A 227,597-nucleotide genomic window follows, 5' to 3' on the forward strand; every position below is an offset into this window, starting at 1 on the left:
CGGTTCGACGAACACCTGCATCGTGCCGATGACCTGGAGCAGCAGGGTGATCAGGAGGATGAACCTGACCTGCGGGATCGTGACGTGCCACAGGCGCCGGCGGATGGAGGCCCCGTCGAGCTCGGCCGCCTCGTAGAGCTCCCCGGGGATTCCACCGAGGGCCGCCAGGTAGATGAGCGTCGTGGTGCCCATGTTGGCCCAGGTGGAGACGAGCACCAGGGAGATCATCGCGAGGTGTTCCGACTCCAGCCACTGCTGGGCGGGCAGGTGCAGGACACCGAGGACGTTGTTGAAGAGGCCGGGGCCGGGATCGTAGAACCAGCGCCACAGCAGCATGGTGACGATGGGCGGGAGCATCACCGGGAGGTAGACGGTGAGCCGCAGGTACGACTGGCCGCGGCGCAGCTCGTTCAGGACGACGGCCGTGACGAACGGGGCGGCGAAGCCGAAGACGAGGGCCAGGAGCGTGAAGTAGCCGGTGTTGCGCCAGGCGGTGGCGAAGAGCGGATCGGCGAAGAGGCGGCGGAAGTTGTCCAGGCCGACCCACTCGGCCGGCTGGGCGAAGGTCACCTGCTGGAAGCCGAGGAGGACGCCGCGGACGATCGGGTACCAGGCGAACAGGGCGAAGCAGATCAGCGCGGCGGAGAGGAAGAGGTAGGCGACGAGGTTCTCCCGCAGCCGGCGGACCCGGCCGGTGGCCGGGGCCCTTCCCCTGGCCGGGTTGTCGCCGGTGGCCGGATTCTCGCCCGTGGCCGGGTTCCCGCCCGTGGCCGGCTTGTCGCCCGTGGCTCCGGTCCGCCGCAGGTCCCGGAGGCGGCGTGCGCGACGCGGGTGCCGGGGCCGCCGGGCCGGGGCTGCGGGGGTGGGGAGTGCGGACATGTCACTTCACCGTGGCGAGGATGGTGTCGGCGCGGGCGGCGGCTTCCTTGAGCAGCTTGCCGAGGTCCGCGTCCTCCTTGGTCAGGACGGACTGCATGACACCGTCGAGGACGGTGTAGAGCTGCTGCGCGTTCGGCGGCTCGACCTTGACCTCGACCTGGGGGCTGCGGTCGACGAACGGCTTGTAGTTCTCCTGCGGCACGTTGGCGTGCGCGGCGTGGACGGCCTGGATCTTCTGCTGGGCGGCGCCCGCGAAGAGGTTGGGCTGGGGCAGGCCGATCGGGACGCCGAGGCCGGAGAACTTGGTGACGTTCTCCTCCTCCCGGTCGGGGTTGAGGTACTTCCACTGGACCCACTGCAGACCGGCCTTGATCTTCTCGGGCGTGGCCTTCGGGTTGAACATGAACCCGTCCCCGCCCCCGAGCGTGGCCGTGCCGGGGAGGGCCGCGAGGCCGAACTCCTCGTACTTGCGCTCGAACTGCTTGACGATGGTGGGGATGTTGTCGGGCCCGGCCATGTACATACCGAGCTTGCCGGAGCCCATCATCTTCTGGACGTCGCCGATCTCCAGGAGCTGGCGGGTGCCCATGCTCTTGTCGGTCCACCGCATGTCGTGCAGGGCCTGGAGCGCCTTACGGCCCGCGTCGCTGTCGAACGCGGCCTTCCACTTGCCGTTCTCCTCGGTGGCCACCTCGCCTCCCATGGAGTACAGCCAGGACGTCAGGTGCCATCCGCCCTGGTTGTTCTTGCTGTAGTCGGCGTAGCCCACGGTGTCCTCGCCGAGCTCGCTGATCCTCTTCGCGGCGGCCCTGACTTCTTCCCAGGTGGTCGGGGGCTTGTCGGGGTCGAGTCCGGCCTTGCGGAACAGCTCGCGGTTGTAGACGAGACCCATGGAGTAGTTGCCGGTGGGCAGCCCGTAGGTCTTGCCCTCCTTGTCCTTGAACACCTTCTGGAGCTCGAGGCGTATGTCGGACAGGTACGGGACGTCGGCGAGGTAGGGGGTGATGTCGGCGCCCTGCTTGCGCTGGATCAGCCCGGCCGGGTCGGTGAAGTAGACGTAGTAGACGTCCTCGAGCTGGCCTCCGGCCACTTTGGCCGCGAAGGTCTTGGGATCCATCTGGCCCTCGCGGGCATCGATCTTGATCTTGGGGTGCGCCGCCTCGAACTGCTTGACCAGCTCCTCGAAGTCCTTGCGGTCGGCGGCTTGCGTGGTGGCCGGCATGCCGTTGACCGTGATCGTCACCACCCCGCCGGCCTTGTCGCCGGCCGGGGCCGGAGTGCCGCCGCAGGCGGTGAGGGCGAGACCCGCCACGAGGGTGGTGGCGAGGAGAAGGGCTCGACGTCTGGTGATGCCATCCATGGGAACAGGCCTTCCGAGCGGGTCGGGCTTCGATGGCGTGACAGTAGAAGCCGTGAACGCAAGAAGTCAATAATGTTACGCAAGACATTACGCATGGAGATTCAGCTAGGTGACGGACCGTGACGTCCCGGCCGTCACCCCACCGGTTGCGCCGGACACGCAGAGAGGGCCCGGCGACAGCCGGGCCCTCTCTGCTTGCGCCGCTCCCGCTCCCCCGTCAGCGCCTCGGGGAGGGGCGCGTGGTGGACGAGCGGACGATGAGTTCGGTGTCGAAGAGGATCTCCGAGGACAGGCCGACGCCCGTACGGATCTGCTCGGCCAGGAACTGCACCGCGGCCGAGGCCATGGCGGCGACGGGCTGACGGGCCGTGGTCAGCGGAGGATCGGTGGCCACCATGAAGAGCGAGTCGTCGAAGCCGACGACGGACAGCTCGGCCGGTACGCCCAGCCCCCGCCGGCGCGCCCCGCGAATGGCGCCGAGGGCGAGGGCGTCGCTGGCGCAGACCACCGCCGTGACCCCGTGCGGGAGGAGCTGGGTGATCGCCGTGGCGCCGCCCTCCATCGAGAAGAGCGCGTGGGCCACGAGCGGCCGCCACTCCTGGGCCGGGACCCCGCGCCGGGCGTTGAAAGCCGCGTAACCAGCGAGTTTGCGGACCGAGGGGACGTGGCCGGAGGGGCCCACGATCATCCCTATCCGCTCGTGGCCGAGCGCCGACAGGTGCTCCAGCGCCTGCTCGGCGGCTGCGGCGTCGTCCACCGAGACCTGCGCGACGCCCGGGTTCTCGTCGGCCGGATTCACCAGGACGACGGGGATCCCGCGGCGGCGCAGCTCGCGCCCCTGGGCCTCGCCTATGTCGGTGTAGCTGGCGCCGACGAAGACGATCCCTCCGACGTTCTGCCCGAGCAGCATGTCCACGTAGTGCGACTCCGAGACGCCGTCGGCCGTGCGCGTGCACAGCACGGGGACCAGCCCCTGGCCGTTGAGGAGCCCGGCGAGCGACTCCGCCGCCGCGGAGAAGACGGGGTTCTGGAGGTCGGGGACCACCAGTCCGATCAGCTGGGCCCGTTCCTTGCGGAACTCCGACGGGCGCTCGAAACCGCACACGTCCACGGCCGTCAGAACCGCCTCGCGGGTGGCGGGCGCCACGTCCCTGTTGCCGTTCAGGACGCGACTCACCGTAGTCGTGCTGACGCCGGCCATCTCGGCCACTTGGGCTAGCCTCTGGGTGCTCACGCGGCCAAGCTATCAGTCGGGTGCGCAAAAAACAGTCCCACCGACGCAAATCTCTTGCAAGCGGATCGGAAGCGCACCGCGCACACGCTCCCGGGCCCGATCCCGCCCAATGGCGCACCCCGGTCGCGACCCGCCGCGGAGGGTGATCGGCTGGGCGGGTGACCGTACGGCCGACCGGGGCCCGTGCGGCCAGGGCGAGGAGACACATCGTGGCCAAGGCCTATCTGGTGGGTGCCGGCATCGCTTCCCTGTCGGCGGCGGCGCTGCTGATCAGGGAGGGCGGGTTCGCCGGCTCGGACATCACGATCCTGGAGGCCCAGGGCCGTACCGGTGGCAGCCTGGACGCCGCCGGAGATCCCGAGAACGGCTACACCATGCGCGGCGGCCGGATGTTCGAGCTGCACTTCGAGTGCACGTACGACCTGCTCCGTTCCATCCCCTCACTGGACGATCCGAGCCTCTCCGTCACCGAGGACACCTTCGCCTTCCACGAGGACTTCGCCTGGAACGACAAGGCCCGCCTGGTCGACTCCACCGGCCTGCGGGTCGACACCCGTTCCATGGGGTTCTCCGAGCGCGACCGCCTGGATCTGGTCGCGTGCGTGGCCTCCCCCGAGTCCCGGCTCGACGGCAAGCGCATCTCCGACTGCTTCACCCCGGAGTTCTTCACCACCAACTTCTGGTACATGTGGTGCACCACCTTCGCCTTCGAGCCCTGGCACTCGGCGATCGAGTTCCGGCGCTACCTCAACCGGTTCGTGCACCTCTTCAAGACTTTCGACACCATGTCGGGCATCTACCGCACCCGCTTCAACCAGTACGACTCGATCGTGCGACCGCTCCAGAGCTGGCTGCGGAGCAACGGCGTCGTGTTCACCATGAACACCACCGTGACCGACGTGGAGCTCGCGGACGGCGAGGGCACCACCGTCACCGCCCTCGCCTGTACCCGCGAGGGCGCGGACCTGCGGATCCCGGTCGCCGCCGAGGACCTGGTGTTCGTCACCAACGGGTCGATGACGGCGAACTCGACCCTGGGATCCACTGACACCCCCGCCGTACTGGACACCTCCGCGCCGGACGCCTCGTGGCGCCTGTGGCAGACCCTGGCGGCCAAGCGCCCCCACCTGGGCGACCCTTCGGTGTTCGACTCCTCCGTCTCGGACTCCACGTGGGGCTCCTTCACCGTCACCACCCAGGACCCCACCTTCTTCAAGGCCATGGAGGAGTTCTCCGGCAGTGAGGCCGGCAAGGGCGGCCTGATCACCTTCAAGGACTCCGGCTGGCTGCTCACCATCGTCCTCAACCACCAGCCGCACTTCCACGAGCAGCCCGAGGGCACCTACGTCTGGTGGGGGTACGCCCTCTTCCCGGACAAGGCCGGCGACCACGTGGGCAAGACGATGGCCGAGTGCACGGGCCGCGAGATCCTCACCGAGGTGCTCGGGCACCTGCGCCTCGCGCAGAGCGAGCAGATCCTGGAGTCCTCGGTCGTCGTTCCGGCCCTGATGCCGTACATCACCAGCCAGTTCCTGGTGCGCAAGGCCGGCGACCGGCCCGAGGTGGTCCCGGAGGGCTCCACCAACCTGGCCTTCATCGGCCAGTACGCCGAGGTCCCCGACGACGTGGTGTTCACCGTCGAGTACTCGGTGCGCACCGCCTGGACCGCCGTGGCCCGGCTGCTGCACCTGGACCGGCAGCCGCCGCCGGTCTACAAGGGCGGCCACGATCCCAAGGTGCTCCTCGAAGCCCTGCACACGATGCACCGCCGCTGAGCCGCGGTCGCGCCCGCCGTTCCCCCGCCACCGGTCCGGACACCGGGCGGCGACACGGCGGGCGCGACCGGGTACCGTACGCCCCTCGACGACAGAGACGACAGCGAGGTGCGGACATCGTGACCCGAATCCCGGACGTGGGCGATGTGGTGGGCGATTTCTCGCTCCCCGGCGGCCTGCTCAGCGAGGACAACTTCACCCGCGGGCAGTACGCCCTCGCCGAGCAGCGCGGGAAACCGGTCGTCCTCGCCTTCTACCCCGGCGACAACACCCCGGTCTGCACGACGCAGTTGTGTTCCTACTCCGACGGGCTGGAGGCGCTCTCCGCGTGCGGCGCCCAGGTCTGGGGCATCAGCCCGCAGGGCGTGGACAGCCACGAGTCCTTCGCCCGGTCCCGGGGCCTGCGGATCCCGTTGCTCGCCGACACCGATCGCACGGTCGCCCGCGCCTTCGGCATCGCGGCTCCCGTGATCGGTCTGCGGCGCTCCGTCTTCGTCATCGCGCCGGACGGCACCCTGCACTGGAAGCACGTCGGGACCCTGGGCATGAGGTTCCCCTCCGCGGACACCATCGCGGAACAGCTCGCGGGTGTCACCACCGGCTAGAGCGGATCGGCCGCGGGCATGAGGCGGCCCACCGAGTTGACCATCTGCCGGCGGCTGAGCAGGCGGCCGCCGACGGCCATCACCCGGTTGAGGGCGCCGGAGATCACGCTGGGGCCCGGGTTCTTGCGGTCGAGCGCCGCCAGCGCCGTGCGGACCACCTCTTCGCACGTCTGGACCCGGGTGCCGCCGCCCACCTCGCTGGTCCCGATGATGTCGAAGAACTCGGTCTTCGTGGCGCCGGGCGAGAGCGCCAGCACCCGCAGTCCGGTGCCCTGGGACTCGTGCCAGAGCGCTTCGGTGAAGCTCAGCACGAAGGCCTTGGTCGCGCCGTAGACGGCCATCTGAGGGATGGGCTGGTAGGCGGCCATGCTCGCGACATTGACGAGGACGCCCTTGCCGTGGGCGCGCAGCGGGCCGATGAGGGCACGGCTGATGTCGACCACCGCGCCCACGTTGACGGCGAGTTCCTGGCGCAGCCGTGCGGGATCCTCCTGGTGGAGCGGGCCGAAGGTGCCGAAGCCGGCGTTGTTGACCAGGCTCGTGACCGTGATGCCGCGCCGCTCCAGCTCCTCGAGGAGCGCGTCGCCGATCCGGTCCGCTCCGAGGTCCATCGGGACGGGCGTGGCCTCGATCCCGTACTCCGCCGAGAGCTCCGCGGCGAGCCGCTCCAGGCGGTCGGCGCGGCGGGCGACCAGGACGAGCCCGGATCCGCGGGCGGCCAGCCGGCGGGCGAACTCCTCGCCGAGACCGGAGCTGGCGCCGGTGATCAGTGTGGTCTGGCCCCGGTAGTCGACCGCGTTCATGGCCCGTCTCCCCTGCGTGTGGTGGCGTACCTCCCCGTGCCCGGCCACCGTACGCGCCGGGTCCCCGGCCGTCCGGCAGCGGGTGCCGGACGACCGGGGACCGTGGAGCCCGTGGTCAGTTGTTGGAGCCCACCGTGTTGTTGAGGCCCGCGTTGAACACGTCGTCGGCCGCGAACTGGAGCCAGTCGCCGAAGACGATCGTGTACGACTTCTCGGACGGGGCGTTGACCGTCACGTCGGCGGAGGCCGCGGAGGCGCAGCCGAGGACGATGACACCGGCGGCGACCAGGGAGAGCACGGAGCGTACGGAACGCATGGATGCACCTTTCGAAAGGTTCGAGCGGGAGCGGTGAGCACCATCGAACCTAAAGAGGCGCGGCCCGTCTGTCCCGACACAGCGCCGGGACCGGCCAAGAGCCAACCGATCGGACGAACCGGAACCGGCGGGCCGGGCAGGATCCGGAAGGGACGGTCTAGCGCGCGCGGGCCGTGCCCGAGGCCAGGGCGTCGCCGACGAGGCGGATGGCGCGGGCCAGCCGGGAGAGCTGCTGGAGCTCGGCGGCGTACATCCTGATGGAGGTCTCGATGACTCCCTCGGTCACCCCGAGGGAGGGGAGCTGGGCCCGGCCGGTCTCCAGGGCCACCCGTACGGCACGCGTCTCGTGCTCCACCTGCAACTGGGCGTGCCGCGCGAGGAGCACGGGGCTCCGCTTCAGCGTCGCGTAACCGGCGTAGCGGGCCGGCAGGAGCTCGCCCAGCCAGCGGGTGGCCGTGCGTTCCCAGTCGTGGTTCCCGGGCTTCCTGACCTGGTGGGGCCAGTCCTGACTGCGGGTGGTGAGAGCCGTCTGAGACATTCTTGCCGCTTCCGCGAGGTGTCGAACGCCGATGGAGAACGCGTGGCGCGGCCTCGGCCCAGGGGTTGGCCGAGGCCGCAGAGGCGCTGCGGGATCCGAAAGCCGGACGGGGCACCTTGCGTCACGTGAGGAGGTGAAACGTCACGCCTGGTGTCTGTTCTGGGGTGGTGTGGGGACACCACCCTTGGCATCTCGACGGATTACCGCGCCGCCCATCAGTAAACATATATACCGTTGAGTAAGCAAGGGTATGAAAATATTCATGTGGCGGGTGGGCATGAATATGGTACCTCATGCCAGTTCGTCCGCCTGGGGTCCGGCCCCTCCTAGAGGAAGAAGCCGTGCTGGTCCGCGGCCTGCTCATAGCTTTCGAGCCGGGTCTGCGTCCGCTCGGGGTCCGCGTCCGCCATCGCCTGGAGCAATGCCGCGGACAGGACGCCCGGCGCCGCGTAGGAGTCGAAGACCAGCCGCGATCCGGTGCCGGCCGTCAGCGCCACATCGGCCTCCTCCACCAGCGGCCCCAGCGTGCGGTCCGTGATCAGCGCGATCCGCAGCCCCGCTCCGCGGGCCACCCGCAGCGCGGCGAGGGTCTCCTTGGCGTGCCGGGGCATCGCGAAGGCCAGGACCCAGCTGCCGCCCGCGGCCCGGGCCTGCAGCAGCGCGTCGGAGGCGACGCTGCCGCCGCCGGTGACCAGGCGTACGTCGGGGTGGATCCGGCGCGCCGCGTACGCGAAGTACTCCGCCAGCGAGACGGAGATCCGCAGCCCGAGGACCGTCAGCGGCACCGACCGGGCCAGCTCGCGCCCGATGTCGAGCACCTGGTCGGTATCGGCGAGCAGTTGGCGCACGGTGCGCAGGTTCTCGATCTCGGCGTCGACGGCCGCCTGCAGTTCGTTGCGCCGGGCCTGTTCGGGGCTGTCGGGGGCGCCGGCCACCGCGCTGAGCGCGATCGGCTGGAGCACGTCGCGCAGGGCCGGATAGCCGCTGAAACCGAGGGCGGAGGCGAAGCGGGTCACGGAGGGCTGGCTCACGCCGGCCCGCTCCGCGAGCTCGGTGATCGAGAGGAACGCCGCCTCGGTGAGGTGGTCCACGAGGTACTGGGCGATCCGCCGTTGGCCCGGCGAGAGCGGGTGCCCGTCGAACAGCGCCCGGACCCGGTCGGCCGGGGCCCGCTCGTGGTCGACCGCCTGCCCGCTGGGCGTGATCGCTGCCGCCTGTGCGCGCGCCTGCTGCCCCGATGACACCGGCGGTCCTCCCTCTCGTGCCACTCCGTGATCCCAACATAGCTCACGGCATCCGGCTGACCAGCGCGCTTCCCTCCGCGGACGTGGACGCGACCGGCGCCGCGGAGGTCCGCGCGGACGTCCGTGGCGCCCGCGGACGGGCACCGGCTCGCCGGTCGCCGCGTGGGCCGAGGGGGCGTCAGCAGTCCCGCACGGGCTGCCCGGTTGTGAGCCGGTGCGAGGCCCGGCCGTCGAGGAGGAGCACCGCGAGGGCCCGCAGGGGCTGGCTCAGCGGGACGAAGGCGCCGTCGGCGGATGCGCCGCCGACGGGTACCGCTCGTACGCCGTGCAGGGCCAGGCGGCTGCCGGTCCGCGCGTACTGGGCCGGGGTGAGCCGGTAGCCGCAGGGCGGGTCGGTGAGGATCTCCCCCACTGCCGCGGGAGCGTTGTCCGCGCCGCCCAGCGGGACCGGGCCCACCGCGCTCCCCGCCGCCCGGCGCGCTTCCTCCGAGGCCGCCGCCAGGGGGCCCGTACGGGTGGAGACGTAGGCGAACAGGCCGCGCAGGGCAGCCAGTTGGGAGCCGACCCGACGGCGGTGGTTGAGCGACGGGTCGGCCCGCTCGGCATCCCCGGCCGCGCCCGCGAGCGCTTCGACGCGACTTTCGATCAGGAGGGCGACCGCGTGCTTGACGCCCGCCGTGTTGCGCAGGATCCGCTCCTGCCCGTCGCCGGCGGACTGCCCGACCGGGTCGCCGGACACGGGGTCGGTGCGGATGCCGTAGGTCCCGGTGGAATGGCCGGCCGCGTGCGCCGCCCCGCGTACGTACGTCTCGGACAGGGCGCGGGACTGCGCGTACACCGCCGGGTCGGTGTTGAGGTTGCGCGGCCAGAGGTCGAAGAGGTCCTTGTCGTACGTCCCCGGCGTCGCCCGGTACTCGTGCAGGTCGTAGACGAGGTGCGGCCGGTGGTCGCGCAGCACGGCGGCCGTCGCCCGCGCCTCGAGCGAGGTCAGGGCCATGTGGTCGCGGTTGATGTCGGTGCCCCCGGCGTTGGAACGGGTGCCGGCCGCCCGCCCGTCCGGGTTGGCCGTCGGGATCACGAGCAGGGTGACCGCTTCCAGGAGGCGCAGGTCGGCCGCGTCCCGGGCCCGGGCGAGGTCCCGCACGGTGCTCAGGCACGCCTCGCGCCCCGCCGGTTCGTCCCCGTGCTGGCTGCACACCAGCAGGACGGTGACGGGGCCGCGGCCCAGGCTCACTAGGCGCAGCGGGCGGCCCCGTACCGTCGTGCCGATGGTCCGGACGGTGGCGCGGCCGCCGGGCCGGCCGATCGCGTCGAGCAGCTCCCGCTCCTGGGACTCGCTGGTCCAGCGCGCCCCGCCGGTGGCCTCGAAGCCGGTACGCGGCGCAGTGTCCGTGGCCCGGGAGCCGGTACGCGGCGCACCGTCGGCCGCGCGCACCGGGCCGGAGGTCAGGGCCGCCGCGAGCACGGCCGCCAGGGTTGCGGCGAGCGCGGACAGGCCGCGCGCCGTCATCTTCTCGATCACGCCCCGGTTGTAGCGGGAGCGTGGCCCCTGCCGCAGGGATACGCTCCTGAACTCACCCGGGTGGCCGGGCGAGTTCCTCCGGTCCGGGACACCTCGGTGGTGCCGGACGGCCCCACGGGCGCGCGTGCGCGTGGCCCGGCTACGGCTGTTCGTCCAGCCCCTCCGGCAGCCGGCCGGTGTGGAGCACCCGCAGGGTCTGGGTCGCGCGGGTCAGGGCGACGTAGAGGTCGCTGGGCTCGTGGTCCGCCGGTTCCACGACGATCACCGTGTCGAACTCGAGGCCCTTGGCCTGCCGCGGAGCGAGCAGGACCACGGGTCGGGTGAGGTCAGGCTCCTCCCCCGCCCGTACGCCGGGCAGCGCGGCCGCCAGCGCCTCGTGCAGCGGACGCGGCGCGATCACCGCGAGGCGGCCCCCGGCCGGCGCGCCCTCCCGTACCGCGTCGGCCACCGCCGCGGGCAGGTCGTCGGTCCGCGTCACCCGGGGGCGGCGCCCCGTGGAACGGACCGAGCGCGGCGGTTCGAAGCCGGGGTGCCGGGCCCGGAGCACGGCGGCCGCCAGCTCCATGATCTCGGCGGGCGTACGGTAGTTGACCGCGAGGCGCACGAGCTCCCAGCGGCCTTCCACGTAGGGCGCGAGGATCTGCTGCCAGGAGCCGCAGCCGGCTTCGTCGCCGGTCTGGGCCGGGTCGCCCACGAGGGTCATGGAACGGGTCGGGCAGCGCCTCATGAGCAGCCGCCAGGCCATGGCGGACAGCTCCTGGGCCTCGTCCACGATCACGTGGCCGAAGGCCCAGGTGCGGTCGGCGGCGGCCCGTTCGGCCGCGCTGCGGTGGTCGGCCTCCTCCTGCCGCTCGGCCATCCGCTCGGCGTCGATGATGTCGTGGGCCGCGAGGAACTCGTTCTCCATGTCCTCGAACTCGTAGGAGTCCGATCCGGCCGACAGGTCCAGGACGCCCTGCGCGTACGCGACGCGTTCGAGGCGCTCGCGCTGCTCGGCGGCGCGCCGCGCGGTGTCGTCGACTCCGAGCAGCTCGGCGGCCTCGTCGAGCAGCGGGACGTCGGCGGGGGTCCAGTCCGCCTCGCCCGTCGTCGTACGCCGGATCAGCGCGACCTGCGCTTCGGGGAGGTAGGTGGGCTCGGCGAGGTAGTCGGAGATCAGCTGCCGGGGGGTGAGCGGGGGCCACAGCGTGTCGATGGCGGCGTGTACCTCGGCGCTGGTCGCGATCTCCTTGCCCAGCTGGGCGATGTCGTCGGGGCCCAGCAGGTTGGGGCCGCCGTAGGGGTCGGCGCCGAGCCGGTCGGCGAGCTGTTCGGTGAGGGCGTCGATGATCCGGAAGGCGAAGTACGGGCGCGCCAGGTTGTGCGGCAGCCCGGTGGCGCGGGCCCGGTCCCGGGCCTCGTGGGCCATGGTCCGGTCGAGCAGCAGGTTCCCGTAGTCGTCGTGGTCGATCACCAGGGCCGGTTCGGGGACCACGTCGGCGTCCTCGCCGCTGCCCGCGGGCACGGTCTCCGGCAGGGCCTGCCGGTCGCTCACGACGCGGGCGAGGATCCCGGCCATCTCGGCGCGCCCCTTGACGGCGGCGGCGCCGGGACGGTCGGCGGCGCTCGCGCGCACGCCGGGGAACAGCTCGCCCGGGGTGGCGAGCAGGACCCCGGTCTCGCCGAGGGCCGGGAGGACCTCGCCGATGTAGCCGAGGAAGGCCGGGTTCGGCCCGACGATCAGTACGCCGCGCTTGGCGAGCAGCTCGCGGTGCGCGTAGAGCAGGTACGCGGCGCGGTGCAGGGCCACGGCGGTCTTTCCGGTGCCCGGGCCGCCCTCCACCACCAGGATGCCGCGGTGGGTGGAGCGGATGATGCGGTCCTGCTCGGCCTGGATGGTCTGCACGATGTCGTGCATCCGGCCGGTCCGGGCGGCGTCGAGGGCGGAGAGCAGCACCGCGTCCGCGTCGGCTCCCTCGTGGCCGGTGCGTTCGGTGTCGGCGAGGTCGAGGATCTCGTCGTGCAGGGCCGTGACCTCGCGGCCCCGGGTGGTGATGTGGCGGCGCCGGCGCAGCCCCATGGGGGAATGGCCGGTCGCGAGATAGAACGGGCGTGCGACATCGGCCCGCCAATCGAGGACGATAGGGGTGCGCTCCGCGTCGTCCTGCCTGATTCCAATGCGGCCGATGTGGTGGTCCGAGCCGTCGGAGAACTCCAGGCGGCCGAAACACAGGCCGCTTTCTCCCGAGTTCAGGGCGGAAAGCAAACCGGACTGTTCGGCGACCACGATGTCCCGTTCCAGTCGCGCCTGGAACCCGCTGCCGGCCTCGCCGAGCGCGCCCCGCACGGCACGTTCGGCCTGCTCCCGCAGGGCGTCGAGGCGTGCGTAGAGATCCGTGATGAATTGCTGTTCATTCCGGAATTCTTCGGTTGACAATTCCACTCCTGACGCGGTACGGTGTCTCCATAAGCTTCTTCACATCTAAGGTTTCCCTTCGATGTGAAACGTCAAATATACGCACACAAACACCCCGGCCGTCAATCGGTCCGGGGTGTTTGTGTGTGCTGTTCGTGCGTGGTGCCGATATGCGAGCGGTGTTTATCGCTCGGAGCGCAGCATGCGGACCCGCTGGTCGAACAGGTCGTAGCGTGCGACCGCCACGGCGAGCCGGCCGGTGGCTATCCTGCGGGCCAGGTCCGGCTCCGCCGCGAGCAGGTCCCGGGTCCGGCGCGCGTGGGCGTCGATGGTGGCGGCGACCCGTGCCTCGCCGTGCTGGCCGTGGTCGATGGACGGCCGGATCCGCTCCGCCAGGTACTGGATGTGAGCGGGCAGCTCGGTGCCCGTCTCGTCGGCGTGCACCGCGGCGCCGACGGCCCCGCACGACTGGTGGGCGAGGACCAGGACCAGGGGGACGTCGAGCTCCAGGACCCCGTACGCGATGCTGCCGAGCACCGCCTCGTCCAGCACCTCTCCCGCCGCGCGCACGGTCAGCAGATCCCCGAGCCCCTGGTCGAAGACGAGCTCGGGCGGCACCCGGGAGTCGACGCAGCCCAGCACGATCGCGAAGGGGTGCTGCTCCCGGGCCACTTGGAGCCGTACGGAACGCGACTCGTGCGGGTGCTGCTGGCGGTACGCCGCCCAGCGCCGGTTCCCGGCCGCCAGGCGCCGCAGCGCCTCCTCCGGGGTCTGCGGACGGGCCCCGTCCAGGGCCTCGGCGGAGGCCTCGGAGGCGGAGGCGGGGAAGACGGAGCCGAGCCCGAGGACGGCCCCGGCGGACCCGGCGGCCGCCGTGCCGGCCAGGGCGGTGCGCAGGAGGAGGCGGCGACTGGGTGAACTGGCGGAAGCCGCCTGTGTGTTCGAAGACATTCGGGGACGCTAACCCCGCACCGGCCCGCCGGGACCACCCCCGGACGGAAATGGCGGGTTCCTCCCGGAGCCCGGCTCGATCAGGACATGCTCCGGACCGAGATCGGCCCCGGCCTCGACGAGCGGGAACTCGATGCGGTCGAGGCGCGGTTCGGCTTAGCCTTCTCCCCGTCTACGGCCACCGGCATGCCGGGGCTGCCGGTCACCGCTCGCGGGAGTCGACCAGGCGGCGGAGTTTGCCGACCGAGCGTTCGAGGGTTTCCGGGTCGACGATGTCGACGGTGACCGAGACCCCGACCCCGTCCTTGACTCCCTTGGCGAGGGTGCCCGCGGCGGCGGTGCGTTCGCCCGGAGTCGCGTCCGGGCGTGCCTCCACGCGGACGGTCAGGTGGTCCATCCGGCCGCGCCGGGTCAACTCCAGCTGGTGGTGCGGGGACAGGGCGGGGATGCGCAGGACGATTTCCTCGATCTGGGTGGGGAAGACGTTGACTCCGCGCAGGATGATCATGTCGTCACAGCGGCCGGTGACCTTCTCCATCCGCCGGAAGGCGGGCCTGGCCGTGCCGGGCAGCAGCCGGGTGAGGTCGCGGGTGCGGTAGCGGATGATGGGCATGGCTTCCTTGGTCAGGGAAGTGAAGGCCAGCTCTCCGCTTTCGCCGTCGGGCAGGACCTCGTCCGAGAGCGGGTCGAGCACCTCGGGGTAGAAGTGGTCCTCCCAGATGTGCAGTCCGTCCTTGGTCTCGACGCATTCGGCGGAGACGCCGGGGCCGATGACCTCGGACAGGCCGTAGATGTCGACGGCGTGGATGTCGAGGCGTTCCTCGATCTCGGAGCGCATCTGCTCGGTCCAGGGTTCCGCACCGAAGATGCCGATCTCCAGCGAGGTGGTACGGGGGTCCACGCCTTGGCGCTCGAACTCGTCGAGGAGCGCGAGCATGTAGGAGGGGGTGACCATGATGATTCTGGGCTTGAAGTCCTGGATGATCTGCACCTGTCGCGCCGTCATGCCGCCGGAGGCCGGAATGACGGTGCAGCCGGCGCGTTCGGCTCCGTAGTGGGCGCCGAGTCCGCCGGTGAACAGGCCGTACCCGAAGGCGTTGTGCAGGATGTCGCCGGGCCGGCCGCCTGCGGCGCGGATGCAGCGGGCCACGACGTCGGCCCACAGGGAGAGGTCCCGCTCGGTGTAACCGACCACGGTGGGGCGCCCGGTGGTGCCGCTGGAGGCGTGGATGCGGCGGACATCGGCCGTCGGGACGGCGAACATGCCGAACGGGTAGCTGTCGCGCAGGTCGGCCTTAGTGGTGAACGGGAACCGGGCCAGGTCCGCGAGGGTGCGGCAGTCCTCCGGCTTGACGCCGGCCCGGTCGAACTTGCGGCGGTAGAGCTCGACGTTGCGGTACGCGTGCCGGAGAGTGTCCTGCAGGCGGGCGAGTTGTACGGTCCTCAGCTCTTCGGCGGTCATCCGTTCCGCGGCGTCCAGCAGGCCCGGAGGGGGCGTCTCACCGACTCGGCGGACCAGGCCGTCGGGAACTGTCGTGCTGGTGCTCATGGCTTCTCCTTGGCGGGCCTGAGGGTGCGGCTTCGGCCGCGGAACTCCGCGATCACCTCGTCGCCGCGCTGGATGGTGACGTCGTAGATGCCGCTGCGTCCGTAGCGGGTGCGTTCCTGTGCGGTGGCCACCAGCAGATCGCCCTGGTGGGCCGGCGCGACGAAGGTGATGTCCGCACCCGCGGCCACGGTGACGGGCCCGTGGCTGTTGCACGCGCAGGCGAACGCGGTGTCCGCCAGGAGGAACAGATAGCCGCCGTGGGCGATGCCGTGGCCGTTGACCATCTCGGCAGTCACGGTCATGTGCGCGACGGCAGTTCCGTCGCATGCCATCCGGAGGTCGATGCTCAGGTTCCGGGACGCCGCGTCGGCGGCGAACATCGCATGAGCGGGGCCTTGTTGAACAGGTGCGGGTGTTGTTCTGTCCATGTGCTCTTCACCACCTTGGCTACCGACCGAACATTCGGTTAGCGTTTCGGTGCGATTCAAGTAATCCCACATCGGAACTGCCTGTCAAGAGGTGGAGACATCCATGCCTGAGGTCTACCTGGTCGACGGGGCACGCACCCCGCAGGGCCGCTACGGCGGCGCCCTGGCCTCCGTACGGCCGGACGACCTGGCCGCACTGGTCGTCGGTGAAGCGGTCCGCCGGGCCGGCGTCCCCGCCGAGGCGGTGGACGAGGTCATCCTCGGCGCCGCCAACCAGGCCGGCGAGGACAACCGCGACGTGGCCCGCATGGCCGTGCTCCTCGCCGGGCTCCCCCACACCGTCCCCGGCTACACCGTCAACCGGCTGTGCGCCTCGGGGCTGACGGCCGTGGCCTCCGCGGCGCAGGCCATCCGCTCCGGCGAGGCCGAGGTCGTGGTCGCGGGCGGCGTGGAGTCGATGACGCGCGCGCCCTGGGTCATGCAGAAGCCCGGCACCCCGTGGGCCAAGCCCGGCGAGATCGTCGACACGTCCCTCGGCTGGCGTTTCACCAACCCCCGTTTCACCGCCGCCGATCGCGCCGTGCCGGGCGACGCCGGGCCCGAGGCGGTCAGGACCACCTTGTCCATGGGCGAGACGGCCGAGGAGGTCGCGGCGCTCGACGGGATCACCCGTAGGGAATCGGACGCCTTCGCGCTCCGCAGCCACCAGCGGGCCGTGGCGGCCCGGCTCGCGGGCCGCTTCGACCGGGAGATCGTGCCCGTGCCGGTCAAGGACGGCGCGGTCACCGAGGACGAGAATCCCCGGCCGTCCACCACCCTGGACAGACTCGGCACGTTGCGCACGATCTTCCGGGAGGGCGGGATCGTCACCGCGGGTTCCTCGTCCCCGCTGTCGGACGGCGCGGCCGCCCTGGTGGTGGCGAGCGGAGCGGCCGTCGAGCGCTACGGTCTGACCCCGCGCGCCCGTATCGTCACCTCCGCGTCGGCGGGCCTGCAGCCCAACCTCATGGGCCTGGGCCCGGTCCCGGCGACCGAGAAGGCGCTGGCCCGAGCGGGCTGGCGGAGCGGTGACCTGGGAGCCGTGGAGCTGAACGAGGCGTTCGCCGCGCAGGCACTGGCGGTCATCCGCCGGCTCCAGCTGGACGAAGAGCGGGTCAACGCCGACGGTGGCGCCATCGCGCTCGGCCACCCGCTCGGAGCGTCCGGTGCCCGAATCCTGCTCACCCTGATCGGCCGGCTCGAACGCGAGGACGCCCGCCGCGGCCTGGCCACGCTCTGCGTGGGCGTCGGCCAGGGCGTCGCCATGCTGGTGGAACGCGTATGAGCGACAGCGGCACCTATCGGACGCTGATCGTGGAGGAACGCGAGGACCGCGTGGTGGTCACGCTGCACCGCCCCGGCGCCCGCAACGCCATCAGTGGGCTCATGATCGGGGAACTGCACGAGGTGTGCGCCCTGCTGGAGCGCGAGCCCCGCCTGCTGCTGCTCACCGGCCACGGCGGCGTCTTCGCCGGTGGCGCCGACATCGCCGAACTGCTGGAACGCGGCCGCGACGAAGCGCTGCGGGGCATCAACAGCCGCCTGTTCGAGCGGATCCGCAGACTGCCGATGCCCACCGTGGCCGCGGTCGACGGGTGGGCGCTGGGTGGGGGTGCGGAACTGGCCTACGCCTGTGACATCCGCCTGGCGGGCCCCGACGCGGTGTTCGGGAACCCCGAACCGGGTCTCGGGATCCTCGCCGCCGCCGGGGCGTGCTGGAGGCTGCCGGAGCTGGTCGGCGAGTCGATCGCCAAACAGGTCCTGCTCGCCGGCCGCAACCTCGACGCCTCCGCCGCACTGGCCTGCGGGCTGGTCATCGACGTCGTCCCGGCGGACGACCTGCTGACGGAGGCGCACGCCCTGCTGGATCGCATGGCGCGCTCCTCCGCCGTCGCACTGCGGCTGACGAAGCTCGTCGCCGGCGCCCCGGGCGCCCACCCGGTGGCCGACGACCTCGCACAGGCCGTGCTCTTCGAGGGGCAGGACAAACGGGACCGCATGACCCGGTTCCTGGAGAAGAAGGCGGACCGCACGGATCGGGAGGCATGACCCACCGGAGCGTTCAGTAAAACGAACGTAAGGTTCGCCATACCGGAGTCGTACGTTATAGTGAACGCATGGTTCATTCATGCACCGTCCGGGATCACTGATGACGCCTCCCCCTCCGACCGGCCGCCGACCGGTCAGCAGCACCGCGGCCGCCGTCGGCGCGAAGATCCGTCTGCGCCGCCAACAGCGCGGCATGAGCGCCGCGGAGATGGCCCGCCGCGCCGGACTGAGCAAGGCCACGCTCTCGCAGCTGGAGTCCGGCAACGGCAATCCGACGATCGACACCCTCGACGCGATCGCGATCGCCCTGCGGATCCCGATCGCCGACCTGCTGGCGCGCGACGCCGACACCGGGCCGGTCTTCCGGGCCGGCACGGACGCCGAGCCGGGCGAGGTCTCCCGGGAGCTGCTGCGCCGCATCAGCAGCGGCAACAGCCTGGAGATCTGGCGGCTGCGCATTCCGCCCGAGACGGAGCTCGCCGGTGTCCCCCACGCCACCGGCACCATCGAGCACCTGCTCATCGCCACCGGCTACGTCACCGCAGGCCCGGTCGAGGCTCCGCAGGACCTCGGTCCCGGCGACATGCTCGCCTTCGCCGGGGACGCCCCGCACTTCTATCGCACCGGCGCCGAGGAGGTGGACATCACCGTCGTCTTCGCCTCACCCATCAGCACTTGAGTACCCGAGTACCTGAGCGACAAGGAAGTCCCCCCACATGAGCACCGCCATCGCCACCACCCCCTCCGGTCGCGCCTTCATCAGCGACAACATGGCCGGGGCCTCCCCGCGGATAGCCCGCGCCGTCGCCGACGCGGCCACCGGGCAGGTACTCCCGTACGGCAACGATCCCTGGACCGGGCGCGCCCGCCGCAGGCTCGGCGAGGTCTTCGAGCGGGAGGTCGGCCTCTTCCCCGTCTCCACCGGGTCCGCCGCCAACGGCCTGAGCCTGGCCGCCCTCACCCCGCCCTGGGGCAGCGTGCTCTCGCACCCCGACAGCCACATCAACCACGACGAATGCGGCGCCCCCGAGTTCTTCTCGAACGGCGCCAAGCTCGTGGACGTCGCAGGCCCCGACACCAAGATCGACCCCGAACTGCTGAAGAAGGCGGTACGCCGCCGGGCCGGGGACGTGCACAGCGTGCAGCCGTCCGTACTCAGCATCAGCCAGGCCACCGAGAGCGGCAGCGTCCACACCCTGGACGAGATCCGTACCCTGTCCGCCATCGCCAAGGACGCGGGGCTGCGGGTGCACATGGACGGCGCCCGCTTCGCCAACGCCCTGGTCCACCTCGGTGCCACCCCTGCGGAGATGACCTGGAAGGCCGGGGTCGACGTCCTGTCCTTCGGTGCGACGAAGAACGGGGCGATGACCGCCGACGCGATCGTCTCCTTCGATCCCACGCTCGCCTCCGAGCTCGCCTTCCGTGCCAAGCGCGCCGGCCAGCTCACTTCGAAGATGCGTTTCCAGACGGCCCAGATCGACGCCTATCTCACCGACGGCCTGTGGCTGGACAACGCCCGCCAGGCCAACGCGATGGCCATCCGGCTCGGAGAGGGCCTCAAGGCCATTCCCGGCACCGGACTTCTGGCCGTCCCGGAGGCGAACATCCTCTTCTGCCGGCTGCCCCAGCAGGTCACCGAAGGGCTGTTGGCCGAGGGCTACGCCTTCTACCACGACCGCTGGGAGGCGGGGATCGTCCGGTTCGTCACCGCGTTCTCGCACAGCGCCGAGGACATCGACCAGCTCCTCGACGCGGTCCGCCGGCACACCCGCTGAGAACGCGTCGGCCCCGCAGCGCGACCGGTGGGGACGCGACTGCGGGGCGGGAGCCGGGCCGGTCAGGGCCTCACAACTGCCAGTCGAGGAAGGTCGTGACGCGGTTCATGATCTGGGTCGTGGTCCACATGGGAGCACTGGTGTCCCCGTTCGGTACGAGGCTGCCGTGGCCGGCGTCCTTGACGACGAAGCGCGTGCTCGCGACGCCCTTCCTGAGCAGGGCCTCGTGGAGGATCAGGGTCTGGCTCGGGGAGACCACGCGGTCCTGGGTGCCGTGGAAGTGGACGAACGGCGGATCGGCGCGGTCTGCGTACGTGACCGGGTTGGCCGCCGCGACGGCTGTGGGCACGTCCAGCAGCCGAGCCTGCTGGTTGGGGCCCAGGACGTACTTGACCAGGGGGTTGTCGACGGAGGCCTCGAAGTAGCCGCGGGTCGCGGGGTCGAAGTCGGCGGCGAACTTGGAGAGGTCGGAAGCCCCGAACAGGTCGACCACGGCCTGGACCCGGCTGCTCTGGTTCAGGTTGTCGCCCTGGTCGAACTTCTGGACCCCGCCGGTGGTGCCGACCATGGAGGCCAGGTACCCGCCGGAGGACTCCCCGTAGACGGCGACGCGGCTCGGGTCGATGCCGAACTCGGCGGCGTGGGCGCGCAGGTACCGGATCGCGGCTTTGACGTCCGCCACCCCGTCGACGTAGGTCGCCCCGTCGAGGACGGTGCGGTACTCAACGGACGCCACCACGTAGCCCTGCTCGGCGATGTGGGTTCGCTTGTCGAGGGACTGGGACTTGTCGGCGGTGACGAATCCGCCTCCGGGGACGTACACGACGAGGGGCTTGGGACCGCCGGTCGTCGGGGACTGGACATCGAGTTCCAGTCCGCGCGGCTGCCCGCCGGCACTCGTGCCCGTTCCGTACGTGACATCGGTGCGCAGGGTGAGGGCCCTGGCTCCGCACTGCATCTGCGGGTCGGTCGCCCGGGGGGCGATGAGCACGCTGGTACGCATGTCACCGGCCGCCACGGTGGCGGCGAAGGGGACACCACTGAACGGCGGGAGTGATCCGCAGCCGGCTGGCGGCGCGGCCGTCGCGCTCGTCTGCGCCGTGGCCACGGCCGCCCCTGGAGCGCCCGCCACCAGGGCCAGTCCGCACATGGCCGCGCCTACGAGCATGCTCCGCGAGTTGAGAGTCACGATTCTCCTTCGGATCGTTGCGGGATGAGGCCGGCGCGGCTCTTCGGCCGGCCTCACGGAAGAGCTGGTGCGGCCTGTTACAGCCCGCCGGCGTCGGCGCCGACTGCGGGCCGGCCGCTCCTTCCGCGGGTCACGAGCCACACGCAGCCGAGGCTGACGAGGGTGACGGCCGTCAGGTAGACGCTGATCGGGGTGGTGGAGCCCCAGCTCGTGTAGAGGGCGGTCGCGACGGTCGGGGCGATGCCGCCTCCCAGGACCGATCCGAGCTGGTAGCCGAGCGAGGCGCCGCTGTAGCGGACCTCCGCCTTGAACAGCCCGGAGAACAGGGCCGCGATCGGGCCGTAGACGATGCCCATGAACACCGCGGTCACGAGCAGGGCGATCAGGATGAGTGCCGGGGTCTTGGTGTTGATCAGCGGGAAGAGGATCGCGGCGCAGACGGCCAGACCGACCGATCCGACGGTGAGGACTCCGCGCTTGCCGCGCCGGTCCGACAGTGCCGAGGCCCAGGGGATGACCGCGAGCCACACCAGGGACGCGATCAGGGTGAAGGTGAGGATGAGGTTCCTGCTCAAACCCAGTACCGCGGTCGTGTAGGACAGCAGGTAACTCATGAAGGTGTAGCCCACCGCATTGATGCCGATGAACGCGCCGGCGGAAAGGAGGACTTCCTTCCAGCTCTCGCGCAGTACGGCGACAATCGGAAGGCGCTGCTCGGATCCGGCGTTCTTGACCGATTCGAAGTCCGGGCTCTCCGTCACCGTGAATCGAATGACGATACCGGCGATGATCAGAACGGAACTGGCCAGGAACGGCACCCGCCAGCCCCACTCCATGAATTCCGCCTTGCTGAGATTCGTGGTCAGACCAAGGAAGACCAGGTTCGCGATGATCAGCCCGCCCGGTACGCCCATCTGCGGGAAACTCCCGTAGAAGGACTTCTTGCGCTCGGGGGCGTGCTCGACGGCCATGAGCACCGCTCCGCCCCATTCGCCGCCGACTCCGATTCCCTGGATGAACCGAAGGGTCACCAGGAGGATCGGCGCCCAGACGCCCGCCGTCTCGTAGGTGGGCAGCAGCCCTATGCCGACGGTCGCGAGACCCATGGTCAACAGGGAGATGAGCAGCATGGATCGCCGACCCACCCGGTCCCCGAAGTGCCCCATGACGATGCCGCCGAGCGGCCGGGCCGCGAAGCCGACGGAGTAGGTCGCGAACGCCGCCAGGGTGCCCGCCGCCGGGGAGACCGTAGGGAAGAACAGCGGTCCGAAAACGACTGCCGCGGCCATCCCGTAGATGAAGTAGTCGTACCACTCGATGGCGGTCCCGACGAAACTCGCTGCCGCCACGCGAAGGGGGTTGATCCTTTGCGGGGCCGCTCTTTCACTCAACTCCTGGTTGATGGCCATTTCTCTCCAGACGGGATGGCTTGCGCCAGGGAATGGGGGTCTGTCGAATGCGCGACGGGCAGGCCTTCGTGAGGCGGGTTTACCCTGTCGCGAATCACTGCGGGCCTGATGACCGATGGCCACCACGACCCCCGACCGAACGATTGGTCGTCTCGTGTTCGGCCAGTAAAGAGAGCGGTCCAACCGCTGTCAAGGAGTTGGACCGAGCGGATACCAAGAAGCCCGGGTGTCGGATTTGCGGGATTTCTCGCCCGCTCGCCGGGATGCTCCCGCCCGCCCGCCGCGACACCGTCGCCCGCGGGCATCCGGAGCTCCGAGGAGGCTTCGCGAGGTGCCGCGCGACGGGTGGGCGGAGGTGCTCCTCCGTGCTACCGTGCGCCCCAACTGGAGCAATGATCTCCATTTATTTGACACCGCACGGGTCTTGAGGGCGAGCTAAGCGGATGAGACTATCCACTTAACCGTAGGGTGATGACCTACTCGGACCGTGGGAGGTGGAGAATGTCGTGGCATGAGCCGGGACAGCCAACGCCCACTGCGAGCGGATGCGGAACGAAACCGTCGACTGATCATCGATACGGCCGACCGGATGTTCGCGGAGCGGGGCACCACCGTCACCCTCAACGAGATCGCGGCCGAGGCCGGCGTCGGAGTCGCAACGGTCTACCGACGGTTCCCGGACCTGCAGTCCCTGATCGACGACCTCTTCACGGAGCGGTTCACGGTCTTCCTGCGGCTGGCGACGGAGTCCGCTGGGGAGCCGACACCGGGTGGAGCGCTGTACCGCTACCTCCTCGACGCCGCGCGGCTCAGGGCCGTTGACCGCGCGTTGGAGGTCATCCTCGCGAACGCGAGCACCGACGTCCCGTCGCTCGCCCGGATGCGTGAGGAACTCGCCGGTCTCGTGGAGGGCATCGTCGAACGGGCGGTCGCGTCCGGCGCGGTCCGTTCGGATTTCGCCAGTCCCGACGTGTACGCCTTCCTCTACATGATCGGCGCCGTCGCCGACCGCACCCACGCGATCGCGCCCGACGCATGGCGCCGCTACGTAGACGTCCTGCTGACGGGCTTCGGACTGGAGCGGCCCGCGGGACCGCGTACGTCCGCCATGACCGAGGACCAGCTGCGCCACACCTGGCCGCCGAAGCCCCCGGCGCCGCGGCCGGACGGCTCCGAGCGCCCGTAGCCGGGCCCCTAGACCGGGCCGGCCGACGGGACCTTGATCGTGGCCCGCAGTCCGCCGGCGGGACTCTGTGCGAGGTGGAACGTGCCCTGATGGAGATGGGCTTGCTGTTCGACCAGGGCCAGGCCGAGGCCGGATCCGGTGGCGCGCGTACGGGGGCCGCGGGTGAAGCGTTCCTTCATGGTCTGTCGCTGGTCGGGAGGGATCCCCGGACCGTCGTCGGAGACACTGATCCGGACTTCGCCTTCGGCCCGGGTGAGCCGGACGTCGACGTTGCCGTCGGGGCGGCCGTGCAGGGCCGCGTTGTCCAGGAGGTTGTCGATGGCCGTCCGCAGGCCCGCGGGCCAGCCGTTGACGGTCGCCGGGGTATCGGCCGTGAGCCGGTAGGTGACGGTGGGGTGGCGGCGGACCGCGTGGGTGACGGCTTCTTCGAGGAGTACGTCGAGGGCGACGGGGGTTCGGTCGGGCAGGGCGTGGGCGTCGCCACGTGCCAGGGTCTGCAGTCCGGTGAGCAGGCCGGTGATCCGGTGGTGCTCGTTGCTCATGGCGGCCAGGGCCCGGGCGCGTTGTGGCGCGGGAAGGTCGGGGTTGCGTTGCAGGGCTTCGATCGTGACGCCGAGGCTGGTGAGGGGAGTACGCAGCTCGTGGCCCGCGTCGGCGGTGAAGCGGCGGGTGGATTCCATGCTGGTGCGGAGCTGGTCGAGCATGGTGTTCAGCGCGCGGGAGAGGTCGGCGACCTCTTGGGGGTGGGTGACCTCGGGGAGTTGGGGGGCGGTGGTGTCGGCGCTGACGGCGAGGGCTCCGGTGCGCAGGCGTTGGAGGGGCTGGAGCAGGATCCGGGTGGTCGTCCACACTCCGGCGGCCGCCGCGAGCGCGGCGAGGGCGGTCACGGCCGCGACGAGGGCGGTGTTGTCGGCGAGGCGGCGCTCGATGGAGTCGACGTCCTGCAGGACTTCGAGGCGGTCCCCTGCCGGGTTCAGCGGCCCGGTCAGGGATCGCCACGTTTCCCCATCGGCTTCGATGGTGCGGTATCCGTCGCGGTCGGGGAGGGGAAGCGCGGTGGGGGGTGAATCGCCACGTTGGGCGATGACCTTCCCGTCGGAGAGGAGGCGCACGAGGCTCTGGCTGCCGGCCAGCAGGCCCCCGTAGTCGTCCCGGCCCTCGTCCCCCTCCGCGTGGTCGTCCTCGTGATCGCCTTGTCCGAGGAGTTTGTCGGCGTCCTGGCGGACCTTCTGGGCGCGGGCGGCGAGTTGGCGGTCCACGTCCGTGCGGTCGCGATGGTCGATGCGGGCGACGATGACCAGGCCCGCGAGCGCGACCACGACCGTCACCAGAGCGGCGATCGCGGCGGTGATCTGGGAGCGCAGGCCGCGCGGACGCCACCTCACGGGCAGGTCCGCAGGACGAACCCGATGCCGCGGACCGTCTGCAGCACGCGGGGGCCGCCGTCGGCTTCGAGCTTCTTGCGGAGATAGCCGATGAAGACGTCCACGACGTTGGTGTCGACATCCCAGGTGTAGCCCCAGACCTGTTCCAGCAGCTGGCCGCGGGAGAGGACCTGACCGGGCCGGTGGGCGAGCGCGGTCAGCAGGTCGAACTCGCGGGTGGTCAACTGCAGGTCCCGGCCCGCGCGGGACGCCGCCCGCCGGGCCGGCTCGATCGCGATGTCACCGATGACCAGCGGCCGTACCGCGGTCGATTCGTGCAGGCGCACCATGGCGTGCAGGCGCGCGGACAGCTCCGCGACGGAGAACGGCTTGACTACGTAGTCGTCCGCACCCGCCGCGAGGCCCGCGACCCGGTCGTCGACCTCGTCGCGCGCTGACAGCATGCACACCGGCAGGGTCCGGCCCTGGGCCCGCAGCATCCGTACGACCTCCACGCCGGACAGGCCCGACATCGTCACGTCCAGGACGACGACCGCAGGCAGCCGGTCGGCGATCCGCGCGAGGGCGTCCTCGCCGTCCTCGGCCAGACGGACCGTGAAGCCCTCCAGCCCGAGTCCCAGTTTCAGGGCCTCGCGCACACCGGGATCGTCATCGACCACGAGCACCTCAGGCTTCCTGCCCGCCGTCATCGCTCACCTCCACCTCTCGCGCGGCGCCCGGACGACGGTCAGGGCTGCTACCGGTCCAGGATGAGCGCCGAACGACAAGGAAGTCTAAGAACCACGCGGGGCCTCCTCCTGCCGGCCGGCTCTCGCTTCACAGCGTCGACGCAGGTCAACGCCCTGATGGCCGTCGGTCGGCAGGTGGCAGCACCACAGGTTTCTTAGAGCGGCCACAAGAAGCGTCGACACGCTCCGAGCACGCCCCGGCCGGGGCTCGTGGACCACGTGACGAAGGAACGCCGCGCATGACCCTGACCAGCATCCTGCCCCGCGGGCACCGGGAACCGCCCACCCGCCGCCGTACCCAGAGGGGCTTCACCCCCGCCGACCCGCTCGGCGCGCTCGCGATCCTGTCCGCGGTCGCCGTCGTCGCGCTGTGGGTGATGAACCAGGGCGGCCCGCTCGGCCTCACGACCCCCGACCGGGCGATGGGCTCCCTCGGTCAGCTCACCGGGCTGCTGGCCTCGGACCTGATGGTCCTCCAAGTCGTCCTCCTGGCCCGGATCCCCTGGGTCGAGCGGGCCTGGGGCCACGACCTGCTCACCCGCCGGCACCGCTGGATCGGCTTCGCCTCCTTCTGGCTGATGATCGCCCACGTCGCCCTGTTCGCCGCCGAGCGCGTACTACGGCAGCCCGCCGCGTTCCTCGAAGCGCTGGTACGGCTGTTCGTCACCGACTCGTGGATGCTCTTCGCGACCGTCGGCACCCTCTTGCTGATCATGGTCGTGGTCACGTCGATCCGTGCCGCCCGGCGGCGGCTGCGCTACGAGTCCTGGCACCTGCTCCACCTGTACTCGTACGCGGGGATCGCGGCCACCTTCCCCCACACCTTCACCGACGGCGCCGACTTCCACGAGACGTGGACCCGCGTCTACTGGTGGTGCCTCTACGGCTTCGCGTTCGCCTCCGCCCTCCTCTACCGGATCGCCCTGCCCGCCTGGCGCTCCCTGCGCCACCGGCTGCGGGTGGAATCGGTGCACGTCGAAGCCCCCGGAGTCGTCTCCATCACTGCCGAGGGCCACCGCCTGGACCGGATGAGGACCGCCTCCGGCCAGTTCTTCATCTGGCGCTTCCTCGACGGCCCCGGCTGGAGCCGCGGCAACCCCTACACCCTCTCCGCCTCCCCCACCGACGACAGGCTGCGCATCACCATCAAAGCCGCGGGCGACGGCAGCGCCCGCGCGGCCCGGCTCACCCCCGGGACCCGCATCCTGATCGAAGGCCCGTACGGCACCCTCACCGCGCGCCGCCGCACCCGGCCCCGCATGCTCCTGATCGCCGCCGGCATCGGCATCACCCCGATGCGCGCCCTCCTGGAAGACACCGCCTACGCCCCGGGCGAGGCCACCTTGATCTACCGGTACGGCGAAGAGGAGCACGCCGTCTTCACCGAGGAGCTGCGCGCCATCGCCGACCGCCGGGGCGTCGAGCTGATCCTGCTGCCCGGTCCGCGCCGCGCGAACACCTCCTGGCAGCCGGCCGGCCCCGGCCACCTCGGCGACGACGTCCAGGCCCTGCGGCATCTCGTCCCCGACATCGACCGGTGCGACGTCTACGTCTGCGGCCCGCCCGCCTGGATCGGCGCCGTACGCAGGGCCGCGACAGCGGCCGGAGCGCACCGGGACGACATCCACACCGAGGAGTTCGCCTGGTAACCCCCACCCCGTCCTCCCCACCCGTCCCGTCCCCTCCCCCCTTCTACGTACGCACAGGAAGCAGACCCATGCGACGCATCACCCTTTGGATCACCGCGACCCTGGCCGTCGCGGCCCTCCTCCTCGCCTTCCAGCTCATCCTCTCGGGCACCACGGGCAAGACCGGCGACGGCGGCAACCGTCCCGAACCCGGCAGCGGCCCCCCGGCCAAGCCGGGGGACGACACCCCCGGCGACGGCGAACACGTCGGAAAGCCGGGCGAGAGCAAGTAACCGTTACGCTGTGTAGTGCCAATTTCTCTCTGAGTGTTCAGGCGGTCGAGTGCGTACTCCCGTGGGCAGACGGCGATTCCTGGTGATGTCGACGGCTGCCGTGGGGCTGCCCCTGCCGGTTTCCCGGTGTGCGCCCGACGCCTCCGCGACCCTGGCCCAGGCCCGCGTCGGCACGACATCGACGGTCGGGCTGACCGTCAACGGGAAGCAGCGGTCCGCGGTGGTGGACAACAGGACCTCGCTCCTCGACCTCCTACGGGAGCACCTGGGGCTGCCCGGCACGAAGAAGGGCTGCGACCAGGGGCCTGCGGGGCGTGCACGGTCCTGGTGGACGAGCGCAGGGTGAACTCCTGCCTCAGCTTCGCCGTCATGCACGACGGCGCGCGCGTCACCACCATCGAGGGACTCGCGCACGGTGACCGGCTGCACCCCCTCCAGCAGGCGTTCATCGATCACGACGGGCTGCAGTGCGGATATTGCACGCCGGGCCAGATCGTCTCCGGTGTGGCCTGCATCAAGGAGGGGCACGCCCGCTCCCGGGAGGAGATCCGTGAGTGGATGAGCGGCAACCTCTGCCGCTGCGGCGCCTACACGAACATCGTCACGGCCATCGAGCAGACCGCGAAGGGTGGGTGAATCCGGCGTGTACCCCTTCGCCTTCACCAAGCCGGCGACCGAACGGGACGCGCTGGCCGCCGGGGCCGACGGCGGCCGCTACATCGCGGGCGGCACCACGCTCGTCGACCTGATGCGCGAGACCGTCGAACGCCCTTCCCGCGTGGTCGACATCAACGCCCTCCCGTACCGGGACATCGCCGTGTCCTCCGAGGAGCTACGGGTGGGTTCCCTGGTCCGGATGAGCGAGCTCGCCGCGCACCCGGACGTACGCTCCCGGTTCCCCGTCATCGCACAGTCACTGGAGCTGGGCGCCTCCGCGCAGCTGCGCAACATGGCCTCCATCGGCGGGAACCTCATGCAACGCCCCCGGTGCCCCTACTTCCGGGACGTGCACTCGGCGTGCAACAGGCGCTCCCCCGGCGCTGGGTGCGACGCCGTCGACGGCGACAACCGGATGCAAGCGATCCTCGGCGCCACCGCGCACTGCGTGGCCACACACCCCTCGGACCTCGCCGTGGCGCTGGTGGCCCTGGACGCCGTCGTCCACCTGCGGGCCACGACGGGCACCCGGACGGTTCCGGTCGCGGAGTTCTTCCTGCGGCCGGGGAACACCCCCCACCGGGAACGGGCCCTCGAGCCGGGAGAGCTCATCACCGCCGTACACGTCCCCGCCGGCCCCCACACCCGGCGGTCCGGATACCTCAAGGTCAGGGACCGCCAGTCGTACGAGTTCGCCCTCGCGTCCGCGGCGGTGGCGCTCGACATCGAGGGCGAGGTGATCCGCGGCGCCCGGGTGGCCGTCGGCGGTGTCGCCACCGTGCCGTGGCGACTACCGGAGGTGGAGCGGGCGCTGGTGGGCCGCCGTCCCGGCCGCGAGACCTGGAAGGAGGCGGCCTCCCGCGCCGCCGACGGCGCGCGGGCCCTGTCAGGCAACGCGTTCAAGATCCAGCTGCTGGAGCGGACCGTGCGCCGCCAGTTGACGACGGTCGGAGGCCGGTGATGGCCGGCGAGGTCGTAGGACAGGCGCTCGCTCGCGTCGACGCCCGGCTCAAGGTGACGGGTGCTGCCACGTATGCGGCCGAGCACCGCGTGGAAGGGTTGCTGTACGGCGTCGTCGTCAACGCCACCGCGGCCCGCGGCAAGGTCTCCGCCGTCGCCACGGACGCGGCCCGAGCCCATCCCGGTGTCCGGCACGTCCTCACCGACTTCAGCTCGCTGAAGCTGGCCCACTCGGTGACCGAACTGGCCTTCTACGGGCAGCCGATCGCCGTCGTGGTCGCCACGACGGCGGAAGCCGCGGCCCACGGGGCGTCCCTCGTCGAAGCGACCTACGACCGGCAGCCGGTCCTCACGGACTTCGACGACCCCGGCGCGACATCGGTCACGGCGCCGGAGAGCCCGGACTACAGCCGCGGCGACCCGGACGCCGCCTTCGGGTCGGCGGACGCCACGGTGGACCTGGAGTTCACCATCAACCGGGAGAACCACAACCCGATCGAGCTCCCCTCGACCATCGCCCGCTGGGACGGCGGCAAGCTCACGCTCTGGGACAAGTCCCAGTGGGTCCAGGGCGCGGCGCGCACGGTGGCCGGCGCGCTCGGCGTCCCGGAGCAGGACGTCCGGGTGCACTGCGAGTACGTCGGCGGCGGCTTCGGCAGCGCCATCCGTGCCTACGACCACGTCGTCCTGGCCGCGTTCGCGGCCCGGGCGGCCGGACGGCCCGTCAAGGTGGTGCTGTCGAGGCGCCAGTTCTACTACGGCACCGGCTACCGGCCCGCCAGCCGCCAGCGCCTCGCGCTCGGGGCCGGCTCGACGGGCCGCATCGAGAGCCTCATCTACGAGGTCCGCACGGAGACTTCCCGCTACGAGCAGTACGAGGAGGGACTCACCGACCTGCCGAAGTTCCTCTACGGCGTCCCCCACACGAGGACCCGCTACCAACTCACCGCCATCGACACCCAGTCACCGTCGTCGATGCGCGGCCCGGGCGTCGTCAGCGGCGCGTTCGCGCTCGAAACCGCCGTGGACCAGCTGGCGCACGACCTGGGCATCGATCCCATCGAGTTGAGGCTCCGCAACGAACCCACCCGGGACGAGGTGACGCGCCTGCCCTTCTCCACCCGCAAGCTCCGCGAGTGCTACGACCTAGGGGCCCGCCGGTTCGGGTGGTCCCGGCGCCGCGCGGCGCCCGGCGGCCGCACGGACGGCGACCTGCTGATCGGCATGGGCATGGCCTCCGCCTCGTACCACAACAACCGCCGTCAGGTCGGCTCGCGCGCCCGGGTCGACGCGGACGGTACGGCAACGGTGGCGACGGCCACCAGCGACATGGGACCGGGCACGACCACCTCCGTCATGCAGGTCGCCGCGGACGCCCTCGGCCTGCCCGCGCGGCAGGTCAGCTTCCGGCTCGGGGACTCCGCCTACCCCCTCGCTCCCCCGCACGCCGGCGCCACCACCATGGCGAGCGTGGGATCGGCCGCCCACACCTCCTGCACCGCCCTGCGGAACAAGTTCATCGCCATGGCCGTGGCCGATCCCGCCTCACCCCTGTACCGGGCCGATCCCGCCAAGGTGGCGGTCCGAGACGGCCGGCTCCGCTCCGGAGGGAATGCCGCCTCCGACAGCTATCGCGAGATCCTGCGCCGCGCCGGTCTGCCCGGCCTGGAGACCACCGCCACCTGGGGGCCCGGCGACGCCGACCAGCGAATCTCCAGTTACGGCTACGGCGCCGTCTTCGCCGAGGTGTCGGTCGATCCGCTCCTCGGACTCGTCCGGATCCGCCGGATGTTCGCGGCCTACGACGTGGGGCGCGTGGTCAGCCCCAAACTGGCGCACAGCCAGGCCGTCGGAGGCATGGTGGGCGGGATCGGGATGGCCCTGCTGGAGGGCACGGTCACGGACCACCGCGACGGCCGGATCGTCAACGCGAGCCTGGCCGACTACCTGGTACCGGTCAACGCCGACGTTCCCGAACTGGACGCCGCGTTCATCGACACCGAGGACCCCCTGGCGGACCCCATCGGGGTCAAGGGGCTGGGGGAGATCACCATCGTGGGGGTCCCGGCCGCCATCGGGAACGCGGTGTTCAACGCCACCGGCAAACGCCTGACGGACCTGCCGATCAGGCTGGAGACGCTGCTCTGAGCGGCCGCGGGCGGCGGGCGGTGCCCGGTGGCCGGCGCACATCGCACGTGACGCGTCACGCGTCACGCGTCAGTGGACATCCGGCCGGCCGTGGTCCTCTTCCAGTACGCGCTGGGCCACGGCGAACGCCGCGTTCGCGGCCGGCACCCCGCAGTACACCGCGCACTGCCGGAGCACCGCGCCGATCTCCTCGGGCGTGAGGCCGATGCGGCGGGCCGCCCGTACGTGCATCGCCAGCTCGTCCAGGTGGCCACCCGCCACCAGGGCGGTGAGTGTGATCATGCTGTGGTCCCGGTGGCTCAGGGTGTCGTCCGTCCAGATCTCCCCCCAGGCATAGCGCGTGATGAACTCCTGGAAGCCCGCGGTGAAGGGGGACTGGCGGGCCTGGGCCCGGTCGACGTGGGCGTCACCCAGCACGTGGCGGCGTACGGCCATGGCCGCCCCGGCCGGTCCCGAGAGGTGGGTGCGCAGCGCCGAGAGCACTGCCAACGGTTGCTCCGCGACGGCCAGATGGGAGGCTCCGGGGATCTCCGTGAGGGTGGCGCCGGGGATCGCGTCGGCCAGTTCACGCAGGTGGGCGGGGGGTGTCGCGGGGTCCTCGCGGCCCGCGACGAGGAGGGTCGGCGCGGTGATCGAGGCGAGGCGGTCGCGCAGGTCCCAGCCGGCGAGTGCGTCGCAGCACGCGGCATACGCGGACGGGTCGACCGCGGCGTGGTCCGCGCTGAGGCGGGCCGAGGCGAAGCCCGGGGTGAACCAGCGCTCGGGGGCGGTCGCGGCCACCCCGGCGATCCCCTTCCTTCGCACGAGTTCGGCCCGGTCCCGCCAGCGTCCCGGGTCCCCGAAGTGGGCCGACGAGCAGAGGACCGCGAGGTGGTCCACGCGTGCCGGCGCGTGGACCGCCAGGTGCAGACCCACTGCGCCCCCGAGCGAGACCCCCGCGTACGAGAAGCGCTCAATGCCGAGCCGGTCGGCCAGGCCGAGTACCAGGGCGGCCAGGTCGGCGACGCTCGCGCCGGCCCCGATCAGTCCGCCCGGGGAGCCGCCGTGGCCGGGCAGGTCCCAGCGCACCACCCGGTGGGTGACGGCGAGTTCCGCTGCCACCCCGTCCCACAGCGCGGTGGACGTGCCGAGGGAGGGACCCAGCAGCAGCGGTGGAGCGCCGGCCGGTCCCTCCGTGACGTGGTGCAGGCCCGGGGGCGGAACGGGGTGGTCGGAGCAGGCGGGTGGTGTGGTCAACTTCGCTCCAGTGCACGATCGGTGAGCGGTCCGGCCGAACCGGTGCCGCGCACCGGGTCGGTGAGGGCTTTCAGTGCGAGGTCGTCGAAGGCGTCGGACTCGGGGCAGGAGCGGAGGAGTTCGGCGAGCGTTCCTTCCCCGGACCGTACCCGTCCGGCCAGCTCGGTCAGGAGGCGCTTGGCGCGGTCCCGTCCGATGACCCCGTCGAGTTCCACCGCGAGGTGCTCGGACATGACCAGTCCGTCGGTGAGGCCGAGATTGCGGCGCATGGCCTCGGGGTGGACCCGTAGGCCGCGGGACAGCTCGGCGGCGTCCCGTGCGGCGCCTCCGACCAGGCGCAGCAGATCGCGCAGCGGCTCCCATTCCGCGTGCCAGGCTCCCGGCGGTCGCTCGTCCTCCGCGACGAGCGACCCGTACAGGACGGACGCGAGCGCGGGCGCCCGTCGGGCCGCCGCCGCGATCAGGGTGGCGCGCACGGGGTTCGCCTTGTGCGGCATCGCGGAGGAGGTGCCTGCCGCCCCTTCGGAGACTTCTCCGATCTCGGTGCGGGACAGGGTGAGCACGTCCGCCGCGATCTTGCCGAGGGCGCCTGCCGTGAAGGCGAGCGCTCCGGCGAGATCGGCGATCGGGGTGCGCAGGGTGTGCCAGGGCAACACGGGTTCCCTCAGGTCCAGTTCGCGTGCGAAGGCGGCGACCAGATCGGGGCCGTGCGGGGCGAAGGCCGCCAAAGTGCCCGCCGCGCCTCCCAGTTGCACGGGGAGGGATGCGCGTACCGTGTGCAGCCGGTCGCGGGAGTCGAGCACCAGGGAGCGCCACCCGGCCGCCTTGAGCCCGAAGGTGGTCGGCACGGCGTGCTGGGTGAGCGTCCGGCCGGGCAGCACCGTATCCCGGTGCTCCGCCGCCAGGGCTGCCAGGGAGCGTTCCGTCCGTGCCAGCGCGGAGAGCACCGCGGTGAGGCTCCGGGAGGCGACCAGCATCGCCGCCGTGTCGAGGATGTCCTGACTGGTCGCACCCCGGTGCACGTACTGGGCATGCTCCGGAGGCAGTCGGGCGGTGAGATCCGCTACGAGGGCGAGTACGGGATTGCCCGCCCCGGCGGCCCGCAGGGCGATCGACCGTAGGTCGAAGCGTCCCGCGTCGGCCGCGGACGACACCGCCCCGGCGGCCTCGTGCGGCACCTGGCCGAGTGCGGCCTGGGCCCGGGTCAGCGCGGCTTCGGCGTCCAGCATCGCCTGCAGCCAGGCGAGTTCGCCCGTCGCGGCCTCGGCGGCGGAGCCGATTCTGCCCGGGGCGAGCAGGCCGGCATCAAGCTCCTCGTAGGTCATCCGAAGTCCAGGAAGACGGTCTCGCACTCGCCCTGCAGCCGGATGTCGAACCGGTAGGTGCCCGGTCGCTCGGCGGTCGCGAGCAGGGTGCCGCGGCGCTCCGCCGGCAGGGAACCGAGCAGGGGGTCCTCCCCCGGCGCCGCCAGATAGGCCCGGGTGTAGAGGTGGTGGAGCAGTCCGCGGGCGAAGACGGCCATCGACAGGTACGGGACGCCGCCGGGCGGCAGCGTGCGCACCGCGTAGTGGCCGTCGCCGTCGGTGGCGACGCGCCCGAATCCGGTGAAGACGACGCCGTCGCGGCCTGCCGGCCGGCCGGTGGCGGGGTCCCGGCGCAGTGATCCGCGGGCCCCCGTGCGCGAGCGGTCGGGCGCGGGCTGCCAGGTCTCGACGAGGACGTCCGGTACGGCGGCGCCGGCGCCGTCGTAGACGTACCCGTGCACCGTGATCGTGTCCGGGTGCGCGAGGGGCGCGACTTCGCCCCCTCCGGCGAAGGGCAGGGCGAAGCCGTAGAACGGCCCGACGGTCTGGGAGGGCGTGGTGGGGTGCGGTAGATGCGTGGGCTGCGTGGGCTGCGTGGGCTGCGGCATCAGCGTCCTTCCTCGAAGAGGGTGCCGGAGGGGCCGTCGAGGACGATGTCCCAGCGGTAGCCGAGTGACCATTCGGGTACGGACAGATCGTGTGCGTAGGCCGCCACGAGGCGGTCGCGTGCGGCCGGATCGGTCACGGACTGGAGCACCGGATCGTGCGGGAAGAGCGGATCTCCGGGAAAGTACATCTGCGTGACGAGGCGCTGGGTGAACGCCGTGCCGAACAGGGAGAAGTGGATGTGCGCGGGGCGCCAGGCGTTCGTGTGGTTGCGCCACGGATAGGCGCCCGGCTTGACCGTGGTGAAGGAGTAGCCGCCTTCTTCGTCGGTCAGACAGCGCCCGAAGCCGGTGAAGTTGGGGTCGAGCGGGGCCGGGTGCTGGTCCAGCTGGTGGGCGTACCGCCCCGAGGCGTTGGCCTGCCACAGTTCCACCAACTGGCCGTGTATCGGCCGACCGTGACGATCGGTCACCCGGCCCGTCACGGTGATGCGCTCCCCCAGAGGTTCTCCCGGGTGTTGGCGAGTGAGGTCCCCGTCGAGCGCGCCGACGTCGGTGACACCGAAGGCCGGTCCGGTCAGCTCGACGGCCTCGGGGTCGCGCACCGGTATCAGCGGCAGGCGCGGATGGCGCAGCCGACTGCTGCGGTAGGGCGGGAAGTCGCGCGGGGGGTGGACGCGCGTCCCGGCGGCCGCCTGCGCTTTCGCGACTTCGGCGTCGATCCGGTCCTGGGACAGCCGGTCGGGGAGGCCCGCGGGCAGGTCGTTCATGGTCACGCTCCGGCGGAGTCGGGAGGGGAGCCCGTACGGGCTCAGCGTTCGAGGAGGAGGGGTCGGCCCTGGCCGCTCGTGAACAGCGGGGCTCCGGTGGCCCGTACGACGTCTTCGACCGGCACGCCCGGCGCCGTCTCCACCAAGAGCAGGCCGTCCCGTGTGACGTCGATGACGCCGAGGTCCGTGATGATCCGGTCGACGCAGCCGCGTCCGGTGAGCGGCAGCGAGCACTCGCCGACGATCTTCGGGGATCCGTCCTTGGCGGTGTGCGTCATGACGACGATCACCCGGCGCGCACCGTGCACGAGGTCCATCGCCCCGCCGATCCCGGTGATCAGCTGCCCGGGCACGGCCCAGTTGGCGAGGTCGCCGTTCGCGGAGACCTGCATGGCGCCGAGCACTGCCGTGTCGATGTGGCCGCCGCGGATCATGCCGAAGGAGAGGGCGGAGTCGAAGAACGAAGCCCCGGGGAGGATGGTGACCGTCTCCTTGCCGGCGTTGATCAGATCGGGATCGACGTCCCCTTCCAGGGGATACGGCCCGGTGCCGAGGATGCCGTTCTCGGATTCGAGCACCACCTCGACGCCGGCCGGCAGGTGGTTGGAGATCAGCGTCGGAAGTCCGATTCCGAGGTTCACATAGCTGCCGTCCCGCAGTTCGCGCGCGGCGCGTGCCGCGATCTCTTCGCGGTTCCAGCTCATCGCGCGGCCTCCCGACCGGTCGGCGCGGAGGGCACCGAGGACACCGAGGGCGCCGAGACGGTGCGCCGTTCGATCGGTTTGTCCGCGGCCTGTTCCGGGGTGAGGGCGACGACACGCTGGACGAAGATGCCCGGCAGGTGCACCTGGTCGGGGTCGATGGCGCCGGGTTCGACCAGTTCCTCGACCTCGGCGATGGTCACCCGGCCGGCCATCGCGGCCAGGGGGTTGAAATTGCGGCTCGACTTGTTGAAGACCAGGTTGCCGTGCCGGTCGCCGCGGGCCGCGCGGACCAGGGCGAAGTCCGTTCGGATGCCGTGTTCGAGGACGTACTCGGTGCCGTCGAAGTCGCGCACCTCCTTGGGCGGCGAGGCGACGGCGACACCGCCCTGCCCGTCGTAGCGCCAGGGCAGTCCGCCGTCGGCGACCTGGGTGCCCACTCCGGCCGGGGTGTAGAACGCGGGAATGCCGCACCCGCCCGCCCGCAGCCGTTCGGCGAGCGTGCCCTGGGGTATCAGCTCGACCTCCAGTTCACCGGCCAGGTACTGGCGGGCGAACTCCTTGTTCCCGCCGATGTAGGACCCGGTGACCCGGGCTATGCGGCGGGCCGAGAGCAGTACGGCGAGTCCGGAGTCCATCGCGCCGCAGTTGTTGGAGACGATTCTGAGGTCGGTGGGACCGAGTTCGTACAGCGCTTGGATGAGCACGTTCGGTACACCGCTGAGTCCGAAGCCGCCGACGGCGAACGCGGCTCCGTCGCTCACGTCGGCCACCGCCTCGGCGGCGGTGGCGACCACCTTGTCCATGACGAGACCCTTCTGCGAGTTACTCAGTGCACTGACTATCTCCTTGTGGTCGGTCATGCTGGCACCCGATCGATGACCCGTCAAGATCCCCTGTTGCCGATGTTGGGGGGTCGCTCGAGCGCACAGGACGGGGGATCGGAAGTGCGTATTGTTCAGTACACCGACTAATGACCGAGCGGAGATGACCGATGGGCGCAGTGGACCTCACCACACATCCCGGACACCTGGCCCGTCGGCTCCAACAGGCGCACTACCTGCTGTGGACCACGATGGTGTCCGAGGAGATCACCTCACCGCAGTACGGCGTGCTCAACGCGCTGACGGCCGAACCCGGCCTCGACCAGCGCACCGTCGGCGAACGGGTGGGCCTCGACCGCTCCACCGTCGCCGAGGTCGTCAGCCGTCTCACCCGGCGCGGGCTCCTGGAGAAGGTGCGCGACGCGCAGGACGGCCGACGCTGCCTGCTGCGCCCGACCGCCGAGGGCGCGCGCACGCACCGCCGGCTGACGGTGCGCACCGCCCGGATGAACCAGGTGTTCCTCGCGCCGCTCTCCGAAGGGGAGCAGGCCGTCTTCCTCGAACTGCTCCGGCGCGTCTCGGACGGCGCCGAACAACTGCGCCACGCGGGACAGGCGCCGGCGCCCCCTCCCGCCTCGGCCTGAAGCTGCTGAGCGGTTCGGGGTCAGGGCCGGGGCCAGGGCCAGGTTCGGGTTCAGGTCGTCCGGATCCGGGCGAACCGACCGGCGATGTGCAGGTCCGCCTCGATCCGGGCGGCCGTCTTGCGCAGTGCCGGGAGAACCTCATTCCGGCACTGCTCGACGGTGCGCCGGGCACTGTGCATGGCGACGTTCACCGCCGCGACGACCGCGCCCGCGTGATCGCGTACCGGCACGGCCACCGATCGCAGCCCGTCCTCCAGTTCGGAGTCCACCAGGGCACAGCCCTCCCGCGCGGCCTCGTCGAGCAGTTCCGCGAGGAGCGTGCGGTCCGTGACAGTGTGCGGGGTGAACATCCGCGGTCGCGCGCGCAGGAGCTGATCCGCCCGCTCGTCGGCCGGTAGGCCTGCGAGCAGCACCCGGCCCATGGCGGTGGCGTACGCCGGGAAGCGGGTGCCGGGTGCGATGTCGACGCTCATGACGCGGCTGGTCGCGATCCGCGCGGTGTACTGGATCTCCGTGCCGGCCAGCACGGCGAGGGAGGCGGAGTCGTGGAGCCCGGTCGCCAGTTCCACGAGATGGGGTCGCGCGATCTCGGGCAGTGACGTGCGGGACAGCAGGGGGATGCCCAGGCCGAGCACCCTGGGGGTGAGCCGGAACCGCCTGTCGTGCGCGGTCACGTACCCGAGGTGTTCCAGTGTGATCAGGGCGCGCCGTACGGTGGCCCGGGCGAGGCCGGTGGCATCGGCGACGGCGGCGAGCGTCGGCTCGGGACGTTCGGCGCCGAACGCGCCGAGGACGGTCAGGCCCCGGGCCAGCGATTCGACGAACTCCCGGCCCAGCTCCTGCTTCGGCACTCCCGTCCAGGCCGCGAGCGCCACGGGCCGGGGGCTTTCCGGGCGGGCCGGAGCCTGAGCCGTGCGCGACTCCCGTTCCAGCTCCCCTTCCATCTCCCGTACCGTCGCGCGCAGCCGTGGCAGCATCGCCTTTCGCAGCGAGGCCGCGGAGTGCCTGCTGGTGTGGCTCACCACGCTCGCCACGCAGGCGAGGGTGCCGTCGGCCTCGTACACGGGCACGGCGAGGGCCACGAGGCCCGGTTCGATCAACTGGTCGTCGAGCGCGTACCCCTCCTCGACCGCCAGCTCGACGCGGCGTACGAATTCCTCTTCCCGTACGGCGGTCTCCGGGGGCGGTAGCGCGGTGAAGGCGCTGCCGGCCGGATCGGCCACCCGGCGCACCCTCCAGCGAGCCCAGTCGGCCGCGGACCAACCTGCCGCGAACAGTGGTCCGGGGGCGGTCCGCTCGGCGGGCAGCAGGTCTCCGATGCGGAAGCTCAGGGACATCGCGCGCCGTCGGGTCGCCTGGTGGACGAAGCGGATCCCGTCCCCGTCGCGGACGGCCAGCGACACCGACTCGTCGAGTTCCTCCGCGAGACGGTCGGCGTGCGCACCGAGCGGCCCGGACAGGCGCGCGGCGCCCAAGTAGGCGTTGCCGAGCTCCATCAGGCGCGGGGCCAGTGCCACTCTGCGGCCGTCGAGGCGTACGTACCCCATGCGCGCGAGCGTGGCCGCGATGCGGTCGACCGTCGCCCGCGCCAGGCCGGTCGCCCTTTCCACTTCGCTCAGAGCCAGTGGCGCCCGGGCGTCGGTGAGGGCCAGGAGCACGGCGATGCCCCTCATCAGGGGCGCGACCGCCTCCGGCGGCGGGGCGGCGGAGCTCGCCGGCCGGCCTTGAGGGGCCCGTGCCGTCGGAGGCGAAGCCATGCCTTCTCCTGTCCTTGCGGCCACGAGGCGCCGGCCCGTTCCGCCCCGTTCCGCCGCGAGGGCATTGACAGGCACGGGAGCGGAACGCAGACTCGTCCACCCCTCAATCAGTGGATATTTCTTCACTCTACGAACACGGACCACGGCCGTCCACCGTCCGCGAGGATTCCCACGGATTCCCGCGGATGCCCGGCAGCCGTCCCGTACAAGGGAGACCGCAGTGCACACGACCGTCGGGATCATCGGCGGCGGCCCCTCCGGCCTGCTGCTCGCCCGCCTCCTCCACCGGGCGGGCATCGCGAGCGTCGTCCTGGAGCGGCACGACCGCGCGTACGTCGAGCAGCGTCAACGCGCGGGCATTCTGGAGCAGTCCACCGTTGACGTACTGCGCCACTGCGGTGCGGGCCGGCGCCTCGACGCCGAGGGTCTGGTGCACGACGGTGTCGAGCTGCGCTTCGCCGGCCGGCGCCACCGTGTGGACTTCCCCGCACTGACCGGCGGCAAGCGCGTCACCGTGTACGCGCAGACCGAAGTGGTCAAGGACCTCGTCGCGCTCCAGCTCGCCGAGGGCGACCCCCTGCTCTTCGAGGCCGAGGTGCACGCCGTCGAGGGCGTGGACGGCGACCGGCCGGTGATCCGTTACACCCGCGAGGGCCGCGAATCGACCCTCACCTGCGATTACGTGGTCGGCTGCGACGGCTACCACGGGGTGGCCCGGCGGGCCGTTCCGGACGGCGCCTCCACCACACACGAACGCACCTATCCCTACTCCTGGCTCGGCATCCTCGCCCAGGCACCACCCGCCCACGAGGAGCTCGTCTACGCGCACTCCGGGCGGGGATTCGCGCTCGCCAGCATGCGCTCGCCCGAGGTCAGCCGCCTCTACCTGCAGGTCCCGAACGGCACCGACCCCGCCGACTGGCCCGACGAGCGGGTCTGGGACGAGCTCGACGCCCGGCTCGCCCTCAACGCGGAACCGGGCGCGGCCCTCGTCCGTGGACCGGTGACCCAGAAGTCCGTGCTCCCCATGCGCAGCTCGGTCACCGAGCCGATGCGGTTCGGGCGGCTGTTCCTGGCCGGGGACGCCGCGCACATCGTGCCGCCGACCGGCGCCAAGGGGCTCAACCTCGCGGCCGCGGACGTGGTGATCCTGGCTCGCGCCCTCTCCCACTGGTCCACGACGGGCTCGGCGGAACTCCTCGACTCCTATTCCGACACCTGCCTGCGCCGGGTGTGGCGGGCCGAGCACTTCTCGTACTTCATGACGACGACCCTGCACGTCGATCCGGATCAGTCGTCCTTCGAGACCCGGCTGCAGCTCTCCCAGCTGGAACGCATCACGAGTTCGCCGCACGCGGCGGCCGAACTCGCGGAGAACTATTGTGGGTTGAGTCTCTGACGGTTTTCCACCAGCGCCGCACCGCCCGCGGGGCGGCCCAGGACCGATGCGGCGCGAGCGTTGCGCAGCTCGCGGAATGTTTCCATCCGGCGACCGGCCCGAAGAGCGTCCAGAGATGCACAACCAGGCCGAGCTCGCCTACCGGCGACTGCGCGAGCGGCTGCTGGACGGGCACTACAGTCCCGGCGATCGCCTCACTGAGCTCGGCATCTGCGATGACCTCGGCATGAGCACACCCACTTCCACGTCTTCGAGCCCGGGTTCCCCACGGCGCCGGACCCGCTGTACGGGTTCCCGGACGGCAATCTCCAGCAGTACCTGCGGATGACCGAATGGCTCGGCATCGAGCGCATGGTCCTCGTCCAGCCCACCTACTACGGCACCGACAACCGTCTGCTGACCGAGGTCCTCAAGAGCGTCGGCCCGCGATGCCGAGGGGTCGTCCGCATCGAGGACGACACCCCCGACAAGGAGCTCGACGAGTACCACGATGTGGGCGTGCGGGCGATCCGCCTCGATCTGTTCGCACGCGCCGCCTGGCCGACGGCGGACATCATCGCGTACGTCCGCAGGATGGCGGACCGTGCCCGGCCGCGCGGCTGGCACCTGCAGTTCTACACACCGGGGACCGTCGTGCGGGACCTCCTCCCGTTCTTCGGCGACCTGGAGGACACCTTCGTCATCGACCACATGGGATACATGAAGGAGTCGGACGGCCTGACACGGGCGGACTTCGACCGTCTGGTGCGGGTGCTCGACGGAGGCAGCTGCTACATCAAGCTGTCCGGGCCGTACCGCATCGCCAAGGACCAGCCGCTGTCCACGGTGGAACCCCTGGGCCGGGCTCTCGTGGCGGCCCGGCCCGACCGCCTCGTGTGGGGATCGGACTGGCCGCACCTGGCCGATGGCCGGCGGGACACCGGAGAGCTCCTCAACCTGCTGGCCGACTGGGCCCCCGACGAGTCCGACCGCCATCAGATCCTGGTCGACTCCCCGGCCAGGCTGTTCTATACGGACTGACGGACTGACGGACTGAACGTGCGACGGGGCGTCACCGAGTTTCCGTGCCGTCGTTGCCTCGGTATGACTGATTTCATGGTGAAGGTCCCTGCTGACTGGCTCGCCCGGGTATTTCTGACGCTCCGCCACAGCCCGTCGGAGGAGTCCCAGGCCGTCGCGGCGGAGTTGCAGCCGTTCACGGAGAAGCCCGGCCAGCGGGTCCCGGTTCCCCGGGCGACCGTCCTGCGGTCCGAACTGGCGCTGACGGTGGAACTCGAATGGTCCGAGGATCCGGTGCGGCGGGCGCGACTGTCGGAGGGGGCCGAACAGTTGATCAGCGCCCGTCTGGGCGGCGCGGGCGAGGCGCCCGTACACGGCTCCTAGCCGGCGTCGGCCGCGATCCGCCCTCGGCACGTCGCACACGTGCGGCCGGACGCGGTGCCGCTGCCCGAGGGCGGCGTCGCCGCGTCCGGCACGGGGGCCGGGCCGTGATCAGCACGGTTACCATGTGGACATGACTCAGGGTTCCCGGACCGGCGCTCGGGAGGACGGCGACCGCCCGCTGAGGCGCGATGCCGCCCTCAACCGGGAGCGGATCCTGCGCGCCGCGCGCGAGGTCTTCGGACAGCGCGGGCTGGGGGTCACCCTCGATGACGTAGCCCACCATGCCGGAGTCGGCGTCGGTACGGTCTACCGCCGCTTCCCCACGAAGGAAGCGCTCGTACGCGCCCTGTTCGAGCAGGACCTCGCCATCCGCCAGGCCTCCGCGGAGAAGGCCCTGGCCCATCCGGATCCCTGGGAAGGCCTGGTCGGCTTCCTGGTCGAGATGTCGGCCGACCTCGCGGAGAACCGCGGCCTCCACGAAGTGATCATGCTCGGCAGTCACAGCTCGGGCCCCATCGAATCCGCACGTCAGGGCATGCTGCCGCTCCTGGAGTCCCTGATCCGTCGCGCCCAGGACAGCGGGCAGCTCCGCACGGAGATCACCCCCTCCGACATCCCGGTCATCCAGCACATGCTCAGCGCGGCCTCCCAGTTCGCCCAGGGCACGCAGCCGGACATCTGGCGCCGCTACCTCGAGATCCTCCTGAACGGCCTCAAGCGGCGCCCCGACAACGTCCCCCTGAGCACGCCGAGTCTGGGCAACCCGACCGTCGAACACCTGATGGGGCTCACCAGGCCCGCGCCCCCGCAGGCATAGCCCGCACAGACCGCGGCACCTCCCTCTCCGGCGCACCCCGCACTCCGCCGTCCCCGCCCCCTTCCCCGGCTCCGGCGCGCACTCGACGACCCGCCCGAACGTCACGCACCGCACTCGATCCGTCACCATCCGTTTCCATGTGCCCCGGCATGCCTCCCGGGGGCCGGGAACGCGGCGCGCCCTCAGCACGGTGGTACCGTCATAACTGGAGAGATTATCTCCACTTACTAGGAGGCTCGTATGTCTGCGCGCAGCACGGTCGGTGTGTACACGGGGATCGCCCTTCTCGGCCTGGGGGTGACGGCGTGCTCTTCCGAGAGCTCTACGGAGTCCACCGGGGCCGCCACCCCCTCGTCCGCGGTCAGCCTCACCGCCTGCCCGCAGTCCCCGTCCGGTCCGCCCCCGTCCGGGGCGCCGAGCGGAGCCCCGAGCGGTCCTCCCGCCGGCGCGATCCCGATGGCCAAGACGGTCAAGGCGACCGATACGAGCTCCAGCACGGTCATCACCCCGGACGGTCCGGGCGTCCGGTGCGGCAGGACGGAGGTGACGCTGAAGCAGAACCTCACGTACTCCACTCCGACGACCGCAGCCGGGCAGAAGGCCGACCTGAAGCTGGACCTCCAGGTGCCGAAGACCTCGGGCGGGAAGCCGCCCCTGGTCGTCTACATCACCGGCGGCGGCTTCGTCATGGCCGACAAGTCCGCCAACCTCGGCGAACGCACCTACGTCGCGGAGCAGGGCTACGCCGTGGCGAGCATCGAGTACCGCACCGGAACGAGCGGCTCCACCTACAAGGACGGCGTCGCCGACGTGAAGTCCGCCGTCCGCTACCTGCGCGCCCACGCCGACGAGTACGGCTTCGACGCCGACAAGGTGGCCGTCTGGGGCCAGTCCGCCGGCGGATACCTCGCGGCCATGGCCGGGGCCACCAACGGGAACAAGCAGTTCGACTCCGGCGACAACCTGGACCGGAGCAGTGACGTCCAGGCCGTCGTCGACGAATTCGGCGCGAGCGACCTCGCCACGATCGCCGACGACTTCGACGCGGCGACCAAGGCCGCGTACACGGCTCCCGGCAGCTTCATCAACGCCTATGTCTTCGGGCCGGGTTCGAAGCAGACGGTCACCTCGGACGCCGCCGCGAACGAGGCCGCCGACCCCGCCACCTACCTGAGCGCGTCCTGCGCCCCCTTCATCCTCCTCCAGGGCGACAAGGACCAGATCATCTCCCCCAGCCAGTCCCTGACCCTCCTGAACGCCCTCAAGGACAAGGGCGTCGAGGGCACCCGGTACGTGGTCAAGGGCGCCAACCACGGCGACATGTCCTTCCTCGGCGACCCCACGGCCGGCGCGAAGTGGTCCACCCAGCAGGTGATGGGGACCATCACCGACTTCCTGAACAAGAAGCTCGGCAGCTAGGCCGTCCAGGCCGCCTCACCCCGGGAGATCCGATCGCATGTCCTCCAAGCAGCCCCCCGCCGCCCTCGGCGCACCCGCACGGTCCGCCGGGCCGCCCTCGCCCGCCCCCGCCCCCGCACACCCGTGGTGGGCCGTGGCCGTCATCGCGCTGGCCCAGCTCATGGTCGTCCTCGACTCCACGATCATGAACATCGCCCTGCCGCCCGCACAGCGGGACCTCGGCTTCTCCGACGGCCTACGCCAGTGGATCATCACCGCGTACGCCCTGGCCTTCGGCAGTCTCCTCCTGCTGGGCGGCCGCCTCGCCGACCTCTTCGGCCGCCGCCGGATGTTCGCCACCGGCATCGCCGGGTTCGCCCTCGCCTCCGCCCTCGGCGGGGCCGCCCCGACCTTCGGATGGCTGGTCACCGCCCGCGCCGCGCAGGGCCTCTTCGCCGCCCTCCTCGCCCCGGCCGCGCTGTCCCTGCTGACGGTGACCTTCACCGGAGCCAAGGAACGGGCCCAGGCCTTCGGCATCTTCGGCGTGGTCGCCGGATCCGGCGCCGGAATCGGCCTGCTCCTCGGCGGGGTGCTCACCGAGTTCCTGTCCTGGCGGTGGACCATGTTCGTCAACGTCGCCTTCGCGGCCCTGGCCCTCGCCGGCGCGTTCCTGGTCGTCCCGCGATCGCGGCGGACGGGCGGGCCGACCCTCGACATACCCGGCACGCTCCTGGCCTCGACGGGCCTCTTCTCCCTCGTGTACGGGCTGTCCGACGCGGAAGGCCACGGCTGGACCTCGCCGTGGTGCTGGGGGTTCCTCGGCGCCGGACTCGCCCTCCTCGCCGCCTTCGCCCGGTGGCAGACCCGGGCCGCCGACCCGCTGCTGCCCCTGCGCGTACTGCGCGACCGCTACCGCGCCGGGGCGCTGGTCTCCCTGCTGCTCGTCGGCGCCGGCATCTTCGCGATCTTCCTGTTCCTCACCTACTACCTGCAGAACCTGCGCGGCTACTCCCCGGTCCTCACGGGATTCGCCCTCCTGCCCATGACCTTGGGGATCATGCTCGCCGGGCAGGTCACGTCCATCAGGATCCTGCCCAAGCTCGGCGCGCGGACCGTCCTGACCACGGGATTCGCCCTCTCGGCGATCTCCGCGGCATGGCTCGCCCGGATCGACATGACCACCTCGTACCCCCTGGGCATCATGGTCCCGCTCCTCGTGGCCGGTGTCGGCCTGGGCTGCGTGCTGCCACCGGCGATGAGCATGGGGACCAGCGGGGTCGCCCCTCAGGACGCCGGCTCCGCGTCGGCGGCCGTCAACACCATGCAGCAGGTGGGCGGATCGATCGGAACGGCCCTGCTCAACACGATGGCCGCGAGCGCCGCCGCGTCCTTCCTCGTGGGCCGCGACCCCGCGGACCCGACGACCCGCATCGGCGCCGCCCTCCACAGCTACACCACCGCCTACTGGTGGACGGCCGGCATCTTCGTCCTGGGCGCCCTGCTGGCCGCGCTGATACTGCCCCGCTCCGGTCCGGGCCGATAACGCCCGCCGAGGTCCTCGCCCCGGTGCCAGGAGCGAGGCCGGGTGTACGGTGCCGGCGCCGAAGCGGCGGCTGACCCGGTCGATGACCGGCTCCAGCGTGCGGGCGTTCTCGGTGAGCCGGTCGAAGGTCAGTTGCTCGGTGGCGCGGGCCGAGCCGGTCAGCTCGCCGACCCGGGCCGTCACCGCCCGCACGCGTGCCCGTTGCAGTCCGAGCGCGGAGAACATCCCGTACAGCGTCCGCTGGAGGGAAGGGGTGTGGGCGGTGGGCTCGGGCAGGGTGCGCGAGCGGGTGGTGGCCGACCGGTCGGCGTAGGTGACCTGCAGTTCGACCGTTCGGGCGACCTGTCCGGCGCTCCGGAGCCGGGCCCCGAGGTCCGTGGCCGCGCCGAGCAGCGCGCGGCGGACCTCGGCCGGGTCGAGGACGTCCCGGTCGAAGCGCCGGGCACTGGTGATGGCGGCGGGGGGCCCGGCCGCGCTGACGGTGCGGCGGTCGATCCCCCGGGCCCGCTCGTGCAGGATGCGGCCGGTGGAAGCACCGGCGATCCGCTGCACCGTGGGCAGCGGGAGGACGGCCAGGTCACCGACCGTCTCGATCCCGTACCGGAGCAGCGAGCGCTCCAGGACGGACCCGACCCCGGGCAGCGCCCGCACGCGGCAGCCGTGCAGGAAGCGCTCCTGTTCGGCCGGGTCGTCGGGCAGTACCCGTACGGTGCCGGGCGGGGCGGCGTCGGCGGCGAGGGTGGCGAGGAGCCGGTTGGGGCCGATCCCGCCCGTGCTGACCAGCCCGTACCGGGCGGCGAGCCGGGTCTGGAGCCGGTCCGCGAGCTCGGTCGGGGACTGCCCGAAGTAGCGCGTGGCACCGGCCAGCTCCAGCAGTGCGCCGTCCGGGGGGAGCGCTTGCACGACGGGGGTGATGTCGCCGAGCACCGTGAACAGTTCGCGGTAGGTCTCGAAGCCGGCGCGGTGGAAACGCAGGTGGACGATGGTCGCCCTGGTGGTGGTGACGGTCATCCGGCGCTCCCCTGGCTGGCGTGCCACAGCCGCCCGGAACCGCTGCCGCGCCGCCCGCCGGAAGCCGGCCGGGCCGCCGGGCCGCCGCCGTCGGTGTCGCCGCCGCCATCGCCGTCGGAGTACGACGGGGGCTCGGGCTCGCCGGCGAGCAGCGTACGGACGGCGGCGGTCCCGCCGTCCCGGTGGGCGTCGGCGACGTCCTGAAGGTTCCAGGCGTGGGTGCCGATGACGGTGACGGACTTGCCGCGGCGGGAGACGGTGCCGCGCGCGAGGAGCAGGAAGTGGTGGAACAGCGGGTACGCGGCCTGCTCGTGGGTGTCGTCGAAGAAGGTGAGGTCGATCTGGCCGGCCGGACTGCCGTCGTCCAGCGAGACGAAGATGGTGCGCCGTCCGGAGCGCATGGGCGGCGTCTGGATGGCGACCTTCGCCCCGGCGACCAGCACGGTCTCACCGGCCGGCCGGCCGCCCAGCTGGTGGGAGGGGGTGACGCCGAGCTCGGCCAGCAGCGGGTGCAGCGGTTCCATCAGGTGCCGGGAGGCATCCATGCCGATGACCTCCAGCTCGGCGTCCAGTTCCTCGCTCGGCGTCATCACCGGCAGACCGCTCGGCCCGGGGTACGAGCCCGCGGCGCCCGGGGGGAGGGTGAGCTGACCGGCTCCCGTGGAAGTCCGCTGGTGGCGGTGGAGTTCCTCGATCTGCAGGAGCAGGTCACGGCGGCCGGTTCCGGGGGCGAGGGTGGCGAGGGCTCCGGTCCGCGCCAGGCGGTCGGCCACCGGGTGGGAGGGCCGGGCCCGGGCCCAGAAGTCGGCGAGGTCCGTGTACGGACGGCCCGCTTCGATCCGGGCCGCCTGCTCGTCGGTGATGCCGCGGACGTCGGCCAGCGAGACCCGCAGGCCCAGCCTGCCGTCCGGGAGCCGCTCGGTGCGGTAACCGGTGGCGGAGTGCTGGACGTCCAGCGGGAGGATCGGGACGCCGCGGCGCCGGGCGTCGGACAGCACCAGTCGCTTCGGGTACATGCCCGGGTCGTGCTCCAGCAGCCCGGCGTAGAACGGCGCCGCGTAGTGCGCCTTCAGCCAGGCCGACTGCAGGGTGGGCAGCGCGAAGGCCGTCGCGTGCGCCTTCGCGAAGCCGTAGGCCCCCATGTTCTCCAGCATCCGCCACACCGCGTCGATCACCGCCGGCCGGTAGCCGGCCGCGGTGGCGCTCTGCTCGTACCAGGTCTTGAGCTTCGGCAGGCGCTCCGGCTGGGCCAGGGCGCGCCGGGCCTCCTCGCCCATGGCCAGGTCGCTCCGGGTCATGGTGGCGAACAGGCCCGCCACCTGCTCGTTGTAGATGACCACCCCGTAGGTGGAGCTCAGCCACCGCTCCAGGTCCCGGTGGGGATAGGTGACGGGCTTCTTGCCGTGCCGGCCGAGGAGGAACGGGCGGATCATGTCCGCCTGGACCGGGCCCGGGCGGAACAACGAGATCTCGGCGACCAGATCGGCGAAGGTCTCCGGCTGGAGCCGGCCGAGGAGGTCTTTCTGGCCGGGGGACTCCAGCTGGAAGACGCCCAGGGACTCGCCTTCGCGCAGCAGCTCGTAGGCGGCCGGGTCATCCAGCGGCACCTGAGTGCGGTCGTCCAGGTCGATCCGCTCGCCGGTGGTGCGTTCGATCTCGCGGACCGCGTACGCCATGGAGCTCTGCATCCGGACGCCCAGGACGTCGAGCTTGAGCAGGCCGAGGCCGTCCTTCTCGACGTCCTCCTTGTCGAAGACGGTGGCGGGGAAGCCTTCGGTGGCCGTCGGGACGACGGGAGTGCGCCCCAGGAGGGTGGCGTCGGAGAGGATGACGCCGCAGGGGTGCATCGCGGTGCCGCGCGGGAGCGCGTCGAGGCCTTCGACGAGGTCCCACAGCCGCCCGTACCGGTCGGCATGGGCGGCGACCTGCCGCAGTTCCGGGAGTTCGCGCAGTGCGGTGCGGGCCGAGCGGGCGGCGATGTGCGGGAACGCCTTGGCCAGGCGTCCGACCTCGTCCGGGGGCAGGCCGAGGGCCAGGCCGGCGTCGCGGATCGCCCACCGCACCCGGTAGGTCTCCGGCATGCTGAGGGTGCAGACCCGCTCGGTGCCGAACCGGTCCATGATCCGGCGGTACACGTCCAGGCGCCGGGCGGACTCCACGTCGATGTCGATGTCCGGCAGCGTGCCGCGGCGCAGGTTGACGAACCGCTCCATGAGCAGCCCGTGTTCCAGCGGGTTGGCGAAGGAGATCCCGAGCAGGTGCACCACCAGCGATCCGGCGCCGGAGCCCCGGGCCTGCACCCGGACCCCCATCTCCCGGATGTCGTCGACGACTTGGGCGACGGTGAGGGCGTACGAGGGCCAGCCGAGCGTGTTCAGCACCCGGAGCTCCTCTTCCAGCCGGGTCCGCATGGTGGCGGAGCGGTCGTAGCCGTGGCGGATCATCGCCGCCTCGCACCGCTCGCGCAGGGTCCGGGCGGAGGTGCCGGGGGCCAGGCCGATGACGTGTTCCTCGGGGAAGTGGACGCGGCCGATCCCGAGGTCGGCGTACGGGTCGAGGCGGCACTCGGACGCGGTGCGGGTGGTGGTGGCCAGCAGGTGTACGGCCCCGCCGTTCTCCTGTCCGGCGGCCCGGGCCACTTCCTCGGCGAGCTCGCCCATCTCGGCGGCGCCCTTCAGCCACCGCTCGCCGTTGCAGGTGCGGCCGGGCTGGATGGGTGTGAGCAGCCGGGCCGAGTCCAGTACGTCGGCGACCGGCGCCTGCTCCGGGGTCGCGTAGCGGACCGCGTTGGTCAGGACCGCGAGCAGGTCGAGGTCGGCGGCCAGTCCGACGGTACGGGCGGCCAGCCGCAGCGAGCCCGGTCCCGTGCCGGTGCGGCGGTGGTGCACGGCCTCCAGCCGGAGGTGCTGCCCGAACGCCTCCCGCCACGGCGCGAGCAGCTCGGCCGCCCGGTCGAGGCGGCCGTCGGCGAGTGCCCGTACCGGCTCGGACGCCGGGCCCAGCAGGACGGTCAGCCCCTCGGCGTGCCGCTGGATCTCCGGCCAGGGGACGATCGGCTGTCCGCCGCCGGCCCGCTGCCGGGCGGCCCAGCCGGCGGTGATCAGCGCGCACAGATTGGCCCAGCCGGTGGCATCGCGGGCCAGCAGGGTGACCCGCGGCGCGGAGTCGGCGACGAAGGCACCGCCCCGGACCGGAGTACGGCCCTTCGAGGGCGCCGCGCCGCCCGGACCGGGGGCCGGACCGAGGGCCGGGACCGCGAGGTCCGCACCGAACAGCGGCCGGATCCCGGCCTTCGCGCAGACCTGCGCGAACCGGACCGCCCCGGCCACCGTGTCCCTGTCGGTCAGCGCCAGCTCCCGCAGCCCCTGCTCGGCCGCCCGCTCGACCAGCCGCCCGGGCAGCGCCGCACCGTAGCGCACGGAGTAGCCGGAGGCGACATGCAGATGCGCGAACACCGCACCACCACCTCCAGCTCCCGGTCAGCCCCCCGATCGTCGACACCCGACTCCCCGTCCGGTCCCTCCAGCGTAGACCGTATTCGATAGTCTGTTCGACACGCACGTCAAGGCATTACGCCAGGTGGAGCAGGCACTACGGACCGTTCCCGCCCGTTCCGCTTTCCCGCCGCCGGCGAGGGCAGGCGTGAGGACGTACGGCAGAATCCGGATGTGACGTCCGTGGGGGTACTGGCCGAGCTGGAAGCCGGCATGGCAGAGCTGTCGACGCCGATGCGGGTGTACGTGGCGGCCGGACGGTTCACCGAGCCGGACCCCGACCTGCCGGAGCTGGCGGCCCGGATCCGCGCGCTGCTCGCCGGGGTCGCGGTGGACGAGGCCTGGCGGCGCTTCCTGCCCGGGTACGTCCCGCCGTCCCTCCCCGAGATCTGCGCCGCGTTGGAGCCGGTCGAAACGGACGGGGCCGCCGCGTTCCTGGCCGGGGTCGCGGCCGTCGACCTGGTCTGGCCGGATCACCTGCACCGGCCCGTCGAGGCAGCCGAGCGCGCGGCGGACCGGGTGGTGTCCCTGCTCGGGCCGGATGCCAGTTGGTGGACCAACCACGACACCGCGTGTGGCGCCGTGAACGGACTCACCCCACTGTTCGACAGCCTGCTCGCAGGAATGGACGGTGAGCACTTCGCACTGGCCCTGCAGATCGCCGACGACTGAACGTGCCGGCGCGAGGACGTGTGGGAAAGCATGTGCGGCTCGTGCGTGGAATCCGGCCATGTCGATCACGCCTTCCATACCCATCCTCCACGGCAGGAAGGGAACGGATCTCCGTGTCTTCGGGCAGGAGTTGATCCTGCGTCGGGCGACCCGGCAGGAGCATCACATCCCCTTCCCGGCGATCGCGCGCGTCCACTTCACCGTCCTCTCCGGCGGGGTCGGCTTCACGTTCACGATCGCGGCCTGGCTGCTCGCACCGGAGGGCCTCAGGCCCTGGCGCCTGCCCCGGCACGGCATCACGGTGACGGCCGAATACGCCCACGACTCCGCGCAGCCGTGGCTCTACCTGTACTCGGACCTGGACGGGAACGTCTGGAGGTACCTCGACTCGAGCGGGCTCCCCGCTCTCGAGGTCAGCTACGACCCGCGTGACCCCGCCAAGGCCGTCCGCGCCGACGGTACGGGTCGTTGGATACCCGGGATCCTCCCCCTGTCCGCGGGCATCGTCGGCCTGCTCCTGCTGGTCGCGTTCCTCGCCACTCCGTTCATGGATCTCGGCACCACGGGCGAGGAGTACAGGAACCAGTACCGGTAGCGGCCGCACAGGGGTGCGGCCGCCGGTCGTCGGGCGCGCTCAGGCGGTGGCGGCGGCGCCGAACCACTTCGCCAGGTGGGCGTCGAGGTCGTCCTGGTCCTCCCCGACCCAGGCGACATGGCCGTCCGGCCGCAACAGCACGGCGGGCACGTCGAGTTCCTCACTGGCGTCGACTACGTGATCGATGCGGTCGGCCCGCCCGGAGACCGAGAGCCGTCCGGTCCGGTCGAGCAGGATTCCGCGGCCCGTGTGCATCAGCTCGTAGAGACGTCCCTGCTTCAGCTCCACGTCCCGCAGCCTGCGGCCGAGCAGTTCGTGGCCCTCGCCGAGGTCGTAGCGGACGTCGACCGCGGTGATCATCCCCGTCACGTACCGGTTCACCTCCTCGAAGTCCATCAGCTTCGCGAACAGCCCCCGCAGCGCGGTGGGACCCGCGTCGGCCCCCATCAGAGCGATCTGCGCGCGGGTGTTGTCCAGTACGGCGGCGCCCACCGGGTGGCGTTCGGAGTGGTAGGTGTCGAGGAGATCCTGCGGGGCCCAGCCGTTGACCGCGGCCGCGAGCTTCCAGCCGAGGTTGAAGGCGTCCTGCACGCCGAGGTTGAGCCCCTGTCCGCCGGTCGGCGGGTGGATGTGCGCCGCGTCGCCGGCCAGCAGGACCCGGCCGACCCGGTACTGCTCGGCCTGCCGCGTGGCGTCGCCGAAGCGGGACAGCCAGCGCGGCGAGTGCACGCCGAAGTCGGTGCCGCCGAAGGCCCGTAGCTGCTGCTTGAACTCCTCCAGGGTCGGCGCGCTGCGGTCCTCGGACACTCCGTCGGCGGGGACGATGACACGGCACGTCCCGTCCTCGCCCCTGTGGACGCCGAAGCGGAGCTGGGTCTTGTTGACCTCCGCGACGACCGCGGCGATCGTCTCCGGATCCGCGGTCACCTCCATCTGGCTCAACAAGGTCTCGACCGTGGCGGGTTCGCCGGGGAAGCCCACGCCGAGCAGCTTGCGCACCGCGCTGCGGCCGCCGTCGCACCCGACGAGGTAGCGCGAGCGCAGCCGCGTACCGTCCGCCAGCTCGACGGTCACCCCGTCCTCGTCCTGGCTCAGGCCGACGGCTTCGCAGCCGCGCCGGAACTCGGTACCGACTTCGAGGGCGCGCTCGCCGAGCAGCCGCTCGGTGACGGGCTGCGGGATGGCGAGGCCGTACGGGTGCGCCGTGTCCAGCTGGTCCGGCCACGGCTTCATGATGCCGCCGAACAGGCCGCCGACCTGGAACTTCTCGCTGACGGCGAGGAATCGGTCCAGCAGCCCGCGCTGGTCTATCAGCTCGACGCTGCGCGCGTGCAGGCCCTGGCCGCGGGACTCCCCGGTCGGCTCGGTCAGCTTCTCCACCACGACGACGCCCACACCGTGCAGGCGCAGCTCGGCAGCCAGCATCAAGCCCGTCGGTCCGCCGCCGACGACGATCACGTCGGTCGCGTCGGGCATGCCGGTCGTGTTGGGCACTTCAGTCATCACGCAGTCACCGTTTCCGCAGGTTTCGCCGTAGGTCAGTGATTCTGCGTCACCACCAGGGCCTTGCCGCAAGCCCCCCGGTGCGCTATATGTTGAGAGTGGCAAGGAGTGAGCAAACCTCCTTGCCATTCTGCGTTCCGGGAAGAAACCGCTGGCCGGCGCGACCCTTTCCGACGATCATGGACCGCATGAGTGATCAAAACGAGCGATGGACCCAGTCGACCGTCTACCCCGATATGTGGGCGGACCCGGACAACGATCCCCGCAACAGCGGAGGCAGCAGTGCGGAGGGTGAACTCGCGACGCTGCGCGACTTCCTCTCGGACTACCGCCTGACCCTGCGGATGAAGTGCGAGGGCCTGGATCCGGAGCAGCTCGCCCGCCGGTCGGTCCCCCCGTCGACGATGTCGTTGCTCGGTCTGCTGCGCCACCTCGCCGAGGTGGAACGGGACTGGCAGAACTGGATCACCGAGGGCGAGCCGCTGCCGAATCTGTACGACGAGCGCGACGGGGACTTCGACGGAGCCGTCGCCGAGCAGGCCGTGGTCGACGGCGCGTACGCCGATCTGGAGCGCGAGCAGGACGCGACCGACGCCGCGCTGGCGAAGTATCCGGATCTGGGCGAGCGGATCGGGAAGGACCGGATCTCGGTGCGGGAGCTGATGGTGCACCGGATCGAGGAGTACGCGCGCCACTGCGGGCACGCCGACCTGTTGCGCGAGTGCGTCGACGGGAGGGTCGGCCAGTGATCCAAGACCGCCCGGTCGGGAGCGGCCCGGTCCCGGGCGGGCCCCGGGTGGCTGGATAGGCTTTCGCACCATGAGCGTCATGGGGCTGTGGAGACGAGCGCGCCGGGGCGACAGCCCCTCCGCGGTCGCCGTCGGTGCGGTGAACCTGCCGCTGAGCTGCGCGCTGGTTTCGATGGGGATCGGCGGACCCTTCTTCGAGGCCACGACGCGGGCGCAGGAAACCTCGGCGCAGGAGCTCGCGCTCCGCGTCTTCGGCTGCTGGCTCGCGGGCGGGCTGGTGCTGTTCCTCGCCCTGGGGATGACCCGGACGCGATGGTCCACCTGCTCACCCTGTTCCTTCCGCCCGCCGTGCTGATCCTGGTCCTCCTGGCCCTCTGAGGGGACGGCGGAAGGGACCCGGGGGCAAAAGGGCCGCCTACGGGTACGGGCCCACCCCGTGTGACCATGGCTTCCGTCGTACATCAGCACCTCATGGGGGGACCATGCGCACCCGTACCACCACCGCCTCGACCGGTCTCGCCGCCATGCTCGCGGCGGCCCTCGTTCTGTCCGGCTGCTCGGCGCCGTCCGAGGGGAATACGGCCGGAAAGGGTGCGGGTGCGGGGGCCGGCGCCTCGGCGGCAGCGCCCCCCGCCGCGGTGCCGGGTAGCGGCGGGTACGAAGGGCCGCGACCACAGGACCAGAACCTGCTGGCCTGGACCGGGGATCCGAACGACGCGGGGCACGTCACCGCCCAGTCCGCGGCCGGGGTCGGCGGGCGGGTCACCCTGGTCCGGATGGTGCTGCGCGAGCAGCTCACCTGGTCCAACATCTGGCTGGGGCTGGCCGGCATCGACCCGAACGCCCGACTGGCCAACTGCTACCTCGGTGTGTACGACGCCCGGGGCACCCTGGTCGGGTCCACCGCCGACATCTCCCCGCAGCTGATGACCGACGCGATAGCCAAGCCCTTCCCCCTCGCCAAGCCCTTCACCGCCGCCCCCGGCACCTATTTCGTCGCCCTGCTCCTCAACGGCGACTGGGCCACGAACGCCCTCACCCTCAAGGCCACGGGCGCCGGGATCTCGGTGAACGCGGGTCTGAACCCGCCGAGTCTGCGCTACAGCACCGTCCTGACCGGTCAGAGCTCGCTCCCGGTCACCGTGAACCTCGCCGAGCAGTCCACCAGCACGATCAACACCGGCTGGGCCAGCCAGTGGTACGCGATCTCCTGACCGCTCCTGCCGAAGGCCGATTCTCCTGCGGCGAATGACTGGTAGGAAAGTTTCCTGTTTGCTAGCATCCCGCTTCGGCGGCTCGGCGCGGTGCCCGCATCCGTGGGCATGACGCGCTCAGCGAGAGCTCTGACCCGGCCGCTGTGACCACGCACGCACGTCCCTGCCCGCACCCGGGCAGGGGTGCGGGGTCTCGTACCGGTGCCAGCTCTCGCCACCCACCAGGCCAGGGAGTCAGGAATGCACCTGAGCACCCCCAGCACACCTCATGTTCACACATCACGCCGCACGATAGGTGTGGTCATCACCGCCGTGCTCCTGCTCGTAGGCGGCCTGTTGCTCGCCTACCCCGAACGGGCCGGCGCCGCCGCAGACCCCCTCATCTCGCGCGGCAAGACCGCCACGGCTTCCTCCGTGGAGAGTTCGGACTTCGGTCCGCAGAACGCCTTCGACGGCAGCTCCACCACCCGGTGGGCCAGCGCCGAGGGCAAGGACCCGCAGTGGATCCGTGTCGACCTCGGCGCGAACGCGGACGTCACGCGGGTGGCGCTGCGTTGGGAGGCCGCGTACGCCAAGACGTACCGGGTGGAGATCTCCGCCGACGGTGCCACCTGGACCCGGCTCGCCAACGAGACGGCCGGGAACGGCGGTACCGACGACTGGACCGGCCTGTCCGGCAAGGGCCGTTACCTGCGCGTGTACGGAACCGCCCGCGGCACCACCTACGGGTACTCCCTGTACGAGGTCGAGGTGTACGGCACCCTCGACGGGGGGACTCCCCCGCCGACCGGCGCCTTCACGGTGGTCGCCGCCGGTGACATCGCGGCCCAGTGCACCGCTTCGGACAGCTCCTGCGCCCACCCCAAGACCGCCGCGCAGGCCCAGAAGATCAACCCGAAGTTCTATCTGACGATGGGTGACAACCAGTACGACGACGCCCGGCTCGTCGACTACAAGGCCTACTACGACAAGTCGTGGGGCGCGTTCAAGGACAAGACCCGCCCCGTACCCGGCAACCACGAGACCTACGACCCCGCCGGCCCGCTCGCCGGCTACAAGGCCTACTTCGGGGCCGTCGCCTACCCCCAGGGCAAGAGCTACTACAGCTTCAACGAGGGCAACTGGCACTTCATCGCCCTCGACTCCAACTCCTTCGACCAGAAGGCCCAGATCGACTGGCTCAAGGCCGACCTCGCCGCGAACACCAAGGGCTGCATCGCCGCTTATTGGCACCACCCGCTGTACTCCTCCGGCGGCCACGGCAACGACCCGGTGAGCAAGCCCGTCTGGAACATCCTGTACGGCGCCAAGGCCGACCTCGTACTGGGCGGGCACGACCACCACTACGAGCGGTTCGCCCCGCAGGACCCGAACGGGAAGGCCACCGCCGACGGGATCACCGAGATCGTCGGTGGCATGGGCGGCGCCGACCCCTATGACATCGAGGACGTCCAGCCCAACAGCCAGAAGCGGATCAGCGGCACCTACGGGGTCCTGAAGCTGGACTTCACCGATGCCGGCTACAGCTGGAGCTACGTCGCCACCGACGGGACGACGAAGGACACCAGCCCGAAGTACACCTGTCACTGATGTACCTGGCCACCACGGGCCGCCGGGCCGCGCCCGCCTCGCCCCCCACCACGGGGGCGGGGCGGCGTGTCCCCGCCGCCGTCCTGGCGCTCGGTACGGTCAGCCTCGTCACCGATGTCTCCTCCGAGATGGTCAGCGCGGTACTGCCGCTCTACCTCGTCCTCGGGCTCGGCCTCTCCCCCCTCCAATTCGGCTTCCTGGACGGGCTGATGGGAGGAGCCGGCGCGGTCGTACGGCTCCTCGGCGGACACCTCGCCGACCGCGGCCACCGGTACAAGCACGTCGCGGGGATCGGCTACGCCGTCTCGGCCTGCTCCCGGCTCGGCCTGCTGCTCGCGGGCGGCGCCACCGGCGGGATCGCGGCGGCCCTGGCCGCCGACCGGGTCGGCAAGGGCATCCGTACGGCGCCCCGCGACGCCCTGATCACCCTCAGCAGCCCTCCCGAGGAGCTCGGCCGGTCCTTCGGCGTGCACCGGGCCATGGACACCACCGGCGCCCTGCTCGGTCCGCTCGCCGCCTTCGCCCTGCTCTGGGCGACCGCGGGCGCGTACGACGCGGTGTTCGTCGCCAGCTTCTGCGCCGGCCTGCTCGGCGTGCTGCTCCTGGTCCTCTACGTCCCCGGCCACCACCGCCCGGCGGCCCGGCCCGGCCCGGCTCCGGCCCGGGCCAAGGCGTTCGCGGCGCTGCGGGACCCCGCCTTCCGGCGGATCCTGTGGGCCGCGGCCCTGCTCGGCGGCGCCACCATCGGCGACGCCTTCGTCTACCTCCTGCTCCAGCGCCGACTGGGCCTGGATCCCGGCTGGTTCCCCCTGCTGCCGCTCGGGGCGGCCGCGGGCTACCTGCTCCTGGCCGTCCCGGTGGGCCGGATCGCCGACCGGGTCGGGCGCCGGCGGCCGTTCCTGTACGGGCACCTCGCCCTGCTCGGCGCCTACCTCGTCCTGCTCGCCCCGGCCGGCGGGCCGGCCCCGCTCCTCCTCGCGGCCGTACTCGCCCTGCTCGGGGTGTTCTACGCGGCCACCGACGGGGTGCTGATGGCCCTCGCCGGGCCGGTGCTGCCCGCCGGGGGCCGGGCGGGCGGGCTCGCCGTGCTCCAGACCGGGCAGGCCCTGGCCCGGATGCTCGCCGCGGCGGGCTTCGGCGCCGCGTGGACGGTGTGGGGGCCGCGGCCCGCGCTGTGGGGGGCCACGGCGCTGCTGCTCGCCGCGCTGGCGGGCTGCCGGGCGCTGCTGCCGCGCGATCCGGGCGCGCCGGTCGTGCCGGGAGCCCCCGGAGCGCCTGGAGCCCCCGCAGCCCCGGGCCCCTCGGGAGCCCGAGCCGTGGAGTTCGCGGAATCCCCCACCAGTGCGAGGAGCACCTCATGACCACGCAGCTCACCGAGCCGGCTCCCGCACACCGGCTCGGCGCCCGGGCCCGTACCGCCGTCACGGTCGCCGCGGTCGTCCTCCTCGCGGGCTCCACCGCCGGGTACGCCCTGCACGCGGGACAGCGGCCGTCGGGCCAACAGGCCGCGGCCGACGCCTCCTTCGGCCTCGCCGGTCCCGCCCTGTACTTCCGGGACACCGCCACGGGCCGGGTGGCGCACCAGCCCCTGGCCGCGGCGGAGGGCGGCGCCGAGCGCACCGGGGGCGGCCCCGCCTGCGACCGGTTCCACACCGCCGGGGGCACCGCCCTCTGCCTGCGCGCCGAGCCGGGGGTGCTGCCGAAGACGTACGCCGTCGTCCTCGACCGGCGACTGCGCGAGGTGAGCCGGACGACCGTGCCGGGGGTTCCGACCCGGGCCCGGGTGTCCGCGTCCGGGCAGATGCTCGCCTGGACGGTGTTCGCGACCGGGGACTCGTACTCCGCCACCGGCTTCTCCACCCGGACGGCCGTACTCGACCTGCGCACGGGGTACTTGGTGAAGTCCCTGGAGGAGATACCGCTCACCGTCGGCGGTGTCCGATACCACTCCCCCGACGTCAACTACTGGGGCGTGAGCTTCGCCCGGGACGACAGCCGCTTCTACGCGACCGTCTCCACCAAGGGGCGTACGTACCTCGTCGAGGGGAACATGTCCGACTGGTCGGCGAGGACGCTGCGGGAGAACGTCGAATGCCCCTCCCTGTCGCCCGACAACACCCGGGTCGCCTTCAAGAAGAAGGTGTCCGACGACCCCGCCGCACCCTGGCGGCTGTACGTCCTCGACCTGCGGACGATGGCCGAGACCGCGCTCGCCGAGACGCGGAACGTGGACGACCAGGCGTCCTGGACGGACGACGGGACGGTCGCCTACGCCCTGCCGGGCGCGGACGGTCGCGCGAGCGACGTCTGGACCGTCCCCGCCGACGGGACCGGAGCGCCCAGGATGTCCGTCGCGGGCGGGTCCTCACCGGCGGCCGTGGCGGGGTCCGCCGACTCGGCCGACGCGCCGTGATGCTCGATGACGCTCATTCGGCCGCCACTTCGAGCATCTCTTGACATGGACCTGCCACTGCGTTGCACTGTGGCCACTCCCTCCGGCAGTCACGGCCGGAGGGAGATGCCGCCGTGAACACCTGGGGACTCGCCATGCGTCTGCTCAGATTCCTGACCGCCTCCGCCCTGGCCCTCGCCGCACTGTCCCTGCCCTCTGCCGCCGGAGCCGAGCCCCTGCGGACGGGGGCGGCCGCGGCCGCCGCGGCGCCGCAGACCGTGCCGGCCCTGCGCCAGTGGACGGCGGGCAGCGGGTCGTACGGCTTCACCGCCGCCAGCCGGATCGTCGTCGATCCCGCCCACACCGCGCAGCTCTCCGACGAAGCGGCCACGTTCGCCGAGGACTTGGGCGCGCTGGCCGGGCGTCCCGTGGCCGTCGTCACCGGGAACGCCTCCCCCGGCGACATCGCCCTGAGCCTGGGCGACGGCTCACTGCCCGCCGAGGGGTACCGGATGACCGTCGACCAGTCCCTCGCCATCCAGGCCGGGACCGACGCAGGAGCCTTCAACGGCACCCGTACGGTACTGCAGTTGCTGCGCCAGTCGGCCTCGGTGCCGGCCGGAACGGCGGTGGACTGGCCGGCCAAGGCCGAGCGCGGGCTGATGATCGACCAGGGGCGGAAGTTCTTCACGGTCGACTGGGTCAAGCAGCACATCAAGGAGCTGGCCTACCTCAAGCTCAACTACTTCCACTTCCACCTGTCGGACACCTTCGGCTTCCGCCTGGAGAGTTCGACGCACCCGGAGATCGTCTCCGCCGACCACTACTCCAAGCAGGACATCGCGGACCTGATCGCGCTGGGGCAGAAGTACCACGTCACGATCGTCCCCGAGATCGACACACCGGGGCACATGAACCAGATCCTGGCCGCCCACCCGGAGCTCAAGCTCAAGGACAGCTCGGGCACGGCCAGTTCGGAGTTCATCGACCTGTCGCTGCCGGGCTCGTACACCCTGATCAAGGACCTGGTCGAGGAGTACCTGCCGCTGTTCCCGGCCCCGTACTGGCACATCGGCGCCGACGAGTACGTCACCGACTACGCCAGGTACCCGCAGCTGCTCGGCTACGCCCGCGCCCACTACGGCGCGAACGCCACCGCCAAGGACACCTACTACGGGTTCGTCAACTGGTCGGACGCCCTGGTCCGCGCGGCCGGCAAGACCACCCGGATGTGGAACGACGGCATCAAGGCCGGGGACGGGACCGTCACCCCGGACGCCCGCATCCTCGTCGAGTACTGGTACAGCTACGGACTCACCCCCCAGCAGCTGGTCAATGCCGGGCACACGGTCGCCAACGAGTCCTGGACGCCAACCTATTACGTGCTCGGCGGTGCGAAGCCGGACACCAAGTGGATGTACGAGACCTGGACCCCGGACCGGTTCGAGGGCGGCAACACCATCAGCGACCCCGCGAAGAACCGCGGTTCGCTGATCCACGTCTGGTGCGACAACCCCAACGCGGAGACGGAGACGCAGATCGCCGCCGGCATCATGTACCCGCTGCGCGGACTCGCCCAGCAGACCTGGGGTTCGCCCAAACCCGTCGCCACCTACGCGGCGTTCACGCCGATCGTGGCTGCGATCGGCCACCATCCCTCCTGGCCCGGGACCGCCCAGCCGGGCAACCTCGCCCGCAACCGCCCCACCACCGCGTCCAGCACCGAGACCGCCGACTTCCCGGCCGTGCTGGCGACGGACGGCGATCCGGGCACCCGGTGGTCGAGCGCCTACACCGACCCGCAGTGGCTGCAGGTGGACCTCGGGTCCGCCCAGGCCGTCAACCGGGTGGTGCTGCGCTGGGAGGCCGCGTACGGGAAGGGCTTCCAGGTCCAGGTCTCCGACGACCGGAGCAGCTGGCGCACCCTGTACTCCACGACCACGGGCACCGGCGGGGTCCAGGACCTGACCGGCCTGTCCGGCTCCGGCCGCTACATCCGGGTGTACGGCACCCAGCGCGGCACCACCTACGGCTACTCGCTGTACGAGTTGGAGGTGTACGGCGGCCAGTTGAGCGGGACCCGGACCCTCACCGCGGCCGGGAAGGCGCTCGACGACCCGGCGAGCTCCACCGCGTCCGGCACCCGGCTGATCACCTGGACCCCGCACGGCGGCGCCAACCAGCAGTGGAGGCTGACCCCGACCGCAGACGGCGGCTACACCCTGGCCAACGGCTCGTCCGGGCTCTGCGCGGACGTGGCGGGCGGCTCCACCGCCGCCGGAGCGGCCGTGGTCCAGAACGCCTGCGGCAGCGCCGACAGCCAGCGCTGGACGCTCACCCCGCTCGGGTCCGGTGACTACGCGGTGGCCAACAAGAGGAGCGGGCTGCTCCTGACCACCGCGTCCGGCACGGACGGGGCCCTCGCAAGCCAGCAGGCCGCGACCGGTTCGGTCTACCAGCGCTGGCAGATCAGCTGACCCCGGGCGGCGCGCCGGCCGCCGGTCCGGCTGCCCTCACCGAGGCCAGCCGGGCCCCGGCTCCGGTCAGCCGGATCCGCAGCTCCCGCACGGTGAGGGGCTCGACCCGGTGGACGCGCCGGACCCCCACCGTGTGGCCGGAGGCGATCGTCCGGCCGTCCGCCCGGACCTCGTGGCCGTCCACGCGCTGCCCCCCGGTGAGGTCCTCGCGCAGCTCCACGTGGTCCACGCGGACGGGTCGGCCGAAGTCCGCGAGGAGTTCGTCCCCGTCGGCCGTGAGGACGGCGGAGACGGGATCACCGAGCCGCCGCCCCAACTCCGCGGTGAAGGCGAGGAGTCGGTCCCGGTCGGCGTCGTCGATCAGACCGCGCCGGTCGGGCGGGACGCCCAGCAGCAGGCCGGCGCCGAGCCCGACGGAGGAGTACCAGATCTCCAGGAGCTCCTCGCGGCTCTTGAGGGTGTCGTGGTTCCCGGGCTGCCAGAACCAGTCGCCCCGGATGGGGACATCACATTCGGGCGGCAGGTAGGCGGCCGAGTCGAGCTCGGTGCGCCCGTCGTCGTACAGGCTGATGCCCGTGGAGTGCGTGACGTAGCGGCAGGGATCGACGGCGAGTCCCTCCTCGTTCCCGACCCAGCGGATCGTGGGGCGGCCCATGTTGAAGACCATGGCGTCCGGCTGGTGCCGGTCGATCACGGCCATGACCGCGTCCCAGTCGTACGTGCGCCCCTCGGAGCCGGCGCCGTCGAACCAGAGCTCGCACAACGGGCCGTAGCGGGTGCAGAGTTCGGCGAGCTGGCGGAGGTAGAAGGAGTCGTAGTCGGCGGGCTCCTCGTAGCAGTCCGCGTTGCGGTCCCAGGGCGAGAGGTACAGCCCGAGGCCGAGGCCCGCCTCCCCGCAGGCCTCGGCCAGTTCGGCGACCACGTCGCCCGCTCCGTCCTTCCAGGGCGAGGAGGCCACGGAGTAGGCGGTGGTGTCGGTCGGCCAGAGGCAGAAGCCGTCGTGGTGCTTGGCGGTCAGCACGACGTACTTCGCTCCGGCCTCGGCGGCGGTTCGTACCCACTGGCGGGCGTCGAGCCGCGCGGGCCGGAAGCCGGCCGGGTCCAGGGTCCCGTCGCTCCACTCGACGCCGTTGAAGGTGTTGATGCCGAAGTGCAGGAAGATCCCGAATCCGGCTTCCTGCCAGGCGAGTTGTCCCGGTGTGGGGACGAGGCAGGCTGCGCCGGGACCGGAGAGGGGCGCTGAGGGACCGGGCGTCATGGTGGGCTTTCGGGGTTCGGAGGCGGGGCGTTCAGGCCGAGTAGGCCAGGCTCGCCGGGTGGACGGCGTAGGCGAAGGGGAGCCCTCGGGCGTACCGCTCCAACTCCTCGGCGGCGCAGGCGGCGAGCCGTCCGAGTTCGTTGCCGAGGGACCCGGCGACATGCGGGGTGAGCAGCACGTTCGGCAGGTCGTAGAGCGGCGATGCGGCCGGCAGGACGTCAGGGTGGGTGACGTCGAGGACGGCGTGCAGCCGGCCGGAGACCAACTCCGCGGTGAGCGCCTCGGTGTCGACGAGCGTTCCGCGAGCGGTGTTGACGAGGGTCGCGCCGTCGCGCATGAGGGCGAGGCGCCGCGCGTCGACGAGGTGGCGGGTCTCGGCGGTCTGGGGTGCGTGCACGGTCACCACGTCGCTGCGGCCCATCAGTTCGTCCAGGTCGACGGGCTCGACCCCCAGGGCCCTGGCTGCGCCCCCGTCCAGGTACGGGTCGTGGACCAGCACGTGGGCGTCGTAGGAGCGGAGCAGTTCGATGACGCGGCGGCCGATGCGCGAGGCGCCGATGATGCCGACGGTCCTGCCGTAGTTGCCGATTCCGGGGTACAGCGTGAGCGGGTTGAGCTGGGTGCGGGTCTCCCGGTAGGCCCGGGCGGTAGTGAGGACGCGCTTGTTGGCGAAGACGATCGCGGCGACGGTGAACTCGGCGACGGGCTGGGCGTTGGCCTCGGCCGCGCTGGTGACGGTCAGCCCGCGCCCCCAGGCGGCTTCCGTCATCAGCCCCTTCACGGTGCCGGCGGTGTGCACCACCGCACGCAGGGCCGGGAGGAGGTCGAGGGCCTGTTCGGTGAGGGGCGGGCAGCCCCAGCCGGTGAGCAGGACCTCGGCTTCCCGCAGCCGCGCGGGGTCGGCCGTGGCGAAGTCGGTGACCAGGAGGTCGGGGTCCAGCAGGGCGGTGGCGCCGAGCCGGTCCAGTGCCCGCTGGTCGAGCAGGGCCGCCTTCGTCTCGGGACTCATGACGAGGAGGGTGCGGGGCTTGCGGGGCCCGCCGGGCTCGCGGGCCGGGTCGGGGAGGTCCGGGTTCGTCACTTGAGCGCTCCCGCCGTGAGGCCGGAGCGCCAGAACCGCTGCAGGCCGATGAAGGCGAGGGCGAGCGGGATGACGGCCATCAGCGATCCGGTGATCGCGAGGGCGTAGAACTCCGGGTACTGGAGCACCAGTTGGTTCCAGCTGTAGATGCCGAGCACCGCCGGGTACAGGTGCTGGTCGTTGAGCATGACCAGCGGGCCGAAGAAGTTGTTCCAGCTCGCGGTGAAGGAGAAGAGGAAGAGCGTCATGAAGCCGGGCAGGAGCATCGGCAGCGAGATCGACCGGAAGACGCGCAGCTCGCTCGCTCCGTCGATGCGGGCGGCCTCCAGTACCTCCCCGGGCACGTAGCCCTCGGAGAAGACCCGGGCCAGGTACACGCCGAAGGGGTTCACGAGCGCCGGGATGAGGACCGACCAGTAGGTGTTGACGATCCCGACCTCGGAGGCCAGGAGGTACTGCGGGAGCGTGATGACGATCGTGGGCACCAGGGTGCCGGTCAGGACGAGTCCGAAGAGCGCGCCCTTGCCCCGGAACTCGTACTTGTCGAAGCAGTATCCGGCGGCGACGCTGATCAGCGAGGACGCCAGCGATCCGACGACGGAGTAGAGGAGGCTGTTGAGCAGCCAGCGGCCGAAGATCCCGCCGTCGTAGCTGAACACGGCCCGGAGGTTGTCGAAGAGGTGGAACTCGCCGAAGCCGAAGCCGGCCGTCCCGAAGAGGTCGGCGTGGTTCTTGGTGGCGGCGATCAGCAGCCAGGTCAACGGCATCAGGGTGTAGAGGACCGCCACCAGGAGCACGGCGTTGACCACGGCCTTGGAGGCCATCGCACCGCTCCGGCGCCGCCTCCCGGCGGGCTTGCGATCCGCCCGTCGGGCGGTCGGGGCTCCGGGTGCGGGCGCCGGCTCGCTGCCGGGAGCGGCCTCGGGCGGGGCCGAGGGGGCCGTCTGGGTGCTCATGCCGAGTCACCTCGCTTTCCGATCCGGGTGACGACGTAGGAGAGGGTGCCGGCGACGAGGGCCACGATGAGCGAGGCGGCGGAGGCGAGGCCGTAGTCGTGCCGTTCGAAGGCCGCCTTGTAGATGAACATCATCGGGGACCAGTCCGAGCCCATCGAGCCGGCCCGCTTCGAGAGGAGCATCGGTTCACCGAAGATCTGGACCACGCCGACACAGGTGAACAGCAGGGTGAGGAAGACGGCGGAGCGGATCATCGGCAGTTTGATCCGCAGCGCGATGCGCAGTTCACCGGCGCCGTCCATGACGCCCGCTTCGATGACCTCGCGGGGCACGGCCTGGAGCGCGGCGAAGAAGATGATCATGTTGTAGCCGATCCACTGCCAGGCCGCGACGTTCACCAGCGAGGGCAGGACGCTGCCGGGTGCGAAGAAGTCCCACTGGCCGCCCGCCGCCTCGATCCAGTCCAGGACCGGGCTCAGGCCGGGGGTGTAGAGGTAGGTCCAGATGATCGCCGCGACCAGTCCGGGGACCGCGTGCGGCATGAAGACGGCGAACTGGACGAGGCGCTTGGCCTTGGCCGCGGCCGAGTCGACGAGCAGGGCCAGGACGAGGGCCGAGCCGATCATCACCGGGATGTAGACGGCGCAGTACGCGGCCACGTGCAGGAAGGAGGAGGTGAAACCGTGGTCGCCGAGCGCCTTGGTGTAGTTTCCGAGCCCGCTGAAGACCCGCTCGGTGCCGCCGAATCCGAGACCGGAGGACTGCTCGGTGAACAGGCTCATCCAGAGCGCGTACGCGACGGGCAGGATCAGGACCGCGGTGAAGAGCAGGAAGAACGGGCCGAGGAAGACGAGCACCGCCCTGCCCTGGCCTGGCCGGCGCCCGGGCGCGGGCGCGGTGCCGCGGGCTGAACGAGTGAGTGGTGCTGCCACCGGATCTCCTTGGTGGTGCGCTGCGGAGGAGCGGACGGAGAGGCCCTTGGAGGAGAGAGGAAGAGAAGGGAAGGGGAGCGAAGAGGCGGGGCGGGGCGGGGCCCGGGCGCCGGGAAGGCTTCGGGCCCCGCGCGGCGCCTACTTCGCGAGGTTGAGCCCGCGGCCCTTGATGGCCGCCTCGGCTGCCGTCTGGCCGGCCGCGAGTCCGTCGGCCAGGGTGCCCTTGAGCCCGGCGTCCTGGATGGCGGTGTTGGTGGCCGTCTGCACCGGTCCCCAGACCCAGCCCGGGACGATGGTGTCGACCTGCGCGCCGGCGATCTCGTAGACCTTGTCGCCGCCGAAGAAGCCCTTGTCGTCGAAGGCCGCGGCGGCGATCGGACGGAGCTCGGGGCTGGCGGGCAGGCTACTGCTCGGCGCCTTCAGGCTGCTGAGGCGGGCCTTGACGCCTTCGGGGCTGGTGGCCGCCCAAGTGGCGAACTCGGCCGCTTCCTTGACGTGCTTGCTGCCCTTGGTGACGGCGTAGCTGGTGCCGCCGAACATGCCGCTCGCCGGGGTGCCCCAGTGCGGCAGCGGGGCGACGCCCCACTTGCCGGCGTCCTTGGCCAGGGTGGTCATCGTGCCGCCGGCGCTCCACGAGGCGCCGATGAAGCTGGCCATGGCCCCGTCGGCCTTGGCCTTCGCGAACTCCGGGCCGTTGATCTTCAGGTTCATCACCAGGTCGTCCTTGACCAGGCCCTGCCAGTACGCGGCCACCTTCTGGGAAGGGGCGTCGTTGATGTTGACCTTCCAGCCGTCACCCTCGGTGCCGTACCACTTGGCACCGGCCTGCCAGGAGAGCGCCGCGAGCAGGGGCGCGTCGTCGTTGCCCCAGCCGCCTATGCGCACGTTCTTGTCGGAGGCCTTGATCTTCTCGGCGGCCGCCTTGTACTCGTCCCAGGTCTTGGGGACTTCGACGCCCGCGTTCTTGAAGAGGTCCTTGCGGTAGTAGAGGAGGTTGGGCGTGGCGTCGTACGGCACGGCCCAGGTCTTGCCGCCGAGGGTCACCCGGTCCTGGACGCCCTGGGGGAACTTCGCCTTCACGGTGGCGCCGGCCGGGGCGGTGATGTCCGCCAGGTATCCCTGGCTGACGAACTCGGGAAGCGTCGGGTACTCGATGCCCGCGACGTCGGGAGCGTTTCCGGCCTTGATCGCGTTGCTGATCTTGGCGTACCCGTCCGGTCCGCCGGTGATGGCCGAGAAGGTGACCTTGATGTTCGGGTGCGACGCGTTGAAGGCGTCCACCGCCTGCTGGGCTCCACCGGCCCAGCCCCAATAGGTCAGGTTGACCGGCTCTTTGGGGGCGGCGTCGGTCTTGGACGCGGCGCCCTCGCTCCCACCGCAGGCAGTGGCGAACAGGGCCAGCGAGAAGGCGGCGAGGGCGGCGCGAGAGGTACGGGAAGTGAGCTTCACTGCTCTGCTCCTCAGGTGCGAGCCGGCGATGCGGCGAGGTGATGCACATCATTCGGCCAGAGGAGAAGGGAGTCAATAGAAAAAGAAACTTTGAGAAAGAAAAGCGAAGTAACGGTTAGGCCTCGCTGGACGCGCGCACCCGGAGTTCGGGCAGGATCGCGATCCGCCGTCTCGGCCGGCCCGGCTCGCGCAGCCTTCGTACGAGCAACTCCACGCCCGTGACGCCCACTTCATGCTTCGAGGGCGCCACCGCGCTCAGCGGCAGGTCCGCCAGGGAGGCCACCTCGTCGTCGTACGAGACCAGCGCGACATCGCCCGGCACGGACAGCGAAGCCCCGCGCAGCCGCTGCATCAGCACCATGGCCTCGTGGTCGGGATGGACCAGGGCCGCGTCGACGCGCCCCTCCCGGACCGCTTCCACGAAGGAGGCCATCACCTCTTCGTAGGCCGCCTCGCCCGCACTGCGCTCCGCGAGGTCGAGGAAGAGCGCATGCTCCGCGACATCCGGGCCCGCCTCGACCATCGCGGCGTCGTAGCCCTTCTTGATCCAGGGCGCGGTGGGGGTCCCGCCCCGCATCACGAGGGCGATCCTGCCGCGCCCCGTGTCCAGGAGGTGGCGCACCGCCAGCCTGGCTCCGTACCCGTGGTCCGTGCCGACGTGCTCGGCCGCGGAGGCCTGCTGTTCGGGGCGGCGCTCGATCAGGACGACGGGCACGCCGAGCTCCTCGTACCACTGGCCGCCCGGTTTGCCGTCGCCGGCGGAGGGCGCGAGCAGCAGACCGTCGACGCCGTCCGCGACCATCCGCGCGGCCTGCGCCTTCTCGGTGTCCACGTCATACGTGGACACCGCGAGGGTCAGCCGCACCCCGAGGGCGTCCGCCGCTTCCCGGGCGCCCTTGATCACCTCGGGGTAGTAGTAGGCGGAGGACGGCACGATCAGCCCGAGGACCAGCGGCCGGGCGGCCCCGGCCCCGCCCGCGGCGGCCCCGGCCCCGCCCGCGGCGGCGACGGCGCCCGAGGACGAGCGGGCCGCCGCCGGGGCGGCGGTCACGGGTGCGGTCTCCGCCCAGTCCTCCGGCAGCATCGCGCCGCCGTGCACCCGGGCCAGCAGGCCGCGCTCGGCCAGGACTTCGACGTCCTTGCGCACGGTCACCACGGACACGCCGAGCTCCGCCGCGAAGTCCGTGACGCGCATCGATCCCGCCTCGCGGACCCGTCGCAGGATCGCCTGCTGTCGTTCCTCTGCGTGCACGGTGGAGCTCCCCTCGACTGCGTCCCTGGTCGAGGTCAGCGTAGCGCGCGAAAGACGAAACTTGCGTTTCCTTTCGAACGAAAGGATTGCATAGCGCCCCCATGATCACGCACCCCGTGTCGGGGCCGTGCAGGTGATCCACTACCGTCCCGGACGACGACCTTGTCGAACCGACCCGTACCCCAGCGACGCAGCCCGACAGAGCGCTCGACCACGACTCCCGGAGAAACGATGCGCCGCCCCTTCACCCTGACCGCCGCCCTCGCCCTCGTGTTGTGCGCCGGATGCGATCCGGACCTCAGCTCCGGTGGCGCCTCCGGGAAGGCCCCGTCCGCGCCGGTCGCCGACCACGCGGGAACCGTACACACGGCTGCCGCGGCCACCCGGGCGACGACGGCCCGGACCAGCCAGACCGTGGAGGTCGGGGACGGCGCGAGAGCGTACGTCCTCACCGTCGCCGGCGACTTCGACATGGCCGCGGACAAGGGCGCGCTGTCGGTCGACTTCCCCGGCGGGGCCATCAGCCACCTCGACGAGGTGTTCGCCGACGGCAACGTCTACGTCCGCGCTTCCGCCGGCCCGGACAAGGACCCTTGGGGGTCGATCCCCCGGGCCGGGGCAACGGCCCACGCCGCACTGCGGGCACCGCTCAACGACCCGGAGCACGTGCTGGAGCAGGTCGCGGCGCTCACCGACGTGAGCAAGGGCAACGAGGAGGACCTGGACGGGGTGAAGGCCGTGCACTACTACGGCCTCCTCCCGTACGAAGCCCTCACCTCCCGGCTGGCGCCGGACGTGGGGCTCACCCTCGACACCCTGCGCACGCAGCTGGGCGGTGCGGTCCCCGTGGCCGCCGAGGTCTGGGTCGACGGCCAGGGCCGGGTCGTACGGACGCGCATGACGCTCAGCATCGGCAAGGTCCGATCGGTCACGACCGTGGTCTTCACCGAGCTGGGCAAGCCCGTACGGATCGTGGTGCCCCCCGCCGGGGACATCGTGCCCGCCAGGTCGTCCAGCGGTGTCCTGATCGGCTGACGCGCGACGCCCGGAAGGGCGCCTGCCGATGCTGACGGACGGGCTATCCGGCGGTGGAGTCGTCTCCGCCGCAGTCGGGGTGGCCCCAGCGCGATCCGAGCTTGCTGATCTTCTCCCCCGCCGCGTACTGCTTCCCGCAGGGGCAGGTGCCGGGGAACTTGGCCTTGATGGTGACCCCGGCCCGGCCGCCGGCGGTCGCGGTCCTGGCGGCCGTCGCGCTCTTGGCCGACGCGGCTCCGTCGGGACGACGGGCGGAGGTGGTGCGCGCCGGGGTGCTGCGGGCGGGCGCCGGGACCGGCATGGACGCGTGGCCCAGCGCGGTTCCGGCCGGCTCCTGGCTCACGGCCGCGTCGCTGGCCGCCTGGTCGGCGATCGCGTTCAGGTGGTCACCGTCCTCGCGGTGCGCGGGGACGTAGCGGAACTCCACGTCCCGGTCGGTCAGCAGGGCGTCGATGCTCTCGACGAGCTCGCGGTTGGCCACCGGCTTGCCCGCGGCGGTCTTCCAGCCGTTGCGCTTCCACGCCGGGAGCCACTGCGTCACGGCCTTCATGGCGTACTGGGAGTCCATCCGCACCTGCACGGCCGTACCGGGGGCCACGGCCTCCAGCAGCCGCTGCAGAGCGGTGAGTTCACCCACGTTGTTGGTGGCCCGGCCCAGCGGCCCGGCCTCCCAGCGCTCGGGGTGCCCGTGGGCGTCGGCGATGACCCAGGCCCAGGCGGCGGGCCCGGGATTTCCCTTGGCCGCCCCGTCGCAGGCGGCGATGATGCGATCAGACATCCCCCGATCATGCCTCACCGCGACCACTGCCCGTACCCGCGCCCGCGCCCGTTCCCGCGCCCGCGCCCGTTCTCGTTCCCGCCCCCAAAGGTGCGGGCCCCGGCCCCTCCTCGCTGTGCGGCCGCGGCAGGAGCCGGTCCAGGAAGGGCGGCAGCCACCAGTTGGCCCGGCCCATCAGGAACATCGCCGACGGGACCAGCACCAGCCGCACCACGGTCGCGTCCAGGATCACGCTCACCGCCAGGCCCACCGCGAGCATCTTCACCACGACCGTGGGCGAGGCCGCGAAGGACAGGAAGACCGCCGTCATGATGAGCGCCGCACTCGAGATGACCCGGCCGGTGGCCGCCAGGCCCGTACCGACGGCGAGGGTGTTGTCCCCGGTGCGGTGCCAGGACCCGGCGATGGCGGAGAGCAGGAAGATCTCGTAGTCCATCGACAGTCCGAAGACGATCGCGAACATCATCATCGGTACGAACGACTCGATGGGGACCGGCTCCGGCACCCCGATCAGCCCGCTCCCCCAGCCCCACTGGAACACCGCGACGAGGACCCCGTAGGACGCGGCGGTGGTGAACAGGTTCAGGGCGACCGCCTTGAGCGGGACCACCACGCTGCGGAACACGAGGGTCAGCAGGACGACCGCGGCTGCCAGCACGATGCCGATGATGAGCGGCAGCCGGTCCTTGACGGTGTCGCGGAAGTCCAGCTGGCCGGCGGTGGATCCGGTGAGGTAGCCCTCCGCGCCGGTGCCGTCGAGCGCGGAGGGCAGCGTGGTCCCGGTCAGCGTCGTGAACAGGCTCCCCGTGCCGGCGCTCTGCGGTCCGGTGGCCGGGGTGACGGTGGAGACGAGCAGCCGGCCGTCGGGGCTGGGTGCGAGCGGGGTGAACCCGGCTATCCCCGCCGTGTCCCGCAGCGCCTCGTCGAGTTCGGCGCCGATCCGGTCGGCCGGGACGGTGGCCCCGTGGAGGTCGGCGACCAGGACGAAGGGGCCGTTGGCCCCGGGGCCGAAGCCGGGGCCCTCGCCCTCGGCGATCCAGTCGTAGGCCGTGCGCGTGGTGCTGCCCGCCCGGTCGGCGCCGTCGTCCACGTGGCCCAGGCGCATGGAGAACAGCGGTACGGCGCACAGCGCGAGCAGCAGGGTGCCCGCGGTCAGGAACTTCCACGGATGCCGTGCCACCAGGGCGGCGTAGCGGTGCCAGCCGTCGTGGGCGCCGGAGGTCTCGGCGACGGGGCGGCGCAGCGCGAAGCGGTCGATCCGGCGTCCCACCAGGCCCAGGGCGGCCGGCACGAGGGTCAGGGCGGCCGCTCCGGTGACGACCACGACGAGGGTGGCGGCCAGACCCATGCGGCCGATGAAGGTCAGTCCGCAGGTGTACAGGCTCAGCATGGCGACCGCGACGGTGACGGCGGCCACGACGACGGCGCGCCCGCTCGTGGCGGCGGTACGAGCGGCCGCCTCGACCGGATCGTGCCCGTCGAGGAGGTCCTGGCGGAAGCGGGTGGTGAGGAAGAGCGCGTAGTCGATGCCGACGCCGAGGCCGATCATGGTGGCCAGGGTGGGGGCGGCGGTCGCGAAGCTGACGACGCCCGCCACGATGCCGACGATGCCGAGCCCCACGCCGACGCTGACCACCGCGGTCAGCAGCGGCAGCAGGGCCGCGGCGACGCTGCCGAAGGCGAGCAGGAGGATCAGCAGGGCCACGAGGACGCCCGCCACCTCCCGGGCCCTGTCGTCGGTGGGCGGCCGGACGACCTGGTTCAGGTCCCCGCCGTACGCGACCTCCACGCCCGAGGCGCGGACCGCGGCGGTGGCCTTGTCGAGCGTGCCGGTGTAGTCGTGCCCGAGGGTCTTGACCTGCCGGTCGAAGGACACCGTCGTGTAGGCGGTACGGCCGTCCGCGCTGGTGACGACCGGGGACGCGGCGGTGACGTGGGGCATCCGCGCGAGGTCGGCCGCACTCTCCTCAACGGCCTGGCGGTGCCCGGCCAGGGAGCCGGAGTCGACGTGGAAGACCACGCGTCCGTTGGGGTCCCCGACCCCGGGGGCGGAGGCGGCCAGCAGATCGGCGCCCGTACGGGACTGCGTGCTGGGGAGGCTGATCTCGTCGCTGTACACCGGGGCGGCGAGCCGGCTGCCGGCCATCGCGCCGGCCAGCAGCACGAGCCAGGCCGCGATCACCCAGACGGGGTGGCGGGCGCAGAAGCCGCCGAGGCGGCCCAGGCGGCCCAGGCCGCTCGTTCGGCTCGTTCGGCTCGTTCGGCTCGTTCGGCTCGTTCGGCCGAGGGGGGATTGCACGGTGCCTCCAAGAACTGTCAGGACTGACACGAGGCACCTTGGCAGAAAATGGCAGGACTGACAATTGTCACCCCTGACGATTGACAGGGGTGACGCCATTGCTAGGCTTCGACGGTGAACCAAGATCCGGCGCCCCCCCTCTCCCCCGCGAGCGGCTCCGAGCCCGACCCGGGGCCGGAGCACGGCCTGCGCGAGCGGAAGAAGGAGCGGACCCGCGCACTGCTGCGCGAGGGCGCCGCCGCGCTGTTCGCCGAGCACGGTTTCGCGGGCACCACGGTCGCGGACATCGCCGCCTGCGCGAACGTCTCCGAGCGGACCTTCTTCCGCTACTTCGACAGCAAGGAGGCGCTGCTCCTGCCCGACAGCGTCGACCTGTTCACGTACGTCGAGGCCGAACTGGCCCGGCGCCCGCCGCACGAGGACCCGCTCGAGGCGGTCTGCAACGCCCTGATCTCCGCGGTGGCCCCGTTCGCGGCGTCCAGCCTCACCGCCCTGACCCACTCCGTGGCCATCGCGGGTGACGAGCGGGTGGTGGCCGCCCAACTCGTGCAGCTCTTCGCCGAGTTCGAGGACCGGCTCACGCTCATCGTGCTCGCCCGGCTCCCCGCCGACATCCCCGAGGCCGACCTGCGCGCCGGGGTGATCGCGGGCGCCGCCCTGTCCGCCGTCCGCGCCGTCCTGCGCACCCAGCGCCGGCGCCGCGCGAACGGCACGTTCACCGACACCCCGCCCTCCGCCCTCCTGCTGGAGGCCTTCGGAATGCTGAAGCAGATCGGATCCGCCGCACCATGAAGCTCCGACGCACCCCCGTCCTCGTCGCCGCCGGGATGACCACCGCCCTGATCGGCGTCCTCGTGGCCGACCTCGCGGTCGAGAACACCGCCCAGGACCGCATCGCGCGGGCGGCGGGCTGCCGCCTCCAGGCCCGCGGACCCGTCACCGCGGAACTTTCCGGCGCCTTCGCCGGACTCCGCGCACTGACCGGCCAGGTGGGCTCCGTACACCTGGCGGCCGAGGACGTGCGCCGCGCCGACATAGACATGGACGTGGACGTCAAGGCCGACCTGTACGACGTCACGCGCGACGGCGGCATGAGCGGCGGCCGGGCGACGGTCACCATCCCCTACGAAGCCCTGCAAAAGCGCCTGGCCGACTCGGGGGAAGCCGCCACGGGCGTGGACGGGCTGAAGGTGGGCGGCGACGCGAAGGGGCTCACCCTCACCGGAACCGTGGGCGGCCTGGGCCTCCCCGTCACCGTGCACGCGAGCGCCAGCACCACGGCGAGCGGCCTCACGATCACCCCGGACACGGTGACCGTACTGGGCCGCGAACTGCCGATAGCCACGGTGAGCGGACTGCCCGGCGCGAGCGGCCTGGCCGAGCAGCTCGCACCCCGGACCGTGAACATCGGCGACCTGCCGGAAGGGGTCAGCCTCACCGGAGCCCGGACCACCGGCGCCGGCCTCACCCTGGACGCCTCCCTCGCGAAGTCCTTCACACCGGACGCCGCCGGAGGCAACTGCAAGTCGGTGTAACCACCCCGGCTTTTCCGGTTAGCAAACGACACAATGGCCCCAACCCCCCTCACTCCACCCGTCTCCACAGACCAAAATTGACTTTACAGATCCTTTAACTTTACTGTCCCCCCATGCGCAAACTTTCCGCCGCCCCCGTCTCCGCCCTCGCCCTGGCCTGCCTGGCGCTCGCTGCCGCCGGCTGCTCCTCCACCACGACCGACAAGGCCGTGGATCAGGTCGACAAGGTCGTGAACGAGACCTATGAGGTCACCTACGAGGTCACCGGCAAGACCGTCGACTCCGTCTCCTTCCACGACGGAGGCGGCACGGCCACCGCGCCGAACCTGGTGACCGCGGAGCAGCCGGGCACCGCGTGGAAGAAGACGGTCACCCTGCGCGGCATCATGCCGCCGGCGGTCTCCCCCAGCTCGGTCGACAACACCGCCGACCTCACCTGCAAGGTCATCTACAAGGGCAAGGTCATCAAGGAGGCCACGGGCGAGGCCGCCGTGGCCGGCGGCTGCGTGGCCGTGTCCCCGATCACCGCCTCGTAGGCGATCCGGCCACCGGGGCACTTCGTACCGCAACAGGCTTGACCTCAACCGCGCTTGAGGTGTGATCGTGATCCTCATGACCACGCAATCACCGTCCCGCGCGGCGGACATAGAGGCGATCGGCCGGCTCGTCGCCACGGTCGAGCACTCCCAGCGGACCAAGGACCCCGAGGAGTTCCTCGGCCTCTTCCACCCGGACGCGATCTGGACGACGGCCCACGGCAAGGTCCTCCTCGGCCTGGACGCGATCGCGGAGTTCACCCGCAAGGTCCTGCCCGCGGCGAACTGGGACGGCCAGGTCACCTACGAGGTGGTCCATGTGCTCTTCATCCACCCCGATGTCGCGGCCGTCAAGGTCCGCCAGCGCTACCTGTCCCCGGGCGAGGAGAGCGAGGGCGCTCCCCTGTACGTGATCGCGAAGCAGCCGGACGGCCGCTGGCTGCTGACCGCCTGCCAGAACACCGGGGTGGTCACGGACGCGCCGCGGCGAACGCCTCCCACGAGCTGCGCACCCCCCTGGCCATCTCCCGGACGCTCCTCGACGTCGCCCGCAAGGACCCGACGCGGGACCGGGGCGAGCTCATCGAACGCCTGCACGTCGTCAATGCGCGGGCGATCGACCTCACCGAGGCGCTCCTGCTGCTCAGCCGCGGCGACCGCGCGGACTTCGCGCGCGAGGCCGTCGACCTCTCGTTGCTCGCCGAGGAGGCCGCCGAGACCCTGCTCCCCCTCGCCGAGCAGCGCCGGATCACCCTCGACGTCAGCGGCGGGACCGCCCGGACCGACGGCTCCGCGGAACTCCTGCTGCGGATGGTGACGAACCTCGTGCAGAACGCCGTCGTCCACAACCTCCCCACCGGCGGGACCGTGACGGTCCACACCGAGGAGCAAGGCGCCGCGTGCGTGCTGCGGGTCGAGAACACGGGCCCCCGGCTCGCACCGGAACTGGTCCCGACGCTCACCGAACCCTTCCGCCGCGCGACGGAACGCGTCCGCACGGACGAACACGCCGGCGCCGGCCTCGGCCTGGCCATCGTGCACAGCATCGTCCGCGCCCACGCCGGAACCCTCGAGCTCGTACCCCGCCCCTCCGGCGGCCTCCTCGTGACGGTCCGTCTCCCGGGCGCGCGCTAGCGGAGCCGCAGGAGCTTCGCGCCGAGGGACGGTGCGGACAGGTCCGTCTGGAGGGCCACCGGGACCGTCGGGGCGCCCGGCCCGGTGCCGATGGTCAGGGTCCCGATCTCGGTGCCGGCCGGCGCCTGATCCGGGAGGCCCTTCTCCCCGAGGGACAGGCTCAGATCGAGCCGCTGCCCCGGCACGGCGACGGCGGCCGTGTCGCGGGTGGCCACCACCGGGGTCGGGGTGCCGAGCCCGTCGTCCACGTACCCGACGACCTGGCCCTTCTTGACCGCGCCCGCCGAGGTCAGCGCCGCGCGGACGGCTTCGATGACCTTCTTGCTGTTCTGCTTGACCAGTTTCAGGCTGTTGGCTCCGTCGGGGTCGGCGCCCGTGACGTGCTGGTCGAGCATCGTGCCCAGGATCATCGGGGTCTTGTCGCCCACCGTCTTGTACGCCGCCCACATCAGCGCGCCGCCGGCCGCCGAACTGGAGCCGGTCTTGATGCCCTTGATGCTGAGTCCGGCGATGAGCAGGTCGTCGTTGTTGTTGTTGAGCGGCTCGCTCAGGCCCGGGACGGTGGCGTTGGGAAGCTGGACGATCGCCCGGAACGCGTCGAACTTCATGACCTCCTCGGCCAGTTTCAGCTGATCGGCGGCAGTGCTCACGGTCTTGGCGTCCAGCCCGCTCGGGTCGGTGTAGGTGGTGGAGGTCATGCCGAGCGCCTTGGCCTCGGCGTTCATCTTCTCCACGAACGCGGCCTCGGAGTCGCTGCCGGTGTCCCAACGGGCGAGCAGGCGGGCGATGTTGTTGCCCGAGGGGATCATCAGCATCTTCAGCATGTTCTGCTGGGAGAAGCGGGAGCCGGCCGTCAGACCCGGGATGCGCGATTCGCTCTTCGAGTTGCCCTCCGCGACGGCCTTGGCGTCGACCTCGATCTGAGGGCCGTCCTCGTTCTTCTTCAGCGGGTGGTTCTTGAGGGTCACGTAGGCCGTCATGACCTTGGCGACGCTGGCCGTGGGCACGGGCTTCTGCTCCCCGAACGTCCCGACGTCTCCCGCGCCACCGACCCGTACGGCGGCCTGGCCCTTCTCCGGCCAGGGCACGTCGAAACGCCCGTCGAGGGTGACGGAGTTCGCGGCGCTCCCGCTGGTGAGGACGGCGTCGGGCAGGGGCCGCAGCGCCTGTACGACGGCCAGTACGGCGACCAGCAGGAGCAGCGGCGGCACCCAGATCCGGAGCCGCCGGGCCACCGTGCGACCGGGGGTCGCGGGCGGCGGCGGGGTGTTGGTGAGCTCCGCGAGCAGATCGAGCGCGGGCAACGGCTGCTCGGTGGTCCCCTCGGGGACGGCCCCCTGCGCGGGAGCGGTGCCCGGAGCGGAAGCGGTGCCCGGAGCGGGGCGCATGCCCGGCGCCGTTCCCGGAGCCGGCGCCGTTCCCGGAGCCGGCGCCGTTCCCGGACCCCTACCCGGAGCCGACGCCCCTCCCGGAGCCTGGGCGGCCCCCGAAGGCGGCACGGCCCCCCGAGCCGGCACGGGAGCCGAGGCCTGGCCGGGGACAGTTCCCGAGGCCGGGACCTGGCCGGGCACGGTTCCCGAAGCCGGGACCTGGCCGGGGAGCGTTCCCGAAGTCGCGGCCTTCGCGGCCGCCGGCCCGGCCGGAGCGGACCGTACCGGTGGCGGCATAGACCCGGGAGCCACCGCCCAGGTCGGCACAGGCACCGACGGCGAGGGGGCCTCGTCCGCCAGTGGCTTGAGCGCGATGAACTTGCTCGTCTTCTCGGAGTCCGACTCAGGAGGGGCAACAGGACGACCGGCATCGCGGCCGCCCACCGACACCGAGTCCGCCCCGGAACTGGCCTTCGGCCACGAGACGGGACCCAGCACAGCCGCGTCCACGGACGCGGACACAGATCCGGGCCCGGGTTCAGCTTCGGGTCCGGGAGCGGACTTGGACGCGGGCTCGGACGCAGACACGGACTTGGACGCAGACACGGACTCGGACGCGGGTTTGGGCACGGACACGGGCACGGCCTCGACCACAGGCTCTGCCCCCGGCCCAGGCCCAGGTTCGGGAGCCGACACAGCCTCAGCTTCGGCAGCGAACACGGGCCTGGCCTCGGCCGGAAGCGACGGCGCAGGCGCAGCCACGGCCACGGCCACGGCCACGGGCGCGGCCGTGGACCCAGCCGCAGGCTCGGACCCGGGTGCCGGTTCGGAAGGGGACGCAGTCGCGGCATCGGGCAAAGCCTCCGCCCCGGGGGCCGTCCCCTGGGCCGGGACCGTGCGCGGGTCCGGGGCCGAGGCCGGAGCCGGGGCGGGAGCCGAGGCCCGAGCCGAGGCCCGAGCCGAGGCCGAGGCGGGAGCCGGGGCCGGAGCCGGAGCCGGGGCCGGGGCCTGAGCCGGAGCCGGAGCCGGAGCCGAGGCCGGAGCCGAGGCCGAGGCCGGGGCGGGAGCGGGAGCGGGAGCCGAGGCCGGAGCCGGGGCGGGAGCGGGAGCCGAGGCCGGAGCGGGAGCCGGAGCCGGGGCGCGAGCTGGGCCCGGGGCGGGGGTCGGTGTTTGCGCGTCGTCCCGGTCCGGGGTACTCGCCAGGTGCTCGTTCCTCGTCGCGCCGGGCGTCTCGCCCTCCACCGGTACCGCCGTCATGCCGTACACCGCCTTGCTCGTGCCGTTCTGGATCAACCGTCAGTCTCCGTGCCCCGTATGCGCAGGTGATGCGCACTGGATGACCAATTGGTCACAATCCGTCCGGCCGGGCCGGGGCCGGGACCCGTCATCGAACGATCATCAAACGGTCACGGCCCCATCATGAGCGCCCCGTTGAATCGCGTTCCCCCACGCAAAGCACCACCCAGGAACCGGACACCGCTCATGCACTCCAGCAACTCCCGTCCCCCTGCTTCGTCGAGGCGGCGCCTGCTCGCCGGTGGCGGCGCCGTGTTCCTCACCGCGACAGCCGGTTCCCTGTTGGCCGCCCGGTCCGGCGGAGCCGTGCGGGGCGGCGACGACCGCGGCCGGGCAGCGGGAGGGCCCGCCGCCTCGCCCACCGCCTCCGGATGGATGCCCGGGGTGTCGAAAGTCCCGCTGGAGCGCAACTTCGTCCACGGCGACCGCGACGCGCAGCGCGGGCTCGTGCTCCACGTCCAGGAGGGAGAGGGTTCTTTGTACGAGCGGTTCAACACCCAGGGGATGAAGACCTCCTCGCACTTCTGGGTCTCCCAGGACGGGGAGACGGAGCAGTACGTGTCCGTACTGGACCGGGCCTGGGCACAGGTGGACGGCAACGGGGCGTGGGCCTCGGTCGAGACCTCCGGCTTCGCCACCCGCCCGCTCACCGAGGCGCAGGTCGAAGCCGTCGCCCGCATCTACACCTGGGGCGCCGACGCCCACGGCTGGCCGCCGGCCGTCAGTGAGCGCCCGGACCAGCCCGGTCTGGGCGTCCACGCCATGGGCGGCGCCGCGTGGGGAGGCCACGCATGCCCCGGCACCCTCCGGTCCGGCCAGCGCGCCGAGATCATCCGCCGGGTGCACCAGCTCCTGCCGTCCCCCGGCGGACTCCGGTGAACTCCGGTGAACTCCGGTGAACTCCCTGCCGGGGTGACCCGGTTCGAGGTTCGTCTCGGCTCATCGGTAGCCTGCGTCACCATGACCCGTGCCTGGAAATTGCCCCTGCTGCTCGCGCTCTGCGGCTCGGCCGTCGCCGCGGGGCTGACGTTCTCGGGGAGCCCCGCCACGGCCGCCGTGCTCCTGCTGCTGTTCCTGGTGCTCGCGGGCCTGCAATCGCCCCTCGTCTTCCCAAGGCCGGTCACAGCGCTGGAGGCGCAGCGCCGCAGTGCGGCCGACGGTCGGCCGGTCGTGTTGTGGCGGCCCGGATGCCAGTACTGCATACGGCTCCGCCTCCGGCTCGGCCGCAGCGCGAGCCAACTGCACTGGGTCGACATCTGGCGCGACCCGGCAGGGGCCTCGGCGGCCCGGGAGGCCAACCAGGGCAACGAGACCGTGCCCACCGTCATCGTGGCCGGCCGGCCGCACACCAACCCCGATCCCGCATGGGTGCGCGCCCAGCTCTCCCCGCCCGTGTGATCCGGGGTCAGGGGGCCGGACGGGAGGGCGGGTGCAGGGCGAGCAGGGCCGAGCGGTGGGAGACCCAGCCCAGGAGACGGAGCCGTTCCTCGTCCAGGACCGGGAGTCCGTCTCCCTCGCTCGCGGCGAGCAGCGGCAGTGCCTCCTGGAGGGACTGGCCGGCGAGCAGGGTCGGCGGGTGGTCCCGTACCGCCTCGACGGGTGTGGTCTCGGGGAGGCCTTCCTGCAGGGCCCGGGAGAGGGCGAGCGCGCCGACCGAACCCTCGTAGTGGCCGTGCCGGTCGACGACCGGGAGGCGGCCGGCGTCCGCCTCGATCATCGCCGTGACCGCCTCGCGCAGGCCGGTGCCGGGCGCGAGCGCGGGCGGTGGTGGTCCCATGGCGGTCCGGACCTCGATCGCGGCCGGGCCGGTCAGGTCCAGGTCTACGCCGCGGCGGAGGAGTTTGGCCGTGTAGACGGTGTCCCGGCTGAGTGCGTGGCTGACTCCGGTGGCGACCGCGACGGCGACCATCAGCGGCAGGATGATGCCGTACTCGCCGGTCAGTTCGTAGATGATGACGACGGCGGTGATCGGCGCGCGGGCCGAGCCGGCGAAGACCGCGCCCATCCCGATGACGGCGTAGGTGGTGGCCGAGCCGGTCACTCCGGGGGCGAGGCCGTCCATCGTCTGCCCGAAGGCGCTGCCGAGCATGGCGCCGATGAAGAGGCTGGGTGCGAAGACGCCCCCCGAGCCGCCGATCCCGATGGTGACGCTGCAGGCGATGATCTTTCCGACGAGCAGGACGAGCAGGAATCCGGTCGCGTACCCGCCCACCGTGGCCTTGCCGAGGACCGGGTAGCCGACCCCGTACATCTCGGGCAGTGCCAGCAGGATCGCGCCCAGCACGAGGCCGCCGACTGCCGGGCGGAGCCATTCCGGGCGGCCGTGCCAGACGGCGTCGCAGAGGTCCTCCACCCCGTAGAGCACCTTGCTGAAGAGCACCCCGACGGCCCCGGCCACCGCGCCGAGCAGTACGTACAGGGCGTACGCGGCCAGCTGGCCCGCGTTCACCGGAACCAGGTCCAGGAACCGCTCGTCGCCCAGGGCCGCGCGTCCGATCACGCTGGCGGTGACGGAGGAGACGGCGACCAGGCCGAAGGCGCGGGCCGTGAAATCGCGCAGGATCAGTTCCATCGCGAAGAAGACGCCGGCCAGGGGCGCGTTGAAGGTGGCGGCGATGCCGCCGGCCGCGCCGCAGGCGACCAGCAGCCGCATCCGTTCCTCGCGGACGCGCAGGAGGGCTCCGGCGGTGGAGCCGAGGGCGGCTCCGATCTGGACGATGGGGCCTTCGCGGCCCACCGATCCGCCGCCGCCGATGCACAGCGCGGACGCGAGCGATTTCACCACCGCGACGCGGGCCGGGATCCGGCCGCCCTGGCGGGCGACCGCGTACATCACCTCAGGGACGCCGTGGCCGCGGGCCTCCTTGGCGTAGCGGTAGACGAGGGGTCCGTAGAGCGCGCCCGCGACCACGGGTGCGAGGAGCACGAAGTACGGTCCGAGCCAGGGCACGTACGGGTTGTCGGCGTGGCCGGCGGAGGAGTAGTCGGCGTGGCCGGACAGCGCCTTGGTGAAGACCTCGATCAGCCACCGGAAGGCCACCGCGCCCAGTCCCGATCCGGCGCCCACGAGTACCGCGGGCAGCAGCATCGCGGCCTGGGTGCGGTTCAGCGCGTCCCGGGCCGCGTCCGTCGAGAACGAAAACGGACCCATCTCCACTCCTCAGGAACCGATTCACTGCCGATCGCGCGCCCCGGCCCCTGACCACGATCCCCCGGACCCCCATCCAACGGGCCGCCGCCCGCCGGGGCCCGGAGGCGGGCCGCAGGTACACCCGCCCGGCGTAGGGGGAGTCTTGCCGGTCGGGCCGGGCGCGGGCGGTGTGCCGCGCCTGGCCGAAGGCCGACCCCCGTCCGTTCCCGGTCCCGTACAGTCCGTGCTGCCGTCGGCCCGGCGCGGGCGGCAGCCGGCGTCGCGCGGCCGGTCCGCGACCTGACGACCCGACGAACGGACGATCGGACGAACAGGGGAACACCGATGGCCATCGAAGCCGGTCCCGTGGGCCGCACCGCTCCCCCGGTCCCCGAGCTGGATCCCGCCGTCGTGGCACGGTGGAGCGCGGGCGGGGGCCCGCTCGTCGAGCTGCTGGCCGAGGTCTGCGGACGGCTCGGCGGGGTCGGCGCGTTCCGGCTCGGGGACGACGGTCCCAGCGGCCGGCCGACCGTGCTGGTCACCGGTCCGGAGGCGATCCAGCACGTGCTGGCCCTGCATCCGCAGCGCTACGTCAAGCGCTCGCACCGCGCCCGGCCGCTGGTCGGCGAGGGCGTGCTCTCCGCGACCGGCGAGGCGTGGAAGCGGCAGCGGCGGCTCCTGCAGTCCCAGTTCACTGGGACCGGGATGCGCCGCCACGAGCAGCGGATCGCCGGGGCCGCGCGGACGGCCGCCGGGCGCTGGGCCGCGTACGCGCGTACCGGGGAGGTCTTCGACGTCGGCGAGGAGATGCGGCGCTTCGCCCTCGACACCATCTGGCGCTCCCTGACCGGCCATCCGCTGGACGCGGACACCGACCGCGAACTGGGCGCCGTCGCGGCCGTGGTGGCGGCCCTGCCCACGCTGCCGGCCGATTCCGCCGGTGCCGGGGAGGCGGTCGCCGCCGATCTGGCCAGGATCGACGCCGTGGCCCGGCACGCCATCGCCGCCGCCCGCGGGGGCTCCGCGGGTCCCGACGGGCCGGGGTTGCTCCATCTGCTGGTGGAGGCGTCCGCCGAGCGGCCCGAGTACACCGACCGGCTGATCCGCGACGAGCTGGTCACGCTGCTGGTCGCCGGGCACGAGACCACGGCCACCACCCTGACCTGGCTGTACTTGCTCCTCGACCGCCATCCCGAGGCCCGCGCGTGGGCCCTAGCGGCGGGCGCCGAGGGCTCTGCCGAGCGCCGGGAGGCGGTCCAGGCCCTGATCAGCGAGACGTTGCGGCTGTACCCGTCCGCCTGGATCCTGCCCCGGCACGCCGTCGAGGACGACGTCCTGGCGGGCTTCGCCGTCGAGGCGGGCACCGATGTGGTCGTCTGCCCCTACCTCGCGCACCGCGCCCCGGTCCTGTGGCCCGATCCCGAGCGCTTCGACCCGCGGCGCTTCACCGCACCGGGCGGGCGGCCGTCCGTCCCGGGCGGGTACGTGCCCTTCGGCATCGGCCCCCGCGCCTGCCTGGGACTGCAGTTCGCGCTGCGCGAGTCGACGGTGCTGCTGGAACACCTGCTGCCGGCCCACGAGCCGGCCTTCCGGTCCGTACCGGACAGGGCCGCCTACAGCATCACGGTGCGTCCGGACGGTCCGACGCCGGCCACGCTCGCGGGCCGGTCCTGACCGGGATCAGCGTCGGCGTGCCCGCCATCGGGTACCCACCAGGACACCCGCGATGAGCAGCAGACCCGCCGCGGCTGCGCCCAGTCCGGGGCGCAGCCCCTCGGGGGTGTACGAGCAGGCCAGCCGGTCGGCGCCGCCGGATCCCAGGGGGATGCCGAGCAGGCCCTGGTGCGAGACCGGGGCGCGGGCCGGGCCGCCGTCGACCGAGCAGGCCCAGCCGGGGGACGCCGTGGTGGCGAGCACCGCGGTGCCGGTCGAGCCCTTGGGGAGCCGGGCCTCGACGGTGTGCCCGCCGGTGGTGACGTCGGTGGCCCCGCCGGTCTTCAGACGGGTCACAGCCGTGTCGAAGGCGGCCTGGTCGAGGCAGCCGAGCGCGTCGGGCGGCAGGACCTGGCCGTCCTTGGGGGTGCGCACGGAGAAGGTGAAGCGGCCGTCGGCCCCCGCCTTGCCCAGTTCCTTGATCGGAGCGCTGACCGCGGGAGGCCTGGCGGCGAAGCTGTCGCGGCGGCCGGTGTCCTCGGCCCGGGCGGTCGCGTTCAGGTCGGGTGCGTAGAGGAAGGCGCGTGCGCCCGGGGTGCACTTCCCGGTGAACGTGGCCCAGCTCTCCTTGCCCTCGCCCGTGCCCTTGGTCAGGGGGAAGCCCTGCCCGGGCGCCGGGGCGGGTACGGCCGGAGCTCCGACGCGAGTGAGCGGGGGCACGGTGTAGACCTTGGCCCCGAGGGCGGCCTGGCGCCGGGCCCAGACGGAGCCTTCGGGTGCCCCGTAGGCCTGGTCGCTGCCGGTCGCACGCAAGGTGACCAGCGGTGGGGCGGGCAGGGTGCGCACGGTGACGCGGTCCTCGCCGGCCGGTTCGAGGACGGTGCCGACGCCGAGCAGGGCCCGCAGGACCGGGTCGTTCACGGGCCACAGGTGGCGGCCGCCCATCCCCTGTCCGAGCCCGAGTCCGCGCAGCGCGGTCGCGGTTTCCACGCTGACGTAGCTGCTGTAGTAGGAGCCGCCCTGGCCGCCGACCAGCATCGCGTCGTTGTTGGTGACGAAGATCCCGGGTCCGGCGTCGGCGCGGGTGGCGGGCCAGTTGCGGTGTGCGTCCAGCGCCTCGTGCGCGCTCTGGCCGAGCTCGGTCATCGTCTGGGGGCGGGCGGGGCCGCGTCGGCGGGGGTCGTTGGCGACGGCGTTGCCGTAGACGGTGTACGTGGTGCCGGCGAAGACCGAGAAGGCCAGCAGCACCATGACCCCGATGCGCAGGGGGCGGCGCAGCCCGCGCGCGTAGAAGAGGAGCAGGACGGCGGTGACGGCGCCGCCGATCAGGACGCCCTTGAGGGCGTGCCGGTTGACCGCCGGGAAGTCGTAGGTGGCCGCGACGAGCAGGGCCAGCAGGCCGGCGCCGCCGAGCAGGGCGCGGGGGCGGGGCATGTGGGCGAGGCAGATCCAGGCGGCCATCGCCAGCATGCCGCTGAACACGAAGGACTCGCGGAAGGGGGCGCCGTGCGGGAGGGCCCCGCCCTGCCAGAGCTTGGCGGTCGGGACGAAGACGAAGGAGAGCCCCGTCAGGGCGATGAGCGAGAGCCAGGCGACGCGTTCGCGGAGGTGCACCTTCGACTGGAAGGGCAGGGTCAGGACGAGGAGGAGGACCAGTACGCCGGCGTAGACGTTCGGCGCCGGCGTGATCGGGTGGGTCCCCGGTATGAGCATCGACAGGAAGGTCAGCGGGTCGGTCTTCACGCTGACCACGTACAGCTCGGTGGGCTGGGCCCGCTTGTTGGCGAAGGCGCACACCAGGATGGCGGGGGCGGCGAGGAGCAGTCCGGTGCCGGTCATGGTGGCGGCCCGCCACAGCGCCCGGCCGCGGGTGCGCCAGTCGGTGTCGGCGAGCAGGAGCCGTACGAGGAAGACGAGCGCGGTGGCCATGGTGGCCATGGCGGCGGTGTAGAAGTTGGCGTACCAGCACAGGGCCATGAGGAGGCTGCCGAGGACCCAGCGGCGGCCGGTCAGACACCAGTCGGCGGCTATCCCCAGCATCGGTATCGCGACCAGGCCCCAGGTCCACATCGGGACGATGGTGCCTTCGGTGACTCCCCAGCCGCAGACGGCGTAGCCGACGCCGAGCAGGGAGCGCAGCCAGGGCGATCCGGGGCGCAGGCGTCCCAGGTACACGGTCATCAGCGCGGCGGCGAGACCGATGCTGCAGAGGCTGACGAGGTAGGCGGAGAGTTCCGCGTGCTCCCGCGGCAGGACGCCGGCCAGCAGGGAGAACGGATTGCCGAGATAGGTGAAGAAGTCGCCGAGGAATCCGACGCCGTACCCGCTCTGCCAGTTGAACAGGAGGTCGCCCTGGGCGTTGCCGTGCAGGAGGTCCCAGAGATGCGTGTGGAAGGGGACGTACTGGTGGCGCAGGTCATTGGTCGCGCGCGGGATGTCTCCGAAGGGGTACACGCCGCGCGCCGCGAGACCGGCGCTGTAGGCCCCCATGGATATGAGTGCGGAGACGAGAGCGGAGAGGAATGCGATATTCCGATTCACCCCGCCCACCTGGGCCGGTGCCTCTCCGCGACGTCCCGTCGAGAGGGGCTTTCCAGCGGGCGGCAGCGAAGTGGCGGTCATATGTGGCAAACCCTCGTGCGTGAATTATCGGCCACAGTCAGGCCGCCGATCCACGCACCCTATGTACACCGCCGAAAAATTCATGCATCCGAAGCGGCAAATATGATCGCAATCACGGGAAGGTACGGTCCAGGCGATATTAAAAATGGACAATTAGCACTTTTCGCTCACCTCGGCCCCTGGGGAGCCCCCGGCCCGGGCAGGGTGCCGGAACCACCGGATCCCGTAGGCTCGACGGATGGCAAAGTACTTCGACGTACACCCCGAAAACCCCCAGCCCCGCGCCATCGGCAGCATCGCCGACGGCATCCGCGCGGGCGGGCTCGTCGCCTACCCGACGGACTCCTGCTACGCGCTGGGCGCCCAGCTGGGCAACCGTGACGGGGTGGACCGGATCCGGTCCATCCGGCAGCTCGACGACCGCCACCACTTCACCCTGGTGTGCGAGAACTTCGCGCAGCTCGGACAGTTCGTCATCATCGACAACGACGTCTTCCGCGCGATCAAGGCGTCCACCCCCGGCAGCTACACCTTCATCCTCCCGGCGACGAAGGAAGTACCGCGCCAGCTCCAGCACCCGAAGAAGAAGACGGTCGGCGTGCGCATCCCCGACCACGTCGTGGTCCAGGCGCTGCTGGCCGAGCTCGGCGAGCCGCTGCTGTCGAGCACCCTGCTCCTGCCCGACGAGGCGGAGCCGATGACGCAGGGCTGGGAGATCAAGGACCGGCTCGACCACGTCGTCGACATGGTGGTCGACTCGGGCGAGTGCGGGACGCTGCCGACGACGGTCATCGACTTCTCCAGCGGCGAGGCCGAGATCGTCCGGCGGGGCGCGGGGGACACCACCCGCTTCGAGTGACGCCGCACGGGCGGCGGGCAGGCCGGGCCTGCCCGCCTGTACGGGTCACGGGGAGTGCGTGTCAGGTCTGTGTGTCAGGTCTGTGTGTCAGGTCAGGACCGTGTGCCGGAACCGCCTGTCAGGCGCGCGGGTGCAGGACGGGCTTGAGGCCGTAGTCGAGCTCGGAGCCGTCCACGAGGAGTGCTTCCACCGTCCGGGTGACCGGATCGATGTCCGCCACCATTCCGTCACCCGAGTAGCGGGGATAGCCGGAGGCGCCCTTCTGGCCGGTCGGTGCGACGACGGCCGAGCGGACGGCGTCGTCCGCCGACCCCTCCACCACGTGTTCGGGCACCAGCAGGATCTCGAAGCTCTGCGGTTCGGTACTCATCCCCCGACGCTAACCGGGTCCCGCGGATCACGCCGTGCGGCGCCGCCGTCGATGAGCCCCTGGAGCCCGGGCGCGTACAGGTCCGCCAATCGTCCGGGCGCCGTACGGATACCCGCGCCATCGGGCCGGTGCAGACTCAGCGTCGCCCCCAGGCCCAGCAGCTGGCCCGCGATCAGCTCGGCGCGCAGCTCCCGGTCGGCGCCGGCGAGGCGGGCCGCGAGGCGGGCGGTGACCTGTTCGCGGAAGCGCTCGCGCAGCAGGGTGCGCTCGTCGTCGATGCCCAGCGAGAAGACCACGCGCAGCAGCGGGTCCCCGCGGAGCTCGTCGCGCAGCCGGACCATGGTCAGGACGAGGTGGCGGCCCAGTACGGCCGGCTCCGCCGCGAACAGGGCGTCGGCGGCCGGCTGGAAGTCGGCGACCGTGTTGAACAGCCCCTCCTTGCTGCCGAACCGTTTCACGATCAGCGAGGGGCTGACGCCGGCGTCGGCCGCGATGCCGCGCAGGGTGACCTCGGCGTAGGGACGCAGGGTGAAGGCCCTGCGGGCGGCGCGCACGATGGCGTCGCGGCCCGACTCCTCGGCGGTGGTCATGTGCCCTCCCGGAACGCGGGCGCGGACTTCGTCGCCCCGTCCGTGCCGACCGTACCGGCCTGCGCGGCAGGGTCGGCCGCGGGCGACGGCAGGGCGGGCGTGGCGGGTTCGGACGCCGCCGGTCTGCCCGGCGGCAGGCAGAGGGTCGCCGCCAGCGCGGCGAGCGCGGCGCCGCCCGCGATCAGGAAGATCAGCAGGTACGCGTGCAGGGTGGGGGCGCTGCGCCCGCCCGCCAGGAAGGTCACCTGGGCGAGTACGGCCGCGACGACTGCGCTGCAGCAGGCCTGACCGACGGAGCGCATCAGGGTGTTGAGGCCGTTCGCGGCGCCCGTCTCGGTCACGGGGACGGCCCGCATGACGAGCGCCGGCAGCGCCGAGTAGGCGAGGGCCGTACCGCAGGCGACCACCGTGGCACCGGCCACGATCAGCCAGAGGGAGTGGCTGGTGAAGAAGCGGACGAGGTAGCCGAACGTCATGACCGCCGCGCCGAGGGCCAGCGCGGTCCGGGGGCCGTACGCGGCGGAGAGCCGCGCCGACACCGGGGACAGCGCGACCATGGCCAGGCCGCCGGGCAGCAGGCACAGGCCGCTCACCACGAGGGAGGCGCCGAGCCCGTACCCCGTGCTCGTCGGCTCCTGCACGAGCTGGGCGGTGGCCAGGGAGTTCGCGTAGAAGGCGAAGCCGACGAGCAGGGCCGCGAGGTTGGTGAGCAGGACCGCGGGGCGCGCCGAGACCCGCAGGTCGACCATCGGGGAGGCGGTGCGCAGCTCGTGGCGCGCCCAGAGGACGGCGACGGCCGGGGCGGTGGCGAGCAGCGCGAGCGTGGGCGGCGCCGTCCAGCCCCAGGCGGCGCCCTGGGTGATCGCGAGGAGCAGGGCCACGAGGACGGTGGCGAGGCCGAGGGTGCCCGGTACGTCGAACCGGCCCGAGGTGCGCGTCGGGGACTCGGGAACGGTCCACAGGACGAGGAGCACGTCCAGCAGTCCGAGGGCGGCCGAGGCCCAGAACATGGTGTGCCAGTCGAAGCGGTCGACGACCAGGGCCGCCGCCGGGAGGCCGATCGCGGCGCCGATGCCGAGCGTGGAGCTCATGAGGGCGATGGACGGCAGGACGCGTTCCGGCGGGAGTTCGTCGCGGATGATGCTGATGCCGAGGGGGATGACGGCGAGCGCGGTGCCCTGGAGCGCGCGGCCCGCGATCAGGACGGCGATGTCGGAGCTGACCGCGCACAGCACGGACCCGGCGGTGAGGACGCCGAGCGAGGCGAGGAGCACGCGGCGTTTGCCGTACATGTCGCCGACCCGGCCGAGCACGGGGGTGCAGACGGCGCCGGTGAGCAGGGTGACGGTGACCAGCCAGCCCGTGGCGGCGCGGCTGCTGCCCGTGAGGTCCGGGACGTGCGGCAGCAGGGGGACGACCAGGGTCTGCATGACGGCGACGACGGCCCCGCAGAACGCGAGGACGGCGACCATCGGGCGGGGGCGGGGGTGCGTCGTGGTGGACATACGGCTCCCGAACACTGGCCCGGCGGAGGGGGGTGCACACGCGTTCACCCCCAGGGTAAACGCGTGTGCACCCCCTTGTCCGCCGCTCCGGCGCACGGATTTCCGGCCTTCTCAAGGCGGCGCGGGCCAGGCAAGATCCGAAAGAGACGGCCTAGGAGCGGCGCGCGCCGTCCCCCGGCGGCGGGGCCGCCTCGTCACCGGCGGCCGAGGGGTGGCGCAGCAGACCGCGTGCCCACCGTTCGTTCAGGCCCGCGAGGAAGCCGATGGCTCCCCAGAAGAACCAGGTCCTGACCAGGGCCCCGTGCCCGTCGGCGGAGAGCGGGCCGGGCCCGCACAGCTCGGCCGGGGTGACCGGCGGGGTGAGGAGCGTGAGGATCCCGCCGGCGACGAGGAGGTAGAGCGCGGTGGCCAGGAACCACCCCACCACCACCCGGTACCAGCCCTCCTGGCGCAGCGCCCGGGACAGCTGGACGGGATCCGCGGCCGGGCCGGCCCCGCCGGGGCTGTCGCGGATCAGCTGCCGGGGATCGCGCAGCCGGACGATCACGCTGAAGACCGCGCCCATCGCGCCGCCGGCGAAACACACCAGGGCTCCCGCGAGGGCGAGCTGCTCCTGGCAGCCGAGGATCGCGCCGAAGAGCCGGGGCACCCACTCCCCCAGTGCGAAGACCACGAGCAGGATCACCGGGCTGATCACGATCCCGCACGTCAATCCGGTGTTCAGGCCGCGCGCCCCGGCGGTGGCCGTATCGGCCTCCAGCCGCGTCCCGGCCAGTGCGACGGCCGTCTCCAGCCGGGCCACGTCCGCTCCCTGCGCCACGGCGCGCAGGGCCCGGAGCAGTTCGTCCGTGACCGCGACGCGCGTACGCCGCTCGAAGGCCCGCTGCGCGGCCGTGTGCAGGCCGTCGAGGCGGAGCATCAGCTCCGGTTCGGCACACCACAGTTCCCGCAGCCGCTCCGGATCGATGCCGGGCACTTCTTCCAGTGCCCGTATCTCCCCGTCGGCCGCGCCGTCGAACCATTCGCGCGCTTCGCGCAGCATCCGCTCCCCCTCTTCGCACAGCAGTTGTACCCGCCTTCGCCGCGCGAGGATAGCCGCAGGCCCGGCGGAGCACCGCCGTCAGTCCGCGGCCGGGGCCTTCCGCGAGCGCATCCGGCCCGGCGGCTCGCCGCTCCCGAACGCGCGGAAGAGGGCGTGGAGCAGCACGGCGGTGAGCGTGCCCGCCACGACCCCGCTGCCGAGAACCGTCCGGGCCCAGGTGGGGAAGCCCTGGTAGAGGTCGGGGGCCACGACCGGCAGCAGTCCGGCGGTGAGGGCCAGCGCGATCACGGTGGAAGCGCCGCCGGCGCCGGGCGCCGTCCGCCCGAGCATGTCGACGCCCATCACCGCGATGATCCCGTAGATCACCAGGGCGGATCCGCCCACGACGGGCGCGGGGACGGCGGCGAGCAGCCGGGAGACGGGTGCCAGCAGGCCGACGGCGATGAGCAGTACGCCCGCGCCGGCGGTCACGAAGCGGCTGCGGACCCCGGTGAGCCGTCCGATGCCGATGTTCTCGGCGCTCGTGACCATCAGCGAGGTGCCGAACAGCCCGCCGAACACGGAGATCAGGGCGTCGGCCCGGGCCACCCGGGGGACATCGCGTCCGGGGTCGCTCTCGCGCCCCACGGTCTCGCTGTTCAGGACGGTCTGCCCGGTGATCTCCGCGAGGGTGGTCAGGCTGAAGACGAGGAGGGGCAGCGCGGCGAGCACGTCGAACCGCGGTGCGCCGTACGGGAGAAGGTGCGGGAGGGTCAGGCTCACGCCGGCTCCGCCCACGGACGCGAAGTGGCCGAGGCCGGTCGTGAGCGCGATGAGGGTGCCCGCGCCCATGCCGAGGAGCACGGCGGTCTGCCGCCAGATCCCGCGCAGCACCATGAGGAAGAGCACGGTGCAGCCGATGGTGGCGCCGGCCAGCACGACGGCCGACGGCGCGGCGTATCCGGGGCTCCCGGGGCGGCCGGTGACCAGTTGGGCCGCGACCCGGATCATGGCGATGCCGATGAGCAGCACGGTGGTGCCCATGACCACGGGCGGGAAGAGCCGTACGACTTTGGCGTAGAAGGGGAGCACGGCGAAGAGCAGCGCGGCGGCGAGGAGCACCGAGCCGGTCGCGGTCGCGGGGCCGTGGTCCTTGGATATCTGGAGGAAGAGCGCGGTGGCCGCCCCGCCGGGGAGCATGACGAACGGCAGCCGGGCCCCGAACCGCCACACGCCGAGGGACTGGAGCAGGGTGCCGGCTCCGCAGAGCACGAGGGTGGCGCTGAGCAGGGAGGCGGTGTGGGCGGCGCCGAGGCCGAGGGCCTGGCCGGTCAGGAACGTGGTGGAGACGGGCGCGGCCACCATGGCCAGTACGTGCTGGGCGGACAGCGGAGCCAGCCGGCGCAGCGGCAGCCGCTCGTCCACCGGGCTGACGGGGCTCACCGGGGCCGCGTCCTTCACGGCCTCCGCGGTCTTCGTGGTCTTCTTGGCCTTCGCGGGGGCGGCGCTCATCGGGCGGCCTCTCTGTCCAGCCAGGGCAGCTCCTCGGCGGTGTACCGGTAGGCGCGGAAGACCGCGTTGGGTTCGGACGGGAACAGACCGCGGACCTCGGATTCCCGGTAGGCGCCGAAGTACGGGACGACGTACTCCCAGCAGAGGTAGCCCTCGGGGGTCACCTCGAAGAGCCGGCCGGACGGGGAGTCGGTGACGAGGGTGTTGCCGCCGGCGAGGCGCTGGGCGCTGCCCATGAAGGGGGCGAAGAAGGCCTCGCGGGCGGGGTCGTGGTACTCCCAGACGACCTTGCCCGAGGAGCGCTCGATCTCGATGACGCGCGAGTAGGGGACGTCCGATCCGGGCCGGAAGACGCCGTTGTCGAACACCAGCACCCGGCCGTCGGCGAGTTCGGTGGGGGCGTGCTGCTGCGAGACGACTCCGGGCTCGGTGCGCCAGAGGATCTCGCCGGTCTCCCGGCTGATGACGACCACGGCGGAGACGCTGCGCAGGCTGGCGAGGACGTTCCCGTCGGCGAGCGGTACGACGCTGTTGATCAGCGGCCAGTGCTCGCGGGCGTAGTCGGGGTGCAGGGCGTATTCGGCCCGGTCGAGGTGTTCGGCCGCGCTCCACGACCAGCGTACGGAGCCGTCGGCGTCGACCTCGGTGATGGTGTCGGCCCACACCGTGCCGTCGGCCGCCTCCGAGCCGGGCACTCCGCCGAGCACGCCCGCCGCGTCGGCGCCCCGCAGGGGTTCGAGCGCGGTGTAGAGGACGCGGCCGCCGCCGAGGTGGTGGGCGTCGTGGTGCTGGAGCGGATCGCGGTGCTCGCGCAGGACGGTGCCGTCCGGGGCGGCTTCGAGCATCACGCCGCCGCGGTACTTGTGCCACATCGGGAAGAGGGCCTCCTCGCCGGGGAGGACGCCGCTGTAGGCCAGGTTGCCGTTGTCGAGGATCCGGGCGTGCCGGCCGGGACGGTAGGGCAGCCGCCACTCGTGGACCACTTCGCCGTGGATGTCGATCAGGTAGACCTCGCCGGTGCCGGTGAGCGGGGCGAAGAGGGTGTACCCGCCTTCCGAGGCGGCGGGGTCGAGGGCGATGAGACCGGTGCCGCGGCGGCGGCGGAAGTTCTGGTCGACCGGGGACATGCTGTTCCTCCTGCGGAGCATGAAACTTTCTTTGATGCGAGCAATCTTCTTTGAAGTTAGCGGCGCATTGTTGCGGCACTGTGAAGGGAGTGCGAAGCCCGCGGCGAGGTGCGGGAAGATGATCGTCAGAGGCGGGGAACGACGAGCGGGGTGCGGGGTGGACGGCCAGGTGGAAGACGACACGTCCGAGCGGCGGATCGGTGCGGGCATCCGCAGACGGCGCAGGGCTCTGGACCTCACCCTCGCCGAGGTGGCCGCGCGCAGCGGGCTGTCCTCGCCCTTCCTCAGCCAGATCGAGAACGACCGGGCCCGCCCCAGCATGCGTTCGCTCCAGCGGGTGGCCGATGCCCTGGACACCACGGCCGTGCAGCTGCTGGCCGCGGCCGAGACCCCCCGCCGGGTGGACATCGTGCGGGCCGACGCCGATCCGGGGCTGGACGCGGGGCTCGGTTCCGGGCCGGGCGCCGGGCCGGATCCGACGGCCCGGGTCCGGCCGCTCGTACGGGGCCAGCACCAGATGCACGCACTGGAGTTCACCGGGGACCACGACGCCGAGCGCGCGTTCCGGCACCGCAACGACGAGTTGATGTACGTGGCCGACGGCTCGGCCGAAGTGGAGGTGGACGGGCGGACCCACCGCCTGGGACGGGGCGACACCCTGTACCTCACCGGCGGGGTGGAGCACCGCTGGCGGGCGCTGGAGCCGGGCACGCGGGTGCTGCTGGTCGCCGTCGCCGACCACGTCGAGGCCGTCGTGGACCCCCTCGGCTGAGACGGGACCCCTAGGGGGTCGTCAAACTCCCGCCTCAGCCCGTGCGGGCCTTGCGCAGGGACTGGTGCACGGACCAGGCCACCGAGACCAGGGGCACCGCCACCACGGCCCCCACGATCCCGGCGGCGATGGCTCCCGCGACCACCGACAGGGCCACCACCATCGGGTGCAGGCGCACCGCCCAGCTCATCACCAGGGGATGCAGCAGGTGGCCTTCGATCTGGCCGATGACCACGATGAGCGCGACCACCAGGGCCGCCACGAGCGGCCCCTGGGTGGCCAGGGCGACCACGGCGGCCACGCCGAGGGCGACCGGGGACCCGATGAGCGGGACGAAGGCGGCGACGAACTCCAGCAGGGCGAGCGGGACCGCGAGCGGGACGCCGAGGAGGGAGAGCGCGATGCCCACGAGGACCGCGTTGGTCGCGGCCACGAGCACGATGCCGTGGGTGTAGCCCGTGAAGGTCCGCCACGCGGCCCGTCCGGCCACCGCCACCCTCTCCCGTGCGCCTTCGGGCAGTTGTGCGCAGAACCAGCTCCATTGCCGGTCGCCCGAGTAGGTGAAGAAGACCGAGCAGAACAGCCCGAGGGCCGCCACGGTGAACACCGCCACGACCCGTCCCGCACCGCTGAGCGCCGTGCTCAGCAGGGTGGAGCGGTGGCTGGAGAGGTAGTCGCCGATCTTCGACTGGGCATCGCTCAGGGCGTGCGCGTCGAGCCGGAACGGCGGCCCCTGGAGCCAGCTCTGGATCCGGCCCAGCCCGTCGCGGAACTCGCGCACCAGCGCTGGCCATTCCCCCGCGACGGCCTCGCCGACCAGCGCGAGGCCGCCGAGCACCAGGATCAGGCTGCCGATCAGCGCGCAGGCCACGGCGAGACCGCGGGGCATGACCCGGGCCAGCAGCCCGGCGGGCGGGCGCAGCATGGCCGCCGCGACCAGGCCGAGGAAGAGGGCCAGGGCGATCTCGTGGAACCGTCCCAGGACGGCGAAGACCGCGTACGCCGCCGCGCCGACGACCAGCAGCCGCCAGGCGTACGCGGCCGCCGTCCGCAGGACCGGGGACACCGGGGACACCGGGGACACCGGGGACGGCGGGGATACCGGTGACAGTGCGGATACCGGGGCCGGGGTACGGGCACGCCCGGTCCGGCCCTCGCCGCGGGGGCGGCCTCCGGGCGGGAGCCGCCGGACGGACCGCGTCACGAGTCGCCTGGTCATGTGCGGCCGCACCTCCGGGGTGTGTTGGTCCCCTCGGGCTATCACCCCGGTGGCGGCGGCCCCGTGCGCCGCGCAGCGCGTTCGCCCGAAGGCCTCATCACCGTTGGGCCGAAGGAGCCGAAGGAGCGGGCCCGGCCGTTGCCCCTCCTTCGGCGAGTGCGCTGGTCACAGGGGGTTTCCCGGGCCGGGCCGCCGACGGGCGACGGGAAACCCGTCGACCCCGGTGCCCGCCCGGGACAGCCTCTTGGTGTCAGCACGGAGCAAGACCCGAGGGGACACCCACCATGCGCAAGATGATCCGCGGCGCCGCCGCGTTCGCCACCGCCGCTGCCGCCGTCGTCGCACTGGGCGGAGCCGCCGGCGCGTCCGGCGCGCAGCCGGCCGACACGTGGGCCGGGTGCCCGGACGGGGCGGTCTGCATCTACCCGCAGAACCAGAACCCGGCCGTCAGCCCGAGCCACGTCTTCTACAGCTACGGGGCGCACAACCTGAGCAACCAGTTCGGCAACCACTGGGTCCTCAACAACCAGTACGGCGGGGCCTCCGCCCGCCTGTGCAAGGGCTCGAACGGGGTCAACTGCGGCAACCCCATCGCCCAGGGCACCGGGGTCTACGCCGACCTCGGCCCGATCAACTCGATCACCCTCAACCGCTAGGCCGTCTCTCGGCGAACGGGCGGGTCCGCCCGTTCGCCACTCGCAAGGACGTTCCGGAGACCGGCCCGCGGCCGGTCTCCGGAACGCCGCCGTTTCACGGCACACCGCACGCGTCGCCGGTCGGCCGCCCCACCCCCGCGCTAGCCTGGGCACCTGCCTCTCACAGCCTGGGCGCACATTGCCATGGGGGACGTCTTGGGGGATCCGGACCGCGCGAGCGGGACCGCGGCGGCCTTTCCCGCCCAGTTGAGAAGGCTGCGCGTGGAGCGCGGCCTGTCGCTGGGCGACCTCGCCCGCCGGACGCACTACAGCAAGGGCTATCTCAGCAAGATCGAGACCGGTGCGAAGCCGGTCACCCTCGACGTGGCCCGCAGCTGCGACCGGGTCCTCGGGGCCGGGGGCGAGCTCCTGAGACTGGTACCGGAGTTGGCCCCCGGCGTCGAAGTGTCCGGGCCGCCCCCGGCGGGATCCCGCGCCGAGCCGGCCGGCCCGGCCGGTCCGCCCCGCCAGCGCGGTCCGCAGTCGGACGGGGACTGCCCCTACCGCGGCCTATCGGCGTTCACCCCGCAGGACGCCCGGTGGTTCTTCGGCCGGGAGCGTGCCACGGCCGCCCTCCTGGAGCGGGTCCACGACCGGCTCGGCCAGGGCCCGTTGCTCCTCGTCGCCCGATCGGGTGCGGGCAAGTCCTCCCTGCTCAGCGCGGGTCTGGTGCCGGCTCTGCGGAGCGGCGGCTTCCCGGTGGCGGGGTCCGAGGGCTGGCCGGTCGTCCGGTGCACCCCCACCGCGCACCCGCTGCGGGAACTGCTCGACGCCACCGCCAAAGCGGTGGGGGGCGATCTCGGCGTCAACCCGGAGCAGTTGAGGGAACACCCGGAACGACTGCTCGAATCCGTCCACCGGCTGACGAGCGGGACCGGCCCCCTCCCCCGGGCGGACGGGCGCCGGACCCCGACCGTGCGGCCGGTGCTGCTGGTCGACCAGTTCGAAGAGCTGTTCACCCTCTGCTCCGACGAGGAGGAGCGCCGGGCCTTCGTCCGGGTGCTCCTCGCCCTCTCCGCGCCACCTCCCCCTTCCCCGGCCCCTCCCCCTGCCGCCCCGCCCGGGACCGGGTACGACCCCGCCGTTGTCGTGCTCGGCGTGCGGGCCGACTTCTCCGGGGAGTGCCTGGACCTGCCGGAGCTGGCCGCCGTGTTCCGCGAGGGGCTGTTCGTCCTGCCGCCGATGTCCGTGGCGGAGCTGCGGGAATCGATCACGCGCCCGGCGGAGCTCGCCGGGCTCGTCCCGGAGCCGGGGCTGGTCCCGCTGCTGCTGCGGGACGCGGGCGTACGGGACCTGTGCGTACGGGATGTGGGCCTACGGGAGTCGGGCCGACGGGACCCCGGTGCCGGGGACCCCGTGGCGCGCCCCGGCGGCGGGCCGGACGCCTGGCCCGGGGAGGCTCCTTCCAGCGCCCTGCCCCTGATGTCCCACGCGCTGATGGCCACCTGGCAGCGGCGCGAGGGCTCCACGCTGACCGTCGCGGGCTACGAGTACGCGGGCGGCATCCAGGGTGCCGTGGCGCGCAGCGCCGAGCAGGTGTTCGCCCGGCTGGAGACGGCCGAGCAGCGGATGGTCCGGCGGCTGCTGGTACGGCTGGTGCACATCGCCGACGGTACGGGGCCCACCCGGCGCCGGATGGGCCGCGCCGCCCTGCTGGAGGGGCAGGCCGACACCGTGCGGGCCGCGGCCGCCCTCGACGCCTTCGTCCGGGCCCGGCTGATCAGTGCGGACAGCGACACCGTCGAGATCACCCACGAGGCCCTGCTGCACGCCTGGCCCCGGCTGCGCGGCTGGATCCACGCCGACCGGGCCGGCCTGCTGGTCCACCAGCAACTGGCCCAGGCCGCCGACGAATGGGTGCGCGAGGCCCGCGACCCGTCCGTGCTGTACCGCGGCAGCCGCCTCGCCACGGCCCGTACCTGGGCGGACGAGCTGGACGGCCGCGGCCGGCTCAGCCCCCGGGAGGCCGCCTTCCTCGACGCGAGCCGGGCCGCGGAGGAGGCCCGCCGGCGTCAGGACCGGCTCCGGGTCCGCCTGCACCAGCGGATGCTGGCCACGCTCGTCGTCCTGCTCCTGCTGGCGCTGACCGCCGGCGCGGTGGCGTACCAGCAGCGCGCGGGAGCGCTCGCCCAGGAGCGGACCGCCCGTTCGCAGGCGCTGGCCGCCCGGTCGCTGTCCCTGTCCGCCGGCCGGCCCGAGGCCTCCATGCTGCTCGCCGGGGAGGCCTACCGGGCCGAAGCGACGCCCGAGGCGCGGGGCGCCCTGCTCAGCACCCAGTCCCAGCCCTTCCTGGCACGGCTCGGCGGGCACGGCGGGCCGGTCAACGCGGTGGCCTTCGCCCCGGACGGCCGGCTGCTGGCGACGGCCGGCTCCGACGGGAAGGTGCTGCTGCGGCGGGTGGCCGACCGGAGCACCGTCGCCGCCTTCACCGCGCCCGGCCGGGTGCGCACGGTCGCCTTCAGCCCCGACGGGCGGACCCTGGCGGCCGGTTCCACCGACGGCCCCGTCCGGCTCTGGACCGTCGGCGCGGGCGGCGGCTCCGTGTCGGTGCTGCCCCCGGGCACGGCGGGCGCCCGGGCGGTGGCCTTCGCCCCCGACGGCGGCACCCTCGCCGTAGCCACCGCCGACGGGTCCGTCCAGTTGCGGGACACGGCCGGGGACCACCGCGTGCGCGCCGTCCTGACCGGGCACACCGCACGGGTCAACACCCTGGCGTACGCCCCGGACGGCCGGAGCCTCGTATCGGCCGGCGCCGACGGGACCGTACGGCTGTGGGACACGCGGCGGGCGGAGCCGGCCGCCGTTCTCGAGGGGCACACCGGGGAGGTGCTGGGCGCCGCCTTCGCCCCGGACGGGCGCACGGTCGCCACCGGCGGGGTCGACCGTACGGTGCGGCTGTGGGACGTCGGCGGGGGGCGTGCGGCCGTGACGCTGGCCGGGCACAGCGACGACGTCAACTCCGTGGCCTACACGCCGGACGGCACCACCGTCATCAGCGGGGGCGGCGACGGCACCACCCGGTTGTGGGACGTCCGGAGCGGCCGGCTCACGGCCACGCTCGCCGGCCACACCGACTACGTGCTCGCCGTCTCCGTGGATCCCAAGGGATCGGTGCTCGCCACCGCCGCCTTCGACCAGTCCGTCGTGCTCTGGGACCTGCGCGGGCCGGTGCTGACGGCCCGTCCGTTCACCGAGGTGTGGCACGCCGCGTACAGCCCCGACGGGAAGCTGCTCGCGACGGCGGACGCCGATCACACGGTGCTGGTGTGGGACGTTCCCGAACGGCGGGTTCTGGCCACTTTCACGGGGCACGCCGAGACGGTGTTCTCGGTGGCCTTCGCCCCCGACGGGCGGACCCTCGCCTCCGCCGGAGCCGACGGCACCGTACGCCTCTGGGACACCGCCGCGCGCGGTCCGCTCGCCACCCTCACCGGGCACACCGGGACCGTGTTCTCGGTGGCCTTCGCCCCCGACGGGCGCACCCTCGCCTCCGCCGGAGCCGACGGCACCGTGCGTCTCTGGGACACCGCCGCGCGCGGTCCGCTCGCGATCCTCACCGGGCACACCGACTTCGCCAACGACGTGGTCTTCAGTCCCGACGGACGGACCCTGGCCAGCGCCGGGGACGATCTGACCGTCCGCCTGTGGGACGTGGCCGGGCGCCGCCCGCTCGCCGCGCTCAGCGGGCACGCGGGAGCGGTACGGGCCGTCGCCTTCGCCCCGGACGGGCGGACCCTGGCGAGCAGCGGCAACGACGGCACCGTGCGGCTGTGGGACGCGGAGCAGCGGCGCGTCACCGCGGTACTGACCGGGCACACCGGATCGGCGCGGGGCATCGCCTTCTCCCCCGACGGGCGGACCCTGGCGAGCAGCGGCAACGACCGTACGGTGCGGCTGTGGGACGTGCCCGGACACCGGCTGCGGGCCGCGCTGTCGGGCCACACCAACGCGGTGTGGGGGGTCGTCTTCTCCCCCGACGGACGGACCCTGGCGAGCAGCAGCAACGACGGCACCGTACGGCTGTGGAACCCGGACCCCGGTGCCCGGCTGGCGGCCGTCTGCCGGACGGTGGGCCGCCTCGGCCCGCGGGAGCGGCAGGCGCTGGTGCCCGATCTGCCCGCGGGGGCGGCGCGGCGCTGCTAGACCGCAGGGGGTTTCCTCCGGGGTTTCCCGTTGCCTGTTCGGGTGGTGCCGCGCCCGGCCCTCGACGGGGTGCGGCCGGGGCCGACAGGCTGGTCGCGGGTGCGGCGCTGACGGCCAACTACGGGATGGGCGGCCGTGCTTCACCCTCACCCCGACCCTCCCCGCGAATCGAGGTCTCCCATCGTGCTGCGCCGAACAGGTCTCATCGGAACGCTCCTCGCGCTCCTGGCCGTACTCCTCTGCACCCCCGCCGACCCGGCGGCCGCCGAAGGCGATTGCCGGGTGCTGGCCCCCGGGGCCCCGGCGGCGGCCGAGCGCGCCGTCGCCGCCGGCTGCGAGCAGGTGGGAAAGGGGGTCTGGTACACCTGGGGCGGTGGTCACGGCCCGGGGCCCGGTGCCACGTACGGGCAGGTGGACCCCACCGATCCGGCGAGCGAGCACGATCCCGAACGGCTCGGCTTCGACTGCTCGGGGTTCGTCCGCCACGCCTACGCGCAGGCCACCGGCTCGGACCTGCTCGACGGGGTGGCCAGTGCGCAGTACTACACGCACCGGGCGGCCGCCCGCTTCACCGCCGCCCAGGGGCTCGCGCCGCTGCTCCCCGGCGACCTGCTGGTCTGGGGGACCTCCCGCGACCTGCACCACATCGCCCTCTACCTCGGGGCGGGCAAGGTGGCGGAGGCCCGGCAGTCGGGCACCAAGCTGATGGTCAGTGAGATCACCGACGCCCGGCTGTCGAACGGCTACCACGGGGCGGTCCGCGTGGACACCGGCCCGGTCACGGGGCACGTGTTCCAGACCTGGGGCACCGGCGTCTGGACCAAGGAGCGGCCCGCGACGGCGGCCCCGCGCGTCTACGCCTTCCCCGGGCCGACGACCGTCCGCATCGGGTGCCAGAAGCACGCGGAGTCGGTGACCGCGGACGGCTACACCAATGACGCCTGGTCCTATCTTCCGGACTATCAGGCCTGGATGACGAACATTTACGTCCGCGGGGCGGCTTGGCTGGAAAACGTGCCCACCTCTCGTTGATCATCCGTAAGGTCGGAAACGAACCGCAAACCCCCCAAGCCGGCCAGACCCGGCCCATTTCGAGGAGCAACGTGCGCACGTCCGCCCACCCGTCGTCCCCGTCCACCCCGCTGCCCCGCTCACGGCGCCTCGCCGTCGGCGCCGCCCTGCTCGCCGTCGTGGCCGGCGGCACGCTGCCCGCCGCCGCCGCCCACGCGGCGACCGCGCCCGGCTCCGCCGCGCAGGCTCCCGTCCAGCAGGCCGCCGCGCCCGATCTGGAGGCGCTGACGCAGGCGTTGCGCAATACGACGGCGGCCGGGGCTCCCGGGGCGATGGCCCGCTTCACCGGTCCGGAAGGGGTCCGGACCCGGGTGGAGGGCGTACGGGACCGGGAGACGGGCGCGGCGATGGACACGCGGGCCCGCTTCCGCATCGGCAGCGTCACCAAGACGTTCTCCTCCGTGGTCCTCCTCCAACTGGTGGACGAGGGGAAGATCAAGCTGGACCGGCCGGTCAACTCCTACCTTCCGGGCCTGCTGCCCGACGACCGGATCACGGTGCGCCACCTGCTCACCCACCGGAGCGGCCTGGCGGACTACACGAACGCGATGTTCGAGCACACCGTGCCGGGCTTCGAGGCGGTCCGGAACAAGGTGTTCACCTACAAGGAGCTCGTCGGCCTCTCGCTCGCCGAGCCGAGGACCACCGAGCCCGGAGTCGCGTACAAGTACTCGAACACCAACTTCGTCGTGGTGGGGATGCTGATCGAGAAGGCCACCGGGAAGCCGGTGGCCAAGGAGTACGAGCGGCGCATCATCAAGCCCCTCAAGCTGAAGAACACCTCCTACGTGCACCCCGGCACGGCCATCAAGGGCCTGCACGCCAACGGCTACCTGCACCCGGACGAGGAGGGCGCCCCGCTGGTCGACTCCACCGAGCAGACCGTCTCCTGGGCGCAGTCCGCGGGCGCGATGATCTCCAGCGCGGCCGACCTCAGCACCTTCATGTCCTCGCTGCTCGGCGGGAAGCTGCTGCGCCCGGGCACGCTGGACGCCATGCTCACCGTGACCCCGACCGACGCCACGAACACCCGGTTCTACGGTCTGGGGCTGCGCCGCTACGACCTCTCGTGCGGCGCGCAGGTCTACGGGCACACGGGCACCGTGCAGGGCTTCTACACCTACGCGTTCACCACCCGGGACGGCAAGCGCTCCCTGTCCGCCATGGCGAACACCTCCAACCGCGGCCAGGCCAACGCCGCCCTCGGCGGCACGCTGGAGGCCGCCTTCTGCGGTAAGGCGCCGGTCACCAAGAAGTCCACCGCGCGCGGCTTCGCGTTCGCCCCGGCCGCGGCGGAGGCTGACCTCCCCGAAAACCGCTGACGACGATTCCCGGACACCGGGAGGCTCCCGCCCCTTGGCCTGGGGGCGGGAGCCGGGAAAGCTGAACTCCGCATTCCCGCACGGGTGTTGCCCGTGTGACCGATGAGGAGGACACGATGGCCGACCTACCGCTCGTGAAAGGTTCCCGCAGGGGGCCGGGCCGGCGGGCCCGCAGGATGCTCGCCGCCACGGCGGGGGCCGCGACGCTGGTCCTCGCCGTCCCGGGGATCGCGTACGCGGCTCCGCCCCCGGCCCTGCCCGGAAACGCGGACGGGCTGGAGCAGACCTTCCAGCCGGCCTACGACTACGACCGCGACGGCTGCTACTCCAGCCCGGCCATCGGTCCGGACGGGACCCTCAACGGGGGCCTGAAGATGGGCGGCGACGTCAACGGCCAGTGCCGCGACCTCTCCGACCTCGACAACACCAACGGCTACTCCCGCGCGAAGTGCAACAACGGCTGGTGCGCGGTGATGTACGCGCTCTACTTCGAGAAGGACCAGGTCTCGCTCGGCCCCGGCAGCGCCGGGCACCGGCACGACTGGGAGCACGTCGTGGTCTGGATCCAGAACAACCAGGTGGCCTACGTCTCCACTTCGGAGCACGGGAACTTCAAGGTCCACGCGGCCTCGCAGATCCGCTTCGACGGCACCCATCCGAAGATCGTCTACCACAAGGACGGCATCAGCACGCACTGCTTCCGCGCCGCGAACTCCAACGACGAGCCGCCGGAGAACCACAAGGGGACCTGGCAGTACCCCACGCTGGTCGGCTGGAACGGCTACCCCGCCGGACTGCGCGACAAGCTGAGCCAGGCCGACTTCGGCAGCGCCCTGCTCGGAATCAAGGACGGCCAGTTCAACGGCCACCTCACGAAGGCCAAACCTGCCGGCATCCCCTTCGACCCGAACGCGTGACGCCGGGAGCCCGGCCCTGATCACAGCGGGCGGCGTTCGAGATGCGCTCCCGGTGTACTGCTGGTTCGCTGAGAGCCGCCCGGCGTCCCCCCACAGCGCCCAGGAGTGATCATGAGTGCAGGCGAATCCCACGGCCGGTCCCGGCAGCTGCGCGACAAGGCGCAGGAACTCGACGAGGCCGCCACCCGCTCGACCGACCCCGACGAGAGCCGGCGGCTCCGGGACAAGGCGCGCCGCCTGCGCGAGCAGAGCGAGCAGGAGCGCGTCATCGACGACCCGGGCATGGACCTGCGGTAGGCCGTCCCCCTTCGGCCCGGCCCCGGCCCACGGGCCGGGTCCCGACCGGAGACCTACGGGGCCACGGCCGCCGCGGGGGCCTCGTCGAGCTCCCACGCGTGACGCTTGAACTCGCGGACGAAGTCGGCGTGGTCCTCCCACTGGCGGGCGATGCCGCGCAGCACGTCCCAGTGGTGCTCCACCGCCTGGTCGATGACCCGGCGGACCGCCGGCTCGGCCGTCTCCCGCTGCGCGACGAGGCTCTTGGCCACCGAGGCCTCCAGCGCGGCGTTGCGCAGGGCGCGCAGGGCGCGGGAGGTGTCGTCCATCCCGAAGCCGTTCTCGCTGCCCGTCTCCTCGGCGAAGAGCGGGGTGAGCCGCGCCTCGATGAAGGCGGTGATCCGCTCGAAGTGGCGTACGTCCATCGGGGGCTCCATCTCGTGTCGCTGCGCTGTCCGGCGCGAACCGGGCCGCACCGGCGATCATTATCCCGTAGCCGGTCACCCGCTCCGCCCCGGGGCTCGGCCACTAATCTGGCCCGCATGGACGAGCTGGAGGAGCCGAAGGAGCTGGACGGCGTCGCGGTCATCGCGTTCGCCGACGGCCGGGCCTTCGAGGACTGGCTGGCCGGGCACCACACCCGGCCCGAGGGCGTGTGGGTCAAGCTGGCGAAGAAGGCCTCCGGGATCGCTTCGGTCTCCTCGGACGAGCTGGTCGACATCGGACTGTGCTACGGCTGGATCTCCGGGCAGCGCCGGTCCCTGGACGAGCGGTACTACCTGCAGAAGTACGTGCCCCGCAGGCCCCGCAGCCTGTGGTCACAGGTCAATGTCGACAAGGTGACCGAGCTGACGGCCCTGGGCCGGATGCGCGAGCCGGGCCTCGCCGAGGTGAGCAGGGCGCAGCAGGACGGCCGCTGGGCGGGGGCCTACGCCTCCCAGCGGACGGCGGAGGTGCCGCCCGACCTCGCGGCGGCCCTGGCCGGGGACCCGGCGGCCCGGGCGGCCTTCGAGGCCCTGGACCGGACCGGGCGCTACCTCGTGGCCCTGCCCCTGCTCCAGGCCCTCACCCCGGAGACCCGGCGGGCCCGCCTGGAGCAGGCCGTACGCCTCCTGGCGCGGGGCGCCGCCGGCTGACCCGGCCGGGGCTACCAGCGGACCGGGAGGCGGCTCACGCCGTGCATCAGGCTGCCCGGGAGCCAGGCCGGCGGGCCGGCCGCCGGGTCCTCGGCGAGGTCGGGGAAGCGTTCGAGCAGGGACCGGATGGCGATGCGGCCCTCCATGCGGGCCAGCGGGGCGCCGATGCAGAAGTGGATCCCGTGGCCGAAGGCCAGGTGGCCCTGCGGGGCGCGGCCGATGTCGAACGCACCGGGGTCCGCGAAGCGGGCGGGGTCGCGGTCGGCGCCGGCCAGGGAGACGAACACGGTGGCCCCCGCCGGGATGGTGGTGCCGCCCACGTCGAGGGGTTCGCGGGCGCAGCGGAACGTGGTGTGCTGCACGGGGCCGTCGTAGCGGAGCATCTCCTCGACCGCCCCGTCGATCAGCCCGTCGAAGTCCCCGCGCAGCGCGGCCAGTTGGGCGGGATGGGCGAGCAGGGCCCGTACGCCGTTGGAGATGAGGTTCACGGTGGTCTCGTGCCCCGCGACCAGCAGCAGGAAGGCCATCCCGATGACCTCGTCGGAGGACAGCGAGTCGCCGTCCTCGTCGCTGGTGCGGATCAGCGCGCTGAGCAGGTCCTCGCCGGGTTCCTTGGACTTGTCCCCGATGAGTTCCACGAGGTACGCCCCCAGCTCCCGGTTCGCGGAGCTGTTCGCCTCGGCCGAGGTGGGCGAGACGATCTCGTTGGACCAGGAGCGGAATCTGGCCCGGTCCAGGTCCGGGACGCCGAGGAGCTCGCAGATCACGGTCATCGGGAGCGGGAACGCCAGCGCGTCGACGAGGTCGCCGCCGCGCCCCGGGCGGGCGGCCATCGCGTCGAGCAGCTCATCGGTGATCTGCTGGACGCGCGAGCGCATGCCTTCCATCCGGCGCGCGGTGAACTCCCGTGCGACCAGGCGCCGCAGCCGGGTGTGGTGGGGCGGGTCGGATTCCAGCATGTTGGAGTTCACGGCGCTGAGCTGGGCGTCCGGGAAAGCGCCCGCGGTGCGCCAGTCCTTGGACAGCGCCGGGTGGTTGAGCGCACGGCGCGCGTCCTCGTACCCGACGATCATCCAGCTCGGCTCGGCCTCGCCGGCGGCGAGGATGATCCGGTGCACGGGCCCCGCCGCACGCATCCTCTCGTAGAACGCGTACGGGTCGGCATCGAACTCTTCCGCGTCGGCGCTGATGTCCACTACTGGCATCGGACCACGGTACGCCCCCGATTGGGGTCCGGCGAGGGCGGTTTCCGGACACTCCGGGGCAAGACCCCGATCACGGTAGTCTGCGGCCTTCGCCATACGAAAGAGGGGGACGGCCATGACGACCGCATGCGAGGTAGTCCGGACGCCGGTGGACATCGCCACTCGGGACGGCGCCGCCGATGCCTATCTGGCCCGGCCCGACGACGAAGGCCCGTACCCCGGGGTGCTGCTGTACGCGAACGCCCTCGGGATCCGCCCGCACGTCAAGTCGGTGGCGGACCGGATCGCGGCGGCCGGCTACGTGGTCCTGATGCCCAACCTCTTCTACCGGCACGGGCGCACACCGGTGTTCGAGCTCCCGGAGTTCGTGGACTTCGACCGGCAGTCGGAGCTCGTCGACCGGGTCGGACCGGTCCTCGAATCGCTGACCGCCGAGCTGGCGATGCGCGATGCCGAGGCCTACCTCGAGTGGCTCGCGGGCCTCACCCAGGTCGCCGCCGGGCCGGTGGCGATCACGGGGTACTGCCTGGGCGCCCGGCTGGCCCTGCTCACGGCGGGGACGTATCCCGAGCGGGTGGCCGCCGCGGCCGGTTTCCACGGCGGGTTCCTGGCCACGGACGCGGCGGACAGTCCGCACCTGGTGGCGCCCCGGGTCACCGCCGAGCTGTACTTCGGCCACGCGGACCAGGACCCGTCGCTGCCGGCCGAGGAGATCGACCGGCTGGGGAAGGCCCTCGCGGCGGCGGGCGTCCGCCATCGGGCCGAGGTGTACGAGGGCGCGGCGCACGGCTACACCCTGGCGGACACGAGCTCCTACCACGCGGCCTCGGACGAGCGGCACTGGTCCGCGCTATTCGCGCTGCTGGACCGGACGTTCTGAGCCCCGCGGGCCCGGCGTCCTGCCGGGCCCGCGGAGCTACGGAGCTACGGAGCTACGCGGCTGCGCGGATCGGGTCACCGGCACTGGCCGGACCGGGGTCCGACGACCGTGGTTCCGGTGACGCGCGGCGCCGGTTCGTTGGCCTCGCAGCGCAGCGGCCCGAGCAGCCGGTCGCCCGAGAACTCGACGCCTCCGGTGTTGGCTTCCAGGGTGACCGGACCGGTGATCGTGTTCCCGGCGCAGACGGGGGCGGCCCCCTCGTCCGCGGCGGAACCGATCACCACGGAACCGCTGGTGTTCCGTACGCCGACCGGGCCGGTCAGCGTGGATCCGCAGACGGACACCGCGAGCGCGCCGTCGGCGGAGAGCGGACCGGTGACGCGGCCGTCCGCTACGGACAGCGCACCGCCGGGCCGGACGGTGAGCGGACCGCTCTGGCTCCCGCCGGAGGCGATGCAGAGCGATTCCCCGGCCGCCACGGTCAGTGGCACCCGGTGGTCGGTCGTGATGCAGGGCCGGCTGAAGCCGACGGTGATGTCGGCCGGTTCACCCGCGGAGCTGCCCGTGTGGTCGGCGTCCGGGGTGTACGAGGCGCTGATCCGGTGGGCGCCGGGGCGCAGCGCGCTCGTGGTGAAGCGGGCCCGTCCGGAGTCGAGCGCGACGGTGGCGAGCGGGGTGGCGCCCTCCGAGAAGGTGACGCTGCCGCCCGGTGCGGCGGCCGGGTCGCCGGAGCCCGTCACGGTCGCGGTCAGGGCGACGGCGTGCCCGAACAGCGGGGTGCCGGTGTCCGTGGTGAGGGTGGTCGACGTCCCGTAGCGGAAGGAGACGACGGCCTCGCCGTCGCCGTGCTGGACGCCCGATGCGAGCGCTGCCCCGGAGACACCGGTCTCGGGTCCGGCCGCGTAGCCGCTGCCGCCACCGCCGCCGGCTCCGTAGAGGTTGCCGGGGTTGCCGCCGCCGGAGCCGCCGCCCCCGCCGAACCAGCCGCCGCCTCCTCCTCCGCCGCCGTTGCCGCCGCGGCCGCCGTTGCCCCCGGTACCGCCGGAGCCGGGGTTGGGCAGGCCGGTGTGCTGGTCGATGTCGCTCGCGTTGCCTCCTCCGGCGCCGATCGGGTTGGTGCGGGTGCCGGTGCCGTGCCGGGTCTGCGTGCCGCCGGTGCCGCCGGCGCCGGACCCCTCGGGGCCGCCGCCCTGGCCGCCGTCCTCTCCGGCGGGACCGCCGCCGTCGCCGCCGCGCAGCAGGGGGCCGCCGTTGCCGGCTCCTCCGCCGGCGCCGGCCACCAGGATCCGGTCGGCCGGGCCGAAGGCGCCGGTGCGCAGGTCGGTGGCGCCGCCGCCGGAGCCTCCGCCGCCGTGCGCGCCGCCGCCGCCGGTGCCGTGGCCGAAGCCGCCGGGCCGGGCGTACTCGCCGTGCCGGGAGGTGCCGGAACTGCCGACGCCTCCCCGGGTGATCTGGAGGACCTGGCCGGGGGTCACGGCGAGGACCGCGTGGGTCCGGCCGCCGAGGCCGCCGGGTGCGCCCTCGTTCGGCGGGTTCGGGGAGACGAAGCCGGCGGCGCTGCCGCCTTCGGCTCCGTACAGGTCGACGGTCAGGGCGCTCACCCCGGCGGGCACGGTGAAGACGTCCGTGCCCGCGGTGGCGTACGTACAGGTGGGCGGCGAGCTGGTGAAGACGCCCGCCGGGCCGCAGGGTCCGGCCGGCGCCTCGGCCGGGTCGGCGGACGCGGTGAGGGGTACCACCAGGGCGGCGAGGAGGCCGGCCGCACCGAGGACCAGTGCGGTCCGGGAGCCGGAGCGGGAGCCGGGAGCGGGTCTGCGTGAGGTCATGGTCCTGATCGGGTCGGCGGGGGAACGGAGGTCGGTCACGGCGCTCAGACTCCGTCGTCGGCGCACAGCGCCCAGGCGTCGGTGTAGGTGCTGGGCGAGCTTCCGCCGCCCGTGTGGGCGTAGGCCGTCCAGGAGGAGGCCGTGGTGGTCCCGTCGCCGACCGGGATGCCGCCGGAGTTGCTGGGGTAGCTGCCGTTGAGGTGGTCGCCCGGCGAGCCCGGTCCCGTGAAGGCGGTGGTCGTCACGCTGCCGCCGCTGACGGCCGCGCCACCGCTGATCAGCTTTCCGTCGTTGCCGCCGCAGCCGACCGTCGCGGTCTGGCCCGACGTGGCCGCGGTCGGGCCGCTGACCTCGCTGTGGCTCACCTTGACCGTGGCGCCGCCGATGCTGATGTTGCCGCCGCTGCAGATCGCGTAGGCGTACGTCGTGTTGCCGGTGCCGCCGCCACCGCCGTTCCAGCCGACCGCGGACCAGGAGTCGGGGTTGGTCTCGCCGTCGGCCGCGGCCTTCTGGCCGTAGGCGTGCCCGGCGTCGTTGAAGGTGGGGAAGGAGGCGATCGGCTTGAGGCTGCCGACGTCGGCCGGGGTGATCCGGGCGCCGCCGCCGAGGAGGCGGGTGTTGGCCGGGCAGGTGGCGGTGACGAGGCCGACCGTGGAGGCGGCGGTGGGTCCGGCGGCCTTGTTCATCACCACCTGGGTGTGGTTGATCAGGCTGCTGGTGAAGCACATCGCGTAAGGGGTGCTGGAGAACGAGGCGTTGACCGCTCCCCCGCTGCCGCCGATGCCGAGCCAGCGCGTCACGTCGGTGCCGACGACACCCGTCGAACCGGTGTACTCGGTGCTGCCGTCGGGGCTCGGCGAGCTGCCGTTCACCTTGTTCCCGTTGGACGAAGTCCCGGTGCCGATGGCCTGGTTGATCCCGCCACCGGATATGAGCCCCGAGGAGCAGTCGGCATGGGTGGAGATCTCGGAGAAGGCCGCCGCGGGGCCGGCCGTGGCCCCCGGAGTCCTCACCGTCACGCCGACGGTGTTCGCGTAGGCCGATCCCGGCGCCAGAAGGGCCAGGAGGGCGCCGATGACCAGTGACTTCCCTGCGACGGCGCGCCGCAGAACTGTCTTTGGCATGTAGTTGCCTCCCTCATCCAGAGTCGCGCATGCGGACTGTAACAGTCCTTTTCGCGCGCATCTACAGCGAGAACAGGCTGTCTCACCTAGCAGATAAGGGGTTACTCCTCGGTCGGCGGCCGCACCGCGACAGGGCGGCGGCTCGGGCATCTCGCCCAGAGCCGCCGCCCTGGACGACCGGACTACTCGACGACGAGCTCGACGGGGATGTTGCCGCGCGTGGCCCGGGAGTAGGGGCAGACCTCGTGGGCCTGCTTGACCAGCAGCTCGCCGGTCTCACCGAGCAGGGCCTCGGGGAGTTCCACGCGCAGGACCACGGCCAGACCGAAGCCCTCGCCGTCCTTGCCGATGGAGACCTCCGAGGTCACCGAGACCTCGCTGGTGTCGACCTTGGCCTGGCGGCCGACCAGCCCGAGGGCGCTGGCGAAGCAGGCGGCGTAGCCGGCCGCGAAGAGCTGCTCGGGGTTGGTGCCCAGGCCGCTGCCACCGAGGGCCGGCGGCATGGCCAGCGCCAGGTCGATCTGGCCGTCGGAGCTGACGGCGCGGCCTTCGCGGCCGTTGGCGGTGGCGACAGCGGTGTAGATCGCGTCCATCTCGGGGGTTCCTCTCAAGGGGCGGAGGCGGGGCCGCCGACCGGCGACCTCGCTCCATCAATATGGCACACAATTAAGTTGTGCACAATTCAGTTGCCGACACGGCGGCCCGGGTACACTTGCCTCCATGACCGAGCAACCGACCGACGCCCTCCCCGACCAGGACTTCCTGCGCCTCGACAGCCAGATCTGCTTCGCGCTGGGCGCGGCGAACCGCGCCTTCGGCGGGCTCTACCGGGTCGTCCTGAAGGACCTCGGGCTGACCTACCCCCAGTACCTGGTGATGCTGGTGCTGTGGGAGCACGGGGAGATGCCGGTCAAACAGCTCGGGCAGCACCTGCGGCTCGACTCGGGCACGCTCTCCCCCCTCCTCAAGCGGCTGGAGGCGACCGGCCTGATCGTGCGCGAGCGCAGCGCGGCGGACGAACGGTCCGTGCACGTACGGCCCACCGGGGCCGGTACGGCCCTGCGCGCGCGGGCCGTCGAGGTACCGCGGCGCATCGCGGCCGCGACCGGCTTCGAACTCGCCGAGGTCAAGGACCTTCAGGACCGCCTGCGGCGGCTCACCGCCGCCCTGGACGCGGCGGTGGGGCCGGAGTAGGGGCTGCGGCCTTCCCGTCGGAGGTTCCTTTCGGACGCCACAGGGGGTGCTCGCGCCGCGCCCAGTCGGCGGCCACCGAGCCCGTCCGCATGCCGTGCCGGGCCTCCGGGTCGCGGGCGGCCATCATGACGTGGCCCCCGACGCCCACCGTCATGGCGATGGCCAGCCAGTCGTGGACGAAGGTGGCCCCGGTCCGCAGGGGCAGCGGGGCCAGCCCGGTGAACCACATCAGCAGACCGGTGCCGAGCATCACGAGGGCGGCCCCGGCGCTCCAGCTCGCGTAGAGCTTCTGCCCGGCGTTGAACTTGCCCGCCGGGCGCGCGGCCGGCCGGCGGTCGCGGCGCAGGGCGGAGCGCAGCCAGGTACGGTCGTGCGGGCCGAAGCGGTTCAGCCGGCGCAGGTCCCCGCGGAAGGCCCGGGAGCCGAGCCCCAGCAGGACGGGCGCGGGGATCAGCAGTCCGGACCACTCGTGGACGGTGACCACGAGGTGGCGCCGGCCCACGAGTTCGGCGAGGGGCGGCAGGTAGAGGCAGGCGGCGGTCGCCAGGCACACCCCGGTCAGGATGGCGGTGGCCAGGTGGACCCGCCGCACGGCGGGGCCGAACCGGTCCACGCGGGCGGGGTGTTCAGACGGTCGGGGCATCGTCGCGTCCGTTCGACTTGCCGACCCAGGCGTCGACGTCGTAGCCGAGTTCCTCCCAGTAGCCCGGCTGGACGTCCCGGGTGACGGTGATGCCCGAGAGCCATTTCGCCGACTTGTAGAAGTACATGGGGGCCACGTAGAGGCGGACCGGGCCGCCGTGGGCGTGACTGAGGGGCTTGTCCTGCATGTTCAGGGCGACCATGACGTCCTCGCGGCGGGCCTGCGGGAGCGTGAGGCTCTCGGTGTAGGTGCCGTCGAAGCAGGTGAAGCGGATCGCGCGGGCCTCGGGGCGGACCCCGGCGGCGTCCAGCAGCCGGAAGAGCGGGACGCCCTCGAAGGGGGTCCCGGGGACCCGCCAGCCCGTCACGCACTGGACGTCGCGGACGATCCTGGCCCTCGGAAGGGCGCGCAGCGCGTCGAGGGTGTACGTGGCCGGGCGCTCGACCAGGCCGTCGACGGTCAACCGATAGTCGGCCGGGCCGCGTTCGGGAACCGAGGAGGCGACGGAGTAGTACCGGAACCCGCCGCCGCCGGGCAGCAGTCCGGTGAGCCCGGTGGGGTCCTTGCTCGCGGCGGAGCCCAGTACGGCGTCGAACCCCGTCTGGAGCTTCGGCCCGAGGGCCAGACCGAGGGCGCCGAGCCCCACCATGCCGAGGACCAGCCGCCGGCCCACGGGGGCACCGCGGCCGTCGGGGTCGGGGTCGGGGTCAAGGCCGGGATCGGAACCGGGGTCACGGCCCGGGCCGGGTTGCTGGTCTGTGCTCACCTGGTGATTCGACCACTGCGGGACCCGGGCCGCCAGGGTCCGGGCGCGCACGTCAGACTTCCGTAAGACGCACTCACGCGCCCGGCGGCCCGGCCGGGCCCGCGCACGGCGGGACCGACCGGACTACGGGACCGGGAGCCGACTACGCCCCGCTCGCCTCGAGCATGTCCTCGCGCTCCACGAGCTTCACGCGCGCGCGGCCCTGCGGCTCGCCCAGCGCCTTCTCGGCGGCGTCGAGCTTGTACCAGCCCTCCCACGTCGTGAAGCGGACCTCCTTCTGCGCGAGGAAGGTCTCGACCGCCTCCGGCTCGGGAGCGGCCGGCGTCAGCAGGTTGCCGTCCGCGTGGTCGGCGAGCAGGCTGGCGACCGTCTCGTTCGCGTCGCCCTTGGTGTGGCCGATGAGGCCGATCGGGCCGCGGCGGATCCAGCCGGTGACGTACGTGGACGGCAGGTGCGCGCCGGCCTCGATGACGCGGCCGGCCTCGTCCGGAACCGTGCCGGAGTCGATGTCCCAGGGCAGCTTGGGCAGCTCGTCGGAGAGGTAGCCGACGGCGCGGTAGACGGACTGGACGTCCCAGTCGGTGAAGGCGCCGGTGCCCTTGACGTTGCCGGTGCCGTCGAGCTCGGTGCGCTCGGTGCGCAGGCCCACGACCCTGCCGTCCTCGCCGAGGATCTCGGTGGGCGACTCGAAGAAGTGCAGGAAGAGCTTGTGCGGGCGCTCGCCTATGTCGCGGATCGCCCAGTTCTCCAGGGTCTTGGCGACCATGTCGGTCTGCTTGTTCTTGCGGCGCTCGGCGATCGAGCCCTCGTCGTACTCGATGTCCTCGGGGTTGACGATGACCTCGATGTTCGGCGAGTGGTCCAGCTCGCGCAGCTCCATCGGGCTGAACTTGGCCTGCGCGGGGCCGCGGCGGCCGAAGACGTGGACTTCGAGGGCCTTGTTGGCCTTGAGGCCGTCGTAGACGTTCCCGGGGATCTCGGTCGGGAGCAGCTCGTCGGCGGTCTTGGCGAGGATCCGGGCCACGTCGAGGGCCACGTTGCCGACGCCGAGGACGGCGACCTTCTCGGCCTCCAGCGGCCAGGTGCGCGGCACGTCGGGGTGGCCGTCGTACCAGGAGACGAAGTCGGCGGCGCCGTAGGAGCCGTCGAGGTCGACACCGGGGATGGAGAGCGCGCGGTCCGCGGTGGCGCCGGTGGAGAAGATCACGGCGTCGTAGAAGGAGCGCAGCTCGTCGAGGCTGATGTCGTTCGGGTAGTCGACGTTGCCGAAGAGGCGGACCTGCGGCTTGTCGAGCACCTGGTGCAGGGCGGTGATGATGCCCTTGATGCGGGGGTGGTCGGGAGCGACGCCGTAACGGATCAGACCGAAGGGGGCCGGCATCCGTTCGAAGATGTCGATGGACACACCCGGCTCGACGGCCGCCTCGGACTTCAGCAGGGCGTCGGCGGCGTAGATGCCGGCGGGGCCGGCACCGACGATTGCTACCCGCAGGGGGCGAGGCATGGCTGGGTTCCCTTCGAACGGCGAAAAACTCGATCAAGAGAACCCTAAGCTAAGGGCAGCCTAACCCGGCACCCGCCCCCCGGTTATGCCCCCATAACCAAACCTTATGGCTTCCCCAAGCTCTGGTTGGGGTCTGCGTGGGACTCACGGGCGGTGAGCTGGCCCTGGACGAAAGCATCCGTATCGGGCGAGTACGGACCGCCGTGGTCGAAGAGCAGCTCCGTGATGCGCCGCCATTCCGCGACGGCGGCGCGGGTGGCGGCGTCGGCGCTCTCCAGGTCGCCCGCGGAGTCCACGGCCTCGGCCTCGGCGGCTTCGAGTGCCTCCTCGGTCTCGTGGTGGGTCAGGCCGGTGGCCTGCTCCCGTACCCGGGCGCGGGCCGCGCGCTCCCCGTCGGAGGGGACATGCGGTTCGTTGGCGGTGTCGTCGGTCACGGCGGTTCTGTCTCGGCTTCCTGTTTCGGGGATGGGGACGGTCGTCGTGGGCGGGCGTTCCGGGCGGGGCCGGGCCGGGCCGGGACGGCCCGGGGTCACCAGGTGTCGGTGACGGTCACGGGGAACTCCCCACGGGTACGAACCGTGACCGTGACCGCATCCGTACCCCCGTACACCTCGTGCCGCCAGGCCGCGAAGACCCGTACCACCCTGCGGGCGTCGTCGCCGCGGCCCTTGCCCACCGCGCGGGTGGTGAAGGTCACCTCCGCGATGCCGCTCCCGCGCACCCTGCGGACGCGGACCTCGCCGATGCCGTCCGCGGGGACGAACGTGTCCTCGTCGGTGCGGTGCTCCGCGTAATAGGCGACGAAGTCCCGCTTCATGTCGAACCACCCGGCCGCGCCGCAGGGACCCGCGCCATTGGTGGCGGCGCCGGGTCCGGAGGTGCCGTCCGTGGGCGGGTCGGGCGCGCCGGTGTCCTCATCGGTGGGCGGACCGGCGGGGCCGCCCGACTCCTCGTCGGTCGGGGGACCGGCGTAGCCCCCGGTCCCCTCGTCGGTCGGCGGGCCCGCGTAGCCGCCCGTCCGCTCCTCCGTCGGGACGTCGGGCGCGGCGGTGGCCCCGCCCGCGCCGGCGTCCGTGCCCGTCGTCCCGTCCAGGTCGCAGCGCTCCGGACCGGGCACCGCCACGGGAGTGGCGAGTCGGGCCGCCTCCCCGGCCCGTACGGTGCCGCAGGCCGCGAGCCCGGCGCACAGGAGCACCACCAGCCCGGCCAGGGCGGTCCGCCCGGTCCGGGATACCGCAGTCGTCGTCATGTCATCTCCCCCTTCTGGCCGTGTAGAGGGCTCCTCGCGGGCCGCGGTTCCCTCGCGGGCCACCGTTCCCGCGGGTCCGGGGGCGTGGTATCGCTGTGCCGCATGACGAACACCCCGGCTCCCCCGATCCCCCTCGTGGCGCGGCCCGTGCTCTTCCTCGACGTGGACGGCCCCCTCATCCCGTTCGGGTCCCCGCAGGGCCACCCGGTCCACGAGTCCCCCGACGCGCCGGCCGGAGCGGACGGGCACCCCCTCCTCTCCCGGCTCGATCCCGCGCTCGGGCCGCGGCTCGCCGCTCTGCCGTGCGAGCTCGTCTGGGCCACGACCTGGATGGAGGACGCCAACGCCTGCGTCGCCCCCCGGCTCGGACTGCCGGACCTGCCCGTGGCGGACTGGCCCGAGCCCACCGCCGAGGACCTCCGGAGCGGCGCCCACTGGAAGACCGCCGGCCTCGTCGCGTGGGCGGCGGGCCGGGCGTTCGCCTGGGTCGACGACGAGATCGGCGACGCGGACCGCCGGTGGGTGACCGCCCACCACCCCGGCCCGGCGCTCCTCCACCGGGTCGACCCCCGGATCGGCCTCACGGACGCCGACTTCCCCGTCCTGGAGGCGTGGTTGCGCGCCCACGGCGCCTGAGCCCGGGCGGACGGAGACGGTCTACGGGAACCGCGCCGGCCCCGGCCCGGGGCCGCCCCCGGGCGTCACCCGGCGTGCGTCCGGGGAGCGTTCGCCGGCCGCCGTGCCAACGGGCCTGGCTTCGGGCCCCCTCCCGCATGGGTAGGCTTCCCGCGACACAGTGTGCGGCGGGGTTCGGGGTGGGGTCATGGGGCGTCAGATACGTGTGCCCGGTGCGGTACTGGCGGCCGTGGTGCTGCTGGCGCTCGCCGGTTGTTCGGAAGTGGGAAGCGGAGCCGGGGCCGGTCCCGGTGACGACCCGAAGCCGGGCGGCGCCGCGCCCGCCTCGTCATCCGCTCCCTCGGACGGGAAGCCCCCCACCGGCGACGTGCTCCCCGGCATGGTCACCGCCTCCGTGGCCCGTACGCAGTTGGCCGCGCTGAAGGTGGCGGCGCCGGGAACCATGTCGGGCTACAGCCGGGACAAGTTCACGCACTGGGCGGAGCAGGGCGACAAGTGCGACACCCGTGAGGTCATCCTCCAGCGGGACGGCGCCAAGGTGACCCGGGACTCCCAGTGCAAGGCCGTGTCCGGCACGTGGAAGAGCCTGTACGACGAGGTGGTGGTCACCGAGGCCTCGAAGATCGACATCGACCACATGGTGCCCCTCGCCGAGGGCTGGCGCTCCGGCGCGGCCGGCTGGGACGCCGCGAAGCGCAAGGCCTTCGCGAACGATCTGACGCACCCCCAGCTGCTGGCGGTGACGGCCTCCTCGAACCGGTCCAAGGGCGACCAGAGCCCCGACCTGTGGCAGCCGCCGTCGAAGAAGGCCTGGTGCCAGTACGGTCGGGCCTGGACCACGGTCAAGTCCACCTACGGTCTGACCGTCACCGAGCCCGAGAAGAAGATGCTCTCCACCATGCTGGACACCTGCGCGGGCTGACGCCGCTCACCCCAGGACCGCGATGCCCAGCGGACGCGACCCCGCCGCGAGCCGGCGGGTGCTGCCACTGTCGAGGTCCACGACCGTGATGCCGTTCCAGTAACCGTCGCGGGTGAAGCCCCCGGTGACGTAGGCCGTCCGCCCGTCCCGGGACACGGCCACGTCCTCGTGCGGCCCGTCCAGCGGGTACACCCGCTCCGAGCCGTCCGGCGAACGGACCGTGAGGGAGGGCCCCTTGCCCTGGCCCGGTTCCACCGCCCCCGTCCCGACCACGAGCAGGCGGCCGTCCGCCGTGGCCGCGGCCCCGTGCTGATGGGTGTCGGCGGTCATCTCCTCCACCGTGGTGCGGCCCGTGCGCGGATCCACCACCGCGAGCCGCTCGCCCTCGAAGGGCAGCAGCAGCATCCCGTCCGCCGGCCGTACGACGGCGTAGTGCGGCTTCAGCCAGGAACCGAGCCCGCCCTCCGTCCCGTACGGGGCGACCTCGATGCGGCGCGGCGCCGCCGGTGCCGTACTTTCGCCGGTCCCGCCGGTCCCGCCGGTCCCGCCGGTCCCGCCGGTCCCGACCGGTACGACGGTGACGTCGAAGGAGTCGTGGCCCGTGACGTACACCTCGGAGCCGTCGCGCGAGACGTCCACGTCGAAGGGCCGCCGGCCCACCGGTACCACCGCCGTGACCTCGGCCTTCGCCGTGTCGATGACCTCCAGGACGCCGGTGGTCCCGGGCACGTTGATCCCGACGTAAGCGTGCGCCCCGTCGGGCGAGAGCGCGATGCCCATGCCGCCGCCCCGGTACTCCCCGCCGGTCACGGGGCCGGTGCCGGTGGTGCGGTAGGGGATCAGGGCCGACCGGGTCCGCGTCCGCGTGTCCACGACGGCGACCCCGTCGGCCGTGGCCACCCAGGCCCGGCCGTCCGCGCCGACCACCAGGCCGTACGGGGCCCTGCCGACCGGCACCGAGCCGACCGCGCCGCGCTCCGGGTCCACGAAGGTCACGGTGTCGCCGCCGAAGTCGGCGACCAGGAGGGTGCCGCCCGGGGTGGTCGTGGCCGTCGGCAGCGGAGAGGCCGCGGGGGCGGCGGCCGGCGGCTCGCCGGGGGCGGAGCAGGCGCCGAGCAGCAGTGCTCCGGCGAGGGCCGCGAGGGCGGTACGGGTTCCGCGTACGCGGCGGCGCGGGTGCGGGCGGTCGTGCTGCGGCATGGGCGGTGCCCCTCTCGGTTCCGGGGGCGGGGCCGGTGGTGCGCCCGCTCCCCCGTACCCATCCTCACCTCGCGGGACCGCCCGACCGCTCGGCCCGGCGGCCGACAGCGGGGTCGGCCGATCGGTCGATGCGGGGACGCCTCCCTGAGGAGCGGATCAGCCCTCGTACTCCGTCAGGTCGATGCCGTGGAGGTTGAGGAGCGCGTGGGTCTCCGGGTGGTTGATGTCCTTCTCGGCGGTCATGCCCAGCTTGCGGATCACGTTCTCGGACTCGTCGTTGCCCGCCCGGTTCACGGCGACGACCCGGTCGAGACCGCGGTCCTGGAGGGCGAACTCCAGCGTGGCGTGCGCGGCCTCGGAGCCGTAGCCCTGCCCCCAGTAGGAGCGGCCGAGCCGCCAGGTGATCTCGGCCGCGGGCAGAACCTCGGGCAGCCACCACGGCATGGAGAGCCCGACGGCTCCGATGAGCTCCCCGGAGGCCAGCAGCTCCACGGCGAAGATCCCGAAGCCCTCCTCGTCCCACTCGTCCTCCCACCGCTCGATGGTCTCGGCGGTCCCCTCCAGATCGAGGGTCTCGCCGTCGCCGATCCAGCGCATCACCTCGGGGTCGGCGAGGATCTCCGACAGGGGGACGAGGTCGTCCTCGGACCAGCGGCGGAGGAGGAGGCGGGGGGTGCGGATCTCGGTCATGCCTCCCATCCTGCCGAACGCGCCGGACATCGCGTAATCGGGTCCCCCGGCGGGCCACCGGCCGTCTTCGACCGGGGCCCCGCTAGGCCTCCGGAACCGCCTGACCTGCCGCCGGCCCCCCCACCGGGACGGTGATCGCGTCGAGCTGCGCCCGCAGGTGGACGTGCGAGTCGACCGGCTCGTGCATGATCCGTCCCAGCGGCGCCGGGAGGGATTCCACCCGGGTGTGCGGATCGCACTCGTAGAAGTAGACGAGCGAGATCAGCTCCTCGGCGGGCGCGTCGGAGGGCGGCGGCAGCACCCGGTGACGGCCGGCCCGCCAGCGGTCGCCCGTCCAGCGCGCCATGAGGTCCCCGATGTTCACGGTGAGCGCGGCCGGATCGTAGGGGGCGTCCTGCCAGCCCTCGGCGTCGGTGTGGATCTGGAGCCCGCCCGCGCCCTGCTCGCGGTCCAGGACCGTGACGGTGCCGAAGTCGGTGTGTGCGCCGATGCGGAACTGGCCGGGCAGCGGCGGCCCGACGGTCTCGGTGCCGGGATACCAGTTGACGTTGAAACCCCAGGTGGGGTGGCCGGTGTGGCGGGTGAAATGGTCCGTGCCCAGGCCCAGGGCGCCGGCCAGCAGCTCCAGCAGCTCGTCGGAGAGCGCCCGCATCGCGGTCAGGTACTCCGTCACCAGCGGCCGCAGCGCGGGCACTTCGGCCGGCCACGCGTTGGGCCGGAACCACTCGGCGTCCACGGTGGGGATCCCGGTCGGGTCCTCCGCCGCCCAGGACCAGGATTCCTTGAGGTCGGGCGGGGAGGCCTCGCCCTCCGCGTAGCTGTTGGCCTCGGCGCCCGGGCCGAGCCAGCCCCGGCCGCCGACCGAGACGGCGTAAGGGGCCTTGGCGGCGGCCGGGAGCCGGAAGAAGGTCCGCGCCGCCTCCCGGATCCGCGCGGGCAGCCCCGGGTCCACGCCGTGCCCGGTCACCAGCAGGAACCCGGCCGCCTGGAGCGCCTCGTCGACGCGCGAGGCGACCTGCCGGCGCACCTCGGGCCCGCCGGAGCGCCACGGGCCGAGATCGATCGACGGGACCTGGGAACTCACCACGGCGGGACCTGCTTTCCGGATCGGGGGGCTGCCCGAGCCCCGCCCGGTCGGGTTCCGCCGGTCCCTGCCGGCCTGACCGGCAAGATCCGGCAGTCACACACCTAGGCCGTCTCTTTCGGGCTCAGGGTGTACCGGACCGTGCCTTCCCCGGAGCCCGCCTCCGTGAAACCGGCCCGTCTCAGTACCGCGCGCGAGGGTGCGTTGTCATGGTCCGCCTCGGCCGCCAGCAGGGTGCAGCCCGGCTGGTCGAAGGCCCAGCCGGAGAGGGCCTTCGCCGCTTCCGTGGCGTAGCCGTTGCCGCGCGCCGACGGGACGAGGTCGTAGCCCAGCTCGGCGCGGCCGTCGGCGTCCGGGGCCGAGTGGAATCCCATTCCGCCGATCGCCCGCCGGTCGCTCGCCCGGATGATGGCGTACGGGCCCCAGCCCGGGCGGTACGTCCCTTCCTCGCGCGCCTTGACCGTCATGCCCGCGGCGTACCGCGTGCCCTCTCCGGGCCCGTCCTCGGCCCAGACGAACCCTCCGGTGCCGCCCGCGTGCAGGTCGGCCGCCACGTTCGGAGTGATCTCGCAGAGCAGTACGCGCTCGGCCCGGACGGGGTGGAAGTACCAGCGCCAGATCGGCTGCCGGGACCGGCCGGGCAGGTCGCCCCTGCCGGTGGCCCACAGCAGGGTGCGCCAGGAGTCTTCGACGTCCCCGTGCGGAAGGTGCGGGAAGAGGCGGTCCAGGACCAGGGCGGGCAGCTCGGGGCCGGGCCGCCAGTCGTGCACGCCGAGGCCGCCGAGCACGTCGTGGGTGTGCAGCAGCGTCTCGATGACGCCCATCGCGGCGAAGCCGTCCGCGCCCGCCATCCCCGCCGGATGCCACGCGCGGACCTCCGGTCCGGCGAGGGGCACGACGGCGGACAGGAAGCGGCCGGAGGCGGTGATCATGTCGAGCAGCCCGGCCGGGGTGGTGCCCTCGTCCGCCCGGACCTCCAGGGGAACCCACGTGTCGGTGGCGCGCACCGCGAGCTGCGCGGCGTAGGAGACCAGGTCCTCGGCCACGTGCACGGCGGTGTCGTAGCAGCTCCAGTCCAGCCCGGCGGCCGGGGTGCTCCAGTCGCGGTGTGCCACCGCACGCAGTGCCTCGGTGGCGAGCGATACCGCCAGTTCGATGTCGGTGGCGGTCGCGGGGGAACCCTTGTACGTCATCCGGCGAACCCTAGGCTCCGTTCCCGCGAGCCGCCAAGGGGATATCCGTGCTCCGGTGGCGCGCCTGCGCGCCTGCGCCCCGGCCGGGGCGCTACTGCTTGTGCGTGGAAGGCGCGCTGACCGCGCCCCGGTGAAGGGCGGAGCAAAACGGTGGAGATTTCGACGAGGGACGTCTTCGGGGCGCCCTGCTGGGTGAGCCTGATGGCCCGGGACCTCGGCGCGGCACAGCGGTTCTACGGGGAGGTCGCGGGCTGGCGGTTCCGGACCGCGCGGCTCGGCGAGGGCTTCACCGTCGCCGAGCTGGACGGGATGCCGGTGGCCGGGATCGGGGCGCTGGCCGGGGATCTCGCGGTGGCCGTGGCCTGGACCCCGTACTTCGCGGTCGACGACGCCGACGTGGCGGCGGACCGGATCCGCGAACGCAGCGGCACGATCGCGGTCGGCCCGGTGTCCTTCGAGACCGGGGGCCGCGGGGCGCTCGCGGCGGACCGCGACGGGGCGGTGTTCGGGATCTGGGAGGGCCAGGTCTCCTCGGGCTGGCGGGTCGGTTCGGGACAGGCGCCGGCCTGGCTGGAGCTGCGCACCCGGGACGCCTTCGAGTCGGCGATCTTCTACGGGGAGGTGCTGGAGTGGGCCACCGGCCGCGCCGGGTGCTGCGAGGTCGCGTACGAGGAGGACCGGGTCGTGCTGCGCCAGGACGGGGAGCCGGTGGCACGCCTCGACAGCGGTCCCGTGGAGCCGGGTTCGTACAGTCCGTACACCCGGCCGCGCTGGCACGTGCACTTCCGGGTGCCCGTGCTGGAGGCGGCGGTGGAGGCGGCCGTCGCGCTGGGCGGCCGTACGGTGTCCGAACCCGGGTCGAGCGCGACCGAGCGATGGGTGTCCCTGCGCGATCCGGACGGGGCGCTCTTCACGCTCACCGCGTCGAGGACGGACGGCGGGGCCGACGGGTAGGCGGAGGCTGCGGGCCCTACCGGTCTGCCGGAGGTGCCGGGGCTGTCCGGGCTACGGCAGTTGGCGGGTGCGGGCCCAGGCGAGCAGTTCGGGGGCGGCCCAGGTGTTGACGACCCGGTCGGCCGTCACCCCGCATTCCAGGGCGCGTTCGCAGCCGAGGGTCTGCCAGTCGAGCTGTCCGGGGGCGTGCGCGTCGGTGTCGATCGCGAAGAGGGTGCCCGCGGCGACCGCGAGCCGCAGCAGCCGGCGCGGCGGGTCCAGCCGCTCCGGCCGGCTGTTGATCTCCACGGCGGCTCCCGACTCGGCGCAGGCCGCGAAGACGGCCTCGGCGTCGAACTCCGACTCCGGCCGGGTCCTGCCCGTCACCAGTCGCCCGGTGCAGTGGCCGAGGACGTCGAGGTGGGGGTTGCGTACGGCGGCGACCATCCGCCGGGTCATCGCGGCGGCGTCCATCCGGAGCTTGGAGTGGACGGAGCCGACGACGAGGTCCACCTCGGCCAGGAGTTCCGGCTCCTGGTCCAGCGAGCCGTCGTCGAGGATGTCGCACTCGATGCCGGTGAGCAGCCGGAACGGGGCCCAGGTCGCGTTGAGTTCGGCGACCGTGCGCAGTTGTTCCCGAAGCCGTTCCGGGGAGAGGCCCCGGGCGACGGTCAGGCGCGGCGAGTGGTCGGTGAGCACCGCCCAGTCGTGGCCGAGGGCGGCCGCGGCCCGGGCCATCGCCTCGATGGGGCTGCCGCCGTCCGACCAGTCGGAGTGCAGGTGGCAGTCGCCGCGCAGGGCGGCGCGCAGGGCGAGGGCCTCGGGGCCGGGCGGTGGGCCCGCGGGGTGGGCGGCGGCCTTCTCCTCCAGCCCCCGCAAGTAGGCGGGGATGGTTCCGCCGAGGGCCTCGCGGACGACCTGGGCGGTTTTCGGGCCGATGCCCTTGACCGCTTCGAGGGTGCCCGCGCGGACGCGTTCGGCCAGTTCGTCCTCGCCCATCCGGCCGACGGCGGCGGCCGCCGTGCGGAAGGCCTGGACCCGGTAGGTCGGCTCCTGGGCGCGTTCCAGCAGGAACGCGATCCGGTCCAGCGCGGCCACCGGGTCCATCGCGTGTCTCCCTCCACGAAGCGGCACACGGCGGGTGGCCGTCAGCCCCTGGGGTGAAGCGGCGGAGAGGGGCCCGGGCCCGGGACCCGGGCCCCCTCCCCGCCCGGGTCAGGCTCCGTCGGCCGGGTCGGCCGCCGGACGGAACTGCAGGGCCAGTCCGGCGAGTACGGCGCCGGCCGCCGCGCTCAGCACGGCCGTGGTGCCGGCCCAAGCCAGGGAGCCGCCGACCGCGCCGCCGAGCGGGTCGAACCCGGCGACGCCGCCGACCACGTGGAGCCCGGCCACGCCGAGCGCCACCACCGCACAGGCCCGCCAGGCACCGGCCGTGTCCCGTACCGCCAGCAGGGCGCCGGCCGTCAGGCAGAGCAGGGTCACGGCCAGGGCGAGCAGCCCGCCGGGGTCGCCGGAGGTCAGGCCCGCCAGATCGCCGGGCGCGTGGAGCGCGCCGCAGAGGAGCAGGGCGAGCGCCACCGGCCAGCGCAGTATGTGGCGCAGCGCGCCGCTTCCCCGGCCTGCCGGACCCCGGGCCGGGGACGGCGAGCGGACCTGCGCCCGGGCCTGCGGTGCGGGCTGGTGCTCGGGGGTCCGTACGCGGTCCGCCCGCTCCGGGCCCGGGCGGCGCTGCGGGGGCTGTTCGCCCGTGCCGAGGATGCTGACGAGCAGGGCCACGTCCTCGATGGGCCGGCCGAGGGCGGCGGCCCGCAGCGTGATGTCGGTCTCGACCAGCTCGTGCGGGTGCTCGCCCAGCAGGGTCACCATCTCGCGGACCTCGTGGACGGGGCGGCCCACGGCTGCCGCGCGCAGCGCCGCGTGTCCGGGGTTGGGGACCTGTCCGGACTCCTTGAGGAGGTTCACCAGATCGGTTACCTCCCGGACGGGACGGCCCGTGGCGGCGGTCTCCAGGAGCGTGTGCGCGGGCTCTGTCGCGGGCCGGGGTACGGGGTCCCGGCCGGGTGCGGCCCCCGTGCCGGGACCGGCCTGCGGATCGGCCTGCGGATCGGCTTGCGGACCCGCCTCCGGGCCGGCCTTGGCCTCGGGAGCGGTCCCGTACCCGGTCCCGTACCCGGGGCCGGCCTGCGGCTCGGTCCCGCACGCGGGGCCGAAGTCGAGGTCGTCCGTGTCGGGGGCCGGAGGCAGGACGTCCGTGGTGTCGGGGAGCCGGCGCGGTTCTTCGTACTCCGTCGCGGCGAGCGTGATCGGGTCATTCATGGAAAGCTCCGTTCGCCGACGCGCGGGTCTACACATCGCACGCCGGTCATCGTGCGTCATGGGAAGCGCACGCTTTGTTACATTCAGCGGCACCCGGCCCCGCTGCGCCATTCGGGGCGGGCAAACGGGGGTCCCCCGCGGTGCCGCGGGCCCGGTCGGCGCCTGTCGTGGGCATGGTGGGGGCATGAAGGGTACGGAGGTACTGGCCGACGCGTTCGGCCGGATCCGGGACGTGGTGCACGAGGCGGTCGAGGGGCTGGATGCCGGGCAGCTGGACGCGCGGATCGATCCCGGTGCGAATTCGATCACCTGGCTCGTCTGGCACCTGACCCGGGTCCAGGACGACCACGTGGCGGATGCGGCCGGCCGGGAACAGGTCTGGCACGCGCAGGGCTGGGACGAGCGGTTCGGGCTCGCACTGCCCCGCGGGTCGACCGGCTACGGGCACACCGCCCGCGAGGCCGGCGCCGTCCGGGTCGACTCCGGGGAGCTGCTGCTGGGGTACTTCGACGCCGTCCACGCGCAGACGCAGCTGTTCCTGCGGGGGCTGTCCGCGGCCGATCTGGACCGGGTCGTCGACGAGCGGTGGGACCCGCCGGTGACGCTCGGGGTGCGGCTGGTGAGCGTGATCGGTGACGACCTCCAGCACGCGGGTCAGGCGGCCTTCGTCCGGGGCGCGCTGTCGAGGGGCCGCTGATGGCGTCCCGCGGCCGGGGCGCCCTCCTGCTGGCCCTGCTCCTCCTGACCGCGGCCACTCCCGCGTCGGCGGCCGCCGGGGCCGCCCCGACTGCCGGTGCCGGGGCCGCCACCGCCTGGGCCGGAGCCGGGACCACCGCCAGAGCCGAAGCCAAGGCCACCGCCAGAGCCGAAGCCGGGGCCGTCGCCGCGCCCGGGGCCGTCGCCGGATCCGGATTCGGAGCCGTCGCCGGATTCGGTGCCGTCCCCGCGCCCCCCGTCAGTGCCCGGGGCGGCCGGCCCGGTCGCGGCGCCGGGGGGCGGCCCGTCGTGGAGACCGACCGGGGGGCGGTGCGCGGGCGGGAGGCCGCCGGGTACCGCACCTTCGAGGGGATCCCGTACGCCGCCCCGCCGACCGGGCCGCTGCGCTGGCGGCTCCCGGAACCGGCCGCGCGCTGGGCGGGCGTACGGGACGCGGGCGCGCCCGGGGCCCGGTGCGTTCAGCTGCCCGCGGTGGGACCGGGTGGCCCGAGCGGCTCGGAGGACTGCCTGTTCCTCAACGTCACGGTTCCCGGTGACGCCACGGGCGCCGGACACCCGACGCGGACGGCCGGAACCTCGCAACGCGCCGGAACAGCCGGCGCCCCGCCCGTGATGGTCTGGTTCCACGGCGGCGGGTTCATGAACGGCGCCGGGGATCTGTACCGAGCGGGCCGACTGGCCTCGGCGAGCGGGGCCGTGGTCGTCACCGTCAACTACCGGCTCGGGATCTTCGGGCTCCTCGGGCATCCCGCCCTCCACGGAGCCCCCGACTTCGCGCTGGCCGACCAGCAGGCCGCCCTGCGCTGGGTGCGGGCGAACGCCGCCCGGTTCGGCGGCGATCCCGGCAACGTCACCGTGTTCGGCGAGTCCGCCGGCGGCCTGAGCGTCTGTCTGCACCTCACCTCCCCCGCCTCGGCCGGACTGTTCCACCGGGCGATCGCGCAGAGCGGATCCTGCTCGCTCGTCGTGCCCAAGCACTCCTGGCTCCCCCCGATGCCCGCCTACGAGCCCTTCGTGCCGGAGTCCCGGACCGTGGCCCGGGGCACCGCGGCGGCGGTCCGGCTCGGCTGCGGCCGGCCGGCGGACGCGGACGTGCTGCGGTGCCTGCGCGGACTGCCGCCCGGCGCGCTGGCGACACCCGAGCTCATGAACCTCTTCTCCGCGGTGTCCTACGGCACCCCGCTGCTCCCCACCGAGCCCCGACGGGCCCTGGAACGCGGGGAGTTCCACCAGGTCCCGGTGGTGCAGGGTTCCACCCGCGACGAGATGCGGATCTTCCTCGGGCAGACCCTGGCGGCCTACCCGGTCGCCGACGCGCGGGCCTACCGGTCGCGGCTGAGCGCCGCGTTCGGGGCGAGCGCGGCCGAACTCGTCGAGGACGCCTATCCGGTGACGGCCCATCCGACGCCCGCGCTGGCCTTCGCGGCCGCGCTGACGGACGCCTCCTTCGTGTGTCCGCAGCTGCGGGACAGCCGTGCGCTGGCCCGGCACGTGCCGACGTACGACTACGGGTTCGACGACCGGAACGCACCGGACTTCACGGGGCTGCCGCCGGTGCCGGGCTTCCCGTACGGGGCCTCGCACGGCTCCGAACTGCCCTACCTCTTCGACACCGGGCTCCCGATGAACGCCGCGCAGCGAGTGCTCGCGGAGCGGATGACCGGCTACTGGACCCGGTTCGCGGCGACCGGCGATCCGAACGCCCCCGGGGCGCTGCCCTGGTGGCCGCGCTCCCCCGCCGTACTGTCCCTGGCGCCGGAGCCCTCGGGCGGGATCCGCCCCGTGGACGCGGCGGCCCGGCACCACTGCGGGCTGTGGGACTCCGTAGGACAGGCTCTCGAAAGGACGGGCTCGTGACCGGTTTGGCCGACATCCTCCAGCCGTTCGTGGACGACGGGACCGTACCGGGGGCGGTGGCCCTGGTGGACCGGGGCGACGGCAAGGGGCCCGAAGTGGCCGCCGTGGGCAGCGCGGACGCCGGGGGCGGGGCCCCGATGGTCCGCGACTCGATCTTCCGGATGGCCTCGCTGACCAAACCGGTCACGGCGGCGGCGGTGATGATGCTGGTGGAGGACGGCCGGTTCGCGCTCACCGACGCGGTCGCGCCCTGGCTGCCGGAGATCGCCGAGCCGGTCGTCGTACGGACTCCCGCGAGCCCGGTCGACGACGTGGTTCCGGCGAAGCGGGCGGTGACGGTGGCCGACCTGATGACCTTCCGGGCGGGCTGGGGATTCCCCTCCGACTTCGCGCTCCCGGCGGTCGCCCCGCTCTTCGGCGAGCTGCGGCAGGGCCCGCCGCGGCCGCAGGACGTCGCGGCGCCGGACGAGTGGATGGCCGCGCTGGGCCGGATCCCGATGCTGTACCAGCCGGGCGAGGCCTGGCTGTACAACACCTGCTCGGACGTTCTGGGCGTGCTGATCGCCCGGGTGGCGGGGTGTTCGCTGCCGGAGTTCCTGGCGGAACGGATCTTCGAGCCGCTGGACATGCCCGACACCGGGTTCGCCGTGCCGGCGGGGCAGTCGGGCCGGTTCACGCACGCGTACCGGGCCGGCGCGGACGGGGGCCTCGACCTCGTGGACGCCCCCGACGGGCAGTGGAGCGCCGTGCCCGCCTTCCCGTCCGGTGCGGGCGGGCTGGTCTCCACGGCGGACGACTACCACCGCTTCGCCCGGATGCTGCTCGACGGGGGCGGCCCGCTGCTCTCGGCCGATTCGGTGCGGCGGATGACCACCGACTGGCTGACTCCGGCCCAGCGGGCCGGAGCCGCGCTGTTCCTGGAGGGCCAGGGCTGGGGGTTCGGCGGGTCGGTCGACGTCACGTCGGCCGACCCCTGGAACGTGCCGGGCCGCTACGGCTGGCTCGGCGGCACCGGCACCGCCGCCCACGTCGTCCCCTCGACGGGGGCCGTCACCGTCCTGCTGACCCAGCGGGAGCTGACGGGCCCGTCGCCTGCCCCGGAGACGATGCGCGCGGTGTGGGCGTACGCGGCGTCCTAGGATCCGGCGCTGGACCGGCGGCTGCCCAGAACCCGGACCGCTGGACCGCAGTTGACGATCCGCCAGGACCCGGCGGTCGGCCGACCGTACAGTGTCCGGGACGGCGCTCCCGGGGCGGGAGCGGGCGAACGCGGCGCTCCCGTAGGCCGAAAGGGTGGGCGGTGGGGCGTGGACAGCGACAAGCACGGCGAGTACGACGACATCCCGGCAGTCATCAGGGTCCACAAGGGCGCGCGTCTCACGCGGTCGAGGAAGACCGAGGGCGCCTATCGCGGCATGACACGTGACGCCGACACGAATCAGCTGGGTCAAGCCGAGATCTTCCTCACGCCGCGGGAAGAGCCGGATCCGGAGGCGCAAGAGCGGCGGGAGAAAGCGGAGTTCCTCGCCGAGATGCTCGTCCACTTCGGCCTCCTGGTGGTGGAGAAGGCCGGGCCGCCCGTGAGGACGTGGTGGTACGAGCAAGCGCTTCCGGCGGCGAAGGCGAAATGGAACGACCAGGCGCTCCCCGCCGTGAAGGCGAGGTGGAGCAGTGTGGCCCGGGCCCTCACCAGTGAGCGGCGGGCCGGAGCCGCCGCTCAGGACACGGAGGAAGTCGTCACCGTTCCGGGCGATCGGCGGTCGGCCATGCGAGCCGCGGAGGCGCGCGAGCGGATCTCCGAGGCGGTGCTGGCCAGGGTGTACAGCGATGAGCAGATCCGGCTGGTGCGCAACGCCCGGATCGTGTTCGAGGGGCAGGACGGTCCGGTGGAGCCGGAGGCGTCGGACGATCTCACCCCTCAGCGCATCGGGGAGTACGTCGCGTTGATGCTGGAGGCGAACCCCTCACTGCTCGGCGTGGACACCCTGGCCGAACTCGGGGACCTGGTCGCGAAGATCCGCGCCGACGGCGGCTGCGTCCCGGTCCCGGGAGCGGAAGGTGCGGTGGCGCACCTTCCGCTGAGCCCTGGTGACGGTGACCGGTGACCGGTGACTGGTGACTGGTGACTCCAGTCGTCAGTGGTTCTCGGTCGGGCGCAGGTCGCGCGGGATCAGTGTCCACGTGGTCGCCGCGGCGGCGATCGCGAGGAGGCCGGCCATCAGGAACGCCGGGGTGATCGCGAGGGTGTAGGCCTGCGAGGCGGCGTCGAGCAGGGTCCGGCCGACGCCGCCGCCGAGCTGCTCGGCGGTGTGGGCGGCCTCGCCCACGGAGTCTCGTACGGCGGCCAGGGTGGTGGAGTCCAGGTCCAGGGCCGGGAGGTTGCCGCGGTAGAGCGCGGCGGCGGTGGAGCCGAGGATGGCGACGCCCATGGCCGAGCCGAGTTCGTAGCAGGTCTCCTCGATGGCGGCGGCGCTGGAGACCTGGTCGGCCGGGGCCGTGGAGATGAGGGTCACCGAGGCGACGGTGGTGGCGATGCCCGCGCCCAGGCCCATGATCGTGAGCGCGAGGGCGAAGGCGGGGTAGCCGAGGCCGGTGAACTGCTGGAGGGTCCAGGGCAGGGCCATGCCCGCGGCGAGGACCACCAGGCCGCCGCCGAGCACGTGACGGATCGCGTAGCGCTGCATGAGGGTCGGGGCGACCATCGAGGCGCAGATCAGCGCGAGCGGGGCGGGCAGCAGGCGCAGCCCCGCCTCGAGCGGGGTGTAGCCCTGGCCGTACTGGAACCACTGGGTGACCAGGAACAGGATCGCGCCCATGCCCACCATGGGCAGGAAGATCGCGGTGGCGGCCACGCTGAAGGCGGGCTTGGTGAAGAGCCGGACCTGGAGCAGCGGGTTGTCCACGCGGAGCTGGCGGCGGACGAACAGGGTCAGCGCGACGGCGGCGAGGACCAGCAGGGCCCAGGGCAGCGGGTCGGCGACACCGCTCTTGCCGAGCTGCTTGATGCCGCCCGCGAGGGCGAGCATGCCGACGATCGACTGGCCGACGCCGGTCCAGTCCCACTTTCCGGCGGAGCGCGGGGAGCGGGATTCGGGGAGGTAGCGCAGGCCGGCCGCGACGATCACCGCGGCGACGGGCAGGTTGAGGAGGAAGGCGGAGTGCCAGCCGTAGTCCTGGACGAGCAGGCCGCCGACGACGGGGCCGAAGGCCATGCCGCCGCCGAAGACGGCGGCCCAGACGGCGAGGGCGAAGGCGCGTTCCTTGGCGTCGGTGAAGACGCTGCGCAGGATCGACAGGGTGGAGGGCATGATCGCGGCGCCGCCGACGCTGAGGAGGGCGCGGGCCGCGATGACGTGCCAGGCCTCGGTGGAGAAGACGGCGATGAGCGAGGCGAGGGCGAAGATGCCGAAGCCCGCCATGAGCAGCCGCTTGCGGCCCCAGCGGTCGCCGAGGGCGCCTGCGGTGACCAGCAGCCCGGAGAGGGCGAGTGCGTAGATGTCGATGATCCACAGCTGCTGTACGGCGCCCGGCTGGAGGTCGCCGACGAGCGAGGGGAAGGCCACGTTGAGGATCGTGGTGTCCATCGAGATGAGCAGGAGACTGCCGGAGAGGATCGCGAGCACGATCCAGCGGCGCGGGTCCTGCGTGGGGGTGTGCATGGGGGTTCCGTTCACGGTTGTTTCACGGTCGTACGAGGGAGGGTGCGGGGACGCGGTCACGCGGCCGGGGGCGGTCACGCGGCCGGGGACGGCCGGGTTCCGCTGAGGAAGGAGGCGAGGACGAGCCGGCCGATGTCGCGGCGGGCGAGGTGGCCGTCGCGGACGCCCTCGGCGGCGGCGTCGAGGAGCCCCCAGAGCGAGTACCAGATCCAGTACGCGGGCAGGTCGACGCGCAGCCGGCCGAGGCGCTGGCCGTGCGCGAGGAAGGCGAGGGCCCGCTGGTCCTGGCGGTGGATCCCGGCCCGGAACTCGGGGTCCGCGAGCACGGTGGCGTCGCGGGAGGTGAACCCGTACAGGTGCGCGGCGGGCAGCAGCCCGGTGACGAGCCGCTCCAGCGCGGCGTCGAACTGCGCTCCGTCGGCGCCGTCGGCCAGGTCGGCGGGCGCGAGGCACCCGTCGACCACGTCGATGGCCCGGACGGCGACGGCCTTGAGGAGCGCCTCGCGGGTGGCGTAGCGGCGGCTGAGCGTGGCGCGGCTGGTGCCGATGCCCGCGGCGATGTGCGCCATGGAGGCACTGTGATCGCCGGCGAGCACGCGTGCGGCGCCGTCCAGCAGCTCTTCTTCGTTCATCATGCGATCCTCCTTCGTATCAAACGATACAAATTTGTCTCACATGAAGCAAGTTTGTTGCGCGGGCCACGCATGCCTCAGCCCGCGCGGGCGGATGCGCCCGTAGGCTGTTCGGGTGATGACGGACGAGAAGCAGGGCTCCGAGCAGGCTCGTGCCGCGGCGGCGAAGTACGAGAAGTGGAAGGAGAACGGCGTGCTGCTGCGCGCGTTCTTCTACATCGCCGGCACGCACCTCTTCGCCGGGTTCGTCTGGCTGCTGTTCATGCTGGGCGAGCACGCCGAGAAGTAGGCGCCCCCGCTCCCCTCCGGGGCTTCAGCCCTGTTCTTCCGTTCCCGTACGGGCGCGCGCGCCGGAGCGGGTGCGGCCGGTGGTCTGGGCGCGTTCCGGGTGGCGGCGGACGTACTCGCGCTCCAGCTCTTCCATCCGCCGGGTGTGCGTGACCAGCGCGTCCTGCGATCCGTGCAGCAGGGTCTCGTGGCGCGTGCGGTGGATGGCTTCGAGTTCCTTCATCAGGCGGCCCTCTTCCAGCCCGCCCGCCGACGGCCCGGCCTCACGGGTTTCGCGCTCCACCATGGCAGGTCACCTCTCCCTCGGCCGGGCCGGGCGCTTCGCCCGTCCGTGCTCCTCCCATCATCGCCGAGAAGCGGAGATAGACACTGTCTACCGCCTGGTGGTAGACAGTGTCTATGGATCAGGACAGCGGGCTGCGCGAGCGGCTGATCGACGTCGGTGTGGAGCTCGTGACCAGCGAGGGGACCGCCGCGCTCGGGCTGCGCGAGATCGCCCGCCGCGCCGGGGTGTCCCACGGGGCGCCCCGGCGGTACTTCGCCACCCACCAGGCGCTGCTGTCCTCCATCGCCCGGCGCGGGTTCGACGAGCTCGGCTCCCGCATCCCCGCCGCGATGGCGGGCCCCGGCGCGGACGACCCGCGCGGGCAGGTGCGGGCGCTCGGGCGGGCGTACGTCGGCTACGCGCTGGAGCACCGCGGCATGTTCGAGCTGATGTTCCGCCATGACCTGCTGGACGGCAGTCGGCAGGGCGGCCCGCCGGGAGTGCGGCTCCGGGACTCCACGCTGCCGCTGTTCGAGCTCCTCGTCTCGCTGGTCACCCGGTGCGGGACGACCCGGGCCCCCCGCATCACCGCCGCCGCGCTCTGGGCCAATCTGCACGGCGTCGCGCAGCTGTGGGCCTGGGGCAGTCTGCCGCTCGTCCTCGACGGCGATCCGGAGGCCTCCGTCGACCGGGTGGTCGACGCCGCCCTCGACGCCCACCTGCCGGGACACCGGCCGTGAGGCCCCGGCTCGCGCTCTGCGTCAGCGCGGGCGGTGCGATGCTCGTCGCCCTCGACGGGACGGTGCTGCTGATGGCGCAGCCCAGCCTGCGGCGGGACCTCGGCGCGAGCATGGCCGAGGTGCAGTGGACGAGCGGCGCGTACCTGCTGAGCGTGGCGGCTTTCCTGATCCTCGCCGGCCGGCTGGGCGACCGGTACGGGCACACCCGGCTGCTGTTCACCGGCGTACTCGGCTTCGGCGCGACCTCGGCGGGCATCGCGCTCGCCCCCGGAGTCGGCTGGGTGATCGCCCTGCGCGCGGCCCAGGGGCTGTTCGGGGCGCTGCTCCAGCCGGCGACGCTCGCCCTGCTGCGGCTCGCGTACCCGCCCGGGCGGATCGGCGGGGCGGTCGCGGTGCGGACCGCGGCGATCGGGGTGGCCGCGGCGGCCGGGCCGCTGCTCGGGGGCCTGCTGGTCGAACGCTTCGGCTGGCGCGCGGTGTTCGTGGCGAACGTCCCCGCCGCCCTCGTGATCGCGGCGGCGGCCCTGTTCGTACGGGTCCCCGCGCCGCCGCCCACCGAGCCCGGGCGGATCCGGCCCAGTGGTGCGCTCCTCCTCGCGGCCTCCCTCGCCGTGCTGGTGCACGCGCTGGCCGGCGTACCGGAACACGGCTGGTCGGGACCCCGCACCCTGGCCGGCTTCGCCGCGGCCGCCGCACTGGCGGCCCTGCTCGTCCGGTCCGAGCGCGGCTCCGCCCAGCCCCTGGTGCCGCGCCCGGTGGCCCGCTCCGTCCCGGTGACGGCGTCCGTCGCGCTGCTGGCAGTCGTCTCCGCCGCCCTGTTCGGGGCGCCGTTCGGGGCCGGCTTCGCGCTCCAGGACGCGGCGGGGCTCGATCCGCTCGAGACCGGGCTGCGCGTGCTGCCGATGACGGCCGCCATGGTCGTCGGCGCACCGGTGGCGGGGGCCCTGCTGCGCCGGTTCGGGGCCCGCGGGACCGCGATGGCGGGGACCGGGCTGGTGGCGCTCGGGATCACGGGACTGGGTCCGGGCTGGGGGTTCGGGGTGCTCGGCGCGGGCTTCGCCGCGGTGATGGTGACGGCCACCGGGACGGTGGTCGGGGACGCCCCGGCCGGGTACGCGGGGGTGGTGGGCGGGCTCAAGCAGACGGCGATGAACATCGGGCCCGCCCTGGGCATCGCGGTGTCCGCGGGGACCGGGGCCTCGGCCGCGGCGCTGACCGCGCTGGCCGCCGTAGGACTGCTGCCGGCATCACGACTGCCCTTCTCACGGCCGACCGCGTCACGGCTGCCGTCCTCACCGCCGGCCGCGTCACCGCTGCCCTCCCCACCGCCGGCCGCGTCACCGCTGCCCTCCCCACCGCTGCCCGCGTCACGGCCGGCCGGGGGCGGCGGTGCGGGCCACGCAGCTGCGGGTCACCTCGTCGGCGAAGGCGCGGGCCGGTGCGGAGAGGGCGGACCAGCGCCGGACGGCCCAGCCGACGGCGAGCGGCGGTAGGGCGGGGACCGGCACGAGGCGCAGCGGTCCGTCCGATCCGGGGACCTGCCAGCCGGGCAGGGCCGGTACGACGGCGTGGCCGAGGCCCAGTTCGGCGAGGAGGAGGGCGGTGTCCCAGTCGGCGGCGCTGGTGTCGGAGCTGATCCGGATGCCCGCCTCGGCGAGGGCGGCGTCGAGCTGGGCGCGGGAGCTGGAGTTCTCCGGCAGCCGGATGTGACGGACCGCGCCGAGGTCGGCCGGCTCCAGGCGGGAGCGGGCGGCGAGGGGGTCGTCGGCGCCGACCGCCAGGACCCAGGGCAGCCGCATGACGGGGCGTTGCTCGATGCCCGGCACGGGGGCTCCGATGGTGATCCACGCGAGGTCGAGGTCCTCGGCGGAGAGGGCTTCGAAGCAGCTCCGGCTGGAGTTCTCGGTCCGGAACTCCAGGCTGACCCGGGGATGGCTGCGCCGGAAGGCGACGATCGCCTCGGCCATGAAGTGCCGCACGGTGGTGGCCCCCGTGGTGACCCGCACCGAGCCGCCGTCACCCCGTACGAGGTCGTCGAGCCGGCGCAGGGCTCCGTCGAGCCCGGCGATCCCGTCGGCGGCGGCCGCCCGGAGGATCAGACCGGCCCCGGTGGGTGAGACCCCGCGCGGGTGGCGCTCCAGAAGCGCGGTGCCGGTCTCCTTCTCCAGGCGGCGGATGTGCTGGCTGACGGCGGACTGGGTGCGGCCGAGGTCGCGGGCCACGGCACTGAGGCTGCCGGCCCGGCACACGGCGACGAAGACGCGCAGATCGTCGAGGGTCACAACTCCCAAGGTATCCCTTGGGAGTTGCCAGGAATCCGGAGGATTGACTTGGATGTCCGGCTGCCCGACGATCGGTTCACGGCCCAGGGCGGCAACCCGGCCCCGCCATCGCGAGGGCGGAACCGGGTGCCGACCCGCCACCGCCTAGGCGGTGACCTCGGGGCGGGCGAGCTCGGCCATGACCGCCTCGCGCAGGAGCTCGTACTCCGTGCGCAGGCGGCGCAGTTCGCTGTCCGGCGGGCGCGGGACGACGATCCCCTCGGTGACCTTCTCCTCCGGGGCGAACTGCTCGCGGGTGAGGTCGATCTCCATGCCGAGGCCGAGCCGGTTCCACCAGTGGTAGTCCACGCGCTCGCCGTCGACGAGGACCTCGCCCCGGATCAGCTCGCCGCCCAGCAGGTCGTTGAGGACGAGGGCTGTCACACCGCACTGGTCGCGGGCCGGGTTCTCCCTGGTCCATCGGTCGCGGTACTCGGGCGTGCACGTCATCGCGCTCCAACCGCCGCGGACGGCACGGTCGATGTCGGTCAGAAGCAAAGGTGTCATGCGGCCCATCCTCGCGGCCGGCACTGACAGGAGCCCGCCACGCCCGCCCCGGCACATCGCACTGATGGATCGCACCCAGGGTCTTGCGCGACACCCCGTTCCGTTCCTACTCTCTCGGCCAATGGTTAGGAATCATTCCTAACTATTGGCCGACCCCCGCATCGGCCGCTCCCCCCACTCGCGCAGCACTCACCCGAGGACGCACGATGTCACGAGCACATCACCAACGCTCCGCGCACAGAGACCGTCGCCACCCCCACTGGTACCGCCCGCTGGCGGGCTTCGCCACCGTCGCCGCCCTGGCGGGCCTCACCGGGCTCGGCGTCCCGGCCGCCACGGCCGCCGGAACCGCACTGCCCACCTCCGCCACCGCCGCCGCGCCCGCAGCGGCCGCCGCGGTGCTGGTCTCGACCGGAAAGCCCACGACCGCTTCCTCGGTCGAGGGGAGCGGCTTCGAGGCGGGCAAGGCCGTGGACGCCAACGCCGCGACGCGCTGGGCGAGCGCGGAGGGCGTGGACCCGCAGTGGATCCGCATCGACCTCGGATCGGCGCACACCATCAGCCGGGTGAAGCTCAGCTGGGAGGCCGCGTACGGGAAGACGTACAAGATCCAGACCTCGAACGACGGGACGAGCTGGACCGACGTCTACTCCACCAGCACCGGGAACGGCGCGACGGACGACCTGACACTCACCGGGACCGGGCGCTACGTCCGCGTGCACGCCACCGCGCGGGGTACCGCGTACGGCTACTCCCTCTGGGAGTTCGAGGTCTACGGCTCCCCGGTCTCCGGCGGCTCCGACACCACCGCGCCGAGCGCTCCGGGCAGCCTGCGCTCGACGGCCACCACCGCGAACAGCGTCTCGCTCGCCTGGAACGCCGCCACCGACAACGTGGGCGTCACCGGCTACGACGTGTACCGCGGCGCCACGTTCGTCGCGACGGCCACCGGGACCTCGTACACGGACACCGGCCTCACGGCCTCCACCAGCTACGGCTACACCGTCAAGGCGCGGGACGCGGCGGGCAACACCTCCGCGGCGAGCAACGCGCTCGGCGTCACCACCCAGCCGTCCGGCGGCTCCGGAGCGGCGGTTCCGTTCGGCAGCCACACCCGCCCCTACACCGCCGGGACGCTGAAGCCGACCGGCGCCCAGGGCACGCTCGACCAGAAGACCATCGACTACTACACCACCTGGAAGTCCGCGTTCGTCCGGCAGAACTGCGGCAACGGCTGGTACCAGGTCATATCGCCCGACGCCGACCACCCCTACGTGGCCGAGGCCCAGGGGTACGGCATGGTGATCGCCGCGACGATGGCCGGCGCCGACCCGGACGCGAAGAAGATCTTCGACGGTCTGACCAAGTGGACGATCGACCACCCCTCTTCGGTCAACTCCGATCTGCTCGCCGCGGAACAGGACACCGCCTGCCGGAGCGTCAACGGCGGTGACGGGGCGACCGACGGCGACATGGACGTCGCGTACGGGCTGCTGCTCGCCGACAAGCAGTGGGGCAGCGCGGGCACGTACAACTACAAGGCGCTCGCGATCAAGCACATCAACGCGATCAAGAAGGACGAGCTCAACCCGTCCACCAACCTGCTCAAGCTGGGCGACTGGAGCAGTTCCGGCGACCAGTACTACTACATCACCCGCACCTCGGACTGGATGGTCGACCACTTCCGGGCCTTCCGGACGGCGACCGGCGACGCGGCCTGGGACACCGTCCGCACCGCGCACCAGAACCAGATCACCAACTTGCAGGCCTCCTACGCGCCGAACACCGGGCTCCTGCCCGACTTCGTCGTCAACACCAACACCACCCCCAAGCCCGCCCCCGGCCAGGTCCTCGAGGACCCGAACGACGGCGCCTACTGGTGGAACGCCTGCCGGACCCCGTGGCGCATCGCGGACGACGCGGTGACCAGCGGGGACGCCAAGTCCCTCGCGGCGGCACGGAAGGTCAACAGCTGGATCAAGGCCAAGACGGGCGGCGATCCCAACAAGATCGCCATCGGCTACAAGCTCGACGGCACGCAGATCTCCTCCGGGAGCGAGGCGGCGTACTTCGCCCCGTTCGCGCTGGCGGCGATGACCGACCCGGGCAGCCAGGCCTGGCTGGACGCGCTGTGGAACAAGATGCTGGCCGCCCCGATCGACACCAGCAGCTACTTCTCGGCGAGCATTCAGCTCCAGGTCATGATCACGGCCTCCGGCAACCACTGGGTGCCGTAGCCCCCGGTCGGCACGCGATCGGCTCGCGGTACGGCCGTGCCTCCGGGCGCGGCCGTACCCTACGCCGGGGCGGCGGCGAGGAGTTCGCCGATGACGTGGCGGGCGATGGCCGCCATGACGGGGTTCGTCTCCTGGTAGTAGTTCAGTTCCATCAGGGCGATCGACAGGGCCCAGCCGCGGGCGCGCGTCCACATCGCGTCGTCTGCGGCCAGGGCGGTCCGGAAGGCGGGGCGGGCCGACGCCGGGAGGGCGTACCAGGCCGGGATCAGATCGACGGCCGGTTCGCCGAGTCCGGCGCAGCCGAAGTCGATGACGGCGGCGAGCCTTCCGTCCGCGAGGAGCAGGTTCCCCGGCTGCAGATCGGCGTGGATCCAGACCGGCGGCCCGGACCAGGGATCGGCCCGCAGTGCCTCCTCCCACAGGGCGGTCACGGCCGCCGTGTCCAGGCCGGCGGCGGCGCTCGCGCCCAGTTCCGCGATCGCGGCACGGGTCTCGGCGTCCCGGCTCCGCAGCGTCTCGCTGCGGTAGGAGGACGGTGCGTCCGACCGATCGGCCCGGTGCAGCGCGGAGACGAACTCCGCCAGGTCCTTGGCCAGGAGCTCCGGCTCCGCGATCCGGCCGGGCACGGGGTTCTCTCCGGGGAACCAGCCGAAGACGGACCAGGACCAGGGATAGCCCTCGGCGGGCCGCCCCACGCCGAGGGGAGCGGGGATGGCGGCCGGCAGGTCCGGGGCGAGCCGCGGTAGCCAGCGGTGCTCCATGCCCACGTCGTCGGCCGCGCCCGGCGTACGGGGAAGGCGTACGACCAGCTCTTCGCCCAGCCGGTACATGGCGTTGGACGTGCCGGCGGAGTCGACGCGCACGACGGACAGCCCCGCCCACTGCGGGAACTGACCTGCGATCAGCCTGCGCACGAGGTCGGTGTCGATGTCGGGTTCGTCGGCGTGCATTTTCCCGGCGGGCATGAGCACCTTCCTGGAGGGTCCGAGGCCTGGAGGGTCCGAGGATCGCGACCCTCACGGTATCCGCCGCGCCCCGAAACCCCGGAGCCCGGCCCGGCTGGGTGCCGGGCCGGGCTCTGTGGGGGGTGTCGGGCGGTCCTCAACAAGCGGGGATCACGGGCGAGCCGCGAACCCCGCGGGTCACCGGGTCACCGGGTCACCGGGTCACGGAGTGAAGGTCCAGCGCTGGGCCGCGGTCGTGGCGCACGCGACCCGGGTCAGCTTGGTGCCGTTGGCCGTGGCGGAACCGGCCGGGGTCAGGCACTGCCCGGAGTTGCGCAGGCTGCCGTCCGGGCCGGTCTGCCAGCTCTGGCCGGAGCTGCCGTTGCAGGTCTGGATCGCGACGGCGCCGGCGGTGGCGGCGTCCAGGCAGACTCCGCCGAGGCCGGTGAGCCGGCCGTCGCCCTGCAGGGTCCAGCGCTGGTTGGGGCCCCCGTGGCAGCTGTAGAGGGTGGGCTGGGTGCCGGGGGTGGTGGCGCTGCCCGGGAGGTCCAGACAACTGGCCGACGCCCCGTTGACGAGGGTGGCGGCCGCGGGCAGCGGGGTCGGGCGGCCGGTGAGGGTGATCTCGGCCGCGCTGGTCCAGGGGCCGCGGCCGCCCGCCTCGGTCAGTGCCTTGAGGCGGAGGTAGCGGCCCGCCTTGGCGGACAGGGAGACCGACTTGAGGGCCGCCGTGTCGGCGAAGGTGCCGGTGGCGACCGGGGATCCCCAGTCGGTGGTGGTGTCCGAGACGTAGACCTCGTAGCCGCCGATCCGGCCGTTGACCCCGCCGTCCTGGCGGGGCAGGTAGCCGAGGCCGTCGGCCGTGTAGCGGGCTCCCAGGTCGATCTGGATCTCGTGCGGGAGCGGTGCGGGGGCGGAGCCGGACCAGGCGGTGTGCCAGATGGTCCCGGTGTTCCCGTCGAAGGCGTTGCGGGCGGCGCCGTTCTCGCCGCCGGTCTCCTGACTGTCGGCGGAGACCAGGGTCCAGGCCGACTGCGGGACGGGGCTGGAGGTGACCGGGACGGGGTCGGCGGCCGGGACGGAGGTGCCGGCGGCGGAGACGCTGAACGCGGCCGACTTCGTACCCGTCTTGGTCCACAGGATGCCACCGCGGTCGGCGGCGTCGAAGAACCAGCCCGTCGCCGCGGCGGCGTAGGCGGCCTTGCTGGTCAGCCGGGTGAGGGCGGCGCCGTCCACGGTGAGGGCGGTGGGGGCGGTGGCCACGTGGAGGCTGAACTCGTAGCCGCGCGAGGCCGGTTTGCCGGTGTAGCTGCCGGCCGGGGCGGAGACGGACACGGTGACCGTGCCGGATCCGGAGGCCGGGGCGGTGACGTCGACCTGCTGGCGGGCGAAGGCGCCCGACTGGTAGGCGCGGGTGATGCCGTCGTCCTCGTAGAGGCTGAAGGAGCTGGCCCCGCGCGGGTGGATGTCGTAGGTGAGGGTGGAGACGGGCTTCTCCCCCGTGTAGTTCATCTGCGGCCACATCGGCACGATGGCGCCGCCCTTGACGAACAGGGGCAGGGTGTCGAGCGGCGCCTGGTAGCCGTTGAGCCAGCCCGGTCCGGCGTAGGTCTTGCCCGTCCAGTAGTCCGTCCAGGTGCCGGCCGGGAGGTAGATGCCGTCGCGCACGGAGGTGTCGGAGACGACGGGCGCGACGAGGAAGGAGTCCCCGGCCATGAACTGGCCGCTGGTCAGGTTGCCGCGCGCCACCGGGTCCTCGGGGTACTCCAGGACCATCGCGCGGGTGCTCGGGACGCCGGTCTCGTGCGCGGTGCGGCTCATCGTGTACAGGTACGGCATCAGCCGCATCTTCAGCTGGAGGTACTTGCGGTTGATCGAGAGGTACGGCTCCGCGAACCGCCAGGGCTGCTTGTCCTGGTAGCCGGCGGTCGGGCCGGTCGCGCCCCAGCCGGACATGGTCATGAAGGCCGGGGTGAAGGCCTTCCACTGGAGGTCGCGGGCGTACGTCTTGGGGCTGCCGGCGAAGATCCCGTCGACGTCTCCGGTGGCGTAGTTGAAGCCGGAGAGGCCGGCGCCGGTGACGGCGGGGACGTGCCAGCGCATGTCGTCCCAGGTGCCGTTGGTGTCACCGGTCCAGACGACCGCGTTGCGCTGGGTGCCGGCCCAGCCGTCGACGGTCCAGACGTAGCGGCGGGCGTCGGAGTTCTTCTCTATCCCGTCGACGGCCTGCTGCACACCGGAGAAGGCCGTCTTGTAACCGCCGCCGATCCAGGCGACGTCCGTCTTCACGCCCCGTGAACCGGCCATCCCCACCTCGTCGTTGATGTTGCCGAGGCCGGTCGAGGTCCACAGTCCGGTCTGGAAGCCCTTGGCCTTCAGCGCGTCGACCGTGGACTTCAGGGGCGCGGTGTAGCCGCAGCCGTAGCCGTCGTTGGGCAGGAACCAGCCCGAGGGCATGTCGGCGGCGCGGGCGTCCGTGGCGTAGCCGACGACGTCCGGGGTGGTCTGGTGGCGGAGCCGGTTGTGGTCGCCCTGGTAGGCCGGGTTGGAGGCGTTGAAGCAGTCGGCGTTGCCGAGCTCGAAGCCCCACGCCGGGGCCATGAAGGGCTTGCCGCTGACGTCGGTGTAGGCGTCCAGGACGGTCTTGAGGGAGTCGCCGGTGAAGTACCAGGCGTCGAAGCGCTTCTCGTCGTGGGTGAGGGTGGTGGGCGCGTTGAAGCCGTACGAGCCGGGGGCCCAGGTGTTGCGCATGACGCCGTAGTTGTTGGTGGACACGTAGAAGGGCGCGGGGCTGGCGTTGTTGTTCTCGCGCCACTTGTTGTCGACCGCGATCGGGACGGTCTTGCCGCGCAGCGCCCATTCGCCCAGGCGCAGGCCCGTTCCGTAGAACTGCTCGTCCGCCGCGCGCGCCAGGTACTGGGTGGTCTGGCTGCTGGTCCAGGAGGTGGGCTGTGTCTCCTGCCAGACCAGGGTGGAGTTGTCGGCCCGGTAGGCGGAGAACTGCAGCGGGGTCTTGTTGACCCGGATGGACAGGGAGCCGGTGGTGATCTTGTAGTACGTGCCCGCGTCGGTCCAGGCGGCGCTCACCGGGCCGAAGTCCGTGGTGGGGGCGAGGTCGGTGCCGGCCGGATCGTTGGTGAAGGCTCCGTCGGGCGAGAGCCAGAGCCGGAAGATGTCGGCGCGGGCGACGACCACCCTGGCCTTGGCCCCGCCGGAGGTTGCGATGGTGAAGGTGTTGCCGGACTGGGTGATGCCGGTGGCGTTGCCCGCCGTCGCGGGGGCCGGCGCCGAGGCGGCCGCCGAAGCCGGCGAGGAGAGGGATCCGGCGGCGGCCAGACCGGTCGCGGCGAGGGCCGCGGCGAGCAGCGCGGCCATCGGGGCCCGTCGGCGCCGTGGGCTCCTGCGGATGCTGATGAGTCTCATGGGGCGGCTCCTCGTGCAGTCCGGACTACGGACACACCCTTTGGCATGCACCGGGCAACATAGCGCCCCGGAGGCCCCATTTGAAGGAAGTTGCTCGGAATGGCTGGTCAAAGAGCATCTTTACGCATACGGGCCACCGCTGGCCCTTCACTCGTATGGCCCACCCGCCCTGCGGGGACCTCCCCGCGCCGCGACCCTGAGACGAACCACGGCTTTTCTGGAGGTCTCGGCGCTCATGGAACAGGCGAAACCGCCCGCATCGCTCCGTCAGATCCTCCACGCCCCCGGGACCCTGTTGCTGCTCGTGCTCTCGGCGCTCATCGGCATCCCGGTCTCGCTGTTCGCCTTCGGCTTCGTCAGCCTGGAACACGAACTCCAGCACTGGGTGTGGCACACCGCGCCCGACCTGCTCGGCTACGACCGGCCCCCCTGGTGGTGGGGCCTGCCCACGCTCACCCTCGCCGGTCTCCTGGCGGCGCCGATCATCACGCGGATGGCCGGCGCCGGCGGCCACGTCCCCGCCTACGGCTTCGGCGGCCCGCCGACCATGCCCCGCGAGACCCCGAGCGTGATCCTGGCCGCGCTGGCCTGCCTGCCCCTCGGCGTGATGCTCGGACCCGAGGCACCCCTGATGGCGATGGGCAGCGGCCTCGCCCTGCTCAGCATGCGCGCCGCCAGGCGCGCCGCCGAGCCCGAGCTGGCCACGGTGCTCGGCATGGCCGGGTCCACCGCCGCCATCAGCACCATCTTCGGCAGCCCGCTGATCCCGGTGGTGATGGTGCTGGAGGGAGCCGCCCTCGTGGCCGGGGGCGCCCGCATCCTCGTCCTGATCCTGCCCGCCCTGGTCGCCAGCGGGGTCGGAGCCCTCGTCTTCACCGGCTTCGGGCACTGGACCGGCCTCGGCATCGGCGCGCTCACCCTGCCCCACGAACCCGCCGCCGGCCTGCCCGACGCCGGGGACTTCCTGTGGGGCATCCCCATAGCCGCCCTGATCAGCGTCCTCGTCGCCCTGGGCAAGTCCGCGGGCCTGCGCGTCCACGCCTGGACGGGTACTTCCGCCCGGCGCATCATCCTGTGCGCGGTGGCCGTCGGCGTCTGCGTCACCCTGTACGCGGTGATCACCGGACGCTCCCCCGAGGAGGTGGCCCTGTCCGGGCAGAACACCGTCGGACAGCTGGCCGCCGAGCCCTCGTCCTGGGCGGTGGGCGCACTGGTGGCCCTCGCGGTCTTCAAACTCATCGGCTGGGGCATCGCCCTGGGCAGCCTCCGCGGTGGCCCCATCTTCCCGTCCATCATGATCGGGGCGGCGATCGGCATCGCCTTCGGCAGTCTTCCCGGCTTCGGCATGGCCCCCGCCCTGGCCGCCGGGGTCTGCGCCGCCGGAGTGGCCGGCACCCGGCTCCCGGTGACCGGCGTGGTCCTGGCCGCCGCCCTGCTGGGCAAGGAGGCACCCGACCTGATGCCGCTGCTGGTGATCTCGGCGGTCACCGCCCTGCTGGCCTCGGCCCTGATCGACCACCAGCGCCCCGCGGACCCGGCCCACCTCCGGCCGGCCCCGGCCGACGCCTAGGTCGCCGGATGACCGAGCCTTTGCCCTTTTCATAGGTTTTGGTGACGAACCCTTCCTTTCATCACGCGCTCTCACTGACCGGCAGCCGGAGCGGCCGCCCCCGCACAGGGCTCAGGAGTCACGCACGATGAAGCACGGCACTCGCCGGGAGGCGCAGCACGGACACGGTCGGGGCCAGGGGCACACCGGCGACCGGCCGCCCCGCTGGCGGCGGTGGGTCGGGGTGCTCGTCCCGCTGGTGACCGTGTGCGGGCTGGCCGCCGGAGTGCTGGTCCACCTCGACCCGTTCGACGACACCGGCGACGTCGTGCACCTCGACGAGCCCCGCGCCTCGGCCCGGGGGCAGGCCGGTGACGCGCCGGGCGACCCGCTGACCCTGATGCCCACGGGACCGACACCCGAGCTGAAGGTGTCCGGCACCATCCCGCAGGACGGCAGCAAGGTGATGGTGACCACCCTCGCCGGAAAGAAGTCCCACTTCACCGGCAAGGTCTGGCTCTGGGTCCCGCCGCAGTACCACGACCCGAAGTACGCGCACAGCGGCTTCCCCGTGATGATCGCGCTGCCCGGCGGGCCCGGCTTCAACGAGAACTACTGGAGCGGGAGCAACCTCAAACTGGAGGCGGACATCTCCAAGTGGTCCAAGGAGGGCTCCAGCCTCCCCTTCATCCTCGCCATGCCCGTACTGAACCCGGCCCCCGACAAGGGCGGGCTGTACTGGGACGGCAGTGACATCCCCGGTCAGCCGAAGATGGGCACCTGGCTCACCGAGGACGTCCCCGACCTGGTCCGCGCGACGTTCCGTACGATCAAGTCCCGCGACGGCTGGGCCTTCATGGGCAGCTCCTCCGGCGGGTTCGCCGGGCTCAAGGCGGTGCTGCAGAAGCCCGACCAGTTCCGGGCCGTGATCGCCGGCGGGCCCGACATCGTCCCCGACTCCCGGCTGTGGAACGGCCACCCCGCCGAGAAGGCCCAGAACAGTCCGCCCGAGCTCGCCCAGAAGCTCATCGCCCGGGGCGGACCCGAGGTGGACCTCGCCTTCCAGGTCGGCACCAAGGGCAGCGACGTCCAGAACCGGCCGCCGATCGAGAAGTTCATCAAGGACTACGGCAAGGGGCCCGTGAAGACGAAGTTCCACGTCGACGAGGGCGGCGGCCACGACGCCTACACCTACGTTCCCGGCATGTACGACGGCGGGCTCATCCAGTGGATCAGCAAGCTCATGCGAGGGCCCGTCCCCAGCCCGTGACGGGTGCGGGGCTCACGGCCAGGACCGGCGCCGCCGGAGATCCGTACCGGTGCCCGCAGGGATCGAAGACCAGGACCACCGGCTGCCCCGGACGCTGGCGCCAGGAGATGCGCTCGGGGGCCTCGTCACACACCGGGCAGCACGGCAGCGGACTCGGCTGATCCGCCCGGTACTCGGGGGCGGCCGCAAGCTGCGTGGAGTGCGGATCGCTCATGGAGACTCCCTGGTCGTGCGGTTGGGCTGCTCGCACTGTGCCATGGACCTGCCCCCTTGCGCACGGGTGAATCCTCCAGTGTTCCGGCGATGTTCCGGCAGGTCAGAGGGGTGTGCCCGGGCTCCTGCCGCCCGTCCCCGGGGAGTTGGCGCTCAGCGCGGCCCCCCGGCGACCTCCACCACACCCGATTCGTAGGCGGCGATGACCGCCTGGGCCCGGTCGCGGACGCCCAGCTTGCCGAAGATGCCGGTGATGTGGTTCTTGACCGTGGAAACGCTGATGTCCAGGTCTGCGGCGATCTCGGCGTTGTCGAGTCCGCCGGCGAGCAGCCGCCAGATCTCCCGCTCCCTCGGTGTGAGTTCGGCCGGGACCTCGGCCGTCCGGCCGGCGGGCCGCACGGAGCCCCGTACGACCGCGCCCCGTACATACGTGGAAATCAGCCGGGTCAGCAGACGCGGTGCCACCACGGCCTCACCGGTGTGGACGGTCCGGATCGCGGCGGTCAGCTCCTCCGGGGAGACGTCCTTGGGCAGGAATCCGCAGGCTCCGGCCCGCAGCGCGGCGACCACGTACTCGTCCATGTCGAAGGTGCTCAGCGCCAGGACTCGGCACTGCGGCAGCAGCGCGGACAGTCGCGCGGTGGCCTCGACCCCGTCCAGGACCGGCATCCTGATGTCCATGACGACCACGTCGGGCCGCAGCCGCTCCGCGAGGGCGACCGCTTCGGCGCCGTCGCCGGCCTCGCCGACGACCTCGAACTCCGGCTCGGGGGCCAGGATCAGGGCCAGGCCCCGCCGGACGAGCGGCTGGTCGTCTGCGATGAGCACACGGATCATCCGCGTTCTTCCTCTCCCTCTCCCCCGGGGGCGCCCGGCTCCGGCGGCGCCGGCAGGCGCGCCGCCACCCGGAATCCGCCGGAGTCCAGGGCGGCCGCCTCCAGGGCGCCGCCCTGCAGGGCGACCCGTTCGCGCATTCCGATCAGACCGTAGCCGCAAGCGTGGCCCGGCCGCGAAGGCGCCGGCCGGTTCCCCGCTCCGTCGTCGCGGACCTCCACCGTCACCTCGTCGGGACGATACGTCAGCCGTACGTGGGCCCGGGCCCGCTGCCCGGCGTGCTTGCGGGTGTTGGTCAGCGACTCCTGCACGATGCGGAAGACCGTCAGGCCCAGGGCCGGCGGCAGCGGACGGACGGGCCCGTCCACGGTGAACCCGGTCTCCATGCCTCCGAGCCTGGCTTCGGTGACGATCCGCTCCAGGTCACCGGTGCCGGGCTGCGGGGCCGGCGGGGTGCCTTCCGGCTCCTCCCCCGCCCGGAGCACGTCGAGCAGCTGCCTCATCTCGCTCAGCGCCATGCGCCCGGAGCCCTCCAGGGTGACCAGGGCCTCGCGCGCCGTCTCCGGGTCGTGCGCGAGGTTGGCCCGTGCCCCGCCGGCCATCAGCTGCATGGTGGTGATGTGGTGGGCCACGATGTCGTGGAGTTCGCGCGCGATCCGGCGGCGCTCGTCGGCCACAGCGCGTTCGGCCAGCAGGGTGCGCCTGGCTTCGGTCTCCTGTTGCCAGCGGCGCGTCAGCAGGGCGGCGGCGACGACGAGGAGGACGGCGATCGTGTTGCCGAGCAGGGCCGTGAACCGGGTCGTCCCGGCGTAGCCGCTGCCGATCACGGTCAGCGGTACGGTCGCCAGGGCGGCCGCCGTGGTGACCGCCGGGCCGCGCAGGCGGGCCACGGAGTAGAGGGCGACGATCGCTCCCGCGGAGAAGTGCGGGCCCTGTGACGTGATCAGGTTCAGTACCAGGCCGAGGGCGAGGACGGCGCAGAGCACCGTCACCGGCCTGCTCCGCCGGGCCAGCAGGCAGGGCGCGGTCAGGACCACCAGGACGAGTGCGGGCACCGTGAGGGCCCGGCCGTCCTCGGTGGCGGAGAGCGAATAGCCGGTCAGGTCCACGACGATGACGGCGATGGCCAGGAGCGCGTCGTTGCGGGTCCAGTTCAGGGCCTGGATCCCGTACGGGAGTCGCGCCGCGCGCGCCGCCCCGTTGTCCGTTCTGATCATCGTCATGCTCCATCTTCCCATCGGGCGGTCCCCGGACCGTGGGCCCCCAGGAGGAGGGCTGACCAGGACCGGAGTCCTGGTCGGGGGCCCGCACCGGGCCCTGGTCCCGGGTGCGAGCTCCTCCCGGGACCCGACGTTTCGGGGTGCGGCCGGTGATGAGCTGGTGAGCGGGCCGGGAACCCCCGGCCGACGCCCCCGTTACGGAGGACTCCTTGATCCGCGCCCTGACCGCCTTCGCCACCCGAAGTCCATGGAAGGTCATAGCCCTCTGGGCGGTACTGGGCATCGCCCTGGCGCTCCTCGGCCAGGCGTTGGTCTTCCGCGCCACGCAGGCCAGTACCGGCGAGTTCCTTCCGGACTCCTACGATTCCGCGGCCGCGCTGAAGGTCGCCGAGGAGCACTTCGGGGTGAAGCCCGATGCCAACCCGCTGACCGTGCTCGTGGCCCGCACCGACGGTGCGCCGCTGACCGCCGCCGACGAACGGCGGATCGACGCACAGGCGCAGAAGCTGACCCGGCAGCGGATCGTCATGCCGCAGCCCAAGGACACCCCGCCCTTCCTGGTGCAGGACCGCTCCCAGCTGCCCCGGGTCAGTCCGGCGATGACGGCGCCCGACCGGAGCTTCCGGCTGCTGTCGGTCGAGCTGACGGGCAATCCCATGGATCCCGGGATGCAGGATCTGTACCGGGCCTTCCGGGACCGCACCCGGGCCGAGTTCGCGGCGGCGGATCTGCGGACCGGGTTCACCGCCGGGCTCGCGGACACCGTGGACACCGCCGACGCGGACGAGACCCGCTCGAAGATCGTGGGCGGCGCCATGCTGGCGGTGATCGTACTGCTGCACGTGCTGGTGTTCCGCAGCGTTCTGGCGGCGTTGCTGCCGCTGGTCGCTGTCAGCATCATCGGCGGGGCGGCGGCCGGGGTCGTGGTCGGTACCGCACTGCTGACCGGGATCGAACTCGACGCGTCCACACCCCAGCTGATCAGTGTGGTGCTCGTGGGCATCGGCATCGACTACTTCCTCTTCCTGCTCTTCCGCTTCCGCGAGCAGTTGCGCAGGCACCCGGAGCAGTCCGGCCGGGCCGCGGCGTACGAGGTCGCCGGCCGGGTCGGTACGGCCATCACCTGCGCGGCGCTGACCATCGTCGCGGCGTTCTCCACCCTCGCGGTGGCCACCTTCGGTCAGTTCCGGGTGCTGGGCCCGGCCATCGCCGTGTCCGTCCTGGTGATGCTGCTCGGCAGCCTGACCCTGATGCCGGCGATCCTCGCCGTTACCGGCCGCAGGATGTTCTGGCCCTCGCGGGCGCTGAAGCGGGAACCCCGCGCGGGTGTGGCCGCACGGACGGGCGGCCTGGTGGCACGGCGGCCGCTGACCCTGGTGCTCGCCTCGGTGGCCCTGCTGGGGGCGCTGGCCGCGGGGCTGGCCGGGATGCGGGTGGACTACGGGCAGAGCGGCTCGGGCGGGGAGCGTACGGCCTCGGCGGCGACGGCGGCCGAGATCGCCCGCGCCCTGCCCGCCGGGGTGTCCGATCCGGCCGGCGTGTTCGTGACCGCCTCCGACGGGGGCACCCTGACGGCCGAGCGCCTCGGCGGACTCTCCCGCGCGCTGGCGTCGGTCGGCGGAGTGGGCCAGGTGGCGCCCCCGGTGCTGAGCCCGGACCGCCTGGCGGCCCGCATCGACGTGTTCCCGACGGCCGACTCCCACGGTCAGGAGGCCCGCGACCTGGTCTCCGGGCCGGTCCGGGACGCGGTGGCCGCGCACCGGCCGAAGGGTACGGAAGCACATGTCGGCGGTACCGCGGCGATCTTCTCCGACATCGCCTCCGCGGTGGACAAGGACCTGAAGGTGGTCTTCCCGGTGGCGGCGGCCCTGATCGCGCTGATCCTGTTCCTGCTGCTGCGGAGCCTGCTCGCGCCGGTGGTCCTGATGCTCTCGGTGGGTCTGGGCTTCGCGGCCACGCTGGGGGCCTCGACGCTGGTGTTCCAGCACGCGGCGGGCCGGCCGGGCGTGGACTTCTCGCTGCCGCTGGTGCTGTTCCTGTTCGTGGTCGCGCTGGGCACCGACTACAACATCCTGATCACGGACCGGATCAGGGAGGAGATGGACCGGCCCGGCCCGGCCCGTGCGGCCGTGGCCCGGGCCGTGCGCCACACGGCGCCCGCCATCGCGACCGCGGGCCTGGTGCTGGCCCTCTCCTTCGGGAGCCTCGCCGCGAGTCCCGGATCCGCCACCCAGCAGATCGGCTTCGCCACGGGCCTCGGGATCCTGCTCTCCGCGTTCCTGCTGTCGATCGTGCTGGTGCCGGCCCTCGCCGCGGTCCTCGGCCGGTTCCTGTGGTGGCCGGTCCGGCCGCGCCCGGGTGCCGGAGGGCCCGCGCCGGCCGGCGGCGGCCACCGGGCGCCCGAGCGGGTCATGACCGGCTGAGGCGCCGGCCCGGCCGTGCGGGGGCCGGTGCGCGAAGCTCCGTAGCAGGGATTTCGCGCACCGGCCCCCGCACGCTCAGGCCCGCTTGTCGACCTCGGGGTGCTCGGACAGCCAGGCGCGGACGGCCTCCTGCTCCTTGCCCTTGCCGGACTCCTGGATCTTGGCCTCCAGGCCGGTGAGCTGGGCCTCCGTCAGCTTGAAGGACTTCAGCCACTGGGCCACCTTCGGCTCGTCGGCCGCGAAGCCCTTGCGGGCGACGTTGTGGATGCCGTCGCCCTTGCCCCAGGCGCCCTGCGGGTCCGCGAGCTTCGTCAGCTCGTACGAGGCGTACGCCCAGTGCGGCGACCAGAGGACGACCGCGACGGGCTCCTTCTTCTCGTAGGCCCGCTTGAGTTCGGCGAGCATGCCCGGGGTGGATCCGTCGACGATCTTGTACTCGCCGTCGAGCCCGTACTGCGGCAGCACCTTGTCCTTGAGCAGGCCCATGGCGCCGGCGCTGGGCTCGATGCCGATGATCCGGCCCTTGAACTCGCCCGCCTTGCCCTTCAGGTCGGCGAGGGTCTTCACGTCCTTCACGTAGGACGGGACGGCCAGCTCGATCGAGGTGGGTCCGAACCAGGAGCCGAGGTCGTCGAGCTTGTTCCCGTACTTCTTCCAGTACTCGGCCTGCGTGGAAGGGAGCCAGGCGTCGGTCTGGAAGTCGACCTGGCCTCCCGCGAGGCCGGTGTAGAGCGCGCCGAGCTCCAGCTGGCGGGCGTCGACCTGGTATCCGCGGCGCTCCAGGAGCTCCTTCCAGAGGAAGGTGGAGGCGATGCCCTCGTCCCACGGGATGTAGCCGATGCTGAGCTTGCGGCCCTTGCCGATGTTCTCGACCCCGGCGCCGCCGGCCGCGTTGACCTGCGACTTGCCGGAATCACCGAAGATGCCCAGGCTGCCGGCGACCAGCGCCAGCACCAGGGCCGAGGCCACGGCGAAGACGGGCTGCGGGCGGTGGCTCCACACCTTGGCGGTGCCGGTGGCGGCGGCGCGCGCCTTGGCGAGGGCGCGGCGGCCGAGCGGGGAGACCTGACGGCCCAGGGCCCCGGTCATCCGGTCCAGGTACATGGCGAGGATGACGATGGAGATGCCGGCCTCGAAGCCGAGACCGATGTCCACGCTGCCGATGGCCCGGTAGACGGCGCCGCCGAGGCCGCCGCCGCCGACCATGCCGGCGATGACCACCATGGACAGGCCGAGCATGATGACCTGGTTGATGCCCGCCATGATGGTGGGCAGTGCCAGCGGGAGCTGGACCCGTACGAGGGTGTCGCGCGGGGTGGTGCCGAAGGCCTCGGCGGCCTCGACCAGTTCGGCGTCGACCTGGCGGATGCCCAGTTCGGTCATCCGGACGCCGGGCGCCAGCGAGAAGATGATGGTGGCGATGATGCCGGGCACCACGCCGACCCCGAAGAAGATGATGCCGGGGATGAGGTAGACCATGGCCGGCATGGTCTGCATGAAGTCCAGGACGGGCTTCAGGACGGCGCTAACCTTGTCGGAGCGCGAGGCCCAGATGCCCAGCGGGATCGCGAAGACCAGCGTGACCAGGGTGGCGACCAGGACCAGCGCGAGCGTGGACATGGCGTCGGGCCACAGGGCGACGGAGTCGATCAGAGCGAAGCCCGCGAAGGCGAGCACGGCGGCGAGCAGGCCGCGCAGCCACCAGGCGGCGACGGCGAGGATACCGGCCAGCAGCAGGGGGTTGGGCGCGGACAGGACTGCTTCGATGCCGTCGTAGAGCCCGGTGACGAGCGTGGCGATGGTGTCGAACAGCCAGGACAGGTGGATCTGGAGGAAGTCGACAGCGCTGTCGACCCAGGATCCGAGGTTCAGGCGCGGCATCAGGCAGCCACCTCCGTGCAGTCCAGTGCGGCGCGTCGCTCGTCGCCGATGAAGGCGACGAGGCGGTCCTGCGGGACGGAGCCGACGACGGTGCCGTCGGCGGCGGTGACGGCGACGGGGTGCGGGATGCGGGCGCTGACGGCGCACACGTCGGCGAGCGGGGTGCCCGCGGAGACGGTGGGGCAGCCGCAGGCCGGCCGGCCGCCGGGGTCCCCGGTCATGACGGCGTCGGCCGTCAGCACCCGCGAGCGGTCCACGTCCTGGATGAAGGAGGCGACGTACTCGTCGGCGGGGCGGGTGAGGATGTCCTCGGCCGTGCCCTGCTGGACGATGCGGCCGTCGCGCATGACGGCGATGGAGTCGCCGAGCCGCATGGCCTCGTTGAGGTCGTGGGTGATGAACACGATGGTCTTGCCCAGGCTCTTCTGGAGTTCGAGCAGCTGGTCCTGCATGTCGCGGCGGATCAGCGGGTCGAGCGCGCTGAAGGACTCGTCCATCAGCAGCAGGTCGGCGTCGGTGGCCAGGGCGCGGGCGAGGCCGACGCGCTGCTGCATGCCGCCGGACAGCTCGTCGGGCCAGGACTTCTCCCAGCCGCCGAGCCCGCAGAGGGCCAGCGCTTCGGCGGCCCGCCGTTCGCGCTCGGCCCGGGGGACGCCCTGGACCTCCAGGCCGTAGCCGGCGTTCTCCAGCACGTCGCGGTGCGGGAACAGGGCGAAGTGCTGGAAGACCATGCTGATCTTGGTGGAGCGTACGCGGCGCATCTCGGCGGGCGAGAGGGCCGTGAGGTCCTCGCCGTCGAAGAGGATCCGGCCGGCGGTGGGCTCCAGCAGGCCGTTGAGCATGCGCAGCAAGGTGGACTTGCCCGAGCCCGAAAGACCCATGACGACGAAGATCTGGCCGGGCTCGACGCGGAACGAGGCGTCGATCACCGCCGCCGTCGTGCCCTCGGCGCGCAGCTCGTCGCGGTCGGTCTCGCCGCTTTCGAGCGCCTGGACCGCCTTCGCGACGGCCGCGCCGTTGTCGGGTCCTTTACCGAACACCTTGTACACATGCTCGGCTATGAGCGTGGACACATACACCTCAAGGGTCGTACCGGAGACGGCCCACCGGCGTAGTGCGGCCGGCGGGCCGTGGAGCGCGACGGGATCCGCCCGTCACCCGCGCCCCGGCCACTGCGGCCGGCGGACGAGTCCACTCCAGCAGCGCTAGTGCCCCGACTTAACCTCTGCAAACGGTGAAGTGAGTCATGTCACTTACGCTGCGTCGCCGCCCGTACCCGCCGCTGCGCCGCCGCCACCGGATTCCACTTGGTCCGGGGCCCCGGCTCCGGGGCCTTCCGGGTCGGCGAGCATCGAGGCCCGCAGATGCGCGAGCACCCGGGTCAGGAGGCGCGAGACCTGCATCTGCGAGATGCCGAGGGCCGCGCCGATCTGGGCCTGGGTGAGCTCCTCGCCGAAGCGCATCGACAGCATGCGCCGTTCGCGGTCGCCGAGGCGTTCCAGCAGCGGCGCCAGGGTCTGGATGTCCTCGACGCGCTCCAGCGCCGGCTCCTCGGCCCCCATCGTCTCGGCGAGGCTGTGGCCCTCGGTCCGGCCGTCGGCCCGCTCGGAGCCCGGGGCGTCGAGGGAGCCGCTGGTGTGGCCGTTGGCGGCGACGAGTCCCTCGATGACCTCTTCCTCGGTGAGCGAGAGGTGCGCGGCGAGGTCGGCGACCGTCGGCGGGTGGTCCAGGAGCGCGGTCAGCTCCTCCTTCGCCTTGGCCAGGTCGATGCGCATCTCCTGGAGCCTGCGCGGTACGCGGACCGCCCAACTGGTGTCGCGGAAGTGCCGCTTGATCTCGCCGGTGATGTACGGCATGGCGAGGGAGGCGAACTCCACCTCGCGGGCCGGGTCGAACCGGTCGATGGCCTTGATCAGGCCGATGGTGCCGACCTGGAGCAGGTCGTCGAGGTCGCCTCCGTCGCCGCGGCCGCGGAAGGGGCGCATCGCGAACCGGACGAGTGAGATGTTCATCTCGATGAGGGTCTCGCGGACGTACCGGTACTCGGGGGTGCCCTCCTCGAGCTCGTGGAGCCGTCGGAAGAAGAGTCTGGTGAGCTCACGAGCGTCCGCGGGGGCCACCTCGCGGGGCTCCGCGATCCGGGGCGGCAGCGCGGTGGCGGCGGGCTCGGCGGCGGGGCCCTGGGCCCGGCCGGCGGCGGGGTCCGGGACGGGGGCGGCGAGCCGGCCGGCGCAGGGGCCGGGGCGGCGACCGGTGCGGGCAGCGGCCCGGGCACCGGGAAGGGAGCCTGCGAGGGAGCCGGTCAGGGGCTCGGCGCGAGGAGCGGGAACGGAGCCGGTGCGGGGACCGGGAACGGAGCCGGACAGAGGGCCGGCGGTATGGGAGAACGGGGCGGGTTTCGGCACGGGGTCGCTCCTTGGGCTGGTCGGCTTGCGGCGCATGACCTTGATGGGCGTACACCCTAGCCGGTTCCGGATCCGTTCCCCAGTTCCCTTCTTCGTAGATCAACCAGCCGGGGCCCGGCCGTATTTACGGCAGGGCCCCGTTCCGGTCGCACATCGGCCGTCCGGCCGCAATGCCCTCGGCCGTCCGGTCAATTCCCTCCGGCCGCGGTCCCGGTGGCGGTTCCCGGGGCGGCTTCGCGGGCCGCTCCGGAGGGGGTGCCCGCGGTGGTGCGCAGCGCCCGGATCAAGGCCTCGATACCGGCTTCCGCCTTGGAACGCGGGCAGCCCACGTTGAGGCGCACGAAGCCCGCGCCTTCGGGCCCGTAGGCGGTTCCGGGCATGATCGCCACCCTCTCGGTATGAATCAGCTCACGTTGGAGCGCCTCGTCGGGAACTCCGAGGGGGCGGAGATCGATCCAGGCGAGGTAGCCGGCCCGGGGCGGATGCCAGTCCAGCTCGGGGAAGGCCCGCGTCAGGCGCTCGCGCACCATCTCCAGGTTCCCCGCGACATAGGCGTTGAGCGCGTCGAGCCACGGCCCGCCCTCGCGGTAGGCGGCGATGTGTCCGGCGACGGAGAGGACGGCCGGGGAGGACAGCCCGTCGGCGTCCTTGAGGAGGGTGAGGTAGCGCCCACAGGACTCGGTGTCACCGAAAATGCCGTAACTGCCCGTCAGCGCCGGGATGTTGAAGGACTTCGAGGCGGAGGTCACGATGGCCCAGCGGCTGCCGGGGCGGCCGTGCAGTGCCCAGGGGCGATGGGGGGTGTGCGCGAGGTCGGAGTGGATCTCGTCGCTGATCAGCGCGACCCCGTACCGCTCGCACAGCGCGGCCATCCGCTCCAGCTCGGGCCCGCTCCACACGTGCCCGGTGGGATTGTGCGGGGAGCAGAGCAGCAGCACGGTGGTGTCGGGGCGGGCCAACTCCCGCTCCAGGGCGTCCCAGTCGTGGAGCGGGACGCCGCGCATGTCCCGCCCGCGGGCCGCGAGCAGGCGGGGGAAGGCGTCGTAGGCCGGGGTGTGGACCACGACCCCGTCGCCGGGTGAGGACCAGAGGTCCAGGATCCGGCCGACCTGGTAGAGGACGGCGGGGGCGTAGGCGATGCGGTCCGCGTCGACGGGGGTGTCGTAGCGGGTGGCGTACCAGTGCCGGACCGCGGAGAGGAAGTCCTCGTGGCGCCAGCGGGAGTAGCCGAGGACCCCGTGCTCCAGGCGGCCGCGCAGGGCGGCGAGCACCTCGGGGGCGGTCTCGAAATCCATGTCGGAGATGGTGAAGGGGAGCAGCCCGGGGACCCCGAAGCGGTCCTCGACGTAGTCCCACTGCGTGCACCAGGTGCCGTGCCGGTCGACCGGTGCGTCGAAGTCGTAAGTATCGGTCGTGGTCATGGTTCAGCCGACCGGGGTGAGCTTGGCGAGGGCGTCCTTCACGGACTGCACCTGGGGGCCGATGATGACCTGCACGTTGTGCCCGTCGAGCCGGACCACGGCGATGGCTCCGAGCTTCTTGAGCCGGGCGTCGTCCAGCAGGGCGGCGTCGCCGACCGTCATCCGCAGGCGGGTGATGCAGTTGTCGAGGGCGTGGATGTTGGCCTGGCCGCCGAGGGCTTCGAGGATGGCGACCGGGTCGTACTTGCCGGCGACGAGCTCGGCCTTCGGGGTGTCCGCGTCGGCGGCTTCGTCCGCCGCGCCGGAGTCCGACGGCTCGTCGTCGCGTCCGGGGGTCTTCAGGTCGAACCTGGTGATCGCCCAGCGGAAGAGGAAGTAGTACACGGCGAACCAGATCGCGGCGATCACCGGGACCAGGTACCACTTGGTGGTCGTGCCCTGGAGGACTCCGAAGACCAGCAGGTCGATGATGTTTCCGTCGGTGTTGCCGATGTACACGCCGAGGACGGCTGAGACCAGGAAGCCGAGGCCCACCAGGACCGCGTGGATCAGGTACAGCCACGGGGCGATGAAGAGGAAGAGGAACTCGAGCGGTTCGGTGACCCCGCCGACCACGCAGGCGACGACACCGGAGATGAGCAGCGCCTTGATCTCCGGGCGCATGGTGCGCTTGGCGCAGTGGTACATGGCGAGCGCGGCGCCGGGCAGGCCGCCGAGGTACGCGGCCATCTTGCCCTGGGACAGGAACTGGGTCGCGGTGTGCGCGGCCCCCGAGGGGGTGGGGCAGGAGAGCTGGGCGTAGAAGAGGTTCAGGGCTCCGCTGACGTTCTCCCCGCAGACCACTCCGGCGCCGCCGGCGTCGGTGAAGCGGAACAGTGCGACGAGGATGTGGTGCAGGCCGATGGCGCAGCAGCACCTCGCCCATGCCGAAGAAGAAGGGGCCGAAGACTCCGGCGTGCGCGATGCCCGTGCCGACGGAGGCGATCCAGCTGCCGAGGGTGGGCCAGACGAGCGGGACGAGGAGTCCGACGATGCTCATGGCCAGGGCGGAGACGATCGGGACGAAGCGCAGGCCGCCGAAGAAGGCGAGCGCGTCGGGCATCTGCTTGGTGCGGTAGCGCTTGTGCAGCAGGGCCACGATGACACCGACGGCGACCGCGCCGAGGAGCCCGGTGTCGATGGACTTCACGCCCAGCACGTCGGCGATGCCGTAGTGCGCGATCTCGCCCTTGTCCTCGAAGTCCACGCCGCGCGTGGTGAGGAAGAAGTTGACGGCGAGGTTCATGGAGGCGAAGCCGACGAAACCGGAGAAGGCGGCGACGCCCTTGTCCTCGCGCGCCAGGCCGAGCGGAATCGCCATCGCGAAGAGCACCGGGAGGAACTTGAAGGCCACCAGTCCGGTGTTGGACATCCAGGTGAAAGCCAGCTGGAGGGGTTCGTTGTCCAGGAAGGAGAGGTTCTGCAGGACGGCCGGGCTGGAGAGCGAGGAGCCGACGCCGAGCATGATGCCGCAGAAGGCCAGGAGCGCCACGGGCAGCATGAAGGTCTTGCCCAGGCCCTGGAGGAATTCCCAGAGCGCTGCCTTCGTCTTCTTCATGGTGGATCTTTCGTCCGGATTCGGAGTGGGTCGCACATAAAGATTCCGTTCTGTGAACGAGTGGCGCTAAGAGGACAAGGGCCTCAATCCCGAGGGTCCGATTCCTCCCACGAGGGCCCTTGTACGGACCCCCGGGCGGACCTTTCGCGGTCCTCTTGTGCGGAGCTTGTGAACGCAGCACTCTGAGCGGACGACTCAGGGGGGTCTGAATTCATGATCATGCGATCGCGCTTATTGCTGCGGTACGGAACCGCACTCGCACTCGCTTCGGCGCTCGCGCTCGGAGTGGACACCGGGGCCTCGGCCGCGGACCTTCCGGAGGGGGAGGTCCTGTACGCCGGCGCGCCCGGAGCCGTCGGCGACAGCTACCTCGTCCTGCTGGACCCGGCGCGCGCGGGTTCCCGTACGGACCGGGGCCGGTACGTGGTCGAACGGTTCGGCGGCAAGGTGGCCCGGACCTACGACTCGGCGGTCAACGGCTTCTCCGTCAGGATGACGGAGCGCCAGGCCCGGCGGCTCGCGGCCGATCCGGCCGTGACCACGGTCGCGCAGAACCGGAAGCTGCACCTCGACACCACCCAGCCGACCCCGCCGTCCTGGGGCCTGGACCGGATCGACCAGCGCAGGCAGCCGCTGAACAACGCCTACACGTACGCGTCTTCGAGCGGTCTGGGCGTGACCGCGTACGTCATCGACACCGGTGTCAACATCAGCCACAAGGACTTCGGCGGCCGGGCCCGGTACGGGTACGACGCGATCGACGACGATTTCGTCGCCGAGGACCTGCACGGACACGGCACGCACGTGGCCGGGACCGTCGCGGGCACCACCTTCGGGGTGGCCAAGCGCGCCAAAGTGGTGGCCGTCCGGGTCCTGGACGCGAGCGGGTCGGGCACGACCGAGCAGGTGGTCGCCGGCATCGACTGGGTGACCCGGAACGCGGTGAAGCCGGCCGTGGCGAACATGAGCCTGGGCGGTGACCCGGACAGCGTCCTGGACGCGGCCGTGCGCGGTTCCATCGCCTCCGGGATCACCTACACGGTGGCCGCGGGCAACCAGGACAAGGACGCCTCGACCCACTCGCCGGCCCGGGTCTCCCAGGCGATCACGGTCGGGGCGACGAGCACCCACGACGCCCGCTCCACGTACTCCAACTACGGTTCGCTGGTGGACCTGTTCGCCCCCGGCGACTCCATCACCTCGGCGGTGTGGTGGGACGACGAGTGGAGCACCCAGATGTCGGGGACCTCGATGGCCTCCCCGCACGTCGCGGGCGCGGCGGCGATCTACCTGTCCCTCAACCGCACCGCCACCCCCGCCCAGGTGGCGACCTACCTGAAGTCCAAGGCCACCACCGGGGCGGTGCTCGACCGCGGCTCCGGCTCGCCCGACCGCTCCCTCTACCTGGGCAGCGTGCCGAACCGGGTCGTCGCCAAACGCGTCTCCAACACCAAGAACTACGCGGTCGGGGACCTGAAGACCATCAGGTCCCCGATCACGGTCAGCGGTGTCGAGGGCCGCGCCCCCTCCAAGCTGGAGGTGGAGCTGGCCGTCAAGCACCCGGACTCCGGGACCCTGCGGATCGACCTGATCGCTCCTGACGGGACGGTCTACCCGGTCAAGGACGAGTACACCGACTGGGGCGAGAGCGACCTCGTCGGGCTGTACACGGTCAACGCCTCCTCGGAGACGGCGAACGGGGTGTGGCGGCTGCGCGTCTACGACGCCTTCGCCGGGAACACCGGGTACCTGGACTGGTGGGCGCTGCGGTTCTGAACGGAAAGGTTCTGAACGAGAGGTTCTGAACGGAAAGGCGGTGCGCTCCGGGGCCGAGGGCCCCGGAGCGCACCGTTGTTCACCTCGGTTGGATCAGCTGGTGGGGACGGTGTCCACGAAGGCCGTTCCCGCGGTCCGGTAGCCTCCGACCTTGGCCGCCACCTGGGCCGGGGTGAGGACCTGGTCCTTGACGTGCAGGACGTAGTCCACCTTCTGGTCGTAGGCGCGCGGGGTAGAGCCCGGCTGCCCGTTGAGGTCGATCAGCCACTGGTTGAAGTTGATCGACATGCCCCGCTCGGGCAGGTACTTGGCGTCGTGGACGCCGAAGACCTGGCCGTCGACGTAGTAGGTGATGGCGTTGTTGTCGATGGTGAGCACCAGGTCGTGCCAGCCCGCGTAGCTCTGCCGGGACTCGGTGTGCTGGTTGACGGCCACCCACGGGTCGGCCTGGTACGTCTCCCACGACGTGGTGTAGAGGATGTTCGAGGGCTCGCCCCAGCCGCCGTTGGGGAGGTACTCGAAGTCGTACTCCGAGTAGTCGTCGGCCAGCGGGGCCTTGAGGTCGTTGATGGGGAAGAAGGTCTGCACGAGGTGGTCCCCGTCCGGGCCGTACTTCGGGGCGTCGGAGAACTTCACCCGCGCCGCGTAGGTGCCGTTCTTGAACTTCATCGTCTTGGTGAGGATCTCGGTGTGCTTGGTGCTCTCGCCGGTGCCGGCCGTCGAGGTCTCCAGGTTCATGATCGTGTTGCCGCCCTCGGCCGCGAAGGTGACGTTCTCCGGCGCCCAGGTGGCGCCCGGGACGCCGGGGCCGCCCGCGTTGGAGCGCACGCTCCAGCCGTGGGCCCCGATCGCCGGGTCGGAGGAGGAGGTGTACGTGAAATCGTCGAAGAGGGTGGCTCCGGCCGGTCCCGGGTCGGTCGGGGTCGGCGTGGGAGTGGGCGTGGGGTCGGTCGGAGTCGGCGTCGGGTCCGGGGTGTTGCCGCCGGGCGCGGTGCCCCAGACGGTGCCGGTGCCCAGCTTGGCGGTCACCTTGTCCCAGTCGGCGTACGCCGTGCGGGACCCGTCGAAGGAGTAGTCGTCGGACTGGCGCAGCGTCTGCCAGTCGGCGCGGTAGAAGCGCAGCTGCATGTCGCCGGTGTCGGCGCCCGGGGCGAGGCTGCCGGCGCCGCCGGTGAAGGTGATCTCCAGGTAGCGGTCGGCGGTGGCCGTCGGGGTGGCCAGGGTGCCGAAGGTGCCGGTGATGTTGGCGCAGCCCTTGACCGCCCAGGAACAGGCGTACCGGTACTGGGTGCTGGGGCTGTCTGCCTTGAAGTAGTAGCGGAAGGAGACCTGGTTCAGGGCCACGGTGCCGGAGCCGTTGTTGACCACCTTGAACCAGGGCTCCGCCTGGTCGGCGGTGGCTCCGGTCGCGCTGGTGCGGTACTGGACCTTGACGGAGTCGGCCGCCGCGGTCGCGGGCAGGGCGCCCAGGGCGGCCGAGCCGAGACCGGCGGTCAGGGCGAGGGCCAGGGCTACGGCCGTACGGCGCTTGCGGCTGGGGGCGTGAGGAGGGGTGTGGCCGGGGGCGTGGCTCGGGGTGCGCATGCTGCGTTCCTCTCGGGGTGGGGGGAGGGAAGGGATCGGCCGCGCACGCCGAGGGCGGCGAGCCGGGTCTGGTGGTGGCCTTGGCGCCGGAGGAAGTCCGGCCAGTCGCGGTGCGCCGACCAAGCGGTGTCGGCCAGGGCGCACAGCCGGGGGAAGGCCAGGTATTCGAGCTCCGCGGGGGTGCGCGCGTACTCGGTCCACAGCTGCGCCTGGGTGCCGAGGACGCGGCGTGCGGCCTCGGGCTCCCAGTGCGCGGGGGCGGGGTCGTTGTCGTAGACCCCGCGCAGGTCGAGCACGCCGCCGTCCTGGCCGCGCGGTTCGCCGGGGTCCGCGGACTGCGGGTAGTCCAGGTAGGTGGAGCGGTAGGGGGTCATGATCACGTCGTGGCCGCTTAGGGCGGCGGCCCGTCCGTGCTCCGCGTCGAGCCAGGCCAAGGCCGTGAAGGGGGCGGGCAGTTCCGTGCCGGTCCCGGTCCAGCCGAGCGGGCGGCGGCCGAGCCGGGCCAGGTGCGCCGCGGCCTCGCCGAGGAACCAGCCGTGGAGGGCGCCCGGGCCGGACAGCCCCTCGGCGGCGATCCGGGCGCGGGCGGCCGGGGAGCGTTCCCATTCCACGCGGGGGCATTCGTCGCCGCCGAGGTGCACGTAGGGCCCGGGGAACACGTCCGCGACCTCGTCCAGGACACCCCGGCAGAAGTCGAGCACGGTGTCGTGGACCCCGAAGACGTTCTCGCAGACCCCCCAGCGGGTCCACGTGTCCAGCCGGACGCCGGGCCGGTTGCCGAGTTCGGGGTAGGCGGCGAGGGCGGCGCGGGCGTGGCCGGGCATCTCGATCTCGGGGACGACGGTGACCCCGCGGCGGGCCGCGTAGGAGACGAGCCCGGTCAGCTCCGCGCGGGTGTAGGCGCCCTCGTGCGGGATGCCGTCCCCCTCGGTCTCGGCGCGACGGCCGCCGGTCCCGGTGAGCCGGGGATAGGCCGCGACCGGCATCCGCCAGCCCTGGTCGTCGGTGAGGTGGAGGTGCAGGACGTTGAGCTTGTGCAGCGCCAGCAGGTCCACGAAGCGGCGTACGTAGTCCACGGGCTGGAAGTGCCGGGCCACGTCCAGCAGGACTCCGCGCCAGGCGAACCGCGGCCGGTCGGTGATCCGTACGCAGGGCAGCGACCAGCCGCCGGCTGGCGTACGGGCCTGCGCGCCGTCTGCGGCCAGCCCCTCGGGCGGCAGCAGCTGGCGCAGGGTCTGCACCCCGTGGAGCAGACCCTCGGGGCGGGCGGCGCGCAGCAGGACGGAGTCGGGGCCGACGGTGAGGGCGTACCCCTCGGCGCCGAGCGGCTCCTCGCCCGGGCCGGCGGGGGCCGCGTCCCCGGGGGGCAGGAGGAAGGTGATCCGCCCGTCGGGGTCCGGGGCGAGCGGCAACCCGGTGGCGGGGGTGAGCAGTTCGCGCAGCAGACCGGCCGCCGCCTCGGCGCCGGGACCGGCACGCAGTCCGGTGCGGTGGTCCAGGGTGAAGCGGCCGGGCAGGACGGTCACCGAGTCGGGGCGCGGGACGAGCCCGAGGCCGGAGGGGAGGGAAGCGGCGGCGGTAGCGGGAGTGGCGGCGGTCACGGTCTCGGAGATTCCTCACCTGGCTGTTCCGTCAACCCGTCCGGCACCTCATGCGACAACTCATGCGAGGAGGAGTGGAGTTGACCAACTGACCAATTGGTTAGCTGAGTGGCTAGAAGGTGACACGGCCCGCGTGCGCCGTCAACCCCGCACGAAGAATTTCAGCGGACTCCTCGCGCCCGCCCTCCCCCGAGTGGTTAGATGCACATGACCAGTTGGACAGGTGAGCAGAGAGAAATGGGGGCGGGCCGTGACGAAGGACGCAACCGACTCGTCAGGATCCGTACTCAAGCGCGAACGGGTACGCGAGCACCTGCTGGGGCTCATCGACATCCGGCGGCCCGGCGACGCGATCCCCTCCGAACGCACCCTGTGCGCCACGCTGGAGGTCTCCCGTCCCACGCTGCGCGCGGCGGTGGACGAGCTCGTGGCCACGGGGCTGCTCGTACGCGAGCACGGGCGCGGGATGTTCGTCGCGCCGGCCAAGATCACCCAGGAACTGGCCGCCGACGAGGCGGCCTTCGCGATGCGGCAGGCCGCCGGGCACTGGTCCAGCCGGGTCCTGGACCACTCCACCGTGCAGGCGGGGGCCCGGATCGGCCGCCGCCTGCGCATCTCCCCCGGTGCGAGCCTGCTCTACATCGCCCGGCTGCGACTGGTGGACGGGGCCCCGATGGCCATCGAGCACCTGCACATCCCGGCCGCCCTGGTGCCGGCCCTGACCCCGGCGGAGCTGGAGGCCGGGGACCTCTACGAGCATCTGCGCGACCACCACGGCGTGTACGTGCACGAGGCGCAGCAGTCCATCGAGCCGACGGTGGTGAACGAGTCGGAGGCGGGCCTGCTGGACGTTCCGCTGCTCTCCCCCGCCCTGCTCATCGAGCGGCTCACCACCGACTCCACCGGCCGGCCCGTGGAGTACGTCCACTCCGTGTACCGGGGCGACCGCTACCGGATCGTCTCCCGCCTGGCCCTCGGGGTGTCCCCCGGCTCCGGGCGGCCGGGCGGCCACCACCCGGGGATCCCGCCGGGCGATCTCGGCCGCCGGGCGGTCATCACCTCCACCACCACCGGGGACGTCCACACGAACACGTGAGGGGCCGGACCGTGGTGGAGGAATCCCTCCAGGACCCCGGGCAGAACATCTTCATCGCCGCGGGATACCTGGCCCAGCTGAAGGCGGAGAGCGAATTCGCCGACGTACCCGCGCAGGAGATGACTCCCGCCCGGTACCAGGAACTGGCAGCCCGCTACAACGGCGGCCCGTACTGGCAGGATCTCGACGACGCGAGGGGAGCACTCGGCTGATGCCCCCTCGCTCCGGCCCGGACCGGACGCCTTCGGACGACGGCTGCCTGAAACGGGTCCTGACCGTCCCGCTCGCACTGCTCTACGCGATCGTCGGCTGGTTCCTGTACACCGCTCTCACCACCCGGCCGTCCGGCACCTGTGACGACGAGGCCACCGCCGGCATCCAGCTGTCCTGCCTCCTCGCCATCGTGGCGAGCGCCCTCGGCCTGCTGATCACCCTCCTTCCCTCGATCCGCCCCGCCATGGGGCGGTGGTGGCTCGCCCCGCCCCTGGTGCTGGGAGCCACCGCGGCCGTCCGGTGGATCCTGGGGAGCTGAGACGCGGAACCCTGCACGTGACTGTGTCGACGAGACCGTCCTGCGAGAGATCAACGGAGGTGCAGCGCCCGCAGTGCGACGTCGGCCGTGTGTGCTAGGTGACCCGGAAGCCGATGGCGGCCGGGGAGCGGTCGAAGGTCAGCCGGTCCCAGGTGGGGAAGGCGAGATCGGTGACGGCGAGCAGCCGGCCTGAGGCGTCGTGCAGGGTGCGGCGTACGGAGAGGCCGCCGGGCGGGGTGGCGGCCTGGGGCGAGTTGGTCCGGGTCATGGTGATGGTCTCGGCGACCCGGCCGGCCCGCGCGGCACCCTCCAGCCAGTGGTGCAGGGGACCCAGGTCCTCGTCCCGGACGCCCGCCACCAGGCGGTCCCGGTAGCGGGCCAGTTCGGGGGTCCGGACCACGGTGCGGGGACAGAGGTACGTCACCGCGTGCCGCCGGGTCTGGCCCGTCGGGCCGCTTTCGCGGTGGTGGTGGACCAGGGTCTGCTCCCCGCCCCGCATGCCGAGCTGGTCGGCGAGTGCCGGAGCGAGCGTGACGAGGGTGAGCCACGCCTGGGCCGCGTCCCCGGCGGGTGCCTGCGCGGGCGCGGGCGCCGGTACGGGGGTGGCCACCGACGCCGGGGCGGGGCCCGGGGCAGCGGGGCCCGCCGGGGGCGCCACCGGGGGCCGGTGCCCCTCCGTCGGGAAGGCCGGCCGGGTGCCCCGCCGTCCGGTGACGACGAGCCCGTCCTCCCTCAGGTGCTGGAGGGCGGCCCGGATGGTCTGCCGGTTGACCTCGTAGCGGGCGGCGAGGCTGCGCTCGGAGGGGAGACGGGCGCCGGGGGTGAGTGCGGTGAGGTCGAGCTCGCGCCGCAACGCTGCGGCGATCCGCTGGTACTTGGGCGTGGCGGCCGGGCCGCCGCCCCGCGAAGGGGAGGGCATGGCTTCTCCTCTGACGGGAGGTCAAGGACTGCGCGGTCTGCCCGACCAACGTAGCATTGGTCTATACCTGTCGGTGAGGGGGGATCCGGTATCCGGACCCTCTTTGGCCGGAACCGCACGCTCCCTCAGGACCGCAGCGGGTTGGGAAGCGGCAGGTAGCGGGAGTCCGCGCCGTCGGCCCGGGTCCAGCGCAGCAGCAGGTTGGTCTTGGCCGGGAGGGCGGGGGCGGCCAGCAGGGCGGCGACCTCGGGCAGGTCGTGGGCCTCGCCGCAGCGCCGGAACTCCTCGCGGGCCGCGGGCCACAGCTCCCCGGCCGCCTCCGGACGGCTCTCCGCGAGCGCGCCCGCCACCTCGGTCAGGTGGTTGACCACCAGGCAGTAGACGAGGCGCTGCCAGGCGGCCTCCCGGTCCAGGTCGGGGAGGAGTTTCACGCCCTCCGCGTCCCGGAAGAGGGCCTGCGCGGGCATGCCCTCGGCGTCGACCGCGACCAGGGTGTTCTGGAGGTGCGCTTCCAGGACCACGCCGTGCCGGGCGAAGAGGTGCAGCACGGGCGGCACCACCTGGCGCAGGTACGCCCGCCACCACGCGGCCGGGTCGGCCGTCCCCGCGAGCGGGCTGCCCGGGTACCCCTCCGCCAGCGCGGCCGCCAGCAAGGGGGTCAGCCCGGGCTCCGCGTGCGCCGCCAGGCCGTCACGGACGAGGACGGCGAGCTCCTCGAAGGCGAAGGCGGCCGTCCGGTACCCCCGGTCGGACAGCCAGGCCGCGCCCGACCCGGACCGGCGCAGTTCCGCGAAGCCCGCCTCGACCACCGCGTCCGTACGGCGCAGTTTCAGCAGGTCGTGCCGCCACAGCCGGCGCACGTCGTTGGTGATCCGCACGTCGAGGCTGAACTTCACGAACAGATCGGCGGCCGTGCCTGCCCTGCCGCTGCCGGCGGTCCCGCCACCGGTCACGCCGCCGCCACCACCGCCGGGAACGTAGAGGGTCCGGATCGAGGCGGTCGGCCAGACCGGCACCCGCCCGGTTCCCAGCGACAGCAGCCTCCCGTCCGCGAGGGCCTCGCGGACGGCGGGACTGCCCGCGACCAGGTCGAGCTGCCAGGGGTGGGCGGGCAGCAGCCGGTAGCCGGCCGGCGGGCGCGGCCCGCCCAGCGCCTCCGCCAGCGAGTCGATCGCGCCGGCCGCCGCCGGCCCGCCCTCCTCCACCACCTGGTCCTCGCGCACGCCGAGAAAGGCCAGCGGGAAGCGGCCGTACGCCTCGGGGGCGTACGGCAGCCAGCCGTTGGCCGGCCCGCCGCCGCGGGCCTTGGGGGCCGGGTGGTGGGGGTGCCCCATGACCAGCGACTGCTCCGAGCGCACGTACGGGTCGGCCGGCGGCGGTGTGACCGCGCGGGCGGCCAGCAGCGCGGCGACGGTCCCGCGGCTGTCGGCGATCTCGACCGGGAGCTCGTCGTTGGACACCCCGGTGTACAGCCGCAGCTCGTCGGAGACGAGTTTGACCAGCTCGGTATGGTTCAGCGGATGCCAGCCGGACCCGGTGCCCAGCTCGGGCCGTTCGGGCCTGCGCCCGCCGCGCACCCGCAGCGACCGGCCGCTGCCCGACAGCCGGTACGCGCACCAGCCGTCCCCCGCGGAACCCGCGGGCCCCCCCGTTCCGCCCGTGCCGCCCGCCCCGGCGGACCCGGACGGCGGGACCGGTTCGGCGGCCTCCCGCAGGAGGCAGTTCAGGAGCGGGGCGGCCGCGTAGGTGTCGGCGGCGGCGTTGTCGGTGGCGTTGAGGTCCACGGATTCCATTCGGTCCAGCTGGAGCGCCGGAGGTGCGCGGGGCGTACCACCGGCCGTGATCTTCAGTATCCGCGATGATGAAGTGATCATCACGTCACCCGAGAGGACCGGGGCCCTGGATCCCAGCATGCACCTCCCCGCCCCCGCGGCCGAAGAGGCCGTGGCCGCCGAACTGGCCGGACCGGCCGGAACCGGCCCCACCGGCCTGCCCGGCCTGCCCGGCCTGCCCGGCCTGCCCGGCCTACCCGGCCTGATCGGACCGATCGGCTCCACCGGCTCGACCGCCCCCACCGGCCTGATCGGACCGATCGGCTCCACCGACCCGACCGCCCTGATCGGACCGATCGGCTCCACCGACCCGACCGCCCTGATCGGACCGCCCGACGCACGCCCCGGCCTCGCGGCGGCCTACGCCGCCGCGCTCCCCGGCGCGCGCGCCGCCGTCCTCACCCGGCTCTGGCGGGCCTTCGCGTTCGAGCCGCTGCCGTGGATCACCCGCCGGGAACGGGGTTCCGGCACGCTCGTGCTCCGGCTCGCCTCGGGGTCCCGGCTGGAGGGCCCCCTCCCCGACCCGTACGCGACGACCTTCTCCGCGGTCCGCGCGAGCGCGCCCCCCGTGACCGAGCTGCTGCTCGACGGGCGCCCCTACCGGCGGGCCGCCGCGCTCGTGGCGGCGCTCGGGCTGCCGTACGGGGAGGAGTTCGCCGCCGAGCTCGACGAGAGCACGGCCTCCCTCGCCCTGTCCCGCGCCGGCCAGCCGGCCGACTCCGGGACGGGCGGCGCCGCGGCGGGGCTCGCCGCCTGGGAGTGGGAGCAGCGGGTGGTGGACGGCCATCCGTACCACCCCAACTGCCGCTCCCGCCCCGGTTTCACGGTGGCCGAGCAGCTCGCGTACGCACCCGAGCACCGGCCCGTGGTCGCCCTCGGGCTGGCCGTCGTACGGGCCGGGGAGTGCCGGGTGACCGGGGAGTGGCCGGAGCGATGGCGGGAGGCCGGGCGCATCCTCGTACCGGTCCACCCCTGGCAGGCCGCGCACGTGGTGAAACAGGGACAGCCGAAGGAGGACCGGCACGGGAGCGGGAACGTGTACGAGCTGCGGCCCGGGCCCGCCGCGCACCCGCTGATGGCCCTGCGCACCCTGTCCCCCGCCGACGGCGGGCCGCACGTCAAGACCGCGCTCAGCACCCGCCTCACCTCCTCCGTGCGGGACATCTCCGTCTACTCCATCGAGACGGCCGCCGCGGTCTCCGCCTTCGCCCAGAGCCTGTCCGAGCGGCTCGACGGCCGCCTGCACGTCACCCGCACCCTGGGCGCCGTCACCGCCGGCACCCCGGACCTGGCCGCCGTGCTCCGCGAGCCGCCCGAGGCGTACGCGGACCGGGGCGCGGGCGAGCAGGTCCTGCCCGTGGCCGCGCTGGCGCTGACCCCGTACGCGCGCTCCGACGCCTGGCGGGCCGGTTTCGCCCGCCTCGCGCTGTCGGTGTGCCTGCGCGTCCTGGACCTCGGAGTGGCCCTGGAGGCCCACGGCCAGAACCTCCTGGTCGTCCTGTCCGCCGACGGCACCCCGCAGCGGCTCGTGTACCGCGACCTCGCCGACATCCGGATCAGCCCGGCCCGCCTCGCCCGCCACGGCCTGTCGGCGCCACCGCTGTCGGGGCGGCTGATCACCGACGACGTGACCCTGCTGCGCCGCAAGCTCTTCGGGTCCCTGGTGGCGGGCGCCCTCGGCTCCACGGCCGGTTCGGCCGCCGCGCTCGCGGCGGACCTGGCGGCGGCCGAGCCCGGCCTGCCGTCCACCGCCGACACCCGGGCCCTGCTGACGGGGCCGCTGCCGACCAAGGCACTGACGCTGATGCGGCTGAGCCCGGGGGTGCCGGGCGACCAGTGGGCCGCGCTGGACAATCCGCTGACCGGGGGCTAGGCCGTCTCTTTCGGGCCAGGCAAGATCCGAAAGAGACGGCCTGTTTCGCGGGACGGGCGGGCTACTGTCCGGGGGCATGGGATCGACTTCGCACCTGAACTCCGTCCGGTCGTCCTACGACGCCGTCGCCGCCGACTACGCCGCCCTGCTGGCCGGGGAGCTGGAGGGCAAACCGCTGGACCGGTCCATGCTCGCCGCCTTCGCGGAGTACGTGCGCGGGGACGGCCCCGGCGCCGGCCGGGCGGTCGCGGACCTGGGCTGCGGCCCGGGCCGGGTGACCGCGCACCTCGACGGGCTGGGGGTGCGGGCCTTCGGAGTCGACCTGTCGCCCGCGATGGTGGCGGTGGCCCGCCGGACGTATCCGGGGCTGCGGTTCGAGGTCGGCTCGATGGCCGCGCTGGACATCGCGGACGGGGTCCTCGGCGGGGTGCTGGCCTGGTACTCCACCGTCCACACGCCCCCGGCCGGGCTCCCCGCGCTGTTCGCCGAGTTCGCCCGGGTGCTGGCCCCCGGCGGGTACCTGCTGATCGCGTTCAAGGCGGGCGACCGGCAGCTCCGGCTGGAACACGCGTACGGGCATCCGGTCGACCTCGACGTGTACTGGACCCCGCCCGAGCTGATCGGCGAGCTGCTGGCGGGGGCGGGCCTGGCCGAGACGGCCCGCCTGGTCCGGGAACCGGACGCCACGGAGAAGGGCCCGCAGGGCTTCCTGCTGGCCCGCCGGGCGGACTGACCCCGGCCTGAGCCGCTCCTCGGTCCCGGAGGGGGGCTCGCGCATGGGCCGTTCGGGGGGCAACCCGGCCCCCGTGGGCCCGCCTTCGCTCCGAACGGGCAAGGCGGTGGCAGGAAGGAGGGATGACCCTCCACCGCCGCCAGGTCCTCGCGGGAGCCGCCACGGGCGTCCTCGCCTCGATCGGCGCGACGGCCCGCACGCCGGCCGGCACGAAGCCCCGTACGGCGCCCCGCCGCGCGGACCCGGACTACGGGGCGCTGGCCCGCTCCCTGGACGGCCGGGTGCTGACGGCGGGCGACCCGGACTACGACGAGGCCCGGCGGCTCTTCCAGCCCCGCTACGACGCGGTCCGGCCGGGCGCGCTGGCCTACCCCGTGCACCCGGGGGACGTGGCCGCCTGTCTGGACTTCGCCCGGCGCTCGGCCGTCCCCGTGGTGCCGCGCGGCGGCGGCCACGGCTACGCGGGCTGGTCCACCCGCGAGGCCGGACTCGTCATCGACACGGGCGTCATGGCGGAGGTGGCCCTGGAGTCGCAGTCGGGCTCCGCGGCCGGGGTCCGGATCGGTGCCGGCGCCCGGCTCGGGGAGGTGAACGCCGTCCTCGCCGCACGGGGCCTGGCCGTCCCCACCGGGCTGTGCCCCTCCGTCGGCATCGCCGGTCTCACCCTCGGCGGCGGGCTGGGCCTGTCCTCCCGCGCCTGGGGCGCCACCTCCGACCGGCTCACCGGGGTCACCGTCGTGACCCCCGACGCCGCGGTCCGCGAGGTCGACGCCGACCGCGAGCCCGACCTGTTCTGGGCGCTGCGCGGCGGCGGGGGCGGCAACTTCGGGGTGGTCACCGGCTTCCGCTTGCGCACCCACCCCGTCACCGACTGCGCCCTCGCGGAACTGCGCTGGTCCGCCGACCGCTCCCCCGCCGTCCTGCGCGGCTGGCAGCGCTGGCTCCGGGAGCTGCCCGATCCGTTCTGGAGCCAGGTGGAGTTCACCGTCGACGGCGGCCCGGTCGGCGCCCCGGCCGTGCGGGTGCTCTGCCTGGACGGCGGACGCGCCGAGCTGGAGCGGCAGCTGACCCGGCTGTCCGACCTGGCGGGCGGTGCGCCCCGGGACAGCTGGACCGTCGTGCGCGGCTACGGGGACACCGTCCGGGCGATGGCCGGCTGCCTGGACCGGAGCCCCGCCGAGTGCCGGCTGCCCGGCAGCCTGCCGGGACACGATCCCCAGGGGCGGCTCGGCCGCGACTCCTACGCCGCCCGGTCCGATTTCTGGGCCCCGGACGGGCTGACCGACCCGGCCGCCTCCGCGGTGCTGGCCGCCCTGCGGCGCTACGCCGGGAGCGTGCCGCCCGGCGGGTTCGGCGTGGTGCAGTTCGACGGGGTCTGCGGCGGGGCCCTCAACCGGCTCCCGGCGCGGGCCACCGCCTTCGCGCACCGCTCGGCCGGGTTCCTCGCCCAGTACCTCGTCTACTGGCCCGGCGCGGCTCCCGCCGCCGACACCGTCCGGCACCAGGGCTGGCTCGACGGGCTCTGGCAGGACCTGCGGCCCTGGGCGGGCGGAGCCGCGTACCAGAACTACACCGATCCGAAGCTGACCGGCTGGCGCGAGGCCTACTACGGGCCGAACCTGGCCCGCCTCGAAGAGGTCCGGCGGCGCTACGACCCGGACCGGCTGCTGCGCTTCCCCCAAGCCGTGTAGCCCCCGGTTCCCCAGCTCCTCGCCCTCCCTCCCATCCCCGAAGAAGGAGACGGACATGCGACGTACGTTGACGGTGGCGGCGGCCACCGCCGCCCTGCTGCTGCCCGGCGGGCCCCTGCCCGAGGCAGAGGCGGGCACCGCCCCGGCCCAGGCCCCGGCGCAGACCCCCGCCACCGACCGGTGGTCGGCCCGGGAGGCGGAGAACTTCTGGACCCCCGACCGGATGGCGTCCGCGGTCCCGATCAGCCGCGGCGGCGCCCCGGCGGCGGTGGACGGGACCGGCCGGGACTTCGACGGGATTCCGGTCGTCGGCCGGATGTTCGTCATGAAGGGCGGCGGCGCGTACTTCTGCACCGCGAGCGTGGTCGCCTCCCCCGGCCGCGATCTGGTGCTCAGCGCGGCGCACTGCCTGCTCGGGACGGACACCCGGCAGGTGGCCTTCGTACCGCAGTACACGGCCCAGAACCCCCAGCCGTACGGGATGTTCCCGGTCCTGCGCGACGCGGGCGGCCGCTCCAAGGTGTGGATCGACCCGCGCTACCGCCAGCTCGGCGCGGACAAGGGCGCCGCCCTCGACGTGGCCTTCGCCCAGGTCGGCCCGGACGCCGACGGCTTCCCCGTGGAGGACGTGGTGGGCGGGAACCGCCTGGTCACCGGCGCCGCGTACGCGCATCCGAAGGTCTCGCTGATCGGCTACCCGGCCTCCGCCGCCCGGCCGCGGCTGTGCGTGAACCGGACGACGAAGTTCACGAGCACCGATCCCGGGATCCCCGGATCGTTCCTGCGGATCGACTGCACCGGGTATCCGGGCGGCACCAGCGGCGGCCCGTTCCTGACCGCCTTCGACGAGCGGACCGAGACCGGCGACGTGGTCGGGGTGATCGGCGGCTGGAAGACGGGCGGGGACACCCCCGACACCTCCTACAGCTCCTACTTCGGCGCCGACATCAGGAAGTTGTACGAGCAGGCTCTTGCCGGGGCGCGGGTGGCGTGAGCACCCGCACCCAGCGGGTGCGGCGCGGGTTGCCCACCGTGCGCGGGGTCACCGGCAGCCCCTCCGCGCTCAGCGGTTCGGCGGGCGCGAGGCCGAGCTGGCGGCGCAGGTCCGCGAGGGCGGTGTGCACGGGGCCGAGGATGACCTCGGCGCGCGGATGGGCGTACGCGAGGGCGTGCGCGGCCGTCTCGATGGCCTCGGCGGCGTCCTCGGCGGCGCCCCGGCTCCACCCTCCGGGGGCGGTGCGGCCCCAGGGCGCCAGGGCGTCGTAGAGGTGGCAGGCGGCATCGGCCACGGCGTCGGCCTGTTCACCGACGCCGGGCGCCGCGATCGTCGGGAGTTCCATACCCGCTCAACGAGCGCGGCCCGCCCGGGGAACGAAGGGCGCCGCGGTCACGTCGGGACAGCCTGCAGCCAGAGCGGCAGCAGCAGGAGGGAGACCAGGGAACTCTTGATCACCACGGCGGCGGAGAGGTCCACGCCCACGTCGTAGCGCTGGGCGAAGATGAACAGGTTCTGGGGTGTCGGCATCGCGGCGATCAGCACGAGGTACGTGAGCCACTCGCCCCGGACCCCGAACAGTGCCCCGCACACCGCCCACGCGAGCAGCGGGAAGGCCAGGCACTTGAAGCCGATGAGTGCCAGCTCCTCGCGGGTGGTGCCCCGGACGTCGAGGCCGATGCCGCCGAGGTGCAGTCCGAGGGCGAAGAGGGCCACCGGGGAGGCGCTGTCGCCGACGAAGGCGGCCCCGTCGAGGACCACCTCCGGGACGTGCACGGAGAGCAGGTTGAGCAGGATCCCCGCGTTGCAGGCCAGGACGAGCGGGGTGACGAGCGAGGCACCGACGGCGCGGCCCAGGCGCTGGGCGGGGCCGCCCGAGCCGGGTCCGGAACGGCCCAGTTCCATGATGGCGATGACGACGAGCGACAGGACGCAGACCTGGAAGAGCAGCACCGGGAAGATCGGCGCGGCCGTCCCGAAGAAGGTGATGAAGACGGGGACGGCGAAGTAGGCGGTGTTGACCTGGACCCCGGCCATCACGCGCAGTGCCACGGTCCGGGGGTCGCGCAGTCCGGCTGCCGCCGAGGCGGTGGCGACGGCCGCGACGGCGAGGGCGGCGGTGGCCGCGTAGCCGCCGATGGCCCGCCAGTCGAAGAGGGCGGCGAGGTCCGCGGCGTAGATGTTGCCGAACAGGTAGCACGGGACCGCGAAGAGGAAGGCGTAGTCAGCGAAGGCCTTGGACGCCTCCGCGGGGACCACCTTGCGGCGCGCGAGGAACACGCCGGCGCCGAAGGCCAGCGCCACCGGTATCAGTTTCTCCAGCGCGGCCGCCCCGCCCATGCGTCCGTGCTCCCCGCTGTCGAGTGATCGCCGTGCCGTGATCGTCCGTGCCGGGCGCAGTCTATGCGGGGCCGCCGCGGCCTCCGGGGCGGGCTTGCCCCTGACGTGCGGGCCAGGGTTCGGCGTCGGCACACCCGCCCGGCCCGGGGGCGGCCCGGCGGCGGCTGTCCGCGCCGTCGCCGGCCGCGCCCTGCCGGGGTGCCCCGATGGCCACGGAGCTGCCCCGTACCCGGGTGGGGCGCGGACGCATACGCTGGACCGATCATGAGCGAGCGAGCCCGATCCCGATTCCGATCCCTCTTCCGTGCCCGCCCCGGATCCCCGTCCCCGTCCGGACCGCCCGACGGGTCCACGTCCGGGTCGCCGGACGGGTCCGGGTCGCTGTCCGGGTCCCGAGCGGCGTCCGGGCCCGGGGCCGGGGCCGGGCCCGCGTCCGGGGCCGGGCCCAGGCCGTCGCCCCGGTCCGGGCCGGTCGGCCCCGGCCGTTCCCCCGCCCGGCCAGGGCCAGGGCGGTTCGCGGTGGCGCTGCGTACGCCCGCCCGGGCCGCCGAGCCGTTGCTCGCTCAGGCGCCCGAGGCCTGGCAGCGGGTGCTGCCGTACGCCGTGACCGCCGTGTGCGTGATGACGCTGCTGCCGGTGACGATCGCGGTGCTGACCAACGACTACAAGGCGGGCGGCGGCTGGGCCGGGGCGCTGGGCGTGGCCCAGACCCTGCCGCTGCTGCTCGCCGTGACGCGGCCGCTGGCCGCGTGGGGCATGGTGCTGTTCGCGGACGCCGTCGGGGCCGTCGTACTGACCCAGGCCGACCGGGTGGCGGGGCACGCCTGGCCCTGGACCCCGATGGTGATCATCGGCTACCTGGTGCTGATGGCCTGCCTGGGGCTGCGCGAGTCCATCCGGACCCTGGTCGGGGTGTGGCTGGCGACCGGGGTGGTGGGGGCGGCGCTGTGGGGCTTCCGGCCGGACGGGACGACCAACACGGTCGCCCTGCTGTTCGTGCTGGCCGGCGTGATGCTCGCACTGACGGGGGCGCTGCGCGGGCTCGGCGACGCGCGCCAGAAGATCGCCGAGCAGGAGAGCATCAGCGAGGCCGAGCGGGCCCGGCGCACCCTGCTGGAGGAACGGGCCCGGATCGCCCGGGAGTTGCACGACGTGGTGGCCCACCACATGTCGGTGATCACCGTGCAGGCGGACTCGGCGCCGTACCGGCTCCCCGGCATGGCGGAGCCGGTGCGCGAGGAGTTCGCCGCCATCGCGTCGAGCGCGCGCGAATCGCTCGGCGAGATGCGGCGGCTGCTGACGGTGCTGCGCGGCGACGAGGCGAACGGCGCCGACCGGACCCCGCAACCGGGGATCGGCCGGTTGCAGCAACTGGTGGAGGCGACCGTACGGGCCGGGCAGCCGGTGGAGTTGGCGCTGGCCGCGGGCGCGGCCGGGGCGGCGCCGCCGGCCGTGGACCTGTCGGCGTACCGGATCGTCCAGGAGGCGCTGGCCAATGTGGTGCGGCACGCGCCGGGGGCCCCGACCCGGGTCTCGGTGACCTTCGACGAGCAGGAGGTCCTCGTGCTGGTGGTCAACGGCGCCGCGCGGGACGCGGTGGTGGCGCTGGAGACCTCGGGCACGGGGCACGGGCTGGTGGGGATGCGGGAGCGCGTACGGTTGACGGGCGGGACGCTGGACACCGGTCCGCTGCCCGACGGCGGCTTCCGGGTCGCCGCCCGCATGCCGATCGACACCGCTTCCGAGGAACCAAGTTGACCATCCGCGTGATCATCGTCGACGACCAGGCCATGGTGCGGGCGGGTTTCGCCGCGCTCCTGTCGGCACAGGCAGACATCGACGTGGTGGGCGAGGCGCCCGACGGACGCCAGGGGATCCAGGTCTCCCGGACCGTCCACCCCGACGTGGTCCTGATGGACGTCCGGATGCCGGAGATGGACGGGCTCAGCGCCGCCCGCGAACTCCTCGATCCCCCGCCGGGGGTGGTGCACCGGCCGAAGGTGCTGATGCTCACCACCTTCGACATCGACGACTACGTGTACGAGGCCCTGCGCGCGGGGGCCTCCGGCTTCCTGCTCAAGGACGCTCCGCCGGCGGATCTGATCGCGGCGGTCCGGGTGGTCGCCTCGGGCGAGGCCCTGCTGGCTCCGTCGGTGACCCGGCGGCTGATCGCGGACTTCGTCGAGCGGCGGCCCGCGCCGCGCCGCGACCCCGCGCTGCGGCTCAACGGGCTGACCCCGCGGGAGACCGAGGTGCTGGAGCTGATCGCGCGCGGGCTGTCGAACCAGGAGATCGCCGGTCATCTGGTGGTCGCCGAGCAGACGGTCAAGACGCACATCGGGCGAGTGCTGGGGAAACTCGACCTGCGGGACCGGGCCCAGGCCGTGATCTTCGCCTACGAGGCGGGGCTGGTGCGGCCGGGCGACGGCGGCTGATCCGCGCACCGGCCCGCCGACGGGCTGCTGATCCGCGCACCCACCCGCCCGCCGGTTCTCCTCCACCCCCTACCGGGGTATGACATCCGACTTGGCTCCACGGTGCGACGCCCGCTCCGGTACCTCCTTCTTACCTTCCTCCTCGTCACGAGGAGAGGAGAAGGGGCATGCGCCGCTTCGCAAGGACACTGGTCACGGCCGCACTGGCGGCGGCCGTCGTCGCCGGCACCGCGGGATGGGCCTCCGCGGACGCCCAGACGGCGGTCACCGGCCCGCCGCCGGGCACCGCCGCCTGGCGGGCCGACACCGTGTCCGGGCGGCCGCTGCCGGACCCGGCGCGGGCGACACCGGCCGAGGTCGCGCGGTTCTTCGCCGGGCTGGACGCCTCCCGGGCCCGGGAGCTCGTACGGGCCCACCCGCTGGTGGTCGGCAATCTGGACGGAGCTCCCCTCCCGCTGCGGTACGAGGCCAACCGGCTGGCCGTGCTGGCGACGGGCGAGCCCCGCTTCGCCTCGCTGGCCGCGCCCGGCCGGCAGATCCTGGCCTTCGACCCGCGCGGACGGGGCACCGTCGCCGAGGTGTTCGGAGACCTGGAGCGGACCGCGCACGTAGCGGTGATCGTGCCGGGCTCGGACAACGACGCCACCACCTACGACCGCGCGCGGGCGCAGTACACCGGCCCGGCGGGCATGGCCCGCTCCTTGCGGTCCGCGACCGGGGAGTCGGCCGCCGTCATCGCGTGGACCGGTTACACCACGCCCGTCGGGGTCGGACTGGACACGGCCCAGGGGCGGCTGGCACGGGCGGGCGCCGTCCGTCTCGCCCGGTTCACCGAGGGGCTCGACGCGGTCGGCGCACCCGACCCGGTGCTGTTCTGCCACAGCTACGGCTCGGTGGTCTGCGGGCTGGCGGCCCGGCACACGGACGCCACCGACATCGTCGCCTTCGGCTCCCCCGGGATGCGGGCCGACAGCGTCGGGGAGCTGCGCACCGGCGCCCGCGTCTGGGCGGCGCGCGGGCCCTCCGACTGGATCTCGGACGTGCCCAACGTGGAGTTCGCGGGACTCGGCCACGGAGCCGACCCCACCTCGGCGGCCTTCGGCGCCCGCCGGATCGACGCCGCCGATGTGGCGGGCCACACGGGCTACTTCACTCCCGGGACCCGGTCCCTGAAGGCCTTCGCCGCCATCGCGACGGAAACGGCCCGATGAGCGCGCCGGTCAGCACCTCGCGGAGCCGGGCGACGAGCACCCCGGGCATCCTCACCAAGGCGCGGGCGGCCGCCTGGCGGATCGACGCGAAGACGCCCGCGCACCGGGACCGGGCGATCGACGGGCTGCGGGCGCTGGCCCTGCTGGCCGTGCCCACCGGGCACTGGCTGCTCGGCGGGTTCACCCTCGACTCCGACGGGGCCCTGCACAACGCGAGCCCCCTCTCCGCCTTCGGCGGCCTGGCCCCGGCCAGTTGGGTGCTCCAGATGCTCGGCGTCTTCTTCCTGGTCGGCGGCTACGCCTCGGCGCTCTCCTTCCGGCGGCACACCGGATCGGCCGGCGCCTGGCTCAAGGGCCGGATCGCCCGGCTCGGCCGGCCGGTGCTCGGGGTCACGGCGGTGTGGGCACTGGCAGCGCCCGTGCTGTACGCGGCCGGGGTGCCCGAGGCCACCCTGCGGACCGGCGCGAAGCTGGTGATCCAGCCGCTGTGGTTCGTCGGGGTGTACGTGGTGGTCACCGCACTGACCCCGTACTGCGTGCGCGCCGCGCGGCGGTTCGGCGGCTGGGCGGGGGCCCCGCTGCTCGTCTCGGTCGCCGTGGTCGACTTCTTGCGCTACGGGCCCTTCGCGGACTCGGTGCCCGGGTGGGTGGCGCTGGTGAACATCCTGCCGGGCTGGCTGTTCGCGTACCAGCTCGGCGTGGACTGGGGCGAGGGCCGGATCGGCCGGCGCGGCGGGTGGCTGCTGCTGGTGGGCGGGAGCGCCCTGGTCGCGGCCCTGCTGATGGTGTTCCACTACCCGGCCTCGATGGTGGGTGTGCCGGGCGAGGCCCGGACCAACTCCCATCCGCCGTCGCTGCTGGTACTGGCCCTGGCCGCGGCCCAGTCGGGCGCGGCGATCCTGCTGCGGGACCGGCTGGCGCGGCTGCTGGCCCGGCCGCTGCTGTGGGCGCCCGTCGTCGTGATCAACCTGTGCGCGATGACGATCCTGTGCTGGCACCAGACGGCGATGCTGGCGGCCGCCGTACCGGGATCGTTCGCGGGCGGGGTGGCCGGGCTGACGACGGCGCCGGACAGTGTGGGGTGGATCGTGGCACGGCTGGCGTGGATGCCGGTCTTCGCGGCGCTGCTGGTCGGCATCGCCCGGTACGCGCGCCGGTTCGAGCGGCCCTGGACCCGGGTCACCGCGGTGCGCGGGACGGTGGCGGGCCTGCTGGCGGCCGGGTTCACGGTGTTCGCGCTGGGTCTGGCGTAGGGGGACTTGGGCCGCCGGCCGCGGCCGGAGCACCCGTACGAAACGAGAGCGCCGCTCCCCTCGGGGAGCGGCGCTCTCGTGCGATCTCGGTGAGCTTCAGCGGGCTTCAGTGAGCCTCGGTGAGCGTCAGGCGATGGAGGCGGCGACGATCGCGGCGACCGCGATGTTGCAGGAGGCCGTCACCCACACGGCGGGGTGCGGCTCGGGGTCGACGACGATGGCGCCGAGCTTGCCCGGGGTCACCAGGTCCAGCACCAGGAAGGCCACGGCCATCAGGACCAGGCCGAGGATGCCGAACGCCGCCGTGGACAGCAGGCCCTTGCCGAAGTCCTCGTAGGTGGTCCAGATCGAGGTGAAGACGATGCCGCCGATGCCGAGCAGCGCCGAGGAGAGCATCACGGAGGCGTTTCGGTTGCGCTCTTCCCAGATCTGCTTCGGCAGCTTGCCGGGGGTCAGCACGTCCACCAGGACGATGCCGAGGATGAGCAGCACCAGGCCGACGCCGCCGAAGGCGGTGGTGCGGCCAAGTCCGTTGATGATGTCGCTCATTGGGAAGCAGTCTCCGGGGTGGGTAGGAAGTACGTCGCGTGCCTGTCGTCGCGGTGGCCGAATCTATCGCACGGCATCGCACCGGACCATGGGGAGGTCAGGAAATGACGGAGCTCAGGGCCGCGCGGCCCGGTGAGGCCGCGGCGCTGACGGCGCTGGTCATGCGGTCCAAGGCGCACTGGGGGTACGGGGCGGAGTTCCTCGCCGCGTGCGCGCCGGAGTTGCGGATCGGGGCCGGGGACGAGGTGCGGCGGCGGATCGTGGTCGCCGAGGGCGCGGCCGGGGCCGCCGGGTACCGCTCCGGCGACGGCACGGCCGCCGTGCTCGGGCTCGCCTCCCTGGACGGGGAGCCGCCCTTCGGCCGGCTGGGGCTGCTCTTCGTCGAACCGGCCGCCATCGGCGGGGGCGTGGGGCGCCTGCTGTACCGGGACGTCCTGCGGCGCGCCGCCGGACTCGGCTTCCGCCGGCTGCTGATCGACTCCGATCCGCACGCCGCCGGGTTCTACCGGGCGATGGGCGCGGTGGGCGCCAGGCCACCATCGGGTCCGGAGCAGGGTCCGGACGTGCCCGGCGGGCTGGTGCGGTTCGAAGTGGCGCCCGTGCCCCTGGCGGACTGGGCGCGGGCCTGGACCGGCGGCGGGGCCGCCGTGCACGTGGGCAATGTGGCCGAGTACAACGCGCAGTTCGCGGACCCCTCGCTGGACCGGGAGCAGCGGGCCGCCCACCACTACGCCTGCCTGGCCGCCTTCTACAGTCCCCGGCCGACCGCGCTGGTGCTGCCGCGCCCGGTGCCGCCGGGCTGGATCTCGCTGCTCGGCCGGCAACTGGACTGGCCCGCCGGGGTGGAGGTGTACGACGGGCTCGCGGACCGGGGTCCGGGCCTGTCGGACGCCGTACGGGCCCGCCCTGCGCTGACCGCGCGGCTGACCGGCGAAGGGGCCGGTGCCGCGGCCGGCGCCGGTGCCGAGACAGGTGCCGGGACCGGCGCACGCCTCGTACCGTGGGGCCTGACCGCCCCCTTCGCGCGGCTGGACCGGCGGCCCTGGCGGCCTGACGAGCTGCGGTACGAGTCGAAGTCGGCGGCGCACGGGCTGTTCGGCCGGATCCTCGCGGAGGGCGGCCACCCCGCGATCACGCTGCCCGCGCAATGGCGGGTGGACACCCGGAGGTCGGCGGTCCGGCTGCTGGCGGCCCGGACCCGGGCGGGCGAGAGCACCGTTCTCAAATCGGAGCACGGCGTCTGCGGTTCGGGCACCACGGTGCTGACCCCCGGGCGGGTCCGCGCGGCGGGCGGGGCCCGGGCGGTGGTCCGGGCCCTGCCGCGCGGGCCGCTGCTGGTGGAGGAGTACGTACGCGGACCGGCGGATCCGGCCGAGCCGCGCGACCTCACCTACGACGGGTTCGTCGACGCGGCCGGCCGGGTCCACGAGGTCGGCGGGGCCGTGATGGACGTGGCCGACGGCGGCTACCGCGGTGCGACGGTGGGTCCGGGCGTGGTCCCCGCCTGGGCGGAGGAACCCCTGCTGGCCTTCGGGCGGGCGGTCGGCCGGGAGCTGTCGGCGGCGGGCTACCGGGGCTGGTTCGACGTGGACTTCGTCGCCGACGGCGCGGGACGGCTCGCCCCGACGGAGACGAACCTGCGCCTGACCGGGCCGTCCGTCGCCTTCGTGGTGGCGGCCCGGCTCGACGAACTGCGGGGCGCCGGGCACTTCGTCAGGATCGCCGACCGGGTGGAGCTGGGTGCCCGGCTGCCGGAGGCGGCCTTCGATGAACTGTGCGAGCGGCTGTCCCGCCGGTGCGCCGCGATGGGCGCGGTGTTCCTCCCCGCCATCCCCACCGGCGCCTTCGAACCGGCGCCCTGGATGGGCGCCCTGGTGGCCGCGACCGACAGGGAACTGCTGGACGCGGCCGAGAGGCTGGTGCGGGCGGAGGCGCTGTCCGTCGGGGCGATGTTCGAGCAGCCGGACGGGGCCCGGCCGCCCGGAACCCCGGCCGCCGGGGCTCAGCCGGCCGGATCGGTGGCCCGGGCCCCGTCCCGGCCCGGTGCCTGCGCCGGAATGGGCGCCGGTGCCGGCACCGATGCCGTGTCCGCTTCCGCGTCGAAGACGCTGAGCGGCGGAAGGAACGCGTAGACGGCGACGATCCCGGCGGCGATCATCAGCGGAATGTTGAAGGCGTAGACGAGCGCGGCCTGTCGGGGCCAGTCCTGCTTGGCCGCGAGCCGGTAGAAGTTGTCCTGCGGCCACCAGGCGGCCAGCAGGTAGACGATCGCCAGATGGGCGGCAGCGGTGATACGGGGGCCGCGGCCCCCGTGGCGGCGCATCCGGGACCGGCCGGCGAACAGGAACCACACACCGGCCGCGAACGCCCAGCACTCGCACAGGTAGAGAAGGAAGAAAAGCGTCGCGTACGGGTTCGGGACGCCGGTGAGGTCCATGGATCCGGGCCAGAAGATCAAGGTCAGGATCATGGTGAAGCCCGCCACCAGAACCAGACCGACCAGCATGAAGAAGACGAGGCCGGCCCACCCGGCGACATTGGGCCCCGAGTCCCCTGCCACGTACCTGCCGCCGTACTTGCCCCGACCGTACTTGCCCCCGCCGCGCTCGTCCCCGGCCCGCCCCGGCGGCATCGGGAGCGCGGTCCGCTGCTCACGGCCGGTCCGGTCCCGGGGGATCCTGGGCAGCCGGCACACCACGCTCGGCATCATGGCCCCGGGGAGCCTGCCCGCCAGGTGGCGGCGCAGCTCCCCGCCGTCGGGGAGGTCGGAGCCCGGGGGCCAGGTGTCGTCCTCCGCGGGCGGGGCCAGGAAGGCGACGAGCAGCGGCCGTGCGTTCACGCCCTTGCCGGAGCCCCTGGCCTCGGCCAGGAGCGCTGCGCCGACCCCCTCGTGGCTGCGGATCGCGGACTCGACGGGATGCGGGTCGAGCGCCTTGCCGTCCGCGGTGAGCCGGTCGCGGATCCGGCCGCGGAACTCCAGCAGTCCGCCCGGGCGCAGCACGCCGAGGTCCCCCGTCGGGACCGGTTCCCCGCCACCGGGCGCGGTCAGGTGGATCTCCCCGTCGCGCAGGTCCAGCCGGCAGCCGGGGAAGGCGGTTCCGATCAGCGAGATCTCCTCGGCCCCGTCCAAGGGGGCCGCGAGTTGCGGGAGTTCGAACCGGGCTCCGGTACCCGCCGCTTCGGTGGGCCCGTAGACGTTGAGCAGCCGGGCGCCGGGCCGCAGCCGGGCGAGCAGGGCCGCCTGTTCGTCGAGGTAGAGGCGGTCCCCGGCGACCGTGACCATGCGCAGGGACCGCAGCCCCTCGTCGGGGCGGTGCAGGGACCGTGCCAGGGAAGCCTCCCGGTCGCGTACGAGGAGTTGGGTGGCGGTGCCCGGGTCGGTGTGCAGGACGGTGACCCGCTCGGCGTCGACGGCGCGGCGCAGCGACTCGGGCGTCCAGCGCGGGCCTTCGGGCAGGACGAGCGCGCCGCCCTCGCACAGGGCCCGCGTCCATCCGGCGGCGAAGCCCGTGAGGTCCGGGGCGGCGGTGATCAGGTGCCGGTCCTCGGGAACCGGCCCGGCCACCGCCGCCCACCCTTCGTGGGCGGCGAGGAGCCGGTCGTGGGAGAGGGGGACGGCCCGCCGGTCCGCACCCCCGGTGAACAGCACGGCGGCGGCGTCGCCGCGCGGAGCCCGGTCCGGCGGGTCGGTGGGCAGCCCGCCCGTGTCGAGCGCGTACTGCCCGTCGGTGCGGATCACCCGCAGGTCGCCGCCGTCGTCGAGGCGGGCCCGGTCCGCGGCGTCGGCGAGCAGGGCGAAGGGGCGGGCCGCGGCGAGCTGGCGCTGCCCGGTGCGCGGGTTGTCGACGTCGATGACGGCGTAGGCGGCGCCGGCCTTGAGGATGCCGAGGAGGAGGACGAGCAGCTCGGCGCGCGGGGCGCAGACCACGGCGACGACGGCCCCGTCGGGCAGTCCGCGGTCGAGCAGGTGACGGGCCGACTGGTTGGCGCGTGCGTCGAGTTGGCCGTAGGTGAGGCTGTGGGTGCCCGCGGCGACGGCCTGGGCTCCCGGGGTGTCGCGGGCCCAGCGTTCGAAGCGGGAGAGAACGGTGTCGCCGGCACGCCGGCCGGAGTGCGTGTAGGGCTCTGATCCCTGCGTCATGGGCCGATTCTGGCACCGGGCACCGACAGGCACGAGGGCCGCGAAAATCCCTCGTACGAACGAGGGTTGACCCACTATCGTCCTGCGCTGGTGCCGACTGGTACCGGTGGACGGGTTTCGGATGGTCGGAGGCGGCATGGCCAAGGAATTCCAGGTGACGTACGACTGCGCCGATCCGGGCGCGCAGGCGGAGTTCTGGGCGCAGGCGCTGGGTTATCGCGTCCAGCCGACGGAGGAGTCCGGCGATGACTGGGCGGCCATCTCGGACCCGGACGGCAAGGGACCGCGGCTCTACTTCCAGAGGGTCCCGGAGGCCAGGGCGGAGACGAAGAACCGGCTGCACCTGGACGTGCGCTCGGCGCCCGGCCTGAAGGGGGACGCGCGGATGGCCGTGCTGGAGGTGGACGCCGCCAGGCTGGAGGCGCTGGGCGCGAAGCGGCTGTACCGCCTGGAGTCCGACGAAGTCAACGAGGGGATCATCGTGATGACCGATCCCGAGGAGAACATCTTCTGCCTCGACTGACGGGGCCGATGCCTCGGCTGACGCGTCGAACCCGTTTCCGTTCATCCAAGAGCCCTCCGCACCTTGACCTCAAGTTTGGTTGAGGTCCTACCGTTCGGCTCATGGATATGGAAGTCACCGCCTGGACCTCGCTCCACAGCGCGATCAACGCCCAGCAGGACCGGCGCCCGCTCTCGCGGGCCGGTGTGCGCCGGGTCGCCGCCTTCGCCCGCCCGCACCGGCGCGGGCTGACGTACTTCCTGCTGCTCAGTGTGGTGACCGCGCTGCTCGCGGTGGCCACCCCGGTCCTCGCGAGCCGCGTGGTCACCGAGATCGTCGAGGGCCGCGAGAGCGGTACGGTCACCCGCCTCGCCCTGCTGATCGCGCTGATCGCGATCGCGGAGGCGGGGCTGGGGCTGGTCCTGCGCCGGCTGTCGTCCACCCTCGGCGAGGGGCTGATCCTGGATCTGCGGACGGCCGTCTTCGACCACGTGCAGCGGATGCCGGTGGCGTTCTTCACCCGGACCCGCACCGGGGCGCTGGTCAGTCGGCTCAACAACGACGTGATCGGCGCGCAGCGGGCCTTCAGCAACACCCTGTCGGGGGTGGTGTCCAACACCGTGACGCTGCTGCTGACCCTGACCGTGATGCTGGGCATCTCCTGGCAGATCACCCTGCTCGCCCTCGTGCTCCTGCCCGTCTTCGTGCTGCCCGCCCGCCGGATGGGGGTGCGGATGGCGGCGTTGCAGCGGGAGGCCTCGGCGCTCAACGCCTCGATGGGCACGCAGATGACCGAGCGCTTCTCGGCGCCGGGCGCCACCCTCGTGAAACTGTTCGGGCGGCCCGACGAGGAGTCGGCCGAGTTCGCGGCGCGCGCCGCCCGGGTGCGTGACATCGGGATCCGGACGGCGATGGCCCAGTCGGCCTTCATCACCGCCCTCACCCTGGTCTCCGCGCTGGCCCTGGCGCTCGTGTACGGGCTCGGCGGCCACTACGCGCTCACCGGCACCCTGGACGCCGGCTCGGTGGTCGCCCTCGCCCTGCTCCTGACCCGGCTGTACGCGCCGCTGACCGCGCTCGCCGGGGCGCGGGTGGAGGTGATGAGCGCGATGGTCAGCTTCGAGCGGGTCTTCGAGATCCTCGACCTGAAGCCGCTGATCTCCCAGAAGCCGGACGCCCGCCGGGTGCCCGAGGGGCCGGTGGCGGTCGAGTTCGACAAGGTCTCCTTCGGCTACCCCGCCCCGGACAAGGTGTCCCTGGCCTCGCTGGAGGAGGTCGCGACCCTCGACGCGCGGGGCGGCACCGAGGTGCTGCACGAGGTGTCCTTCCGAGCCGAGCCCGGGCAGATGATCGCCCTGGTCGGCTCCTCCGGCGCCGGCAAGTCGACCATCGCGCAGTTGCTGCCCCGGCTGTACGACACGGACGCGGGCGCGGTCCGCCTCGGCGGGATCGACGTACGGGACCTCACGGCGGACTCCATCCGCGAGACGCTGGGCATGGTCACGCAGGACGGCCACCTCTTCCACGAGTCGGTACGGGCCAACCTGCTGCTGGCCCGCCCGGAGGCGGGGGAGGACGAGATCTGGGAGGCCCTGCGCCGGTCCCGGCTGGACGGGCTCGTGGCCTCGCTCCCGGACGGGCTGGACACGGTCGTCGGCGAGCGCGGCTACCGGCTGTCGGGCGGGGAGCGCCAGCGGCTGACCATCGCCCGGCTGCTGCTGGCCGGCCAGCGGGTGGTGATCCTCGACGAGGCCACCGCCCATCTGGACTCCACCTCGGAGGCGGCCGTCCAGGAGGCCCTGGCCGAGGCCCTGTCGGGCCGGACCGCCGTGGTGATCGCGCACCGGCTGTCGACGGTGCAGGCGGCCGATCTGATCCTGGTGGTGGAGGACGGCCGGATCGTGGAACGCGGCACCCACACCGAGCTGCTGGCGGTGGGCGGCCGGTACGAGGAGCTGTACCGCACCCAGTTCGCGGCGGCGGGCCCGGACGGACCGGACGGGGACACACCGGAGGCGCGGGCCCTCCCGGGCGGCGCTGCGGCGGTCTCCGGCGGATGATGGCCAGCGGGGCGGCCGGCACCGGCCGCCCCGCACCGCTGGGACACCGGAGTCAGGAGAAGCCGATGGACATCAAACTGGAACTGGTCGCCGTACCGGTCACCGACATCGACCGGGCCAAGGCCTTCTACGAGCGCATCGGCTTCCACGCCGACCACGACGTCACGGTCAGCGAGGAGATCCGCTTCGTCCAGCTGACCCCGCCGGGCTCCGCCTGTTCGATCGCCATCGGCAAGGGCCTGACCCGGATGACGCCCGGTTCGCTGGACAACCTGCAGGTCGTGGTCGCGGACATCGAGGAGGCCTTCGCCGATCTCAAGGGCCGCGGCATCGAGGTGACGGAGATCGAGGACATGCCCTGGGGCTCCTTCGTCTACTTCTCCGACCCCGACGGCAATGGCTGGGCCGTCCAGCAGACCACGCCGCGCACGGCGGGTGGCCCCCGGTAGCGACCGGGCCTAGGGTGCGCGGATGGAGATCCAAGCAGGCGGAGTCGTGGTCCACTACGTGGAGCACGGGAGCGGTCGACCCGTGCTGGTGCTGCACGGGGCCGGCGTCGACCACCGCGAGACCGAGGCCTGCTTCGAGCCGGCGTTCGAGGGCGCGGCGGGGCTGCGGCGGATCTATCCGGATCTCCCCGGCATGGGCCTGACCACCGCCCCCGATTCGCTGCGCAGCGCCGACGACGTCCTCGACACCCTGCTCGCCTTCGCGGAAGCCGTCACCGGCGGGACCGCGTTCCTCCTCGTCGGGCACTCCGCAGGCGCGTACTTCGCGCAGGCGATGGCGGCGAGGCGCCCGGCGCGGGTCGCCGCCCTGGCGCTCGTGTGCCCGTTGCTGCCCGGACTTCGCGACGTGCCGGAACACCGCGTCGCGACCGGAACGGGTGAGATCGGCGACGACGTCTTCCGGAGCTACTTCGTGGTCCAGACCCCGGAAATGCTCGAACGGTACGAGCGTTACGTCGCCCCGGCCGCAGCGCTCGTCGACGAGTCGGCGCTCGAGCGGATCGGCGAACGGTGGGCGCTCACGCCCGTCCACGCGCCGGCTCATGAGGGTCCGGCCCTGGTCGTCGCGGGGCGGCTGGACTCCACGGTCGGATACGCCACCGCCGCCGACCTCGTCCACCACTACCCGCACGCCACGCTCGCCGTGGTCGACGACGCGGGACACGCCCTTCCCCACGAGAAGCCCGCGCTCCTGCGCGCCCTCCTGGTCGAGTGGCTGGCACGCGCGGACAGCTCGCGCTGACCTCGCACCGCCGTCGCTCTGCCCGATCCCATGGGCGAGGTGCCCGGTCTGTCGGCCGTCCCGGGTCGATACGCTGGTCGGCATGCAATCCTGCCGTGAAGGCAGGTATCCGTAGGAGGGCTGGACGGTGAACCGGTTCGCACGCCTGGCCACCCGCCTGCTGGCCGTACCCGGGGCGCTGGTGTGGATGGCCGGCGACGATTCCGCCCCGGTCGAGAGCTGGCCCGCCGGGTCCGCCGACGCCGAAGCCACGGCTCTGTGCCGGCGGGTCGCTGAGCTCGGCGAACCCCTGGCCCTGATCGGGGACGGTGACGCGCGGCTCGCCTTCGCGGGCGTCCCCCTGGCCGGTCCCGCGGGGGAGCTGCTCGGCGTACTCGCCGCCACCGACACCGGGCCGCGCACGTGGAGCGAGGAGGACCTCCGGGATCTCGGAGACCTCGCCGCGGCGTGCAGTGCCCACATGCGGCTGCGCCTGCGCGCGGAGGAGGTGCAGCGCGCCGGGGAAGCCGCCGAGGAGGCGGCTTCGCTCGCCGAGGCCCAGGCCGACCGGATGGAGACCCTGCTGAACCGCGCACAGCTGCTGCTCCGTGCCGCGGAGGACCTGGGTGACACCAGCGGCCTGGACGAGGTCTGCGCGCGGGTGAGCGACCTGGCGGGGAGCGACCTCAAGCCCTCCCACGTGGGCCTGGTCCTGATGGGTGAGGACGGGCTGCTGCGCCAGGTGGCCGGCTCCGAGTCGGGACAGGCGCCCCGGACGGGGCCGGAGGCGGGGTACGGGGTCGATTCGGACCGGCCCGGCGCGCGGGCGGTCCGGGAGCGGCGGACGGTGGTCGTCACGGACCGGCGGACGCCGGCGGGGTTCAGGCCCGCGGCCGTGGACGGCCTCGACGGGTCGGGACTGCACACCCTGGTGTGCGTACCGCTGTCCGGGGCCGAGAGCGTCCTCGGTGTGCTGGAGCTCGGCTGGGACATCCCGCACGTGGTGGACGCGGCCGAGCGGGCGGTGCTCGTCGTACTGGCCGACTACACGGCCCGGGCCGTGGAGCGTGCCGCCTACCTGGACGCTCGCGTGTCCATCGCCGTGGGGCTGCAGCAGGCCATGCTCACCGATCTCGTCCAGGTCCCCGGGCTGGAGACCGCCGCCCTGTACCGGCCCGCCGCGCGGCAGGACATGGTGGGCGGCGACTGGTACGACCTCTACCCGCTGCCCGGACCCCACGGTGCGTGGGCCATGACGGTCGGGGACATCACCGGCCACGACCTGCGCGCCGCGACCCTCATGGGGCAGGTCCGCAGCATGCTCCGGCAAGCCGACATCGACCACCCCGGCAGACCCCCGCACCAAGCCGTCGAGGCACTCGTCCAGGCCTGCCAGACCCTGGGCCTCCCGGCCGGCGGCACCCTCGTCCACGCTCACCTCACCCCCCGCCCCGGCGGCCACTGGCAGTTCTCCTGGACCAACGCAGGCCACCCGCCCCCGCTCCTCGCCCACCGGGACACCCCCGGCGAACCCGCCGAGCAACTCCGGTCCCACGACGCCCTCCTGCACCCCGCCCTGCCGCCGGGGCCCCGCACCACCCACACCCGGCTCCTGACCCCCGGCAGCACCCTGCTGCTCTACACCGACGGACTCGTCGAACACCGCGGGCAGGACCTCGACGCCGCGCCGAACGAGGCCGCACGCCGCCTGGCCGCCGTGAGCGCCGACTCCCCTCTGGACGACGTCCTGCGGCACCTCGCGGGCACCGTCGCCCCCGCCCACCCCGATGACGACACCGTCCTCCTCGCGATCCGCGTCGCACCCCTCCTGCCAGTACGCTGACCGCGAGCCGCTGATAGAAGTTTCGTGCGAAGTGTGTAGGACCGATGAACCGGGGCAGAAGCGCTCCCGGCAGCCGTCAGTCAATCGGGAGGGAGCGGCCACCATGTCTCGCTCGGCCACCGTTGTAGGCCCCATGCGCGCAACAGACGCGTCCGTACCGTCATGTGACGAGGAGTCCGCGGGAGCGCCCGCGCAGGACGCGGACCTGTTCCAGGTCGAGAACGCACGGGAGATGGCACCCGCGGACGCCCGGGAACTCTCACGGCTCTTCTTCGCCAGGCTGCGCACCCTGGAAGAGGGGACGCGCGAGTACCAGTACACGCGCAACACCCTCATCGAAATGAACCTGTCCCTCGTCCAGTTCGCCGCACGCCGCTTCCGCGCCCGCGTGGCCGGCGGCGGCCTCGACATGGACGACATCATCCAGGTCGGAACCATCGGCCTGATCAAAGCCATCGACCGCTACGACACCGAACGCGAAGTCGAATTCTCCACCCTCGCCCTGCCCTACATCACCGGCGAGATCAAACGCCACTTCCGCGACACCACCTGGGCCGTCCACGTACCGCGCCGCCTCCAGGAACTGCGCACCGAACTCGCCAAGACCCAGGACGCCCTCAGCGACGAACTCGGCAGGGCGCCCACCGTCAAGGAAGTCGCCCACCACCTCGAACTGACCGAGGACGAGGTCATCGAAGGACTCGTGGCCGCCAACGGCTACACCAGCAGCTCCCTCGACGCCACCACCACCGACGGCGACACCTCCCCGACCGCCGGCCGCACCGCCCGCCCCATGGCCGAACGCCACGGCGCCCTGGACCCCGGCATGGAACTCTTCGAGGACTTCCACACCCTGGCCCCCCTCCTCGAACAACTCGACGAACGCGAACGACTCGTCCTGCAACTGCGCTTCGGACAGGAAAAGACCCAAGCCGAGATCGGCGCCGCACTCGGCGTCTCCCAGATGCAGGTCTCCCGCATACTCACCCGAACCCTGGCACGGCTGCGCACCGGCATGCTGGCCGTGTAGGGAAGGGGCCTCGCTCGGTGAAGACCGTCGGACCTGAAACGGGTGATCCGTTGAGCGCGATCCTTCCCGCCGGAGGACAGCGCCGCAGGCTCGCCCTGTCCGGTGTCCGCGGCGCCGTGGCCAAGGGCCGCGACTTCACGCGCGAGGCCCTGCGGGACTGGGGCTGGGACGGGACGGAGACCGCCGAGGACGCCCTGCTCCTCGTGTCCGAGTTGCTCACCAACGCCTCCCTCCACGCGGACGGCTGCCGGGAACTCGTCCTCACGGCCGGGGAAACCCTGCGCATCGAGGTCCACGACGGCACGACGGACCTGCCCCTCCCCCACCCCGCCCCGCGGCGCGGCATCCCGGGCGGCCACGGCCTGTACATCGTGGAGCGCCTGTCCGACCGCTGGGGCACGCGCACCCACGAGCGCGGCAAGGCCGTCTGGGCGGAGATCGAGGCATCCCGGCTGAAGTCCGGCAGGCCCACCGGCCGATGACCGGTCCGGGCCCGCCCGGATTCATCTACCGGCGCCCCGCGGTGGGCTCCTCCTGGACGGCCGCGAGGACGAATGCGTGGCCCGCCGGGTCGCTGAACCGGCGCAGCGTCGTGCGGTTGTCCAACTGGGTGCCGTCGTCCTCGGCCGCGAGCGGGCGCGCTCCGAGGGCCACGGCCTCGCGTTCGGCTTCGTCGAGGGAATCGGCCGCCACCAGAATCCGTAGATGGGCCTGCTGGGAGTCCTGCGGCGCGGGCCAGCTCGGCGGCGCGTGGTGGGGGTCGCGGCGGATCCCGAGGACGGCTCCGGAGCTGCCGGTGACGAGGAACAGCTCCCCGTCCCCGGTCGCCGGGCCGGCCGTGGCTCCGAGCAGTTCGGCGTAGAACCGGGCCAGGGGCTCGGGCTCGGCGCTGTCGAGGACGAGGACGCTTGTCTTCAGTACGGTCATGACCCGCGTGTGCCCTGCGTCTTCGTCCGCACACGCCCCGTACCGGCTCGTCCTTCGCAACACGCAGGCGCGCGCCCACGCGGGGTCTCGCGGGCACATGCGCGGAGCCTCGCGGGCGCATGTACGGGGTCTCGCCGGGCACGCGTCGGGCATGACCGACATCCCCCGCGCGGCAGCACGTCGAGACCGTCCCCGCGTCATGGCGCTCGCGGCGCGCGTCCGCGCCGACCTGCGGCGTACGGCCGTCCACGTGTGGACGGACAACCTGGCCGACCACGCGGCCTCCCTCACCTACTACGCCGTGCTGGCGCTCCTGCCCGCGCTCGTCATCGCCGTCTCCCTCGTGGGGCTGCTCGGCGAGGCGACGAGGGCCCGGCTGATCGGCGGGCTCACCTCCTACGCGCCCCCTCAATCGGCGCGGGTCCTGAGCGACGCACTCGAGGGCCTCGCGGCGGAACAGTCCTCGGTGTGGGCCCTGTTGATCAGCGGTGTGCTCAGTGCGCTGTGGTCGGCGTGCAGTTACCTGGCGGTGTTCCGGCGCGCCCTGCACACCATGCACGGGGTACCCGACACCCGGCCACCGCTCCGCGCCGCCCACACCTTGGTCGTCAACGCCGCGGGGCTGCTGGTCCTGCTCGTCGTCGGCGCCCTGGGGCTGGTCGTGTCCGGACCGCTCGCCCGACGCGCCGCCCGGGCCGCCGGTGGGGCCGGACCGGAGGGGATCGCGCTCCTGCGCTGGCCCGTGCTGCTGGTGGTGGTCGTCTTCCTGGTGCTGATCCTGTTCCGCACCGGCCCGGCCCAGAGCCGGGGCACCCGCCGGGGCCTGCCCGGCGGCGTACTGGCGGCCCTGCTCTGGCTGGCCGCCTCGGGGCTCTTCACCCTGTACACGGAGCTCAACACCTACGGCAGGCTCTACGGCCCGCTGGCCGGGAGCGTCGTCTTCCTCGTCTGGCTCTGGTTCGCCAACCTGGCGCTGCTCACCGGCGCCCGGTTCAACGCCGAACGGGCCCGGGGTCAGCTTCGGCCCGGGCCCGGGCCCGGGGACTGCGGGCACCCGGCGGCCAGACGGGAGGACTCGATCTCCGCCCAGACGACCTTGCCCGTGCCGAGGGGGTAGCAGCCCCACCGGTCGGAGAGCCGCCGTACGAGGTACAGCCCGTGACCGCCGGGGACGCCGGGGTGGCGTGCGGCCCCGGGGCGCGGCAGCGCCGCCACGCCGTCGAGCACCTCGATCCTCAGGGTCTCGCCCGCGGTCAGCACGAGCTCTTCGCAGCCGTGCGCGTGCAGGGCCGCGTTGGTCACCAGTTCGGAGACGACGAGCAACGCGTCCTCGGCGCTCTCCCGTCCGTCCCACCCCCAGTCCCGCAGGGTCCGGCGGGTGAAATCACGGCCCTTGCCGACCGCGCCCCGGACACTGCGCAGGCCGAGCCGGCGCCGCCGGCCCATGACCGGCCCGCGCCCGCGCACGCCCCGGGGGTCACCCGCTGCCTCTCCCGTCATCTTCACTGCCGCCTCACCCTGGTTGACTCGCTGTGTTCGTCCGGGGCGGGCGGCCCCGTCCGCGAACCACCCGGACCGGCCGTCCCGCGGCCGTCGTCCCCGCTCCCGCGTATGCCCGACCTGATCGCCCGGACACGTGGACGCCGTTCCCGCGGTGGATTCCCGGTCGGGGCGGTGGATTCCCGGTCCGGGCGGTGGATTCCCGGTCCGGGCGGTGGATTCCCGGTCCGGGCGGTGGATTCCCGGTCCGGGCGGTGGATTCCCGGTCGGGAGGGTCCTACCGTGAAAGCAGCACCTGGAGCGGCCATGCCCATCACCCCACCCCCGGCCCACCCGTCCCGGTCACCGCACGCGCCGGTGAGATGACCGGCACCGGCAGGACCCCTCGGCTGTCACCCCTCGGGCGGATGCGCAGTACGGTGCGCCGCGCGCGGGCCGGACGCCGCTGGGTCCACGTCCGGGGCGTCGACCTGTGGCAACGCTCCCTCGGGTTCGCGGCGCTCGGGTTCCTGACCCTGGTGCCCCTGCTCATCGTCGTGTCCGCGGCGGACACCCGCGGCGGGCAGGGGTTCGCGCAGTGGCTGGGGGACGGGCTCGGCGTGTCGCCGGCGGCCAGGGCCGAGATCGAGCGGCTCTTCGCCCTGCCCGGCCAGGCCTGGCGGACCACGACCGCCTTCGGCCTCGCACTGCTCGCCGTGTTCGGCCTGTCCTTCGGCACGATGGTGCAGAGCGGCTACGAAAGGGTCTGGGACCTGTCCCCGTCCCGCTGGTGGGCCCAGTGGCGTCACGTGCTGTGGCTCGGCGTGCTGGTGGGGGTGCTCTTCCTCTCGGCGATCGCCGCGCCGTGGCGCGAGTCGCCGGCCCGCGGCTTCGTCACGGTGGCGATCGGAACCCTCTTCTTCTGGTGGTCCCAGCACCTGCTGCTCGGCGGCCGGGTCCCGTGGACCGCCCTGCTCCCGGGGGCGGTGGCCACCATGTTCGGGCTGCTCGGGCTGCGGGTCTTCTCCCGGCTCGTCTTCTCGCCGCTGATCGCGTCCAGCGCCGTCACCTACGGCCCCTTCGGCACCGTTCTCGTCATCCAGACCTGGCTCGTCGGCGTCGGTGTGGTCGTGTTCGGGGGCGCGCTCGTCGGCCGGCTCCTCCACGACGAGCTGCTGCGCCGGGCGCCTCCGGTGGAACCCGGGCAGTGAGGAGGGAGCCGATCCGGCCGGGACCCGCCGTCACATGTCGAGGTCGAGGTCGAGGAGAGCCTTCTCCACGACCTCGGTGAGCGCCGGGTGGATCCAGTACGGGGACCTGGCCAGGGTGGGGGCGTCGATGCCCAGGGTCATCGCCAGGACGAGGGGCTGGATGAGGGTGGCGGCCTGCGGGCCCATGATGTGGGCCCCGAGCAGGCGGCCGGTGCCGCGCTCGGCGAGCACCTTGCAGAAGCCGGTGGTGTCCTCCATCGCCCAGCCGTAGGCGATGTCCGCGTACCGGGCCTCGCCCACCAGCGGATCGAGGCCCCGGTCGCGGCAGTCCTGCCCGGTGGCGCCGATCGAGGCGATCTGGGGGCTGGTGAAGACGGCCGCGGGCACCAGGTCGTGGTCGGCCGCGATCAGGTCGTCGGGATGGCGGAGGTTGTGGGCGACGACCTGCGCCTCGCGGTTGGCCACGTGCTTGAGGGGTACCGGTGTGCAGATGTCGCCGAGCGCGAAGACGCCTTCCGCGGTGGTGCGTTGGTAGGCGTCGACGACGACGCGGCCGTCGTCGTGGGTGGCGACGCCCGCGGCGTCGAGGTGCAGCCGGTCGCTGTTGGGCACGCGGCCCGCGGCGACCAGCAGCATGTCCGCCTCGACCGTGGAGGCGTCGTCCAGGGTCAGCCGCAGGGCGCCCGGGCGGCCGCCCACCGCGGTCACCTCCCGGCCGAGCCTGAGGTCGTAGCGGGAACGGACCAGTTCGGTGAACCGTTCGGCGACCGTCTCGTCCTGCGGGCCGAGCAGGCGGTCCTCCTTCTCCACGACGACCACGGAGCTGCCGGCCGCCGCGAACACCTCCGCGAGCTCGGCCGCGATGTAGCCGCCGCCGAGGACGGCCAGGCGGCGGGGCGGGGCTTCGATCCGCATCACGGTGTCGGACGTCTCGTACGGCAGCGAGGAACCGAGCACGGGCGGGGGAACCAGGGGGCGGCCTCCGGCGGCGATGACGAGCTGCCGGGCGCCGAGGTCGACGCGGCCGTCCGCGCACTCGATCCGCAGCTCCCGCGGGCCGGTGAAGCGCGCCGTTCCCTCGTACACGGTGACGGAGCTCGCGCTCGGCGTCCAGGCGGCGGAACACCCGGTCGCGCATCGCCCGCCAGCGCACGCCGAGCAGGTCCGCGCCCACGTCGTACGTACCGGCTGCGCCGACGGTACGGGCCACGTGTGCGGCGTGGGCGAACATCTTGCTCGGGATGCAGCCCGCGTTCAGGCAGGTGCCGCCGAACCATGTCTCCTCGACGATCGCCACGTCGAGACCGGCGAAGGAATCGTCGATGACGGCGTTGCCGGATCCCGCACCGATGACGACGAGATCATGCTGACGCATCGGACCGGGCTACGGACTGCTCGGCGCGGGATGCCGCACGCGGGGCCGCCGGAGCGGGGCGCCGGCGTGGTGGAGGCTGGCGAGGGTCTGCCGGTAGGAGTTGATCAGGCTGGTCTCCAGGTAGCTCACTCCGAGCTCCTGGCAGTGGCCGCGGACGATCGCCTGGGCCCGGCGCAGGTGCGGGCTGGGCATGCTCGGGAGGAGGTGGTGCTCGATCTGGTAGTTCAGGCCGCCGAGCACGATGTCGGTGAAGCGGCCGCCCCGCACGTCGCGGGAGGTCAGCACCTGGCGGCGCAGGAAGTCCGGCCGGTCCGCGCCCCGCAGGGTCGGCATGCCCTTGTGGTTCGGGGCGAAGATGGATCCGAGGTAGATGCCGAAGAGGCACTGGTGGACCACCAGGAACGCGATCGCCTTGCCGGGCGGAAGGACCAGGAACAGCGCGCCGAGATAGACCGCGATGTGCGTGAAGAGGAGGAGGCCCTCCCACACCCGGTTCTTCAGGGCGCCGTCGGCCAGGGACCGGATCCCGGACACGTGCAGGTTAAAGCCTTCCAGTGTGAGCAGCGGGAAGAACAGGAACGCCTGGGAGCGCCCCAGGAGCCACGGCAGTCCCTTCGCGGCCCGGGCCTGGTCCTGGGTCCAGACGAGGATGTCCGGATCGAGATCGGGGTCGAGGTCCTCGTGGTTCGGGTTGGCGTGGTGCCGGCTGTGCTTGTCCTGCCACCAGCCGTATCCCATCCCGATGCCGAGGTTCCCGGCGAGACGCCCGGACAGCTCGCTGGACCTGCGCAGGCGGAAGACCTGCCGGTGCGCGACGTCGTGCGCCAGCAGTGCCACCTGCCCGAAGACGGCGGCCAGGAATCCGGCGGCGAGCAGGGTCCACCAGCTGTTCCCGATGAGGACGAAGGCCGTGCAACCCAGGGCGTAGAGGGTCGTCACGGCGGTGATGCGCAGTGTGTAGTAGCCCGGGCGCCGTCCCATCAGTCCGGCCGCCTGGATCTTCTTGGACAGCCGCGCGAAGTCGCTGACCGTTTCCGCCTCTGCGGGCGGGGGGCGCACCTTCTGCGAGGAATTCATGATCGGACGTCACGCTCCAAATCCGCGTAGCCCTGCGCCGTGGAACAGGTCACCAATAGTGGCGTCGTCCGCCGACCGCGTGCCCGACCGAGCCCAGAATCCAGAGCACCGCGCCCACTACGAGCAGAATGATCCCGATGGTCCACAGGATGGAGATTCCTGTCAGGAATCCGATGAGCAGGAGGATGAGTCCGGCGAAAATCATGGTGGCCTCGTTCTCGTGTCGGGAATTCGACGGAACGGTTGATCCGTCTGTGTGCCCTGGGTCGCGTCTACCCGGGAATTCCGTCCGTAGTTGCCGATCGGCCCTGAATCTCCGCGGCGGTCATTCCACCGCTCAACCGAGGGAGAATTCCCGGACGACCAGGCGGTCGGGCGCCGTCGCGAGCGGCGCGGGCAGGCTCCGGCCCGTCCCGCCGGGGGTGAGCGAGCCGAGGACGCTGGGGTGCCGGGCGCCGGTGCACGATGGGAGGGTCGCGGGCAGACCGTGCGCGGTGAGCCAGCCCAGGACGGCGAAGGCGTACGCCTCCTTCGTGCCGGACGGCAGTCCGAGCTCGTCCGACGTCCGCAGCACCGCGCCCTCGCCGCCCAGTTCCTCCCGCAGCCACCGCATCAGCACCGGGTTGCGGGTGCCGCCGCCCGACGCGATCACCTCCGTCGGTCTGAAGGGCCGTACGGCGTCGGCGACGGTCCGTGCCGTGAGCCGGGTCAGGGTGGCGACGACGTCCTCGGCGGACAGCGGCCGGCAGGTGTCCAGCGCCGCGCGCAGGTAGGGCAGGTGGAACAGTTCCTTGCCCGTCGTCTTCGGTGCGGGCAGGGCGTAGTACGGCTCGTCCAGCAGCTTCCGCAGCAGCCCCGGGTGCACGGTTCCGTGTGCGGCGAGCACGCCGTCCACGTCCATGGACCGCGCCCCGCCCGGGGCGCCCCCCGCTGCGAGCTCCCGTACCGCCGCGTCGATCAGCGCGTTGGCGGGTCCGGTGTCGAAGGCCAGCGGTGCGCCGCCCGCCCCGGCCGCGACCACCGTCACGTTGGCGATGCCGCCCAGGTTGAGCGCCACGGGGACGCCCGGCCGCCCGCGCAGCCACATGACGTCGAAGACGCTCACCAGGGGTGCGCCCTGTCCCCCGGCGGCCACGTCCCGCGTGCGGAAGCCGGAGACGACCGGCCGGCCCGTGGCTTCGGCGATCCAGGCCGGCTCGCCGATCTGGAGCGTGCCGTGCACCCGGCCGGACCCGGCCCAGTGGTAGACGGTCTGGCCGTGCGAGGCGATCAAGTCGGCGCGCCCGGCGCACAGTTCAAGGTCGGCCCGGACAGCCGCGGCGGCGAAGGCCTGGCCGATGCGCGTGTCGAGCCTGCACACCGTGGCCAGATCCGTCGCGGCGGGTGGCAGCGCCCCGGCCAGCTCCGCCCGCAGACCGTTCTCGTACGCGGTACTGATCATGCCGAGCGGCGTGATCACCAGCGTGTCCCCGTCCAGGGCCAGGTCCGCGGCGGCCGCGTCGATGGCGTCGTAGGAGGTGCCCGACATCAACCCCAGCACGCGCAGGGCGCCCGCCCCGCGGACGCCCACCGACGGGCCGCCCACCGACGGGCCGCTCACCGGAGCGTCCGCTCGTGGTCGTCGCCGCGCAGGGTCAGCAGCGCGGCGACGCTGACCGCGCAGGCGCCCGCGGCGTAGTACGCGGGAATATCGGCGTCCCCGGTCCACACGACGGCCCTGGTGATGATCAGCCCCGCGCATCCCGAGAACACGGCGTTGGACAGTGCGTACGCCAGCCCGAGCCCCGTATAGCGCACCGTGGTCGGGAACATCTCGGACAGCATCGCGGGACCGGGTCCGGCCATCAGCCCGACGGCGGCCCCGGCGGCGAAGAGTGCGGCCCCCTTCGCGTACACCGGCGCGCCGGCGTCCTGGACCAGGTTCAGCAGCGGCAGTGCGAGCACGGCCACCAGCAGCGCTCCGGCCAGCATCACCGTCCGCCGCCCGAGCCGGTCGCTCATCGCGCCGGCGGGCAGGATGGTCGCCGCGAACCCCAGGTTCGCCAGCACGGTCGCCACGAGGGCCTGCTGGAACGTCGCGTTCAGCGTGTTCTGGAGGTAGGAGGGCAGCACCACCAGGAAGGTGTACCCGGCCGCCGACCAGCCCATGACCCGCCCCGCGCCCAGCGCGATCGCCCGGGCCGTCTCCCCGGCAGCGGGTCGCCGCGGGGGTGCGCCCGCCGGGGAGAGCGCCCGGGCGAAGGCGGGCGTCTCGTCCAGGCGCACGCGCAGCCACAGTGCGGCGAGCCCGAGCGGCAGCGTCAGCAGGAAGGGCACCCGCCAGCCCCAGGCATTCAGCTCCGCAGGGGTCAGTACGGTCGCCAGGAGCGCCGTCGTACCGGCTCCCGCGAGCAGGCCGAGCGAGACCGTGAACGACTGCCAGGCCCCGTACCGCCCCCGGCGGCCCGGCGGCGCGCTCTCCGTCATGACCGAGACCGCTCCGCCGAACTCCCCGCCCGCCGACAGCCCTTGCACGATCCGCAGCAACGTCAGCAGCCACGGTGCGGCCGCGCCGATGGTGGCGTACGTCGGGAGCGCGCCGATGAGGGTCGTGGCGCCGGTCATCAGGCAGATGACCAGGACGAGCGTCGGCCGCCGGCCGATCCGGTCACCGAGCCGCCCGAACACCGCCGCCCCGACGGGACGGAAGAAGAACGCGAGGGCGAAGGAGGCGTACGTCCTGACGAGCCCCTCCGCCTCGCCGCCGCCCTCGGGGGTGAAGAAGTGCGCCGCGATGACGGTGGCGAGGTAGCCGTAGACACCGAACTCGTACCACTCGATGAAGTTGCCGACGCAGCCGCCGACCAGCGCCCGACGGGAACCGGCGCGCCGGGCCGCTGCCGCAGACGAGCGGACCGGTCCGGGGGCGGGTGAGAGCATGGGACAAGCCTGCTGAGGGCGTGACCGCTCCACAAGTTCCCTCCGCCATCTGCCGTACCGGGCGACGGGGCGGGGAGTCTGCGTCGTCAGGCGGTGGCCACCCGCTCGGCGGCATCGCGGCTGTCCGATTCCCAGGGCGGGGCCACGGCCGACTCGGTCCAGGCGGCCAGGGCTTCGCCGTCGACGCAGACGATGCCGCACGCCGCGGCGTACTCGAGGGCGCGGGTGGTGTAGGAGCTCGTGGTCACGACGACCGCCACGTCGGCGCCGTGAACGGCGAAGCAGGTGCCGCCGAAGCGCTGCAGGTCCTGCGAGCCGACGCGATGGGTGTCGGCGTAGTGCTTGCACTGAACGACGACACGCAGTCCGTCCGGGGTCGTGGCGATGACGTCGGCTCCCAAGTCGCCCGCTCCACCGACCACTTCCACGGGCGTGCAGCCGTCACGGGCACACAGCGCGGCTATCGCGTGCTCGAAGCCGTCGGCGTCGGCCGCGGCGTGGTCCAGCGCACCGGAACCGACGTCGGGCACCCCTCCGGCGGCGGGCACGTCCGGTACCGCCGTCACCTCGGCCGGGTACGGATCCCCGTGCAGGGCCGGGACGGGCGCCGGAGGGGCGGTGGAGCGCCGCCGGACGGGTGACACGCTCCACTTGGCCAGCATCACGCCGACCGCGAGGACCAGCGCCGTGGCGAGGGGGAGGGCCCAAGCCCCCGCGGTGGCCTTGAGGAAGACGGCCAGGCCGCCGAAGCAGATCCCCGCGAGCCCCACGGCCAGCACCACATCGCGCCCGAACGGCGCGGAACCGCCCCCGGCCTTCCTTCCGCCTTCCCCCGGCAACGTCATGCGGGAGCCCTCCCTCGTTCGGTTCGCACGCGCCGCGGTCCCGGACCCGTCGGGGCCCGGGACCGCCTTGATCTTTTCCTCGCTCTTCCCCGTCTGACCCGGATCGCGGCCCGCAAACGCCCGGGCGGACCGCCTTGGCCAGCGCCGCATGGTCGGGACGGGGCGGGGCAGGCGTGAGGCGTCGTGAACGGTGGATCGATGGGCGGCGGCATGCGAAGCGTAGGCGTGGAAGAAGAGCTGTTGCTGGTGGACGCCCGCAGCGGTGAGACGCTGGCCCTGTCGGGAGCCGTGCTGGCGGCCGCGGACCGGTCCGTCGAACGGCAGCCGGAGGGCGACGAGCCGCAGGGGCACACCTTCGAGAAGGAACTGCAGGAGGAGCAGCTGGAGTTCGCCACCGCCCCGGTGACCGAGATGGGCGAGCTCCTGGAGGAGATCACCCGCTGGCGGGCGGAAGCCGCCCGGCACGCCGCGTCCGCCGGGGCGCTGGTCGCCGCCCTCGGCACCTCCCCGCTGCCGGTCCGGCCCTCCTTGAGCACGGGCAAGCGGTACGCATGGGTCGGCGAGCAGTTCGGCCTGACCGCGCAGGAGCAGCTGACCTGCGGCTGCCACGTCCACGTGTCGGTCGAGTCGGACGAGGAGGGCGTCGCCGTCCTGGACCGGATCCGCCCCTGGCTGCCCGTACTCACCGCGATGAGTGCGAACTCTCCGTTCTGGCAGGGTGAGGACAGCGGGTACGCCAGCTACCGCAGCCGGGTCTGGAACCGGCTGCCGTCGGCCGGGCCCACGGACCTCTTCGGGTCCGCCGACCGCTACCACGAGCAAGTGCGCGCCATGCTCGGCACCGGCGTGCTGCGCGACAAGGGGATGGTCTACTTCGATGCCCGGCTGTCCGCCGCCTACCCGACGGTGGAGGTCAGGGTCGCGGACGTCTGCCTGGAGGCGTCGACGCCGGTCCTCCTGGCGGCCCTGGTGCGCGGACTGGTCGAGACCGCCGCGCGCGCCTGGCGGGACGGACAGCCGCCGGCCAGGATCGGTACGGGCCTGCTACGGCTGGCGGCCTGGCGCGCCGGCCGCTCCGGGCTGGACGGCCCGCTCATCGATCCCCGGACGATGCGCGAGACGTCGCCCGCCGTGGCCGTCGAGGCGCTCCACGCCCACGTACGCGAAGCCCTGACCGACCACGGCGACGAGGAACGCGTCCGGGAGGGCATCGCCCGCCTCCTGGAGCACGGCAACGGTGCGCGCGTCCAGCGGGCGCTGCTCCGTACGGAGGGCACCCTCGGCGCCGTTGCCACCCGCTGCGCGGAGATCACCGCGGGAGCCCGCGGCCGAGCCTGAGCCGGACGATGCGGTCTCTCCCGCCCCGCCGCCCTAGGGCGATCCTCCGCGCCCGTCGACACGGCCGCGCCCGTCGACCCGCCCACGCTCCCCGACACGGCCGGGACGACGCCGTGGAGCCCTCCCGTCGCCGTCGTCCGGTCTACTGTGGGAAGGGTCCCGTCCCACGTGAGCAGCAGATGAGGCCGGCAACTGTGTCGACGTCGAGCGGTGAGATCCCCGGTACCCCGTGCTGGGTCAGCCTCCTGGCCCGGGATCTCCCTTCCGCCCAGAGGTTCTACGGTGCCGTGCTCGGCTGGGAATTCCGTCCCACCCATCTCGGCGACGGAGTCCTCGTCGCCTTCCGCGACGGGGCCCCCGTAGCGGGCATCGGCACACTCACCGAGGGTCTGGGCCTGCCCGCGGTCTGGACGCCGTACTTCGCTGTGGAGGACGCCGACGCGACGGCCGCACGGATCCGTGAGCGCGGCGCGACCATGGCGGTCGGCCCCCTGGCCTTCGGCACCGGACGGGCCGCGCTGGCAGCGGACCCCGCGGGGGCCGTCTTCGGTTTCTGGCACGGCGAGGCCGTCCCCGACTGGTCGATGGGCCGCGGAAGCGCCCCGGCCTGGCTGGAACTGCGGACCCGGGACGCGTTCGCCGCCGCCATCTTCTACGGGGAGGTGCTCGACTGGGACAGCCGGCGACCCGGCAGCTGCACGGTCTCCTACGAACACGACCGCGTCGTCCTGCGCCACGGCCACGACACCGTCGCCCACATCAGCGGCGGCGCGCTCGAAGAAGCCCCGGACCCCGCGGTACGCCCCCGCTGGCATCTCCATTTCCACGTGCCCGACCTCGAGACCGCGATCGATGCCGCCACCGGCCTCGGCGGCAGGGCCGCCTCTCCGGTGCGGACGTCCACCACGAGCAGGTCGATGGTCCTCTTCGATCCCGAGGGGGCGCTGTTCACGGTGGTGGCCCCTCAGGGCACGTAGACCTGGCCGCGTGATGGCTGGGGGGATGCCATCACGCGGCTCGGGCCCGCTGGGGAGTCCGCGCCGCTCACCGCCGCGGACTCCCCTGTCCCTGTTTATGGCCGGTCTCCGGGAGCCCAAACGGTCGGAGCGCAGACTTTTCCGGGCGCTTCGGGGTCGGGTCCGGGGAGTTCCGGCTCCAGGCCTTCGGCCACCGCGCTGCGGCGCCGTCCGGTGTCGGACCGCCAGGCCTCGAAGGCCGGCGCCGTCGCGGCGACCACTGCGAGGCCCAGCAGCCAGCCGCCCACGACGTCGCTGACCCAGTGGACCCCGAGCGCGACCCGCGTGTATCCGACGCCCACCACGGTGACCAGCGCGACGGCCCAGGGCAGTGGACGCCAGGCGCGCGGAATCATCGGCAGCAATGCCAGCAGCAGGACGGCACAGGAGGTGGTGGCCGTCATCGCGTGGCCGGAGGGGAAGGAGAAGCCGGGCGCATGGGCGACGGGGTCGGGCAGATGCGGTCGCGCACGTTCCACCGCGCTCTTGGCCAGCAGCCCGATCAGGCCGCCCGCGACCGCCGTGACCCCGGCCCAGGCCGCCAGCCGCCAGGCGCCCCGGCTCACGAGCCAGGCCACGAGTACGGCGACCAGCAGCCGCAGGGTGACCGGGTCCCACACCCGGTCCGAGAGCACGCGCAGGAGGCCGACCCGGTCCGGGTGGGCGAGCGCGTCGGCGTGGAGGCGTTCGGCCGCTCCCTGGTCCAGGCGGTGCAGTGGCGCCCACCGGGACTCCACCAGTACCAGGGCGAGGGCGAAGGGTACGGCTGCCAGGGCCGTCGCGGCCGCGGCGAGCAGCAGTCTCGCGCCGAAGGTGGCGTCGGGGCCGGCGTGCCGCGCGAGCAGGCTCCGTAGCGGACCTCGCGGATGATGCCGGACGCGTCGAGCGCCTTCCGTGCGCCGTGCCATGGTGGCGGCTCCCTCCTGTTGTGCGTGCGGTGGCGGGTCTCCGGCCGCCGGTGGCGGCCGGGGCGGTCAGACCCCGGGGTCCTTCAGGACCGGCTCCCTCACCCCCGCCCGTACGGCTTCCAGCTGGGCGGCGAAGGACAGGCCGAGGAAGAGGGCCATCGAGGTGAGGTAGGACCAGAGCAGCAGGGACACGATGGCGCTCAGGGGCCCGTAGACGCTGGTGAAGGAGCTGCTCTCGCCGATGTAGAGGCTCAGCGCCCAGGTCGCGAGGTTCCACAGCACCAGGTGGACGACGGCCCCGAAGGCCAGCCAGGTGTAGCCGGGCTGCCGGCGGCGCGGGGAGAGGCGGAAGATCGCGCTGGTGGCGAGGACGGCGAGCAGGATGCCCAGCGGCCAGCGCAGGAGTTCCCAGGCCCGCACGGTGTCGGGAGGAAGCCGGTACACCTCGGCCAGGGCACGGGTCAGGTGGGTGCCCAGCACGGTGAGGATGAAGCTGAGTCCCAGCGGGAGGCCCGCGAGGGCCGCCATCACCAGGCCCCGGCCGTACTTGGCGAGGAAGGGCCGGTCCCGCTCGTTGCCGTAGATGCGGTTGGCGCCCCGTTCGACCTGGCAGAGGGCGGTGGTGACGTTGGCCAGGGAGAACAGCAGGCCCAGCCACAGCGCGGCCTGGCCGCCGTCGCCCGCGTGGCGTCGGCTCTCGCTGAGCGCGTCCTCCACGACGTCCTGGCCCGGGCCGCTGGTGAGCCCGCGGATGGTCAGCTCGGCGACCCTGCCCACGTCCTCGGTGTGCAGCACCCCGGACAGGCCGATGGCGGCGATGGCCAGCGGGACGATCGACAGGACGGTCTGCAGGGCGAGCGCACGGGCGTGGCTGAAGCCGTCGGCGTAGCGGAAGCGCACGAAGGAGTCGCGCGCCAGGCTCCAGCCTCCGTAGCGGCGCAGTGCGGTCCACGCCTCGTCGGCGGAGAGCTCCTCGCCTCTCACGTCGTGGCTTTGCGGTACCCGTCTGGCGGTGCCCATCGTGTTCCTGCCTTCCGGTGTCTCGTCCGGTGGACCGCGGAGCCCGCGGACCTACGGGGCTTGCGGCCGACCGGTGTCGCGGGGGGGCGGCGGACTTCAGGACGGTGTGCCGGGGAGCGCCGCCGGAAGCTGGTCGGCGAGTGGGGCCTGCGGCGCCCCGGGCGCGCGGGGCAGGTACACCCGCAGGGCTCCCGGTTCGATCTCGGCGGTGAGGCGGACACCGTCGCCCACGGCGTCACCGTCGAGTTCGCGCGGCTGCGGAACCGCGCAGCGGACGTCGATCCGGGTGGCGCTGAAGTACTCCAGCGCTCCCCCGGCCTCGCTGCGCCCGTCCCGGGCGGCCGGGCCGGCAGCTGCCGGCGGGCGGCGGCGCAGCAGGCGGGCCGCCAGGTACCCGGCCGCGGTGAGCCATCCGGCGGGGCCGCGCGGGTCGAAGAGCACCACTTCCAGGCGTCCGCTGTCCGGTCTCGCCGCCGGCAGGAGCGGCAGGCCGCCCTGCAGGGTGCCGACGTTTCCGATGACGACCATGCGGGCCCGGCGCCGCAGCCGGCGGCCCCCGTCGACGCGGACCGTGAGGCGGACGCCGGGATCGCGCAGGTGCCGCAGGGCCGACAGGACGTACGCGGCCCAGCCCATCCGTGACTTGAGCCGCGGGGAGGCGTCCCGGACCATCGCGGCGTCGAATCCGGCGCCGGCCATGACGGTGAACCGCGTCGGCTCGAGCCCGTCGCCCCGGACCCGGCCCACGTCGATGGCGAAGCTCTCGCCGGACAGGGACTCGGCCAGGGCGGCGGCCGGATCCATCGGGAGGCCGAGGTTGCGCGCGAGGAGGTTTCCGGTGCCGCAGGGCGCGACGGCCAGCGGGATCCGCGTGCCCGCCAGGATCTCGGCGCAGGCGCGCAGGGTGCCGTCGCCTCCGCAGACCACCACGAGGGCGGGGCGGACGGTGCGGAGCTCCTGCGCCAGGGTGCCGCAGGGGAGTTCGGCGGAGGTCAGGATCCATCGGGGGTCCCGGTGGCCGTGCTCGCGCAGGACGGCGGCCAGCCGGTCCGCGAGCTCGTCCGGGCAGGCGTGCGGGTGGCGCACGACGAGGACCGGGCCACCGGCGGCGCGCGGGGCGGGCACCTCCCGGTCGGATCGCTCCGTTCCGTCGGGCTCCGCGTCGGGCCGTCGCCCGTACAGCAACGCGAACCCGGTGATCAGCAGGGTCAGCGCGCCGTTGAGGAGGCCGCCCGCCACATCGCTGGGGTAGTGCATGCCGCGGTACATCCGCGACAGTCCGACGGCCGGCGGGATCAGCAGCAGGGCGCCCGTCACCGCGTGGCGCCACGGGCCGCGCGTTCGCAGCGCGGCGATGACGGCCAGTCCCCCGTAGAGCGCGAGGGAAGCGCCTACGTGCCCGGAGGGGAAGCTCGACGTGGGCGGCGCGGCGTCCTCGTGGGGAACCGCGGGCCGCGGGCGGTCCACGAGGGCCGTCACCACCACGAACACCGCCGACTGCGCGGCCACCGAGACGCCGAGGAAGAGCGCCTCGCCACGCAGTGCGACGCGCGGGAGGACGAGCAGGGCGACGACGCAGACCAGCGTCACGCCGATGACGGCCTGGGTGCCGGCGAGCCCGGAGAACAGCGCCGTAACCGCGGACGTGACCGGATCCCGGCCCTCGGCCAGGTCCCTGCCGACCGAGGCCTCCGCCGACAGCGGCCAGTGCCCGGCCGCGGGTCCGGTGACCAGCCGTCCCAGCCCGACCATCAGGGCCGCCTGGACGGGCAGGAGCAGGAGCGGTCCGACACCGCGCGCGGAGGAACCGCAGCTTCGCTTCATGGATCCCTTCTGGCCCGCGCCGACCGAAAGATGCGCGCCCGGGAGGACCGGCGCTCCTCGGTGGCACCCTGCCGCCGGTGCTCCCCGTCCGCTCCCCCGCCGTCGGGTCGGGGCTCCGGTGGCGGGAGCGGGCGCCGCGCCCGTGGAGACTGTGTCCCGGGAACATCTGAGGGATCGTCGGAAGGGGAGTACCGCCATGAGCACCGTCGCGCTGCTGGGGACCGGAATCATGGGAACGGGGATGGCCCGGAACCTGCTGCGGTCCGGGCTGGAGGTCCGGGTCTGGAACCGGACCCGGGAGAAGGCGGCCGCGCTCGCCGCCGACGGCGCCGTGGTCGCCGACAGCCCGGCCGAGGCGGTGGCCGGGGCGGACGTGGTGATCACCATGCTGGCCGACGGTGCGGCGGTGGCCCGGGCCATGGCCGCCGCCGTGGAGGGTCTGAGCGCGGGTCAGGTGTGGGCGCAGATGGGCACGGTCGGCGTGGCCTCCCTCAGGGAACTGGCGGGCTTCGCGGAGGAACACGGGCTGGTCTTCGTGGACGCCCCGGTGCAGGGCACCCGGCAGCCCGCCGAGGCGGGGACCCTGGTGGTGCTGGTCGGCGGTCCGGCCGACCCGAGGCTGGATCCCGTGTTCGCCGCCGTCGGGAGCAAGGTGCTGCGGGTCGGGGAGGAGCCGGGGGCCGCGACCCGGCTGAAGCTGGCCACCGTCGGGTACGCGATCACCGTGACGGCGGCGATCGGCGAGGCCCTGGCGCTGGCCGAGGGGCTCGGGGTGGACCCGGACCTGTTCGCGCGGGCCGTGACCGGCGGCCCGATGGACAATCCGTACCTCCAGGCGAAGATGCGGGCCGTACTGGACCGGGACTTCACGCCGAGTTTCACGGTGCGCGGCGCCGAGAAGGACACCGGCCTGATCGCCGAGGCCGCGGAGTCGGCCGGGGTGTCGGTGGACCTGGCCGTCGCCGCGCGGGCGCGTTTCCACCGCGCCGACGCCCTGGGCCACGGCGACGAGGACATGGCGGCCGGCTACTTCGCGGGCTTCCCCGACCAGCCCTGAGGGACGGCCCCGCCCCGGTGACCGGGGCTCAGCCCTCGTACGGGTGGGGCGGGTGCGCAGGGCGTGGCCGTGCCGCAGGCCCTCGCGGAAAGCCTCCTCGTAGGCCTGGTCGCCCAGCTCCCCGCGCGCGGTGCGCTCGAACTCGGCTCGTACCGAGGCCAGTTCGGGTGTGCCGCGCTGCGGGTGGCCGACGGCCTGCCAGTAGGCGTGGCCCGTGCCGTAGGCGCGCGCCGCGCCGGCCCCGTCGCCGGTCGCCGCGCGGGCCGCCGCGAGCAGGTCGAGGCCCAGGGCCGTGCCGAAGCTGTCGCCCAGTTCGCGCTTGCTCTCCAGCATGGCGCGGGCGTGGACGGCGGACTCGGCGGGGCGGTCCTCGAAGAGGCAGATCAGGGCCAGTTGGTAGTCGGCGTAGGCCCGGGTCCAGTGTTCGCCGCGCTCGGCGCAGCCGGCGCGCAGCAGTTCCGCCTCCTCCCGGGCGTCGGTGAACAGACCGGTTCCGGTGAGCGCGAAGACCCGTACGAGGTGGCAGCGGATCCGGGGCCCCGAGTCGAAGGGCGTGCCGGGGAAGGCCTCCAGGGCGTTGTCGGAGACGATCCGCGCGGCAAGTGGCCGCCCGGCCAGCAGGTGGCTCAGGCCCAGCAGGTACGCGGCGTCCAGCACCGGTCCCCCGTTCCCGTCCGGGCCCTCGTCGAGCCCCGCGGCCAGGGCCTCGCAGCCGACGGCGATCCGGTGGGCCTGCTCCTGTTCTCCCTGGAGCAGCAGGGTCACCCCGAGCGCCCACAGGGCGCGCACCCGGGTCCGCGGGGCCACCTGCTCCGGGCGTGCGGCGGCCAGCGCCCGCTCCAGGTAGCCGCGCGCGGCATGCAGGTGGCCGCAGCAGGCCCAGTAGAAGCCGGCCCGGGCGGCCAGGTCCAGGGCCCGCTCCGGGGCGGCGGTGGCCAGGTGGTGGTCGAGGGCCGCACACAGGTCCGCGTGCACCGCCTCGACGCGCCGGTACCCGGTCCGCTGGGCGGGGCCGAGCCAGTCCCGCTCGGCGGCGCGCACGAGCTCGGTGAAGTACGCGGCGTGCGCGTCCCGCAGCGCCTCGCGCTCCCCGGCCTCGTCGCGCCACATGGCCCCGTACTCCCGGATCGTGTCCAGCATCCGGTACGAGCCGTCCGCGCCCCGGCGTACGACGGACTTGGCGACCAGGGCGTCGAGCAGCGGCGGGACCTCCGTCGCGGTGAGCGGGGCGGCGGAGCAGACGGCTCGTGCGGCCGCCTGGTCGAAGGTTCCCCCGAACACGGACAGCCGCAGCCACAGCAGCCGTTCGCGCGGTGCGCACCACTCGTGGCTCCAGCCGATGGCGGTGCGCAGCGCGCGGTGGCGGGGCGGCTGGACGGGGGCGGGCGTGGACAGCGGGCCGATCCTGCGGGCGAGCCGCTCGGCCAGTTCCTCGATGGTGTGGTCGGTCAACTGCGCGGCGGCCAGTTCCAGCGCGAGGGGTACCCCTTCGAGGCGGGCGCACACGGTGCGGGCGGCCGCGAGCCGGGCCTCGGTCCAGGGCGGTGCCTGTCCGGGGGCGGCAGCGGCGGCCCGCCGGGTGAACAGGGCGAGGGCCTCCTCGGGGCCGGACGGGTCCGCGGCGTAGGGCAACGGGCCGATGTCCAGGACGCGTTCGTCCGCGAGTCCGAGCGGCTGCCTGCTGGTGAGCAGCAGCACGAGGTGCGGCGCCGCGTCGAGCAGCTCCCGTACGAGGTCCCGTACGGCCGTCACCAGGTGCTCGCAGCAATCCAGTACGAGGAGCAGCCGGCGCTCGCCGATCCATTGCCGCACCGCTGCGGCCGGGGCCCGGGCGGTGTGGTCGGCGAGGTCCAGGGCGTCGGCCACGGTGGCCACGAGCAGCCGCTCGTCGTGGAGCGGGGAGAGGTCGGCCCAGTGGACCCCGTCGGGGAAGGGGCCCACTGGGCCGGCGGCCCCGGCCGTGTCGGCGGGCTTGGTTGTGGTGAGGTCGGCCGCGCGGCGGGCCAGGCGGGTCTTGCCGACGCCGCCCGGCCCGGTCAGGGTGATCAGCCGCTCATCCTGCAAGGCCCGATCGATCAGGGCCAGTTCACGGGTCCGCCCCACGAAGGAGGCGGAGCCCCCGGCCTCGTACCCGTCGCGATGTCCCAGCACCCGCCCAGTGTGGCGTACGGGGCGGGTGCCGGGGGTGCGGTCAGGATCGGGCGGGGTCCCGGCTCAGGCCGCCGGGGGCGGGGGGCGGCACCGCTCCGGGCTGCGGATGCACGGGCGCCCAGGGTGCGTCACAGATGACGGTGCGCCCGTTGCTGACGCAGTGGGTGTGGTAGAGCCTGCCCGTCTTGGTGATGGCCTTGACCTTCACGTCGTTGCCATGGATGGCCAGGGCGACCGTGCAGACGTCGGCGGGGTAGCCGGTGACCGGTGCGACGGTGAGGTCGGTCCAGCCGAAGTCGCCCCACTGGCCCACCATGTCGCGGGTCCGGCGGCCGAGGTAGGTCTTGCCGTCCTTGAGGACGAGCGCGAACTCCTCGGAGTTGTTGGGCATCTGGTTGTCCACCGAGGTGCAGGGCCCGGTCGGGCCGGGCACCCCCTGCGGACCCACCGGGCCCAGCGGCCCGACCGGCCCGGTCACGCCGGTCGGGCCCGGGGCCCCCTGCCGCCCGGACGGTCCCGCGAACCCCTGCGGCCCCGCGGTTCCGGGAAGGCCGGGCAGCCCCTGCGCACCCGCCGGACCGGCCGGACCCGCCGGCCCCTGCTGCCCCTGGGGCCCGGCCGCCCCGACGTCTCCGGTCCGCCCCACGTCCCCCTTGGGCCCCGGATCCCCCTTCCGCCCGACGGCACCCCGGTCCCCCTTGGGCCCGGCGCCCCCCTTCTCCCCCGCCGCCCCCTTCCCCCCGGGCGTCCCGACGTCACCCTTGGGCCCCGCATCCCCCTTGAGCCCGACATCCCCCCTGGGCCCGACATCCCCCTTCGGCCCGACGTCACCTTTGGGCCCTGCATCCCCCTTGGGTCCCGCATCCCCCTTGGGTCCCGCATCCCCCTTGGGCCCGTGGCTCCCCCTCTCGCCCCTCTCACCCCTCTCGCCCGGCTCGCCCCGGAGTCCCGGGGGCCCGGCGTCACCCTTGGCACCGGCGTCGCCCTTCCCGCCCGGCTCACCCCTGGGACCCGGTGGGCCCGCCTCGCCCTTGGGTCCCGCGGCTCCCTTCTCCCCCTTCGCGCCCTTCGGCCCCCGGGGGCCCTGCCCCTCCTCCGGGCACGGATGGCCGCCCTGCGGGACCGCCTCGGCACGCTCCCGCCCGCAGCCCCCGTCGGGCCCGACGAGGACCGACTCCGGCGCCCGGCCCGCCCGCAGCGGCTGCGGAGCGCCCGACACCGGGGACGCGTACGCCGCATGCGGAGCGGTCCCCTCCCGCGACTCGACGCCGCCGGCCCCGGCAGCCTCGCCCGGGCACGGATGGCCGCCCTGCGGGACCGCCTCGGCACGCTCCCGCCCGCAGCCCCCGTCGGGCCCGACGAGGACCGACTCCGGCGCCCGGCCCGCCCGCAGCGGCTGCGGAGCGCCCGACACCGGGGACGCGTACGCCGCATGCGGAGCGGTCCCCTCCCGCGACTCGACGCCGCCGGCCCCGGCAGCCTCGCCCGGGCACGGATGGCCGCCCTGCGGGACCGCCTCGGCACGCTCCCGCCCGCAGCCCCCGTCGGGCCCGACGAGGACCGACTCCGGCGCCCGGCCCGCCCGCAGCGGCTGCGGAGCGCCCGACACCGGGGACGCGTACGCCGCATGCGGAGCGGTCCCCTCCCGCGACTCGACGCCGCCGGCCCCGGCAGCCTCGGCCGGGGCCGTAGCCACGCCCGTCCCACCGCCGGAGGCCACCGCCGGGGCCGTGAATCCGCCCAGTGCCACGGCCACCGGCAGTACGAGGCCGCCGGCCAGCCGGGCCCTTCGTCCGGTTCTTGCTGTGGAAGACATGCGAGTACCCCTTCGCCGAACGGAAATGGTCGTCTGCTCCGGCCGAAGCGAGGGGGAGCATCTCCCGGAAGGGGGTCCGACGAAGATCAAAAACGCTCATGCCGCCGCAGCGTCAACGAGTTGGTCCAACGACACGCGGTACCGGTACGCCGGACGGCGGGGCCACCCACAGATGCCCCGCTCGACACGCAAGTGCCCCGCTCCGCCCGCAGGCACCCCGGTCCACCCCGCGGCCCGCGGCCCCGCGGCCAGCGGTCACCGCACGTGCAGTCCGAAGCCCCCGCGCCCCGCGGGCTCCAGACCCTCCTTCAGCTGCAGCGACGGGATCTCGTAGTCGCCGAAGTTCTGCCGCCGGAAGGGGATGGGCTCGGTCGACTCCAGGGTGAGGAGCCGTTCCTCCCAGGCCTTCGCGGCGACCGCGTAGTCCTCGGCGCCCATCCGGTCGGTGCCGTACAGCACGAACGGCGGCAGCGGCTCGATGCCCGGGTAGTAGAGGATCCCGTGGTGGATCGGGAACAGCAGGTCGTCGATGGGGCCGTTGATCCCGCGAGCGGCGTAATGCGACTCCGGGCCACCGGCGGTCACCGCGAGCAGGGCCCTGCGGCCCGCGAGGGTGCCCTCGCCGAAGCGCTCCCCGTACTTGGTGTCGCTGTGCTCGCCGACCCCGTACGCGAAACGGTACGTGAACACCCGGTCCACCCAGCCCTTGAGGATCGCGGGCATCGAGTACCACCACAGCGGGAACTGGAAGATGACCGTGTCGGCCCACAGCAGCTTCTCCTGCTCGGCGAGCACGTCCGGGGTGAGCTCCCCGGCTTCGAAGGCCCGGCCCGAGTCCAGGGCGACCTTCAGCGGGCTCGACGCGTGGGGGCCGTAGTCCCCGGCGTCCACGACCGCCTTCCAGTTCATCGCGTACAGATCGCTCACCCGCACCTCGTGTCCGGCGCCCTCCAGCGTGGACACCGCCAGGTCCTTCAGCGAGCTGTTGAGCGACTGGGGCTCGGGGTGGGCGTGGACGATCAGCGTCTTCACGGGAACTCCTCGGTGTCGGATGCCTTCGATCCTGGGCCCCACGGCGCCCGTCGTTCAGGGGCGCGTCATCCGTCGGACCGGAGTTCCTGGCACTGACAGGGCCACCCTCGCGGGCGCCGCCCCGGCGATACTGGGCCCATGGACGATCTTGCGGGCTTCCTGCGGACCCGGCGCGCACGGGTCGACCCGGCCGCCGCCGGCATCCCCACCGACAGCCGCCGCCGGGTCGCCGGCCTGCGCCGCGAAGAGGTCGCGCACCTGTCCGGGGTCAGCGTCGACTACTACGTGCGCCTGGAGCAGGGCCGCGCCACCCAGCCCTCCGAGCAGGTCCTCGACGCGCTCGCCCGCGTCCTCGGCCTCGACGAGACCGAGCGGGAGCACCTCTACCGGCTCGCCCGGCAGCGCCGCCGCCGCGCGAAGGCGCCGGGCGGGAAGATCCGCCCGGAGGTGCTGCGCGTCCTCGACCTCGTCGTCGGCGCGCCCGCGCTGATCATGGATCACCGCCTGAACGCGCTCGCCGGGAACCGCCTCGCCGGGCTCCTCTTCGGCCGTCCGATGCCGGGCCTGAACATCGCTGGAGGAGGCCGAGCGCGGTCTCTACGCGGACTGGGAGCAGTGCACCCTCGACGTGGTCGGGCACCTGCGGCTGGCCGCCGGCCAGTACTCCGAGGACCCCGGGCTGGCCGCGCTCATCGGCGAACTGGCCATGGGCAGCGAGCGTTTCCGCCGCCTGTGGGCCCGTGCGGACGTGCGCGCCCGCACCCACGGCCGCAAGGCGTACCGCCACCCGCTGGTCGGACTGCTGGAACTGCACCAGGAGAACTTCGCGCTGCCCGGCGAGTCGGGCATGGAGCTGCTGGTCCTGTCCGCGGCCCCCGGCACCCCCGCCGAGGACGGACTGCGCCTGCTCGCGGGCCTCGGAGCGGGCAGCGCGTTGGGAGCGGCCGGCGCCGACACCCGTACCCCGGTGAACGCCCCGGTCCGCGACTGACCGTACGGACGTACACGCCGCCTATGGCGCGAGTACGTCCAGTTCCTCCAGGGCGCCGACCGCGATCTGCCGCGTCAGCGCCTCCGCGCCGGCCGCGTCGCCCTCCCGTACGGCTTCGGCCACCCGTACGTGCAGCGTGACGGCCGCCGGGTCGGGGTCGTGGAACACCACCGCGTGCTGGGTGCGCCCGGTCAGGACCTCGGCGACGACGTCGCCGAGCCGCGCGAACATCTCGTTGCCGGAGGCGTTGAGCACGATCCGGTGGAAGGCGATGTCGTGCCGGAGGTACCCCTCGAGCTGATGGCCGCGTGAGGTGCGGACCATGCCCAGGGCCGCCTCGGTGAGCTCGGCGCACTGCTCCGGGGTGGCCCGGACCGCCGCGAGTCCGGCGGCGACCGGTTCGATGGCCGAGCGCAGCACGGTGAGGGAGCGCAACTGCCGTGGGCGGTCCGCGCCGGCGAGGCGCCAGCGGATGACGCGCGGGTCGTAGACGTTCCACTCCTCGGTGGGGCGGACGGTGACGCCGACCCGGCGGCGGGATTCGACCAGCTGCATCGATTCCAGTACGCGGACCACTTCGCGGACCACGGTCCGCGAGGCGCCGAAGCGCTCCGCGATCTCGTCGGTGCGCAGCACGCTGCCCGGCGGGTGCTCCCCGGCCGTGATCGCCAGGCCGATGGTGTCCAGCACGTGGGAGTGGAGCCCTTGGCTGCCCGGCCCTTCAGTGGTCATGGCGTAAGCGTACGGTGACCGCCGAGTGGCCAAAAGATGTGATGTTTTACCGATGAACCCTTGAATAAGTACTACGTAATAGGTTTCAGTGGTGCCCAGGTCCTCCGGGCCCGTGTCAACGAAGACAAGGAACGACGAAAACGAGGTGCGCGATGACGCGCGTCATTGTGGTGATGGGTGTGGCCGGGACGGGAAAGACGACCGTGGGCCGGCTGCTCGCCGACGCGCTCGCCCTCCCCTATGCGGAGGGCGACGCCTTCCACCCCGCGGCCAACGTCGCCAAGATGTCCGCCGGCATCCCCCTGGACGACGCGGACCGCCAGCCCTGGCTGGACCTGATCGGCGAATGGATGCGCAACCGGGCCGGCATCGGCGGCGGGGTCGTCTCCGCCTCCTCCCTCAAGCGGGCCTACCGGGACCGGCTCCGGGCCGTCGCGCCGGACACCGTCTTCGTCCACCTCACCGGCGAGCGGCCGCTGATCGAGGAGCGCATGGCCGCGCGCAAGGGGCATTTCATGCCCACCACGCTGCTGGATTCGCAGTTCGCCGCGCTGGAGCCGCTCCAGCCGGACGAACTCGGCGTCCTCGTCGACGTGTCCGGAGAACCGGAGGAGATCACCGCGCGCGCCCTGGCCGCCCTGCGCCGCCTCCCGTCACCGGTCGCGTAGCCGCCCGGGCCCCACCCCGGGCACTACCCCTGGCCCCACCTTGGGCCCCACCCCGGGCCCCGCCCCACTCCCCTGCCTCGCCCCGTCCTGCCCAAGAACGAGAACGAAGGAACCGTCACCGTGACCAGTCTCAGCGTCGAGACTCTGGCAGCGGCCGCCGCCGAGCCGATCACCTCGGCCGGCAACACCCAGCTGGGGATAGCCGTCCTCGCGGGCATCGCCGTCATCGTCCTGCTCATCACGCGCCTCAAGCTGCACGCCTTCCTGGCGCTGACGCTCGGCTCGCTCGCCCTGGGGGTGTTCGCCGGCGCCCCCCTCGCCAAGACCGTCTCCAGCTTCACCACCGGGCTCGGCTCCACCGTCGCGGGTGTCGGCGTACTCATCGCGCTCGGCGCCATCCTCGGCAAGCTGCTCGCCGACTCGGGCGGCGCGGACGAGATCGTGGACACCATCCTGGCGCGCGCCAAGGGCCGCGCCATGCCGTGGGCGATGGTGCTGATCGCCTCGGTGATCGGCCTCCCGCTCTTCTTCGAGGTCGGCATCGTGCTGCTGATCCCAGTGGTCCTGCTGGTGGCCAAGCGGGGCAACTACTCGCTCATGCGGATCGGCATCCCCGCACTGGCCGGCCTGTCCGTGATGCACGGGCTGATCCCGCCGCACCCGGGCCCGCTGGTCGCCATCGACGCGCTCGACGCCAACCTGGGCCTCACCCTCGCGCTCGGCGTGCTCGTCGCCGTCCCGACCGTGGTCATCGCGGGTCCGGTGTTCTCCCGGTACGCAGCCCGATGGGTGGACATCCCGGCGCCCGAGCACATGGTCCCGCAGCGGCCCACGACGGAGCCGGAGCACCGCCCGCGCTTCGGGGCCACGGTCTTCACCGTGCTGCTGCCGGTGGTCCTCATGCTGATGAAGGCCCTGGTCGACATCGTGGTCAACGACCCGGCCGACAGCGTGCAGCGGGTCACCGACGTGGCCGGATCACCCCTGATCGCGCTGCTCGCGGCGGTGCTCGTGGGCATGTTCACCCTCGGCCGGGCGGCCGGCTTCACCAAGGCGCGGCTGTCCGTGACGGTGGAGAAGTCGCTGGCACCGATCGCGGGCATCCTGCTGATCGTGGGTGCGGGCGGCGGCTTCAAGACGACGCTGATCGACGTGGGCGTCGGCCAGATGATCATGGATCTGTCCGAGAACTGGGCGATACCCACCCTCCTGCTGGCCTGGCTCATCGCGGTGGCCATCCGCCTGGCGACCGGCTCGGCCACGGTCGCCACCATCTCCGCGGCCGGCCTGTTGGCCCCGCTCGCGGCGGGCATGCCGTCCACCGAGACCGCCCTGCTGGTCCTGGCCATCGGAGCGGGATCGCTGTTCTTCAGCCACGTCAACGACGCCGGGTTCTGGCTCGTGAAGGAGTACTTCGGCATGACGGTCGGCCAGACCCTCAAGACCTGGTCGATGATGGAGACCATCATCTCGGTGGTCGGCCTGGGCTTCGTCCTGCTGCTGTCGCTGGTCCTCTGACCATTCCGGCGCCCGCTCCCCCGCCGGATCCCGCCGGATCCCGCCGGCTTCCGCTCAACCGGTCCGCCGGCGCCTGCCCCGCTTCCCCTCCCGGGACCCGGGGCAGGCCAGTTGGGCCGCCGCCAGGTCGAAGCCACCCGCCGCGGTGGCGCAGCGCGCGGCCAGGGATTCCACCTCGGCGCGGAAGGCGTCGCCCCCCGGGCCCTGCCAGTCGAGGTCTCCGGCGGCGCGGCGCAGCCGCTCGGCGTGCGAGCGCAGTGCGGCCGAGTGGGCGCGCAGGCCCTCGGCCGGGGCCGGACCGGTCTCGGCCCGCGGCGCGGGCCCGGCGGTGTCCGTCACTGGGGACTCCCCGGAACGTAGACGTCGGGGTGGCCGGGCAGCCTCACGAGGTGGCTTCCGGTGACCCGGCCCCCGAAGGCGGCGAGGGCCGCCGCGGGTCCCGGCTCGGGGCCGGATCCCACCCAGGTGACCCGGTAGACGGTGGTGAACTCCCGGCTCGCGGCGAGCCGTCCGGCCGTCCGGGCACCCGGACCGTGGCCGAGCAGGGCGAGTTCGGTCCCGGACGGCACGAGGCGGCGTACGGTCGCGGCCACGTCCCGGACGTGCGCGGCCGGCTCCTCGTACGGGGTGTCGTACGGGGCATCGTACGAGGTGTCCGCACGGCCGGAATCCGTTGGTGGTCCTGCGAGTTGGAGCACGCACCGCTCGACCCCGTCCGGGCCCGTGACCTGCTGGAGCAGGACCGCACCCGGGGACCCGCCGATCCGGTCGGCGTTGCCCCGGTACCCGGCCGGGGTGCCGGTGGTGTCCAGCTCGGCCAGGAGGCGGCTCCCCGGTTCGGAGCAGGCGGGCCCCCGGTCGAAGAAGGCCCGCAGGGCGGCGGTGATCCCGAGGAGCGGCTCGGCGGTCACGGCCCTGCCGGTGGCGACCTGCCAGCCGGCGTGGTCGTTGAACGGGTTGTCGTCGGTCAGCGCGTTCCAGGCCAGGATGTCGGCGAAGGAGGGGTTCAGCAGCGCGAAGGCGGGCCCCTCTCCGCGACGGCGCACGAGCTCGCGGAACGCCCGTACGGCGTCCGCCTGCCGGCCCTCCTCCACCGCGAGGAACACCTCGGCGGCGCCCGGGTCCGCCCAACTCGCGGTGTTACGGGCGCTCTCGGCCCGGATCCGGCCCCTGAGGCCGCACACCGCGAGGCTCACGGCCAGGCTCTCCCGGCCGGTGAACACCCCTGCGAGCCACCCGGCCCGCGCCACGCCCCGGCCCCGGGCGGCCCAGCCGAGTCCGTCCGGGTCGCTGAGCGTGCGCAGCAGCGTGCGCCAGGCCGCGCGGCGGCGGCTGCCGAGGCCCAGCGCACTGACCGGCAGCCGGGAGCCGAGGGCCAGCCGGGAGGCGTAGCGGGCGGCTTCGCCGACGGCGTCGGCCGTCTCGGCCAGTTCCCGGCACAGGGCGCCCAGTTGATCGGCGTCCGGGTCGGTGGGCGCGGATGTCGCGGAGGTCCCGGGGGTCGCGGCGTCGGACATGGATTCCTCGTCGGGTCGGGTGAACGTCGGGCAGGACGGGGGCAGGTCGGTCAGGCGGGCAGGGCGGGTGGGCCGGCTGCCCTGACGCCGCCGGAATGCGGCCGGGGCCGGTGGTGGCGTCAACGGCGGTTCAGGCGCAGGCGGATCCCTTGCGGGTCCAGGGTCGCGGGGAGCGGGCCGTGGGGGTCGAGCACGGGCCGGACGGGCCGGACCCGGTGTCCGCGCAGCACTTCCGCGCAGAGCGCCGCGGTGACCATCAGCCCCAGCTGTTCGCCGGGGCAGCGTCCGCCGGCATGGCTGAACGGGGCCATCCGGACGTCCCGGTCCGCTTCGCGCGAGGCCCACCGGCCCGGTACGAAGACGTGCGCGGCGGGGACGTGTTCGGGGTCGCGCTGGTGGAACAGCACCGGCAGCACCACGCAGGTCCCGGCGGGATGCCGCACGCCCCGCCATTCGGTCTCGGCCCGGGTGATCCGTATCAGGTCGGGCACGGCCGGATAGAGCCGCAGCGATTCCCGGACGCAGGCCCGCAGCCGGGGCAGCGCGCCCTGGGCACTGCCCTGCGCCCATCCGGCGGCCCGTGCCTCGGCGGCGACGGCGTCCTGTTCGGCCGGATGCGCGCCGAGCAGCAGCAGGGTGCGCAGCAGGATGCCGGGGACCAGGTCGAAGGCGGCCAGCCACTGGCGGACCTGCCCGACCGGGTCCGGCCAGGCCGCGTCCGGCCCCCCGAGGGGGTCCGCGTGGCGGCGGGCCCGCCCGATGAGGGTGTGCGGCTCGGCCAGGTCGGCGTAGGCGGCGATCCGCGCACCCGCCCGGTCGTGGAACCGCCCGAGGCGGCGGCCGAGTTCCACGTCCTCGGCGGCTGCGTCCCCGAGGACGATGCGCCGGGCCGCGCGGGCCACGGAGTGCCTGACGCGGGCGAGTTCGAGGGAACCGCCGGCCGTCAGGCGCCGGGCCTCGTCGGTGAGGACCGAGAGGAAGGCCCCGCACGAGGGGTGCACCGGCAGTCCCGCGGCGAGCACGGAGTCGTCGACCGACCGCTGCCCGGCGTCGAGTCCGGCATGGGCGCAGCCGTCCGCGCCGGCGGCGGGCCGGCCGGTGGAGCCGACCGGCTCGGCGTAGAACTGCCGGATGTCCTGCGGGTCGAGGATGAGCAGGACGGTGCCGGTCAGTCCCCGTACGAGCACGGGCGCCCCGCCGTGCCGGTCGCGCAGCGCCCGCAGGGTGGCGGCGGACCAGCGGGGCCGGTCCGGCCCGGCGTGCCCGCGCACCGCACGGGGGCGGGCGCTCACGAAGCCCCGTACCAGGGCGGGCAGCGTGTGGGCGGCGGCGAACCTGGCACTTCCGCCGCGCCCCGCCCGCGCCGTCATACGGGGCCCTCCGCGGCCGGGGCCGGTGGCGTGCGCACATCGCGGGCGGTCTCGTGGGCCGTACGCATTTGTGTACCTCCGCGCAGCCTGGAATCGACGGTCGGTGATCTCGCGCTCACCGTACGTCGACCACCCCGGGTCCGCGCTCCGAGGACCACGCGGGAGGTACGCGGGGCCGCGGGCGGCTCACCGGCCCGGGGCTCCACGGTCGGATCCGGCCGTGGCCCGGGCGGGTGACGAGGCGGGTGGCGGTGTCGCGCCCGTTTACGGCCGTGGCGACCGTGGCCCTGCGGCCGGTGCGGGAAGGTCGAGCGCGCGGGCGAGCGCGGCGGTGACCGGGGCGGCACAGTGGCCGGGCAGGTGGTGCGGGATCCAGTCGGTGGCCAGCCCGAGGAAGTCCGCCAAGTGGCGCTCCGCGGAGTCGAGCAGGGTGCGCAGCACGGTGACGGACAGCTCGATCACGGGGCTGTCGCGCTGCTCGTCGTTGACGGTGAGCCGGACGGTGTCGCCGAAGCGCGCCGCCGAGGGTGACACGGGTTCGTGGCCGAATCCGAGCAGGCTTCCGGTGTCGGCGAACTGGTGCCAGTCGCGCCAGTCCTCCAGCCCGTCGCGGCACCCCGGCCGGAAGGTGACGCCCGTGGACGTGTCCGTGACCTGCAGTCCGCCGGCGACCAAGAAGTCTTCCAGGGTCAGCAGCCCGTGGAGGACGGAGGCGAGCGGGTCGGCCGGCCGGAGCAGTCGGTCACCGTCGGAGTCGTCGTCTGGAGCGCCGTCATTCCAACTGGCGATGCTCGCGACCGTCCGGGACGAGGATCTCCAGTACGGGCCGCATCACGATCACCCGGCGAAGTGTTCCGCATCCCGTGCACGCGCCGCCTCCTCATTTCCTCACCCCGTCCGGCACCGGCGCCATGGGGTTCAGGTGAAGGCCGCTTCGCGGAAGGCGGTACGGAGCGGGGCCGACGGGGTGGTCGGGAGGAGGGCCGCCCAGCGTTGGGCGCGCGGGGAGACCCACAGGGCCGGGCCCTCGCCGTGGGACCAGGATCCGTGTGCGGAGGGGTGCCAGAGGAGGCCCCGGGCGGGCAGGAGTTCGCCGGTGCGGATGCGGAGCGACTGCGCCGTCCAGGCCCGGCTGACGGGGCCGCCGCCCGTCGGGGCGAGGAGGTGACTCAGGAACCGGCCGAGGTCGGCGGCGGGCGCGCGCAGGGTCCCGTCGGCGTCGGGGCCCGTCCGGGTCATGCCCAGCGGGCCCCAGATCCGGTCGGCGGCGAACCCCGCGAGGGGGCTGCCGCACAGCCGTTCGGCGAGCCCGACGAGCGCGGGCGACACCCCCGAGCCGTGGGTGAGCAAATGGTGCGCGGTGATCCCGGCGGGCAGGCCGTCGGCCGCCCCGTAGGCGGTGAGCGGGGTGTGCAGGGCCAGCTCCCCCGCGTCCACGAGCATCCCGATGACGGGCCAGACGGCCAGCACGCCCGCCAGCCCGGCGACATCGGGGGCGATGGCCCGGCCCCCGGGCTCCACCACCGCGTCCGGACCGTCCACACCACCGACGGCCCACCCGGCCCCCGGGTCCACCTCCCGTACCAGCGCCGCGATCCGGTCCGCACCCCTGCCGGAACCCTGCCGCGCGCCCGGCTCACACCGCCCGCCCTGCGCGCCCTCCGCAGCCAGCCTGGCCGGCCCGCCCTGCCCGGTCTGGTCGGCCTGTCCGGCTCGGTCGCTCTGGAGCGTCATGGTCAGCCACGGTACGGCGCCCTCGGCGCCCGGCCCCGCGCGTCGCGCGGTCCGGCCGCGGCGGGCCACCCGAATGCCACCGCACCCCGCCCCGGGCCGCCGGGCGGCCGCGGCGCGGGGCGTCTCAGGCCATGCCCGCCTCGTCCGCCGCAGGCTCCGCGCGGGACTCCGCTCTGCACCCCGCCACCACCACGGTGATCAGGCAGAACGCGATGAGGATCTCCGCCCAGAGGAAGGCGAGGTAGTCGAGCAGACAGCCGATCGGCGGTGTGCCCGGGGCGGTGTTGCGGAAGGCCGCCAGTGCGAACAGGGTGGCGGCCATCCAGCCGAGGGCGGGCCAGGTGAGCCCCTTGCGGCGGGTGACGAGGAACCACCCGCCGATCAGGACGGACACCGCGAGCGCCCACATCGCGATCATCATGAACACGGCGAACACGAGCACGCTGTTCGACCGGGCCAGCCCGATGTCGAGGACGGCGGCGCCGTCGCCCGCCGTCGAGGCCTCCACCGTGGACGCGAAGAGCACGTCGTTGTTGGAGAACAGGACCCGCACCGGAACCTTCTCGTGGCCCATGACGGCCGCGAACTCCACGTCCGCCCCGTAGGCGTCGAACGGGTAGTCCGTGACGGAGCCGCCCGTCATGGCCACCGGCACGTCCCGGCCGGCGATCCGCTGGTGGGCCTTGAAGGTCAGGTCGTCACGGGTGGACGCCGAGGTCTGGAGGGTGAGGTCCTCGACGGGTGCGACCCCGTCGGCCTCGGCCAGCGCTCCCCTGGGCGTCACCAGGACCCGCAGCACCAGTTCGCGCCCGGCCGCGTCGGCCCGCTGGATCGTCGCCTCGACGTCCACCCGGTCCGCATCGGCCCGCCCCGCGGTGTGCACGGTGTCCTGGGCCTGGCGTTCGCCGAACTGCAGCCAGGCCCCCACCCCGACCGAAGCCACGATCACCAGCAGGAGCAGGGCCGGGAGCAGCGGCAGGCGCCGCGGCGCGCTCACGCGGCGGGTTTGCCGGGCTGGTCGTGGGTCGAGCAGTGGATGCCGCCGCCGCCCGAGGCGATCGTGTCGATCGCGACGGGGACGACGTCCCGCTTGGGGAAGTGTTCCTGCAGGATACCGCGGGCCCGGTCGTCGGCCTGGCGGTCCCCGAACTTCGGCATGAAGACGGAGTCGTTGGCCACGTAGAAGTTGGCGTAGGTCGACACGAAGTCGTCGCCCTCGCCCGTGATCCGGTCCAGGTCGGGCTGCGGCAGGTCGATGATCTCGAACTTCCGCCCGCGGGCGTCCGTGGCCTTCGACAGGACCGCCTTCGCCTGGTCCGCGGAGCGGGACCAGGAGTCCTTCGGGGTGTTCGGGTGCGCGCGGTCCAGCAGGACGACACCGGGGGCGGTGAACCGTACGAGGCTGTCCACGTGCGCGTCGGTGATGTCCTGGCCGCGTACGCCGGCCAGCCAGACCACCTTCTCCACGCCCAGGGTCTTCTTGAGCTCGGCCTCGATCTGGTCCCGGCTCTTGCCGCGGTTGCGGTTGTCGTTGACGATCGAGCTCTCGGTGACCAGCAGGGTGCCCTCGCCGTCGGTCTCGACGGAGCCGCCCTCGGCCACCAGCGGAGCCTGGACCCGGGGGATCCCGTGGTTCTGGAGCAGGAGGCGCCCGACCTGGGCGTCGTTCTTGTGCTCCTGCTTGTCGCCCCAGCCGTTGAAGTTGAAGTCGACGCCGACGAGCTTGCTCCCCTCCTCGACGAAGACGGGGACGGTGTCGCGGGCCCACATGTCGTCCACGGCCAGCGGGATCACCTCGACGTCGGAGCCGCAGGCCTTCTGCGCCGCGGCCACCTGCTCGGGCCGGGCCATCATGACGACCTCCTCGTAGCCGCCGACGGCCCGCGCGATCCGTGCGATGTCCTCGCGCACGTAGCGCAGGTCCTCCATCCAGACCGCGTCCAGGGCCGGCCAGGCCATGAAGGTGAGGGTGTGGCTCTCCCACTCGGCGCCGAACCGGCGCTTCGCCCCGGCCGGGGAGGGCTGGGCGGTACCGGGGGCGGCGTTGGGGCGCGGGGCGCTCTGCGAGGGGCCGCAGGCGGCGGCCCCGAAGGCGAGGGCGCCCAGCCCGGCGAAGGTACGGAGGGCGGTCCGGCGCGTGGGGGGCAGGTGGGGCACGGGAGGGCTCCGATCAAGGGCCGGCAGGACGGCGGTGTCCGGCCGGGGCGGGCGCGGGAGGCACGGCACGGGCCGACCGTCCCGAGCCCCTGAGACAAGGGTGCGCCCTCCGTCGGCGAAGGGGCGTGACGCGGGACGGGCGGCGCGAGCACGTGTCGCCCACTCTGGTACTGACTGAAAATTCAGTCAATTCATGGCACGATGCGCGCAGTCCCCTGCCGCATCCCGGCGCGTCCCCTCCCGCCCGCCGTCCTGCCCGCCGTCCCGCCCGACCGCCGTCTCGCCTCGCCTCGCCTCGCTGAAAGAGCCACCGCATGTCCGAACAGCACTCCGGCGCACTGCCGACCCGTACGGCACTGTCCGCCGACGATCCCCAGGCGATCGGCGGCTACCGCCTGCGCGCCCGGCTCGGCTCCGGCGGCATGGGCGTGGTCTACCTGGCCCACACGCCCGGCGGACGCCCCATCGCTCTGAAGGCCGTCCGCAGGGAACTCGCCTCCGATCCCGAGTTCCGCCGGCGGTTCGCCCAGGAGGTGGCCAGCGCCCGCCGGATCCACGGCCTGTTCACGGCCCAGGTGATCGACTCCGGGGTCGAGGACCCCACGCCGTGGCTCGCCACCGCGTACGTGTCCGGCCCCTCGCTCCACGAGGTCGTACGGCGGCACGGGCCGCTGCCCACACGCACCGTCCTGCTGCTCCTCGCGGGCATAGCGGAGGCGCTCCAGGCCATCCACGGGGCGGGTGTCGTCCACCGCGATCTGAAGCCGGCCAACGTGCTGCTCGCGGAGGACGGCCCCCGGGTGATCGACTTCGGCATCGCCCGCGCGGCCGACGCCGCCGCGCTCACCGGCACGGGGCTGCGCATCGGCACGGCCGCCTTCATGGCGCCGGAGCAGGCGCTCGGCCATCCGGCGACGCCCGCGACCGACGTCTTCGCGCTCGGGACGCTGGCCGCGTACGTCGCGTGCGGGATCGCCCCCTTCGGGAACGGGCCGGAGTCCAGCGCCCTCTACCGGGTCGTCCACGAGCATCCCGACCTCACCCGGGTGCCGCACGAGCTGTACGGACTCGTCTCGTGGTGCCTCGCCAAGCAGCCCGGGGACCGTCCGCAGCCGGCCGAGGTGATCGCCTCCGTGCGGGCGCACCCCCTGGTGTGCGGGCATCCGGAGTTCACCGACGGCTGGCTGCCCCGGCCGGTCCGGGAGGAGCTCGGAGGCGGTGGCGGTGGCGCGGCCGGTGGCACGGGCGGGGGCGACACCGCGTGGCCCGCCGCCCCCGCGCCGTTCCAGGCCACCCGGACGGCCACCGCGTACCCGGGCCCGGCGGGCGCCGCGCCGTACTCCCCCGGGACCGGCTTCCCCGGACCGCGCACGGATTCCGGGGCCCGCCCCGACGGTCAGCCGCCCGCGCCCGCATCGGTGCCGGTGCGCACCCCGGCTCCCTCACCGGTCCACTCACCGGCCCCCTCGCCGGTCCCCGCTCCCGCGTCCGCCCCGGCCCCCGGTCCGGCCCACAGCAGGACCGCCCGGGGGCGGCGGCTTCCGCTTCCGGCGACCCTGCTCGTGGCGTGCACCCTGCTCGCCACCGCCGGAGCCGTGTACTACCTGGACGACCCCGCGGGCGAGGCCCGCGGCCCCGCGACCGGCCCCACGGCCTCCGCCTCCGCCACGCCCCCGCCCGGTTCCGCCCCGCCCGACCCGGCCGCCGCCTACCTGCCGGGCTACACGAAGACCAGGCTCACCGCCCCCGACTCCGGATACGAGTTCGACCTGAAGGCCGGGAAGGTGGTGCCCGCGGAGACCGCCGCCTGGTACCTCGCGCGCGACGGCCAGGCCCTGGTCCCCTCCGAGGACTCGGACTCCTTCGTGTCCGACAGCGGCGAGCTGACGGTGGCCGCCTGCCTCCAGGGCATCGCGACCCGCCCGGCCGCCGACCTGCCCCTCGCCGCCCTCGCGCAGGCCCGGCCGTTCTGCGTGCGCAGCCCCGACCGCGGAGAGCTCGCGATCGTGCGGCTGGTCGAGGCCCCGGCCGACGACTCCGTCACGATCCTGGTGGACCAGTACCGCCGCACCTGACGCCCCGCCCGGCTCCGAAACCCGGATGACGCCGGCCCCGGCCTTCGGCAGGATCTCCGCATGACCCTGCTGCTCCCGCCCCGCGTGACCGCGTCCGCCGCCCGCATCCGGGACGCGGCGCACGCGCGCGGGCTGGCCACCGTACAACTGGACGGCTTCGCCGTGCCCGACGGGCTGCGGGCCGCCCACCTGCACGCCGGGCCGCGGTTCGCCGATGCCGTGGCCCCCGGGCTCGGCATCGGTCTGCTGGAGGCTCCGTCCGACTGGCTGGCGCGGCTGCCCCGGGAGTTCACCGGGCGGGAGGTCCTGCTGATGCCGATCCGTGAGGCGTACGGGCTGCGCAGGCCCGTCTTCGTGAAGTCGCCGAACGACAAGGGCATCCCGGCCCTCGTCTACGCCGACGGCTCCCGCCTGCCGGGGCCGGACGCGGTGGATCCGGGGACGGAGGTGCTGGTCAGCGACGTGGTCCGGTTCACGGCGGAGCACCGCCTGTTCCTGCTCGACGGGGCCGTGCACACCGCGAGCCGCTATGCCGAGGACGGTCGCCTCAGCCTGGGCCCGGCCTCGGCCGGAGCCCTCGCCTTCGCGTCCGGCCTGCCCTTTTCCACCCTCCCGTCCGCGATCGTGGTCGACGTGGGCCTCGCCGGCGGCCGATGGTCGGTGATCGAGGCCAATGCCGCGTGGGCGAGCGGTACGTACGCCTGCGACCCGGGGCGCGCTCTGGACGTGGCCCTCCGTGCGGCGGCCCCGCTCCCCTCCTTCGCCGACCGCGACCGGGAGTTCCTCCGCTGATCTCGGGGGAAAGGACGGCCTGAGGGCGGGGCGCCCGGAGGCGCCCCGCCCGTTGTGCCGTCCGCCCGGAGTTCTGTCCGCCCGGGGTCAGCTCTTGTCGGGGCGGTCCGTCACGCGCAGGGAATTCAGCAGGGGTTTGCCGAATCCGGTGTGGGTGACGAAGCGGATGTTCAGGGTGCCGTCCGTGACCGTGACCGTGTAGGTGCGGGTCAGGGCCGTGTACGTGCCCGCCTCCAGGGCGATGTCCAGGGAGGGCAGGACCTGGGCGCCCTCGGCGAGGACGTCGAAGACGCGCTTGTTGGGCTTCGTCGAGGAGAGCTCCGCGAAGCCCAGTTCCACGGTGTAGGTGCCGTTGGGGACGGCGTCGAAGCGGTATTCGTACATGCCCTCACGGGCGTTGCGGAAGAGCTTCTGGTCCTCCGTGCCCGCGATCGTGCGGCTGGTGGACTGGGAGGAGCCGTTGCCCTGGTAGCCGTACGAGCCCGTCGTGTACTTGCGGTCCGGCGACCAGCCGTCACCCAGCGAGTCCGTGCTCGCACCGGTGGAGCCGGCGTCCAGGGCGACCTGGTAGCGCGGGACGACGAGCTTGACGGGGACGGTGAGCACGGGGGTCCGGCCGCTGGCCGAGGTGATCTTCAGATCGGCCGTCAGGACGGTGCCCGGGGCCAGGCCCGTGGTGTCCACGGACAGCGAGAGCGGTGCCTTCCCGCCCGTGGGGAGGTTCCCCGTGCCCGGGGTCACCGTCAGCCAGGCCGCCTCCTCGGCTGCCGTGAAGGCCGTACCGAGACCGGGGTTGGTGAGGTCGAGGGTCCGCGTCCGCTTCTGGCCGGGCGGCAGGACGATCTCCACCGCCGGCTTCGACGGGGTCACCTTGCCCGTGCGCAGGGACCGGGTCACCTGGGTGACGTCAGCCGCCTTGACGTCCACGGTGGCCGCCGCGGGCTCGTACTGGGCGGCGGTCAGCGCGAGTTCCCGCGCTCCCGAGGGGCTCTGGACCACGTACCCGCCGTCGGCCGCCGTGGTGGCGGAGACCGCGGTGGCGCCCGTGCCGACGGTGACGGTGGCTCCGGCGACCCCGTTGCCGTCGTTCGCGTCGAGCACCCGGCCGGCCACGACGCCGCTCCTGGTGGTGCGGAAGGCGATGGAGAGCCCGTCGGTGATGACGGGAGTGTTGAAGGAGTACTTGTAGGCGTCGGTGCCGGTGGCGTTCTCGACGCCGACGGTGGCGGTGGAGCCGGCCTTGATGCCGGTGCCGCCCGTCCCCTTGTAGGAGTAGCGGACGGTGCCGTCCTCGCCGATCGAGGCCGAGAAGGAGAACGTGTCGGACTGGGCCGACCAGTGCGACACCTCGCGCCACTCGATGACGTAACTGCGGTGCGGCGCGGTGCCGGTGACCGCCGTGAAGACGCCGGACCCGCTGTCGGCGGCGCCGACGACCAGGTCGTCCCAGAACGGGTACAGCGCCGCGTTGGGCGTGGCCGTGCTCGGGATGTCCCCGTTGATGTCACCGGTGTTGTTGCCGCCGAGGCTGATGGTGCCGTTCGTCCCGATCCAGGCCTGCCCGTACGTCTTTCCGTACAGCGGCAGCGGGAAGGGCAGGTCGACGCGCTCGGTGGTGTTGTCTCCGGTCAGAGCCAGCTGACGGTCGCCCGGCTGGTACGGGCTGCCGTTCGAGGTGGCGCAGGCGTAACCGTAGGTGTCGGTGCGTTCGGGCAGGTTCACCGCGACGGTGGTGTCCCCGGCGACGGTGACCTTGGCCGTGCCGCCGGTGAGGCAGCGCGAGGAGTGGGTGGCGTTCACGTCGTACGTGCCGTGCGGCAGGGTGACCTCGAAGCGGCCCTGCGCGTCGGTGGTCGCGGTCACCGGGGTGTCCGCGATGCTCACGGCGGCGCCGGCTACCGGGCCCGCGGCGGAGGAGACGGTGCCGGTGAGCTTGCCGGAGTCCGCCTGGACGAGGTCGATGTCGCCCGTCGCGGTGGCGTCCTCGGTCACCGACGCGGTCGCGCTCTGCTGCCCGTAGCCGAACTTCGAGGCGGTCAGGGCGTAGTCGCCCACGGACAGGGAGGCGAAGCCGTACGTTCCGTCGGCCGCGGTGGTCGTCGTACGGTCGATCGGGCCGTCGGCGACGACCTTCACACCGGCGACGGGCTGCCCGCCGGAACGCACGGTGCCGGCGAGGGCGCCGATCGCGCCGCGCGGGGCGGCGTTGACGGCGGCGAGGACGTCGAGTTTGCCCTCACCGAAGACGTTGTTGTCGGCGGCGGTGCCGCCGCACTGGCTGCTGTCGGTGTCCAGTGCCGTGCCGTCCAGCAGGGCCGTGGTCTGCGCGATATCGCCTTCGAGGGCGGGTGCGGCGGACCAGAGCAGGGCCACGGCCGCGGCCGTGTGCGGCGAGGCCATGGAGGTGCCCGAGAAGGACTCGTAACCGCCGGGAACGGAGGAGCGCACGTTCACACCGGGGGCGGCGATGTTCGGCTTGATGATCCCGCCGGGGCCCGCGCCGCGCGAGGAGAACGAGGCGATCGCGCCGTTGATGTCGAAGGCACCGGAGCTGTAGGAGCTGTCGTAGTCGCCGGGCGAGCCGCTGGTGGCGCAGCCCGGGCCGGAGTTGCCGTTGGAGAAGGCCGGGAAGATGCCGGCCGCGCGCCAGGTGTCGACGATCTGCTGGTACCAGGTGTCGCCGCCCGTGCCGCCCCAGGAGTTGTTGACGACGTGGGGGGCCAGGTCGGGGCGCGGGTTCTGGCCGTTCAGGTCGGTCGGGGCGACGATCCACTGGCCGGCGGCGAGCAGCGAGGCCTCGGAGCAGGAGTTGCTCTCGCAGCCCTTGGCCGCGATCCACTTCGCTCCCGGGGCGACACCGATCTTGTTGGCGCCGCCGTCGTCGCCGACCATGGTGCCCATGGTGTGGGTGCCGTGGTCGTTGTTGTCGCAGGGGGCCGCGGTGGGGCACACCCCGGCCGGGTCGAACCAGCTGTAGTTGTGGTCGTAGGTCCCGTCCGCGTTCTTGCCGCGGTACTGGTTGGCCACGGCGGGGTGGGTGTAGTCGACGCCGCTGTCGATGTTGGCGACGACGATGCCCTCCCCGCGCACGCCCAGCTCGTCCCAGACCTGCGGGGCCTTGATCCGGTCGATGTTCCATTCGACGGCGTCGGCCGAGGCCTTCTCCCGCTTGCCCTCCGCGGGCTTGGGCAGGTCGACCTTGTCGTCGGCGTCGATCCGGGCGACCTCGGGGCGCTGGGCCAGCGCCCCGGCGAGCTTCTCGGTGCCGACGACGCGGACGGCGTTCACGATCCAGTACGAGGTGTACTCGGCCCTCACGCCGTCCAGGGCCTTGATGACCTCGGCCTGGCTGCGCGCGGCGTGGTCCTTCTTCAGCCGAAGGACCGTTTCTGCCTTCGCCGTGCGGGTCTGCTTCCCGGCCGCGGAGGTCAGGTCGGCGGCGCTGTCGAGGTAGACCCAGAAAACGGCCTTCTCGGAGCCGTCGAGCTGGGCGCGCAGGCTCGGTTCGATCTTGCGCTCGGCCGCGCCCGGGGTGGGTCCGGGGAGCGGTGCGGCGGCTGCCACTCCCGCCCCCAGGGGCAGCAGCAGGGCCGCGGTGAGGGCGGCGAGCCCTGTGCGCAGGGGTCGTAATCGTGAGCCTGAGGCTCGTCGGGTGTCGCTTCGTGCCACGTGTGGTCTCCTCGTACGCCGTGTGCAGGTCGTGCGGAAAGGGTGTGCGTGACGTGCGCGGGCCATGGTGCGGGAGGTGTCATGCTCCGTACAAGAGGGCCTATTGAGCCGTACCGGCGCCGCCGGGTGGCTGTTCCCGGCCCGGCGGTCCAGCCTGGGGGCATGACCGCTGCCGTCCCGCCGCCCTCCCCCGGGGTACGCCTCGGCACCGCGCAGGGCCGGTGGATCGTACTGACCACCGTGCTCGGGTCCGCCATGGCGCTGCTCGACTCGACCGTGGTCAATGTCGCCCTGCCCGCCATCGGCCGGGACCTCGGCGCCGATCTGGCGGTGCTCCAGTGGACGGTCAACGCCTACCTGCTGACCCTCGCGGGCCTGATCCTGGTCGGCGGGGCGCTCGGGGACCGG

Annotated in this window: 191 protein-coding genes and 9 pseudogenes (2 of these 200 only partly in view); 94 read left to right on the forward strand and 106 right to left on the reverse strand. The window is 73.1% G+C overall.

Features of this window, described 5'->3' with window-relative positions; genetic code table 11:
* The 3 genes from OG435_RS36045 to OG435_RS36055 form a co-directional block, all read right to left on the reverse strand.
* Window positions 1-879, reverse strand: partial view of a carbohydrate ABC transporter permease gene (locus OG435_RS36045; protein WP_266883512.1) — the 5' portion only. Its footprint begins 177 nt before the window's first position; only the first 879 of its 1,056 coding nucleotides appear in the window; it begins with the start codon at window positions 877-879; its stop codon lies beyond the left edge, outside the window.
* Between the two features lies 1 nt (window position 880).
* Complete coding sequence (locus OG435_RS36050) at window positions 881-2,239, reverse strand: ABC transporter substrate-binding protein (protein ID WP_430625803.1); 1,359 nt, start codon at window positions 2,237-2,239, stop codon at window positions 881-883.
* Window positions 2,240-2,456: 217 nt separating this feature from the next.
* Entirely contained in the window at window positions 2,457-3,473 is a 1,017-nt protein-coding gene (locus tag OG435_RS36055; protein ID WP_266883514.1) for a LacI family DNA-binding transcriptional regulator, read from the reverse strand.
* A 209-nt stretch (window positions 3,474-3,682) separates the two neighbouring features.
* Between OG435_RS36055 and OG435_RS36060 the strand changes: the two genes are divergently transcribed.
* Both OG435_RS36060 and OG435_RS36065 read left to right on the forward strand, forming a co-directional pair.
* A complete protein-coding gene (locus tag OG435_RS36060) occupies window positions 3,683-5,248 on the forward strand; it encodes an oleate hydratase (protein ID WP_266883516.1) in 1,566 nt (521 codons plus the stop codon).
* Window positions 5,249-5,367: 119 nt separating this feature from the next.
* Window positions 5,368-5,853 carry a peroxiredoxin gene (locus OG435_RS36065; protein WP_266883518.1) on the forward strand — a complete coding sequence of 162 codons (486 nt, stop codon included), beginning with the start codon at window positions 5,368-5,370 and terminating at the stop codon, window positions 5,851-5,853.
* Here OG435_RS36065 and OG435_RS36070 read toward each other — a convergent pair.
* The 9 genes from OG435_RS36070 to paaI form a co-directional block, all read right to left on the reverse strand.
* A complete protein-coding gene (locus tag OG435_RS36070) occupies window positions 5,850-6,656 on the reverse strand; it encodes an SDR family NAD(P)-dependent oxidoreductase (protein WP_266883520.1) in 807 nt (268 codons plus the stop codon). The two genes, OG435_RS36065 and OG435_RS36070, sit on opposite strands and share 4 nt — an antisense overlap.
* 115 nt (window positions 6,657-6,771) lie before the next feature.
* A complete protein-coding gene (locus OG435_RS36075) occupies window positions 6,772-6,972 on the reverse strand; it encodes a hypothetical protein (RefSeq protein WP_266883522.1) in 201 nt (66 codons plus the stop codon).
* Window positions 6,973-7,129: 157 nt separating this feature from the next.
* On the reverse strand, window positions 7,130-7,510 hold the full coding sequence (locus OG435_RS36080) for a hypothetical protein (protein WP_266883524.1): 381 nt from the start codon (window positions 7,508-7,510) through the stop codon (window positions 7,130-7,132).
* Between the two features lie 326 nt (window positions 7,511-7,836).
* Entirely contained in the window at window positions 7,837-8,754 is a 918-nt protein-coding gene (locus OG435_RS36085; RefSeq protein WP_266883526.1) for a MurR/RpiR family transcriptional regulator, read from the reverse strand.
* A 178-nt stretch (window positions 8,755-8,932) separates the two neighbouring features.
* Complete coding sequence (locus OG435_RS36090; RefSeq protein WP_430625841.1) at window positions 8,933-10,264, reverse strand: M14 family metallopeptidase; 1,332 nt, start codon at window positions 10,262-10,264, stop codon at window positions 8,933-8,935.
* Window positions 10,265-10,415: 151 nt separating this feature from the next.
* A complete protein-coding gene (locus OG435_RS36095; protein WP_266883530.1) occupies window positions 10,416-12,692 on the reverse strand; it encodes a HelD family protein in 2,277 nt (758 codons plus the stop codon).
* A 162-nt stretch (window positions 12,693-12,854) separates the two neighbouring features.
* Entirely contained in the window at window positions 12,855-13,622 is a 768-nt protein-coding gene (locus OG435_RS36100) for a carbonic anhydrase (RefSeq protein ID WP_266883532.1), read from the reverse strand.
* Window positions 13,623-13,824: 202 nt separating this feature from the next.
* Entirely contained in the window at window positions 13,825-15,171 is a 1,347-nt protein-coding gene (paaK, locus tag OG435_RS36105; protein ID WP_430625804.1) for a phenylacetate--CoA ligase PaaK, read from the reverse strand.
* Window positions 15,168-15,599, reverse strand: a complete 432-nt coding sequence (gene paaI, locus OG435_RS36110) for a hydroxyphenylacetyl-CoA thioesterase PaaI (protein ID WP_266883534.1) — start codon at window positions 15,597-15,599, stop codon at window positions 15,168-15,170. Before paaI ends, paaK begins: the two co-directional genes overlap by 4 nt.
* Before the next feature lie 103 nt (window positions 15,600-15,702).
* Here paaI and OG435_RS36115 point away from each other — a divergent pair, with 103 nt between their 5' ends.
* From OG435_RS36115 to OG435_RS36130, 4 genes are all read left to right on the forward strand, one after another.
* Window positions 15,703-16,923, forward strand: a complete 1,221-nt coding sequence (locus OG435_RS36115; protein ID WP_266883536.1) for a thiolase family protein — start codon at window positions 15,703-15,705, stop codon at window positions 16,921-16,923.
* On the forward strand, window positions 16,920-17,687 hold the full coding sequence (locus OG435_RS36120; protein WP_266883538.1) for an enoyl-CoA hydratase/isomerase family protein: 768 nt from the start codon (window positions 16,920-16,922) through the stop codon (window positions 17,685-17,687). Before OG435_RS36115 ends, OG435_RS36120 begins: the two co-directional genes overlap by 4 nt.
* 100 nt (window positions 17,688-17,787) lie before the next feature.
* Complete coding sequence (locus OG435_RS36125; protein ID WP_266883540.1) at window positions 17,788-18,366, forward strand: helix-turn-helix domain-containing protein; 579 nt, start codon at window positions 17,788-17,790, stop codon at window positions 18,364-18,366.
* Between the two features lie 37 nt (window positions 18,367-18,403).
* Window positions 18,404-19,465 carry a threonine aldolase family protein gene (locus OG435_RS36130; RefSeq protein WP_266883542.1) on the forward strand — a complete coding sequence of 354 codons (1,062 nt, stop codon included), beginning with the start codon at window positions 18,404-18,406 and terminating at the stop codon, window positions 19,463-19,465.
* A 70-nt stretch (window positions 19,466-19,535) separates the two neighbouring features.
* Here the strand turns inward: OG435_RS36130 and OG435_RS36135 are convergent, their stop codons facing one another.
* Together OG435_RS36135 and OG435_RS36140 are read right to left on the reverse strand one after the other, a co-directional pair.
* Window positions 19,536-20,654, reverse strand: a complete 1,119-nt coding sequence (locus tag OG435_RS36135; protein ID WP_266883544.1) for an alpha/beta hydrolase — start codon at window positions 20,652-20,654, stop codon at window positions 19,536-19,538.
* Window positions 20,655-20,731: 77 nt separating this feature from the next.
* Window positions 20,732-22,003, reverse strand: a complete 1,272-nt coding sequence (locus OG435_RS36140; protein WP_266883546.1) for an MFS transporter — start codon at window positions 22,001-22,003, stop codon at window positions 20,732-20,734.
* Between the two features lie 571 nt (window positions 22,004-22,574).
* On the opposite strand from OG435_RS36140, the gene OG435_RS36145 reads away from it, so the two are divergent.
* Complete coding sequence (locus OG435_RS36145) at window positions 22,575-23,249, forward strand: TetR/AcrR family transcriptional regulator (RefSeq protein ID WP_266883548.1); 675 nt, start codon at window positions 22,575-22,577, stop codon at window positions 23,247-23,249.
* Between the two features lie 8 nt (window positions 23,250-23,257).
* Here OG435_RS36145 and OG435_RS36150 read toward each other — a convergent pair whose 3' ends face one another.
* A complete protein-coding gene (locus tag OG435_RS36150; RefSeq protein ID WP_266883550.1) occupies window positions 23,258-24,634 on the reverse strand; it encodes a sensor histidine kinase in 1,377 nt (458 codons plus the stop codon).
* A complete protein-coding gene (locus tag OG435_RS36155; RefSeq protein ID WP_266883552.1) occupies window positions 24,631-25,323 on the reverse strand; it encodes a response regulator transcription factor in 693 nt (230 codons plus the stop codon). Before OG435_RS36155 ends, OG435_RS36150 begins: the two co-directional genes overlap by 4 nt.
* A gap of 278 nt (window positions 25,324-25,601) precedes the next feature.
* Between OG435_RS36155 and OG435_RS36160 the strand changes: the two genes are divergently transcribed.
* The 5 genes and pseudogenes from OG435_RS36160 (at window position 25,602) to OG435_RS36180 (ending at window position 31,048) form a co-directional block, all read left to right on the forward strand.
* Window positions 25,602-27,011: a ferredoxin reductase family protein gene (locus OG435_RS36160; protein ID WP_266883554.1), complete on the forward strand. Its 1,410-nt coding sequence runs from the start codon at window positions 25,602-25,604 to the stop codon at window positions 27,009-27,011.
* Window positions 27,012-27,079: 68 nt separating this feature from the next.
* A complete protein-coding gene (locus OG435_RS36165) occupies window positions 27,080-27,283 on the forward strand; it encodes a hypothetical protein (protein WP_266883556.1) in 204 nt (67 codons plus the stop codon).
* Window positions 27,284-27,368: 85 nt separating this feature from the next.
* Window positions 27,369-27,919: pseudogene (locus OG435_RS36170) on the forward strand ((2Fe-2S)-binding protein).
* Window positions 27,920-27,926: 7 nt separating this feature from the next.
* Window positions 27,927-28,901: an FAD binding domain-containing protein gene (locus tag OG435_RS36175; RefSeq protein ID WP_266886388.1), complete on the forward strand. Its 975-nt coding sequence runs from the start codon at window positions 27,927-27,929 to the stop codon at window positions 28,899-28,901.
* Entirely contained in the window at window positions 28,901-31,048 is a 2,148-nt protein-coding gene (locus OG435_RS36180) for a xanthine dehydrogenase family protein molybdopterin-binding subunit (RefSeq protein ID WP_266883558.1), read from the forward strand. Before OG435_RS36175 ends, OG435_RS36180 begins: the two co-directional genes overlap by 1 nt.
* A 69-nt stretch (window positions 31,049-31,117) precedes the next feature.
* On the opposite strand, the gene pcaD is transcribed toward OG435_RS36180, so the two are convergent.
* Genes pcaD through OG435_RS36210 form a run of 6 tightly spaced genes read right to left on the reverse strand, consistent with a single transcriptional unit; the run spans window position 31,118 to window position 36,470 of the window.
* Entirely contained in the window at window positions 31,118-32,284 is a 1,167-nt protein-coding gene (gene pcaD / locus OG435_RS36185) for a 3-oxoadipate enol-lactonase (protein WP_266883560.1), read from the reverse strand.
* Window positions 32,281-33,609: a 3-carboxy-cis,cis-muconate cycloisomerase gene (gene pcaB / locus OG435_RS36190; protein WP_266883562.1), complete on the reverse strand. Its 1,329-nt coding sequence runs from the start codon at window positions 33,607-33,609 to the stop codon at window positions 32,281-32,283. Before pcaB ends, pcaD begins: the two co-directional genes overlap by 4 nt.
* On the reverse strand, window positions 33,606-34,196 hold the full coding sequence (gene pcaG / locus OG435_RS36195; protein ID WP_266883564.1) for a protocatechuate 3,4-dioxygenase subunit alpha: 591 nt from the start codon (window positions 34,194-34,196) through the stop codon (window positions 33,606-33,608). Before pcaG ends, pcaB begins: the two co-directional genes overlap by 4 nt.
* Entirely contained in the window at window positions 34,196-34,963 is a 768-nt protein-coding gene (gene pcaH / locus OG435_RS36200; protein ID WP_266883566.1) for a protocatechuate 3,4-dioxygenase subunit beta, read from the reverse strand. Before pcaH ends, pcaG begins: the two co-directional genes overlap by 1 nt.
* 41 nt (window positions 34,964-35,004) lie before the next feature.
* Complete coding sequence (locus OG435_RS36205) at window positions 35,005-35,667, reverse strand: CoA transferase subunit B (protein ID WP_266883568.1); 663 nt, start codon at window positions 35,665-35,667, stop codon at window positions 35,005-35,007.
* The gene (locus OG435_RS36210; protein WP_266886391.1) at window positions 35,664-36,470 is read right to left on the reverse strand and encodes a CoA transferase subunit A; all 807 of its coding nucleotides are present in this window, start codon (window positions 36,468-36,470) and stop codon (window positions 35,664-35,666) included. Before OG435_RS36210 ends, OG435_RS36205 begins: the two co-directional genes overlap by 4 nt.
* Window positions 36,471-36,658: 188 nt before the next feature.
* Between OG435_RS36210 and OG435_RS36215 the strand changes: the two genes are divergently transcribed.
* Window positions 36,659-37,132 (forward strand): MarR family winged helix-turn-helix transcriptional regulator, encoded by a 474-nt coding sequence (locus OG435_RS36215; protein WP_266883570.1) that lies wholly within the window; start codon window positions 36,659-36,661, stop codon window positions 37,130-37,132.
* A 50-nt stretch (window positions 37,133-37,182) separates the two neighbouring features.
* On the opposite strand, the gene OG435_RS36220 is transcribed toward OG435_RS36215, so the two are convergent.
* Complete coding sequence (locus OG435_RS36220) at window positions 37,183-38,889, reverse strand: IclR family transcriptional regulator domain-containing protein (protein WP_266883572.1); 1,707 nt, start codon at window positions 38,887-38,889, stop codon at window positions 37,183-37,185.
* Window positions 38,890-39,109: 220 nt separating this feature from the next.
* Between OG435_RS36220 and OG435_RS36225 the strand changes: the two genes are divergently transcribed.
* The 6 genes and pseudogenes from OG435_RS36225 (at window position 39,110) to OG435_RS36250 (ending at window position 45,429) form a co-directional block, all read left to right on the forward strand.
* Window positions 39,110-40,288 carry a 4-hydroxybenzoate 3-monooxygenase gene (locus OG435_RS36225; RefSeq protein WP_266883574.1) on the forward strand — a complete coding sequence of 393 codons (1,179 nt, stop codon included), beginning with the start codon at window positions 39,110-39,112 and terminating at the stop codon, window positions 40,286-40,288.
* A gap of 246 nt (window positions 40,289-40,534) precedes the next feature.
* Window positions 40,535-41,308 (forward strand): annotated as a pseudogene (locus OG435_RS36230) (amidohydrolase family protein); the annotation flags it as partial.
* A 75-nt stretch (window positions 41,309-41,383) separates the two neighbouring features.
* Window positions 41,384-41,671 carry a hypothetical protein gene (locus OG435_RS36235; RefSeq protein ID WP_266883576.1) on the forward strand — a complete coding sequence of 96 codons (288 nt, stop codon included), beginning with the start codon at window positions 41,384-41,386 and terminating at the stop codon, window positions 41,669-41,671.
* A 130-nt stretch (window positions 41,672-41,801) separates the two neighbouring features.
* A complete protein-coding gene (locus OG435_RS36240) occupies window positions 41,802-42,488 on the forward strand; it encodes a TetR/AcrR family transcriptional regulator (RefSeq protein WP_266883578.1) in 687 nt (228 codons plus the stop codon).
* 240 nt (window positions 42,489-42,728) lie between these two features.
* Window positions 42,729-43,907, forward strand: a complete 1,179-nt coding sequence (locus OG435_RS36245; protein WP_266883580.1) for an alpha/beta hydrolase — start codon at window positions 42,729-42,731, stop codon at window positions 43,905-43,907.
* 37 nt (window positions 43,908-43,944) lie between these two features.
* Window positions 43,945-45,429 carry an MFS transporter gene (locus tag OG435_RS36250; RefSeq protein ID WP_266883582.1) on the forward strand — a complete coding sequence of 495 codons (1,485 nt, stop codon included), beginning with the start codon at window positions 43,945-43,947 and terminating at the stop codon, window positions 45,427-45,429.
* Between the two features lie 186 nt (window positions 45,430-45,615).
* Here OG435_RS36250 and OG435_RS36255 read toward each other — a convergent pair.
* Window positions 45,616-46,440 (reverse strand): annotated as a pseudogene (locus OG435_RS36255) (DNA polymerase Y family protein); the annotation flags it as partial.
* Window positions 46,437-49,895: a DNA polymerase III subunit alpha gene (locus tag OG435_RS36260; RefSeq protein ID WP_266883584.1), complete on the reverse strand. Its 3,459-nt coding sequence runs from the start codon at window positions 49,893-49,895 to the stop codon at window positions 46,437-46,439. The pseudogene OG435_RS36255 and the gene OG435_RS36260, both read right to left, overlap by 4 nt.
* Window positions 49,896-50,108: 213 nt before the next feature.
* Between OG435_RS36260 and OG435_RS36265 the strand changes: the two genes are divergently transcribed.
* The gene (locus OG435_RS36265; RefSeq protein ID WP_266883586.1) at window positions 50,109-50,606 is read left to right on the forward strand and encodes a hypothetical protein; all 498 of its coding nucleotides are present in this window, start codon (window positions 50,109-50,111) and stop codon (window positions 50,604-50,606) included.
* 58 nt (window positions 50,607-50,664) lie between these two features.
* Complete coding sequence (locus OG435_RS36270; protein WP_266883588.1) at window positions 50,665-51,201, forward strand: hypothetical protein; 537 nt, start codon at window positions 50,665-50,667, stop codon at window positions 51,199-51,201.
* Window positions 51,202-51,240: 39 nt separating this feature from the next.
* Here the strand turns inward: OG435_RS36270 and rox are convergent, their stop codons facing one another.
* Complete coding sequence (rox, locus tag OG435_RS36275) at window positions 51,241-52,704, reverse strand: rifampin monooxygenase (protein WP_266883590.1); 1,464 nt, start codon at window positions 52,702-52,704, stop codon at window positions 51,241-51,243.
* 179 nt (window positions 52,705-52,883) lie between these two features.
* On the opposite strand from rox, the gene OG435_RS36280 reads away from it, so the two are divergent.
* The 7 genes from OG435_RS36280 to OG435_RS36310 all read left to right on the forward strand — a co-directional run bounded on the left by OG435_RS36280 (window position 52,884) and on the right by OG435_RS36310 (window position 61,126).
* Entirely contained in the window at window positions 52,884-53,453 is a 570-nt protein-coding gene (locus OG435_RS36280) for a DinB family protein (protein WP_266883592.1), read from the forward strand.
* A 70-nt stretch (window positions 53,454-53,523) separates the two neighbouring features.
* Window positions 53,524-53,808 carry a hypothetical protein gene (locus OG435_RS36285; RefSeq protein ID WP_266883594.1) on the forward strand — a complete coding sequence of 95 codons (285 nt, stop codon included), beginning with the start codon at window positions 53,524-53,526 and terminating at the stop codon, window positions 53,806-53,808.
* Between the two features lie 127 nt (window positions 53,809-53,935).
* Window positions 53,936-54,667: a hypothetical protein gene (locus tag OG435_RS36290; protein WP_266883596.1), complete on the forward strand. Its 732-nt coding sequence runs from the start codon at window positions 53,936-53,938 to the stop codon at window positions 54,665-54,667.
* 312 nt (window positions 54,668-54,979) lie between these two features.
* Window positions 54,980-56,257 (forward strand): discoidin domain-containing protein, encoded by a 1,278-nt coding sequence (locus OG435_RS36295; RefSeq protein WP_266883598.1) that lies wholly within the window; start codon window positions 54,980-54,982, stop codon window positions 56,255-56,257.
* On the forward strand, window positions 56,257-57,618 hold the full coding sequence (locus tag OG435_RS36300; protein ID WP_266883600.1) for an MFS transporter: 1,362 nt from the start codon (window positions 56,257-56,259) through the stop codon (window positions 57,616-57,618). The genes OG435_RS36295 and OG435_RS36300 overlap by 1 nt, the downstream gene beginning before the upstream one ends.
* Entirely contained in the window at window positions 57,615-58,670 is a 1,056-nt protein-coding gene (locus OG435_RS36305) for a TolB family protein (protein ID WP_266883602.1), read from the forward strand. Before OG435_RS36300 ends, OG435_RS36305 begins: the two co-directional genes overlap by 4 nt.
* Before the next feature lie 113 nt (window positions 58,671-58,783).
* Window positions 58,784-61,126 carry a family 20 glycosylhydrolase gene (locus OG435_RS36310; protein WP_266883604.1) on the forward strand — a complete coding sequence of 781 codons (2,343 nt, stop codon included), beginning with the start codon at window positions 58,784-58,786 and terminating at the stop codon, window positions 61,124-61,126.
* Here OG435_RS36310 and OG435_RS36315 read toward each other — a convergent pair.
* From OG435_RS36315 to OG435_RS36340, 6 genes are all read right to left on the reverse strand, one after another.
* Window positions 61,119-62,384, reverse strand: coding sequence for an alpha-L-fucosidase (locus OG435_RS36315; protein ID WP_266883606.1), 1,266 nt, complete (start codon window positions 62,382-62,384; stop codon window positions 61,119-61,121). The genes OG435_RS36310 and OG435_RS36315 overlap by 8 nt on opposite strands.
* 31 nt (window positions 62,385-62,415) lie before the next feature.
* Entirely contained in the window at window positions 62,416-63,393 is a 978-nt protein-coding gene (locus OG435_RS36320; RefSeq protein ID WP_266886393.1) for a hydroxyacid dehydrogenase, read from the reverse strand.
* Between the two features lie 68 nt (window positions 63,394-63,461).
* Window positions 63,462-64,421, reverse strand: coding sequence for a carbohydrate ABC transporter permease (locus tag OG435_RS36325; protein WP_266883608.1), 960 nt, complete (start codon window positions 64,419-64,421; stop codon window positions 63,462-63,464).
* Window positions 64,418-65,353 (reverse strand): carbohydrate ABC transporter permease, encoded by a 936-nt coding sequence (locus OG435_RS36330; protein WP_266883610.1) that lies wholly within the window; start codon window positions 65,351-65,353, stop codon window positions 64,418-64,420. Before OG435_RS36330 ends, OG435_RS36325 begins: the two co-directional genes overlap by 4 nt.
* Window positions 65,354-65,491: 138 nt before the next feature.
* Window positions 65,492-66,802, reverse strand: a complete 1,311-nt coding sequence (locus OG435_RS36335) for an ABC transporter substrate-binding protein (RefSeq protein ID WP_266883612.1) — start codon at window positions 66,800-66,802, stop codon at window positions 65,492-65,494.
* A gap of 115 nt (window positions 66,803-66,917) precedes the next feature.
* Complete coding sequence (locus OG435_RS36340; RefSeq protein WP_266883614.1) at window positions 66,918-68,054, reverse strand: substrate-binding domain-containing protein; 1,137 nt, start codon at window positions 68,052-68,054, stop codon at window positions 66,918-66,920.
* A gap of 231 nt (window positions 68,055-68,285) precedes the next feature.
* On the opposite strand from OG435_RS36340, the gene OG435_RS36345 reads away from it, so the two are divergent.
* Entirely contained in the window at window positions 68,286-69,089 is an 804-nt protein-coding gene (locus OG435_RS36345; RefSeq protein WP_266883616.1) for a hypothetical protein, read from the forward strand.
* Between the two features lie 43 nt (window positions 69,090-69,132).
* Here OG435_RS36345 and OG435_RS36350 read toward each other — a convergent pair whose 3' ends face one another.
* Window positions 69,133-69,867 carry a ribonuclease H family protein gene (locus OG435_RS36350; protein WP_266883618.1) on the reverse strand — a complete coding sequence of 245 codons (735 nt, stop codon included), beginning with the start codon at window positions 69,865-69,867 and terminating at the stop codon, window positions 69,133-69,135.
* Window positions 69,868-69,874: 7 nt separating this feature from the next.
* Window positions 69,875-72,166, reverse strand: a complete 2,292-nt coding sequence (locus tag OG435_RS36355) for an MMPL family transporter (protein ID WP_266883620.1) — start codon at window positions 72,164-72,166, stop codon at window positions 69,875-69,877.
* 114 nt (window positions 72,167-72,280) lie between these two features.
* Here OG435_RS36355 and OG435_RS36360 point away from each other — a divergent pair, with 114 nt between their 5' ends.
* The 5 genes and pseudogenes from OG435_RS36360 to OG435_RS36380 form a co-directional block, all read left to right on the forward strand.
* Entirely contained in the window at window positions 72,281-72,958 is a 678-nt protein-coding gene (locus OG435_RS36360; protein WP_266883622.1) for a TetR/AcrR family transcriptional regulator, read from the forward strand.
* Window positions 72,955-73,701 carry an LmeA family phospholipid-binding protein gene (locus tag OG435_RS36365; RefSeq protein WP_266883624.1) on the forward strand — a complete coding sequence of 249 codons (747 nt, stop codon included), beginning with the start codon at window positions 72,955-72,957 and terminating at the stop codon, window positions 73,699-73,701. The genes OG435_RS36360 and OG435_RS36365 overlap by 4 nt, the downstream gene beginning before the upstream one ends.
* 113 nt (window positions 73,702-73,814) lie before the next feature.
* Window positions 73,815-74,237 (forward strand): hypothetical protein, encoded by a 423-nt coding sequence (locus tag OG435_RS36370; protein WP_266883626.1) that lies wholly within the window; start codon window positions 73,815-73,817, stop codon window positions 74,235-74,237.
* A 76-nt stretch (window positions 74,238-74,313) separates the two neighbouring features.
* Window positions 74,314-74,709, forward strand: a pseudogene (locus OG435_RS36375) (SgcJ/EcaC family oxidoreductase); the annotation flags it as partial.
* Between the two features lie 5 nt (window positions 74,710-74,714).
* Window positions 74,715-75,371, forward strand: a pseudogene (locus OG435_RS36380) (sensor histidine kinase); the annotation flags it as partial.
* Here OG435_RS36380 and OG435_RS36385 read toward each other — a convergent pair.
* The gene (locus OG435_RS36385; RefSeq protein ID WP_266883628.1) at window positions 75,368-76,759 is read right to left on the reverse strand and encodes a D-alanyl-D-alanine carboxypeptidase family protein; all 1,392 of its coding nucleotides are present in this window, start codon (window positions 76,757-76,759) and stop codon (window positions 75,368-75,370) included. The pseudogene OG435_RS36380 and the gene OG435_RS36385 overlap by 4 nt on opposite strands.
* Window positions 76,760-78,223: 1,464 nt before the next feature.
* On the opposite strand from OG435_RS36385, the gene OG435_RS36390 reads away from it, so the two are divergent.
* Together OG435_RS36390 and OG435_RS36395 are read left to right on the forward strand one after the other, a co-directional pair.
* The gene (locus OG435_RS36390) at window positions 78,224-78,916 is read left to right on the forward strand and encodes a peptidoglycan recognition protein family protein (protein WP_266883630.1); all 693 of its coding nucleotides are present in this window, start codon (window positions 78,224-78,226) and stop codon (window positions 78,914-78,916) included.
* A gap of 81 nt (window positions 78,917-78,997) precedes the next feature.
* Window positions 78,998-79,435 carry a glutaredoxin domain-containing protein gene (locus OG435_RS36395; protein ID WP_266883632.1) on the forward strand — a complete coding sequence of 146 codons (438 nt, stop codon included), beginning with the start codon at window positions 78,998-79,000 and terminating at the stop codon, window positions 79,433-79,435.
* A 7-nt stretch (window positions 79,436-79,442) separates the two neighbouring features.
* On the opposite strand, the gene OG435_RS36400 is transcribed toward OG435_RS36395, so the two are convergent.
* Window positions 79,443-81,125 (reverse strand): chloride channel protein, encoded by a 1,683-nt coding sequence (locus OG435_RS36400; RefSeq protein WP_266886395.1) that lies wholly within the window; start codon window positions 81,123-81,125, stop codon window positions 79,443-79,445.
* A gap of 387 nt (window positions 81,126-81,512) precedes the next feature.
* On the opposite strand from OG435_RS36400, the gene OG435_RS36405 reads away from it, so the two are divergent.
* Complete coding sequence (locus tag OG435_RS36405) at window positions 81,513-82,841, forward strand: cytochrome P450 (protein WP_266883634.1); 1,329 nt, start codon at window positions 81,513-81,515, stop codon at window positions 82,839-82,841.
* Between the two features lie 6 nt (window positions 82,842-82,847).
* Here the strand turns inward: OG435_RS36405 and OG435_RS36410 are convergent, their stop codons facing one another.
* A complete protein-coding gene (locus tag OG435_RS36410; RefSeq protein ID WP_266883636.1) occupies window positions 82,848-85,361 on the reverse strand; it encodes a YfhO family protein in 2,514 nt (837 codons plus the stop codon).
* 319 nt (window positions 85,362-85,680) lie between these two features.
* Here OG435_RS36410 and OG435_RS36415 point away from each other — a divergent pair, with 319 nt between their 5' ends.
* Window positions 85,681-86,301 (forward strand): L-threonylcarbamoyladenylate synthase, encoded by a 621-nt coding sequence (locus OG435_RS36415; RefSeq protein ID WP_266883638.1) that lies wholly within the window; start codon window positions 85,681-85,683, stop codon window positions 86,299-86,301.
* A 118-nt stretch (window positions 86,302-86,419) separates the two neighbouring features.
* Here OG435_RS36415 and OG435_RS36420 read toward each other — a convergent pair whose 3' ends face one another.
* The 6 genes from OG435_RS36420 to OG435_RS36445 all read right to left on the reverse strand — a co-directional run bounded on the left by OG435_RS36420 (window position 86,420) and on the right by OG435_RS36445 (window position 92,426).
* On the reverse strand, window positions 86,420-86,671 hold the full coding sequence (locus tag OG435_RS36420; protein WP_266883640.1) for a hypothetical protein: 252 nt from the start codon (window positions 86,669-86,671) through the stop codon (window positions 86,420-86,422).
* The gene (locus tag OG435_RS36425) at window positions 86,668-87,261 is read right to left on the reverse strand and encodes a TetR/AcrR family transcriptional regulator (protein WP_266883642.1); all 594 of its coding nucleotides are present in this window, start codon (window positions 87,259-87,261) and stop codon (window positions 86,668-86,670) included. The genes OG435_RS36420 and OG435_RS36425 overlap by 4 nt, the downstream gene beginning before the upstream one ends.
* Window positions 87,258-88,766, reverse strand: a complete 1,509-nt coding sequence (locus tag OG435_RS36430; RefSeq protein WP_266883644.1) for an MFS transporter — start codon at window positions 88,764-88,766, stop codon at window positions 87,258-87,260. Before OG435_RS36430 ends, OG435_RS36425 begins: the two co-directional genes overlap by 4 nt.
* A gap of 151 nt (window positions 88,767-88,917) precedes the next feature.
* The gene (locus tag OG435_RS36435; RefSeq protein ID WP_266883646.1) at window positions 88,918-89,808 is read right to left on the reverse strand and encodes a hypothetical protein; all 891 of its coding nucleotides are present in this window, start codon (window positions 89,806-89,808) and stop codon (window positions 88,918-88,920) included.
* A 78-nt stretch (window positions 89,809-89,886) separates the two neighbouring features.
* The gene (locus tag OG435_RS36440) at window positions 89,887-91,299 is read right to left on the reverse strand and encodes a uracil-xanthine permease family protein (protein WP_266883648.1); all 1,413 of its coding nucleotides are present in this window, start codon (window positions 91,297-91,299) and stop codon (window positions 89,887-89,889) included.
* Window positions 91,296-92,426 (reverse strand): aryl-sulfate sulfotransferase, encoded by a 1,131-nt coding sequence (locus OG435_RS36445; RefSeq protein WP_266883650.1) that lies wholly within the window; start codon window positions 92,424-92,426, stop codon window positions 91,296-91,298. The genes OG435_RS36440 and OG435_RS36445 overlap by 4 nt, the downstream gene beginning before the upstream one ends.
* A 118-nt stretch (window positions 92,427-92,544) precedes the next feature.
* On the opposite strand from OG435_RS36445, the gene OG435_RS36450 reads away from it, so the two are divergent.
* Window positions 92,545-93,198: a helix-turn-helix domain-containing protein gene (locus tag OG435_RS36450; RefSeq protein WP_430625805.1), complete on the forward strand. Its 654-nt coding sequence runs from the start codon at window positions 92,545-92,547 to the stop codon at window positions 93,196-93,198.
* A gap of 34 nt (window positions 93,199-93,232) precedes the next feature.
* Here OG435_RS36450 and OG435_RS36455 read toward each other — a convergent pair whose 3' ends face one another.
* Window positions 93,233-94,273 (reverse strand): AI-2E family transporter, encoded by a 1,041-nt coding sequence (locus OG435_RS36455; RefSeq protein WP_266883654.1) that lies wholly within the window; start codon window positions 94,271-94,273, stop codon window positions 93,233-93,235.
* 428 nt (window positions 94,274-94,701) lie between these two features.
* Between OG435_RS36455 and OG435_RS36460 the strand changes: the two genes are divergently transcribed.
* The 6 genes from OG435_RS36460 (at window position 94,702) to OG435_RS36485 (ending at window position 102,862) form a co-directional block, all read left to right on the forward strand.
* On the forward strand, window positions 94,702-95,073 hold the full coding sequence (locus tag OG435_RS36460; protein ID WP_266883656.1) for a hypothetical protein: 372 nt from the start codon (window positions 94,702-94,704) through the stop codon (window positions 95,071-95,073).
* Window positions 95,074-95,256: 183 nt separating this feature from the next.
* A complete protein-coding gene (locus tag OG435_RS36465; RefSeq protein WP_266883658.1) occupies window positions 95,257-99,255 on the forward strand; it encodes a helix-turn-helix domain-containing protein in 3,999 nt (1,332 codons plus the stop codon).
* 183 nt (window positions 99,256-99,438) lie between these two features.
* Window positions 99,439-100,287, forward strand: coding sequence for a C40 family peptidase (locus OG435_RS36470; RefSeq protein ID WP_266883660.1), 849 nt, complete (start codon window positions 99,439-99,441; stop codon window positions 100,285-100,287).
* Window positions 100,288-100,358: 71 nt separating this feature from the next.
* A complete protein-coding gene (locus OG435_RS36475) occupies window positions 100,359-101,648 on the forward strand; it encodes a serine hydrolase domain-containing protein (protein ID WP_430625806.1) in 1,290 nt (429 codons plus the stop codon).
* Between the two features lie 176 nt (window positions 101,649-101,824).
* Window positions 101,825-102,565 (forward strand): NPP1 family protein, encoded by a 741-nt coding sequence (locus OG435_RS36480; RefSeq protein ID WP_266886401.1) that lies wholly within the window; start codon window positions 101,825-101,827, stop codon window positions 102,563-102,565.
* A 111-nt stretch (window positions 102,566-102,676) separates the two neighbouring features.
* Window positions 102,677-102,862: a DUF6381 family protein gene (locus tag OG435_RS36485; protein WP_284717145.1), complete on the forward strand. Its 186-nt coding sequence runs from the start codon at window positions 102,677-102,679 to the stop codon at window positions 102,860-102,862.
* Between the two features lie 53 nt (window positions 102,863-102,915).
* Here OG435_RS36485 and OG435_RS36490 read toward each other — a convergent pair whose 3' ends face one another.
* Window positions 102,916-103,266: a hypothetical protein gene (locus OG435_RS36490; protein ID WP_266883662.1), complete on the reverse strand. Its 351-nt coding sequence runs from the start codon at window positions 103,264-103,266 to the stop codon at window positions 102,916-102,918.
* Window positions 103,267-103,383: 117 nt separating this feature from the next.
* Here OG435_RS36490 and OG435_RS36495 point away from each other — a divergent pair, with 117 nt between their 5' ends.
* Window positions 103,384-103,977: a YdeI/OmpD-associated family protein gene (locus OG435_RS36495; RefSeq protein WP_266883664.1), complete on the forward strand. Its 594-nt coding sequence runs from the start codon at window positions 103,384-103,386 to the stop codon at window positions 103,975-103,977.
* Window positions 103,978-103,988: 11 nt separating this feature from the next.
* Here OG435_RS36495 and OG435_RS36500 read toward each other — a convergent pair whose 3' ends face one another.
* Window positions 103,989-105,182 carry a cytochrome P450 family protein gene (locus tag OG435_RS36500; protein ID WP_266883666.1) on the reverse strand — a complete coding sequence of 398 codons (1,194 nt, stop codon included), beginning with the start codon at window positions 105,180-105,182 and terminating at the stop codon, window positions 103,989-103,991.
* A gap of 115 nt (window positions 105,183-105,297) precedes the next feature.
* Here OG435_RS36500 and OG435_RS36505 point away from each other — a divergent pair, with 115 nt between their 5' ends.
* Window positions 105,298-106,062: a dienelactone hydrolase family protein gene (locus OG435_RS36505; RefSeq protein WP_266883668.1), complete on the forward strand. Its 765-nt coding sequence runs from the start codon at window positions 105,298-105,300 to the stop codon at window positions 106,060-106,062.
* 74 nt (window positions 106,063-106,136) lie between these two features.
* Here the strand turns inward: OG435_RS36505 and OG435_RS36510 are convergent, their stop codons facing one another.
* The 3 genes from OG435_RS36510 to OG435_RS36520 all read right to left on the reverse strand — a co-directional run bounded on the left by OG435_RS36510 (window position 106,137) and on the right by OG435_RS36520 (window position 109,605).
* Window positions 106,137-107,927 carry an Ig-like domain-containing protein gene (locus OG435_RS36510; protein WP_266883670.1) on the reverse strand — a complete coding sequence of 597 codons (1,791 nt, stop codon included), beginning with the start codon at window positions 107,925-107,927 and terminating at the stop codon, window positions 106,137-106,139.
* Window positions 107,928-107,932: 5 nt separating this feature from the next.
* Window positions 107,933-109,012: a hypothetical protein gene (locus tag OG435_RS36515; protein WP_266883672.1), complete on the reverse strand. Its 1,080-nt coding sequence runs from the start codon at window positions 109,010-109,012 to the stop codon at window positions 107,933-107,935.
* Between the two features lie 182 nt (window positions 109,013-109,194).
* Window positions 109,195-109,605, reverse strand: coding sequence for an organic hydroperoxide resistance protein (locus OG435_RS36520; RefSeq protein ID WP_266883675.1), 411 nt, complete (start codon window positions 109,603-109,605; stop codon window positions 109,195-109,197).
* 127 nt (window positions 109,606-109,732) lie between these two features.
* On the opposite strand from OG435_RS36520, the gene OG435_RS36525 reads away from it, so the two are divergent.
* Window positions 109,733-110,206, forward strand: a complete 474-nt coding sequence (locus tag OG435_RS36525; protein ID WP_266883677.1) for a MarR family winged helix-turn-helix transcriptional regulator — start codon at window positions 109,733-109,735, stop codon at window positions 110,204-110,206.
* On the opposite strand, the gene OG435_RS36530 is transcribed toward OG435_RS36525, so the two are convergent.
* The 5 genes from OG435_RS36530 to OG435_RS36550 all read right to left on the reverse strand — a co-directional run bounded on the left by OG435_RS36530 (window position 110,169) and on the right by OG435_RS36550 (window position 114,368).
* The gene (locus OG435_RS36530; RefSeq protein WP_266883679.1) at window positions 110,169-110,849 is read right to left on the reverse strand and encodes a cytochrome b/b6 domain-containing protein; all 681 of its coding nucleotides are present in this window, start codon (window positions 110,847-110,849) and stop codon (window positions 110,169-110,171) included. The genes OG435_RS36525 and OG435_RS36530 overlap by 38 nt on opposite strands.
* Window positions 110,833-111,498, reverse strand: coding sequence for a molybdopterin-dependent oxidoreductase (locus OG435_RS36535; protein ID WP_266886405.1), 666 nt, complete (start codon window positions 111,496-111,498; stop codon window positions 110,833-110,835). Before OG435_RS36535 ends, OG435_RS36530 begins: the two co-directional genes overlap by 17 nt.
* Window positions 111,499-111,757: 259 nt before the next feature.
* The gene (locus OG435_RS36540; protein ID WP_266883681.1) at window positions 111,758-113,119 is read right to left on the reverse strand and encodes an FAD-dependent oxidoreductase; all 1,362 of its coding nucleotides are present in this window, start codon (window positions 113,117-113,119) and stop codon (window positions 111,758-111,760) included.
* 104 nt (window positions 113,120-113,223) lie between these two features.
* Window positions 113,224-113,553: a hypothetical protein gene (locus tag OG435_RS36545; RefSeq protein WP_266883683.1), complete on the reverse strand. Its 330-nt coding sequence runs from the start codon at window positions 113,551-113,553 to the stop codon at window positions 113,224-113,226.
* A gap of 95 nt (window positions 113,554-113,648) precedes the next feature.
* The gene (locus OG435_RS36550) at window positions 113,649-114,368 is read right to left on the reverse strand and encodes a hypothetical protein (RefSeq protein ID WP_266883685.1); all 720 of its coding nucleotides are present in this window, start codon (window positions 114,366-114,368) and stop codon (window positions 113,649-113,651) included.
* A gap of 102 nt (window positions 114,369-114,470) precedes the next feature.
* Between OG435_RS36550 and OG435_RS36555 the strand changes: the two genes are divergently transcribed.
* Window positions 114,471-115,004, forward strand: a complete 534-nt coding sequence (locus tag OG435_RS36555) for an HAD domain-containing protein (RefSeq protein ID WP_266883687.1) — start codon at window positions 114,471-114,473, stop codon at window positions 115,002-115,004.
* 187 nt (window positions 115,005-115,191) lie between these two features.
* The gene (locus tag OG435_RS36560; RefSeq protein ID WP_266883689.1) at window positions 115,192-115,926 is read left to right on the forward strand and encodes an HNH endonuclease family protein; all 735 of its coding nucleotides are present in this window, start codon (window positions 115,192-115,194) and stop codon (window positions 115,924-115,926) included.
* A gap of 6 nt (window positions 115,927-115,932) precedes the next feature.
* Here the strand turns inward: OG435_RS36560 and OG435_RS36565 are convergent, their stop codons facing one another.
* From OG435_RS36565 to OG435_RS36580, 4 genes are all read right to left on the reverse strand, one after another.
* A complete protein-coding gene (locus tag OG435_RS36565; RefSeq protein ID WP_266883691.1) occupies window positions 115,933-117,126 on the reverse strand; it encodes a hypothetical protein in 1,194 nt (397 codons plus the stop codon).
* A gap of 156 nt (window positions 117,127-117,282) precedes the next feature.
* Window positions 117,283-117,816: a GNAT family N-acetyltransferase gene (locus OG435_RS36570; protein ID WP_266883693.1), complete on the reverse strand. Its 534-nt coding sequence runs from the start codon at window positions 117,814-117,816 to the stop codon at window positions 117,283-117,285.
* Between the two features lie 82 nt (window positions 117,817-117,898).
* Window positions 117,899-118,903 carry an isopenicillin N synthase family dioxygenase gene (locus OG435_RS36575; protein WP_266883695.1) on the reverse strand — a complete coding sequence of 335 codons (1,005 nt, stop codon included), beginning with the start codon at window positions 118,901-118,903 and terminating at the stop codon, window positions 117,899-117,901.
* A 101-nt stretch (window positions 118,904-119,004) separates the two neighbouring features.
* The gene (locus OG435_RS36580; RefSeq protein ID WP_266883697.1) at window positions 119,005-120,093 is read right to left on the reverse strand and encodes a GNAT family N-acetyltransferase; all 1,089 of its coding nucleotides are present in this window, start codon (window positions 120,091-120,093) and stop codon (window positions 119,005-119,007) included.
* Between the two features lie 201 nt (window positions 120,094-120,294).
* Between OG435_RS36580 and OG435_RS36585 the strand changes: the two genes are divergently transcribed.
* On the forward strand, window positions 120,295-121,047 hold the full coding sequence (locus tag OG435_RS36585; protein WP_266886407.1) for a VOC family protein: 753 nt from the start codon (window positions 120,295-120,297) through the stop codon (window positions 121,045-121,047).
* A 51-nt stretch (window positions 121,048-121,098) separates the two neighbouring features.
* Here the strand turns inward: OG435_RS36585 and OG435_RS36590 are convergent, their stop codons facing one another.
* The gene (locus OG435_RS36590) at window positions 121,099-122,133 is read right to left on the reverse strand and encodes a PHP domain-containing protein (RefSeq protein WP_266883699.1); all 1,035 of its coding nucleotides are present in this window, start codon (window positions 122,131-122,133) and stop codon (window positions 121,099-121,101) included.
* A 108-nt stretch (window positions 122,134-122,241) separates the two neighbouring features.
* Window positions 122,242-123,342, reverse strand: a complete 1,101-nt coding sequence (locus OG435_RS36595; RefSeq protein ID WP_266883701.1) for a hypothetical protein — start codon at window positions 123,340-123,342, stop codon at window positions 122,242-122,244.
* A 184-nt stretch (window positions 123,343-123,526) separates the two neighbouring features.
* On the opposite strand from OG435_RS36595, the gene OG435_RS36600 reads away from it, so the two are divergent.
* The 4 genes from OG435_RS36600 to OG435_RS36615 all read left to right on the forward strand — a co-directional run bounded on the left by OG435_RS36600 (window position 123,527) and on the right by OG435_RS36615 (window position 128,021).
* Window positions 123,527-124,039: a mycothiol transferase gene (locus tag OG435_RS36600; RefSeq protein ID WP_266883703.1), complete on the forward strand. Its 513-nt coding sequence runs from the start codon at window positions 123,527-123,529 to the stop codon at window positions 124,037-124,039.
* Window positions 124,039-125,916, forward strand: a complete 1,878-nt coding sequence (locus OG435_RS36605; RefSeq protein WP_266883705.1) for a carboxylesterase/lipase family protein — start codon at window positions 124,039-124,041, stop codon at window positions 125,914-125,916. The genes OG435_RS36600 and OG435_RS36605 overlap by 1 nt, the downstream gene beginning before the upstream one ends.
* Complete coding sequence (locus OG435_RS36610; RefSeq protein WP_266883707.1) at window positions 125,913-127,055, forward strand: serine hydrolase domain-containing protein; 1,143 nt, start codon at window positions 125,913-125,915, stop codon at window positions 127,053-127,055. The genes OG435_RS36605 and OG435_RS36610 overlap by 4 nt, the downstream gene beginning before the upstream one ends.
* Before the next feature lie 168 nt (window positions 127,056-127,223).
* Window positions 127,224-128,021, forward strand: coding sequence for a hypothetical protein (locus tag OG435_RS36615; protein ID WP_266883709.1), 798 nt, complete (start codon window positions 127,224-127,226; stop codon window positions 128,019-128,021).
* Window positions 128,022-128,051: 30 nt separating this feature from the next.
* Here the strand turns inward: OG435_RS36615 and OG435_RS36620 are convergent, their stop codons facing one another.
* On the reverse strand, window positions 128,052-129,575 hold the full coding sequence (locus tag OG435_RS36620) for an MFS transporter (RefSeq protein WP_266883711.1): 1,524 nt from the start codon (window positions 129,573-129,575) through the stop codon (window positions 128,052-128,054).
* A gap of 74 nt (window positions 129,576-129,649) precedes the next feature.
* Complete coding sequence (locus OG435_RS36625) at window positions 129,650-130,210, reverse strand: TetR/AcrR family transcriptional regulator (protein ID WP_266883713.1); 561 nt, start codon at window positions 130,208-130,210, stop codon at window positions 129,650-129,652.
* A gap of 115 nt (window positions 130,211-130,325) precedes the next feature.
* Between OG435_RS36625 and OG435_RS36630 the strand changes: the two genes are divergently transcribed.
* Entirely contained in the window at window positions 130,326-130,496 is a 171-nt protein-coding gene (locus OG435_RS36630; RefSeq protein WP_266886409.1) for a DUF6126 family protein, read from the forward strand.
* A 24-nt stretch (window positions 130,497-130,520) separates the two neighbouring features.
* On the opposite strand, the gene OG435_RS36635 is transcribed toward OG435_RS36630, so the two are convergent.
* Window positions 130,521-130,781 (reverse strand): DUF6158 family protein, encoded by a 261-nt coding sequence (locus tag OG435_RS36635; protein ID WP_266883715.1) that lies wholly within the window; start codon window positions 130,779-130,781, stop codon window positions 130,521-130,523.
* Window positions 130,782-130,894: 113 nt separating this feature from the next.
* Between OG435_RS36635 and OG435_RS36640 the strand changes: the two genes are divergently transcribed.
* Window positions 130,895-131,500 (forward strand): TetR/AcrR family transcriptional regulator, encoded by a 606-nt coding sequence (locus OG435_RS36640; RefSeq protein ID WP_266883717.1) that lies wholly within the window; start codon window positions 130,895-130,897, stop codon window positions 131,498-131,500.
* Between the two features lie 38 nt (window positions 131,501-131,538).
* Window positions 131,539-132,777: pseudogene (locus OG435_RS36645) on the forward strand (MFS transporter); the annotation flags it as partial.
* 90 nt (window positions 132,778-132,867) lie between these two features.
* Here the strand turns inward: OG435_RS36645 and OG435_RS36650 are convergent.
* Entirely contained in the window at window positions 132,868-133,782 is a 915-nt protein-coding gene (locus OG435_RS36650) for a LysR family transcriptional regulator (protein WP_266883719.1), read from the reverse strand.
* A 144-nt stretch (window positions 133,783-133,926) separates the two neighbouring features.
* Window positions 133,927-134,328 (reverse strand): YunG family protein, encoded by a 402-nt coding sequence (locus OG435_RS36655; RefSeq protein ID WP_266883721.1) that lies wholly within the window; start codon window positions 134,326-134,328, stop codon window positions 133,927-133,929.
* Window positions 134,329-134,534: 206 nt separating this feature from the next.
* On the opposite strand from OG435_RS36655, the gene OG435_RS36660 reads away from it, so the two are divergent.
* Window positions 134,535-136,565: a glycosyl hydrolase family 8 gene (locus tag OG435_RS36660; RefSeq protein ID WP_266883723.1), complete on the forward strand. Its 2,031-nt coding sequence runs from the start codon at window positions 134,535-134,537 to the stop codon at window positions 136,563-136,565.
* Between the two features lie 59 nt (window positions 136,566-136,624).
* Here OG435_RS36660 and OG435_RS36665 read toward each other — a convergent pair whose 3' ends face one another.
* Both OG435_RS36665 and OG435_RS36670 read right to left on the reverse strand, forming a co-directional pair.
* A complete protein-coding gene (locus OG435_RS36665; protein ID WP_266883725.1) occupies window positions 136,625-137,530 on the reverse strand; it encodes an aminoglycoside phosphotransferase family protein in 906 nt (301 codons plus the stop codon).
* Between the two features lie 201 nt (window positions 137,531-137,731).
* Window positions 137,732-140,932, reverse strand: coding sequence for a TIM-barrel domain-containing protein (locus tag OG435_RS36670; protein WP_266883726.1), 3,201 nt, complete (start codon window positions 140,930-140,932; stop codon window positions 137,732-137,734).
* 235 nt (window positions 140,933-141,167) lie between these two features.
* Here OG435_RS36670 and OG435_RS36675 point away from each other — a divergent pair, with 235 nt between their 5' ends.
* Window positions 141,168-142,502 carry a chloride channel protein gene (locus OG435_RS36675; RefSeq protein WP_266883727.1) on the forward strand — a complete coding sequence of 445 codons (1,335 nt, stop codon included), beginning with the start codon at window positions 141,168-141,170 and terminating at the stop codon, window positions 142,500-142,502.
* 127 nt (window positions 142,503-142,629) lie between these two features.
* On the forward strand, window positions 142,630-143,751 hold the full coding sequence (locus tag OG435_RS36680) for an alpha/beta hydrolase (RefSeq protein WP_266883729.1): 1,122 nt from the start codon (window positions 142,630-142,632) through the stop codon (window positions 143,749-143,751).
* Here OG435_RS36680 and OG435_RS36685 read toward each other — a convergent pair.
* The 3 genes from OG435_RS36685 to OG435_RS36695 all read right to left on the reverse strand — a co-directional run bounded on the left by OG435_RS36685 (window position 143,723) and on the right by OG435_RS36695 (window position 146,021).
* Window positions 143,723-143,965 carry a hypothetical protein gene (locus OG435_RS36685; protein ID WP_266883731.1) on the reverse strand — a complete coding sequence of 81 codons (243 nt, stop codon included), beginning with the start codon at window positions 143,963-143,965 and terminating at the stop codon, window positions 143,723-143,725. The two genes, OG435_RS36680 and OG435_RS36685, sit on opposite strands and share 29 nt — an antisense overlap.
* A 152-nt stretch (window positions 143,966-144,117) precedes the next feature.
* On the reverse strand, window positions 144,118-144,801 hold the full coding sequence (locus OG435_RS36690) for a response regulator (protein ID WP_266883733.1): 684 nt from the start codon (window positions 144,799-144,801) through the stop codon (window positions 144,118-144,120).
* Entirely contained in the window at window positions 144,798-146,021 is a 1,224-nt protein-coding gene (locus OG435_RS36695; RefSeq protein ID WP_266883734.1) for a sensor histidine kinase, read from the reverse strand. Before OG435_RS36695 ends, OG435_RS36690 begins: the two co-directional genes overlap by 4 nt.
* 206 nt (window positions 146,022-146,227) lie before the next feature.
* Here OG435_RS36695 and OG435_RS36700 point away from each other — a divergent pair, with 206 nt between their 5' ends.
* Window positions 146,228-148,441 carry an MMPL family transporter gene (locus OG435_RS36700; protein ID WP_266883736.1) on the forward strand — a complete coding sequence of 738 codons (2,214 nt, stop codon included), beginning with the start codon at window positions 146,228-146,230 and terminating at the stop codon, window positions 148,439-148,441.
* Window positions 148,442-148,516: 75 nt separating this feature from the next.
* On the opposite strand, the gene OG435_RS36705 is transcribed toward OG435_RS36700, so the two are convergent.
* From OG435_RS36705 to OG435_RS50215, 6 genes and pseudogenes are all read right to left on the reverse strand, one after another.
* Window positions 148,517-150,322 (reverse strand): ABC transporter permease/substrate binding protein, encoded by a 1,806-nt coding sequence (locus tag OG435_RS36705; protein WP_266883738.1) that lies wholly within the window; start codon window positions 150,320-150,322, stop codon window positions 148,517-148,519.
* Window positions 150,322-151,395 (reverse strand): quaternary amine ABC transporter ATP-binding protein, encoded by a 1,074-nt coding sequence (locus OG435_RS36710; RefSeq protein ID WP_323187984.1) that lies wholly within the window; start codon window positions 151,393-151,395, stop codon window positions 150,322-150,324. Before OG435_RS36710 ends, OG435_RS36705 begins: the two co-directional genes overlap by 1 nt.
* 180 nt (window positions 151,396-151,575) lie before the next feature.
* On the reverse strand, window positions 151,576-152,727 hold the full coding sequence (locus tag OG435_RS36715; protein WP_323187985.1) for a SigB/SigF/SigG family RNA polymerase sigma factor: 1,152 nt from the start codon (window positions 152,725-152,727) through the stop codon (window positions 151,576-151,578).
* 188 nt (window positions 152,728-152,915) lie between these two features.
* Complete coding sequence (locus tag OG435_RS36720; protein ID WP_266883740.1) at window positions 152,916-154,148, reverse strand: MalY/PatB family protein; 1,233 nt, start codon at window positions 154,146-154,148, stop codon at window positions 152,916-152,918.
* 3 nt (window positions 154,149-154,151) lie between these two features.
* Window positions 154,152-155,051: a PTS transporter subunit EIIC gene (locus OG435_RS50210; protein ID WP_323188026.1), complete on the reverse strand. Its 900-nt coding sequence runs from the start codon at window positions 155,049-155,051 to the stop codon at window positions 154,152-154,154.
* Between the two features lie 73 nt (window positions 155,052-155,124).
* Window positions 155,125-155,745: pseudogene (locus OG435_RS50215) on the reverse strand (PTS transporter subunit EIIC); the annotation flags it as partial.
* Window positions 155,746-155,958: 213 nt separating this feature from the next.
* On the opposite strand from OG435_RS50215, the gene OG435_RS36730 reads away from it, so the two are divergent.
* Window positions 155,959-157,521: a S8 family peptidase gene (locus OG435_RS36730; RefSeq protein ID WP_266883742.1), complete on the forward strand. Its 1,563-nt coding sequence runs from the start codon at window positions 155,959-155,961 to the stop codon at window positions 157,519-157,521.
* Between the two features lie 93 nt (window positions 157,522-157,614).
* Here the strand turns inward: OG435_RS36730 and OG435_RS36735 are convergent, their stop codons facing one another.
* Together OG435_RS36735 and OG435_RS36740 are read right to left on the reverse strand one after the other, a co-directional pair.
* Window positions 157,615-159,105: a cellulose binding domain-containing protein gene (locus tag OG435_RS36735; RefSeq protein WP_266883744.1), complete on the reverse strand. Its 1,491-nt coding sequence runs from the start codon at window positions 159,103-159,105 to the stop codon at window positions 157,615-157,617.
* The gene (locus tag OG435_RS36740; protein ID WP_266883746.1) at window positions 159,033-160,706 is read right to left on the reverse strand and encodes a beta-N-acetylhexosaminidase; all 1,674 of its coding nucleotides are present in this window, start codon (window positions 160,704-160,706) and stop codon (window positions 159,033-159,035) included. The genes OG435_RS36735 and OG435_RS36740 overlap by 73 nt, the downstream gene beginning before the upstream one ends.
* Window positions 160,707-160,956: 250 nt before the next feature.
* Between OG435_RS36740 and OG435_RS36745 the strand changes: the two genes are divergently transcribed.
* Genes OG435_RS36745 through OG435_RS36755 form a run of 3 tightly spaced genes read left to right on the forward strand, consistent with a single transcriptional unit; the run spans window position 160,957 to window position 162,334 of the window.
* Window positions 160,957-161,802: a GntR family transcriptional regulator gene (locus OG435_RS36745; protein WP_266883748.1), complete on the forward strand. Its 846-nt coding sequence runs from the start codon at window positions 160,957-160,959 to the stop codon at window positions 161,800-161,802.
* A gap of 11 nt (window positions 161,803-161,813) precedes the next feature.
* Window positions 161,814-162,014 carry a hypothetical protein gene (locus OG435_RS36750; protein WP_266883750.1) on the forward strand — a complete coding sequence of 67 codons (201 nt, stop codon included), beginning with the start codon at window positions 161,814-161,816 and terminating at the stop codon, window positions 162,012-162,014.
* Entirely contained in the window at window positions 162,014-162,334 is a 321-nt protein-coding gene (locus tag OG435_RS36755) for a hypothetical protein (RefSeq protein WP_266883752.1), read from the forward strand. Before OG435_RS36750 ends, OG435_RS36755 begins: the two co-directional genes overlap by 1 nt.
* A 94-nt stretch (window positions 162,335-162,428) precedes the next feature.
* Here the strand turns inward: OG435_RS36755 and OG435_RS36760 are convergent, their stop codons facing one another.
* Both OG435_RS36760 and OG435_RS36765 read right to left on the reverse strand, forming a co-directional pair.
* The gene (locus OG435_RS36760; protein WP_266883754.1) at window positions 162,429-163,253 is read right to left on the reverse strand and encodes a GntR family transcriptional regulator; all 825 of its coding nucleotides are present in this window, start codon (window positions 163,251-163,253) and stop codon (window positions 162,429-162,431) included.
* A gap of 125 nt (window positions 163,254-163,378) precedes the next feature.
* Window positions 163,379-165,046 (reverse strand): IucA/IucC family protein, encoded by a 1,668-nt coding sequence (locus OG435_RS36765; RefSeq protein ID WP_266886415.1) that lies wholly within the window; start codon window positions 165,044-165,046, stop codon window positions 163,379-163,381.
* A 118-nt stretch (window positions 165,047-165,164) separates the two neighbouring features.
* Between OG435_RS36765 and OG435_RS36770 the strand changes: the two genes are divergently transcribed.
* From OG435_RS36770 to OG435_RS36785, 4 genes are all read left to right on the forward strand, one after another.
* On the forward strand, window positions 165,165-166,958 hold the full coding sequence (locus OG435_RS36770) for an IucA/IucC family siderophore biosynthesis protein (RefSeq protein ID WP_266883756.1): 1,794 nt from the start codon (window positions 165,165-165,167) through the stop codon (window positions 166,956-166,958).
* Window positions 166,959-167,034: 76 nt separating this feature from the next.
* Entirely contained in the window at window positions 167,035-167,691 is a 657-nt protein-coding gene (locus OG435_RS36775) for a class I SAM-dependent methyltransferase (RefSeq protein WP_266883758.1), read from the forward strand.
* Between the two features lie 122 nt (window positions 167,692-167,813).
* On the forward strand, window positions 167,814-169,382 hold the full coding sequence (locus OG435_RS36780) for an FAD-binding oxidoreductase (protein WP_266883760.1): 1,569 nt from the start codon (window positions 167,814-167,816) through the stop codon (window positions 169,380-169,382).
* A 55-nt stretch (window positions 169,383-169,437) separates the two neighbouring features.
* The gene (locus OG435_RS36785) at window positions 169,438-170,376 is read left to right on the forward strand and encodes a trypsin-like peptidase domain-containing protein (RefSeq protein ID WP_266883762.1); all 939 of its coding nucleotides are present in this window, start codon (window positions 169,438-169,440) and stop codon (window positions 170,374-170,376) included.
* Here the strand turns inward: OG435_RS36785 and OG435_RS36790 are convergent.
* On the reverse strand, window positions 170,330-170,722 hold the full coding sequence (locus tag OG435_RS36790; protein WP_266883764.1) for a hypothetical protein: 393 nt from the start codon (window positions 170,720-170,722) through the stop codon (window positions 170,330-170,332). The two genes, OG435_RS36785 and OG435_RS36790, sit on opposite strands and share 47 nt — an antisense overlap.
* A gap of 47 nt (window positions 170,723-170,769) precedes the next feature.
* Window positions 170,770-171,717, reverse strand: a complete 948-nt coding sequence (locus OG435_RS36795) for an AEC family transporter (RefSeq protein ID WP_266883766.1) — start codon at window positions 171,715-171,717, stop codon at window positions 170,770-170,772.
* Between the two features lie 519 nt (window positions 171,718-172,236).
* Here OG435_RS36795 and OG435_RS36800 point away from each other — a divergent pair.
* From OG435_RS36800 to OG435_RS36815, 4 genes are all read left to right on the forward strand, one after another.
* On the forward strand, window positions 172,237-173,475 hold the full coding sequence (locus OG435_RS36800; protein WP_266883768.1) for a sensor histidine kinase: 1,239 nt from the start codon (window positions 172,237-172,239) through the stop codon (window positions 173,473-173,475).
* A complete protein-coding gene (locus OG435_RS36805; protein WP_266883770.1) occupies window positions 173,472-174,152 on the forward strand; it encodes a response regulator in 681 nt (226 codons plus the stop codon). Before OG435_RS36800 ends, OG435_RS36805 begins: the two co-directional genes overlap by 4 nt.
* A gap of 167 nt (window positions 174,153-174,319) precedes the next feature.
* A complete protein-coding gene (locus OG435_RS36810) occupies window positions 174,320-175,363 on the forward strand; it encodes an alpha/beta hydrolase (protein ID WP_266883771.1) in 1,044 nt (347 codons plus the stop codon).
* On the forward strand, window positions 175,360-176,616 hold the full coding sequence (locus OG435_RS36815; RefSeq protein ID WP_266883772.1) for an acyltransferase family protein: 1,257 nt from the start codon (window positions 175,360-175,362) through the stop codon (window positions 176,614-176,616). Before OG435_RS36810 ends, OG435_RS36815 begins: the two co-directional genes overlap by 4 nt.
* 126 nt (window positions 176,617-176,742) lie before the next feature.
* Here OG435_RS36815 and OG435_RS36820 read toward each other — a convergent pair whose 3' ends face one another.
* Window positions 176,743-177,165 (reverse strand): DUF350 domain-containing protein, encoded by a 423-nt coding sequence (locus tag OG435_RS36820; protein WP_266883773.1) that lies wholly within the window; start codon window positions 177,163-177,165, stop codon window positions 176,743-176,745.
* 104 nt (window positions 177,166-177,269) lie between these two features.
* On the opposite strand from OG435_RS36820, the gene OG435_RS50220 reads away from it, so the two are divergent.
* Window positions 177,270-179,297, forward strand: a complete 2,028-nt coding sequence (locus OG435_RS50220; protein WP_323187986.1) for a GNAT family N-acetyltransferase — start codon at window positions 177,270-177,272, stop codon at window positions 179,295-179,297.
* Between the two features lie 935 nt (window positions 179,298-180,232).
* On the opposite strand, the pseudogene OG435_RS50225 reads toward OG435_RS50220, so the two are convergent.
* Window positions 180,233-181,444 (reverse strand): annotated as a pseudogene (locus OG435_RS50225) (AMP-binding protein); the annotation flags it as partial.
* Between OG435_RS50225 and OG435_RS36835 the strand changes: the two are divergent.
* The 7 genes from OG435_RS36835 (at window position 181,443) to OG435_RS36865 (ending at window position 188,453) form a co-directional block, all read left to right on the forward strand.
* Window positions 181,443-181,829, forward strand: a complete 387-nt coding sequence (locus tag OG435_RS36835) for a VOC family protein (protein WP_266883777.1) — start codon at window positions 181,443-181,445, stop codon at window positions 181,827-181,829. The pseudogene OG435_RS50225 and the gene OG435_RS36835 overlap by 2 nt on opposite strands.
* A gap of 101 nt (window positions 181,830-181,930) precedes the next feature.
* The gene (locus OG435_RS36840) at window positions 181,931-183,868 is read left to right on the forward strand and encodes an ABC transporter ATP-binding protein (protein ID WP_266883779.1); all 1,938 of its coding nucleotides are present in this window, start codon (window positions 181,931-181,933) and stop codon (window positions 183,866-183,868) included.
* A gap of 65 nt (window positions 183,869-183,933) precedes the next feature.
* Complete coding sequence (locus tag OG435_RS36845) at window positions 183,934-184,317, forward strand: VOC family protein (RefSeq protein WP_266883781.1); 384 nt, start codon at window positions 183,934-183,936, stop codon at window positions 184,315-184,317.
* Between the two features lie 22 nt (window positions 184,318-184,339).
* Window positions 184,340-185,119, forward strand: a complete 780-nt coding sequence (locus tag OG435_RS36850; RefSeq protein WP_266883783.1) for an alpha/beta fold hydrolase — start codon at window positions 184,340-184,342, stop codon at window positions 185,117-185,119.
* 127 nt (window positions 185,120-185,246) lie between these two features.
* The gene (locus tag OG435_RS36855; protein ID WP_266883785.1) at window positions 185,247-186,941 is read left to right on the forward strand and encodes a SpoIIE family protein phosphatase; all 1,695 of its coding nucleotides are present in this window, start codon (window positions 185,247-185,249) and stop codon (window positions 186,939-186,941) included.
* Window positions 186,942-187,074: 133 nt separating this feature from the next.
* On the forward strand, window positions 187,075-187,971 hold the full coding sequence (locus OG435_RS36860) for a SigB/SigF/SigG family RNA polymerase sigma factor (protein ID WP_266883787.1): 897 nt from the start codon (window positions 187,075-187,077) through the stop codon (window positions 187,969-187,971).
* Window positions 187,972-188,021: 50 nt separating this feature from the next.
* Complete coding sequence (locus OG435_RS36865; RefSeq protein WP_266883789.1) at window positions 188,022-188,453, forward strand: ATP-binding protein; 432 nt, start codon at window positions 188,022-188,024, stop codon at window positions 188,451-188,453.
* Between the two features lie 25 nt (window positions 188,454-188,478).
* On the opposite strand, the gene OG435_RS36870 is transcribed toward OG435_RS36865, so the two are convergent.
* Entirely contained in the window at window positions 188,479-188,898 is a 420-nt protein-coding gene (locus OG435_RS36870) for a VOC family protein (protein ID WP_266883791.1), read from the reverse strand.
* A 151-nt stretch (window positions 188,899-189,049) separates the two neighbouring features.
* Between OG435_RS36870 and OG435_RS36875 the strand changes: the two genes are divergently transcribed.
* Complete coding sequence (locus tag OG435_RS36875) at window positions 189,050-190,015, forward strand: YihY/virulence factor BrkB family protein (protein WP_266883793.1); 966 nt, start codon at window positions 189,050-189,052, stop codon at window positions 190,013-190,015.
* Here OG435_RS36875 and OG435_RS36880 read toward each other — a convergent pair.
* Window positions 189,913-190,398 (reverse strand): ATP-binding protein, encoded by a 486-nt coding sequence (locus OG435_RS36880; protein WP_266883795.1) that lies wholly within the window; start codon window positions 190,396-190,398, stop codon window positions 189,913-189,915. The genes OG435_RS36875 and OG435_RS36880 overlap by 103 nt on opposite strands.
* Before the next feature lie 407 nt (window positions 190,399-190,805).
* Here OG435_RS36880 and OG435_RS36885 point away from each other — a divergent pair, with 407 nt between their 5' ends.
* Window positions 190,806-191,588, forward strand: coding sequence for a YhjD/YihY/BrkB family envelope integrity protein (locus tag OG435_RS36885; RefSeq protein ID WP_266883797.1), 783 nt, complete (start codon window positions 190,806-190,808; stop codon window positions 191,586-191,588).
* Window positions 191,589-191,618: 30 nt separating this feature from the next.
* Here the strand turns inward: OG435_RS36885 and OG435_RS36890 are convergent, their stop codons facing one another.
* From OG435_RS36890 to OG435_RS36915, 6 genes are all read right to left on the reverse strand, one after another.
* On the reverse strand, window positions 191,619-192,674 hold the full coding sequence (locus OG435_RS36890; protein WP_266883799.1) for an FAD-dependent oxidoreductase: 1,056 nt from the start codon (window positions 192,672-192,674) through the stop codon (window positions 191,619-191,621).
* A gap of 298 nt (window positions 192,675-192,972) precedes the next feature.
* Complete coding sequence (locus tag OG435_RS36895) at window positions 192,973-194,040, reverse strand: fatty acid desaturase family protein (protein ID WP_266883801.1); 1,068 nt, start codon at window positions 194,038-194,040, stop codon at window positions 192,973-192,975.
* 49 nt (window positions 194,041-194,089) lie between these two features.
* A complete protein-coding gene (locus tag OG435_RS36900; protein ID WP_204357835.1) occupies window positions 194,090-194,245 on the reverse strand; it encodes a DUF6131 family protein in 156 nt (51 codons plus the stop codon).
* A 132-nt stretch (window positions 194,246-194,377) separates the two neighbouring features.
* Window positions 194,378-195,586: an anhydro-N-acetylmuramic acid kinase gene (locus OG435_RS36905; protein ID WP_266886417.1), complete on the reverse strand. Its 1,209-nt coding sequence runs from the start codon at window positions 195,584-195,586 to the stop codon at window positions 194,378-194,380.
* Window positions 195,587-195,636: 50 nt separating this feature from the next.
* Window positions 195,637-196,959, reverse strand: coding sequence for an MFS transporter (locus tag OG435_RS36910; protein ID WP_266883804.1), 1,323 nt, complete (start codon window positions 196,957-196,959; stop codon window positions 195,637-195,639).
* A gap of 86 nt (window positions 196,960-197,045) precedes the next feature.
* Complete coding sequence (locus OG435_RS36915) at window positions 197,046-197,804, reverse strand: restriction endonuclease (protein WP_266883806.1); 759 nt, start codon at window positions 197,802-197,804, stop codon at window positions 197,046-197,048.
* A gap of 210 nt (window positions 197,805-198,014) precedes the next feature.
* Here OG435_RS36915 and OG435_RS36920 point away from each other — a divergent pair, with 210 nt between their 5' ends.
* Window positions 198,015-199,142, forward strand: a complete 1,128-nt coding sequence (locus OG435_RS36920) for a glutamate--cysteine ligase (protein ID WP_266883808.1) — start codon at window positions 198,015-198,017, stop codon at window positions 199,140-199,142.
* Window positions 199,143-199,387: 245 nt separating this feature from the next.
* Window positions 199,388-200,119, forward strand: coding sequence for a VOC family protein (locus tag OG435_RS36925; RefSeq protein ID WP_266886419.1), 732 nt, complete (start codon window positions 199,388-199,390; stop codon window positions 200,117-200,119).
* A gap of 95 nt (window positions 200,120-200,214) precedes the next feature.
* On the opposite strand, the gene OG435_RS36930 is transcribed toward OG435_RS36925, so the two are convergent.
* From OG435_RS36930 to OG435_RS36940, 3 genes are all read right to left on the reverse strand, one after another.
* Window positions 200,215-201,066: a phosphatase PAP2 family protein gene (locus tag OG435_RS36930; RefSeq protein ID WP_266883810.1), complete on the reverse strand. Its 852-nt coding sequence runs from the start codon at window positions 201,064-201,066 to the stop codon at window positions 200,215-200,217.
* Window positions 201,067-201,132: 66 nt separating this feature from the next.
* The gene (locus OG435_RS36935; RefSeq protein ID WP_266883812.1) at window positions 201,133-202,086 is read right to left on the reverse strand and encodes a YihY/virulence factor BrkB family protein; all 954 of its coding nucleotides are present in this window, start codon (window positions 202,084-202,086) and stop codon (window positions 201,133-201,135) included.
* Window positions 202,087-202,182: 96 nt separating this feature from the next.
* Entirely contained in the window at window positions 202,183-203,910 is a 1,728-nt protein-coding gene (locus tag OG435_RS36940; protein WP_266883814.1) for a diacylglycerol kinase family protein, read from the reverse strand.
* A 166-nt stretch (window positions 203,911-204,076) separates the two neighbouring features.
* Here OG435_RS36940 and OG435_RS36945 point away from each other — a divergent pair, with 166 nt between their 5' ends.
* Complete coding sequence (locus OG435_RS36945) at window positions 204,077-204,967, forward strand: NAD(P)-dependent oxidoreductase (RefSeq protein WP_430625842.1); 891 nt, start codon at window positions 204,077-204,079, stop codon at window positions 204,965-204,967.
* Between the two features lie 63 nt (window positions 204,968-205,030).
* A complete protein-coding gene (locus OG435_RS36950) occupies window positions 205,031-207,256 on the forward strand; it encodes a hypothetical protein (protein ID WP_266883818.1) in 2,226 nt (741 codons plus the stop codon).
* Here the strand turns inward: OG435_RS36950 and OG435_RS36955 are convergent.
* Window positions 207,159-207,764, reverse strand: coding sequence for a hypothetical protein (locus OG435_RS36955; RefSeq protein WP_266883820.1), 606 nt, complete (start codon window positions 207,762-207,764; stop codon window positions 207,159-207,161). The genes OG435_RS36950 and OG435_RS36955 overlap by 98 nt on opposite strands.
* 1,425 nt (window positions 207,765-209,189) lie before the next feature.
* Entirely contained in the window at window positions 209,190-209,966 is a 777-nt protein-coding gene (locus tag OG435_RS36960) for an NAD(P)H-dependent oxidoreductase (RefSeq protein WP_266883822.1), read from the reverse strand.
* 138 nt (window positions 209,967-210,104) lie between these two features.
* On the opposite strand from OG435_RS36960, the pseudogene OG435_RS36965 reads away from it, so the two are divergent.
* Window positions 210,105-210,957 (forward strand): annotated as a pseudogene (locus OG435_RS36965) (helix-turn-helix transcriptional regulator).
* A gap of 21 nt (window positions 210,958-210,978) precedes the next feature.
* On the opposite strand, the gene OG435_RS36970 reads toward OG435_RS36965, so the two are convergent.
* Window positions 210,979-211,689: a FadR/GntR family transcriptional regulator gene (locus OG435_RS36970; RefSeq protein WP_266883824.1), complete on the reverse strand. Its 711-nt coding sequence runs from the start codon at window positions 211,687-211,689 to the stop codon at window positions 210,979-210,981.
* 152 nt (window positions 211,690-211,841) lie between these two features.
* Here OG435_RS36970 and OG435_RS36975 point away from each other — a divergent pair, with 152 nt between their 5' ends.
* Window positions 211,842-212,357 carry a gluconokinase gene (locus OG435_RS36975; protein ID WP_266883825.1) on the forward strand — a complete coding sequence of 172 codons (516 nt, stop codon included), beginning with the start codon at window positions 211,842-211,844 and terminating at the stop codon, window positions 212,355-212,357.
* A gap of 120 nt (window positions 212,358-212,477) precedes the next feature.
* Window positions 212,478-213,875, forward strand: coding sequence for a gluconate:H+ symporter (locus tag OG435_RS36980; RefSeq protein ID WP_266883827.1), 1,398 nt, complete (start codon window positions 212,478-212,480; stop codon window positions 213,873-213,875).
* Between the two features lie 54 nt (window positions 213,876-213,929).
* On the opposite strand, the gene OG435_RS36985 is transcribed toward OG435_RS36980, so the two are convergent.
* The 7 genes from OG435_RS36985 to OG435_RS37015 all read right to left on the reverse strand — a co-directional run bounded on the left by OG435_RS36985 (window position 213,930) and on the right by OG435_RS37015 (window position 220,653).
* Complete coding sequence (locus OG435_RS36985; RefSeq protein ID WP_266883829.1) at window positions 213,930-214,214, reverse strand: hypothetical protein; 285 nt, start codon at window positions 214,212-214,214, stop codon at window positions 213,930-213,932.
* Window positions 214,211-215,392 (reverse strand): hypothetical protein, encoded by a 1,182-nt coding sequence (locus OG435_RS36990; RefSeq protein WP_266883831.1) that lies wholly within the window; start codon window positions 215,390-215,392, stop codon window positions 214,211-214,213. Before OG435_RS36990 ends, OG435_RS36985 begins: the two co-directional genes overlap by 4 nt.
* Window positions 215,393-215,511: 119 nt before the next feature.
* On the reverse strand, window positions 215,512-216,762 hold the full coding sequence (locus OG435_RS36995; RefSeq protein ID WP_266883833.1) for a cytochrome P450: 1,251 nt from the start codon (window positions 216,760-216,762) through the stop codon (window positions 215,512-215,514).
* A 264-nt stretch (window positions 216,763-217,026) separates the two neighbouring features.
* Window positions 217,027-217,437: a hypothetical protein gene (locus OG435_RS37000; protein ID WP_266883835.1), complete on the reverse strand. Its 411-nt coding sequence runs from the start codon at window positions 217,435-217,437 to the stop codon at window positions 217,027-217,029.
* A gap of 243 nt (window positions 217,438-217,680) precedes the next feature.
* Window positions 217,681-218,496, reverse strand: coding sequence for a hypothetical protein (locus tag OG435_RS37005; RefSeq protein ID WP_266883837.1), 816 nt, complete (start codon window positions 218,494-218,496; stop codon window positions 217,681-217,683).
* Window positions 218,497-218,620: 124 nt separating this feature from the next.
* Window positions 218,621-219,493 carry a DUF4436 family protein gene (locus OG435_RS37010; RefSeq protein ID WP_266883839.1) on the reverse strand — a complete coding sequence of 291 codons (873 nt, stop codon included), beginning with the start codon at window positions 219,491-219,493 and terminating at the stop codon, window positions 218,621-218,623.
* Entirely contained in the window at window positions 219,490-220,653 is a 1,164-nt protein-coding gene (locus tag OG435_RS37015) for an agmatine deiminase family protein (RefSeq protein ID WP_266883841.1), read from the reverse strand. The genes OG435_RS37010 and OG435_RS37015 overlap by 4 nt, the downstream gene beginning before the upstream one ends.
* A gap of 314 nt (window positions 220,654-220,967) precedes the next feature.
* On the opposite strand from OG435_RS37015, the gene OG435_RS37020 reads away from it, so the two are divergent.
* On the forward strand, window positions 220,968-222,728 hold the full coding sequence (locus OG435_RS37020; protein ID WP_266883843.1) for a serine/threonine-protein kinase: 1,761 nt from the start codon (window positions 220,968-220,970) through the stop codon (window positions 222,726-222,728).
* A 60-nt stretch (window positions 222,729-222,788) separates the two neighbouring features.
* Window positions 222,789-223,520, forward strand: coding sequence for an ATP-grasp domain-containing protein (locus OG435_RS37025; protein WP_266883845.1), 732 nt, complete (start codon window positions 222,789-222,791; stop codon window positions 223,518-223,520).
* An 87-nt stretch (window positions 223,521-223,607) separates the two neighbouring features.
* On the opposite strand, the gene OG435_RS37030 is transcribed toward OG435_RS37025, so the two are convergent.
* Window positions 223,608-227,189: a S8 family serine peptidase gene (locus OG435_RS37030; RefSeq protein ID WP_266883847.1), complete on the reverse strand. Its 3,582-nt coding sequence runs from the start codon at window positions 227,187-227,189 to the stop codon at window positions 223,608-223,610.
* Between the two features lie 162 nt (window positions 227,190-227,351).
* Between OG435_RS37030 and OG435_RS37035 the strand changes: the two genes are divergently transcribed.
* Window positions 227,352-227,597 carry the 5' end (the start) of an MFS transporter gene (locus OG435_RS37035; protein WP_266883849.1) on the forward strand. Its footprint extends 1,239 nt past the window's final position, so the window shows 246 of its 1,485 coding nt (coding positions 1-246); it begins with the start codon at window positions 227,352-227,354; the stop codon falls past the right edge of the window.

It is taken from the genome of Streptomyces sp. NBC_01264 (assembly GCF_026340675.1).
In the GTDB taxonomy this organism is placed as follows: Bacteria; Actinomycetota; Actinomycetes; order Streptomycetales; family Streptomycetaceae; genus Streptomyces.

What these genes read in the sequence shown, in the direction of transcription:
- OG435_RS36050 (WP_430625803.1), bottom strand. Translation starts at nt 2,239, where the DNA reads ATGGATGGCATCACCAGACGTCGAGCCCTTCTCCTCGCCACCACCCTC.
- OG435_RS36070 (WP_266883520.1), bottom strand. Translation starts at nt 6,656, where the DNA reads ATGAACGCGGTCGACTACCGGGGCCAGACCACACTGATCACCGGCGCC.
- OG435_RS36075 (WP_266883522.1), bottom strand. Translation starts at nt 6,972, where the DNA reads ATGCGTTCCGTACGCTCCGTGCTCTCCCTGGTCGCCGCCGGTGTCATC.
- OG435_RS36080 (WP_266883524.1), bottom strand. Translation starts at nt 7,510, where the DNA reads ATGTCTCAGACGGCTCTCACCACCCGCAGTCAGGACTGGCCCCACCAG.
- OG435_RS36090 (WP_430625841.1), bottom strand. Translation starts at nt 10,264, where the DNA reads ATGACGGCGCGCGGCCTGTCCGCGCTCGCCGCAACCCTGGCGGCCGTG.
- OG435_RS36100 (WP_266883532.1), bottom strand. Translation starts at nt 13,622, where the DNA reads ATGTCTTCGAACACACAGGCGGCTTCCGCCAGTTCACCCAGTCGCCGC.
- paaK (WP_430625804.1), bottom strand. Translation starts at nt 15,171, where the DNA reads ATGAGCACCAGCACGACAGTTCCCGACGGCCTGGTCCGCCGAGTCGGT.
- paaI (WP_266883534.1), bottom strand. Translation starts at nt 15,599, where the DNA reads ATGGACAGAACAACACCCGCACCTGTTCAACAAGGCCCCGCTCATGCG.
- OG435_RS36115 (WP_266883536.1), top strand. Translation starts at nt 15,703, where the DNA reads ATGCCTGAGGTCTACCTGGTCGACGGGGCACGCACCCCGCAGGGCCGC.
- OG435_RS36120 (WP_266883538.1), top strand. Translation starts at nt 16,920, where the DNA reads ATGAGCGACAGCGGCACCTATCGGACGCTGATCGTGGAGGAACGCGAG.
- OG435_RS36125 (WP_266883540.1), top strand. Translation starts at nt 17,788, where the DNA reads ATGACGCCTCCCCCTCCGACCGGCCGCCGACCGGTCAGCAGCACCGCG.
- OG435_RS36130 (WP_266883542.1), top strand. Translation starts at nt 18,404, where the DNA reads ATGAGCACCGCCATCGCCACCACCCCCTCCGGTCGCGCCTTCATCAGC.
- OG435_RS36145 (WP_266883548.1), top strand. Translation starts at nt 22,575, where the DNA reads ATGAGCCGGGACAGCCAACGCCCACTGCGAGCGGATGCGGAACGAAAC.
- OG435_RS36155 (WP_266883552.1), bottom strand. Translation starts at nt 25,323, where the DNA reads ATGACGGCGGGCAGGAAGCCTGAGGTGCTCGTGGTCGATGACGATCCC.
- OG435_RS36160 (WP_266883554.1), top strand. Translation starts at nt 25,602, where the DNA reads ATGACCCTGACCAGCATCCTGCCCCGCGGGCACCGGGAACCGCCCACC.
- OG435_RS36165 (WP_266883556.1), top strand. Translation starts at nt 27,080, where the DNA reads ATGCGACGCATCACCCTTTGGATCACCGCGACCCTGGCCGTCGCGGCC.
- OG435_RS36180 (WP_266883558.1), top strand. Translation starts at nt 28,901, where the DNA reads ATGGCCGGCGAGGTCGTAGGACAGGCGCTCGCTCGCGTCGACGCCCGG.
- pcaB (WP_266883562.1), bottom strand. Translation starts at nt 33,609, where the DNA reads ATGACCTACGAGGAGCTTGATGCCGGCCTGCTCGCCCCGGGCAGAATC.
- pcaG (WP_266883564.1), bottom strand. Translation starts at nt 34,196, where the DNA reads ATGCCGCAGCCCACGCAGCCCACGCAGCCCACGCATCTACCGCACCCC.
- pcaH (WP_266883566.1), bottom strand. Translation starts at nt 34,963, where the DNA reads ATGAACGACCTGCCCGCGGGCCTCCCCGACCGGCTGTCCCAGGACCGG.
- OG435_RS36205 (WP_266883568.1), bottom strand. Translation starts at nt 35,667, where the DNA reads ATGAGCTGGAACCGCGAAGAGATCGCGGCACGCGCCGCGCGCGAACTG.
- OG435_RS36210 (WP_266886391.1), bottom strand. Translation starts at nt 36,470, where the DNA reads ATGGACAAGGTGGTCGCCACCGCCGCCGAGGCGGTGGCCGACGTGAGC.
- OG435_RS36215 (WP_266883570.1), top strand. Translation starts at nt 36,659, where the DNA reads ATGGGCGCAGTGGACCTCACCACACATCCCGGACACCTGGCCCGTCGG.
- OG435_RS36220 (WP_266883572.1), bottom strand. Translation starts at nt 38,889, where the DNA reads ATGGCTTCGCCTCCGACGGCACGGGCCCCTCAAGGCCGGCCGGCGAGC.
- OG435_RS36235 (WP_266883576.1), top strand. Translation starts at nt 41,384, where the DNA reads ATGGTGAAGGTCCCTGCTGACTGGCTCGCCCGGGTATTTCTGACGCTC.
- OG435_RS36240 (WP_266883578.1), top strand. Translation starts at nt 41,802, where the DNA reads ATGACTCAGGGTTCCCGGACCGGCGCTCGGGAGGACGGCGACCGCCCG.
- OG435_RS36245 (WP_266883580.1), top strand. Translation starts at nt 42,729, where the DNA reads ATGTCTGCGCGCAGCACGGTCGGTGTGTACACGGGGATCGCCCTTCTC.
- OG435_RS36250 (WP_266883582.1), top strand. Translation starts at nt 43,945, where the DNA reads ATGTCCTCCAAGCAGCCCCCCGCCGCCCTCGGCGCACCCGCACGGTCC.
- OG435_RS36270 (WP_266883588.1), top strand. Translation starts at nt 50,665, where the DNA reads ATGTCGATCACGCCTTCCATACCCATCCTCCACGGCAGGAAGGGAACG.
- rox (WP_266883590.1), bottom strand. Translation starts at nt 52,704, where the DNA reads ATGACTGAAGTGCCCAACACGACCGGCATGCCCGACGCGACCGACGTG.
- OG435_RS36280 (WP_266883592.1), top strand. Translation starts at nt 52,884, where the DNA reads ATGGACCGCATGAGTGATCAAAACGAGCGATGGACCCAGTCGACCGTC.
- OG435_RS36285 (WP_266883594.1), top strand. Translation starts at nt 53,524, where the DNA reads ATGAGCGTCATGGGGCTGTGGAGACGAGCGCGCCGGGGCGACAGCCCC.
- OG435_RS36290 (WP_266883596.1), top strand. Translation starts at nt 53,936, where the DNA reads ATGCGCACCCGTACCACCACCGCCTCGACCGGTCTCGCCGCCATGCTC.
- OG435_RS36300 (WP_266883600.1), top strand. Translation starts at nt 56,257, where the DNA reads ATGTACCTGGCCACCACGGGCCGCCGGGCCGCGCCCGCCTCGCCCCCC.
- OG435_RS36305 (WP_266883602.1), top strand. Translation starts at nt 57,615, where the DNA reads ATGACCACGCAGCTCACCGAGCCGGCTCCCGCACACCGGCTCGGCGCC.
- OG435_RS36315 (WP_266883606.1), bottom strand. Translation starts at nt 62,384, where the DNA reads ATGACGCCCGGTCCCTCAGCGCCCCTCTCCGGTCCCGGCGCAGCCTGC.
- OG435_RS36320 (WP_266886393.1), bottom strand. Translation starts at nt 63,393, where the DNA reads ATGAGTCCCGAGACGAAGGCGGCCCTGCTCGACCAGCGGGCACTGGAC.
- OG435_RS36325 (WP_266883608.1), bottom strand. Translation starts at nt 64,421, where the DNA reads ATGAGCACCCAGACGGCCCCCTCGGCCCCGCCCGAGGCCGCTCCCGGC.
- OG435_RS36345 (WP_266883616.1), top strand. Translation starts at nt 68,286, where the DNA reads ATGCGCCGCCCCTTCACCCTGACCGCCGCCCTCGCCCTCGTGTTGTGC.
- OG435_RS36350 (WP_266883618.1), bottom strand. Translation starts at nt 69,867, where the DNA reads ATGTCTGATCGCATCATCGCCGCCTGCGACGGGGCGGCCAAGGGAAAT.
- OG435_RS36365 (WP_266883624.1), top strand. Translation starts at nt 72,955, where the DNA reads ATGAAGCTCCGACGCACCCCCGTCCTCGTCGCCGCCGGGATGACCACC.
- OG435_RS36370 (WP_266883626.1), top strand. Translation starts at nt 73,815, where the DNA reads ATGCGCAAACTTTCCGCCGCCCCCGTCTCCGCCCTCGCCCTGGCCTGC.
- OG435_RS36385 (WP_266883628.1), bottom strand. Translation starts at nt 76,759, where the DNA reads ATGCGCCCCGCTCCGGGCACCGCTTCCGCTCCGGGCACCGCTCCCGCG.
- OG435_RS36390 (WP_266883630.1), top strand. Translation starts at nt 78,224, where the DNA reads ATGCACTCCAGCAACTCCCGTCCCCCTGCTTCGTCGAGGCGGCGCCTG.
- OG435_RS36395 (WP_266883632.1), top strand. Translation starts at nt 78,998, where the DNA reads ATGACCCGTGCCTGGAAATTGCCCCTGCTGCTCGCGCTCTGCGGCTCG.
- OG435_RS36400 (WP_266886395.1), bottom strand. Translation starts at nt 81,125, where the DNA reads ATGCTGCTGCCCGCGGTACTCGTGGGCGCCGGATCGGGACTGGGCGCG.
- OG435_RS36405 (WP_266883634.1), top strand. Translation starts at nt 81,513, where the DNA reads ATGGCCATCGAAGCCGGTCCCGTGGGCCGCACCGCTCCCCCGGTCCCC.
- OG435_RS36415 (WP_266883638.1), top strand. Translation starts at nt 85,681, where the DNA reads ATGGCAAAGTACTTCGACGTACACCCCGAAAACCCCCAGCCCCGCGCC.
- OG435_RS36420 (WP_266883640.1), bottom strand. Translation starts at nt 86,671, where the DNA reads ATGAGTACCGAACCGCAGAGCTTCGAGATCCTGCTGGTGCCCGAACAC.
- OG435_RS36425 (WP_266883642.1), bottom strand. Translation starts at nt 87,261, where the DNA reads ATGACCACCGCCGAGGAGTCGGGCCGCGACGCCATCGTGCGCGCCGCC.
- OG435_RS36430 (WP_266883644.1), bottom strand. Translation starts at nt 88,766, where the DNA reads ATGTCCACCACGACGCACCCCCGCCCCCGCCCGATGGTCGCCGTCCTC.
- OG435_RS36435 (WP_266883646.1), bottom strand. Translation starts at nt 89,808, where the DNA reads ATGCTGCGCGAAGCGCGCGAATGGTTCGACGGCGCGGCCGACGGGGAG.
- OG435_RS36440 (WP_266883648.1), bottom strand. Translation starts at nt 91,299, where the DNA reads ATGAGCGCCGCCCCCGCGAAGGCCAAGAAGACCACGAAGACCGCGGAG.
- OG435_RS36445 (WP_266883650.1), bottom strand. Translation starts at nt 92,426, where the DNA reads ATGTCCCCGGTCGACCAGAACTTCCGCCGCCGCCGCGGCACCGGTCTC.
- OG435_RS36450 (WP_430625805.1), top strand. Translation starts at nt 92,545, where the DNA reads ATGATCGTCAGAGGCGGGGAACGACGAGCGGGGTGCGGGGTGGACGGC.
- OG435_RS36460 (WP_266883656.1), top strand. Translation starts at nt 94,702, where the DNA reads ATGCGCAAGATGATCCGCGGCGCCGCCGCGTTCGCCACCGCCGCTGCC.
- OG435_RS36465 (WP_266883658.1), top strand. Translation starts at nt 95,257, where the DNA reads ATGGGGGACGTCTTGGGGGATCCGGACCGCGCGAGCGGGACCGCGGCG.
- OG435_RS36480 (WP_266886401.1), top strand. Translation starts at nt 101,825, where the DNA reads ATGCTCGCCGCCACGGCGGGGGCCGCGACGCTGGTCCTCGCCGTCCCG.
- OG435_RS36485 (WP_284717145.1), top strand. Translation starts at nt 102,677, where the DNA reads ATGAGTGCAGGCGAATCCCACGGCCGGTCCCGGCAGCTGCGCGACAAG.
- OG435_RS36490 (WP_266883662.1), bottom strand. Translation starts at nt 103,266, where the DNA reads ATGGACGTACGCCACTTCGAGCGGATCACCGCCTTCATCGAGGCGCGG.
- OG435_RS36495 (WP_266883664.1), top strand. Translation starts at nt 103,384, where the DNA reads ATGGACGAGCTGGAGGAGCCGAAGGAGCTGGACGGCGTCGCGGTCATC.
- OG435_RS36500 (WP_266883666.1), bottom strand. Translation starts at nt 105,182, where the DNA reads ATGCCAGTAGTGGACATCAGCGCCGACGCGGAAGAGTTCGATGCCGAC.
- OG435_RS36505 (WP_266883668.1), top strand. Translation starts at nt 105,298, where the DNA reads ATGACGACCGCATGCGAGGTAGTCCGGACGCCGGTGGACATCGCCACT.
- OG435_RS36515 (WP_266883672.1), bottom strand. Translation starts at nt 109,012, where the DNA reads ATGCCAAAGACAGTTCTGCGGCGCGCCGTCGCAGGGAAGTCACTGGTC.
- OG435_RS36520 (WP_266883675.1), bottom strand. Translation starts at nt 109,605, where the DNA reads ATGGACGCGATCTACACCGCTGTCGCCACCGCCAACGGCCGCGAAGGC.
- OG435_RS36525 (WP_266883677.1), top strand. Translation starts at nt 109,733, where the DNA reads ATGACCGAGCAACCGACCGACGCCCTCCCCGACCAGGACTTCCTGCGC.
- OG435_RS36530 (WP_266883679.1), bottom strand. Translation starts at nt 110,849, where the DNA reads ATGCCCCGACCGTCTGAACACCCCGCCCGCGTGGACCGGTTCGGCCCC.
- OG435_RS36535 (WP_266886405.1), bottom strand. Translation starts at nt 111,498, where the DNA reads ATGGTGGGGCTCGGCGCCCTCGGTCTGGCCCTCGGGCCGAAGCTCCAG.
- OG435_RS36540 (WP_266883681.1), bottom strand. Translation starts at nt 113,119, where the DNA reads ATGCCTCGCCCCCTGCGGGTAGCAATCGTCGGTGCCGGCCCCGCCGGC.
- OG435_RS36550 (WP_266883685.1), bottom strand. Translation starts at nt 114,368, where the DNA reads ATGACGACGACTGCGGTATCCCGGACCGGGCGGACCGCCCTGGCCGGG.
- OG435_RS36555 (WP_266883687.1), top strand. Translation starts at nt 114,471, where the DNA reads ATGACGAACACCCCGGCTCCCCCGATCCCCCTCGTGGCGCGGCCCGTG.
- OG435_RS36560 (WP_266883689.1), top strand. Translation starts at nt 115,192, where the DNA reads ATGGGGCGTCAGATACGTGTGCCCGGTGCGGTACTGGCGGCCGTGGTG.
- OG435_RS36565 (WP_266883691.1), bottom strand. Translation starts at nt 117,126, where the DNA reads ATGCCGCAGCACGACCGCCCGCACCCGCGCCGCCGCGTACGCGGAACC.
- OG435_RS36570 (WP_266883693.1), bottom strand. Translation starts at nt 117,816, where the DNA reads ATGACCGAGATCCGCACCCCCCGCCTCCTCCTCCGCCGCTGGTCCGAG.
- OG435_RS36580 (WP_266883697.1), bottom strand. Translation starts at nt 120,093, where the DNA reads ATGACGTACAAGGGTTCCCCCGCGACCGCCACCGACATCGAACTGGCG.
- OG435_RS36585 (WP_266886407.1), top strand. Translation starts at nt 120,295, where the DNA reads ATGGCCCGGGACCTCGGCGCGGCACAGCGGTTCTACGGGGAGGTCGCG.
- OG435_RS36590 (WP_266883699.1), bottom strand. Translation starts at nt 122,133, where the DNA reads ATGGACCCGGTGGCCGCGCTGGACCGGATCGCGTTCCTGCTGGAACGC.
- OG435_RS36595 (WP_266883701.1), bottom strand. Translation starts at nt 123,342, where the DNA reads ATGAATGACCCGATCACGCTCGCCGCGACGGAGTACGAAGAACCGCGC.
- OG435_RS36600 (WP_266883703.1), top strand. Translation starts at nt 123,527, where the DNA reads ATGAAGGGTACGGAGGTACTGGCCGACGCGTTCGGCCGGATCCGGGAC.
- OG435_RS36605 (WP_266883705.1), top strand. Translation starts at nt 124,039, where the DNA reads ATGGCGTCCCGCGGCCGGGGCGCCCTCCTGCTGGCCCTGCTCCTCCTG.
- OG435_RS36620 (WP_266883711.1), bottom strand. Translation starts at nt 129,575, where the DNA reads ATGCACACCCCCACGCAGGACCCGCGCCGCTGGATCGTGCTCGCGATC.
- OG435_RS36625 (WP_266883713.1), bottom strand. Translation starts at nt 130,210, where the DNA reads ATGATGAACGAAGAAGAGCTGCTGGACGGCGCCGCACGCGTGCTCGCC.
- OG435_RS36630 (WP_266886409.1), top strand. Translation starts at nt 130,326, where the DNA reads ATGACGGACGAGAAGCAGGGCTCCGAGCAGGCTCGTGCCGCGGCGGCG.
- OG435_RS36635 (WP_266883715.1), bottom strand. Translation starts at nt 130,781, where the DNA reads ATGGTGGAGCGCGAAACCCGTGAGGCCGGGCCGTCGGCGGGCGGGCTG.
- OG435_RS36640 (WP_266883717.1), top strand. Translation starts at nt 130,895, where the DNA reads ATGGATCAGGACAGCGGGCTGCGCGAGCGGCTGATCGACGTCGGTGTG.
- OG435_RS36655 (WP_266883721.1), bottom strand. Translation starts at nt 134,328, where the DNA reads ATGACACCTTTGCTTCTGACCGACATCGACCGTGCCGTCCGCGGCGGT.
- OG435_RS36660 (WP_266883723.1), top strand. Translation starts at nt 134,535, where the DNA reads ATGTCACGAGCACATCACCAACGCTCCGCGCACAGAGACCGTCGCCAC.
- OG435_RS36665 (WP_266883725.1), bottom strand. Translation starts at nt 137,530, where the DNA reads ATGCCCGCCGGGAAAATGCACGCCGACGAACCCGACATCGACACCGAC.
- OG435_RS36670 (WP_266883726.1), bottom strand. Translation starts at nt 140,932, where the DNA reads ATGAGACTCATCAGCATCCGCAGGAGCCCACGGCGCCGACGGGCCCCG.
- OG435_RS36675 (WP_266883727.1), top strand. Translation starts at nt 141,168, where the DNA reads ATGGAACAGGCGAAACCGCCCGCATCGCTCCGTCAGATCCTCCACGCC.
- OG435_RS36680 (WP_266883729.1), top strand. Translation starts at nt 142,630, where the DNA reads ATGAAGCACGGCACTCGCCGGGAGGCGCAGCACGGACACGGTCGGGGC.
- OG435_RS36685 (WP_266883731.1), bottom strand. Translation starts at nt 143,965, where the DNA reads ATGAGCGATCCGCACTCCACGCAGCTTGCGGCCGCCCCCGAGTACCGG.
- OG435_RS36690 (WP_266883733.1), bottom strand. Translation starts at nt 144,801, where the DNA reads ATGATCCGTGTGCTCATCGCAGACGACCAGCCGCTCGTCCGGCGGGGC.
- OG435_RS36695 (WP_266883734.1), bottom strand. Translation starts at nt 146,021, where the DNA reads ATGACGATGATCAGAACGGACAACGGGGCGGCGCGCGCGGCGCGACTC.
- OG435_RS36705 (WP_266883738.1), bottom strand. Translation starts at nt 150,322, where the DNA reads ATGCCGCGCCTGAACCTCGGATCCTGGGTCGACAGCGCTGTCGACTTC.
- OG435_RS36720 (WP_266883740.1), bottom strand. Translation starts at nt 154,148, where the DNA reads ATGACCACGACCGATACTTACGACTTCGACGCACCGGTCGACCGGCAC.
- OG435_RS36730 (WP_266883742.1), top strand. Translation starts at nt 155,959, where the DNA reads ATGATCATGCGATCGCGCTTATTGCTGCGGTACGGAACCGCACTCGCA.
- OG435_RS36735 (WP_266883744.1), bottom strand. Translation starts at nt 159,105, where the DNA reads ATGCGCACCCCGAGCCACGCCCCCGGCCACACCCCTCCTCACGCCCCC.
- OG435_RS36755 (WP_266883752.1), top strand. Translation starts at nt 162,014, where the DNA reads ATGCCCCCTCGCTCCGGCCCGGACCGGACGCCTTCGGACGACGGCTGC.
- OG435_RS36760 (WP_266883754.1), bottom strand. Translation starts at nt 163,253, where the DNA reads ATGCCCTCCCCTTCGCGGGGCGGCGGCCCGGCCGCCACGCCCAAGTAC.
- OG435_RS36765 (WP_266886415.1), bottom strand. Translation starts at nt 165,046, where the DNA reads ATGGAATCCGTGGACCTCAACGCCACCGACAACGCCGCCGCCGACACC.
- OG435_RS36770 (WP_266883756.1), top strand. Translation starts at nt 165,165, where the DNA reads ATGCACCTCCCCGCCCCCGCGGCCGAAGAGGCCGTGGCCGCCGAACTG.
- OG435_RS36775 (WP_266883758.1), top strand. Translation starts at nt 167,035, where the DNA reads ATGGGATCGACTTCGCACCTGAACTCCGTCCGGTCGTCCTACGACGCC.
- OG435_RS36780 (WP_266883760.1), top strand. Translation starts at nt 167,814, where the DNA reads ATGACCCTCCACCGCCGCCAGGTCCTCGCGGGAGCCGCCACGGGCGTC.
- OG435_RS36785 (WP_266883762.1), top strand. Translation starts at nt 169,438, where the DNA reads ATGCGACGTACGTTGACGGTGGCGGCGGCCACCGCCGCCCTGCTGCTG.
- OG435_RS36790 (WP_266883764.1), bottom strand. Translation starts at nt 170,722, where the DNA reads ATGGAACTCCCGACGATCGCGGCGCCCGGCGTCGGTGAACAGGCCGAC.
- OG435_RS36795 (WP_266883766.1), bottom strand. Translation starts at nt 171,717, where the DNA reads ATGGGCGGGGCGGCCGCGCTGGAGAAACTGATACCGGTGGCGCTGGCC.
- OG435_RS36810 (WP_266883771.1), top strand. Translation starts at nt 174,320, where the DNA reads ATGCGCCGCTTCGCAAGGACACTGGTCACGGCCGCACTGGCGGCGGCC.
- OG435_RS36815 (WP_266883772.1), top strand. Translation starts at nt 175,360, where the DNA reads ATGAGCGCGCCGGTCAGCACCTCGCGGAGCCGGGCGACGAGCACCCCG.
- OG435_RS36820 (WP_266883773.1), bottom strand. Translation starts at nt 177,165, where the DNA reads ATGAGCGACATCATCAACGGACTTGGCCGCACCACCGCCTTCGGCGGC.
- OG435_RS50220 (WP_323187986.1), top strand. Translation starts at nt 177,270, where the DNA reads ATGACGGAGCTCAGGGCCGCGCGGCCCGGTGAGGCCGCGGCGCTGACG.
- OG435_RS36835 (WP_266883777.1), top strand. Translation starts at nt 181,443, where the DNA reads ATGGCCAAGGAATTCCAGGTGACGTACGACTGCGCCGATCCGGGCGCG.
- OG435_RS36840 (WP_266883779.1), top strand. Translation starts at nt 181,931, where the DNA reads ATGGATATGGAAGTCACCGCCTGGACCTCGCTCCACAGCGCGATCAAC.
- OG435_RS36845 (WP_266883781.1), top strand. Translation starts at nt 183,934, where the DNA reads ATGGACATCAAACTGGAACTGGTCGCCGTACCGGTCACCGACATCGAC.
- OG435_RS36850 (WP_266883783.1), top strand. Translation starts at nt 184,340, where the DNA reads ATGGAGATCCAAGCAGGCGGAGTCGTGGTCCACTACGTGGAGCACGGG.
- OG435_RS36860 (WP_266883787.1), top strand. Translation starts at nt 187,075, where the DNA reads ATGCGCGCAACAGACGCGTCCGTACCGTCATGTGACGAGGAGTCCGCG.
- OG435_RS36870 (WP_266883791.1), bottom strand. Translation starts at nt 188,898, where the DNA reads ATGACCGTACTGAAGACAAGCGTCCTCGTCCTCGACAGCGCCGAGCCC.
- OG435_RS36875 (WP_266883793.1), top strand. Translation starts at nt 189,050, where the DNA reads ATGACCGACATCCCCCGCGCGGCAGCACGTCGAGACCGTCCCCGCGTC.
- OG435_RS36880 (WP_266883795.1), bottom strand. Translation starts at nt 190,398, where the DNA reads ATGACGGGAGAGGCAGCGGGTGACCCCCGGGGCGTGCGCGGGCGCGGG.
- OG435_RS36885 (WP_266883797.1), top strand. Translation starts at nt 190,806, where the DNA reads ATGCGCAGTACGGTGCGCCGCGCGCGGGCCGGACGCCGCTGGGTCCAC.
- OG435_RS36895 (WP_266883801.1), bottom strand. Translation starts at nt 194,040, where the DNA reads ATGAATTCCTCGCAGAAGGTGCGCCCCCCGCCCGCAGAGGCGGAAACG.
- OG435_RS36900 (WP_204357835.1), bottom strand. Translation starts at nt 194,245, where the DNA reads ATGATTTTCGCCGGACTCATCCTCCTGCTCATCGGATTCCTGACAGGA.
- OG435_RS36910 (WP_266883804.1), bottom strand. Translation starts at nt 196,959, where the DNA reads ATGCTCTCACCCGCCCCCGGACCGGTCCGCTCGTCTGCGGCAGCGGCC.
- OG435_RS36915 (WP_266883806.1), bottom strand. Translation starts at nt 197,804, where the DNA reads ATGACGTTGCCGGGGGAAGGCGGAAGGAAGGCCGGGGGCGGTTCCGCG.
- OG435_RS36920 (WP_266883808.1), top strand. Translation starts at nt 198,015, where the DNA reads ATGCGAAGCGTAGGCGTGGAAGAAGAGCTGTTGCTGGTGGACGCCCGC.
- OG435_RS36930 (WP_266883810.1), bottom strand. Translation starts at nt 201,066, where the DNA reads ATGGCACGGCGCACGGAAGGCGCTCGACGCGTCCGGCATCATCCGCGA.
- OG435_RS36935 (WP_266883812.1), bottom strand. Translation starts at nt 202,086, where the DNA reads ATGGGCACCGCCAGACGGGTACCGCAAAGCCACGACGTGAGAGGCGAG.
- OG435_RS36940 (WP_266883814.1), bottom strand. Translation starts at nt 203,910, where the DNA reads ATGAAGCGAAGCTGCGGTTCCTCCGCGCGCGGTGTCGGACCGCTCCTG.
- OG435_RS36970 (WP_266883824.1), bottom strand. Translation starts at nt 211,689, where the DNA reads ATGACCACTGAAGGGCCGGGCAGCCAAGGGCTCCACTCCCACGTGCTG.
- OG435_RS36975 (WP_266883825.1), top strand. Translation starts at nt 211,842, where the DNA reads ATGACGCGCGTCATTGTGGTGATGGGTGTGGCCGGGACGGGAAAGACG.
- OG435_RS36990 (WP_266883831.1), bottom strand. Translation starts at nt 215,392, where the DNA reads ATGTCCGACGCCGCGACCCCCGGGACCTCCGCGACATCCGCGCCCACC.
- OG435_RS36995 (WP_266883833.1), bottom strand. Translation starts at nt 216,762, where the DNA reads ATGACGGCGCGGGCGGGGCGCGGCGGAAGTGCCAGGTTCGCCGCCGCC.
- OG435_RS37005 (WP_266883837.1), bottom strand. Translation starts at nt 218,496, where the DNA reads ATGACGCTCCAGAGCGACCGAGCCGGACAGGCCGACCAGACCGGGCAG.
- OG435_RS37020 (WP_266883843.1), top strand. Translation starts at nt 220,968, where the DNA reads ATGTCCGAACAGCACTCCGGCGCACTGCCGACCCGTACGGCACTGTCC.
- OG435_RS37025 (WP_266883845.1), top strand. Translation starts at nt 222,789, where the DNA reads ATGACCCTGCTGCTCCCGCCCCGCGTGACCGCGTCCGCCGCCCGCATC.